This is a genomic window from Actinopolymorpha pittospori, from assembly GCF_014873875.1.
GTDB classification, from domain to species: Bacteria; Actinomycetota; Actinomycetes; order Propionibacteriales; family Actinopolymorphaceae; genus Actinopolymorpha; species Actinopolymorpha pittospori.
The window spans coordinates 455,154-685,839 of record NZ_JADBEM010000001.1; the positions used below are offsets into that span (position 1 = coordinate 455,154).

Below are 230,686 nucleotides of genomic sequence, written 5' to 3' on the forward strand. Positions count from 1 at the left end.
ACCAGCCATGCGTTCGGGCTCCCGGCTGCTCGCGGAAGGTCTGGATCTGGCGTGGCCCGAGCAGCCGCTCGGACTTTACGCCGCCGTAGCGCGTCCCGAGTCGGCGCTCCAGCCAGAAGAAGACGGGCACCGTCGTCACGTGGGAGAGCGTGAGGACCAGGTCGGGGAACCACGCGTCGCCGGCGCCGAAATGGTCGCTGGCGCAGCGGACCGGGCTGGGGAAGGAGCCGGCGTAGCGCCGCCGGAAGTGGTTCGGGCCGAGCACGGTCACCTCGTAGCGACCGTCGCGGACGGTCACCGGCACCTCCACCCAGTGAGGGTCGTCGGTCGGCGATCCCGGCACAGTGTGGTGACTGGCCCCAGCGCCGTCGTCGACGAGCAGGTGTGCCGCCCGGGTTGCGGTCGGACCGAGGTTGCCCAGCAACAGCCTGGCCCCGTCCTCGTCCATTCTCAGGTCGACGACGGGGAAGTACGGCACTGGGCGGGCTGGCCGCGCTCCGCCGGTGTCGTAGGTGAGTTCGAGTGGGACCTCGTCGAAGGTGAGGGTGGCGACCAGATCGCCGACGAGTCGCTGCCGCCACGCGGGCAAGTCCGCGGGCACCTCCCGGCCGCGGGCCCTGGTCCAACGCTCGCAGAGCTGGATCAGCGAGGTGTGGTCGAGCACCTCCTCGCTCACCCAGCCGCCCGGCGACCCGGGGGGAAGCAGGAGCAATGTGCCCGGTGCCCCGAGGCTGCCCTCGGTGTCGACCACGGCGAGGGCGTCTCCGCCGCCCATGGCAACCGCAACGAGAGTCGCCGCTGGGCCCTCCGGCTTTAGGGCTTCGAGTACGACGCCCAGCTCGGCGTCGTCCACGTCCATCACTGTCACCTCGGCGAGGTTGCCGGTGCGTAAATCGTCGGCGAACACCTTGGCGCCGCCCTGCGACGAGACGCGGTAGCCGGCGGCGGACAGCCCGGCGGCGTACTGCGCCCACAGCGCCTGGCGGTCCTCGCCCTCGGGGGTGGTGTGGTAGGCGCGGCACTCCGTCGCGCGCTGGGTGAGATCGGGATGTTCGCCGGCCGGGCAGTCCTCGGCGAAGACGAAAACCAGGTGGTCGATGCCGCTCAGCTCGCCGGTCAGCCCAGCGGTCAGGTCACCAGTCACAGGCACATCCTGGCATGCGAGGCCGCGCCGGCAGCGCGGGTGAGGGCGTATACCGTGACGGCCGTGACGACCAGTCCCAGGGCCCGGCGACGGAGCACGCGGCGATCGCAACTGCTGCTGAGGTGTCGGTGCCGGCTTGTACGGTGCGGCGATGGCAACGATCTGGTCCGCCACGATCGCGGCGCAGTATCGGGCGATCCTCGAAGACCTGGCCATCGCTCTCCGCACCTGTCCGGACGAGCTGTGGGAGGAGAGCTTGTACCCGGTCGATCCGTCCGACCCCGAGGCGTGGACACCGATCGACCCGGACGGGCAGCAGTTCGAGGACGAGGCGGTCGCTGAGCGCAAGCGGCGGTCCCAGGGCGCGGTGTGGCGGACCGCGTCGCACACGCTGTTCTTCACCGACGCCGACCTCTCGGCGATGGAGCAGGACTGGGTGCCGCGACCACCCTTGTCACCGCACGACGAGGACTGGAACGTCGTTCCACCGACATACTCCCGCGAGCAGCTGCTGGAGTACGTCGAGCACTGCCTGCGCAAGGTCGAGGAGGTCTTCGCCGACCTGACCGACGACCGAGCGGACGAGCCCGTCGCCGACTCGCACCGGCACCGGGGAACGCCGGTCGGGGAGATGCTCGTGGTGGGCCTGGTCCACCTCCAGCTGCACGCGGCCCAGATCCGCACGTTCCTGGCGACCCGTGGTGTCCCCTGGGAGGGCGAGTAGCCGATGACCTCGGCCGCGCGTCCACCCGGCCTTCCTCTTACGCAACGCCGCTGCTCAAGGACGCGGGGCGCCTGGATCGGCACTTCCGGGGCAGACCGGCGAGACCCGATCCAAGTTGTTGAGGCCAGCTTCAAGGGGCCGGCAGCCCGTCGTCAACCGATCAGGGGCACCCAGGGAAGACCGGGCCGGCGCGGTGGCAAGATGGTCACATGCCTGGCGAAAGTCCAGTCGTGACGCTCTCCGACGGCCTGGTCACCCTGCGGCCTTGGTCGAGAGATGACGCCCGGTTCATGGCGGAAGCAAACGCCGACCCAGCGATCCGGCGCTATAACGGTAGCCACGACCGGCTAGGACACCCCACTCCGCCGCTCTCGACCACAGACGCTGAGGCCGTCATCGACCAATTCGCGTTGAACTGGCGTGCGTTTGCTGCGACTGGGACACCCTCTGGTGCTGCGTTCGCAATCCTGGGCACGAGATCCGGCGAGCTGGTCGGCTGCTGTGGCGTCGACGACTGGTCCAAAGAGGACGTAGCACAGTTCGGTTACTGGATCGCACCAGATGCGAGAGGGCGCGGCTATGCGACTCGAGCGGCGATCCTGCTCACGCGCTGGCTGTTCGACGTGGGAGCAGCTCGCGTCTTCCTGACGATCGTCGCGGGGAATGAGGATTCAGTCGCTGTGGCTCGCCGAGCCGGGTTTGTGTATGAGGGAACGATGCGCGCACACGGCGTTTGGCAGGGCAAGCGCTGCGACGTGATGTGGTTCGCTGCGCTGCCGCTTGAGTGGGCAATGCGCCGGCCGGATGAAGAAACACAACGCGCGACAAGGCGTCGCCCTGCCGGCGATAGGGGCACCTTCTGACGCAGCACTCAACTGAACATTCAGGCCAGCCTTCCTGGTGCCGCGACCTACGCCGGATCGCCGAATCGGGGGTGCCGTTAAGGGGCGGTGCACCAGGGGCGAAGTGGAGGCGGACACCCCTTGTGAGTGTGAGATAACGCCAACCAGCGGGCGGAAGATCCTGGTGACCGTGGCCAGGCGGCGTGTTCGTCAGCATGCGGGCGATGGAGGAGACGGTTTCGGGCTCTCCTGCTGGATGTGTGGGTCAGTCTGAGGCGAGTTGGCGTCCTGGCAGTGTCGGGCGATTGCCTGCGAGGGGTGAGCATGACGAGGGCGATGACGGCGTTGGCGGTGCGGAAGCCGAAGCCTCGGCGGATGATCAGGCGGGTCTACAGGCAGCGGCCCCAGTATCACCGCGGGCCAGCGGTCGTATCTCTACTTGGATGGGTGCTGAGTGCGGTCCTTCATGTCCGTTTCATGGTGGACGGCCGCCAGGTAGCGCGGGATCGGGCCGGTCGGTTTGATGGGGAGCTTGAGCGCCTTGCCCGGCCCGTCCCGCAACGGCAGCGTGAAATGCCTGCCCTGGTAGGAAACCGGAATCTGCATCACCCCGAGCCGAGCCCGATCCGAGACGTCTGTCCGCCGAGCCACGCCAGCACGGTCGGGCTGTCGGAGCCGTACGCGTCAGCGCCCAGACCGAGTCGAAGCGAGCTCCTCCGCATGTCGGGTCAACTGAAGTTGATCTGGAGGTTGTCGCCGTCGACGAGACAGCCAAGATTCAGCGCGGCTCGCGTGCGCTTTCTCTACCAAGCCGCTGATGGGCCCGATCAGCGAATACGCCCGAGAAGGTCCATGATGACACCCGGCTCACCCGGCCAGGAATGGTAGACATTCCGCTTGAACGCACCGTCACGGATCAACGGAGTCCCCGCGCCGTAGTCGCCCTCGTTGAGGGCCGTCCGGGCAACCGCAGGAAGGTCCTCCCAGTCGATCAGCGGGTGCAGGTCGCCGGGCACGTCGTGCAGCCACATGGAATGGGTGACCTTCTCGCCATAGCTGCTGTACGCCAGCATCGGCCGGCCGTCGTGGGTGTTGTGCTCGGTGGGCTCGACGGTGAAGAGCCGGCCGTGCTGGGAGTAGCTGATGGAGATCAGGCGGGCATCGTCGTCGTGCCCATGGACCCAGAGGACGGCGCCCTCCCAGTCGTGCCGGTGGCCGCGGCCGGGCGAGGGACAGTCCCTCGGGAAGTACCAGGCGTAAACGATGACCGCGTAGTCGCCGAGCCGCATCGACCGGGAATATGCCTGGCCAGGAGAATCCGTGCAGCCGTCCGCCACGCTGTCCACACCGAGTCCGGCGCTGATCCGGCCCTCGGCATCGACCCCCGGGTGCGGCACGCAACCGGTGAGTGAGACGAGATACGGCTGAAACCGTTTGACGAGGATCTGGCGCGGCTCGACCCGTTCGACCTCGTCGAAACCGATCACCTCATCGTGGGGGATGGTGGGGATGGTGGAGATGGTGGGGATGGTCATGGTGCTCTCTCCGGGTTGATCAGGGGCGGATGTGATCAGGCTGGCTGTGGAGCGCGAGCGAGCAACTGTTCATCGAGTTGGTGAACGAGTGGGAGCAGTTCGGTCGGAGTCTTGATCGTGTAGTCAGCAATCTCCGCGGTGGAGGCAGGCTCTTTGGGATACCGGCCCGTCCACGCCAGATGGATGGTGGTGATGCCCATCCGCTTGGCTCCGGCGATGTCGCGGGCGAGGTTGTTCCCGACCATCACACAGCGCCAGGCGTCCGCTTCCCCGAGATCAAGAGATCCGAGGGCCGCTTTGAACATCCGGGAGCTGGGCTTCGGATAACGGACCGCCTCCGAGCAGGTCAGGGTCTCGAACGCGTCGAAGAGACCATTCTGCGTCAGGACGTTCTCGAAGGATGCGTACCGGCCGTCCGCGACCAGCGCCACCCGGAACCCGGAATCGACGAGATCCTTGACCATGCGGTCGGCGCCGGGCACCACGTTGGCCGAGATGACGATGCCACGCGCGTCGCGGACCTCGGTTCCTTCGTCGATGATCGTGTCGCCGCAGTCCAGCAGGATGATCAGCTTTTTTTGAGGCACCGGGTCCTATTTCTTGGAGTCGGGCCGGAAGGGGATGTTCCGGTCGTGATCGATCGTGTTGCATATATAGAGTGGTGGACGCTAGCGAGTCAACGTGACCCGAAATCAGCCGTGGTGAATGAGTCAGGTTAACTTCACTTTAGTTCGGCGCTTAACGCGTAGTGCCTGATGAATGCCTGGTGAACTCTCCGGCGAGCACTTCTACACAAGCGAGGCGTACGTATTCTCGCGGCAGGATGCTCTCACGAGCAACTCGCTCGGCAAAGAGAAGTTGATTCACGCAAGGAGTTTATTTCCCATGACGTCCCCTCTTCGAATCGCCGTTCTCGGCGCCTGGCATGTCCACGCCGAGGGGTACGGACGCGCAACGCTTGACCACCCGGAAACCGAACTCATCGCTGTGTGGGATGACGACGCCGAGCGCGGCAGTGCGATGGCCGAGGAGCTGGGAGTCGAGTTCGCTCCGGAGCTGGAGCAGCTTCTCGGGCGTTCCGACCTGGACGGTGTCACCGTCACCGTGGCCACCAGTGATCATGACGCGGTGATTGGCAAGGCGATCTCCGCCGGGAAGCACGTCTTCACCGAGAAACTGCTCTCCCCCACGGTCGCCGGCTGCGACGAGCTGATCCGCGCGGCCGATGATGCGGGCGTCGTCCTCACCGTGTCCCTGCCCCGGCTCTCCCGCGGGTACACTCGCGCGCTGAAGGTGCTCCTGGATTCGGGAGGGCTGGGCCGGATCACCTACTCCCGCGTACGACTCGCGCACAGCGGCGCGATCGCCGACTCGCTGCCCGCCCGGTTCTACGACCCGGGCGAGGCGATCGGCGGCGCATTCTTCGACCTCGGCGCACACCCGGTCTACCTCACGCAGCTGATCCTCGGCGATCAGTTCTCATCGGTGACCGCCACGTTCACCGACATGACCGGACGCGGAGTCGAGGACAACGCCTCGGTGACTGTCACCACGGCCGATGGGGCGATCGGCGTGATAGAGACCGGCTTCGTCAACCCGGCGAGCCCCTTCACCATCGAGGTGCACGGCACTGCGGGCTCGGTCCTCTACGGCTTCGACGGATCCCGCATGCAGTGGGCCACCCGCAAGGAGTGGACCGAGATCGCCCTTCCCGAGAACGGCCCGGGACCGTTCCGCGAATGGATCGACGCGATCCACGACGACACGCGTACGACCGAGAACCTGGAGCGCGCCCGCGCCCTCACCGACCTGGTCGCAGCCGTTCAGGCCGCCCACTGACACGCCACCGCACACCTGCCGAAGGAGCCTGCCAGCCCCATGTCTGATTCTCTTCCCATCCGTATCGGATTGATCGGCGGCGGGAACATCGCCCGCGCTCATCTGCGCGGCTACGCGGCCCTGGGCGATCAGGTGCGTATCGCAGCGATCGCCGACGCCGATCCCCAGACCCTCGCCCAGCGCACCGAGCAGACCGGCGCGGCGGGCTATCCCGATTTCCCACAGCTCATCGGATCGCCGGAGGTCGATGCGGTCGACATCTGCCTTCCGCATCATCTCCACCGCGACGCGATCGTCGCCGCCGCGGAGGCCGGGAAGCACATCCTGTGCGAGAAACCGCTCTGCCTCACTGCCCAGGAGGCGAAGGACGTACGCGCGGCGGTGCGCAGTTCCGGGGTGACGCTGATGTGCGCGCACAACAAGCTGTTCCTCCCCACCGTGGCGAAGGCGAAGGAGGTCATTGACTCCGGCGCCCTGGGCACCGTGTACGAGGTGCGGACCACAGATGCGTTCTTAAACGACTTCGACCCGTCGACCATGGGATGGCGCGCGCATGCGGCTACGTCCGGGGGCGGCGAGTACATCGACACCGGATACCACCCGACCTACCTGCTGATGCATCTCTCGGGTGGGAAGCCGGCGCAGGCCTTCGCCATGATGTCCACGCACCGGCTCAAATTCATGGAAGGCGAGGATTCCGCGCAGGTGCTGGTGCGCTTCGACAACGGCAGCGTCGGCCAGCTCGCCACCTCCTGGGCCTACCCCGCGGCGCCGGGCACCGAACGGTTCTCCGTGGTCGGCGACAAGGGTTCGCTCAGCGCGGACGCCACCACGCTCCGGGTGAAACTTCGCGAAGAGGAGGCCGAGCGGGTGTACACGTATCGGCCCACCGATCCCTTCGCCGCCGAGATCGCCGCCTTCGTCGACTGCCTGACCAGCGGCAAACGCCCGGTGCACACCGAAGAGGAGGGTATTGCCGTGCTCGGCATCATCCTCGCCGCTTACGAGAGCGCGAAGACTGGCAGGGCGGAGGAGGTACTGCCGCTTTGATCGGGTATCGATAAACGGCGTGGGGCGGATCCCGATCGGGATCCGCCCCACGCCGTTTCCTTTCTCAGACCGTCGTTGCGAGCTCAGCGAGACCACGCAACGAAAGCTCGCTGGCGTAGTGGCAGGCGGAGTAGTGCCCGTCCGCGATCTCCTCCAGTGCCGGCGTTTCGGTTCGGCACAGCTCAGTGGCGTAGTGGCAGCGGGGCGAGAACAGGCAGCCCGTCGCACGGTTCGTCGGGCTCGGCACCTCACCCTTCGGGACGATGCGTTCCCGCTTCACCTCCGGGTCAGGCTGCGGCACGGCCGAGAGCAGCGTCTCGGTGTACGGGTGCCGGGGTACGGCGAACAGCTGGTCGGTCTCGGCCAGCTCGACGATCCGGCCCAGGTACATCACCGCGACGCGGTCGGAGATGTACTCGACGATCGAGAGGTCGTGGGCGATGAACAGGTACGTGATGCCCAGCTCGTCCTGCAGATCCTTCAGGAGGTTGATGATCTGGGCCTGGATGGAGACGTCCAGAGCAGAGACCGCCTCGTCGGCGACGATCAACTTCGGCTTCGTCACCAGGGCCCGTGCGATGCCGATCCGCTGACGCTGCCCGCCGGAGAAACTGTGCGGATACCGACGTAGATGAGAGGGGTCCAGGCCGACCTTCTCCGCGATCTCGCGAACGCGACGGCGCAGCTCCGTGGTCGGCATCCTGCTGGTGGCCCGCAGCGGCTCGGCGATGATGTCGAAGACGGTCATCCGCGGGTCGAGGGAGGACAACGGGTCCTGGAAGATCATCTGGATGTCCTTGCGGACCCTCTTCAGCGCCCGGCCCTTGAGTGCGAGGAAGTCGATCTCGGCGGGCTGCTTCTCCCCCTGTTCCCCGGCCGCTTTCTCAACCCCGGCCGACGGGGAGTAGACGACCTTGCCTGAGGTGGCGTCGATACCACGTACGATCAACCGGCCCAGGGTCGACTTCCCGCAGCCGGATTCGCCGACCACCGACAGGGTCTCCCCGGCCTGCAGAGTGAGGGAGACGTCGTCGACGGCGGGAAAGCTCGCCCGCTTCGAGACGCGGAACTCCTTGGTCAGATGCGTGATGCGCATCAGCTCGCTCACTGGTGCACCATCCTTAGGTCACTGATCTTGGATGGATTGGTGATGCGCCCGAGGTGCCGCCAGGTCATCGCCCTGCTCGCTTGATGCGGTGGATGTCCAGCATGAGATCTGCGAGATCTGGCGGTTACCCGGGACGTGCCGACCGTCGACAGGGCTGAGCGCCTGCGAGCGCCGATCAGTGAGCGAACCGGCAGCCGCGTCCCGGCACCGCACGAAGGCGCCTCCCCACTGGGACTAGCAGCAAGGAGGCTGAGGTGACGTCTGCCATGAACACCCTGCCCGACGAACCCCTCAACGGTGTGAGTGGTGGCCTGGACTGGGCCCGTGACGATCACGCGGTGTCGGTCGTGGACAATCGCGGCCGCGAGCTCGTCCGGCACACCGTCGAGCACAGCGCTGCCGGCCTGCGCGAGCTGATCGCCGTGCTGGGGGATGCCGGCTGCTTCGAGGTGGGGATCCAACGCCCCGACGGGCCGGTAGTCGAGGCCCTGCTCGCCGCCGGCATGACGGTGGTGGTGATCAACCCGAACCAGGTGAAGAACTTGCGCAGCCGCTACGGCTCGGCAGGCAACAAGGACGATCGGTTCGAGGTGTTCGTGCTCGCCGACACACTGCGCACCGACCGGGCCCGGCTGCGTCCACTCACCCCGGACAGCCCCCAGACCGCGACCCTGCGCCAGGCCTGCCGGGCACGCAAAGACCTCATCACCCACCGGGTCGGCGTCGCCAACCAGCTGCGCGCCCACCTGCGCACCGTCTCCCCCGGCGCCGTCGGCTTGTTCGCCGAGATCGACAGCGTGATCAGCCTGGCATTCCTGGCCCGCTTCACCACCCAAGACCAGGCCGACTGGCTCACCCCAACCCCTCTGGGCGCCTGGCTGTCCAAGCTCGGCTACTCCGGGAAAGTGGACCCCGCCGTGCTGCACACCCGACTCAGAGCCCCGCCCCAGAACGTGGTTGGCGACCAGACCATCACTAGCGCGGCGATCACCCGATCCTTCACCGCCGTGCTCACCACCCTCCTCGAGCAGATCAAGACCCTCACCAGCCAGATCGAGACGGCTCTGGCCGCGCACGCCGACGCGCACATCTTCACCAGCCTGCCCCGCGCCGGAGGCGTCCGCGCCGCTCGACTGCTCGCCGAGATCGGCGACTGCCGCGCCAAGTTCCCCACACCGGAGTCGCTGGCCTGCCTGGCCGGCGTCGCACCCTCCACCCGCCCCTCCGGCAAGATCCGCGCCGTCGGGTTCCGCTGGGCCTGGAACAAACAACTCCGCGACGCCGTCACCGACTTCGCCGGCGACTCCCCACGCGCCAACCCCTGCGCCGAAGACCTCTACCAACGTGCCCGCGGCCGAGGCCACGACCACCCGCACACAGTGCGCATCCTCGCCCGCGCCTGGCTCCACATCATCTGGCACTGCTGGCAGAACAACACCGCCTACGACCCCACCAGACACGGCGCCCTCCAACGCCTCCAGCAAGATCAACAAGCAACGGCTTGACACAGGGCTTCTCATGCCTGCTCCTTCGTCACCGTTTCGGAGACTTCCGCGTACTCAGGGTCGTGAAGGACGCAGCGGACGGTGTGCTGAGGTCCGATGGTGAGGGTGCGCGGGACGACGGTGTCGCAGATGCCGTCGATGCGCTGGGGACACCGTTCCGCGAACCCGCACATCGGCGGCATGTCGATCGCCTGGGGGACGGTGCCCTCGATCGCGAAGAGCCGCTCCGAACGGCCCATGCCGAGCCGCGGGATCGAGCGGAGCAACCCGCGGGTGTAGGGATGCCGGGCGGCCTTGAAGATCTCCCGTACGCCTGCGTGCTCGACGATACTGCCCAGGTACATGACCGCGACCTCGTCGCACATCTCCGCGACGACGGCGAGGTCATGGGTGATGAACACGATCGCCATCCCGGTCTCGCGCTGCAGCTGCTTCATCAGTTCGAGAACCTGGGCCTGGATGGTGACGTCCAGGGCCGTGGTGGGCTCGTCGGCGATGAGGATTTCCGGCTCGCAGGACAGTGCCATCGCGATCATCGCCCGCTGCCGCATGCCGCCCGAGAACTCATGGGGATACTGGTCGATGCGCCGTTCGGCGTCGGCGATCCCGACCTTCTTCATCGCTTCAAGACACACTTCCCGAGCCACGGCCCGGTCCTGGGTGCGATGCAGCAGGATCGCCTCCATGATCTGGTCGCCGATGGTGTGCAGCGAGCTGAACGCCGTCATCGGCTCCTGGAAGATCATCGCGATCCGCCGACCGCGCACCGTACGAATGACCGACCCGTCACGCCGCAACTCCAGGAGATCGAGCTCCTCATCCGTCGCGGTCCTGTGCAGGGTCACCCGGCCGGACTCCTGGAAGTCCTTCGGGTTCAGCCGCAGCAGGGTCTTCGCGGTCAGCGACTTCCCCGAGCCGGATTCGCCGACGATGCCGAGCGTCATTCCGGCCTTCACGGTGAACGACACTCCGTCGACCGCTTTGAGCAGTCCGTTCTCGGTGGGGAGGTGAACCCTGAGGTCCTCCACGGTGAGCACGGTGGTGCCCGTCGCCGGCATGGTGATCTGATCGGACGTCACGCCGTCTCTCCTTGTGATCGCAGCGGCCTCATAGCCATGGGGACCTACTTGTGGGGGTCTGCGGCGTCGCGCAGCCCGTCGCCGAGGAAGTTGAAGGCCAGCACCGTTACGACGACGAATGCCAGCGGGATTAGCTTCCAGGGATAGACGGCCACATTGGTTATGTCCTGGGCCTCCTGCAGCAGCACTCCCCAGGACGTCGCCGGTGCCTGGATGCCGAGCCCCAGGAAGCTGAGCGAGGTCTCGCCGAGGATCATCCCCGGGATGGCGAGCGTCACCGCGACCAGGAGGTACGACATGAAGCCGGGGATCAAGTGCCGGGTGATGATCTTCATCGGGCGGACACCGGAGATCCGCGCGGCCATCACGTAATCCTCCTGCTTCAACGAGATGAACTTCGACCTGACCACGCGTGCCAGGCTGGACCATTCGATGAAGGCCATGATCACGGTGATGTAGAAGAACATCGCCACCACCGGGACCCGGGCCGGGATCGCTGCTGCCAGCGCCATCCACAGCGGCAGGGTCGGAAAGGAGCGGATGATCTCGATCAGCCGCTGGATCAGGAAGTCCGTGGTGCCGCCGACGTAGCCGGCGATCGACCCGATGATGATCCCGAGGACGAAGCTGATCAGCACCCCGACCAGGGGGATGGTCAGCGAGACCTGGGAACCGAGCACGATCCGTGAGAACAGGTCGCGCCCGAGACTGTCGGTGCCGAACAGGAAGACATGGCCACCGCCCTCGGCTCCGAACAGGTGGACGTTCATGTGGAACAGGCCGAAGAACGACCATTCGGAGCCGTCGGCGAAGAACTCCAGCCGATGGACCTGCTCGTGGTCCTCGACGAAGATTGGCCGCAGGGTCTCCGGGTCACGGTCGTAGCTCTGCCCGTAGACGAAGGGGCCGACGAAGCTGCCGTCGTCGAAGAAGTGGATCTGCGTGGGCGGGGCGTTGACGTAGTCAGCGTCGTAACTGCCCAGGCTGTAGGGGGCGATGAAGCTGGCGAAGATCGCCACCAGGTAGAACAGGCCGAGGATCACCATCGAGATCTGAGCCAGCCGGTGGGAGGTGAGCTTGGTCCACATCAGCCGCCATTGCCCCGCCGCGAAGTACGCCTCCTCCTTGCGGGCCGCGGATTCGGCCAGGGCGTCGACCTTCTGGCGGCGCAGCAGTCCCAGGCGGGGGAACGAGATGCTCACGACTTTGCGATCCTCTCGTCGCGGACTCGCGGGTCGAGCCAGGCCAGCAGGATGTCGGAGATGAGGGTGCCGATCACGGTGAGGATCGCCATGAATCCGAGCCAGGCGCCGGCCAGGTACATGTCCTGGGCGAGGAGCGCATCCAGCATCACCGGCCCCTGGGTGGGCAGGTTCAGCACGATGGCGGTGATGGTGGACCCGGTGAAGATCCCGGTCAGCGACCACCCCAGCGTGGAGACGATCGGATTCACCGCGGCGCGCAGCGGGTACTTGCGCAGGACCTTCGATTCCTTCACGCCCTTGGCGCGAGCCGTCATGATGTGAGGCTTGTTCATCTCTTCCAGCATCTGGCCGCGCATGACCCGGATCAGCTCGCAGGTCGACGCAGATCCGATCACCACGACGGGAATGATCATGTGTTTCAGCAGGTCGAGTACCCGGTCGAAACTCCAGGCGTCACCGCGGAACTGCGGTGATTGGAGGCCGAGCATCGGATCGCCGAACCACACGTAGGAGAGGTACATGAGGATGATCGCCAGCAGGAAGTTCGGCGTCGCCATGCCGAGGAACCCGATCGTGGTGAAGACGTAATCACGCAGCGAGTACTGCTTGACCGCGGAGAAGACACCGATCGGGATCGCGACCAGATAGGTGAACAGCATCGAGGCGATCGCGACGATGAGTGTCGTCGCCATGTACTGCCCCATCACATCCACGACGGGGCGCGAGTAGGCGAAGCTGTAGCCGAGATCGCCGCGGGTGATGATCCCCCAGATCCAGATGAGGTACTGCATGTACCACGGCTGGTCGAGCCCATAGCGCTCACGCATCGCTTGGGTCTCGGCCGCGGACAGCACCTCGCCTTCGGCCTGGAGCGCGCGGACATGGCTGGAGACGTAGTCGCCCGGCGGCAACTGGATGATCCAGAAGACGATCAGCGAGATGACCAACACCACCGGGATCATCGACAGGACGCGACGACCGATATACCTCAGCACAGCAGGATCCCCTTCGTGAACGCGCCTCAGGCGCGATCGGCGTCCGGGTCGATGAAGGTGAACTGCGCCGGACGGCCGTGGCCGAGGTCGCGGAACTCATCGGCGAAGGTGATCTGCTCGGGCACGTTGGCGATGTTGTTGCTCACCGAGAACAGGCGCGGAACCGTGCCGGTGTACCCGATCGCCCACTGGTTCTTCATGTGCAGCTGGACGATCTTCTCGGCGTACTCGTCGATGGCGTCCGGCTCGGTCTGCGAGCTCATCTCCCGGTACACGGTGATCAGCTTCATGATGTCGCCCTCGGGCTCGACGCCGTCGGTTCCCCCGGAGGCGTACCAGGTCCCGTACTGGTTGTGCCACGGGGTGCCGGCCCGGAGCGGGACCACGGTGTCGGGTCGGAAGATCGGGTGGATGCCGCCGATCGAGCCGGTGGTGGTCGCCTGCAGCCCGGCGGAGTCGTTCAGCTCGCCGAAGAGCCCGCCGTCGACGAGCTGGACATCGGTCTGGATGCCGATCGCCTCGAAGTAGTGCTTCAGCAGTTCCTCGAACTGGCCGGCCTGCGGTGCCTCCGACTCCTGGGTGATCGTCAGCCGCAGCTCGGAACCGTCAGGATGGGTACGAACCTGGCCCTTCAGCGGCAGTCCGATCTCGTCGAGCAGGGCCTTGGCGTGGTCGACGTCGTACGCCGCCCACTTCTCGGCCCAGCCCTTCTGGTAGAAGAGACGCCCCTTGGCGATGGAACCCTGCTGCGGAAGGCCGAACCCCAGGGTCAGCTGCTCGGAGAGTGCCTTCCGGTCCACGGCCACCGACAGCGCCTCCCGGAAGCGCGGGTCGTGGAACAGGGTGCGCATGTTGGCGTCCTTGGGCTCCATGTTGAATTGGATCCCGTTGGAGTACCACTCCGCGGTATCCCACCGGATGACCCGGTAGTCGCCCTTCTGGCGGTTCTCCTGCAGCAGGGTGAAGGAGGGGAACTCGAACTGTGCGATGTCGAAATGCCCGTTCAGAACCTGCAGCTCGACATGGCTCGGATCCTGGTAGATCTCCAGGGAGAGTTCATCGATGTACGGTAGCTGGTTCCCCGCAGGATCGGTCTTCCAGTAATAGGGGTTGCGCTCCCAGGTGATCTGCTCGGCCCCCGGTTCGGCGGTGGGCAGCCAGGCGCGGAGGCTGGGGCGGTCCGGCCAGAACCAGTAGTAGTACGCAGCGGACTCGTACCAGTCCACGAGGTTCTGGAAGCCACGCTCCTTGGCGATCTTCAGGGCCGCGTCCTTGCCGATGAACTCGTCGAGGATCCTCTCCATCCAGTGCGCCGGGGCGAACATCCACTTCGCATCGATCGCGACGCGCTCGAGGAAGACGGGGCGCGGATGCTTGAAGGTGACCCGCACCGTGAGATCGTCGATCGCCTCAAATTCGGCGAGGGCCCGCTCACCGGTCTTCGGATCGGTCGACCAGAAGGCGTCATACACCTCCCGGCCGAAGATCTTCGGGACCATGATGCTGTCCCACCAGCACATCACGTCCGCGGAGGTGAACGGGTGGCCGTCCGACCACTTCATGCCCTCACGCAGTTGGATCGTGTACTCGGTGAGGTTGTCGTTGACCTCGAAACCCTTGGCCACGTTGGGCTCGACGCCGTCACCCTGGGGGTTGAAGCGGAACAGCGCTTCCTCGGTGGGTTTGCCGATGTCCCAGGGGCCGTTTTGCCAGTCGCCGGTCGGGAAGTTCCAGGTGCCGCCGTACTTCCCGATCTGCTCGTGGACCGGCTCGACCATGATGTCCTTGAGCACCGGCAGACGCTCGGCGACCGGTGGCAGGTCTCCGGATTTGACCCGCCCGGCGAGCATGGGCGCCTCGTTCAGCGAATCCTTGGAAGTGATTTTCTTGACCTTGTTGATCTCTTTGGAATTCGAGGCCGGCTTGTCATTTCCGGAAGTTCTTGCGCATCCGGCGAGCGCAAGGATACCCATAGAAAGCAGGAACGTGCGCCGGGGTGCGACGATGGCTCCAGATGCGCTACGGAACGGCACGGTAATTCCCTTCGAGCGGAGGACTGCATGTCCCGCACCCAGGCGAGGCATCTTCGGCAGAGGACGCTACGGAGGGAAATCGTCCATCCGTCAAACAGAGCGCAGCCTCCGGTAAATGTTTGCTCGAAAAACCACGCTCTGCTCACTTAATTTAGTGATCGATCCGCTCTATTCCCGCTCTGGTTGAGTCGAAGGTGACGGCCCGGTGAACTGTCAGGGAAACCTCGTGGCGATCTCGGACACGGTTCGATGGAGCAGGAGGTGGTTGGCTAGCATCGAATGCGCCAATTCCGCGTACCAGCCCATCAGGACCCTGTTTGCATGCAGTCAAGCACCGGGAAAGTCACGCTCAAGGACGTCGCTGCGCGTACCGGCGTATCCGCTGCAGCGGTCTCGCTGGCTCTGCGCGGCCGGTCGGGAGTCTCCGCGGGGACCCGGAGCCGGATCGCCGCTGTCGCCGAGGAGATGGGCTACCACGCTATCGGGCGCGGCTCGGGGCGGGAGACCGCCGGGACCGTGGGGGTCGTGCTGCGTGACATCGTCAGCGTCTTCTCCCACGATGTCGTCTCTGGGATGGAGTCCGCGACCGCGGACCCGAACCTGCGGTTGATCTTCTTCGACGGGCGCGGGGATCAGGAACACATCCGCGCGGAGTTCGACAAACTGAAGGACCAGAAGCTCAAGGGCATCGTTAACTTCGGTGCCGCGATCCATCCCCGGATGCTGCAGAAGGTCGCTCAGCGTACGCCGGTGGTCATCATCGGCAAGACCGAGATCGTTGTCCCCGGCGTCGATGTCGTCAGCAACGACGACGTCCTCGGTGCTCGCCTGGCGGTGAAGCACCTGATCGAGCTCGGTCACACGCATATCGCGCATCTGTGCAAGGGGTCGCTTCGCGTCGACGGTTACCTGCAGCAGATGGCGGAGGCGGGTCTGCAACTGCATACCCAGATCGAGGGCGGCGCTCTGGACACCGTCCGGCCAGGTATCCGCTACCTGGTGCTGTCCATCCTGCAGGAGAAGGACGCAGCGACCGCCGTTTTCGCCGAGACGGACGGGATCGCCATCGACTTCATCGGTGCTGCGGTGGATGCAGGACTGCAGGTGCCCGACGACGTCAGCGTGGTGGGCTACGACAGTACACGGCAATGCGAGATGATCCGCCCGCGGCTGAGTTCGGTGGGCCAGCCCAGGCACCAGATGGGGATCGCGGCGATGCGGCTGCTGCAGGAACGGTGGGACGGCCGGACCGAGGATCGGCATGTCATCCTGAAGCCCGAGCTGGATCTCCGAGAGTCCACCTACGCCCCCGTCAGGCCAGTCCGGTGGTGACCCCGACATCGCTGTCGGTCGATCGGCTCGGCGTACGAGCCGTACGGTTGTGCCCGCTGTTGACCGAGACAGACCATGATCGGCCGCCACATCTGGCACGCAAGGGCACAGGCCCCGGCCTGGCGGCAGGCGGTGGCGGGATTGCAACCTCCAGCGGACACGGGGGGCGAACAGGAGCAGGCCGAGCGCCACGTTGCCGCCGCCGAACGCGCGCTGGGCGAGCAGCCGGGGATCAAAGCTCGGCATCCTGCTGTGCAGTTCGACGCGGACGAACACTTAGTCGACCTCGGGTCCAGCCCTACCGAGCGCGTCGTCGAGGAACGCTTCGAGTCGGGTGAGGGCAACCGCTCGGCTGATGTCGACCCCGCTACCTTCGTTCACGGTGTCGCCGACATACGGCATCCACACGGTCATCGCCACTGCGGCCAGAACGTCCCACAGCGGCAGTACTTTCAACGTTACCCCACGCGCGTCGAGGTAGGCCGCGGTGAACAACCCGGGCAGGTGGTCGGCGATAAGCGCCAGCTCGGCCCGGGTGTTGGAGACGTCGGCCTCGGCAGGTTCAAGACGCGCGGCGCTCCAGTCAACGACACCTGACACCCCCGCGTCATCGAAGAGCACGTTGCCGGGGTGAAAGTCGCCGTGGCAGAGCACCTCGGGAAGGTCCGGTGCGACGCGCCGCAGCCGTTCGACTACGCGCGTGACGCCTCCCCCTCGTGGGCCACTGCGCCAGGGCTCAGGCAGCCCGGCGGGGTCGAGCGAACGCCATGCCGGTGTACGGCGAACAGCTGCGGGAACCGGTGGCGACACATCGCTCCGGTGAATTTCGGCCAGCGTTTGCGCCAGCGCGCTCACCCACCCCGCCGGGTCCGCGACGTCGTAGCGGACCGCCCCAGGAAGCGCGGTCATCACCAGCGCCGGCGTACCAAACCAGGTGCCGTCCAGGTCCACCAGCACGGGCGCCGGCGTGGCGACGCCAGCACGGTGCGCGGCGAAACTCAGCCGGTCCCATTCGAGTCCTACCGTGTCGTCGCCGACCAGATATCGCTTGAGCACAAGATCGACCGAGTGGCCCCGGGAGTCGGCAACCCGGAGCCGGTGGGTTGCGGTCGCGATGCCGCCGTCCAGCCGGCCTACCTCGAGGAGATCGCGTGCACCAACACCCGAATCCGGGTCGGCCAACTCGCGTAGCAGCCGGGCAAGCCCGGACGCCGACGGCTCGCTGGTACGGTGCGCCGCGAGCCTCGCCACCCGATCCCTCTGAACCACCCGATCCCCCTTGCCGCCCGATCCGCCCGATCGACCGGATCCGTCTACTCTCGAAGACGGCCCTCGGGCAAGACCATAGCTCCAAACGGGCGGCCTGCGGCTCGATGATCTGTTCGGGCGCGGTCATGCGGTCTGGCTTCGTTCAGCAGTCGTCGGGACGCAGGTGGGGCACCTGCGCACCATGTCGCCGTGGTCGTTGTCGACCCAGATCCGGCCGTGGCAGTCCTCGCGCTTCGGCTTCCCGGGTGCCGGCGATCCGCGCTGGCGGCTCGGCCAGGGCGCGCAGCCGGGCCAGGACGCCACGGGTCAGGTTCCGCGAGCCTTCGGTCGACTCGGTCGCCTTCGCGATGATGTGCCGCTCGCTCCGGCCGGCGAACAACGCTCCTATGTGCCGCGGTCACGCTGACTCGGATCCCGCCCATTGTGCACACTCGTCGGGAGTCTCCGGTCGGGCGGTGTTCACGCGGCGTTTCCTCTCCCCCGGTTTCGTTAGGGCCGCAGTTGTTTCGTTTATCCGGAGGAGCCCGATCGATGGCCAGCGAGCCGATCATCCCCACGTCCGAGTCCGAGCTCGGCGTCAGCACAGAAGAGGTCACCGGCACCACCCGGCGCCGCGTCCTTCAGGGCGCGGGGGTGGCCGCCGGCGCCCTGGCCCTCGGCGGGATCGCCGGGAGTGGCCCGGCCTTCGCCGAGAAGAAGCCGGGCCACGTCCTGCCCACAGGGTTCCACGGCGACATGTCCGATCTGAAGCACGTCGTCATCCTGATGCAGGAGAACCGCTCCACCGACCACTACTTCGGCGCCTTCCCCGGTGTACGTGGCTTCGATGACAAGCAGGCGCTGACCTTCCCCGACGGCAGGACCGTCTTCCAGCAGAAGGACGGCAGCGGGAACATCGTCACCCCGAAGGTCGACGACGGACCCTGGGGCAACGACCACGGGCCCTGGGGCGACACCAACCACCGTAAGTGGGACCAGTGGGTGCAGCACAACGGCGCCAACTGCATGAACTACCACTCCGCCGCCTACATGGGCTTCTACCACTCGGTGGCCTCGCAGTACACGATCTGCGACCAGAACTTCTGCTCGGAGTTCGGGCCGACCGACCCCAACCGCAAGTACCTGTGGAGCGGCACCGCGGGCGGCGAGACTGGTAACACCGACGAATCCAACTACAGCCGTCCCTGGATCACGGTGGCCGAGCAACTCCAAGAGGTCGGCATCGACTGGCGGCTCTACTCCGACAACAGCGGCAACGGACGCCAAGGCTACATCAGCACCTGGGTCGGTGACTACGGCGACAACGAGCTGAAGTACTTCAAGGGGTTCGACCCGGAGGGGCTGAGCCCCGACGACCCGAAGCTGCAGCCCGGCACCGGCCTGATCTGGCGCGGCAACGCCATGTACTACTCCGGCATGTCCTCGCCGAACAACGACTCCGAGGAGAACCTCAAGGTTGTTCTGAAGGACTTCTCCGACGCCTGCCAGCCGGGAGCGGAGTTCCCGCTGCCGGCGGTCTCCTGGATCGTCGCGCCCTACGGGTGGGGTGAGCACCCCTCCGCCGACACCGCGCACGGCGAGCGGTACGTCAAGAAGATCTTCGACATCATGCAGGGCAACCCCGAGATCTGGGACCACACCCTGTTCATCCTCAACTACGACGAGAACGACGGGAAGTTCGACCACGTGTTGCCGCCGTGGCCTGAGGCAGGCACGGAGGGTGAGTACGCCGGTTCCTACCCGCTCGGCCTGGGACCGCGGGTGCCGATGCTGCTGGTCTCGCCATGGACTCGGGGCGGGCACGTCGCTACCGAGGTCTTCGACCATACCTCGACGATCATGTTCCTGGAGACGTGGGCGGCCCACCTCGGTAAGCCGTTCACCTGCCCGAACATCACCGACTGGCGGCGTTCGATCGCTGGTGACCTGACCAGCGCGCTCGACTTCGCCCACCCGCAGCCTGGCCCGGCGACGTTCCCGGACCCGAAGGCCAACAAGCGGGTGTCGGTCTCCGCCGACCACATGAAGCCGCGGCCACTGTCCTTCCACCCGCACGCGAGGCTGTCGGAGGACCGGGTGAGCGGCAAGGTCACCGCCACGATGACTCTGGAAGGTGGCCCGGACGGCAAGGCGGTGAGCTTCCAGGTCTTCCCCGACAAGTACAAGGCGTTCTCCAACACGCCCTTCACCGTCACCGCGAGCAAGCCGCGCGAGTACACCTGGGACGCCTCGGCCACCGACGGGAAGTACGCGTTCTCGATCTACTGCAACGACGGCTTCGTGCGCTCCTTCGCCGGGCAGGTCGTGCCCGCGGGGCAGAAGGACCTCGGCCTCCCCCGCGTCGAGGCCGACCTGAAGACGGGCCAGGACGGCGGGGAGGGCACGGTCAAGATCAGGTTGCACAACGACGGCACCGAACCGCTGCGCTACTCCCTGACCGCCCACGATTACGCCGGCGACGCCCAGGTCGTTCACCTGGCCGGCGGCAAGTCCAACGTCGTGTCGTGGCCGACGAAGGACGGTTACTACGACGTCGTCCTCACCGCGGACACCGGGACCGGCTGGACCCAGCGCTACGCCGGCCGCGTGGCGAGCGTCTGAGAGGCCTGAGACCCGATGACACGCACCCTTCGAAGTCGGCTCGTCGCCGCGATCGCGGCGGTGGGCGCCCTCTTCTTCGCCCTGCTGGTCGCGACACCCGCGGGACCAGCTTCCGCTGCCGATGACACGGCGCCCTTTACAACCCCGATCACGACCGTGGCCGCCGGCGCCCCGATCACGTTCAGCTACTCCGCGCCCGCCGACCGGGTGTCGGCCACCAACTGGATCGGCTTCTACAAGCCCGGCCAGAGCCCGGGCAGTGTCGGGTCGACGTACTGGGTGTACACGGCGAACAACAGCACGTCCGTGCCCGGCAGTGCGGTCGCCAGCGGCACGCTCAAGTTCCCAGGCGTGGCCGCCGGGACCTACGACGTGTACTTCCTCTACAACGACGGCTACACGGTGATCGGCTCACCGATCACCCTCACCGTGGCCAGCGCCCCGATCGCCACGTCCCAGACCACCGCCGTGGTGGGCACCCCGGTGTCCCTGTCCTACCAGGCGCCGGCCGGGCAGGTGAGCACGAGCAACTGGATCGGCTGGTACCGCGACAAGACCACGTGTGGTGCGGGATCGACGTACTGGCAATACACCCAGACCGGCACGCAGAGTGGCCCGCCGGCCGGCTCGGCGCCCGTAGCCGGTGGCACGCTCACCTTCACCGGTATGACGGTCGGGACCTATGCCGTCTGTCTGCTCTACAACGACGGTTACACGATCATCGGATCGCCGCTCATCATCCACATCGTCAACCCAACCCAGGCAGTAGCCGTGACCTCCTCGGGCCACGGCACCGCATCGGCCTCGTCGGGTGCGGCGACCCCGGGTGACAAGGTCACGTTGACCGCGACACCTGAGGCCGGCTACAAGTTCACCGGATGGAAGGTGACCAGCCCCAGCGACGGCAGTCTCAGCATCGCCGCCGACGGCACCTTCACCATGCCGAACGCGCCGGTAGCCGTGCAGGCCACCTTCATCCCGGACTCCGCGACCGTGCACTTCGACGGCAACGGCGCCGACGGCGGGGCGACGGCCGACCAGAGCGTCAACTACGGCGACACGGTCCCGCTGGCCGCCAACGGTTACACCCTGGCCGGCTCGGACTTCGCCGGCTGGGCCACCAGCCCGGCCGGGCACGTCGTCTACGCCGACGGCGCCGACTTCACCGACCAGATCCCCACCGACGGTGCGTCGATCACTCTGTACGCCCGCTGGCGTGGACAGGGGCAGCACCTCGTCTCCATCGATGACGACGAGCACGGCAGCGGCACACCGTCCGCGGGCTCGGTCAGCCCCGGCGGCTCCGTCAAACTCACCGCCACCCCGAAGACCGGCTACCACTTCGCCGGCTGGCAGGTCCTGAAGCCGTCGGGTCTGACCATCGACGCGGACGGCACCTTCACAATGCCGGGCGCCGACGTCGAGGTCGCGCCACACTTCGCGGCCAACACCTACACACTCACCTACAACGGCAACGGCGCTGACGCGGGCAGCACCGACCACACCACGTTGACCTACGACACCGCGGCCGCGCTGGCGCCCAACGGTTTCGTCCGGGACAACTACCGCTTCGCCGGCTGGAGCACGACTCCCACCGGCGAGGTGGCCTACGCCGACCAGGCATCGGTGAAGAACCTGACCGCCCAGGACGGTGGGGTCGCCACCCTCTACGCCCAGTGGGTCAAGCTGTCGGTCCAGCCGGGCAGCTGGAACAGCCTGCCCAAGGGCTTCGTCACCGACACGTTCAAGCTTCCCGCGGTCACCAGCTCCGGAGCCGTCAGCCAGCCGCTGCTCGGCATGTGGAACGGCGCGGCGCCGACCACCTTCACCAAGGTCTCCGGTGATGACTGGCTTGAGGTGACCGCCGACGGCACCGTCACCGGAACCGCGCCGAAGCAGCAGAAGAACGCCGGAGAGATCACGGTCTCGGCCACTGGCGGCGGCACGACCTCCACCATCCTGGTCGAGGTGCCGGTCGCGGCACCGAACGCCGCACCGGACTTCAAAGCGGCGACGTGGAACGCCTGGGACGCAGGCAGCAAGGTCACCGACGCGCCCGGCAAGAACCTCGCCGTCATCGCCGCCCGCGGCCTCGCAGTGATCGGATTCCAAGACGGCGGCTATGAGATGGCACAGTCGGTTGGTGCGGCCCTGGGCTGGTCGGTGCACGGACTCGGTGACCTCGGCATCGTGTCGGCGTACCCGACGGTGACCGGCACGAGCGCCAAGACCGTCTTCCCGACCAATTCGGTCCCGGCGGCCGCGGAGACGGTCAGCATCGCCGGTGAGCCGGTGCGGATCTGGGACGTCCACCTCGACGAGGCGAACTACGGACCTTACGGCGCCTGCTTCGACGGTGTCGGCGCCGCGAGGCTCCTCGGCACGGAGAAGTCGAGCACCCGCTACGCCCAGGCGCGGGTCGTCGTCAAGGCCATGGCCGCCGACCTCGCCTCCGGCACGCCGGTCATCCTGCTCGGCGACCTCGCATCCCCGTCCGCGACTGACTGGACCACCGCCACCTCAGCCGCCCACTGCAAGGTCGGAGCGGTCGACTGGCCGGTCCCCGCGGTGTTCACCACGGCGGGCCTGCAGGACTCCTATCGGACGGCGAACCCGGACCCGAAGACCAGCCCCGGCACCACCTGGTCGCCGGTCGTGGGCACGAACGCCAACGGGAAGCCAGAACCGCAGGACCGGATCGACTACGTCGACTACAACACCTCCGGCGGTCTCGAGCTGGTCTCCTCCGACACTCTGACGGTCGGATGGCCCTCCGCGACGGACCCGTCCGGGAACTCCTGGGCCAGCGACCACGCGGCAGTCGTGAGCAGGTTCCGCGTGAGCAGCAACCACAAGGGACACTGACCAGCCAGCGAGGTGGGGCGTGGCCCGCGAAGGCTGCGCCCCACCTCACGCATCGCCAGACCGTGTTCGCAACGCTCCGCCGGTGTCACGCCCGGTCGGCACGCTCGGGCCGCATCCGAGTCCACGAGTCGGGTCGGCCACCCGCGTCCTGGTCTCGCTTGCCTCCGCCACGCAGCCCCCTTCCTCACTTCTGTCCCACCCGGCCACCGGCCTCTCAGATGCGCTCGTCCGGCTGGCGAACTACGTCGACCTCGTGCAGGACCCGGAGTTCCTGCGGGCCCCCCGGGTTGTGCCATACGACGTGGGGGAGGTCGAGGCGGGATGGCGCGAGCTCATCAAGGCCGCGCCGCAGGCAAGCGAGTCCGAGCGATATCGTCACGACCTCGTCGACGCCACCGTCCAGGTGCTATCAGATCGGCGTCGCTGGAGGTTCGCATCGGCCGCGTCTCACACGCGAGAGTGCAAGGCTGAGATGGCGTCTGCGGGCTCTTCGAGCTGCTGCCGACGTCCGCCGGTCTGCACCTCGTTGCCGTCGTGTCGACGATCACGTAATTCTCCGGGGCTACGGCCGTGGTCTCCACATGAACGATGTACGTCGCGAGCGCGGTCTCCGTGGGGACGAGGGTTGCCGTGATCCTGCCTCGACGGCGTCCAGATAGCCCCCGCTGTCTGAGAATCGTTACGTACCACCTATGTGAGACACCGCTGGTCAGAGCGCTTTCGCTTCCCGCGCACCACACGGCGTATGTACGCATGGTGTTCCTCAATCGGTACGCGAGGGCCGCATCTATCGGGTCGCGCTGCCCCGCACGAAGCTCAGCCGCGGCTGAAACCGGGTCGCCAACGCCAGGAGCCCGCCCTAGGGTGCAGAGGTGGCTCTGCGACTGGAAGCGGTGACCTTTGATGTGGGCGACGCGACCGCGGTGGCGGCCTTTTGGGCCGGGCTGCTCGACCGAGAGGTACGCACCGAGTCCGGCGGCGCGTTGGTGGCGGGTGGCAAGACTCAGGTCGGGCTCCGCTTCGTCACCTCCGACACCAAGGAGATTGGCCCGCGACGGCTGCATCTCCACCTGACCAGCAGCAGCCTCGAGGACCAGCAGCGAACCGTTGAGAAGGCGCTGTGCCTAGGCGGCCGCCACCTTGACGTGGGCCAAGGGGCCGATGAGCACCACGTCGTACTGGCCGACCCTGGCGGTAACGAGCTGTGTGTGATCGAGCCGGGCAACAACTACCTGGCCGGCACCGGCTACCTCGGCGAGGTCACCTGTGACGGTTCCCGGGACGTCGGCCTGTTCTGGCGCGACGCGCTGGGCTGGCCGCTGGTGTGGGAGGAGAACGAGCAGACCGCGGTCCAGTCGCCGCTCGGCGGCACCAAGATCTCATGGGACCCATGGGGCAGACCGCCGATCCAACCCAAGACCGGAAGGAACCGGCAGCGCTTCGACTTGGTCACCGCTGACCCGACCAGCGAGGCGGAACGACTGGTCTCGCTCGGTGCGACCCGTCTTGCCGACCTCGCTGACGGCGTCGAACTGGCCGACCCAGACAGCAACGAATTCGACCTTCACCCAGACTGAGCGTCGAGCCACCGACTCCGATACACGTGCCGGTCAGGGATCGTTTTCCGAACGCTGAGGTGCTCTCGGCGCCGCCCGTCGTGGCTCGTGCCAGATCTGCCGCCCGATTTGGCGACGTGCCACGATTTTGCGTGTGGGCGAGTTGATCGTTGTGACCGGACCGCCCGGTGCAGCGGCCAACGCGATTGGCAGATGCCGCGCGACCGGTTAGAGTCCCTCTGAATGGACGGCTGGTGTTTTGCGGGCCCGTTCCTTCAATTTCGTTGGAGAGGCTGCTCATGTCGGATGGCGTCTGGGGTCGGGTGCATCGCGACCTGCCCGGCCGGCGGGGCACGCGCTGACACGGTAGGTACGGACGTGTCGTCGCGTGCTGCGCAGGTATGCAGCAATGCGATGCTGCCGGGAGCTGCCTGATCGCGGAGAGTCTTGCCGGTGGCCAATTGGCGGGCATGGCAGTCGATGAGAGCACTGCCGGCTCCGCCGGGCATCCTTGATCCTGCCGTGTCGCAGAAGGTCATTTGCCAGCTTCGACACCGTCCGCAGACGGCAGCCGTTTTCACGTAGTCGAGCCTGGCGCCGCTGCGACCCCGCGAAGGTGTCATGTACCCCCACGAAGCTCAACTCTTGCTGCGGATGGAAGCTCGGGCGGAGGCCGAACGTCGATATCCACGAACGTCGAGGCCGCGTCTTGCCTGGCGAATCCGCCAACGATCACAACCAACACCGCCTGAGCCAGATCTGCATACGAAACTGCTGGGCGACCCATCGGTGCGTCCAGACTCGGCCAATCTGATCACTGAGTGCGCGGAGCGGGGTTCAGACGATCGCCGAGGACATCGGGACCTCGAGACCGATAGAGCCCAGGATTCGGGGACCTGTCGACGCGAGAAGTCCGTCCGGGACGCGGCGGTCTGGGTCAGTCGACGTCGCCAATCCGTCGACCTCGTATCGTGCTGGCCGGACACAGGTCGCCCTGGTGCTGCGACTGCGCAGGCGGGGAGGGGACACGGAGATGGAAGCAGCTGAGGCGCGGCGTGCGGTGGCTGCGGCGATGTCGACCGCCTCAGAACTCGACTTGGCCGTCGACGACGCGATCGTTCTCAGCGACTCCAACCGACTCGTCATCCGCCTGACGCCATGCGACATCGTCGCCCGAGTCACGCCCATGACGCATTTCGCAAGCGCAGAGCGAGAAGTTGAACTCGTGAGACGGTTAGCGCAGACGGGCAGCCCGGTCGCCGCGCTCGATGCTCGGGTCGAACCACGCGTCTTCGTGCATGACGGCTTCAAGATCGCCATGTGGGCCTATTTCGAACCTGTGCAGTCTCGAATGCTTCCGCCGGCCGAGTACGCGCAGGCGCTCGCATGTCTTCATGCCGGCCTGCGGCGGATCGAGGTCACGACGCCGCACTTCATGGATCGAGTGGCTGCTACTCAACGAGACGTTGCCAGCCGTGACATCACTCCCGATCTCGCGGACATGGACCGGGCGCTGCTCGCCAACACGCTGCGCGATCTGGGGCGATCAATCGTCAACCGGCGCGCCCTCGAACAGTTGCTGCACGGCGAGCCGCACCCGGGGAACGTCCTCAACACGAAGAACGGGCCGCTCTTTATAGACTTCGAAAACACCGCCCATGGGCCTGTCGAGTACGACCTGGCTTGGGTGCCCAGCGAGGTCAGCCAGGACTATCCCGACGCTGACCAAGATTTGGTCGGCGAGTGCAGGGGGGTCGTACTCGCGATCGTCGCAGCGCATCGCTGGAGTCGCAACGATCAACACCCGAGCGGCAGAGAATCGGGAGTGGCGTTCCTTCACGTTCTGCGGGAGGGTCCGCCGTGGCCGGCGCTCGACGATGTCGTCTGGTAGTGCCCTTGCGCTGGATCGCGTCCGCTGACGCAGTCCGACGCAAGCTGCACCTATCCCCGAAGTGCCGTTGAAGGCGAGCGTGGGCCGGTGCCCCAGACCGCCGCAGCGGGCGACCAGTCCTCCGGCCAGAGGTTGTGGGTCAGAGAATGGCGGCGGCGAACTGGTCGTGGTGGGCAGTCCACCAGCGGCGCCGACGGTCGTACTTTTCGATGCCTCCCATCCGGTTCAACCTCGCGATGGCGTTCGGGTCACCCGCATCGATCGCTGCGCCGCGCGGCTGCTTCGATGCGGGCGAGGGCATCGTTCATGGCGGTGAGCAGTTCTGCTCGGCCGTCCCGGTCCAGTCCGTAGGCGTCGGCGACGAGTCGTAACCGCGCCGGCCGGTCGGCGGGCAGCCAGCCGATCCGGGCCTGGTCGAAGTCGTCTTCGATCGGTACACATAGGCGGGCGAGCTGGGCAACGTCGTAGACAGCGCGGCCAGGGGCAGCGAACTCGAAGTCGAGCAGCGCAACGGCGATGCCGTCACGGAAGACGACGTTCGAGGGCTCTACATCGTTGTGGCACACGAGCGTCCCGCCCGCGGGGTCAGCCAGACTGTCGTTCCAGGTGAAACCCTGAGGGTCGAACCGGCGGGCGGCGTCGTGCAGCCCGCGCAGCAGCCTGGCGATGGAAGCCAGCGCGGTGTCGGACTGGCTCCAGTCCGGATAGGGCGCCACGGGGACCTCGCCATCGATGAACACGAGGCGCTCGCGGCCGTCCTCGTCGATGCCGACTGGTATCGGGGCCCCCCTGAATCCGGCACTTCTCACCGCCTGCAGGAAGGTATGGATCGAACCCGAGTGCGGACTCGAGGGGCGAAGAACATGCGGACCGACCCGGACAATCTGGCCCGCGTTCGCGATCCCGCCATCGAGCTGCTGCTCCGTCACACCGCCACCCTGACAAATGAGTGGGCACCGCCGCCAGCGGGCACGCCAACGTCTCGGCCTGTACGCATATCGGTGAGATCCGGAGGTCTCAGTTCCCTTCTCATCCGCCCCTCCGGGAGGTCCGCGCATGTGTATCCGCAGCTGCTCACCCCGGGTCGTGGTGGACTCAGCCGCTCCAAATCGGTGAGGGATTCCGGAGTGCCGCCGCATCGGCCAGGGCCAGTGACGCGGATCCTCAAGTCCGTCCGGTGAGGGATCGAGCCGTCCGGCATCACCTGGCGGCGATGGATCGACCGGCTAGGTCTAGTCGACGCAGAGGTCTTTAGAAGCCTCACGCCAGCGTCAGGGTCACGCGATCGTCACCCTCGGGTGTGCCGGGCCTGTCGTAGGAACGCGTCGAGAGCCGATCGCTGGAGAGCCAGATCCGTGATGTGGGCAGCCAGCCGGTCGCGATAGCTCTGCACCTTCTCGAGGAACTCCTCGCAGACCACGCCCGCCGGCACTCGCTCCTCTCCCAGGCACGGCAGGACTTCTCGGATCAGCCTCACGGGCAGTCCGGCCTGCAGCAGCGAGCGAACCTGCAGAATCCTGGTGATAGTGGAGGGGCAGTAGTCGCGATACCCATTCGGGTGCCGACCGGGGCTGATGAGCCCTTCGTCCTCGTAGTGGCGCAGCGCTCGGACGCTCGCGCCGCTGACCTGGGCAACCTGACCGATTCTCACGCAGAGCTCAACGCGGGAGCCACCGGCACCCTTCCACTCAGGGCGAGAGGACCGGCCGCCGCGACCACCGGGGCGTAGCAGTCCACGAGCAGCGAGGGTTGGTTCTCCTTGGGGCCGGGTGGCGGCTTGGCCAAAGCTATGCCAAGTCGTCCTTGTATTCAAATGATCTTCGTCCTTAACATCGACACCGCTGGCACCTGTCTGCGAGGCGTTTAGCTTCACCACATTCGCCGATCACTGGCGATCAAGAACAATTGGGGGGCGTGTGCCAATCGACCTCGAGAGTGTCGTCCGCGCCATCGCTTCCGTGGGCGCGTCCTGGGAGGCCGGCGAGACCAGCCTGACCCAGTTGACGGACAGTGAACGCGCCACCCGGCTGGGATTTGTTCCCGGTCCGGGCCAGCTCCCGATCCGGGAGCGGGAACAGATCGCCACTGCCCGGCACGAAGTGCATCTTCAGTCCCTCGCGGCGCAAGCCACGCCCGGCCTCGTCGATTGGCGCAACGTCGGCGGGGTCAACTACATCAGCGCGATCAAGGACCAGGGCGGCTGCGGTTCCTGCGTCGCCTTCGGCGTAAGCGCCGCCATCGATGCGGCGATGCGTATCAATCGGCAACTTCCTTTCGGCAGTCCTGACGCGGGGCTGCTGCAGGACGTGTCAGAAGCTCAGCTTTTCTACGGCGCCAGCAGGACCTGTGATGTCGGCTGGGATCCAGCCGGCGCGCTGGCGTACTGCACGCGTACCGGACTCGTCCCCGAGAGCTCCTACCCCTACACGGCCGGGAACCAACCCGGACGTCTGCCAAACGACTACCAACAAGACCTCACGCAGCTGGCGCAGTATCGAAGCCTGACAGACCACACCGCCACGAAGTCGAGCCTCGACCAACATGGTCCCCTTGTCACGGGCTTCACCGTGTACGACGACTTCTACACCTACAAGAGCGGCGTCTACACCCACCAGCACGGCGACTATGCCGGCGGCCACTGCGTATGTGTGATCGGCTACGACGACACCCGACAGGCCTGGCTGTGCAAGAACCAATGGGGCACCGATTGGGGCGAGTCAGGCTACTTCTGGATCGGCTACGGGCAGTGCGGCATCGACGCGGAGATGTGGGAGATCACCAGCTTCGCGCGGATCTACTCGGCCGTACCCAGTTCCGCGACGGCCCTGGCCGGATTTCCTGTCCACGGCGCCTCGTCCCGGCTCTATTACATGGGTGGCGAACAACACGTTCACGAACTCGGCTGGAACGACCGCTGGTACCAGTCGGACCTGACCACCCGGGCCGTCGGCGCCCCACGACCGGCTGCCCACACCTCGATGACCGGTTTCGCTGTCAGCGGCCGCGACTCCAGGGTCTACCACCTCACTACCGACGGTAGCGTCAACGAACTCTGGTGGTCCGGAGGCTCCTTCTGGGACACCGGTTGGCATGACTCCAATCTCACGGTGGTCACCGGTGCCCCTCGGGCCCGCCCCGGAAGTGCCATCGGGAGCCTTGCCATAGCGGGCACCGACTCACGGGTCTACTACGTCAGCGACGACGGCCACATCCACGAACTGTGGTGGAGCGACCGCTGGGGACACGGCGACCTGTCCGCCCTCACCGCCGCCCCGGGGGCCGTGACCGGTAGCCCGCTGGCATGTTTCGCCAGCGGTGGCACCCAACCCCACGTCTACTACATCGGCGCTGACGGCCACGTGCACGAACTGTTTTACAACAGCGACGGCTGGAGCCATCTCGACCTGAGCCAGGCCACCGGCGCGCCGTTCGCGACGGCGGCGAGTGGGCTGGCCTGCTTCGGCATCGGAGGGACCTCGCCGAGGGTCTACTACGTCAGCGCCGACGGCCACGTGCACGAACTGAGCTGGTCCAACGCCTGGTACGACCTCGACCTGACCGCCCACACAGGCTCCAAGCCCGCGTCGGTCGGCACCTCACTGGCCGCCTTCGCCTACGCCGACACGTCGGCCTGGGTGTACTACCTCACCGAGGACGGCCACGTGAACGAACTCGGCTGGGCCGGGAGTTGGTTCCACAACGACATCACCGCCCTCACCCAGGGCGCTCCCGCCTCGCCGGTCAGCGCGCTCGCCGCCTTCGGCCGGGACGGTTCCAACCCCCGCGTCTACTACCAGACCGACGACGCACATCTGCATGAGCTGTTCTTCGAGGGCCACTGGGCTCATCTGGACCTGACGACCATGCCGACGGGCTGACCGACCCGGGCGCTCCCGGCCATCCCGTGGCCGGGAGCGCTCTGCTCGCCACCGGCCGTCGATGGGTTCCGGTCAGCCCAGAACGCCTGCTTCGTCTGCGCCGTCCGCCTGATGGGGTTGGTGAACCAGATGCCCGCCCTATGCCATCTCGCCCGGCGGGCACACGCGGGCAGACCGCCCGTCCGCGCTGCCGGGACTCCCGCGAAAGGCCCGGCCTCCCTGTGGGCCAACATCCCTTCGCCCGGCACCGCGGTCAGGTCGATGCTCGGGGGATGAGACGTCTCGCGATGTCCGCCTCGCTCTCGGTCGTCCTACTCGCGACGTCGCCGGTCCTCACCGGCCAGGCTGTCGCCGCCCCACCGGCCACTGCGGCACCCGACCCGCCGGTCGTCGTCAGCGAGACGTTCGAACCGGCCGACTCCGGTGCCAGCGGGCTGACGTACAGCCAGCGCCTCGTTCCGGTCGGCGCCCCAGCACCGTCGTCTCGGTGGCCACCCGACACGCTACGGCGACCCTGCTCGCCGTCAACGGACTCGCCCCCGACCGCCACTACGGCGCGCACCTTCACATGAACAGATGCGGCCGCGCACCCGAGGACTCCGGCCCTCACACCCAGTGGCACCCCGGACCCGGTCCAGCCGTCGGTCAACCCGAAGTACGCCAACCCGCACAACGAGATCTGGCTCGACTTCACCACCGATCGCGACGACAACGCGGTCGCGGCCAGTGAGGTGAGCTGGCCGGTCTGCCAGAATTTGGTCCGGTCGGTGGTGATCCACGAACGGCACCAGTACGGCGCCGTGGCCCCGCCGGTGAGGCCGGAGACCGACTCGCCTGCGTCGACGTCGACTTCTCCCACGCGGGCGGACACGTCCCCGGCGTCCCGATGCAGTAGGTGCTGTTGCCTCAAAGCGCTCCGAGCGACCGCCACCAAGTACGTCGTAGACCCACTTGGTGGCGGCCTCCCGTTGCACAGGTCAGCGCTTACGGCAACTTCTCCGTCAACCATGGGGTTGACGCTGACTTCTCAGGCGCCTCGATCGGAGGCTACATAGGGCATCCTGTCCGGTGCCTCGAATTTCGGCCGTAAAGGGGTTATGCGGCCTGGAAGGTGCTGCGGCGCGCTCAGGACGTCCAGTGGTTCGACAGTGCGGAACGATTTCCCGCGGAGTCGACAGCGCGGATGAAGCCGCTCTCGGCGTAGACGCTCTGCCCCATGGGCACGTCGTAGGAGCTCAGGCCGTTGTCGAAGACGATGTCGTACTGCAGGTCGGCCTGCGGGGTGACGTCGTCGGTGGACTCGTCCCAGAAGAGGTTCCACGAGATGATGTTCGGGTCGAACACGACGCGGGCGTTCATCGGCGCCGCGGGCGGGACCGTGTCCGCGGCCGGCGGCAGCGCGACCCGAACCGGCTGGCTTGGTGCCGACGTCTGCGGATTCGGGTTGATGACGGGGTTCTCCTTGTAGACCACCGTCAGCTCGTGCGTCATGCCGGACCTGAGCCGCTTCATGGTGACCCCCGACTTTGCGCCGAAGCATTCGCCCGTGCCGTTGTCGGAGACGGTGATCGTGTAGGCCTTGAGGTCGTAGTTGGGCGGCGGATCCCAGGCCAGGGTGATGGTGTTGCCGGACTGGTTCGCGAGGCGGACCGCGAGCGGCGGCAGGGACGAGTCGCCTGCGGCGTTCACTGAGCTCGCAGTGCTCGCCTGCGCCGCCTGTCCGGTGCCGAGTATCCCGATCCCGCCGATGAGGGCGGCACCGGTCTTGACGATGAATCCCCTGCGGTCGTGCGTGGAATGCATGACTCTCCCAACGTCGATAAGTATGACTACCTCATCCACGTTGAACGGCAGGGATTCGGATCCGGTTCATCGGATCACCGCGATTTGTCACGCACATCGATCTCACAGGACAAGGCGCATGTCATGTGGTGAGCCCGGTTCGGTGGCTCAACGCCGGCGCGATGAAGGTGGGACAGCAGCCACCGAGTCGCGGACGACGATGTGCGTGCCGAGCACGACATGCTGGTCACGGTTCGATGCAGGGCGAGGCGAACCGCGGTCCGGCCGAGCTCCTCGTGGGGAACGTGCACGGTCGTCAGGCTGGGTACGACGTCGACAGCGAGAGGTACGTCGTCGTAGCCGACCACGGAGACGTCGTCGGGTACCCGGACGGTGGCCTCACGAAGCGCCTGGAGCACTCCGGCCGCGATCATGTCGGTGGCGGCGAAGGTGGCGGTGACGTCGGCGCGGTTGGCGAGCAGGCGCCTGGCCGCTTCGTACCCGTAGGTGCGGGTGAACGCTCCTGTCAGGACGAGATCCGGGTCGAGCTCCACCCCGAACTTCTGATGTGCGCGACGGAACCCGGCGATCCGTTCCGAGGTGGTGGTAAACCCCGGCCGCCGGCCGAGGAAGGCGATGCGCCGATGCCCGGCCGACAGCAGATAGCTGGTCAGCGCGTACGCGCCACCCTCGTTGTCGTACTCCACGACGGTCGCGGGCCCTCCCTCCCCGAGGGAGGGCCGACCGTACAGCACCAGCCGCGACCCGGCCTTGTCCAACGCGTCGGCGACCCGGGCCATGCGCTGGCGGTACTCCGCATCCTCCCGGCCGACGCCCACGAGGATGACCGCCTCGGCGTGCTGCTCGCGCATCACCTCGATGACCGCGAGCTCGCGCTCCTGGTCGCCCTGGGTGGTGCACGCCAGGCACAACCGACCATCGGCGGTCGCCTGCTGCTCGACGCCCTGTGCGATGTGGGCGAAGAAGGGGCCGGTCACATCGTCCAGCAGGAACGCGACCGTCCTGGTCGAAGCTCCGGCCAGCGCCGGGCGTGCGCGTTCACCACGTAGTCGAGGTCACGCATGGCCCGCTGCACTCGCGCTCGAGTCGCCGACGCCACCGGGTAGGTGCCGCCGAGAACCCGCGAGACGGGGAACGGAGACACCGGCTCGTTGCGCCACATCCTTGATCGTGGTGCGCCTGCGGTCGTTCGCCGGCATCGTGCACACCCTCCTTCTGTCCGGGTCGCGATCCGACGGCGAAAGGTGTGCGCGGGCCCGGTTCGCTGAACGTCGTCGGATCCGACCGGGCTTGATCTGAGTGTAGAGAGCGCTATCTGGATCCGGGGCTCAACGTGGCCAGCGCAGACCACGCCCCAACTCACGCATCGCCGCGCCGTTCCGGGCGCTCCGCCCGCGTCATGCCTCGGCGGCGCGCACGGCCAGGTCTGAGTCCAGGAGCCGGGTCGGTCACCCAGGCGTGGTCTTCGTGAACGCGGTCGCGAAGATGTGGATCGCACCGGACTGCGGCAGCGTGACCGCCACAACCTGCTTACCGGCCTCGATCGTCACGTCGTTGTAGAACACGTGGTAGGCGGTCGTCGGGTAGGCGGGGCCGGTGGGGATGTTCTTGCCATAGGTGGTGATGGCCGGTTCGGCGCCGTAGCCGGAGGTGTCGGCGCAGCACCAGTTGGGGAAGCCCAGTGACTGCATGCTGGTGGTCCCGTCGGCGTAGTGGATCGTCACCGGGCCGGAGGTGAAGCCGGCTTCGGAGCCGAGGAACGCCAGGTGGCTGCCCTGTCCCTGGACGGCGATCGTCTGGCCCTGGGCCGCCACGTTGTCCGGCGTACCCGGGTCGGCGTCGGGCCAGGTGAAGGCGACCCCGTCGTGGGTGACGGTGCCCCCGGTGGTCGCGCCTTGCGCGGCGAGGCGTTCGGCGATGTAGCTGGAGCCGCCGCCGTCGAAGTCGCCCGACTCCGGGTCGACCTCGGCCGTGATGGCGGTGTTGTTGAACGCCGCGGCCAGGGAGGCGTAGGGGACGCTGACCGTGGTGGAGCGGTCGACGCCGCCGATGGCGCTGGTGCCGTAGAGGTCCACCTGCGTCGCGGTGTTCGTGGCGACGCGCGGCGTCTTGACGTGGACGGTGCCGCCGCGCTCGTCGGCCGCGTAGTACCAGCCACTGTCGGCGCTGTTCAGCTCGGCAGCCGAGGCGACCTGCGTCAGGCGGGTGTTGCCGGCACGGACGATCTCGGGTGCGGAGCCGGTGTGCACGTGCAGGAAATAGTTTCTGGCGTCGGGCTTGCCGGTGTAGGTGCCGTCCATGGCGCCGATGCGTACCTGGATGTTGCCACGGCCCCGCTCAGGTGCCTTGACGGTGAACGTCTGCTCGGCGGAGGAGCCCTGCCGGTGATCTCGGGTGTGACCGTCGTCCTCGTACGCCGTGAAGGTGGTGTCGCCCTGCGGGTAGACGTCGAGGTCGAGTTGGCCGGCGTTCTTGCCCTGCTGCCAGTCCGTCGTGCCGTCGGGGAACATCGGCACGATCGCGCCGCCCTTGACGAACAGCGGCAGCGTGGACAGCGGCGCCGGGTAGTCGTTCAGGGTGGTCGGCCCCTGGTAGGTGCGGCCGGTCCAGTAGTCGACCCAGGTGCCCTGCGGCAGGTAGATGCCGTCGCGGGTGTCAGTGTCGGAGTAGACCGGTGCGACGAGGAGGTCCTGGCCGGCGAGGAACTGGTACTTGGTCTGGTCGCCCCAGGTGGCGGGGTCGTCGGGGTACTCGAGGACGAGCGGGCGGGTGGGGCCGAAGCCGGTGGCGTTGGCCTGCGCGGCAACCGGTAGCCGGGCCCGACCCAGGCCACGTCGGTCTTGCGGACTGCCACGCCGGCCTCGCCGACCTCGAACGGCTGGGCGGTCAGGTCCTCCTCGGTCCACAGGCCGAGTTCGATGCCCTTGTCGCGGAGCGCGTCGCCGGTCTGCGGCAGTTCGGTGTAGCCGCAGCCGTAGCCGTCGTTGACGAGCATCCAGCCGAGCGGGATACCGCGGGACTCATACCCGTCGGCGATCGCGGTGGAGTCGGTGAGGGTGTCACGTTCACCGCGGGTTGGCGTTGTGGTTGTAGCAGTCGGCGTCGCCCATCTCCAGGCCGTACATCGGTGGCGCCGCGGGTGAGGGTCTGGGTGGTTTCGTCGTCGTCCCAGCTCAGCGGCTCTGTCTCTGCCCAGATCGGGTGCTCGTTGGTGGCGTCGTAGAGGGCGAAGCGGAGCGGGTCCTTGAAGACGCGCAGCGCCGCTTTGTCCGTGCGGATCAGGTAGTGGTCGCCCTGGTCCCTCCACTTTGAGCCGGCCCCGGCGTAGTCGCGTTTGACGACGATGTCCGCGTCGGGTGCGTCCGGGTCGCTGGGTTCGGGGTCGGCGTTGGCGGGATCGGTGAACTGGCCGTTGGGGGCGAGCCAGATGCGGAACAGGTCGGCATCCTCGAAGACGACTCGCAGTTTCGCGGCGCCTGCTGTGACGGTGTAGGTGTCACCGTCCGCCTCGAACCCGGTGACCGCGCCAAGCTGACTGCAGGTTCGGATTGACCAGGACTCGGCCCAAGGCGCCACGGACGGGGCCGGGAACGCGCTGGCATACGTCTGGCTGCAGGACGGGCGGCTCGTCAACGAGCTTATGCTCGCCGGCGGATACAGCCGGGAATCCACGTCGGGCGACGCGTCGACGTACCAGGCCCGGTTCGCGGCGGCCCAGCGGCAGGCGCGGGACTCGAAAGCTGGACTGTGGCAGTCGTGCGTGAACACGTCGAGGCCCAAGACGAGGGTGGAAGCGTCCGAGCCGAAGCAGGAACCGCACGAGACCCGTCACGAGCCGAAGCCACAGCCGCCGGCACCCCGACCCAAGCCGCCCGCGCCCAAGCCCGAACCACCGGCACCGAAGCCAGAACCGCCTGCGCCGAAGCCAGAACCCAAGCCGGACCTCGATCCCCGCTTTGGCACCTGTAAGGAGGCCAACGCCCACGGGTACGGCCCCTACACGCGAGGCATCGATCCCGAGTACGACTGGTACCAGGACCGCGACCACGACGGTCTCGTCTGCGAACGCTGACCCAGCCAGACACTTACTCACTCCGCCGAACGACGACTGACGTGCTTGCTCCCTACCGGTTCCCCTCCGGGGCCGGTAGGGACGGCATGCCGATGGATCACCCGCCAGGACCGGCGCGCAGCTGGATCAGACCGCGAAACCTGGCGCCGAGAACGACGGCACCGCGACGGCGTTGCGTGCGGCAGGACGCGCCCCTCTGCTGCGGCTCGGCTGACGAGGTGAGCACCGTAACGGTCACGCCGGACTCTCGATCTGTGGTGGTCATGCCTAGGAAGGTGTAACCCGCAGTCAGGCTGTGACAGGGCCTCGGTCAGCAGGAGGCACCTGCGAGGGCAAGACACTTGACTGGATCCGGGCTGACTCGAGCCGGAACGGCCGATCCTTCTCGCTCCCTCGGGCCGTTCTCCCGGTGCGGAGCGGGCGTTACGCATAATCCGCCACGAACCTTTCCCCCTGATGCCGGCCGAGCCGGCCCTCGCCCGACCACCTGTGCGCCACGGAGGAAAACACGCCCACCAACGCTGAGCCTTCATGGTCGCCTCCCCAATGGGTACCCGAACCTGCCCCTTCCGTGCGCGCAGGCTATGCCGTAAGTCCCGGTCATGAGGAGCCGATAGTCCCATTGTTCTGGCCGTATGTCGGTCGCTATCGTGCTGGTCGAGACGACAGGATGACCATGACTGCGGATCCCCCGGAATGCGATGGGCTCGCGCTACCGGGACAGGCTCGCCGCCATCGGTAGGAGTCTGAGCGTGCGCTCGCGTCTCATCTGGTCGGAGGCATCTCGCGGGGATCCGCCAGCAAGGCTGACCCGACCGCGCTGTCCACTGGAGTGCGCACCGTGAGGGTCAGTCCACAAGCGGTGCGGGAGGCCCTTTCCTTGCAGGCCGCGCCAGGTGCAGTTTGCGGTGACTCTGGCGCGGCGCTCCGCACCGCTCACAGCGGCCGGTGTAGGTGCTTCCCATGCAGTGCTACACCGGCCGCCGCAAGCAGACCCACTCCCGGCGGCGCTGCCGGGAGAGGGTCTGCTGTGCCTCCAGGCCGGCCCCCCCTGAGTTCCTGGGGCCGTCGGCACCCAGTGCCGTCGGCCCCCGGTGTCGCTGGCGAGGCTGGGGCCGGTCGGTTCGGTCGCGTACCTTCCTCGGCGCCCGCTACCGACGCATCGCCCGCCGCCGCGGCAACCACATAGCAATCGTCGCCACCGGCAATACCCTGCCCACCAACGCCTACCACCTACTCGCCGACCCCGACGCCCGCTTCCACGACCTCGGAGCCGACCACGACGAATCGCGCATTAACAAAGAACGCCGCGCCCGCAACCTGGCCACCCAACTGCAAGCCGCCACCGGCCAAACGATTCTGATCCGTAACGGAAAGGCCGTCATCGTCGACCCCGACGCCGCCTAACCACCACCGACCACCCACCCCAGACCGACGACCAACGTTCGGGGTTCGCCGTCTGCCTGGTGACGGTGAGATTTTCGGCTCAGAACCATTGACAGACCTCAGCACGGATCGAGGCGCAGCCAGCCTCGTGCGATACGCCCGACGGCACCACGCCCGTGAGCTCACCGTCACCGAACCCGCGCACCTGGCCGTGTTCGACGTGCTCGAGACGGCACAGGACGGCGATCTTCGGCGCCGCCCGCCGCAGGACCGCCGCGGCGTGCTGGAACGCATGTTCCGCCGCGTCCCACCCCGATCGCCGCTGACCCCTCGCCATGCAGCCGCGGCCCCTGACGTCGCGCAGGAGTGGTACGAGGAGAAGGCCGTCGCCGGCATCGAAGGGCTGATGATCAAGCCCGCGAACGGCCCCCACCCTCCCGGCTGTGGATGAAGTACAAGTCCCGCCAGACCACCGACGCCGTGATCGGCAGGGTCACCGGGAGTGTCCGTCGTCCGTCGGCTCTGCTCCTCGGCGGTTCGCCTCGGTCGCTGGCTCCACTACGCCGGCCGCACCCCCCATCTCACCGACCCCTGAGCCGCAGCGGTCGGCCCGCTCCTCCTACGCGCCGTCAGCGGACACCCGCGGCCCGCGCAGCTCACCCTCATCCTGGAGGTCCAAGCCGACCGGGTACGTGCGCGTCGCACCGTTCGTGGTCTGGAGATCCGCGCCGACGTGGCGACCGACCGGGCACCGCTGGCGCCACGCCGTGCGCATGCTGCGTGTCCGGGCATCGCGCGCCGGGCGAAGAGGTGCCCCTTGATCTCGCCCTCGAGGCCTGATCCCAAAACTGCGCAAATCAGGATTAAAACGTCCGTCACCAAACCGTAATGCAACCTTCTCGGAATCCCGGATCTCATGACCTTCGCTGCATCAGTGATCTTCATGGGGGGAAGAGTGTCCGAGTTTGGGTCGCTACGTCCGATTGGGCGTCATTCGGCCAAGCGGAAGGCTCCAAAACGTAGAGGGCGGGCGAGACTCAGAAGTGGGCGTCTAGCCCGACTCGGCCGGCTGGGCGTTGCCCTGGCTGCGCTCGGTGTCATGCTGTATTGGCACCGTTACTCAGAATTCACTGCGGCCACCGCGGTGTTCCTGTTGGTCGGTGGCTTCCTGCTTTTCATTCTGTTCACCGCCAGCCGTCAGCAGTCATGGGACGACAAGCCAATCCCGGCCGGTCGCATCGTCGTCGCGGTACCCGCCTACAACGAGGATCCCTTCACGCTCCATGCGTGCATTCGGAGCTTGCTGAACCAGACGTGCCGCATCGACGCCATCTACGTCGTGGACGACGGCAGCCCGACGCCCGCACCGGTGCTCCGGGACCCGCGCGTGCATTGGAAGAGGACGAAGAACGGCGGGAAGCGTCACGCCCAGGCCGTGGGGCTGATCGCTGAGGAAGGGCGCGCGGACTTCATCGTCAGTGTCGACAGCGACTCGGTCGTGGCACCCGACGGCGTGGAGAAACTCCTGCGCGCATTCTCCGACCCGCGCATCCAGGCCGCCGCCGGTCTGCCGGTGCTACGGAACCGGGCGAAGAACCTCATCACCCGGCTCACTGACATGGAGATCGTCTACGGGTGCCTCACCCTCCGCCGAGCGCGCAGCGCGCTCGGTGCGGTGCTTCCCACCTCGGGAGCGTTCGCGGCGTACCGCGCCGAAATCTTCTTCGACAACGTCACCGATTACCTGTCGTCCGGCACCTACGGCGACGACCGGAGGCTGACCCACTACGCCCTGCAGCGCGGCCGGGTGGTCAGCGTCGACGACGCGGTCGTGGAGACAGACATGCCCACCACGCCGCGGGCCGTCTTCAAACAGCGCACCCGCTGGTTCAAGGGCTCCTTCCGCTACATGCCGTGGGAGTTGCGCAACCTCAAGGGCGCACCGATCGCGTTCCGGCTATGGAACCTGTCCATGTTCCTGGCCTACCCGATCTTCATCGTCCACAGCCTCGCGATCATGCCGCTCACCGGCCGCGCCGTCGACCTCACGCCGCTGCTCTACTGGCTGACGCTGCTGTACGTCCAGTCGTTCACCTACGTCATCGGCCGCAAGGGTGTATCGCTGGTGGAGCGGCTCCTGTCGTGGCTGTTCCTCACACCGCTGGTGAGCGTGTTCCAGATGCTGCTGATCCGGCCGGCGATGTACTACGCGACCACCCAGGTCCGATCGGACGCCTGGGCGACGCGCGGGGCACCTGCCGAGTCCGGCTCCCCCCTAGTTCCCGTTCCGTCGGTGGAAGCCGTGCGCGCCGCCGTATAGGGGGTCATCCGCTAGGGCTGATCAGCGGCCACCTTGTACACGGACTCGGGTGTGTCAGCGTCGTCCGGCGTGGTGCACGAGGTTCACGTAGCGGCGATGTAATCCCGGCTGCCCCTCCCCATCGTGTCGGCCTTCGCCCCTTCTCCATCAGGTACCAGAGCGCGGCCCAGGCGTCGGCGGTCCGCTCCGGGAGCATCGCCAGCAGGTCGAGTTAGGCCGAGCACCTGGCGGATGTCGTCGGTGACTGGCCGGGTCGCCGCCCTCCGGTCCACGGATCGTGGGCACGCCCACACGGTCACCACAGAGAACCGGCGGCTCGCAGCATGAATTAGCCGTTAAGCAGCTGTCCGGAAGGTTCGGGGCGGGCCATCTTCTGGTGGTGCTGGCCACAATCCGGGCAGCAGCTCTGTACACATCTATTCGCGGCGGTGCAGCCCAATCGTTCTCGTCATCCGCCGGCGCCTACCTCTGGCGTGGGGATCGCCGGGCCCTAACCCTCCGTGGCCTTGCGGACTTCGTACGTGTCGAAGACAAGGATGTCCGAGATGATCTTGCCGTCCTGGACGACGATGCGATCGACCGAACGCAGTGTTCCGAACGGACCAGTCTCCATGTCGTACATGATCATGGCTTCCCGGTCGTCGCCGAGCGCGGAAACGATCCGCACTCCGGTGACCGCCTGAGCGAACTGGCCCACCGCCTGCAAGAACGACTCGGCTCCCCTGACCGTAACTCTCGGGCTCTCGAAGACGACGTTCTCGGCGAGGTGTGCGGCCACGGCAACCATGTCGCGTCGGGCGAATGCCTCAATGAACGCCACTGCGATCTCAACAGGGGTCCTGACTTCGGTCATCACGTCCAGTTCCTTTCGTCATTCACAGTGAACGACCGGCCGTTGTCGTGCCTTGGCTGGCCGTCAGCAATTTGGACCCGCTGGCGGGCGGAGAATCATCATTGGCTCCTGCAGCGACAACGACACACACAACAACGCCCCGTACATACCGAAGTTGAAGACCAGGCCGGTGATCAGCGCCCACCGAAACCGTCCAGACCTGACCAAGGACGGCGGGCAGCAGCGGGTGCGGGCTGCGTCGTTCCACCCCGACGAAGCCCGCGCCAGCGACCACGCCCAGGACCACCAACAGCAGGCTCACGATGAACTGTCCGCGACCCAACTCGATGATCCCACCAGCCACCCCAGCCAATGCGACGATGATGAACACCGTCGCGACCGGCCCCAACCGGCGCTGGTGCGGCCGGCCGGCTGGAGCCAGCAGCAAAATGGTCCCAGCCACCAGGACCGTGGCCGGGACGTTGATCCAGAAGATCGCCAGCCAACCCGCATGTGTGATCAGGAGACCGCCGACGACGGGTCCGGCCGCGAAACCGGTGCTTGCTACCCCGCCCCAGACACCCAGAGCCCGGGAACGAGCCCGCTCCTCCGGGTAGAGGCGACTGACCAGGGCCAGGGACGCGGGCAACATGATCGCCGCTCCAACACCTTGAACGCCCCGAGCGGTGATCAGCATCGCCCAACCGTCGGCACGCGCGGCGGCCACCGAGGCAAGCGCGAAGATCACAAACCCGAGCACACAACTACGCCGGTGGCCGAGTCGATCGCCGATCACCCCCGCGGTCAACATGCAGGCGGCAAACGGCACCGCATAGCCATCCACCACCCACTGCGCAGCGTCGACCCCGCCGCCGAGATCCCGGCGCATCGTCTGCAAGGCGACGTTCACGATCGTCGTGTCAAGCTGGACCAGGCCGAACGTCAGCGCCAGCGCGACCAGGACCACACCCGTCCGTAACGTCCCGTGAGCGGACGGCGTCTTGGGACCGCCGGCCCGCTCGAGCCCGCCGTCCGCTGCTGGAGAAGATGCTGTCATCCGACCATCGTCGGCCGGAAACGTTTCGTTCCCGGGCGAATCGAGCATCCGAAGTTTTCGATGGCGACCGGGCGAAGATGTGCGACGACGGACGTAGGGCGGGTCAGGCCAACTGCGGGGCCAGGCCGGCCGCTGGGACGATCTCGCCGACCAGGAGCCGGAGCACGTTCGCGCGGCCGGCGATCTCGCGCGTACCAGCGCCGAAGCCCTGCCGCAGGACCCGCATCGGCGGCTGCGAAGTCCAGCCAATGACGTGGGTCGCGAGCAGGGCCGCACCGGTCGGCGTACACAGTTCACCGACCAGGCTCCGGCCGTCGTCGCCGGCGTAGAAGGGCGCGTTCGCCGCCGCCAGGAGTTCAACTACCGCGGGAGGCGGCACCGGAAGGGTTCCATGCGCCGCGCTGACCGTTGGGCCCGCCTCCATCAGCCAGCGGTTCCTCGCGCGCAACCCCGGGGCACGCAGCGTCGGCGTCGACATGGACCCAGTGCTGCTGCAGCTTGGTCGCCGCAACCTCGGCGACCAGGACGGCCGGCTCGAGCTCCACCGGGCAGACCTCACCGACCCGAACTGGACCAACCTCCTCGCCGGGCGCAGCATCGACGCTGTGCTCACCACCATGGCGCTGCACTGGCTCACCGCCGACCAGCTCGTCCGGCTCTACCGACAGCTCGCCGACCTGCTACCCGAAGGGGCGCTCTTCCTCAACGGCGACCACATGGCATACGCCGTCGCGGAGCCGACCCTGCAGCGACTCGCCATGACGATGAAGGCCGAGCGAGAGAAGGTGTTCAGCCGCGACGGTAAGGAGGACTACCAGCAGTGGTGGACGGCGCTGGAACAGGTCTCCGCGACGCTGCCCGAGCCAGAGCGGCGGCCTTTCCAGGAACGCCGCCGGGTGCTCGGGGAACGCCGGATCGACACCCGACGCGCCGGCTACACGATGCACCTGACCGCGCTACGCGACGCGGGCTTCGCCGAGGCCGGCCAAATCTGGGGCTACTTCGAGAACCGAGTACTCATGGCCGTTCGCTAAAGCCAAAGCCTGTTTCTGGCAGCCCTGGTCACCGCCATGACGATGGCTGCCCGTTCTCGGCTCGATCAGCTGCGCACACCGCAACCGGACGCCGCCCGGGTGCCGCGAGCTCCGCTTGCCTGCGGGACCTGAGCGAGGCGCCGGTCCAGTGCGGGGACTGGTCGAGTTATGGGCGACGGGGTAGGGCGTTCTCGAGTTGGGTGGTGAGTTCGCGTACGCAGTCGTCCATGCTCTGGCCGGTCTCGCGCCGGTAGAGGCCGAGGGCGATCTCGGCGAGCAGGAGCGACCCACCCGCCAGCGCCCGGTCGTTGGGGAAGGTGCCCATCAGCGTCGCGACGCCTTCGGGGTCGTGGCGATGCCGGGCCGCGAGGACCCCGGCGACCCGCTGGGCCGCGTCGACGAGTTCGGCGAGGTCAGGGCCATTCTCGGGTGGACGGTCGGTGGGTCCCGGGGTCGCGGTCACGGCGTGATCAGTCCCGGCGTTCGGGTGCACGCTGCCTCGAAGCGCGCCGTGACGTCGGCCCAGTTGGCGACCTGCCACCAGGCGGCGACGTAATCGGTCTTGGTGTTGCGGTACTGCAGGTAGTAGGCGTGCTCCCACATGTCGAGCATGAGCAGCGGAACCGAGCCGGGAGCAGGTTGCCCTGGTGGTCGTAGAGCTGCTCGATGATCAGCCGCTGCCCGAGGCTGTCCCAGGCCAGGATCGACCAGCCCGAGCCCTGCAGGCTCGTCGCGGTGGCAGTGAAGTGTGCGCGGAAGCCGTCGAAGGACCCGAAGTACTCCTCGATGGCCGCACCGAGCTCCAGGTTCGGCCGGTCGCCGCCGTCGGGAGACATGTTCGGCCAGAACACCGAGTGGCTGACGTGCCCGGCGAGGTTGAACGCGAGGTTCTTCTCATAGAGGTTCACCGGCGTGAGCGCGTCGTTGGTCCGCGCGTCGGCGAGCTGTTCGAGCGCGGCGTTGGCGCCCGTCACGTAGCCCTAGTGGTGCTTGGAGTGGTGCAGCTCCATGATCTGGCCGGAGATGTGCGGCTCGAGCGCGCCGTAGTCGTAGGGCAGGTCAGGAAGCGTGTAGTCGCTCACGTGCACTCCTTCATCGCGGCCCGCTCCGGCGAGGATGTCGGTCGGGCCATCCGAGGCTAAATGCAAGTTCTTTGCAATAGCAAAGCTACCGCACCGCCGTGGAGGCGGACTGGTGTGGTGTGAGCGGGGTCCCTGTGCGCGCCGTCCTTCGATGCCGTGGCGTTGCTGCATCTTCTGCAGGGCGCGTTGCGCGGGCGACGGTTGTCAACGGTGTCAGCGACTGAGGCGAGCCACTCATTGGGTGTGCTGCTCGACACCGCAGGCGGCTACTTCAGCGCGGCCCGTTTCGGCTGCGGCGCGAGTACAGGCGGCGTGGGCAAACCACAGGGCTGGTACCTGATCGGCCTGCCCCAACTGCTGCCGCTGGCGGGCAAGAGGCCCGGCGTTGCTGATGTCGAGAAGCTGATCGACCTGCGCGAGGAAGTCTGGTGCGGATCCGCTCCACTCCACGCTGATCCTTTGGACGACTCGGTGACTTAGCTGTCCTTGCCCAACAGCCGCCCGTTCCCAGCGGACACCCGGACCTCGAAAGAGTCGCATTGGCGACGGATCGAGCCGCGCTGACGGCGCGTAGACCTCCGGTAAAACCATGGGCAGCGGTCGTGAGGTACCGCTGCCCATCGACTCATATGCGCTGGTCAGCGTATGGCTGGGGTGGGAGGACTCGAATCCCCATCATCAGATCCAAAAGGCAATGAGCCCTCTCTACATGCTGCTGACCTGCGACGATGCTGGCCCTCCCGCTGTCTCAACTGGCATCCATGGCCCCCGAAAGCTGCGGTTCATCACGGGCACCAGTTCGGCGTCTCGGATCGCTCTGGCCGAGGCCGGTCTGGTCTTGGCTGCGTAGTAGGTGCTCGGGGCAATCTTGGTCCCGCCAGAGGACAGGACTTCACAGATCGGCTCGACCCCGAACCTGTCGCGGTGGGCGTCGATGTAGTCGACCAGCACCGCTGTCGGCACGCTTACTTGATCTTGCGGTCGAGCTCCGCGGCCGCGAAAAACGCCGACGCCGTTCGCAGGATCTCATTGGCTCGCTTCAGCTCACGGTTCTCTCGCTCCAGGTCCGCGATCCGCTTGGACTCGTCGCTGCTCGTGCCGGGCCGGACCCCGCCGTCGATCTCGGCTTGGCGCACCCATCCACGCAACGTCTCCGGATGCATCCCCAACTGCTCCGCGATCCGAGCGATCGCACCCGGCCGACTCGCCGGGTCCTTACGCGCCTCCACCGCCATCCGGGTGGCCCGCTCACGCAGCTCGTCGCCGTACTTCCTCGGTGCCGCCATGACTCTCATCCTCCATGGATTGAGAGCCTCCACCAGACCCGGGGCGCTTCAATGAGCCCACTGTCGCCCTTCCCGCGTGCCGGTGGCTTGGACGAATGTTCCCGCCGGTCGGCTCGCATAGCATGTGACGATGCGGTCCACCGCGCACCACCGCGACGATCCCGCCGCGTGGGACGTCGCACGTCCCGAGCGACCCAGCCGCGTGGCTAGGGCTGGTGTCACCATGGCTGGCTTCGGTGTCCGTAACCTGGCCGCACTTCGGATGGTCCCCCACCCGGCCTTGACACTGATTCTGGAGTTCGGCACCGGCCAGCCCATCGTGGACGATGCCGCCGGACGCCAACAGCGGGGAAGTCTCGTCGCCGGACTCGGGTTCGGGTTCGGAGGCGCGGTTCTGGCGCGGGGTGAGAACGTCGTGTGCGTGCAGGTGCGCCTGTCTCCACTGATCGCGCTGCGGTTCTGGGCGCATCCACGGCCGACCTGCAAGGCGCCGCAGTGCCCCTGGAGGACCTGTGGGGCCGGGAGGCGACACAGATCTGTGAGCAACTGAGCCAGATCTCCTCCTGGCAGGATCGATTCGCGTTGACCGACGCGTTCCTCGCCCGCCGAAGTGAGGAAGGTCCGGCCCTAGACCCGGAGGTGGCCTGGGTCTGGGACCAGATCGTGGTCGGCCGTGGCCTGGTCCGGGTCGACGCCCTGGCGGCCGAACTCGGATGGAGCCGTAAGCGCCTGTGGTCCCGGTTCCGGTCACAGATCGGTCTGCAGCCCAAGCTCGCCGCGAAGCTGGTCCGCTTCGACCATGCCGTCCACCGCCTGGTCGCCGGTGAAGGCGCGGCTAGAGTCGCCGCCGACAGCGGCTACGCCGACCAGTCCCACCTGCATCGCGACGTCGTCGCGTTCACCGGAGTGACCCCGACGACCGTGGCCAGCGAACCATGGCTGACCGTTGACGACACCGCATGGCCAGCCACAAACCACCCGCTCGAGGACCCTAGGCAGGTTGGCTGAAGCGCCGTGGTTCCTCGCCTACGCCGACGAACGCAGACCTTCATGAGCAGGCCGGGTGGCAGATGTCGGGCCGTGGGTACGGCAGGTCGTGAAGGTGCCCCGCCCGCCGACCCAAAGGGTAAGGCGAGGTCTCATCGGCTGTCGGCACACCCGGGCGCCCCGCCCGGCAGCCCAGGCCACTCGTGCAGGCCCTATCGAGAAGATCCGCGCAGTCGGGGACCAGCTTCGCCAAGGCCTGGTCAAGAGGTGCTCGATCTGGGCACGTGGGACGTCCACGCCTAGTAGTACTTTGTTAGGTGTGTCGTTCGTGTTCTGTGGTTGATGTTCTGACATGGTCGGTGCATGACTCCTGATCAGATAGCGGAGTTGCGGCCGAGGCTTGGCGAGTTCGCAGCCGACATGCTGGGTTGTCTTGCGCGTTCGGATCAGCGTGCCACGGGTGAGTTGTATCTGCGTGGCCTGTTGACTGATGGTCGGCGTAAGTCGATGCAGCCGATGGCGGAGCGGCTGGGTGTGGATCATCAGCGGTTGCAGCAGTTCGTCACCTCCTCGACATGGGATTTCACCGCGGTGCGGCGCAGGTTGAGCTCGTGGGCTGCGCAGGCGATTGGGCCGCGGGCATACGTGATCGACGACACCGGATTCCCCAAGGACGGGCCTGCCTCGGCGTGTGTGGCCTGGCAGTATTCCGGGACGTTGGGCAAGACCGCCAACTGCCAGATCGGGGTGAGTGTTCACGCGGTCAACGACACCTGCTCGGCGGCGGTCGACTGGCGGTTGTTCTGCCCGGAAAGCTGGGACGACAAGGCCTGTGATGATCCCGAGCAGGCCGAGAAGGTCCGCCGGAAGCGAGCCGAATCCAAAGTCCCTGACGACGTGAGGCATATCGAGAAGTGGCGGCTCGCGCTGGACATGCTTGATGAGCAGACCGAATGGGGGTCGCCGAGGCTTCCCGTCGTTGCCGATGCCGGATATGGGGATTGCACCAGGTTCCGGCTCGGCGTGGAAGAACGTGGCCTGGACTATGTGGTCGCACTCAAAGCCGGCACCAGCGCCCACCCCGGCGAAGCGGAGCCGGTGACACCGCCACCCACCGGTGGTCCTGGCAGACGTCCCAAGCCCCACTACCCGAAGCCGGCATCGAGTCTGCGCGAGATCGCCATGGCGGCCGGCCGCGATGCCTACCAGGAGGTGGCGTGGCGGCAGGGGACCAGAAAAACGAAAGGTAATCCGAGTGCTGCCATGACCTCGAAGTTCGCGGTGTTCGTGGTACGTCCGGCCAACCGCGACATCCCTCGCGCAGACGATGGGACCTTGCCGGCGAAGCTGCTGCTGGTCGAATGGCCCGATGAGGCGAACGAGCCTACCGACTACTGGCTTTCTAACCTGCCTGCCGACACACCGATCGATCAGCTCGTCGACCTGGCAAAGATCCGGTGGCGGATCGAACACGACTACCGCGAACTGAAAACCGGGCTCGGACTCGACCACTTCGAAGGACGCTCCTGGACCGGCTGGAACCGCCACGTCACACTCGTCGCGATCGCCCAAGCTTTCTGCACCATGGTCAGACTCGACCCAAAACAGGATGCGCCGGCCTGAGCTTGTACGCAGTCGTACACGAGCTACAAATCGTGCTCGCCCTCATCGCCGGCGCATGCCCCACCTGCCGACAAGAAGTCACCATCGACCACATCGAAACACTCGCCCCACCATGATCGACATGACAAAGTCCTACTAGGAGTCGACCAAGGCAGCGTCCACTACGTCGACGACAACGAGACCGTGTCTCTGGCGCTGAAACGCTGCGACGTGGCCCAGCCGTGGATGAGACGGGCTGCTCTACCGGTCCATCTAGTGTGGGATACGTGCGCATTGATCGGATAGACCATCTGGTGCTGACCGTCGCCGACATCGACACCACCGTGCAGTTCTACCGTCGCGTCCTCGGGATGCGAGCGGTGACGTTCGGCAGGGGACGTACCGCTCTGGCTTTCGGCCGAAGCAAGATCAATTTGCATCAGGCCGGCCACGAGTTTGAGCCCAAGGCTCATCGTCCGACTCCCGGCAGCTCGGATCTGTGCTTGATCGTTACCGAGCCGTTGGAGCAAGTGGTGAAGGAACTCGCCATGCTCGACGTCCCGGTTGAGGAAGGTCCGGTCGAGCGCACTGGTGCAACCGGCCCCATCCTCAGTGTGTACTTCCGCGACCCTGACCGAAACCTGATCGAGATCAGTACCTATCGCTAACCAGATGATCGACGCCAGGTTCTACTATGCGCGGGACTGGAGGGGCTCCATGCGAGTTGTGGTGACACAGCCTGCCGAGTGGCACGCCGACGGCAACCGAAATTTCGATGCTGTGCTGCGTGACGCCGAAAGGGCGCGAGTCCGGTTCAGCTCTGCAGACGTCATGGTGTTGCCCGAACTGGCCGGCGCAACGCTGAGCGATCGGCGGTACCGACGGCGAGTGGAAGAACTTGCGCGGTCGCTGGGCAGCTGGGTTGTTGGTGGATCACATCACTGCACGTCCAGTTCCGGAACGGTCAACCGTGGAGTTGTCGCCGATCCTGGGGGGTCAATAGTCACGGAGTATGAGAAGCTCAATCCGTACGGTGACGAGCCTGTTGCCGGAGTACGTGGCGGCGTGCGCCCCGGGTCCCTGGACGTCGGCGGCAGCCAGCTTCTCATCTTGCTCTGCGCAGATTTCTGGTACTTCGACTCGCTAGCCAGCACCAGCGTCCAGCCCGACGTCGTGATCGTCCCAGCGTTCTCGGTCACACAACGGCCAGCGCCTGGGATCGCCCGCTCGCTATGGCGGCATATGGCGGTGTCCCGCGCGTATGAGGTCACAGCCTTCGTTGCCATCAGTGACTGGGCCCACCCCTCGGCTTACCGAGGGCGGACGGGATGTGGGGTGGCAGGCTTCGCCCATCCCAACCCCACAACAACGCGGGGGCTGTTTCGCAGTCTCGGCAACAGATCCATCGCCGCCTTCGAGCCAGACTTCGACGCCCTTGCCGATCTACGAGAGGATCGGCGTAGACGAAATTTCGCGGCGAGTCCTCACCTCGGCCAGCCTCTTACCACCCTGGAACACGTACCGAGTGCTGCGCATGACAAGCGCTCGTCGTCAAGCACTACCAAGAGAAGCGTCCCAGGCAGCCCGACTTCCTCGTAAAACCGGTGGCTCACCATCGCAGCGTGCCTCCAGGCCGCAGACCGCCACTTGACGACCGATTGAGCTGCACCCCGACGCTGTTTCGGCTGCGACGCCTTTTCGCTGCTCCTGACCGCGGTTACGACGGGGGCGACCGGGTGATCCTCAGCGGTGCCGCGATGGGTGCAGCGGTACTCGGTGGCCTGATCCTGGTACGGGACGGCGAACCCGGACCCGAACGCCCACCTGGGCACCACCTGGTCGCCGGTGCTCAGCACGAACACCAACGAAAAGCCGGAGCCGCAGGACCGCATCGGCTACGTCGACTACAACACCACCGGCGGCCTCAAGCTGGTCTCCTCCGACACCCTGACCCTCGGTTGGCCATCCGCGACGAACCCGTCCGGGAACTCCTGGGCAAGCGACCACGCGGCAGTCGTGAGCAGGTTCAGTGTGAGTGGCAACCACAAGGGACACTGACCAGGCCGACGAGGTGGGGCGTGGCCTACGCAGGCCGCGCCCCACCTCACACATCGCCGGGCCGGTCCGGACGCTCTGCCGCCGTCACGCCTGGGCGGCGCACTCAGGCTGCGCCCGAATCCCGAAGCCGGGTCGCGGCTACCTGCGTCCTGGCCTCGCTTCCCTCTGCCTCGCTTGACGGCGCCTCCGTTGACGTCCGCCGGCGCTCCGACCACGTGCGGGCGGAGTGCACTCCGCCGAGCTCCCAATGTGCCCTGGCGCCAGCTGTCAGAGCCGCTCTACGACCCAGTCGAGGTGGGCGGTGCGGCGCCGTGACGGCGCGGAGTCGGTGGCGTCAATGGCGGTGCATCGCGATGCGCAACTGGTTCTCCCCGACGCCGCGGTAGGCGTCGAGGTCGACGGTCGCCCACGAGTCTTTCCTCCCGGCGTCCGCGCTGGCGAGTTCGAATCTCGCTGACCCCCCGCGATGCCCCCGCCTTCAGCCGCGAGACGCCTGACGGCATCTCGCTCTCTCCCGCAGGCTCACCAAGGCGGGGTGCTCGGCGGCCAGGAGGCGTCCGTCCGCGAGCTCGTCGCCGGCATGACCCACCCCCAAGCGGTCCCACGCCCGAGGGAGCGCCGGTCGATCGGTGGTGGCTGCGATCGACCGGCGCTCGTTGCTCATCGGGTTAGGAGGTGATGGGTCAGGAGGCGATGTAGGAGTAGAGGTCCTCCATGACCTGGTCGGGGTTGTAGAGGTAGATGTGGTCGGTGACCGTGTCGGCGAGCACCGGAGTAGTCAGGCCGTTGAAGTGCGCGTTGGGCCGGTCGGTGCCGGGGCCGACGTAAACCTTGTAGAGGCTGCCCGGTTCGATGACAGCATCGTCGCCCACCCGCAGGAGGGTGTTGCCGAACTCGCGCAGGGTGTAGCCGCTGATGTTGATCGGCTTGTCGGTGGTGTTGCGCAGCGCGACGTACTCGCCCCCGTTGACCGCGACGTCGCTGCCCTCCGGGTTGTACACCACGCTGTCGACGATGACGCCGCGGTTGGTGCGCAGCGGCTTCTTGTCGGCGAGCACTGCCTTGGCGACGTTGGGCACGTCGGTGAACATGTAGTCGTAACCCTGGTGTTCGATCATGCTCAGGAGCGAGGGACCGTCCTCGACCTCGCTGACGACCTGCAGCCCGAAGGACTGGACCCGCCTGACCTGGGAGGCGGTGGTCTGCACCGGGTTGCCGGCGACCGCGGTGGTCCAGGTGGCGAGCTCGGTGAGCACCTCGTCGCTCGCCGTCATGAAGGGGTAGCCGCTGCGGAGCAGCAGGGTGGGCACCTCGGGCAGCAGCGCGTGGAACTGGCGCAGGCCGGCCTCGTCGAAGGACTGGACCCAGATCTGGGGGGCGCGGTTCTTGGCCTTGAGGTCGTGGGTGTAGCCCCAGGCGCGGAGCTCCTTGGCCAGGTTCTCCACCATGCCGGGGTAGAGCGTCGGGGACTTGAGCTCGGGGGCAAGGCCGGCTCGACCGTGGTTGAGCTCGAACCACTCGTGCAGGGTGAGGATCTGCTGCCCGGCGAAGGCGGGGTCCCACCACGAGCCGGCGTCGAGCTGCTTGATCTCGGCCAGGGTGAAGTCAGCGACGTTCCACGGGGCGCGGTCGGGGAAGACCTCCTCGACGTTCGTCGTTCGCGCGAGGGTGTTGTCGTGGATGACGACGAGAACGCCGTCCTTGGTCTGGGCCAGGTCACCTTCGAGGACGTCCGCGCCATCGGCCAGGGCACGTTCGTAGGCCGCGGTGGTCTCCTCCGGCGCGTTCTTCGATGCGCCGCGGTGTGACCACACGACCGGCCCGCGGGGGTTCGCGCGGTGGACGGCACCCTGGTTGGTGTCGGTGATCGATGCCGGCGAGGCCTCCGCGGGAGGAATGGTTGCTGCTGCGGCGGCCAGGCCGGCGACGAGGACGAGTGCCGATCGCAGATGATTGACGATGAACGCTGGGCGTTGCATGGGGGCCTTCCGAGTAGTAGGCAGCGCACGAGTGCAGTTTCGGGGCGTGGGAAACGTAAAGACCCACCTCATCCGGCGGATGAATCCCTAGCGACGATGCGACTGACGGCCAACAAACGCCGAGAACGCGACAAGAAGCCCCGCGATACCTGAAGGGGTCTGACGTGGCCCGCGGAGCGGCCACCACCGACGAAGCGCGCCTGCAGTTCGGGATCCGCCGCGCCGACTGGCAGCTGGGTTCCGCCCGCATCCTCACCGCACCCTAGGTGCAGAGCCATAACACCACCGAGGAGCCCGCGGCCGTGTCGCCCCAGCCGTGCGACAACGTACAACGCGACGGCGTGACCTGGTCGTCGACCTGCCCGCGCATTCGTTCGTCACCGTCGAAGTCCAGCTCGGCTGACCAGCACGGCCCTCCCTGCCGGCTGTGTCGCCGGCAGCTTCCAAGCCGGGGCCCGCCCAGGTGCCCAGTTCTTCGAGTTTCGGCCGTGGCCACCGCGCGATCAGGATTGGCTCCAGGGCGCGTCACCCGCTTGAAAGGCGCGCAGGCATTCGACAAGCGATCGGCGGGCATGAAGGAAGGTCTGTTCGAGACACTGGCCACGTCCGGCTGGAGCGGCGCCATCCTCGACGGCGCCGCTGGCCTGAGATGGCCTGGCACCGGCGGACGACCGATGACCAGCAATGGTCCATCCACTTGATCGACACGGCCAACCAGTCCATCACGGACTCTGCGGGCCAGGTCGCGCAATGGGTGAGCCAACAGCGCACCTTCCTCCGATCCGGGCACCTCGCGTTGTCGCGAGGTGCCCGGATCAGCCATCGCCTGGAGCCGAACCGAACTCTTGATCCGCTTTCGCGGCAGGTTCTGGACGTGACCCGCCCGGAGGCGCCACCAACATCCTCGCGGGCGGGCGGGCCGCTACTGGCCCACTACTGGTCCATCACGGATCCGTCCGTACGCAACCGGGTGACAACCTCACGCTTCACCTCGGGCAGCATCTCCAGCGCATCACGGTTGAGTGTGACTCCGATGCCCGGATCGCTGGGGATCATCAGGTATCCGTTCCCGTCGTGCCCGATCGGCGGGCTCATCAGCAGTGACCTCGGCGGTGACCATTCACCGGGGTACTCCTGGAGAGCGAAGTTGGGAATGCACGCCGCGATCTGCAGGCAGGCCGCGGTTGACACCGGGCTGAGCGGGTTGTGCGGAACGACACCGACATGATGCGCCTCGGCCAGGGCGGCGATCTTCTTGGCCCCCGAGATCCCGCCCACCAGGCACACGTCGGGACGCACGTACTGCACAGCGCCTCTCGCCAACAGCATCTGGAACTCCCACAGCGAGGTCATCCGCTCACCAGTCGCGATCGGAATCGAGATCTTGCTCGCCACGTAAGCCATCTCGTCGAAGTTGTCCGGAGTAACCGGGTCCTCGTAGAAGAAGGGCCTGTACGGCTCGATCGCACGGCCCAACTGGATCGCCTCAGCCGGGTTCAGCCGCCGATGGATCTCGACGCACAGGTCGACTTCCGACCCGACGGCCTCCCGGTACAGCCGAACCGCCTCGGCCGCCTCCTCGATCAACCGCACTCCGGTGTGCACGGCGAAGGGGCGGTCCCTGGGTTCGTCGAGGAACGGAGTCAGATGTCCCACCGCGGTGAAGCCCGCCGCGCGGGCCGACTTGATCCCGGCCAGCAGTTCCTCCCGGGTCGAACCGAACACGTGGTGGTACGCCCGCGCCCGGTCACGAACCGGACCGCCCAGCAGATGATGCACCGGCACCCCGAAGTGCTTGCCGGCGATATCCCACAGCGCGATGTCCAGGGCGCTGATCGCCCCCATGATCGCGGACCCCCGAAAGTGGCTGAACCGGTACATGTACTGCCAGTGGTGCTCGATATGCAAAGGATCCTTGTCCACGAGATACCGGCCGAACTTCTCCACTGCCGCCGCGGACGACTCCAGGAAACCCCATGCGCCCGACTCCCCCAGACCGGAGATGCCGGCATCGGTGTGCACCTCGACCAAGAGATACCTGTCAACGAAATGGCACTCCACGCCAGTAATCTTCATGCTGTGAACCTTTCGCCAGGTGAATCGTATTCCCTCCCTGCCGAACCCAACTGAGTCTCGGCAGTCTTACGCTGAAGAAGCAGCCCCTGTTATTCGTCCCAGTAGTACTGCTCTGGCTTCGTCCAGCCGGGAGTCGGGTAGAAGTCCGCCTCCAGTTCCAATTTCTCAGGAGCATTACGCAAGGAATTCTGTACGACATCGTAGCCCGTTGGATTGAGAACCGTCCCAATGACGTAGAACTCCTCCTGGGAGATACGGAGAATCTGCTTGAACAACTCTTGCTGCTTGTCTTTCTCCACGGTCACCTTGAGTTGGTCGTAGAGCATCATCTGACGGCGGGTGGCCTCGGGTGGCTCCTCACCGTTCCGGCCTGAGGACTCATACCAGGCGCCCCACTCCACGGCGAAGTATGACGTCGTGTTGTAGGGGAAGAACCATTGCGGATTCAGCATCGCGTCGTTCAGACCCGAGTCTCCATCATCGATCACTGCGTCGTGATCATTATTCTCCATCTGCGCGAAGATCAAGGAACCTGCCGCCCCATTGACGCGGACCTCGACACCAACCCCTGCGAAATATCCTCTGATTAGTTCCGCCGTGTCTGGCCACGTCGATATACTGTCGGTACGCACGCCGAGGGCGAACGAGATTGGCTCTCCGTCGGGCCTCAGGCGGACGCCCTTGGCGTTGCGTTCCCGATATCCCGCACGATCCAACTGCATGTTGGCTTTCGCGCGGTCGAACTGCGTGTACTGCTTGGCCAGTCGCTCGTCGTAGAAGTCGGATTCCCGACGTGGCGCCAGCTGCCAGGGCTCACCCTGACTCTGCAGGATCACATCGATGATCTCTTGACGATTTATTGCGTAGGACAGTCCGATACGGAAGTCCTTGTTCTGAAACACCGTTCGTAGCGCCGGATCCTTGTGGTTGAGGTTGAGGGAGATACTGGCGGCGTTCGGGTCCGAGACGAGCCGATCAATGAAGTGGTAGCCGCCCTCTTCCCGCGTGCGAGCCAGGACGGGCTTGTATCGCACCGCCATGAACTGGTCGCTCAGGATACTCAGCTCACCACGGCTGGCCTTGAGGACACCGACATCGGGAGTTTCGATCACCTCGATGACGACCTCGTCGAGGTACGGCAGCTGGCTTCCCTTGGGATCGGTCTTCCAGTAGTAAGGGTTCCGCTCCAGCACGAGACGATTTCCACCCTCAAGCGGCTTGTTCACCCGCCACGCAAACAACGTCGGGATATCGGGGTTCTGCCAGTAGGCTAGGTCTAGGGACCCTGCTCCACCCTTACTCAGAAACAGTTCTGTCCAGGACGGATACCCTTCCTCCTTCGCCAAGTCCAGGATGTTCTCGTTGTACTTCTCGTGAAACTTCTCGAAGTAGTGTCTGGGATAGTCCGTCAAGACATTTCCGCGACCGGCCGCGAGGTTTTGCAGGAGTAGACTGTTCGGCTCGACAAAAACGATCCTGAACGTATAGTCGTTCACTTTCTCGAGCGTCGGCGGCTTGTTGCCAGCAGAGAACCACGCAGGGAAGATTGGGTTCAGGGCCTTGTTGCGCAGCACGTCGTCAAACGCGAACACGATGTCGTCGGCGGTGAAGGGTTTCCCGTCAGACCATTTCACACCCTCGCGGAGATGGAAGGTGTACTGGCGCCCACCTGTTGCAACCTCCCACGACTCGGCGAGGTTGGGGACGGCCCCAGTCCAGTCCTTGTTCCAGCGCGCCAACCCGTCGTAGGCGATCTTCATGTCGGAGTCCGGACTGGGAACCGCCGTGTTCCACGTACCCCCATAGCGACCGATGCTCGTGGTCGGTTCGACGACCAGCGGCTTCGTTGGGAGGCGGTCCTTGAGTGCCGGCAACTCCCCAGCTTGGACCCTTCCGGCGAGCATGGGGGGCTCACCTCCAGGAGCCGCACTACCGCCGCTCGAGCCCTTCGCATCTCCGTTCTTGTCGGGTTCGATGGACAGGTCGCACCCGATTAACGGGGCGGCCGCCATGATTGACAGCCCCATGCGTAAAAGGTCGCGTCTGGCTGTTCCTCGCCTGTCTTTCGCCTTATCCATGGCACAAACCCCCAAAGTGACTGGCGCACCTGGCCGTCCGACGCTCCGCGGGGCATCCACTTCCGCACCTGACTGACATGGCAGAGGGTGTGGATACAGGAATACGTCGACGACGGAAAATCCCCAATGGGTGGGCCTACCTCGCCCGATCCTCGAAAGGACTCCGAGGCCAGCGAGGGGCGTGACTTGCAACTGATCTGGCCCGCGCAATCTGCGAGGGTTCTGGAATCCTAGAACGGGTTCCTAATGAAATCTATGCAACTCTTTTGGGAGTGTCAAGGCATTGAGATCTCCTGACTCGGGTTCCGTCTCACCTGGAAGAGTCGCCTAATCCAGGGGCTCGCCGGTCGCTGCTGGTTTCCCACCCATGACGCCGATGAGATTGAGTTCCTCGGAGAAGTGGCAGGCGGCCTGGTGTTGTGCGGAGAGGTGGCGTAGGTCGGGGCGTTCTGTCGAACACTTCTCCTGGTTGTAGTTGCAGCGGGTGTGGAAGAGGCAACCGCTGGGCAGTTTGGAGGGGTCGGGGAAGTCGTCGGACAATCTGATCCGGCGTGCGGAGCCTCGTAGCCGGGGGTCGGGCTTGGGTACTGCCGAGAGTAGGGCTTCGGTGTAGGGGTGCTGAGGGTTGGTGTAGAGGTCTGCTGTTTCTGCGAGCTCGACGATCTTGCCGAGGTACATGACAGCGACCCGGTCGCAGATGCTTTCCACGACCGAGAGGTCGTGGGAGATGAACAGGTAGGTCAGGTCAAGTTCGTCCTGCAGGTCACGTAACAGGCTGAGGATCTGTGCTCGGACCGAGACGTCCAGGGCGGAGACTGCTTCGTCGGCGATGACCAGTCGGGGTTGGACGATGAGTGCCCTGGCGATGTTGACTCGTTGCCGTTCGCCGCCGGAGAAGGCGTGGGGGTATCGGCGCATGTGGCCGGGTGAGAGCCCTACTTTGCGAAGCATGGCGGCGACGCGGTCCTCCAGTTCGCTTCCGGATGCGATGCCGTAGGCCTTGAGGGGGTCGCCGACGATCTGCAGGAGCGTCATGCGGGGGTTGAGCGAGGAGAACGGGTCCTGGAAGATGACCCGGATCTCCCGCTGGAACTGGCGAAGCTCCCGCCGGTCGATCCCCGCTAAATCGGTCGTCCGGCCCTTTGCGTCGGTGTAGTGAATGCTGCCTCCGCTGGGCTCCTCGGAACGGACGATGCAGCGACCAAGAGTCGTCTTGCCGCAGCCCGACTCACCAACCAGCCCAAGGACCTCACCGGACCGGATCGTCAGATCGACGCCGTTGACCGCGTGCACGTGTCCGGTAGTTCGAGCCAGCAGCCCACGCCGGCGAATCGGGAAGCGCATCGCCAGCCCCTCCACACGAAGGAGGACGGCCTCACTACTAGGTACGGACGTTCCAGCCGGCATAGTCGGAGCGGTCACTTCTCCTCCCCTGCGTCGAAGGTAGCCCTGACCCTCTGCGAGTCGACGCCGTGCGCGTGCAGAAGTTCCGCGTCGTGCAACACGCATCTCGAAAGGCTGGGACCGACCCGTACCTGCGGCGGATCCACCGTGTCGCACAGGCCGGCGATCGCGTGCTCGCAGCGAGGATGATAGGGACAACCCGGAGGCCGGTTGAGTGGGTGCGGAACCTCCCCTCGGATGGACGCCTTGCGCTGCCTGACACCGCTGCCCATGGTGGGGACGGAGGTGAGCAGCGCCTTGGTGTAAGGGTGTTGCGGGTGGTGGAAGATGTCGTCCACGCTGCCTTGCTCGACCACGGTCCCGAGGTACATCACCACTACCTCGTCGGCGACCTCGGCAACCACGCCGAGGTCGTGGGTGATGAAGAGCATCGCCATTCCGGTGTCGGCCTGCAGTTCGGTTAGCAGGTCGATGATGCGGGCCTGGGTGGTCACGTCGAGTGCGGTGGTTGGCTCGTCGGCGATCAGGAGGCTGGGTTCGCAGGCGAGTGCGATGGCGATCATCACCCGCTGGCACATCCCGCCCGAGAGCTGAAACGGGTAGGAGTCCATGCGCTGCTCTGGCCGTGGGATGCCAACCCGCTCCAACAAGGCGACGCCGCGGCTCCAGGCATCCTTCCTCGTGACCCGTCGGTGTAACATGATCGCCTCGACGAGATGCTGCGCCACGGTGTACATCGGCGAGAGCGATGCCATCGGCTCCTGGAACACCATCGAGATCTCGTTACCCCGCACCTGGCGCAGTTCCTCACCGTGCGGGTCCAGGACGGCGAGGTCGATCCGGTCAGCTCCCTCTGCGGTTCGCGGACCTCGCTTCGTCGACCTTCCACCAGCCGCCTTGGTCCTGAGCCCGCCGCTGGGCTTCGTACTTCCTCTCCGACTCCGAGCCCGTGTGGAGTCCCCAGCGACCTCCAGCCCCTTGTCGACAGGCGGACGACGCAGCCAGATGTTTCCCTCGACGATCCGCCCGGGCGGGTCGACGAGGCCGAGGATCGACCGCGCAGTCACCGACTTGCCACAGCCAGACTCCCCCACGACGCAGACGGTTCGGCCGCGCGGAACGGTGAGACTGACGCCGTCAACGGACCGCACGACACCCTCGTCGAGAAAGAAATGCGTCTTGAGGCCTTCCACAGAAAGCAGTACGTCCTCTGTGAGCATCCGCACTCCCTAGCGTTTGTATGGGTCAGCAGCGTCCCGCAGCCCGTCGCCCATGAAGTTGAGGGAGAGGACTGCGACGATGACAGCCAGGCCTGGGATCATGAGCCAAGGGGCGGTCGCGACGGTGCGGATGCTCTGCGCCTCCTGGAGCAGAACACCCCAGCTCACGACGGGCGCCTGTAGACCGAGGCCGAGAAAGCTGAGCGACGTCTCTGCCAGGATCATGCCCGGAATCGACAGCGTTAGCGAGGCCACCAGATGGCTGGTGAACGATGGCAGCATGTGTCGGAAGATCACTCGTCGCCTTGAATTTCCGTCGAGGTGCGCCGAGCTCACAAACTCTTCCGTGCGGAGCGACAGGAACTTTCCGCGGGTCACCCGAGCCAGATCGGTCCAGGCGATGATCGCGAGTATGACGGTGATCGCGAAGTATCGGCGCAGCGGTCCCCAACTGCCTGGTAAGGCTGCGGCCAGACCAAGCCAGAGTGGCAGCGTAGGGACGGACATGAAGAACTCCACGAGACGCTGGATCAGGGTGTCGACTTTGCCGCCGAAGTAGCCGGACACCCCACCAAGGGCGACACCGAGTGCGAAGGCCATGGCTACGCCGATGAGGCCGATCGTCATCGACACGCGTGTGCCGTAGATGGTCCTGGACAACAGATCGCGCCCGCTGCGGTCAGTGCCGAACAGGTAGAACGGCTGGCCAGGGCTCTTGGGACCGATGAGGTGCCGGTCCATCGGGATAAGGCCCCACATCCTGTACTCGGCGCCCCTGACGAACAGACCCACCGGGATCTTCGATCCCTGGTCCAGCGTGTAGATCCGGTCGAGCGTCTCCTCATCCATCGACGATCTATAGCCGTCGACGTACATCCCTAGCTTCCAGCCTCCGTCCTCCCCACGATCGAGCACGTGGAGGCGCTGGGGCGGCGCGTACGCGTGGGGAGCGTCAAACTTCGAGGGCCCGGCAGGCGCCAGGAACTCTGCGAAGACCGCTACGAAGTAGATCGCGATCGTCACGACCATGCCGACCATGGCAAGTTTGTGCTTCCTGAACGCCCACCACACCAGCTTCGACTGCCTCGCGGAGAAGATCTCCTCCCTCGAGTGATCATCCTCAGTGACCACGTGCGCCGGCCCAGGGCCGGTCGGCGGCAAGGTCTGCGCCATCTCTTCACACCTGACCTCTCATCGGGTCCGCAGTCGGACGCGTGGGTCGAGCCACGCCAACGCGATATCGGACAGCAACGTGCCGATCACCGTCAGCACGGAGACGATGAGAATCACCGACCCGGCGAGGTACATGTCCTGGCTGGTCAAAGCGCTCAGCATCATTGGCCCGGTGGTCGGAAGTGACAGCACCTGCGCCACGATCACCTCGCCGGAGATGAGGCCCGGCAGGATCCAGCCGACCGTGGAGACGAACGGGTTCAGTGCGATGCGAAGCGGGTACTTCAACACCAGCTTGCGCTCTGGCATGCCACGTGCTCTGGCTGCGACCACATAAGGCTTGCGCAACTCGTCCAGCAAATTGGCACGTAGGATCCTGATCAAACCGGCGGTGCCCGCGGTGCCGAGGACCACGATCGGAACCCACAGGTGTGTTAACAGATCGAGGAACTTCCCGAGGTTCCAGTTCGCGTCTACGTAATCCTTCGAGAACAGCCCGCCGACACTCTGGTCGAAGAAGCGGGATCCGATGTACATCAACACCAGGGCGATCAGGAAGTTCGGGATTGCCAGGCCGAGGAAACCGATCGTCGTCGCGATGTAGTCGCCTATCGAGTATTGCTTGACTGCAGAGTAGAGGCCGATCGGGAACGCGATGATCCAGGTGATGATCAGTGTCGACACCGCTAAGACGATCGTGAGCGGCAACCGCTGCGCCAGCAGTTCGACGACTGGGCGGTTCCACCCGAACGACTGGCCGAAATCAAGGTGAAACAGGATCGCCGACACCCACTTGTAGTACTGGACGTAGATCGGCTCGCCAAGGCCGTAGCGCTCCTCGAGTGCCGCCAGTTGCGACTGGTCGATCGACTCGCCCTCCGCGCTCATCTGCGCGACCAGGGTCGTCAGATAGTCACCCGGGGGTAACTGGATGATGGCGAAGGAGACAATCGATATGAGAATCAGGGTTGGGAACATGTAGAGCGTGCGGCGCACTATGAAACCGAGCATCGGACAATGCACCTCATGACCAAAGTCGTCGGACGAACCTTTCGATTGGACGTCGGGGTAAGCACTGCCGAGTCGGCTGGGAGAGCCCCGACGATGCAGTAAGAGCGCGTCTCACGAGGTATTGATCTCAGGCCGCGTGCTTCTCTCGGATGCGAGTGCCAACTCGATCTGGAGAACGCATCTTGTGACGACGGCCCGCCTGCTTCTGTTGCCTGTCGACATGATTGACCGGGCAGAGCCCCGATCAGAGTTACATCTGGCGTCTGGAACTCACAGCGTACTCTTCGCCGAAGTCCGTGACAGTGGCCGGAAGTGGTCGCGCAAAGTGGACTTGCGTGATCGGTTCACAACGTCATGACTGACTGCCTCATGCGGAACCTCGCGAACGGCGGCGCGAATACTCGATCCAGGCCTCGGAAGCGCAGACGTCCATACGCGTCTCCCGCAAGGGGCGGGACCACCAGAATCCCGCCCAGGTGGATTGCCGCGTGGCTGACGCTGTAACGCGTCATGACATTCAACCTCCTTCCGCTTCCGCCCGTGCGGTGAGCACGTCCCTGAGTTCACCGCGCGCCATAACTGGTGCGCCCTCGTACCGGAAACATGCCGCGGTCCGGTGCGGTTCGGTTCGGTAGAGTGGTGGCATCCGTTCTACGCATACGTCCATCGCGAATCCGCAACGGTCCACGAAGGCGCAACTCTCCCCACCAGGGGCTCGCCGAGGGCGCGTGGGCTTCGTGTCGCCGCTCCACCCAGCGTCAGGATCTGGTAAGGGAACGGACCGTAGCAGTAGCTGCGTGTACGGATGTTTGGGGTCGTGGACCACGCTGTCGACGTTGCCCGCCTCGGCAACCATCCCCTTGTACAGAACGATCATCTGGTCACCCACCTGATAGGCGGTGGTCAGATCGTGGGTAATGTAGACGACGGAGATGCCGAAGTCGGTCTTGAGACGGCGGAGGGTCCTCAGGATGGATGCGCGCATCGAGGCATCCACCATCGAAACGGGCTCGTCGGCGACGATCAGTGCAGGGCGCACCAGGAGTGCTCGCGCCACCATGATGCGCTGTCGCTGGCCTCCGGACAGCTGATGTGGATACCGACCGAGCGTTGACTCCGGACGCAGGCCGATCGCCGTCAGCGCCTCTTCGATCAGCTCGTCCGATGCATCACCAGATCGTGCCAGCCCGAATCTCGCGACAGTCGTCTTCAGGACATGGTCGACCTTGTAGAACGGGTTGTATACATCGTATGGATCCTGGAACACTACCTGCACGTCGCGTCGGAAGCGCTTTCGTTGTGCCTTGGACAGTCGAGCGATGTCGGTCCCTCTGTACAGGACCTCACCGCTGGTTGGCGAGGTCACGCCAAGCATCAGCCGGGCGAAGGTGGTCTTACCTGAACCGCTCTCGCCGACTACCGTCGTGATCGACGGATGTTCCTCGTCTACCGTGAACGACACACCGTCGAGGCCGACCACGTGTCGGCCACCGAAGACTCCCCCGCCAAACCTCTTCGAGACTTCCCGAACCTCCATCAGAACACCCATAGCGAGGACTGCCTTTCAGTAGAGGTGGCACGCGACCTGACGGCCAGGCCGCACCGTTCGCAGGACGGGGGCCTCGGTGGCGCATCGCTCCATCGCCTCCGGACACCGCTCCCGGAAGGGACAGCCCGGCTGGTCGATCACCAGCGACGGTGGCAGTCCGGGAATCCCCCCGAAGTCCTCCTTGGTGGTGAGATTGGGCACGCTCCCCACCAGTAGCCTTGTGTAGGGGTGCAGTGGCTCGCGGCAGGCCTCACGAATCCCACACACCTCCACCAGTCGGCCGGCGTACATCACACCCAGCCGATGCACCACCTGTGCCATGAGGCCGATGTCGTGACCAATGAGCAGGACTGCGGCGCCGAGTGACGCCTGCACCGCGCGTAGGCTCTCCATCACCTGGCGCTGCACGACGACGTCCAACGCGCTCGTCGGCTCGTCGGCGATGATGACCTCGGGTCGAAGACAGACGGCGATGGCGATGCACACCCGCTGCTTCATGCCGCCACTCAGTTGATGCGGGAAGGAGTTCGCCACCTCCGCGTGCAGTCCTACCTGCTCCAACAAGTCCGCAACGAAGCTGTCCGCCTCCCGCCGGTTGAACCTGACGCCGTGATCCCGTGCACCGTCCAGCAGCTGCGCCCGCACGCGTGCGACTGGATTGAGCGCATTGATCGAGCCCTGTGCAACCAGTGCCACCTTGGCGAGCCTCAGCCGGCGTACCTCGTCCTCCGACGCACCCATCATGTCGACGTCTCCCACCCACACCTGACCGCCCTCGATCCGGGCAGGGGGCCGGAGGAGACGCATCGCCGCCATGGCGATGGTGGACTTGCCCGACCCGGACTCCCCCACCAGGCCGAACCGTTCGCCGGGGTCCACGGTCAGGGTCACTCCGTCGACTGCCTTTGCTGTGCCCGCCGGGGTGTCGTAGTAGGCACGAAGCTCTCGCATGTCCAGAGCGGGTCTCTTCGCCATCGCAGTCAAGTCCCCAGCCTCCTTCTCGGATTGGCAACCTCATCAAGCCCGGAAGTCACGAAGTACAGGCCCAGGAACAAGAGGAGAACCAGGCCGCCAGGAAAGACCCACCACCACCAGGCGCCGCTGGCCAGCGCTCCGTAGAAGATCGCCCAGTACAACATCATCTCCACGGTCGGAACGTTCTGCGGTCCCAGGCCCAGCGCAGACAGACCTACCGAGGCAAGGACCGCGGTTGACACGGCCGCGACGAAACTCGAGGCCAGGTAACCGAGCAGGTTTGGCAGGAGCTCGCGACAGATGACACCAACCGTTCCCACGCCTGAGAAGCGTGCGATGTCGACGTACCCCCGTCCTCGCAGAGTCAGGACCTGGGCACGGATGGTCCTGGCTGGACCCATCCAGGCCAGCGACGCGATCACCAGCGCTATGACGTTCACACTGATGAATCCCTTGATCGACGATGCGATCGTCACAAGGATCAGCAGCGCGGGTACCGTGAGTAGCGAGTCGACTGCCACCCGAACGATGGCGTCAAGGACGCCCCCCACGTACCCGCTGACAAAGCCCACGACAGCACCGACCCCGAGGCCGATCGCACCTGCTACGAACCCGACCTGGAGGGTGAGCGGCAGTCCAATGACCAGCGCCGCGAACAGGTCTCTTCCTTGTCCGTCCGTCCCGAAGGGATGAGTCAGCGACGGCGCCAGGTTCGGGGTGACACTCGCAGGGGCCGAGTCGTCCACGTTCACGATCAGGCGGCCGACCAAACCAAGGCCGGCGAGAAACAGGAGTATTACCAGACCGACTGCCAGCGCCGGGTTGCGCCGACAGTATCGGACGAAGTGCACCGTCGCGCGGATGATCTGGCGAGGCCACATCTCCACAGGGGCAATCGCTGACCTGGCCATACTAGGTCCTTCCATATGCGATACGTGGATCGAGTAACGGGTAGAGCAGATCCACGATGAGCGTGCTCAGCGCGATCGCGAGAACGACGATGAAGACGACGCCGTAGATCACGAAGTAGTCCTCTCCAGTGATGGCGTTGAACAACAGGACGCCGACACCGGGGTAGCCGAACACCACCTCGACAATGATTGATCCGGACACGATGTGGCCGATCGAGAGGGCGAGATGTGTCACCTGCGGAAGCAGTGCGTTACGAAGGGCGTATCTCACGAACACTCGATTGGCCTTGAGCCCCTTCGCGTCGGCGAGGTTCACGAACTCCTCGCCAACCGTTGTGATCATCATGCCGCGCATACTGAGCGCCCAGAATCCCACCGAAGACGCGACGATCGCCGCTGCCGGCATGAACGAGTGGCTCAGCACGTCCACCGCGAAGCCGAGCGTGAACGATGGCGTCGCGCCCAAGGAGTAGCCACCCGAAGATGGGAAGACCGGGACTAACACAGCGAGCAGGTAGATAAGTGCGAGCCCGATCAGGTAGTACGGAACCGCGGACAGCCCCATCACCGGCACCGACAGGTGACGCACCCACTGTGGGGAGCGCGGCCATGCCGCGAGTGATCCCAACAGGGTCCCGATGAAGAATGCCACCAACGTAGCCACCAACAGGAGCCCGAGTGTCCACGGGATGGCGGCGAAGATGAGGGTGGAGGCTCTGGTGGGATAGCTGGCTATGGAGAAACCGAAGTCGAAGTGGACAAGATTCCACAGGTAGATCAGGTACTGCTCAACGAGCGGCTTGTCCAACCCAAACTGGCGGTTGTAGGCCTGAACGATCTCAGAAACGCCTTCGGACTGTACACCGCCCGTCACCTGGGCGTTGAGCAAACGGTTTCGCACCGGGTCCCCCGGCCCTAGGCGCGGGAGGAAGAAATTCACCGTCGAGGCAACCCAGACCACGATCAAGAACTGTCCAATGCGCCGGAGAATATAAGCCACGGACATCAAACGCACCTCCATCCGACCGAGAGGCTCGCACGATCACCCGCGTCGATCGCGTGAGCCGAACCTGCACGACATCCGCCGTATCCACAATTGTTCCGGTCTACGAGTCAGGGCCGCGGTGCTGGTTCGAGAGAGTTGATAACGAGACCGGCCGTTCGGTGCCAGAGAGACGGAGCGCAGTACGGGTTCGACTCGTCCGGCCATCCGTGCCAGTACTTGGTGCTCACCGGCATTATCAGATAGTTGTCCACCAGCGGAATGACGGGCGCTTCCGCGACCACGTTCGCGATCGCCTTCTCATAGGCCGACACAAACCGTGGGTCTTCCGGCGGCAGCGACCCCATCTCTTCGACCAGATGGTCGTACTCTGGGTTCTTCCAGCGGTTGGGATAGGTCGCAACCTTCCCGGCCGGCGCCGAGTAGCGGCCGTGTAGGGTCTCGAGTTCACCGTAGGGATCGCTGACGGCCGCACCCTGGTTTCCGTCCATAAACGCGTCGATCTCGCCCCGGTCCACCATTGATCCGGCCGTTGACAGCGCCTTGTACCCTGCGTCGAATCCGGCCCTTCTCAACTGCGCCACCATGATGGGAAGATAGCTCTCGAAGAAGCCTGGCTGACACATGATGACGATCGGGAACCGCTTGCCATTCACGGCCCAGAGCCCCTTCGGGTCCTTTCGATACCCCTTGGACTCCATGATCTGATTGGTCTTCTCGAGGTGAGCAGTTGTCGAAATACCCTTCGACTCCAATGTTGGGCGCGCCAGGTCGCGAAACTTCCGCAGCGACGGATACGACGGAAGCGGCAACAGCGCCGCGGTCGAATCCCCATCGAACCCGACCCGAATGATCTCTTCGCGATCCAAGGCGTAGTTGATTGCCATCCGGATGTCAGGATCGTCGAACGGAGGCCTCGAACAGTTGAACCCGAGCTGGTTTGTCCACCAATCGAGCCAACCCCACGGCTTCGACTGGTCACGCGCACGGACGATGAGGTCCGGGTTCTTCCGCAGAGCGGTCTTGGCGTTCGCAGGCGGGATGTTGTGTGTCGCGTCCAGCTTGTTCGACGCCAACAGTTGCGTCAGTTTGTCGGTCGAGTACAGCGGCAACACGACTACCCGCTTCGGCGCTGGAAGACGGTGGAAGCCCGTCTTGGCGCCCCACCAGTCATCGCGCCGCTCCCATACCTTCTGTTCAGATGTCGAGTTCACCAGCTTCCAAGGGCCGGTCACGACCGGCCATCCCTTGTCGATATCGAAGTTTGTGAATGTTGTAGCCGGCTTGCCTTTGAAGATGTGTTCAGGGACCATCGGAATTCCGACATCCTGACGCCAAAGCAGATAGCTCATCATGAACCGCGGGTTCGGTCGGTTGAGAAAGATCCGCGCTCTCAGCTCGGATACGACATCAACCCGCTTGATCCACAGATTCATGTCGAAGGAGAAGTTCAGCTGGGGGGCAGATGCCTTCAGCATCTCCAACGTGAACGCAACGTCTCTTGCCGTGAACGGCTTTCCATCGCTCCAGGAAACTCCTGGACGCAGGTCAATTTCGATCTCGGTGTAATCGGCGTTGTAACGGAACCCGGTCGCAAGGTATGGAATCACCCCATCCTTTCCGGGCAGCCACGCAGGACCGGTGACCTTCGCCGTCCACCACGGGTTGTAGAAGAAGAGTGGCTCGAAGGCGAACTGCCACCCAGTTCGGTAGGTCCCGAGCAGGAACGGATTCACCACTCCCACGTCGGAGAGCTGGTTGATCGTGTCAGACACGCTGACGATCAGCGTGTCCTCTCTGTCCTGGGCTCCCGAGGCAACCCCACATCCACCCAGGACGGTGGCCCCACCGATTCCCGCGAGTGATGCCAGGACGAACCGCCGACGATCGAGAGTTCTCGGCATGACTTCCTCCCTTCCTTCGCTAGCTGTGGTAATCGGCCGATGTACCTCTCGACCGTTCGGCGGAACGCGTGGACACCGGGGCCATCTGCTGGCTGATGTCCCTAGCCGATCAGCCCCGGCCCTTCGACCTGAACGACTCGTGGAGGCTCATCCAGCGTTACTACTCGCGAGGTCTCGCAAGGTCGCACGGCAAAAGCCGACCGCCCATGCCATGGAGATCTCGGACTTCTGTTCACCGAAGATGCTGGGAAGATGCTCCGGTGCGATCGGTCCCCGGTAGCCGATGCGATCCAGGGCGCGAATCTTCGCGTCCGGGTCCACCTCACCGCTTCCAGGAAGAACCTCGTCGACCCCGCCGTCCGTGTGGATCACGACGTCCCGCACGTGAACCATGAAGATCCGGTCGACCAGGTCCTCCATGGCCTGCAGGGCGTCAGACCTGCTGATCGCCATGCAACCCATGCAGAAGATCATTCCGTTCTCCGGGGCGGGAACCGCATCGAAGACCGCGCGGAAGTCGTCCGCTCCCCATAGTCCTTTCGTCGGCGGCCACGGCGAGTGGGTGGCAAGCTTCGTGCCAGTCCGACTCGCGTCACCTGACGCCTTCTGGTAGAAGACGCAGTTGGCCTCGAACTGGTGCTTGGCCTCGGCGTCGCTGCGGGCATCATCGAGGGGCGGATGAAGTGTGACGACACCGATGCCCGCCTCGCCCGCGGCATCCAGGTGCCGGACGAACGTTTCGTAGCTCGCACGGCCCGCGACGGTGTTGTCGGGCCAGGTCCGGACCGGCTCGAGCACCGGCTCAAGGCCGATGATGCTCACGCCCGCCTCGTCGAACGGCTTTCGGTACTCCTTCAACTCGGCAGCCGTCGGCCAGCCTCGCTCGACAGCACCCGGAATGGACTTCGCGGACTCCTGTGCAGCAGTGATCCCGGTTCCAAGACAATAGTTCAGGCGTGTGGTCGGGTCGTCCGACACAATGTGGGTTCGCAGACAGATCTGCACGATTACCTTTCCTCCATCGCTGGCAAGTCCGTCGGGACGCTCAGCTCGCAACGCGGACGGGACGGGACTCATTGACCGACCGGTACGCCGCTTCGATCACCGCAAGCGACTTGCGCGCATCGTTCCCGTCAGTCAGCGGCGTCGCGCCACCCGAAATGCACTCGATCAGATGGTCGATGGCCCCAGCCATCCCTTCGTTAGGGGGCGGCGGCGCACCTACAGGGCCTTTCGTTGGGAGTAGCAACTCCACGGCCTCGTCACCGCCTGTACTGGCGTGCGAGTAGACCCTTATCTGGTCGTCGTCGTCCATCTGCACGGATCCGTCCTCACCGAAGATTTGGAGCGGCATGAGATCCCAGCTTCCGGCCATCTTCGGATCTCTGAGCACATACGACACGGTGCACTCACCAATACAGCCGTTCTCAAACTTGAGGATCATGATCGCAGAGTCTTCGGTCTTGCGGTCTGGAGCGATCAGCTTGGTCGTCGACGCTACAGCCTGCACCTCCACTACCTCACCGATCAGCCACCGAAGGAGGTCGATCGCGTGGATTCCAATTCCCGAGATGACTCCGTCGTGTTTCCAGTACGTACGGCGCCGCTGATCGCTCATGTGCGTCCAGGCATACGTGATGTCCTGGGGATAGGCGATCTTCACAAGTATCGGCTTGCCGGCGTAGCCCTTTTCGAGGAGTTGTTTGACCCTCCTGAACCGGTTCTGATATCGCTTGGTCTGGTCGACCATCAGTAGAACATCGTTCGCCGCGGCGGCAGCGATCATCGCGTCCGCCTCATCCAGGGTGTTTGCGATAGGCTTTTCGACGAATACATGCTTGCCTCCCTTCGCCGCCTGGATCGCCACCGGCGCGTGCAGGTGATGTGGCAGGCACAGGTCGACAAACTGAATGTCAGGATTCGACAGTGCCTCCTCCACCGACGTGTACGACTGTTCGGCACCCCACTTGTTCGCGGCGGATTCGGCAAGCTCAGGTACCGTGTCTACGGCCGCCACGATCCTTACCTTCGGATGTTTCAGATACGCGTCGAAATGTGCTGTGGATACTCCACCACAGCCGAACACGGCGACGCCAAACCTTTCAGACATGACGCTCCTCACGCACACTCGTCGGCATTAGACCCGTAGCTGCCAGGGATCACTTCTCCCGGCGTCAGGGAATCATTTCTCTTGCCGTGCCAACTGCGAGTTGTGTTGCGCTGCCTGGACGAGGCCCAGCATTCAACGAGATATAAGGCGCGGCACTACGCCGAACCAGGCGCCGCCGCGGAGATTCGTCAGGCGTCTAGAGCGTGCTCTGCTTCGCCAGGAGGCTTCGCCGCTCCGCACCATTCCGACTCCCTCGTCGTGGCCGATCTGCGGTCAGTGTGTCAGCGAGGGTGCGACCCCTCCACGGATCGTCCCGGTATCCGGAACGACCACACTCGGCCGGTCGTTGGCGCCTTCACCCGGCCGGCGTCGTTCCGACGGTGTGAGTCGCACGCCGGCGCCAGCGCTTCTCAGGCGGCAACTCCTGGGGTCAGTCGTCGGCGAGGCAGGTATTTTCGGTCGACCTTGTCCCCTCACCCGACCCAGCCTGCCCACCTCCGCGACAGGTCAGCTCGTTCCGGATAGCGGGACACAGTATGGAGCGCCATCATTCCGGGGACCAAGCTGACCAGGGCGATCTACCTACCCGATGTCCCGCGGTTGCCATTCGTCTCACATGAGTCCAACAGACCCGAGTCACGCCAGGTGTTGTACACGACCTACAAGATGCCGACAGAAGGGTTCTCCATGTCATCGATCGACCGAGAAAGTCACGTCATCAAGGCTGTGCCGAAGGAGTTGTTCATTGACGGACAATGGCGCAGCGCTCAGGACGACAGGACGTTTCCGGTGGCGGATCCGGCGACAGGCGAGACTCTCTGTCACGTGGCCGACGCCTCACCCAGGGACGCCGCAGTGGCGCTCGATGCCGCAGCCAAGGCGCAGGCTGCCTGGGCGGCCCACCCGCCCAGACGGAGAAGTGACATTCTTGCTCGCGCGTATGAGGCAATGCTCGAACGGCAGGACGAACTCGCGTTGTTGATGACTCTGGAGATGGGCAAGCCGCTCGCAGAGAGTCGCGGTGAGATCAGATATGCGGCCGACTTTCTTCGCTGGTTCAGCGAAGAGGCGGTGCGCGTCGGAGGGGAGTACCGCCTCTCCCCAGACGGCAAGACTCGGTTCGTCACGATGCGTCAGCCCGTCGGACCGACGCTGGTGATCACTCCGTGGAACTTCCCCATGGCGATGGGGACGCGCAAGCTCGCACCTGCGATTGCCGCCGGTTGTACGACCATCGTCAAGCCGGCGCCAGACACCCCACTCACCATGCTGGCCCTGGCGGCTGTACTTGGCGAGGCCGGGCTACCCGCCGGGGCTCTGAACGTCCTCCCTACTTCAAGAGCCGCCGACATCAGTGGGCCGCTACTCAGGGACGGCCGCATAAGGAAGCTGTCGTTCACCGGCTCGACAGCAGTTGGGCGCCACCTGATCGCACAGGCCGGTGAGCAGGTTCTGCGAGTCTCGATGGAGCTTGGCGGGAACGCCCCCTTCATCGTGTTTCCCGACGCCGACCTCGACGCCGCCGTCGACGGTGCGCTGCTCGCCAAGATGCGCAACATCGGTGAGGCGTGCACCGCAGCCAACCGGTTCCTCATTCACGCGGACGTGCTCGCGGACTTCACGGATCGGCTCGCTGTCCGGATGGCCGGGCTCAGCCTTGGCCGCGGGACCGAGCCCGGCGTGACGGTCGGGCCTCTCATCAACCCTCGCGCCGTCACCAAGGTCGCCGAACTCGTCGACGACGCTGTACGCCGTGGGGCCCGAGTGGTGACCGGGAACGGCCCCCTTGAAGGCCCGGGGAACTTCTTCACCCCGACCGTACTCACGGAGGTACCTCTCAACGCGCGACTGGTCCATGAGGAGATCTTCGGCCCGATAGCGTCCGTTATCCCATTCAGCTCCGACAACGACGTCGTCGGAATAGCCAATGACACCGAGTATGGGCTTGTTGCGTATATCTACACGCGGGATCTCGCGCGCGCCTTCGACTTGTCAGATCGTCTTGAGTACGGAATGGTGGGTGTCAATACTGGACTTGTCTCCAACGCGGCTGCACCTTTTGGCGGCATCAAGCACTCCGGGATCGGGCGCGAAGGCGGATTCGAAGGTATCCAGGAGTACCTCGAAACAAAGTACGTCGGAATCGCTACCTAGCGCCAAACGCCTACGATCGCACGCCGCAGGTGCCTCCCGGACGCGTAGCTTGACGCGCCCGGCCCTCGTCACCCTGTACGCATCGGCATGGACGGCCCCAGCGATCTCGACAAAGCCCTGGCCGTTCCCATGACGGCAGGGCCAAGCCGTTGTGTGCGTTCGGCGCCAGCGTGGCCGCTCACCGAAAGCGCTCCGACCAGAGTCGTTCCGGCGAACACCGGAGCGGCCACGCAGAACCGGCCTCGCCTGGACTCCCCGGAGTCATAGGCGATCCGGCTCCGTCGAATCGCCGCCAGCTCACGACGGAGTTGCTCAGGATCCAACACGGTGCGGTCAGTGATCGGCCGCAGCCCTCCCGCAAGGAGTTCTTCCAGCGACTCGGGATCGGTGAAGGCAAGGATCGCCTTCCCCAAAGCTGTGCAGTGCAACGGCATCCGGGAGCCGACCCGTGAGTACGGCGCATTGGTGTCGTGACTGACGAGTTTCTCCACGTAGACAGTCTCGGTTCCATCGCGTACAGCCAGCGTTGTCGCGAGATGGGTGACCTCATGGAGGTCCTGCAAAAATGGAAGCGCGACCTCGCGAAGCTTGCGCTGTAGGGGAACGAGATGGCCCAACTCGAACATTCTCACTCCGAGTCGGTAACCCGAATCACCACGTTCCAGGGCACCAGCCATCACCAGATCAGTGACGATTCGGTGCGTGCTTGATTTTGGATTTCCAGAGCGCTCAGCGAGTTCCCCAAGGCTGATTTGATCATCTGCCGCGGTAAAGACTTCCAGTATGCTGAAGGCTCTGAGTACCGTCGAGCGACTGTTGTCGTTCCGAATAGCAGAATCAGACATGGAGGGATGTTACCGCCGGCACGAATGCCTGACCAGTGTCAATTTGTGCATGGCAGAGAGAAATTTGTCAGCGGGAGATCCGCAGGAGTGGGAACGCTGCCAACCCCGAGCCGTCGCCAGTACCTGACCACCCTGCGACCGGCTCCAGTTCTACTTTGGTCGTAGCGCGATCGGTGGCCGGGACTTCATGGCCGTGGCCACCTCGACGATGGCACAGCTCGTCGAACAGATCGATGAGACCGTCAACTTCGGTGCCCGTGTTGGCGTGGATCTCGTCATCGTCCACGTGCTCGAGAGCTCCCAGCCGATCCGGATGGGCGCCGCCGTAGGAGACAAGGACAGATCCGTCCCCGCTTCGCCAGTACCTCGCCCACCACAGCCACGTCGGGGTCCGCCAACTGAGCAATGAGGCACAGCGGGCTGCGAGCGGTGGCGTTCGGCAACGCTCGACGCTCCGTACCAGAAGGATGCTGCGGGAGGGCACAATCGTAGGCGTCGACGAGGATCCGGAGTTTGCGCGCGTCGCTCGTCAAAGGTGTCGTCGCGTCCAAGCCGCTCGTTGGCGTAGAAGAGCTTCAGGGCCAGGTAATCGACGCGTGGCCGGTAGCCCATGAAGTCCAGGTCCGTGATCAGAGAGATTCGAGATCCGGTGAGCTTCCCGTTGTCGTCCCAGTAGTCACCATGGACGAGCTGCCGCGGCAGCTGGTGTACGCGTTCTTCATCACCACCGATCTACAGGTGATGGACACGGTGACCGCAGACAGGACACACCGCCACCACGTGATCACCGAACGAGTCCTCGCCGACCTGAGAAGCGCGGCCCTGGCACATCTGCCCTCAGGGGTGTTCACCAACGCCGCCTGGCTCGTACTGGCCGTGATGGCCTTCAACCTCACCCGCCTCCGCCCCCCGACACCAAAGTTCGACAAAGGGGTATGGCCGAATGGGTGGACAAGATCTGCCCCGGGACGGGTCGGCATGTAGATTCCGTCCCCGGCGGGCTCGGCATCCCAAGTGCTAGGCGCTTGTCGCCGCCATCTCGACCCTCGTCGGGCGATCGACTGTGCATGTGGCCAGGTTCGGTCAGCCGTCGTATTTCGGGCGCAGCCATGACACCACCGTCTACTCGTCGCCGCTGCGCCTGTCGGCTCCGCTGACCGGCTCACTGTGGTGCCCGACCAGCCATGGACACAGCAGATTTGCCCGAAAGCCCCGCCGGTACCGTGGTCGGCACTAGCTCGATGGAGCTTGCCAAGTCGTCGACGCCGAGTGAGGACGCAGTTTCATGCCAAGCACCTCGACCATGACCGCGGTCGTCAATGCTGACATCGCTGGCCCGCAGATCAGCCGCCATCTGTACGGACACTTCGCTGAGCACCTCGGACGCTGCATCTACGACGGCTTCTACGTCGGGGAGGACTCTCCCATCCCCAACGTCGGCGGCATCCGCACCGACGTGGTGGAGGCGCTCCGCCAGATCGCCATCCCGAACCTTCGCTGGCCCGGCGGATGTTTCGCCGACGAGTACCACTGGCGTGACGGTATCGGTCCGAAAGAGTCTCGCCCGTCGATGGTGAACACCCACTGGGGCAACGTCGTCGAGAACAACCATTTCGGCACGCACGAGTTCATGGCGCTGTGTGAGCTGCTCGATACCGAGCCCTACATCGTCGGGAACGTCGGTAGCGGAACCGTCCAGGAGATGGCCGACTGGGTGGAGTACCTCACCCGATCCGGCGAAGCTCCCATGTCGCGACTGCGTCGCCAGAACGGACGCGACGAGCCGTGGAAGGTGCGGTTCTGGGGTATCGGGAACGAGACCTGGGGCTGCGGTGGGAACATGCGAGCGGAGTACTACGCCGACCTCGCACGACAGTACGCGACGTACTGCCGCAGCCACGACGGCAACGAGCTCTACCGGATCGCCGTCGGCGCGCGTAACGACGACTTCGACTGGACGCAGAAGCTCATGCAGTCGATCAGTTGCCTGGGATGTGAGCAGCGCCGCCGAAGCCCGTACCAGGCACTCGCGTTCCACTACTACACGAGTCCGTCGGAGTGGCGGAAGAAGTGGTCGGCGACAGAGTTCAGCGAGGAGGAGTACTACCTGACGATGGCCAGCGCCTGGCGCATGGACGAGATCATCGCCGGGCACTCCCGAGTGATGGACTGCTATGACCCGCAGCGGCAGATCGGCCTGGTCTGCGACGAGTGGGGCACCTGGTGGCGGACTGAGGAAGGCACCAACCCCCGCTTCCTCTACCAGCAGAACACCCTGCGCGACGCCTTGGTGGCGAGCCTGCACTTCGACATCTTCCACCAGCACGCAGATCGTATGGTGATGGCCAACATCGCGCAGACCGTCAACGTGCTTCAGGCGATGTTGCTCACTGATGGCCCCGAGCTCGTGTTGACGCCGACCTACCATGTCTTCGAGATGAACAAGGGCCATCAGGACGCCGTCCATCTGCCGCTTCACCTCAAGCAGGCCGCTGCTCGCAAGGAGGTCGGCGACGGGGAGATCTCGACACTGTCGGCGTCGGCCAGTGTCAAGGACGGCGCGATGCTGCTCTCCGCAACGAACCTGGACACCACCGATGACGCGCGCCTGCAGATCGAGATCCGCGGCGCTGACTGGCAGTTGGGAACTGCCCGCATCCTCACCGCACCCAAGGTGCAGAGCCACAACACCACGGGGGAGCCTGCGGCCGTCTCGCCTCAGCCGTTCAGCGACGTACGACGCGACGGTGTGAACCTGGTCGTCGACCTGCCCGCGCATTCGTTCGTAACCGTCGAAGTTCAGCTCGGCTGACCGACACGGCCCCACTGCCGGCGGCGTCGTCAGCAGGCTCCACGCGGTCCCCGCCCAGTTGCTTGGTTCTTCGCGTTCTGGCCATATGTGCGGCGCGATCATGATTGGCTACAGGGCGGGGCACCCGCTTGGGGGGTGCGCAGGCACTCGACGAGCGATCGGTGGGCATGGAAGAAGGTCTGTTCGAGACACTGGTCACGTCCGGCCTGAGCGCGAGGCTCGATCAGCTCGCCGCGGATCTGAAGGCGTCCATGCAGTCTGTGGACAAGGCGGACCAGCCTGAGGTGCTGGCTCGCCACCTTCGTGACGCCCTGATGCGGGCGATCGCGTCTAAGCGCAGTGACGCGGAACGCGTCCAGCTGGTCAACGACGTACTCGAGCTGTTAGACCCGGGCGAGAGCCCGGTGATCGAGCCGCCGTCGCAGCTCACCCGGCTGAGCCGTCCCGCTGCGCCGGGCGTGGTCGCGATGGCCGACGTTCGCCCGCGTACGCCGCTCTGCTGACCAATGGTCCCGGGGAGCCGTCGCTTGGATCCGAGCTTCGGGCTGAGATTGAGACGTCGGATGGCGTTGACCTGCTATGTGCGTTTGTGAAGTGGCACGGTCTGCGGGTGCTTGAGCCGCAGCTGGCCCGGCTGCAGGAGCGGGCGGTTCCGCTCCGGGTGATCACGACCACCTATGTTGGTGCGACCGAACGGGCGGCGTTGGATCGGCTGGTGGGTGAGTTCGGTGCTCAGGTCAAGTGAAGCGCCCCGGGTTTCGTGGAGACTCGGTTACTTGGATCCGACCGCTGCGGGGACGGGTGTTTCAGGGTAGTGCTCGGTCGTGAGGCTGGCCCAGTGGTTGGCCTCGAACTCTGCCGGCGGGATCAGTCCGATCTCGCCGTGGAGGCGTCGGTGGTTGAACCAGTCGATGTACTCGGCGACGGCGATCTCGACGTCACCGACGGACTTCCAGCCCCCGCTGGGGCGCATGGCCGGGTTGCGGATGCACTCGGCCTTGAACAGCGAGTTGAACGCCTCAGCCATCGCGTTGTCATACGAATCGCCCTTGGAACCAACCGAGGCGACGGCCTCGGCCTCGGCCAGCCGCTGGGTGTAGCGGATGGCTCGATATTGAACTCCGCGGTCTGAATGGTGGGTGAGCCCGGTGACGTCCTGCCCGGCTCGCTGCCGGGCCCACAGACCCATGTCGAGCCCATCCAGGGCCAGGTCGGTGCGCAGTGAGGTAGACACCTGCCACCCCAGGACCATGCGGGAGAACACGTCGAGCACGAACGCGGCGTAGACCCAGCCCGAGTGGGTGCGGACATAGGTCAGGTCCGCCACCCAGAGCTGGTTGGGAGCCTGGGCGAGGAACTGACGCTTGACCAGATCCTCGGGACGCTTGGTCTCGGCGCCCTCGCTCAGCGTGGTCTTGCGGGTCTTGTCCCGCCTGATCCCGGCCAGCCCCTCGGCTTTCATCAGGCGTTCGACGGTGCACCGGGCGACCAGGGTGCCCTGCCGGTTGACCTCGGCGTGGACCTTGCGGGCGCCGTAGACACCGAGGTTGTCGGTGTGGACCTGACGGATCACGGGCACCAGTTCGGCGTCTCGGATCGCTCTGGCCGAGGCCGGTCTGGTCTTGGCTGCGTAGTAGGTGCTCGGGGCAATCTTGGTCCCGCCAGAGGACAGGACTTCACAGATCGGCTCGACCCCGAACCTGTCGCGGTGGGCGTCGATGTAGTCGACCAGCACCGCTGTCGGCACGCTTACTTGATCTTGCGGTCGAGCTCCGCGGCCGCGAAAAACGCCGACGCCGTTCGCAGGATCTCATTGGCTCGCTTCAGCTCACGGTTCTCTCGCTCCAGGTCCGCGATCCGCTTGGACTCGTCGCTGCTCGTGCCGGGCCGGACCCCGCCGTCGATCTCGGCTTGGCGCACCCATCCACGCAACGTCTCCGGATGCATCCCCAACTGCTCCGCGATCCGAGCGATCGCACCCGGCCGACTCGCCGGGTCCTTACGCGCCTCCACCGCCATCCGGGTGGCCCGCTCACGCAGCTCGTCGCCGTACTTCCTCGGTGCCGCCATGACTCTCATCCTCCATGGATTGAGAGCCTCCACCAGACCCGGGGCGCTTCACAAGGTTCAGTACGACGTCCTTCGGACTCGGCTGCACGCGAAGGCGTGGCTGTTTCGCCGGCGGACCGGATTCGACACTGCCTATGTGGGGTCGTCGAATCTCTCCAGGTCGGCCCTGCTTGACGGTGTGGAGTGGAACGTACGGCTGTCCAAGGTCGCCACGCCGAGTCTGCTGGCGAAGTTCGCCGCGACGTTCGATACGTACTGGAACGATCCGACCTTCGAGGCTTACGACCCTACGCGCGATGCAGACAGACTGGACGACGCGCTCGCTGAAGCCGGGCACCGCGGCGGTACCGGGCGTGTAACACTCTCGCTGTCGGGTCTGGAGGTTCGCCCAAGGCCACATCAGAGCCAGATGCTGGAGGCCCTGGATGCGGAGCGCACGGGGCACGGTCGGCACCGCAATCTGATCGTGGCGGCGACTGGGACCGGCAAGACCGTTGTGGCTGCCCTCGACTACCGGCGCCTGGCGGAGGAGGCGTCGGCCCGCGGAGCTCAGCTGCCATCACTGCTGTTCGTCGCGCACCGCAGGGAGATATTGGAGCAGTCCCTTCGCACTTATCGCGAGGTCTTGGCCAACGGTTCCTTCGGCGAGCTGTACGTAGGCAGCCATCGCCCGGACCGGTGGCGGCATGTCTTCGCCTCGATCCAGTCTTTGGCGTCGTATGACATCTCCACCATCCGGCCGGATGCGTACGACATCGTGGTGGTCGATGAGTTCCACCACGCCGAGGCGAGGACGTACCGCAAGCTCCTCGACCACCTCAAGCCTCGGGAACTCCTCGGGCTCACCGCCACGCCCGAGCGGACCGACGGCACGGACGTCCGCCGGTTCTTCGACGGGCGCACCGCGGCGGAACTGAGGCTGTGGGACGCGCTCGAAGCCGACCTCCTGTGCCCGTTCCACTACTTCGGGATCTCCGACGGCACGAACCTCGCCGACATCACGTGGGCGCGCGGACGCTACGACGACATCGCGCTGTCGAACGTGTACACCGGCAACCACGCCCGGACCGCGATCGTGTTGCGCGAGCTCAGGGACAAGGTCGCCGACGTTGGTGCAATGCGAGCGCTCGGCTTCTGCGTCTCGGTGGCGCACGCCGAGTACATGGCCGAGGCCTTCACCCAGGCTGGCATCCCTGCCCGGGCCGTTAGTGGCTCCACTCGCCCCTCCGATCGCGAGGCTGCACTGAACGATCTCCGCGAACGACGCGTCAACGCGCTCTTCGCGGCTGATCTGTTTAACGAGGGGTTGGACCTGCCGCAGGTCGACACGGTTCTCTTCCTGCGCCCGACTGAGAGCGCGACCGTCTTCCTGCAGCAGCTGGGACGCGGCCTCCGCCATGCCTCTGGGAAGCCCGTCCTTACGGTGCTCGACTACGTGGGTCATCAGCGTAAGGAGTTCCGCTTCGACCAGCGCTACCGGGCGCTCACCGGCACCACGAGGCGCGGGCTCGAAAGCCAGGTGGAACAGGACTTCCCGTTCCTTCCCTCTGGCTGCCAGATCGTCCTCGACGAGCAGGCGCGGCGCATCGTGCTCGACAACATCCGTTCCCAGATCACCAACCAGTGGCGCCACTTGGTCCGCGACCTGCGGAACATGCCCGACCCCGACCTGCCGACCTTCCTCAGTGAGGCTGGCGTCGACCTGTCCGATGTAGTCCGAGACAAGAGGTCCTGGACGCGTCTTCGACGCGACGCCACGAAGCCGACCCGGGGCGGAGGGCCGCGGGAGACCGAGCTCCTCAAGCGGGTCGGCGCTCTCACCCATGTCGACGACCATGATCGATTCCGGGCCTACCTGCGACTCCTGGCCGACGACGCGCCGAGGTACGACTATCTCGAACCTACCGACCAGCGGTATGCCCACATGCTGTTCTTCTCGCTCTGGCCTGACGGGGGCAAGTTCGGCTCCTACGCCGAGGGCCTCGCTGCGCTGCGAGCCGAGGCCGCCTCCCGCGACGACCTCCGAGCCGTCATCGAGGTCGCCTTCGATCGGGCGCGACACGTCTCCTCCCCCCTCGCTGGAACCCTCGGACAACTCCCGCTGCGCACCCATGCACGGTACCGACGAGAGGAGATCCTTGCCGCCCTCGATTACGCGACCCTGCAGCGGACTCCGCAGGCGTTCCGCGAGGGCGTCCTCAACAGCGACGAATGGCAATCAGACGTCTTCCTCGTGACACTGCGCAAGTCCGAAGCCGACTACTCGCCGACCACGATGTACCGCGACTACGCGATCAGCCCCACGCTCTTCCACTGGGAGTCACAGAACACGACGTCGGTGGCGTCGCCGACCGGGCAACGGTACCTACGCCACCGCGACCGTGGCCGCCACGTCCTGCTGTTCACCCGCGAGCACCGATCCAACGACTTCGGAACCGCGGCCTACGTCTTCCTCGGGACCGCGCAGTACGTCGAACACACCGGCGACCGACCCATCGCCATCACCTGGCGCCTCGACCGCCCGATGCCCACCGACACCTACGCCCACGCCTCAGTCGTCGCCGGCTAAGGAGTCGTCGATACCTTCGAAGCCTGCGAGTTTCTACCACACGAGACGTTTTACACAGTGCTGGTCGGCGATACTCGCCTCACATCCACGTAAACCATCTGAGGAAGGGTTATACCGTGGCTTCAGTCAACGAGGATGGTCTGACCATGGACCACGACGAGCTCCAAATCGGGGTCAAGCTCAAGCCAAAGTTCGTTGCGGAGTGTCTTACGAGGCTAAAAGTACACCTGCAGCCATACAGCATTCCTCTTCTCATTGTTAGAACAAACAAGGTTCGACCATTGTTGGACGCCATAGTTGTCACCAATAATGAAGTGCTTGCAATACGTCGCTTAGACGTCCTAACTAGGGGACCTCGCGTCCTGATTCCTCGCAATGAAATCTTGGGCGTGGACATTAAGCCGCACTTCTCCCGTCCCGCCTTAGTAATCCACACGACATCCGGAGATAAAGATCTAGGCGACCTGAATGAAGCAGACGCACATGTAGTGGTGACTGAGATCCGGAAATTAGCTTCTCGGCGGCTGGCGCGAAACATGCGGGACGCATCCACAAGACAGCTTCCCTTACGCAAATCCGAAGAGAATACGCACGGCGCCGCGCCGACTCCACCTTTCAATATAACGAACGGCCTCTTCAGTGAGGCTGGATCACTCCTTGGCACCGTTAACTCGCAACTCAGGTTCATTGCCGAGCTACTGGGTGATTTAGTCAGCGATGACACGTCCGCCCCACTGAGCGGGCTTAGCGCTAGGCTGGAACGGGAGTTCGAATGGCTTGGATTACTTCAGGAACAAGGAAAGACTCTCTCCATCACCGGTTGGCTAGATGAACTCCGTCGCATCATTACCTCGGAACATCTGATAACACAGCCCCGGCCGGACGGAGAAATTGAGCTTGTCGGAGTCCCCTTCTGGCCCCTCAACCCGAACGCTACGGCCGGGCCAACCACGCTGACGCTTGGCCAGCTACAGAGCATCCACGCACAGGTTCGGGAACTCAAAAAGGACCTGAAGGATGCCGCCTCTCGGATAACTGAGGCCCATGCGACAGTAGAAGCGCCCCTGGAAGTTCCTCCTCCGTCTTGCGGCCTCGGAGGGGGGTCGAAGAACGAGGACCTCCCGGCGGGTTCGCTAGCCTTGCCATTCGGGGAATCGGAGGACCCTCCAAGTCCGACCGTCGATACTGTCAGGCAGGCGATGGACGAACTTGTACGGGAAGGACTTCACTACCGCTCTACGGCCGCCTACAAGGAGCTTGTTCGGTTCGTTTCTGGTTTTCGGCAGTATTCACCGTTCAACGCGATGTTGGTTCACATGCAGATGCCGCGCGCCAGGTATGTAGCGACCGCCACGGACTGGGGAAACAAGTATGGACGAACGCTTCGGCCTGGCGCCAGACCGCTAATCATGCTGCGCCCAGGCGGGCCTACCATGCCTGTCTACGACGTCTCCGAAACCGTAGCGGGTCCAAACTCTAAGGTGCCGGAGGAACTTGTCGAGCCATTCAAATCCACGGTAAATGGAGCGGACTTATCCCTTTGGGACCGATTCATCGACAACGCGAAGCTTTGGGGAATACGCGTGACACCCGCACGGATGGGTTCGAGCCTCGCCGGATTTGTCCGACCACCCGTCTACGGAGAACAGACCCAGCAAGTCAGCAGGCGTATCGTTTTGGAGAACAAGCGCCGAGAGGTGACTCTTCAGGTACCGGTCGAGTTTGAGATTGAGGTGCGTGAGTCCCAAGACATTGCGTCGCGCCTGGTTACAATCCTCCACGAATGTGCCCACGTACTGTGCGGCCATCTTGGCCGTGGCCACTCGCACACGAAGTGGCCTGATCGATCTCGAGGCAGCAAGGAGGTCGATGAGTTCGAGGCGGAGACAACGGCCTTCGTTGCTTGCCGGCGCGTCGATCCAGCAGCCGTATTCCCGCCGTACCTGGATGGCTATCTAGGAAATCGAAGCGAGGTCCCCGATGTCAGCCTTGAAACTATGCTCACCGCAGCCCTCACCCTGCAAGACTGGCTCGAGAAGACTGAGCCCGTACCAAAGCATGTACGGGCCCTATTGAGCCAGCAAGTATCTACGTCCCAGTCCTGAGCCTATCAAGCGAGCATGATTGCCGCGCAACGAGAAGAAGGGAGTATCAACACCGTTCCCGACGTGGCTACACCTTGGGAAGGTGATAGCCAGTCACCGGTCTGGCACCTATTTGCTCATGGATCGCGGATGACGTCACGGAGCGGAGTTCTTCGAGCCTCCTGCATGCCGGCGACATCACGCAGCCGCGCTGCAAGGGTGTCCCGCCCTAGGTCCGGTGGGAGGGCGGCGGAGAACTTCAGGCCCTCAAGCGACGCATCATCTATGACGGGACGCCCTCCGACAATCAGATCTGCCCGGCTATCGAGAGCCGCTCGGAGGTCAGCGGCCCTCACGTGTGACTTCAGCCGCAGTCGGAGGTCGCCGACTGGAGCCGTGTCGTCCACGAGATCGCTGAGCCCCTGGGCCAACCCCGAGTTGGCGGCGAACCCAGCAAAGGTCCACCACTGCATCTGACCTGAGGCGTCTCGGACGACGTAGGTTCGGTCGCCGGCGGATACGAACGAGTGTTCATCACGTAGCTGGTCCAAGGCCTCCGTAGCGCGACGAGAGAGGATCACGGTCTGAGGTGTGGCGCCTGCGAGGACATCGTGATGGGCGCGAGCCAAGCGGTAGGAGAGTGTCCGCCCGCCGCCGTTCCATCGGGAGCGGCCGCGGTGGTCGCTGGGTTCGACGAACACCCGTCGTCTGCGCCAGTCGATGTGGGTAACAGCCCAGGAGCGACCGCCCAACAGCACGAGTCGTGGCCCACGCTCTGGACGGGTGAGCAGCGAGAGCGTCGACAGGCTGCCCAGTACCTGCCGCCCATGCAGGACCCGGAGCAATGGCTCGCTCGTGAAGGCGGAGGTCAGTTCGAGGAAGTAGCGGCGGCCGTACTCCTCTTCGGCGCGCGGCCCGATCGACACGAGTCCGCCGTCGTCCAGGACGAATCCCTCCGCGACTAGGTGTGCGAGCACCGCCTCGGCCCCGGACACCTCCGCGAGTCCGCCCAGCCAGTCCCACAGGTCGTGGTGGACGAGGCGGCGCTCCTGCAGGATCAGGCCGAGAATCTGCTGGGCGACGATGTGCCGCGGAAGGGCGGGCGGCTGGACTGGTTCGACGTACCCTCGCTCCCACAGCAGCAGGATCGCGGCGGCCAGCCAGAGGGAGCTCGTGCGCGTCGTGAGGAAGAGCGTGTTCCGGGTCGCCCCAGGTCGCCGTCCTGTTCGCCCCATTCGCTGGAGGAACGAGGCGACTGTGGTGGGTGCGTCGATCTGGATGACGCGGTCGAGGTCTCCGACGTCCACTCCGAGCTCGAGCGTTGATGTGGCGACGATGACGCAGTTGGATCCGGTGGCAAAACCTTCCTCGGCCTGCCGCCGTTCGTCCGCCGAGAGTGAGGAGTGGGAGACGAAGGTCTGCACGCCGTTGTATCGGAGGGCGATCGCGAGCTCCTCCACCTGTGTTCGGGAGTCGCAGAAGACGAGTCGCTTCTCGCCCTGGTGGAGACGGGCAATGACCTGTGCGGCGTTCGAGAGTGACCCGACGTAGTCCAGCCCGACATCCAGGGAGGTAGCCGTCAGGTCCGCGGACGGGGCCACCACCTGGCGTGGAGCAGACGATCCATTGGCCAGCCAACCCAGGAGCGCCTCGGGGTTGCCGACCGTGGCGGACAGTCCGATCCGTTGGACCGGCCGTCCTGCCAGTTTGGTGACCCGTGAGAGTACGCCTAGCAGGTGCCAACCTCGGTCGTCGCCGCCGAAGGCGTGGAGTTCGTCGACCACAACGGCCTGCAGCTGTGCGAACAGCCATTGGTGATCCACGCGTGCCGACATGAGCATGGCTTCGAGGGATTCGGGGGTGGTGAGGAGTACGTCGGGTGGATCGGCGGCGATGCGGCGCTTCGCCGAGGCGGCGATGTCTCCGTGCCAGACGCCTGTACGGCGGCCGAGCCAGCCGGTCATGGCCGAGACGCGGGGTTCGAGGTTGTTGAGAAGTGCCCGCAGCGGGCAGATGTAGAGGACGCTCAGGCCACGCCAGTCGGCAGCTGCCATGCGGGAGAGCAGGGGAAGCAGTGCCGCTTCGGTCTTGCCGCCGGCGGTGGGCGCCAGGAGCAGGCCATCATGCCCGGTGAGGACCGGTTCGACGGATGCCTCTTGTAGGGGTCGTAGCGATGGCCATCGCAGGCTGTTGACGATGTGGTACTGGACCGCAGGGTGGAGCGAGGCAAAGCCGGTCACAGGTCTAGGTCGATGTCGTCGACAGAAGCTGCTGGTACCAGAGGCGGCGGTGTAGGCATCATGGCGCGTTCTGCGTCGGTGAGCTCGCTGGCAGAAACGCGAAGTGCGTAGTCTCGCCGGGGGTCGAAGGTGGCATGTTGATCCACGCGGTCCATAACGTCCACGAGCTTCTTGACGAAGATGCGTGGCGCTACGCCAACCTTCTGCCCGAAGTGTCCAGTCACAGTCTGTGCGAGGTCGGCCAGGTACGCATCGTCAACGGCGCTCGCGAGACGTTCGCGATGCGGTGAGCCCTGCGCGTAGAGGTCGCGGACCTTGGTTCCGAGCTCGAGCAGGGAGTCCTTGTCGAAGCCCGGAAGCCGGACTTGGACCGCACGCGGGTTGTCGAACGTCGCGTCAGTGGAGAAGTCGACGTGTAGCCGCTGCGCGAGCGGGGCGAGTCGCTGCATTCCTTGCGGCCCGTCGAAGAACGCCGGGGTTCCGGTGATGACGAGCATGAGGCCCGGAAAGCGACCAGAGTCGACGTCGTCGACGAGCTGCCGGAGGGCGTTGAGTGCCTTGTCGCGGACGTCGGCACGAACGCGCTGCAACGTCTCCACCTCGTCCAGGACGACGAGCAGCCCGGTGTGCCCGCTGTCGCGCAGGACGGCCAGGAGGCCCTGGAGGAATCCCAGCGCCCCGTCGTGATCGAGGTCGCCGCGGATGCCCGCGCTCCGCTTCACCGAGGCGCCGACGTGTGGCTGACCACCGAGCCAGGCCAGGAGCCCTTCGGCGACCGCGGAGTCGCCGGCAACACTTGCACGCCGATAGGCACGGAGCGCGGCGGCGAAGGAAGGTGCGACCCGGCTGACGATGGAGAGTCGCTCTTCGAGTAGCTCAGTGACTCGTCCTTCCAACTCCTCCTCGGGCACGCTCCCTTCAGCGAGGACATCTTCCTCCAGTGCGAAGAACCAGGAGTCGACAACGGGGCGGAGGGCACTCGGCGTGAACTCGGCCGTCGAGAGGTGTTCGGTGAGTCGGCGGTAGACAGTCTCGAGCCGGTGGAGGGGTGTTTCGTTCTCTGAGATCTGCACCTCAGTCGCGGCAAGGCCGTTGCGCTTGGCGTTGTCCGCGAGCCAGCGGCTGAAGAAGGTCTTGCCTGCGCCGTACTCCCCGCGCACAGCCTTGAAGACCGCCTGCCCGGCGCTGATGCGATCGAGTTCCTCCCCGGTGGCGGTTTCGAAGCGGCTCAGACCGACGGCGAGGACATCAAGCCCGTGCTGCGGGACGGTGCCGCGCCGAAGAGCGTCGATCACCTCTCGTCGCCGCTGCTCGCTGATACTCACTGCTCTCCTGCCTGCGTCCTGAGAAGGGCAGCGTTGAGCCGGATAGTGTCGCCCTCGACCTTGAGGACCTCGTAGCCATCCAAGTTAACAACTCGCTGGGCTGCTGCCACCTGGTTGACCACTCGCCCTTCCGGGATGTCCAGTGCTCGTGCGATGACTGTCCGCGTCGCCGCTCCGCCTTGGGCGTCAAGAGCACGCAACAGCACCGTGAGCCGATCGGCGGGCATGCCGCCGCGGCGTACTCGACGCAACTGCTCGGTGACGGCCTCGCTGGCGAGGACCCGGTCGATCCAGCTGTCTTCGGCCAGTTCCGAGGTGGTGAACAGGGCACCCTCGTCAGCGGCGGAGGAGGCTGAAGCGGCGGGCTGTGCTTTGCGGCCAATCTTCCGCTTGGGTACGACGGCGGCCTCGACCTTCGCGTCTTCGGCTACGGGTGCACCGACCCACCAGTCTGGCTCAGGGTGATGGCGCGGATGCCAGCCGTCGATCTCCAGCGGGGCCCGGGCGAGGAGGGCGAGCGGGATGACGACTTCCTGGGCGCTCGCGCCGCCGTGGTATCCGTTGCGTTGCTTGGCGTACCGCAGCTTCTCGTTCCATGGCGCGACCACCCGTCCGCCGCCGAGCAGCACGCGTGATCCGGTGAGCTCCACCTCATCGTCGCTCGGCGGTCGTGGGGAGGTACGGAAGCGGGCACCGCCGCTCTCGTCCGACTCCAACCGCGAACCGCGCTCGTGCACATGCCCGTGATCACTGACCAGCAGGGCAACCCGGTCGGCCTCACTGCCGGCGGTGAGGAGGTCGAGGAGCCGGTCGACTGAGTCGGCCGACCATGGCGTACGGCCGCCCTTGTCGAGCGTGTCGTCGACCGTGTTGACGACTACCCCTACGACGGAGGCCGTTCCCTTGATCGCTGTGAGCACTGCGGGCGCCAGTGCGTCCCCAGCACCGGACGGTGACAGGTCGCCCTTATGGAAGAGCGGCCACCCGCGCTCCTGGAACGCGGCCTTCTCCGTGGCCGCGGACCCATCCGAGAGGCGCCCGGTAAGCAGACTCGTCCTGGACACCCGGGTGATGGAGGGAAGCACGGAGATAACTGGCCGCTCCGGCTCCAGGCCGTGCTCGACCCAGCCCTTGCCGGTGAGGTCCTTGAGGAGTTCGTGCGCCACACCGGTGGACATACCGTCAAGGACGAGTAGCAGGATCCGTTGCTCGTTCCCCAGGGGAACTACCACGTCAGCGAGTACGTCCTCGACGGGCAGAAGGTTCTTCAGCGTCGAGCCAGTCTTCGCGTGATCAGCGAGAAGCCGAGCGAAGCGCTCCTCGTGTCCGGCACGTAGTCCGTCGATAACCTCACACAGTCCGCGGTACGCCGCGCCGACTGTCTGCTCGACGTCGCCTTCCCATACTCGCGCCCGCGCCACGTCGACCCAGGCGTCGTCAGACTCCTGACGGCGTGCGGCCTGGGCGAGGTCAAGGGCTGGCTTCGCGGGACTGGTTCGTTGGCCGGCCAGCCAGCGGGTCAGGCGGACGGCCATGACTGCCCGGCGTTCACGTTCGGCGTGGTCGCCGACCAGCGCATGGGATCGGACGCCGCGGAGGATCGCCTCCAGCGGGGCAAGTTGTGCTGGGGCGAGTGACCGCTTGCGGAGCAGGCGGGCGAGTTCCGTACCGAGGTGGGTGATGCGCTGCGCGAAGGCGATGTCGAGTACGCCGCTGGCGTGAGCGAGTTCGACCGCGTTCTGTTCGGCCAGGATCTCCTCGGCCCGGTGGAGTACGCGTCCGACCCCGGCCCGTCCTTGCGCCGTCACGCTGCGCTGAACGAGGGCTTCGGCGGCCCGGCCCCACTCAGCCGCCACGTCGAGGTCGAGGGCGCTGCCCAGGGCGCGCGTCTCCAACATGGTGCGTGGGACCTTGGCCTCGTCGCGCACACTCTCTTGCGTGAGGGTGGAGAGCACCAGGCCCACAGCGACGGTGTCCGCGCCATAGTCGCCGCTCAGGCATGAAAGGACGGCTCCGATGGCACGGCCGTCCCTACTCCGGCCTGCCAACCATGCCGACAGTCCGTCGCGCAGCGTCTCGTCCAGAGATTTCCAGCGGTCGACATGTGCCGGGTCCAGCGTCCATTGGAGGAGGCCGGCGAGGTCGAGATCGAGTCGGCTCAGCCCGGCGACGCGCGCGGAGAGTTCGACGAACGCCGTCTCCTTATCGAGGTATCCGCTGCGCACGGCTGGATAGCCGTCGCCCGGAGCATGGGCGAGCAGGGCATCCACGGCCCACGCGCTGGTCGTGAGGCCTGGGTCGATCACGCGCGCCCGGAACAAGCTCATGAGCTGGTGCCATCGGTCGAGCGGGAGGACCCGCTGGCCGGCGACCCGCGCCTTGATGCCGTCGCCGAGTTCCGCGCTTTCGAGTTCGGTGAGCAGCACGAGTATGTCGGTGCTGGACAGGTCGGTGAGGCAATCGAGCGCGTCTCGGACCGCCAGCGTCGAGACACAGCCCCGCACGACGGCGGTGCGACCACCTGACAATTCGACCCGTTCCTCATGCGTCCACGACGGGCTGGCAAGCAGGGCGATCACTCGGGCAGACGAGTCGACCTGGAGTACGTCGGTGACCTTGGAGCGCACCAGTGCGGGTGTGGCGAGCAGGGTCACTCGGTCACCTCCCAGGTGACGTGTACCCGCTTGCCCTCGCGTACGAGCGCCTCGATCGTCGCGGACACGCGCTGGATGGTGGCGGTGTCAGAGGCCATGACATCGCCGCTGACCTGCGTCCCCGCTGCCGGTTGAGGGGGAACCCGAGGCTCAATTCGGGTCGCACCGCCTGCGGGCGGCGCGTCGGTGGTTCCAACTGTCCGGGTGATCGTGGGAACGTCGGGCTTCCTCGTGGCTTCCAAGACGAGCTGGCGCGCGGCGGTGTCGGCAGCTCCCAGTGCCGGTTGGAGATGTTTGGCGAACTCGTTCGCCTTCCACACCTCCGCGAGAACGTCGATGATCTCGCCCGCCCGTAGCCCGAGCTGGTGGTCGGGACCCCAGCTCGCCACGGTGGCGAGGATGTTCCAGTCCACGCGTCGAACTGCGGAGACGAGATCGGCCGCGGCGGCCACGCTCATGCCCACATGGAGTGCAGCGCCCGGCAGGCTGACGCTGGCGAGCCGCTCCACCACAGCAACGTCGCCGCCGGTGCCAGCGATCTCCTCACAGAGTCGTGCGGCGCCGTCCGCGATCTGGTACCGCTCGGTGGACGTGGCATCCTCGCCCCGGAGGAGGACCGGGCCCCTCTCGGCGAGCACGCCGACGTATTGTTCCGCAGCCGACTTGGACGCCGTGACCTTGGATCGAACCCGGTCCGCCAGGACGCTGACGTTTCGTGCGGTCAGGAGTTCGGTGACGTCACCGATGCCGAAGATCGCCTGGGCACGCTGCCGCGCCTCCTTCCACGCTTCCTCGCTCGGAAGCAGCTGTTCGATGGCGGTCGCGTCTGCTGGCAGCGCCTGCAGGTTGCCCACGTCGACCGGGCGCTGGTGAACGATGATGCTGCGGTTGGTCTGCTCTGCGAAGAGGAGAACGACGAGGTCCGCGATCTCCTGCGGCAGCCCCATCTTCTTGGGTTCGTCGAGCCAGGCGCGCAGTTGGCCGACGGTCACTGGCTTCCCGGCGAGCCCAGCCTCGGCGATCTTGCGCTGCAGGTGCTGGTCCCAGTGGTGACCGAGGACGAAGTGTTGGGCGTGCTGTTCGCCGAGGCGGAGCGGGCCGGCGATGCGGCTCATGGCGCCGCGTTCGGCAGACTCGACCATGATGCGCTGGCCGGCGTCCTCGATGGCGCGGCGTACCTGGGCGTGCACCTTGCGCAGGTCCGTGGCCCGTACGTCTGTCGTGCCGAACATCGGATGGGCGGGGAAGTCTGATCCGAGCATCTGGTCGAGCAGGTTCTCGAACGCCTGTTGGAGGCTGGCTCCGGCGGGGACCTTGGGGGTGAAGCTGGGCTCCAGGCTGGCGAACATGTCGATCCCGCCGTGGGCGGTGTCGACGAGTGCCTCGTCGGCGTTTCCGAGGCCGTATGCCTGGAGCAGGGCGTTCTCGAGCCGGCTTCGTAGCTGGTCTCGCTGGGCGACCATCTGCTGCCGGGCGATCGCTCGGTCGTTGTCGGAGAGATGTCCGGCGAGCTGGTCGAAGCTCGGCCCGAGGGCGTACTGCAGTCGCACGTAGCGGCCGAGGTCAGCCACTGTCCGGGAGGTGAGGTGCCGGGGCACCCAGCAGATGGTATGGCCGGGCCGCTGGTCGCGCAGCGCCCGGATGCGTTCCAGGTCCTCGACGGGCGAATGCCCTTCCTCGTCGAAGGGGTAGTCGAAAATCGTCCGCCATCCGTCGTGGCTGGGCCAGAACGCGCTGTCGCCCAGGTCGGAGGGGTCCCGGACGTTGCCGTAGAGGAGTTCGACGGTCCGCTTGGTGCCGCGCCAGGTGGTGACATAGGTGGTGACGCCGTCGAGGCCGACGTTGTCGCGGGCGCCGAGCATCTCGAAGAGGAGGGTGCGGATCACCTGGCGGCGGGCACCGGCGGAGTCGGCGGTCTTGGCGTTGTCGAGGACACCTTCGATGTCGACGCCTTCGAGCCGGACGGAGATCAGCGGGTTGGCCGCGTCGCCGGTGAGCTGGACCGTGCCGAGGCGGGCTGCCCACTGGCGTACGGACTGCAACACGATCCCAGCCTCCTGGCCGGGCACCATCGAGCGGATGTGTCCGTGGTTGAGGGCGACGATCCTGCGGGCGGTGAGGTCGCGCAGTGATTCGACCTCGGGCATCAGCGCGGCGAGTACCAGCGTTTTCGCGATCTTGTCGTCCCGGTGGGCCGCGTGCGATTCCGGCTGTTGTGCCACATCTTCTTCGGAGAGGCCGTGAAGCTCGAGGATGAGGCGGCGCAGGTCGCCGTAGACCTTCTGGGCGCTGCGCCACAGGTTGCCGAGTTCGCCGGTGAGCGGGTCGTCGCCGGCGACGAGGACGTCGAAGAGGTCAGCGATGGGGACGAGCTGACCGAGCTGGAGGGTGTCGCGCTGCTCGACGAGGATCTGCTGCATGACCCGCAGCGCGGTCCGTTCCCGCTGCAGCGCACCGGACAGGGCGATGAGGGTCTCGACGAACGCGGGGCTGAAGGGGTAGGTGAGCCGGAACTCGTCACGCCCCGCCTTACCCGCCATCAGTGCGGAGCGGATGTCCTGGCGTACCTGCTCGGTCGCGGCGAATGCTGTGTCGATCTGTGCGCGGGCCGCGTCGTCGCGGGGCCTGAGGACTCGTCGCGAGGCGATGAGGGGCAGGTTGTTGTCGGAGAGGCTGACGGTGCCGAACCGGCCTTCCCACCATTTGAGGCTGTCGGCGAAAGCGAGGTGTTCGGTGCCGGGCAGGTTGGTGCCGACGAGTTCGCGGAGGTCACGCTGGCGCGCGATGAAGCTGATGATCGGCGCGGGCCGGTTCGCGTTGGCGGCCTCCACCAGTTTGCCGACCTTCGGGGCCTCGCGGGCGACCCAGGTATGGTCGCCCATCCGGGTGGCGAACCACAGGATAAGCTCGTCAAGGAACAGCACCAGTCCGTCGTAGCCGAGTTGGGCCGCGTGCTGGCTGATCGCAGCGAGTCCGTCGTCGATGTTGATGTACGCCGATCGCGCGCCGCGCGCTAGTTCGGCGAAGCCGGGCAGTACCTCCTGGATGGCGGTGACGAGTTCTGCCCGGTCGGGGTGGTCCGGAGCGGCGTTCAGCGCGGCTTCGAATCGGGTGGCGTCCCAACCCGCGGCGACCTCGCCCCAGCCCTCGTCTGCGGCCTTGTTGCCGAGCAGTGCGAAGAACGCCTCGTCTCCGAGGCGTCCCCGCAGCTCCCGAGCGCTGTCGAGGAGCGGCGTGTCGATGAGGACCGCGGGCAGCGGCGCCTCTGGGTGCAGAGTACGAACATGGGCGAGGTAGCCGCCAAGTACGCCATCCTCGACGGACTCCTTGCCGACCAGGTGGTACGGCACCAGCAGGAACCGCTTCGTGCTGATCAGCGCGTCGTACTTCTGCACCACCGTGGCGAGGTCGTCGACGGCTCGCACCTTCGGGTGGTTGTGCAGGAGTGCGTGAAGGACAGCCATGAAGTGGCTCTTGCCGGAGCCGAAGGAGCCGTTGAGGTAGGCGGCCTTGCTGCTGCGGTCGTCGAGGGCGCTCTTTATGAGCGACAGCGCCTCGTCGAATCGCTGCGCCAGCTCCGGGGTGACGACGTAGTTGCGGAGGGTCTTTTCGACGTCGTCGACACCTTGGGCGAGGTCGAGGACGAAGTCGCCCTTGTGGATGGCGTTGGGGACCTCGACGACTTCGGAGACCAGTGTCATGGTGGCTGGCCCTTCTCAGGCGCTCGCGCGGCGGCGGCCGCGGGTGGGGGTGGGCGGCCGCCACGTGGCGAGGTCGTCGCGGGTCAGGCCGAGTTGCAGAAGCTGCTCGTCGAGGAACGCGCCGTACGCGTCAGCCGGGCGCTGGCCGAAGTCGGCGTCAACGTCCGGGTGCCACTGCTTGATCCATGGGAGCAGCTCGGCCAGTCCGGCGAGTAGCGGGACCAGCTGGTCGGCGCCCCAGGCATCGAGGTCTCGGCGTTCCGAGATGTAGGTGGCAAGGGCTTGTGCCTGCTGAAGGTGGTCGAAGCCGGCCCACCCGAGTAGCAACGTGCCGTCGCGGGACGCTTCCGGGTAGGAGGTGAACCGCTCCTTGGGTACGTCGAGCTTGCCACGGTTACGCCAGTAACTCGCCGCTCGGAAGTCACCCTGCTTGTACTTCGGCGGCACCGGGATCTGGCCGACCCTCTCCCCCGCGGCCTCGCGGCGTTGGAGGTCCCAGGTCTCTTCCCACGCCATGCGCACCCGCATACCGGAGTCGGTGTAGCGGGAGGCGGCTACACCGGGGACGTGCTGGTCGCGGACCAGGTCCGCTACGACGTTCAGCAGGTCTTTGTCGCGAGCGTGAAGCTGAGCAACGGACACAAACTCCTCGTCAGCGCGCAACTCATCCGCGAGCTGCGCGACCGTGCGCAGCGACGGCTCCGGGCGGAACCACAACCCTCTGGCCTCCAGCCGGTCCTGCAACCAGGTCCGGAGCGCCTCGGCCTCCATCTCCTCCCACGACTTGGTGGCCCAGCGTCGCTTGCACTCCGGGCGCTCAATCAGGTGCAGGTAGGGGTCATCGGCGATCTTCTCCAGCCGTCGCTCCACCAAAGCGCGGTAGTCCTTCGACCAGTGGGCCGGAACCTCGGTGATCGGGGTCGAACCGTGTCTGGCGAACCACTGCGTCGCGACCTCGCCGGCCGCCATCTTCCGGGCGAGCGCGATCTCAAACGCCCGCTCGCCGAGCTTCAGCGGCGGCTTGGAGACATCCTTCCCGATAAGCGCATCCGCATCCCCGTTGAGAAGGTCGTAGAGGCCGTAGACCTCCCAGTCAAGCTCCTCCTGCCCCGAGACCATCTCGCCCCTGATCCGTGACCACTCGGCCTGAGTAGCGTCCATGCCCTCTCGCGTCGGCGCCGCCTTCTCGGCTATAGCTCCCGGCGTCGCCACCTCGAGGTCCTGCGCCAACGAGTCCAGCCGTGTGGCCTGCGTCAGCAGGGCTCCATCGGGCAGCGGAAACTCTTGCAACTTCGTCCCGGTGAACTCGTAGAAGTGTTCCCATGACTCGGTTGCCAGGCCGCCACCGATCCCGCCGCCGCCCTTGTCATGGCACACCTGCTTGAGCCAAAAGCATGCCGCCGACGAGTTCAGCAGGCCAAGCAAGCGCAGGTGCTCCTCCTCGCTCGCCCCCTCCGGTAACTTAATAACCGGCGCAGTTCGATTGAAGACCTTCCCCCCGCGATCCAGCACGAACTGATTATGCGTCGCCACAAACGCGAAGGTAATAGTCAGATTAGTGCGCAGCTTCGCTGGATAGAGTTCCTGCCACTCATACCATGTGAGCCCGCGAACCAACATAGGCGTCCCGAAACGCCGTCGAAGCGAGAGATTCTCCTTGTAGGGCTTGAGGGCCTTGTAGGCGTCAGGACGCTCTTCGATCGCTACAACCTCGAAATCGTCACCATAGGGCCAGATTGCACGCTCACCACCCATGTAGCTCCAATCCCGCAACGATTCCCCGCGAACAAGCCTACGAATATTGCGGACACCGAAACGGCTCGCGGCAATCCTCGAGGGGAAGACATAGACGTCATCTTCCCCAGTAACTGAGGAGATGCCAGCCTCGACGATTAGATTGGCGAGAAGCACTGCCAGCTCAGAGTCGAGTGCCCGCATCAAGTCGGCCGCACCGCCGCCACTGAGGCTCCAGGGATAGGTGTGCAGTACGGACTTGTCAACGTCACCGACGGACACGTACTCTGCCTGAGACCCCGGTACGTCAACATTGTTGACAATCGAGGACCAGACCAACCCATCCACCGGATCAGCTGGGGTTTTGGGCTCGCCACGAACACCAAGTACAGCTCGAACGGTCGACGCGACAGCGCGACGATTTCGACCGAAAAGCATGACGGTTGGCGTGCCGTGGCCGGGGATGTAGGCTCCGCCCGTGTCGATTACCAGGTGGAGGTCGATAGTGGGGAAGAACTGTTCGATGAGATTGCGGCCGAACTCGCGCTTCATGAAGGAGTTGGAGGTTATCTGGCCGGTGAACCCTCCGGGAACAGCCAGGTCGAAGAGACGCTGAGCGAACGGGACCGAGAGCGCGTACTTTCCTGCGCATGCATCCCATGCTTTGCGGTAGAGCCCGTTCAGCACCGGGTCCTTGACAGCGATGTAGGGCGGGTTCCCGACGACGGCGTGGTACCGGTCTCCGAGGATCTCCTCAAGTTCGGCCGCATCCTCATACTCGTAGACGAACTCGCCCTCGCCCTGCTGCCCTGCGAGCGCCAGCGCGGTTACACCATCCAGCGCCCCCTGCCCATGCCGGACTCCGAAGAGAAGCGAGTCGCCGATGGCGACACGGAATCGCCAGTTCGGAGCGTCCTTCAGCCGCTTGATGCCGCAGGTCGTCAACGCGACGGCAAGGAGCCGGAACCGCGCGATCGCGACCGCGTACGGATTAATGTCAACGCCGTTGATCTGCCGCAGCACACGTTCAATGTGCACGCGGACGTCGATGCCAGGCTCCAACTGGCGCCATCGGCGCAGCAGCCGGGTGTATGCGCCGAGCAGGAAGTGTCCTGACCCGCAGGCTGGGTCGATGAGACGTACGTCCGCTAGCCCGAACTCCTCGACGGCCGGATCGAGCGTTCGGTCGAGAATGAACTCCTCCACGAACTCCGGCGTCTGCAGCAGTGCGTAGTCCTTGCGGGCTTGCTCCGACAGGTCCTGGTACAGGTCACCGAGGAAGCGCGTCGACAACTCGGGATCTGTGAAGTTGTGGACGAGCGCACCCGACTCCGGGTCGATGCGCCGCCAGAACTCCAACAGTGCGGTCGCCTGGTCTGGTGAGGGGTCCATGACGTGCAGGGGGTTCTGCCGGTCGACCAGCGCACGGGTCACTTCAGACTCCGCCAGGCGATCGATCGCGGCTCGCAGGTAATCCAGGTCGGAGTCCTCGGGGTTGGTGCGGAAGTAGGCGTTCTGCCGCTCTCGCGCCTCAGCCAGTCGCTCGCCAGGACCGGCCAACATCGTCTGCTCCAGCAGACCGTTGTCTTCACAGAGCCGCGTGAAGACGCATGCCAGCACCCAGCCCGCCGCTACTTGCGTCAACTGCTGGTTGAGCCAGGTCTCGAACGGCAGGCCGGTCCGCTTGCCATCCACAGCCCCCTTGTGTCGCGTCTGAAATCCATCAGCCTTGCCGGCATCCTGTTCCACGAGCAACAGCAGGTCCCGTTCCACCGACCGGACCTGCCGCTGCAGATCGGTCAGCAGCCTCTTCGCGTCGATCACGCCGCCCCACCCTCTGAAAGCGCTGCCTCGTGCTTGTTGATCCACTCTTCGGGCAGGCGCACCCACTGCGGCCCGAACACCGGGACGGCCACGCCATCAAGCTTGGGCAGCTTGTCGGTGTCCGCCCACGGAACGACCAGCCACAGCATGCGGACCGGCGAGTCAGCCGTTGCCCGGAACACCTCGTCGCGCAACTCGTCCACCACGGTCAGGCTCGGGTCGTAGCGGGCCAACACGCCAGCGTTGGTGAGGAGTACACGGGGTCCGGCTGCCCGTATCGCCGTACGCACCCGGCTCAATCCACCTGCCTGGACGACGCTCGACAGCCGTGCCCAGTCGCGCGACGACCGGTCTGCGGCGTCAGCGGCGAGAACGACGTCCCAGGTCACCCGGCGTTCTTGGCAGTACGCACGCAGGCCCGTCAGGAACTCGCGCTCCACGTCCACGGTCCTTACGTCCTGTGCGGCCAGGCATGCCTCGGCGCGCGCGAGCCGGCTTGGCCGCACCGACAAGACGAGCCAGCCACCATCGTCCAGCGACCGTGCCAGCCGGTCGTCGACCTCGAGGACCACGTTGTCGACGCGGCGCCAGTCTGCCTTCGTCACCGTGCCGCCAGTCGATCCCCGCGACCGGGTGGAAGGGCGGGTGAGGAACGACGTCAGCCCAGCGACGTCGGGCTTGCGTGCGACGTACGTCGACCGCTCTTCGCTCCACACGAGCGGGACGCCCGCGCTCTCGAGCAGCTCGTCGAGTTGCGGGCGGTCCGGCAGCGGGGCGGCGTACGGGAATCGCGCCAGTACCCGCTCGCTGGCCTGCGCCGGAGCCAACTCGCTCACGCCATACAACGCGCCGGCCGCAAGCCGCACCGCACGGCCCGCCTCCAGACCACGCGGATAGACCTCCAGCCGCGGTGTGGCGGCAGCGGTCTGGGCCGCGATCGCGGCCACCTCGACCAACCGTTCCGGCGGCAGCAAGCCGGGATCGGTGCCGGCCGGCGCCTGCACCTCACGCAAGGTGTCGACCACCCGTTGGGGTACTGGCAGCGGGTCTGCGCCCGCCATCGCATCAGCGGCCTTACCGAGTCGCGAGGCCCAGTCGAGCCGATCTGCTGTGGAGGCGCCTTCTCCGGCATGCTGAGGTCCGGCCGCGACAAGAATCCCGTGCGCCTGCCGGCTGTAGACCAGGCGCGGGTCACCGTCCAGCGCCTCATCGGCCAGCTCGGCGTCGATCGCGGCACGCACCAGGGCCTCGGCGAGCCTGGAGCGCAGCGGCTCCTCGACGGTGCTGCCCTGACGGTCGAGCAGGGTGGCGGCACAGTGTGCCGCGGAGGCGACTCCGCCCACCGATTCGACCGCCTCGGCCACTGCATCCCGAAGGATCCGCATGCCGTCGAGCCCGACCCAGTGATCCTCGAGCCGCTGAACGGACTGACGGATCGTTCGTTGGTCACGGCTGAGTGATTTGGAGGCGTCGCGGGAGCTTGCCCAGGCGCTGCCTCCCCGGTCGCCCAGTCCAAGCAGGGCCTCGGCCACCTCCCGATCGGCGGAGTCGGGCACCAGCGCGGCAGCGACCGTGTCGAGAAGCGTCGGCTCCGACGCACGTTCCTGCGTCGACGCGGTGACGCGTTCGGTGAGGTCCTGCAACTCCTGGATGAGGCGTTCGCGGGTCTTCGTCCCGATGCCGGGGAGCCACATCACCTGGGCTGGGGACAGGTCGAGCGCGCCACCCACATCTGTGACGGCCAGCCGCTCCAGGACAGCGAGGACCGCGGGCGACAGACCTACCGCGCCAACCGGCGTGTCCCGACTCACCCGCTGCGCGTCCGGCTCCTCGGGTACGACAGTCGACGGCTCAGCGAACACCGCGTCCCAGCCGCGCTGCATGTCCTCTGCCGTGTCGAACCGCTTGCGAGCATCTCGATGCAGCGCTCGGCGGAAGAAGTCAGCCAGTCCAGCGGCGTACGAGCGGTCGAACAGCTCGGTATCTATCCTGACGTCTGCATCCCCGAAACCGGGGTGCCCGCCGGCGGCGCCGTACTCCGGTCGGCGCGCGGTCGCCATCTCATACAGGGTCACTGCGGCGGCATACCGCTCGGCGGCGGTGTCCCAGCGGCGGCGCTCACCCTTGCCTAGGAAGGGGTCGAGGTATGGCGGGGTGCCGGCGTCGACCGCCTCCAGCGGTTCCTTGGACAGCGAGAAGTCGAACAGGACCAGGCGCCGCTTCTTGCCCTTGCCGCCCCGCTCGGCGATCCCGAGGTTGTCAGGCTTGATGTCACGGTGGCCGACACCAGTGCGTTCGAGGTGGTTGACGATGGTGAGCAGGTCGGTGCCCCAGTCGTGCAGCCACTCCGGCTGGAGACGTCCCCGCTCACGAAGCTCCTGAGCGAGCGTGCCCTTCCCAGCGTAGGAGAGGAGGATCGCGAGCCGGCCACCTACGTGCAGCGGTTCGCTGTCGAGGAGCTGGACGATGCCCGGATGCTCGCCCAACAGAGTGAGCGCCGCAGCCTCGGCGCGCAGCCGGCCGTCCTTCTCCGGGTCGAGGGAGACCTTGAGGACGGCCTCCTTCCCCTCTCGGTTGACCAGCAGTGCCAAGGCCGTCGAGCCGCGGCCGAGGCGTCCGGCTACTTCGAAGCCGCTGTCGAGTTCGTCGCCGGCTTCGGCGGTGAGTGGGTCGACCGCGACTGGCTGCTGTTCGGCTGTCGCGGCGAGCTGCTCCCGCAGTGTGTCGAGATCGAGGAGGAAGGCCGCCATGTCCGGCGTACGGCGGTCGGCGTCCGCGGCCGTGGCCCGGGCTACGAGGTCGTCCAGTTCCTCGCTGATGTTGTCGACCTGCTGAGTCAGAGACAGGCACCCCTGCGACTGGAGGCGCTGACTCAAAGCACCGAACGACGATGCCGGCGGGTGCCCCGCGAACAATCGGTAAGCGATTGCACCGAGCCCGAACACATCGAGGCTGACGCCGTTCTGGCTCCCCCACGCCCACTCCGGCGCGAAGTAGGCGGTGGCGCCCTGGTCAGCGAGTTCGGCGAACGTTTGGGTGGAGGTGACGGACGCACCCGTCGTGGTCTCCGAACCTCTGGTGGCCGTCTGCCAGTCGCTGACCTGGACGACGAATCCATCCCCGTCACGGCAAACCCATACGCACTGCGGGCTCAGCCCGCGATGGGTCAGGACGCGGCGATGGGCGTAGGCGATTGTCTCCGCGAGGGACCGCAGTAGCGACAGGCAGGCGTCGAGGTCGAGGTTGCCTTCCTCCTGTTGGAGGAAGTGGTCGAGCCGTACGAGGCGCGGGTCGTGCGGGAAGATCAGTGCGGGGCCGAGGTCATGCTCGACGAAATCGACCGGGCTGGCGATGCCGCTGTAGTCGATGCCTCGCAGCGCGCGGTATTCACGTTCGGCAGCTCGGAGAAGCTGCGCACGACGCTCACTCGCCTCGGCCGCTCCGGCAAGGTAGATGCGGACGCGCCGGGGCGGGTCGTCGCGGAAGCGCTCGTGACGCGCGAGGAAGTCCTGCCAGCCAGGCGCTTCCTCGAACGCGGGCATCTCGAGTCGGAGGTTGCCGACCTTGCGTCCGCGCTGTGACTGGCGGATGCCGGCCTGATCGATCGCCTTGGCGATGGCTCGCGCTTGGACAGCATCGATGTGCCCCGGCTGGCTGGCACGGTCAATGATGCTCTGAAGGCCATCGTGGTCGGGTCGGCCGAAGACATGTGCCCGACCCTCTGCACTGAGCCGGCGTATGTCGAGTCGAGCATCGGAGAGGAAGACCGCCCCTTCGATCCACGGCACGCGCTGCCCACCGCCCCGGAGCGCCGGCTGGGCCGCGAGGAGGGACTTGAGCTTCTTGGCCTTGCGGGTCGCCCCGATCACAGGGTTGTCGACCGGAGCCCGGTGCGTCTGCTGCCACGTTCCAGCATCACCAACGAGGACGCCTGACCAGGACTTGACCTCCAAGACGATGAGCTGCCGCCGCGTGATGAGCAGGAGGTCTACTTCGTTGACGGACCCATCGGTCCCGATGAACTCGGCATTCGCCCACGCGCGATACGGCTCACCATCTGGCAGGACTGTCCGAAGGTACGCAAGTGCCGCCCGCTCCCAGGCGAACTCCGACGGAGTGCACTGGGTCCAGCGTCTTTCGTCCATCGCCACCCTCCGCCGGTGGTGGATCCATCGACGCTCACGGGCCCCCCGGGCCGGACCTGACTACCTTCATGATCAAGAAGGTCGCAGCCGCAAAATAGCGGGCCGCCTAGCGGGGGTCAACGGCAGGGTCCGATCGTGGTCAGTACGGAAGAGTCAGCGGTCGAGCGCGCTGAGTCGCGCGGGAGCTCGCACGGGCAAGTTGCAGTCCACTCCCGCCGCTCCTTCGTTCGCCCACCCCACGTGGAGCGTCCCCGCTGCGCACTCCTCGGCGGTGCGTTCACCAGCCGCCCCACGACGGCGGCGCGGGCGCCATCTCGCAGGTTTCAGCAGGGCATAATTGGGGGAATTGTCCAATTAGATCTCCTGCCGTCCCGGAAGAGGAACGTCGCACGTGGCCATGCGGTACACAGCCGGCTGGAACGCCCGCGGACTGAAGCCCGACACCCCGCCGACCAGCTTCGACGACATCCGCGACGCCATCGCGCACCTCGTCCGGACCATCGAGCGGCGCTGGGATGATGACTACCGGACCTGCGAGACCCCCGACGACCGCCTTGACATCGACGACAAGTGGCTCCCGGTCCACACGGCGCTCCACAACGCCGGCGACGGGTCGACCTTCCACGGCACCACTGGCGACGACAGTCTCAACTTCTGGATCAGACCTGCCGGCACCTCGTAGTACTCGAGTTACCGAAGCTCAGGCTCTCTCTCGCGACACCAACCCGAAGTCGCCGTCTCCGCAGGCCTTTGGTTCGAGCATGACGGGCATGACCGTCGACTGGCGAACCGGGCTCGAGGAGCTCCGCCACTCGGTTGTCCTCCGGCCATCTAAGTGTCGGGGCCGTACCAAAGCCATGCGCGGTACCAAGTCGCCGGAGAACTAGCCGCCGTCCACCCGGTCCGGATCGACGAGCGCCTGGAAACAGTCCGGATGGTTTCCAACAACTAGACCGCCTCCGTCGCGACACGACATGGCCATAGTAGTGACAGACCTGAGTACGCTCAGTTAGGCTACGCCCTCAGGGGGACCGATCCGGCATAGGCCATAGCGGTCTCTGGGACGACACACTTCCGGGAGCGCCACGCATGCCGTACAACGCCGAGATCAGCCGCAACAATCCTGCCTGCTTTATCTTCCTCGTCGACCAGTCTGCCTCCATGAGCGACCCAATCGGAGGCGAGTTCCCTCAGAAGAAGGCAGATGTCGTAGCCGACGCTATCAACAGGCTACTCATCGAGCTGTCCGTGAGATGTGCCAAGGAAGAAGGCGTGCGAGACTACTTCCACGTGGGCGTCATCGGTTACGGCACCACTGTAGGGTCAGCGTTCGCCGGAGATCTGGCTGGACGCGACTTGGTTCCGCTGAGCGAAGTCGCAGATAATCCAGCACGGCTGGAGGACCGACAGAAGAAGGTCCCAGATGGCGCCGGAGGATTGGTCGAGTCCACAACCAAGTTCGCAATTTGGATGGAACCGACTGCGAATGGCGGCACCCCCATGACTAGAGCACTGAAGTACGCCGAGACACTCGTATCCGATTGGGTTCAGCGTCACCCTGAAGGCTACCCGCCGATCGTATTGAACCTCACTGACGGCGAATCCACCGACGGCGATCCGGCGCCTGCCGCAATTGCGGTAACAGGCCACGCTACGAGCGATGGCGCAACTCTTCTCTTCAATCTTCATGTCTCGGCCGCCGGCGGGTCCCCTATCATTTATCCCGACTCGGACGCCGAATTGCCGGACACCTATGCCCGTGCGCTATTCGCAATGTCGAGCATTTTGCCGAGTCAAGTCCGTGCGTATGCCGCATCGGAAGGCCGCCGCGTCGGCTCGGAAGCCCGCGGCCTAATTTATAACGCCGACGCGGCTACGGTAGTGCAGTTCCTGGAAGTTGGCACCCGAGCTTCCGAACTACGGTGAGAACCACTGGCCTCTACACCTCGCATTTCCTGGCACCTAAGCACGGCAATGCCCCTGACGAATGCGAGGATGCCTTATACGTGAGGCCGGACGTCGCCGTTGACGTCCTAGTCGACGGACCCATTGTGGCAGCAGTATGTGATGGCGCATCAGAGAGCATGCTTGCTGGACAATGGGCGAACATACTCGCTGCCGCGGCACTAGATCATGCATCTGCCTCCTTGGACTTTTTCGGCGCCTCGGACGAGTTTCGAGACTTTGCCGCCGAAGTTGTCTTCGAATGGTCGCTATGGGTTGACGACTACGTAGCACAACGAGTTCAACAGGGAAGACCGCTCAAGTGGTATGAGGAGGCGAAGCTCCCACAGGGCGCTTTCGCAACCCTGCTTGTGGTGCATGTGGCTTCCGAGTCAGCTGCCGATGACAGTCCTTACGTATGGCGCGCGGCCGCCCTGGGTGACAGTTGCCTATTCCACGTACGCGACGACAAGATCATCGCCACCTTTCCCGTCCAGGACAGCGCCGACTTCGGCGTGACCCCCGATCTCTTTGGAAGTGTTAATCGCAACGGCCGCCTACTGGCCGAACGCAGCCGATTCCTAGAGGGGACATGCGAAGCCGGCGACCATCTGTTCATGATGACCGATGCACTAGCAGCATGGTTTCTCAGGTGCCGGGATCTAGGAGACGTTAGACAAGCCATACATCAACTCAGGGAGCTCGACAAGGGAAATGATCTTCAACCGTTCCTTGATTGGATCTCCACCCTTCGGGCGACTGGAGATCTTCGTAACGACGACGTCTCATTGATTCATATAGACATACAAGGATAGCCGGATGACGGCGATTAGTGCTGGAAGCGCCGGCCAACGGAAGATATTCCCGTCTGGCGCTGAATACTCTAATGCACTACAGAACACTGCAATCGCCTTTCGACGGCCGGACCTCAAAGCAGCACAAGTCACCCTAACCAAACTTGGCATGCCGAAGGCCTTATCCGGAAATTTCGCAAGTGTTTTCTCGCTTCGCACTACGACCGGGCAACGGTACGCCCTCAAATGCTTTACACGCTACGTTCCTGACCAGGAGAAGCGATACGACGAGATCAGTACTCAGCTAGCTAAATTGGACCCGGCGCGACTCTCCCAGCCGTGGAAGATGGGCTTTGAGTATTTGTCCGATAGCATCCTGGTCAACGGTAGCTGGTATCCAGTGCTCAAGATGGAGTGGGTTGAAGCAACAACCCTGGCGCGCTGGCTTGAGGGGAATTATTCGGACAGAGGTGCGACAGCACAACTTGCCACGCGTTTTGCCGCACTCACCGCAGACCTCGACGCGAATGGAATCGCACACGGAGATCTGCAGCATGGCAACCTGCTAGTCGCATCGGACGGCACCTTCCGGCTTGTCGACTACGACGGAATGTACGTGCCCGGGATGCGAGGACTCCGGGCATCGGAGAACGGGCATCGGCACTATCAGTCGCCAGTTCGAAGTTCCGCCGACTTCGGACCTTTGATGGACCGATTCTCATCGTGGGTAATTTATCTCTCCCTCCTCGCACTTTCGGTTGATCCCAGCCTGTGGAACAGACTCCACGAACCGGGGAGCGAGTATCTGCTACTCACCGAGGACGACTACAACAGTCCGGACACTGCAACACGCTTCCCCGAGTTGCTAAGCCATACGGACCGCACCGTTCGCGATCTCGCCGAGCTGGTCCGTAGCCTGACCCGGCAGCCTCTGAACGCTTTGCCTGCGTTGTCGACCTCGCAGACAACAGCTTCGCGATCCGTCGGAACGCCCAGGACACAACGCAGCTTGGCGACTGGTGCTCGAGCGGTGAGCCCTGGCACCTCGGCCAACGGCCTTCCCGGCTGGCTCACTTCTCATATCTCCGCCACTGTCGGATCACCTCCACTATCCCCAGCGACAATTTCGACCGTCGGAGCGCGGTTCTCTGGCCGACGCTTCGCCGAAGTCCTACTGATGCTGCTGCTGCCACTGTCCATTGTGGTGCCAGGACTTCTGGAACTCTCTGGCCAACTCGCGCCTCACTTGGTCCCAGCCGTCCTAGGTGCTGCTACAGGTGGAACACTGGCACTGAGCTGGCCCGGACGACGCACTCGACCGGAGACTAAAGACGCGCTCGGCCGGGTCAGGGAACTAAAGAGACAACGAATAGCTGCCAAGAACCCCTTAGCGGCCGCATCCGCCCTGCAGCGTGAGCGCGACGCATTCGAACGCGCCGAATCGTCGCGCTCGGCTGCGGTGGCGAGGAAACGACAGGACTATACCGCCAGTCTCACTTCTGAAATGCAATCGATCGAAAGGGCGAAAAGTCAAGAAATCCAAAAGCTGGATCACAAGATCTCTGGCCTGGACAGCGAGCTTCGTACGGCGCTCCGGGCAGCGTTGGCACCGCTCCAGCGCCGCTATGTCGAAAGCGAGCTACAGAAGGCTCAGATCGCTAGGGCAAGCCTTTCCAAGATCGGACCGAAGATTGTAGCGAATCTGGCCGCAGTGGGTATTCGAACCGCAGGTGATTTCACCGACTTCCGACTGTTGAGTGGGGGTGGTCGCTATAACAGCACCACCGCAGTCCTCGTACTGACAGGCGGCCGCAGCGTGCACGTAGACCTTGTCGGCCCAGAACGGGCCCGCACTCTCAAAGACTGGCGGGATAGACTGAAATCTCGAGCGGAAGCCGCATGCCCCATCCAGCTCACTGCGAAGCAACGCGATGATATCGAAACAAAGTTCAAGCACAAGAGGGTTCAGCTTGAGAACGAACGCACTAGCAGCGTGTTGACGGCACAGAAGAAGCGAGGCGAAGCACAGCGTCGCGTTCAACGTGAGCTCGATATCCTCGGTTCGGAAGACGCGTCTGCGTTGGCGCGAGCAAAGGTCAAGCGGTCGTCATTCGATCAGCGCGCCTCTGACTTACAGAACGCCAGGGTCGACTTTGTCGCCATCGAAGCTGCCCTGCGGGATGCCCGGCAAGAGAAACACGGCCTGTCGCATACCCGCTACCTTTGGTTCGTCCTAACAGGACGCTGATGCACCCGCGGCCCATCACCGATCTCTCAATGTTGGTCTGAGTCCACCGCGGAGCGCAGTTCGCGGCGCTCGATCTTGCCGGTCGAGAGCACGGTGTCGCATGGAGGCCCCTGCTCGGCCGTGGCGCGGATCCTGCGCGAGCCCGGTTCAATGACCCACCGGCGCGGCACCGCGCCGAAGTAGCGCAACACTCTCGAGCGAGTCCGTACTGGTAGCTCACGCTTGGCGCGTCCAGTACAACCATCTGAAGAACGACCCCGTGAGTTTTCCAACCCGTCGTCCAGTCGGAGGCCTCAAAAGCTTGGATGCCTTCGGATCCCCCGTGGGCGGCTAGGGCGTGTCTCTTTATGGGCGGAGCCAGGTGAGGACGGCGGCTAGGACGATGCCTGCGCGGTAGGTGAGCGCGCGAGCTTGTCGTATCGGGTGGCGACGCCGCGCCAGTTCTTGAAGGTGTTGAAGGAGCGTTCGACGATGTTGCGACGTTTGGAGATCTCGCGGTCATAGCTGATGGGCCGGCCACCGCGTGTGCCGCGCCGTTTGCGGTGGCCGGCTAGGTCGCTCGGCTCGGGGATGACCGCGGTGATACGACGTGAGCGGAGCGGGGCCCGGTCGGCGCGTGAGGAGTAGGCCTTGTCCGCGAGCACCCGCTGCGGTCGGGTCCGTGGCCGACCAGGCCCAACGCGGCCGACACCGAGCGCGGCCAGAAGGTGGGCAAACATCGGAGAGTCACCGCCCTGGCCAGGCCCAAGCAGCATCACCAACGGCCGTCCCCGCCCGTCACAAATGTGATGAATCTTGGTGGACAGCCCGCCACGGGAACGACCGATCGCGTGATCAGCCGGTTCGACCAGCAACTCCTTGTGATTCGCTGATGCCCCCTGTGTCATGTCCCTGACCAGGCTCCCGCCGTGTTGATGGACCCGGTTGATCGTGGAGTCCACCGACACCTCCCAGTCCAGGTCACCGGCCGCATCAGCCTGTGCCAGCAACTGGGCGAGCACCCTGTCCCACGTCCCGTCCGCAGCGAAGCGGCGAAGCGGCGATGCCGCTTCCACACCGTCTGCCAGGCCCGAACCTCAGGCAGATCACGCCACGGGATCCCACACCGGAACCGGTAGATGTTGCCCTCCACCACCTGCCGATGCTCCCGAAACAGGCGCCCACGCCGACCATCCGAAGACGGCAACATCCCCTGGATCCGAGCCCACTCCACATCACTCTAGGAGTGGCGGGTGAGGACGAATGTCGCCCCCAGCGAGGATGCCTGCACAGCCGATCTCTATCCCTCGGGGTACGTCCGTCAGGCACATGCTAGGGAGAAATTACAGATTAGTAGTTTTTCAGAGCAATGGATGGACGGACATAATTGACCTAAGCTTGAGGGCGGCGAGGGACCGGGGGTAAATATGGCGAGAAGCAAGAGGCATCCGCGTCGTGATTGGCTAGTGATACTTATAGGTTCTGCTGGATATATATGGTTTAGTCATTGGTGGATAGGGATATTTGGATGGGTGGCACTAGCGATTATCTGCTTCACATTCTTTTGGCCAATGTACTGCGATGTTGAGACGAAAGGCTCAGGCGATCCCTGTGGAAATCCTGTTCGAGGACTGGTCCGCGCGTGTCGATGGCATCGTAGGGAGAAATGGGATGCAATCCTCTCTACCTTCCGGATCGCCAATCCCGCTTCCCCTCTCCGGATCATGTGGAGTCGGTCACGGCTCGGGGGAACACGAACGGCTGAATGCTCCGGATCCCCTTATCTACTGGGAACGGGAAAGCTTGTTTATGAGAGCCTGACCTTAGTCTGCGCCATCCTAGCGACCGCTGTCGCCGTAGCGACGTTCTGGTTCACATACGTATAGTTCTCACTCCCAGGCTAATTTGTATCGCACGCGAGATGTTGCGGGCGAACCCACGCCCTTCCGCCCATCAATTCGTCGTACTGGATCTGGCCATGGCCGTGCGTCTCGGCCTACTAGTTCAAACCTTGAGGTCTGACCGCGCCCTGGCGAGGGCACCGGCCAACACATCGTAGACCCTCTCATGACCGAACTTAAGATCTCTAATGCTCTCCACCTTATTTAGATCTCCGACCGCCTGACGAACCGAGTCGAGTTCCGCCTGCAGGCTGTCACTGCTGCTCAGAATGGCGGCTTGGCCGATAGCCGATCGGACCCGCGCATTGCAACGATACGCCTCTTGCCGGAGCTCCTCGCGTCCCGGGTCCGCGGGCGACTCAAGCCGAGTTTTGACTCGGTTGTATGTCGCGCGCTCGTAGTCGTACATGGCCGTCGCGCAGTCGCCGTACACGCGCACCTTGGCGTCGAGAATCCGAATTTCTCGGTTACTCCGACGCTGCCAATAGGCAGCTAACCACACTCCGAGGAGCGTCGACGCAAATCCCATAGCGGCGACTACAACAGTGGAATCCATTGCTCGACTCTACGGGTTTCTGCTGGCTGCCGCTCTCACCGACTCTCGCTCGAGCGCCACCACGCGGCGGCTCAAATCGCCCGGAACCTGGCCTCACCGCTAGCGGCAACGGAGGGAGACGCACCTTGATACCAGTTCGGATTACCTACGCCTGCCCAACGTGGGTATCCCCCCCCGGAGACCGTGTAGACGGACGTACTACCGTTGGACCGTCTACCGGTCTTACGGCACTGTTGGCATCGCTTGCTTAGTTGGCCCGTTGCAGATGGCCTGAAGACTGTTCCACAAGCAGAGCATTGGCACCAGCCCCGCTGGAGAAGACACTCTGCGCAGAGAGATTCCTTGTCCCACGCCTTACGGCCGCAGCTGCATCGCTCGCGCGGGATGCGCGTGCGTCCGGGCCGCCCGCCGCTCGGGACCGCTCGCTTCTTCCTTGAGGTTCGCAGCTTGGTGCCAGTGCGCTCGCCCTCCCTGTCTACGGGCGTTTGCTCCAACGCTTTGGGTACACGCGTATCGGCGAGTGAAGCTCTCGTATCGTCCGAATGAGCACTCCGATCTCGGGTGCTGCGATCTCTGGGCCCCGCAATCCGACTGGATCTGCGCGTCAGGTGACCGGCTGGATCTACTCTGGTGTAGCCGAGCGTGGCGGGCCCGGTCGCGACCGCTCGGCGGAGTGCGGTCGAGAAGTCCTCCGGAGCGGGCTGAATGCTCTGGCGTCGCCTTGCCGGTGGCCTGCTTGGTTGGATGGCGGCCTTGAGTGCACGCAATCGCCGGCGAAGCTGAGCCGCAGCTTGTCCTCGGGCGACCTTCGGCTTGAGGCGGGCCACCTCAACATTGATCTCTCGGACCAGCTCCACCTTCTCTTCCCTTGTCAGGACCGTACGACTGCGCGCCTCAAGTTTGGCCACGCTGAGCCTGGTGGCGTTCATGGCGGCTTCAGCGAAGTATCCCGGGTCGCGCTGCGGTAGACCGTCGGATAGTTCACCGTTCATGGCTGTTCCCCCCTGCCACGAGGTCGTTCTCCAGGGTCGTCCGAACTGCCTCGGCGTTCCTCGCGCCGTCTGGAGGTGTCAGCGTGAGGGCCGCCGACGCAGCCTGCTCGGCATCCACCCCCGCACGCTGCAGGAGGGCGACAAGGTCTTCCTGGCGAGGCTGACCGAATGCGAGGCGGTAGAGCGCCAGCTCGTCCTTGAGCCGGTCGAGCTTGGGGATGTCGCGGCTGAGCACGTACGGCATGACATGTCGCTCGATCTTCGCCGGCCCCGGGTAGACCCAGTACGGCGCGAAGTCTCCAAGCGGCCCGGACTCCCTGCGCGCTGCGTCGTAAGCCGCCTTCCAAACGTCTGGCTCACCGGACTGGAGCGCCTCGGACCGGTATCGCGCAGCGACGTTGCGGCGTACGGCGTGCCCTCCGAAGCGGTGTACCCGCCCTTCGCGCTGCTCGAAGTCGACGGGGTTCGCCGGTGTGTTCCAGTGCACAACGGCAGAGCACCACCAGTGGAAGTCGATGCCCTCCTGGCCGGCGCTGGTCGTGGCGAGCACGAACGGCCAGAATGGGCTGTTGAAGGCGTTCCTCACCTCGGGCTGCCGCGCGCCCTCGGCGTCGTCTCTGCGTCCGCCGTACCGCAGGGCGAACCGGCTGAGCAGACGGATGGGTGTCTCGGGATTCCCGGGGTCGAAGGCCTGGTACGTGGATGGCCGGAGTGACAGGACCTCGGCGGCCGCTGTGGCGACACCGAGCAGAGACTCATCGTCGAGTAGTCCCTCGCCCGAGCTGGCCCGAAGGTGGTGAAGGTACTCATCAAGAACGGCCTGCAGGCCACCGGACGCGCAGTAGCGCAGGACGGCGCGCCAGTAGACCGGATCGAGATCGAGATGGTCAAGCAGCAAGGTGGATTCGAGCCGGTTGAACAGGCTCCGCAGACCGCCGGACAATGTGGCGGCAGCACGCCAGCGTCCACGTTCCGTGATCATGTCGCTGGGACCGACAAGCCGGCCGAGCGCACGCCACGCGACGTTCCCTGGTCCGTGCATCGCGAGTGCCACCAGGTCGCCAATACAGCCGTCGACCCCACCATCGATGCGTTCGTCACCGGCGGCCGTCTCCCTCGCCAGGGCGACGTGACGCCCAAGGCGCGTCGGCTCCCCGTCCACGTCCTCTTCGGACCGGCCCGACAGCGCTCTGACGGCATCGGAGTCTGACAGCCCGTCCGGGAGCGCGGCGCCTGGCCACCGGAAGAAGGCGGACCATGCGGGCACGTCGCCGTCGCGAGCGCCGGGGCGGGAATCGGCAACCTCGAGAATCTGGCGGCGGGCGGCGTCTTCCATTTCCGCCTGGTTCGGCAGCCGGTCTGCCCGTGCTCGGGCCAGAGCGAGTGGATCACACAGTGCGGCCAGGACGGGGTGCGGCCAGAACAGTGCGAGCGTGCTCATCGCTCCCGGACGGGTACCGTCGAGCCTGTAGTCCAGACGGGTAGCGACCCGGCGCCGCTCGGCCGGATCGTTTCTGCGGAGCCGGCCGTCGGCCAGGCGGCGCTCGACTTCGTAGCTGAGTAACCCTGCCACCGCTGTGGGTGTCGCTGTCCATGAGGAGAACAGCAGCCGCTTGGTTATGCCTTGCTCCGCGGGTGTGCTGAAGGGCTCTCCGAGCGAGTAGTGAGGCATCGACGGGGGCAGCCAAAGTAGCTTCCACCAGCCCTGGTTCACCGTGTCAGCCGCGAGCTGCCTCAGGCGACCGTTGCCCAGGTCCACGGGCGCATAGCGGCGCATCGCTTCGACGTCGAGCAGCTGGGCGGCGCTGAGTACGCCGTCAAGCTCATCCTGCGTGCCGTCTCGTACCGCGGCACGTAGCCTCTCACCGAGCTTGTACCCCTCGGTGAAGTTGAGGAAGTACGGCGCCGACTTCCAGTACTCGATGCTGCTCGGCGCGTCGAGCAGCTTTGCCACGCGAGACAGTGCGGCGTAGCCTCGCACCTCGGTCACACGCAGGTCGTCGATGACATACCGTCGCTCCTGGTGCATCTGTGCCTGCACCTCTGCGGGACGCTCGGTGCGGGTCATGACCTGGAGCAGGAGCCGCCGAAGCTCATCCCGGTGACCGTCGACCTCGGCGCCCTTCACCAGAGCGGTTCGGTACGCGTCGAACGTGACGGTGACGTCGGCGTTCCACTGCGGGTCGTCGCACAGGAAGGACAGGGTGCGGCGGAAGTCGCTGTGGTGGTCCTCGCCCAGTGCGGCTTCCTCGGCGAGGGTGAAGGGCTTGTATGGCGTCGCGGACAGTAGCAGTGTCTTGGTCTGCCCGTACTCGAACAGATGGTGGGCGAGCTCTGCCGCCTCGCCACCTTCGTTACGGTCCAGCAGGTGTCGGAACCTCTGGAACTCATCCAGGATCACCAGGTCCGGCTCCAGCGTTTGGACGCCCGCGCGGGCGAGGGTGGCCCGCATCTCTCCCGTGAGTTGCGATGCACGCTCCTTCAGGTCTTGCGGCAGCGTGGTGCGTCGGCCGATGTCGTCGATCAGCGCGTTGAACCCGCTGAGAAGTCTCCCTCGCTTGGCCTCGCGCAGGAACGTCTTGCTGATCTGTCGATCTATCTCGCCCTGAAGATCGTGCTCCAGGCGGCTGATCTCGTGCTCCAGTGTCTCCAGCCGCGCCGTGGCTTGCAGTGCGCGAAGCGCAGCGCGGCGTGACCATCCGTCCCAGTCGTTCGCCGCTTCCAGGAGGAGGAAGAGCATCGCACGCTCTTCCGCTTTACCAGTCCGCCAGCCCTTGTCGAACGACGTGCCGGGTGTGAAGGCGACCAGGTTCAGTGGCTTGCCGGCGCTGGCTTTGGCGGCCTGAAGTTTCTTGCTGTGGCGGGCGAGCATGGTGAGGCGGCTCGCGAGGGGGATGCTCTCGTCCGGTGTGACCTTGAGGCGTGCGAGGTTCTGTTTCGCGATGTCCTGGTTGGAGCAGACGTAGATGATGTCGACGCGGTCGACAGTGTCGTCATCTTGGAGCCGTTCGTGCAGCTTGGCGATGACTCCGCGGGCCACCACGCTCTTGCCGAGCCCGGTCTCGTCCGCGACCAGGAACCGCCTGGTCGGTTGCTCGCCGAAGAACCTGTCGATCACATGGTTGACGGTGGCCCGCTGGAAGTCCTTCAAACCGGCCATCACCGATTCGGAGCTGTAGCGGTTCATCCGGCCTCCTCCATGGCCAGCTCGCGTCGCACGGCGGCGACGACATCCCAAACCTCGACGAAACCCTCGGGGAGGAGCGCGTCTCCGTCGTCGGTGGACCGGAGTCGGTCCACCAGCCGGCCGAGGTCGTCGAGTTGCTTCGGTCGATCCACGAGAGCACGCATCAGCAACTCGAGGATGCCGAGGCCACCGGTTGTCACCCAGGTCCCACCGGAGGCATCCCCGTCCGCGGGTATCAGCATGCTGTGATCAGCGCCGAGGCCGAGCAATAGCGCGAGGAACCGCAGGAACTTCTCGGGAGTGTCGATCTGGCGGGCGAGCACCTGGTCCAGCCGATCCGCTGGGTCGCCGACGAGCTGGGCATGGACCACGGTGGTAGCCCGGCCGCCGTGGTCGTCCTGTGCGGTGATGATGACGAACGGGGTTACATCGAATACTGCGAGTTCAGCGAAGGATGCGTCGACGGGGACGCCCAGAGCGAGTTCAGCGGCCTCGCCTCGCCGGGTCAGCAACTCGGCTGTGACCCGCACCTCCTCCGCTGCCGGAGCGGGTACGTCCGAGGTCAGCCGGATTCGCAGCCGGCCCAGGCGCCGCGTTCCGTCATCATGCTGGTCGGGCTCAACCGTGGCTGTCAGTGGAATCTCGGCCAGTGCGCGGACGAGATTGTCGAGCACCCGCTGGTCGTCGTCCACCTCGACAGCGGACTGCCGGTTGTAAGGCTCCAGAATCGACCGGAACTCCGCCCCGGCTCCCAGCATTGTCTCGATGCCGAGCTGCTTCCTGCCCCCGACCAGTTCAACAAGGAACTCGACATTCCCGGTGAACGCCGCCCCGGTCGCGTTGGCCGATCCCAGCAGGACGCGGGCGGTGTGACCGTGCTCCACGACGTAGAGCTTCGCGTGTAGGCCGGTGAGGAGGCCCTGCTTCTCTCCGGTCTCTGACACCTCGTCAGGTGGCAGTCCGGCCAGTTCACTCAGGACGTATGCGTCGACACCTTCGAGCGTGTCGCTGGGTAGGCGATCCAGCTCGTCCTGGCGTCCCACGACCGCGACCTCGTGTGAGTCCGCGGTGATCTCCAGCCCGGCCTCGTTGTAGAACGGCGAGACCACCAGACAGCGGGTGCCGGCGAACTTCGGACGCCCACCGCCGGGCACACCGATCGCGTAGAAGGCAAGATCCTTCGCGCCATCAGGAAGCTCCCACTCGACGCGTCGCAGGTCTTCGGCCAGGCTCAGGACTCCTTCTCGCCGTTCGGCGGGGAACGGGGCGACCGCGAAATCGACCGAGTGGCGGAGGAGTTCGAACAGCGGCCGGTTCCTCCCGATCGGCCGATTGCGGACTACGCCGTCCAGGCGGAGGCAGACGTCCCAGCTACGGTCGTTGGTGAGGTTGCGGCTCAGCACGAGCAGCCGCGCCAAGTAGCACTCCTCGTTGGGATCCCAGTACCGCACCGCCCACAGCTTCGGGTGGTAGAGGAACCCTGGGCGTGGCCGGGCGACTGGGTGGATCATGGGTTCGAGGAAGGCCAGCAGGTCAGAACCGGTCCTCGGTACCGTGACGTGGCCGGCCTGGCAGAAGACGTCGACGTGTTCCGCGCTGCCGCGTACCGCTTCCATGATCGCCAACGGATCCTGCGTCTCCCGGGCGGCGTGCGCCCCGAAGGCGAGTGGGACGACCAGCGCGCTCTCCAGGTCGAGGGTGAAGGTCAGGGCGACGGCGCGGTCGAAGCTGGCGCCCGGAGGCGGTCGCAGTGCATCGATGAGGACCGACCGATAATCAGGCGGAAGCATCGTTCGCCTCTCGGCCCAGTCCGTCGTGGATGTCACCGAGGATGCGTCGGACGTTGACCCATCGGTATGTCAGCCGGTCGCTCCCCGAGGCTCCCGACCAGCTGCGGAGCAGCCTCTTGTTGACGAGCCTCGACTGGGCCTTCTTCACTGTCTCTTCCCGTTTCGCGACCATCTGCGCGAGTGGGTGCTGGGTGATGTCCGTCGCTGTCACGGCGGCTGCCGCGCTGCCGTCGGCGACCGCCGCGAGCCATCTGTCCAGGAAATCTCCCAGCGACGACTTCTTCGAGATTTTCGGATTCATGCGGGTCGCGATGGACCACATCCCCGTCCGATCCCAGGAGGGCAGCCGGTACTCGGCCTGAACATTGTTCGACCACTCCTTCAGCCGCTCCCGGTAGTGGTCGACTGGATACTCAACCTGGGTCAGCTTCTCCGCCTCGTACCGTTCGGCGATCTGCAGGTTGTACAGGAGAGCGGCCCCGTGGACCGCCAGCGAGAAGAGCTCCGCATGCCGAAGGCCGGTCGCCAGCTCGGGCGGAGCGGCGGCGGCGGCTGGGTCGGCCCACGGAGCGATCGAGTCCGCCGAAGGCTCATACTCCTCGTCCAGCAGATGTACCAGCAACGAGTGGGGTACGCCGGTCAGCATGCGGTCCCGCAACCAGGACGCCTCGTCGTGCGAAAGGTCGAGGCCGCCGGGGACATCACCGGGGAACCCGTGCGGTACCGGTGGAAGCGTCGGGTGCCACATCCTCGGCTCGCGGTCGGTCAGCTCGTCCGCCTCCGCGTTGCTCCCGAGGTGAACGGTCATCGTGCTCGTCGGCTCGTCGACGCGGCGGATGCCATACCGACCCAACGACGTCCAGTAGATGGTCGACGGCAACGTCTTCACAGCGACGCCAGCAACGCGTCCGATCAGACCGTCGGTTACCCCAGCCCTGCGTAGAGTCGCGACGACCTTCCGCTCGTTCTTCTCGACCGCAGCCGTGAAAGTGGAGCCGGTCAGGCCGCGCCGTTCGGCCTCCAGATAGCACCAGGGGACGATGAGCAGGTAGCGAGCGCGTGTGAGCAGCACGGACGTACCAGGAAACAGCAGCTCACTGAAGGCGTCACGGACCTGACCGATTCCAAGTTCGTCCCGGCTCTCGGTCTGGCTGAAGAGCTGCAGCAGCTCGCGTATTCGTCGCTGGTCCTCACGGGAACTGTCCAGCCACGACAGGCTCGACCCCATGTCTCACCCCCCGGATCGACATCATGATGGCCGCCAGCCAACGATAGGGCCGATCAATCCGGTCCACTGTCGAATCGCCACAAAGTAAGAGCTTGGATTTACACAGTGACCTGCCTCAACCCCCTTTCCCAGCTCGGACGACGAGGCGACAATGCTGAGGTGACGAGCAGCAGGGGTGATCTGACAGAGGTAACCGGAAGCGGCCGACGCATCGGTCTGGTCGGCTGCGTCAAGGAGAAGGCCACCAAGCCGCTGCCGGCGCGCGACCTCTACATCTCCGCGCTGTTCCGTGGACGACGGTCCTTCGTGCTGCGGTCGTGTACCGAGTGGTGGATTCTCTCCGCCGAGCATGGCCTCGTCCACCCTGACCAGGTCCTCGCCCCCTACGACAAGTCGCTCAAGAGCGCGACGAGAGCTGAGCGTCGCGCGTGGAGTGAGGCGGTACTGCGTCGTCTCGACGGAGAGACGCGGCCTGCTTCAGGTGACGTGGTCGAGTTCCACGCGGGTGCCGAGTATAGGGACTACGGACTACTCGAGGGCCTGGTGGCGCGTGGCTGCCGCGTCGAGGTGCCCACCTCGGGCCTTCCGCTTGGCCGCCAGTTGCAGTTCTACAGTGCAGCGTCCGCATGACATCGCGCGCGACTGACCTGGACGTCTTCTATCAGCACCTCCGCGAGCTGGAGCGAACATGCGGTGGTTCTCGACGGCTGGACGAGTGTGATGGCCGCATGGGCTGGCCGCGCCGCGGCGTGTACTTCTTCTTCGAACCGGGCGAACTCCGCGAGGACGGAGTGACACCTCGGGTTGCCCACGTGGGGACGCACGGGCTCCGTCCCTCGCGCGCCACCCTGTGGAAGCGCCTCTCCCAACACAAAGGTCCCAGCGGCGGAGCGATGTCGGGGGGCGGCAACCACCGAGGATCGATCTTCCGACTCCACGTGGGGAGAGCGCTTCTGAGCCGTGAGCCGACATGGTCGGCTGGCATCCGTGCGTCCTGGGGCGTCGGTTCCACCGCAGACCCGGCCGTGCGAGAGCAGGAGTTCCCTCTGGAACGAGCTGTCAGCGAGCACATCAGAGTGATGCCGTTCCTCTGGCTCGAGGTCGACGACCCACCGGGCCCGACCAGCGACCGTGGGCGCATCAAAGCTGGCGCGATCGCACTGCTGAGCAACTTCGATCGCCCCGTCTGCGACGGGCCGTCCGAGGGATGGCTCGGCAACGACGGGAGCCCCACCATTCGCGAGTCCGGCCTCTGGAATGTCGACCATGTCGACGAGGTTCCTGACCCCGCGTTCCTTGACCTCTTGGAGAGCCACCTCAAACGTCAGAGCCCATGACGAGTTCCTGACGACCACTCAGCGGCGGCGCATGTGGCGCAGCGCCGCACGCAGTAGGCCTTCTACCTGGTCACGTGGACTCCGACTGGCGAGGATGTCGGTGGCGGCGGCCACGAGGTCATCCTCGGAGCGCGACAACCCGTCGGCGGCGACCCAGCGCAACAGCGCCTGGAGTTCAGCCCGGTTGTATCCCGTGACTGCGCGTCCCGGGCGGAGCGGCGGTCCCGCCTGCCTCACCTCTTCCAGGTCCGGGTCGTCGGGAATGGCAGGCTCCGTCGTGTCCGGCGCGACGGGTGGAGGCGACGCGGGATCCGTGTCGGTTGCAGTGCGGAGGCCGTTCTGACCCGTGGGCGCGTTGGCTCGAGCACCGGTACTCAACGATTCGTCGTCGAGTCCGTCCTCACCGTCCTCTTCGGGCAGGTCCACCGCGGACCAAGTGGTCGCCGTCGCGTCAGCCTGCGACTCGCCCACCTCGCCCGGGCGAATCCCCCGCCGGTCGAGTTCATCCCACAGCGAGGTGAGCGCGATGTCGGGGTCGAAGTAGAACTCGCTCTCCCGTACCCGCCAGAACCTCCAGCCGGCCCGCTTCAGCTCCCGCTCCCGGTCGAAGTCGTTCTCTCGGTCCTCCGGGGTGGAGTGCCAGAAGTCACCGTCGCACTCGACCGCGAGCCGGCCGTTCGCACCCGTGACGACGAGGTCGATACGGCGTCCGTTGACCTCCACCTGCGGAACGACGTGGTAGCCGCGCTCGCGGATCTTCAGGAACACGCGCTGCTCGAAGAGCGACTCGAACGGCGGCACCAGCGTGTTGGCAGTGACGTGGTCGAAGGCGTCGTCGGCGAAGGGCGTCGGCGGGTTGAGCACGTACGTCAGCAACGATCGGCGCAGGTCGGTCGGTGAGAGCAGGTCTGGGCTGACCGAGTGGAACAGCCACATCTGGTCTCGGGCTCGGGAGGCTGCGACGTTGAATCGTCGTTGCAGTTCGAGGCGTGTGAGCGCGCCGCGACGCTCGGCGATCACCATGGACAGGAAGATCACGTCGCGTTCGTCGCCCTGGAAGTCGGGTGGGGTTCCGATGCGGAGCTTTCGCTGGTCCCAGTCGCTGGTGTCCATCCTCTCCAGCAACTTGTTGTGGATCAGCTGGACCTGCCCGCTTCCCTGCAGGACGACGACGCCGAAGGTCTTCCCCTGGTAGGCAGGATCGGCGGAGCACGCGAGAATCTGGGTGACGATCGCCTCCGCCTCGACCTCGTTGCGCAGCCGCGTGCCCGTCCCGTCGGTCGTGGCACCGTGGACCTGCACGGCCCGCAGCGGCGGTAGTCGGTCAGCTCCGAACTGACGCAGCGGCACCAACGGCTCGTCCGGGTAAAACTGCCGGGAGGAGTACTCGATGATCTCGGGCATGCAGCGGAAGTGCTCGCGCAGCCGGATGACCGAGCCGAACCTGGTGCCGAGAATGTCGAAGAGACTTGAGTTGGGTGTGAAGGCATCCCGAAGGTAGCCGGGAACGTCGGGGAGGTAGGTCGCTAGTTTCTCGAAGAGCGGTTCGAGTTCTCCGTGGCTGACCGCGGAGGGTGCGCACTGCTTGTCGTCGCCGACCACGATCACCCGTGGGGCGAGCCAGAGCAGGAACAGCGCCTCGATGCTCGCCTGGCTGGCCTCGTCGACGATCACCACGTCGAAGGAGTCACGGTCGGCTGGGACCGTCTCGAGGACCTGCCGGAGCGGCATGATCCAGGCTGGTACGGCGGGGATCGCCTCGGTCATGGCTTCGCGGGCGCGTCCCTCATACCTGCTTGCGTAGCGGCCGGTGCCTGCTCCTCGCTTCCCCATATGACCCTGGTACGCGCGTAATGCCTGGGCCTGGTGAGCGGTCATCCGAGACATACAGGCGCCCCATGCCTGCCGGGCGGCGAGTTCTCCGGAGGCTTTCAGAACTCGCTCCGCTGCTCCCTCGAGTTCCGCGTCGAGCTGCCGCTCCAGCCCAGGCTGGCGCTGGGCCGCGAAGAACGTCTCCGCCTTGCCCCAGGCCCATGCCTGCTCCCAGGTTCCGAGGCGGCGCTGCCAGACATCGTCACCACACGTACGGCCGATCAGTGTGGCGAGCGCGGGGTGCGTCGCTCGAACGCGATCGCGGAGCTCGTCACAGCGGGCTTGTTCCCGGAGCTCGAGGTGGGCGGATGCCAGGCCGCGGAGGCACTGCTCGTACCTGCCGGCATCGCGACCGCCGACAGCGGTGGCTGCCTCGCGCAGTTCGGGTGGCGCCTGCCCCTTGCGGATCTCCAGGTCCAGGCTGCTCCGCAAGGTGTCGAGTCGTCCGGTCGCCCGGTCGGCTTCGACGCGCAGTCGGACGGCGTGCAGCGACGACGCGTACGCGAACCACTGGGCGGGGGTGGACAGCTGGAGTCGTACGGCCTCGGCTGCCAACAGGTCCCGGGTCTTTCCAACTGCGGCCCAGACCTCCCGGACCCGCGCCAACCGGTCGTAACAGTCGCCGAACTGTGCGACGGTCAGCGGCAAGGGTTGGTCGGACGGAATCTCTACTCCCACAAGCCGCCAGCCCCGGTTCAACTCGGCGCATGCCGCGCGACCTTCGAGTTCCGCGATGACGACGGCGAGCAGTTCCGCGGACGACGGGGAGACCCCGTCGACGAGTGCCTCCGCCAGCAGGGGTTCGGCCTGGCGCTGGACGGCGGGCTTGAAGGGGCTTCGCTTCAGCTTGCCGCCTCCGACGAAGTAGTCGTGCAGCCGGCGGGCCGCCTCCAGTTGGGCGGCCTCACTGCATTGCCCCGAGGGTTGGAACGTCGGGAGCGTGACGCGCCGCAGGCCGACCATCTGCAGCGCGGAGCGGGCTTCACCGGCCCGGGTTTCGTATGCGGTGAGCTGGTCCCAGATCAGGGTGTCCCGTCGGGCGAGCCCGTCACCGATCGCCCGGACTGCCCAGTCGCTGTTCTCCCACGCTTGCGGGTCGGCGGGCAGAGCGAGGCGCTCGACCGCGGCGGCGACGGACTCCGCTGCGGCTTCAAGGTGCTCCAGCGCCTCGGGCCGGCAGCCTGCCAGCTGGGCGGATAGTTCTGTCCGAGCCTCTCGGGCGAGGTTCGAGGCGGCCGCCTCGGCCACGATGAGCGCCCGGACCTGCTCGGCGAAGGGAAGAGCTGACACTTCCGGGATGAGCTGGGACGTCCGGGCTTTGCGCTCCGGTGTCTCTGCGGCGAGCAGAGTGAGCAGTTCGGACGCCTCGCCGCCGTTGATCGGCGGGGTTCCGGCGGCGACGTCTGGTAGCGGTACCGGCATCCAGCCGCAGTCGGGCTCGTGCCGCTTGAGCCGTTCGGCGATGTCGGCGAGTCTGCCGCGGTAACCCGGGGCCACCTCACCGTGCTGGTAGGTCTCCGTCTCCCGTAGGGCACGGATCCGGTCGATGAGGGCGGCCTCGGTGCTACGGGCGTCGCGTCGCCGCTCGCGACGTTTCACGAGGTCCTGTTCGAGGAGTTCCGGTGAGAATCCGGCGAACCTGCTGGACAGCGTCTTCACGCTACCTTCGAGTTCGGTGGACCCGCCGCGCCCGAGGTCGGTCATCGAGACACATAGCTGCGCGATCTCCGCGGGAAGCTTCTCCCGGAGAACCCGCAGTGCCTGCGCCTTCTGACTGGTGACCAGGACGCGCTGCCCCTGGGCGAGGAGGGCGGCGATCAGGTTGGCGATCGTGTGGGTCTTGCCCGTGCCCGGCGGCCCCTGCACGACGACGCCGTTGTCGCCGCGGAGCCGGGTCATGATCTGCCGCTGCTCAGGGTTGGCGGGCAGCGGGAAGAGTGGATCGGCGCCGAGCGAGGACCCGGGCGTGGCCCCCTGTTCCTCGAGGAACTCCAACCGTTCCCCGGCTTCCAGCGACGTGACGAGTTGCGCGAGTCCCAGGGGCGCCGCCGCGTCCGGGCCGGACAATGCCGCGAGCATCCGGTCGTAGTAGTCGATCAGCGAGGCCCGGTCGCGCGTGCGAAGCACCAGGGCCGGCGCCGTCCGAACTTCGGCGACCGCGGCGGCCTGACCAGACTCCCACTCGTCGCGATAGACCACGCCGTGCTCGAGCGCCCGGTCACACCACTCCTTCAGCACGGACACCACCGAGTCCTGCAGTCCTACGCCCTCGCCACCGCGCACGCGCTCGCGGAGTCGGTTGGTGCGGGCCGCCTCGAATCCGGTCAGGCCGTCGAGCAGCTCACGGTCCTGTAGCCGGGCCACTCCCGCCTCGAGCAGGACGTCGATGCGCTGCGTCTCGGCGTCGAGGAGGACCTCGGCGCGGGTGCCGAGCAGGTGGTTGCGGATGCGGGTGGCGTTGGGCGCGGTCCAGGTCAGCAGTCCTGTGGCGAGGACGACCTCGTACTCGTCCTCCCGCTGGGCCAACAGGTTCGCCAGTCCGTGCAGGTTGCGATACCACCGTCGCTGGTTGAGGATCACTCGTTCCCTGGTCGCCCAGGCCTGCCACTCGAGCTCCCAGAAGTCGTAGGCCTGGCGAATCTCCGGGACTTCGTCGAGACTTCGGGTCTCGATCCGCTTCGAGCGGTGCCCGTACTGGTCGACGTCGATCACCTCGACCGGTCCCGACTGTCTCAACTGCGGCGCGTCGAGCTCCGCGTCCGATGTCTCGTGCCGATCGACCCACCCCTGCAACCTCTCCGGCAGGTCCGGAGGGGGTTCGGAGATCGGCGAGTCGAACGACAACACCACCTCACCGGCCGCGGCCTCTGGGTTCCCCACGACCTGATCCGGCAGGTCGGCCAGCCAGTGCACCTGCTCGTACCTGGTGACGTCCCGAACCTGTTCGCGGCGCGCGGTGGCCAGTTCGCGGAGGAAGTCGACCAGCCTGGCCGTGGTGTCGATCAACTTCGGGTCACGGGCGCGAGAGCCGAACGCGGCCACGCCGCCTCCTTGCTGCTTGCTCATGGCTTCTCCGAAGCGTGAGATGTGGCGTCGGCGTAGGAGCAGAGCGCCTCGACGTGGGCGATCAGCTGGCGTACCTCACCGACTGTCGGTGTGAGCTCGAAGGCGTGGTGGTGGCAGGCGCCGCTGAGGCCGGCCCAGGCCGACTCGGCCAGGTCCGCGAGTTCGTCCGCGCGGTCGCGGTCGAGGAGGAACCGGATGCTGATCAGACGGGACCGCATCGTGGCGCGCTGGAGGTTCGCTCCGGCTCCCGCACACAGGGTCTGCACCGTCTCCTCCAGGGCCTGCCTGGCCAGCAGCGCCGCGGCTCGGGTCGCCCTGCCCTTCGGCATCACTGTGCCACCGGCCAACACCGCGCGCGCGTGGTCGAGGAGTCCTCCAGCGGGTGCGGCGGTGAGCGCGGTCATAGCGCACCTGCCTGGAGCTCCTTAACCAAGCGCTCGACGTGTCGAACGGCGGTCAGCGGATCGTGACGGAGGCCGGCGTGCACGCCCGTTCCGATCACCTTCCGAGCTTCCTCGCGCCACCCGCGCGCCTCGAACCAACCCTTCAGGTCGGCCTTCCGGTCGTCGCGGAGTGCGAGCGCGATCCGCCGGTACGGCGTCGTGGCCGCGTTCCAGGCGGCTTCGATGTCCTGACGGCTTGCACCGTCCCCGATCCGTCGTCCCCAGAGGAGGTCCCGCGCGGCGGCCTCGACCGCCATCCGGCACAGAACTGGCAGCACGCGATCCCGCACGTCGCCCGGCACGTCCGGGTCCTTGATCAGTGCGAACGCGTCATCGAGGTACCGGCCGGCCGGATCGACGGACGACGTGATCGCCACCTGGGACTTCTCACCACGGACGACCTCGAAGATCTGCGCACCCTTCACCTTCCTGCGACCAGCCTCCGGCAGACGATCGTCGTGGGACATGACGATGACCTGGCGGTCCTGAGCAAGGCCCGCCAGGACGTCGACGAAGCCGTCGACCTTCGCCGGGTCCATCGCCTGGATCGGATTGTCGAGCAGGATGAACTGGAACGGGCTGGTGTCGGCGGTAGCGCGCGGCAAGAACAACGCCAGCGCGAGCGCGTGCAGCTCGCCCTGACTCATGACTCCCAGCGCCCTGGTCTCAGCACCGTCCACCTCAGCCAACACCTTCACCCGCCGCCTCGTGGTGCTGCCGTCCAACTGGATGGCGCCGAGGTCAACGTTGCTCTCCTACTTCAACGCACCCCAGATCGAGCGCGCATCGTCTGCCAGTGGTTCCAACGCCTGGTTGTGCAGGACGGTTGCGTTCCTCTTCACGAACTCGCTGGCGGCCTTGGCGATCTTCAGGCTCGGCTCCATCCGGCGTACCTCACGCTCCTGCTCCACCCACAGCGCCAGCCGGACGGCCAGCGGCGCCCAGGCGTCCTGCCGGCCGGCGAGGACTGTCTCCGCCTCCTGCCGCAGCGCCGTCATCGCCGTCGCCACCTGGTCGTACCTCGTCGCCAGGTGGTCGGCGAGCGCCGTGTCGCCCTGCGGAAGCCGCGACCACCGCTCGAGGGCAGCCTGCGCGGCCGGCAGGGTGGCGAGCGTGAACGGCCCCTGGTAGCTCAGCGTCGGCACCCGGCGAGCCAGCTCCTCGGCCGCCGACCGTGCGATCCTCAGTCGCTCAGCACGGTCCCGGTGCTCCCGAAGGCGCTCGTCCTCATCGGCCAGTTCGGCCTCCACCCGCCTACGCCAGACCCTGTCGAGGTCGCCTACCCCCTCAGACAGGAGGTGGGCAGACACGTCGGAAGGAACCCCGGACGCTAGGAGAGACAACGCCATAGCCTCGCCATCTGCGACCACGTGCTACAGACCGGGCTGCACGGCATCTACTCCGCCGATGGCACCTGGAGCGCAGCCGCCACCGACCAACTACTCGCGGCGACGGGCTACGAGGTCGATGCCCGTGTCTGGGCGGCCGTCTCGTCCGTGCCACCCGGATCAGAGCCATACGTCGGTGAACCTAGCCGTCCACTCCGGGTCGGTACGCAGATAGCTCGCGATGCGTTGAGTAAACTCGTCCCCTATCACGCTCGTCGAGCGCGCTAGTTCGGAGTTCATCGAGCAGGTCGTCGATCGTCACCGTAGCCACCCTCATATTCTGCTGAAGGGCTCCCCATCACGCCCCGGGAGTCACCGTCCCAGCGGAGTGGATAGCCCGAACCCTCCGTAGCCGGCACCAGGCCCTGGGGGATCACGAAGCCCTGCTACTCCGCTACAAATGGCCAAGGGCGGGCCGCTCTGCGAGCCAGTCGGGCAGACGCAGGACTGGCGCATCGTGGACGACCTCGTAGGTTCGCCTGTCCACCTAGCTGCCGGCAGCGACGACGTAGCCGCCGCCGCGGGTGTCGACGTGCCACCCTAGCCTGCCTGCACTGTTGCCCATCGTCTCGCCCGATGAGGGTGTCGTGAAGTACAGATGTAGGCCTCCACGCCCGGTCTGCACGGTGTAGGTGTCGACGGGTAGGGGCTGGCCAGCGCGGGCGGCGAGTTCGGCGAGCAAGTCGGCGCCGTTGGTGATCCCGGGCAGCACCCACTCCTGTGGCGGTGCGTCTCCGGGATTGGGGGTGTCGAGGTCGACGACCACCAGGCTGGAGCGTCCGCAGGCTATGCCGATGTTATAGGCGGCGTGGTTCCAGCAGCGTCTGATCCGCTCGGGGTCGGTGGTAGCCCGGCCTTCCCAGTCCGACGCAAGGGCTGGGCGCTCCTGGCACTGGCACGACGCACGCCCCGAAAACCCGAGCGCGGTTCCGGTCACGTTCGCCCCACTCGTCCAGGTGCCCTGAGGCATCGCCGCCGCCTGACATACCGAGCACTCACCTGGGACTGAGTGTGACAACCATCCGACCAGCGACCGCACAGCTGCACGGCTCCCAGTCGCAGTCGCAGTCCCGGCCGGGCACGGCGCCGTCCGGGGCCCTCGAGTACGCGGTCGAGCTCAGGCCAACTGCCTTCCATCCAATGGCGCGGCTGAAGTGGACGCCCCCGAAAACAGCCGAATCGGTCGACCCACGCGCGTTGATCGACCGAAAGCGCGCGGAGGCGCTCAGCGGCGCGTGGCAATCGCCTTCGACCCCGACTAGGACGATGCTGAGATCCTGCGCATCGTTACCATCGCGCTGCGGACCGTCGCGATTGCCGCTGCCGTCTGCGGCGAGGCTGAGATCGACACGGCCGAGGAGAAGATCGCGGAGGCGATCACGCAGCTCGACAAGATCGACACGATCAAGTAGGCCGCGGGCTCGATCCACGAGGGTGCGCTGAAGGTCGAGGGCGAATGCACCGCTATCTGCACCGGCATGCGATGACTGCTCGACCAGGCCCTCGGCGCCCTCGCTGGCAGCCAGACCGCGAACGGCGGTGGACTCGCGCGAGATCGACTGGGCCGCCTGACGGGCGCGGGGGGATGACCTCAGCCAGACACCCCCTACTTTGAGGACCCGGCTGGCCGGAGACGGTTGGCCAGCCGGAACGGAGAGGTGTGCGGTCATCGCCTCCAGAGCGGACTATCGAACGATCGCCGAGTGTCCGCAGAGAGCGGGGGCGACCGTGCTCGCTCATCGAAGGTGCTTCTGGACAGACTGTGCATGTTCGATACCATCTGGTCATCGCACGTGTGAGATCGGTTCCGTCGAGCCGCTGGGCTCGGCAGGTCTTGGGGGTCCAAATGCGCGCGGACGGCGTCCGTCTACCCGTTTCGACATCTTTGACGGCGTTGGTACTTGGCTGCCCTACTCGCTGGTGCTCCATCAGGCCGGCCCTGACGGTCGCTCCGGCGACGCACAACGGTCGACTCTGTAGCACTGATGCGCCCGAGACGACCCTGTATTCGTCAGTCATGTCCTCCCAACGTCGCTACCCGGAAATCGCTTGGTAGGGGAAGGCTCTGCAGATGGGCACCGTCAATGTGGCGGATGTGAAAGACACTGTCACGCGGCACCTCTCGGAGGCTGGGTTCGCGGTGTTCACGCCCGAATCGGACGGCCTGCCATCTCTCGTCGCGGCGCATCCGACGCACGGGCTGATCGCGATCGACCTGGTGGACAAGCCCGGCGATGCGACTGTTGAGCTCAACCGCAAGGTCTCAAGACTGCGCAACGACGTTCCCGAGGTCGATCGCGTCCGAACGCGACGCCTCCTAATCGCCAGCGACCTGAAAACGTCCGATGGCCAGTCCTTCACGACCGCTGACGCCGTTGCGGGGACATTTCTGCCCGACCTGCCGGCGAGGCCGATGGAACAAGCCACCATCGACGCGCTGGCAGCGTTCTTCGCACCGCGACTGAGTATCGAGGTTCCTCGACGGACACCGATGACGGATGACGCCGCTAGCGAAAGAGCTAAGCACCGCCTCCTGCTCGATGCCACGCAGAGCGCGATCGCCCGCAGAGACGTCGACGATGTTCTTGTTATTTCCGGTCCGCCTGGTAGCGGCAAAACCCTGGTGCTCGCAGCGAGAGCCAAGTGGCTGGCTGCCCAGCATCCCGATTGGCTGATTGTGCTGCTGTGCTACAACCGATTGCTCGTACCTTACCTAGAATCGTTGGTGTGGGGTCACGCCAACATCTCGGTTTACACGTTCGGAAGGTTCACCGCGCGACTCGGAGTCCGCGTCTCGCTTGACAACGAAGAGTGGGCTGAGAGCAACGTGACGCGCGCCCTCAAGGACATCGAACCGACATATGACGCCCTCTTGATCGATGAGTGGCAAGACTTCATGAACCCGTGGACCCGGCTAGCACTCGCCACGATCAAGCCTAGGCGCGGTGGGGTGACACTTGCCGGGGATCCCATACAAGCGTTGTACCGCGATGGTGACGGGCAATCGGCGCTGGCAGGTCGCAAAGTCGAAACCGCGGCCCTGGCGCGCCCCTACCGATCCACACGCCAGATCCTGGATGTAACCTCCGCTCTCGACGAAACGATGGACGTTCGCGGGCGCACCGCTGCGTTCGAGGGTGAGCCGGTCGACTTGGTCTGGGCGGAGAACACATCGGCAATCGCATCCGCGGTCGCGCGCGACGTACAGCTACTGCTCGCGAACAACGAACGCAAGCCGCAAGATATCGGTGTGCTCGTCACTCGCAAATGGGACATGGGTACAGTCGTCGCCGCACTGAAGAACGCGAAGGTGCCGGTCAAGCCGGTCTATCCCAACAAGGTCGACGAGTTCGACCTCGCAGATCCCTGTATCAAGGTCATGACCGTTCACTCCGCCAAGGGGTACGAGTTCGAGGTGGTATTCCTGGTCGGCATGGAACGCCTCGCTAACCCAGACGGGAGTGAACGCGCTGAGCGGGAAGGGCGCGCCGGTTATGTTGGGGCGACGCGTGCCAAGGACCAGCTCGTGTTGACGTATTCGAAGGAGAACGTCTACCTCGACCGGATCCGCGCGCTACCAGCAGAACTCGTCCGGCAGTGGGTCTGGCCCGACGACTATCCCGAGGTGGGGTGATGGCGAACCTGCGAGTAAAGGGTGAGTACGTCGGTCCTGGGGAGCAGCGGACCGCTGAATATCTCGAGGCCAACCTGCCCGACGACTGGTTCATCTTCGCCGGCCGCAAACTGCCAGGACCCAATCGCGACGACGCCGACCTTATTGTGGTCGGTAGGTCCCTCGTCTTCGTGATCGAGGAGAAGGCGTGGGGCCCGACCGTGGTCGTCGACGACAACAACTGGTACGTCCGCGACGATCCCAGACCAAACCCGCTCAACCGCGTCAGCCAGGTTGCACGCATCGTCGCCAGCACACTGCGTGAGCGGGCCAAGGGATACGCGAATCTCGGTCCGGCTCACCGCGTACTGCCAGCCGTGGTGCTCAGCCACCCGAAACTCCAAGTACTCCGCGGGCATAATCATGACGACCGCGAACGCATCTGGCCGCTGGGCGATGCGCCCGCGGCCCTCGAGGCACTCGATGAGGGATTCCATGGGGCATCCCTCGGTGTCGCTCGCGTCCCCGTCGTCACCTATCTTGACGACCTCCCCAAGCCAGCGGGGAAGCCAAAACTAGGCGGCTACACGATCGAATCCCGCCTCGCCAGCCCGGGGCAGGAGCAGGCATGGCTCGCCACCGATTCGACCGGAGAGGCTGTCATCCTGAAGTGCTACCCCACGACGGTGCTCGCCGCCCAGGGTGACCCCCAGGACTTCATGCGCCGCGAATACGCCGCGGTCAATCGCGTCGCTGATCTCGGTCGCACATGGCGCGCGTACCCGCCGTTCTCTGACGATGCGGGCGAACTCTTCGTTGTGCCCGTTGTCCCGCCTAGGGGTGGCAGTACCCTTCACGCTTCGGTAGAGGACGGGGTGCCCGAGCGAGCGGGTGGCAAGCTCGACGACGACCTTGCACGCGCCATCACGGTCGACGCATTCCGCGCGCTCCAGGACATCCACGATGCAGGCCTTGTCCACCGCGCGCTCCATCCGAAACGAGTCTGGCTCCATCAGAAAAGACGGGTGATGTTCAGCGACCTGAACCTAGCCCGGATCGAGGACGACGTGTCGATCGCCCTCTGGGCCACTGACGGGGATATGAGCGAAGACTTCCGTGCGCCCGAGTGCGCATCAAGCCTTGCGTTGGCAACCACGAAGTCGGACGTGTACAGCCTCGCGCTCTGCCTCGGCTATTGGTTGCTGGGCAAGGACGTGACCGAGTCCGCTCACGACGTCATCGCGGCCGAATTGCAGTCTGCATATCCCTGGGCGCAACCGCTTATGACGGCGCTTGCGCCGTCGGCCGCCGACCGCCCGATGGCGGGCGCGGTCGCTGAAAAGTTGCAACCTCCACCTCCGGAGCCCGAACCCGTCCCTGCCACGCCGGTCGGCAGATTCGAAGTAGGAGGGCTGATCGCAGACCGCTACGAGATCGTCCGCAAACTGGGACGTGGCGGCTTTGCGACGTCGTGGAAGGTCTACGACCGGCAGCGCGAGCTACCACTGGTGCTCAAGCAGATCCACCAGAATCTTCCCGAGGACGTACGCGCCGAGTTCCAAGCAGCGCACGCTCTTCACTACGACTACTGTGGAAGCGTCTACGACATGCACGTGACACGGCCTCCGCACTATCTCGTGTCCGAGTACGTTGAAGGCGAGAGCCTGGCCGAGGAAGGCAGGGCATTCAGCGTCAACGAGCTGCGCGACATTGCTGTGTGCGTGCTGAAGGCTCTCGACTACATTCACAGCCGGGACCTAGTCCACGGCGACGTAACCCCTTCGAACGTCATCGCTGCTCCCGACGGGACCAGCGCGAAGCTGATCGACTTCGGGCTCATGGTGCGCACGGGAAACGTACCCGCCGGAGGCACTCCGAAGTACGCAGCCCCTGAAGTGCGCGACGGAAAACCGGCAACCACGGCGAGCGACCTGTTCGGATTCGGGGCGACAATGGCCTACGCCATGCTCGGCCGAACGGTCAGCTCGCTGGCCTCAGGCACCTACGAGGTGATCGCGCCAACCCGCGCCGAAGAGGAGGCGTGGGGCCCCGAGGGCGCACAGCTACTCCGGACCTGCCTGACAGCCGTGGCGATCGCGCCTCGAGACCGACCTTCCTCGGCGGGAGAGCTGCTTGAACTCGTGCGAAGCACTCGCTCAGCCCCCGGTCCGGATGACGCGCACGGAGAAGAACTCGAATATCAGGTCAATCCCAATGTCGGATCGATCAGGCGGCTGTACCGTGCCAGCGCGGCCGGCAATGCCGGCAACCGAGGGCTCGACGACGAGTTCGCTGCAGAGACCTATGTCCCCACACGACTTGACACGAACCTCCTTCCCAGGGTGCTGGCAGGGGAACTCGATGTGGTGCTCCTCAGCGGAAATCCCGGTGATGGCAAGACATCCCTTCTCGTCCAGCTCGGCGAGAGGCTCAAAGAGCGCGGGGCGCAGGTGCTTCACACCGACGACGCCGGGTGGCGCCTCAAGCTCAGCGACCGCACCTTCTACGCCGTGTTCGATGCCAGTGAAGCGCACGGCTCACTGAGCTCCGACGAACTCGTCAAGCAATCACTCGAGCCCGTCCGCACTCAGAGTGCCGGGGCGGCTACCGCGCTGATCGCGGTGAACGACGGGAGGCTGCACCAGTTCTTTGCGGATGCCGGCGAGCCTTACGAAGATTGGTGGTTCGAGATCCAGGATCAGATCGCGGGCAAGGACCCGGGTTCTTCCCGAATCGCCCTCGTCGACCTGAAGCGTCGTTCGCTTGCGGCCGTCGACAGCACCGGGTTGGCAAATCAGGCGCTCGCAGCGCTGACGCGAGACGACCTATGGGCGAAATGCAGTTCATGTGCAGCGAAGGTGGGGTGTCCCATAGTCGCCAACAGGAACACTCTCAACGGCGTGGGTGCAGAAGCTTTCGGTGAACTGATGCTGATCAGTCATCTGAGGCGTCGGCGTCGGGCGACATTCCGAGATGTACGTTCGGCAGCTGCGTGGCTCATCACCGGTGACCGTGACTGCCCGGACGTCCACCAGCTCGTCCGACAAGGCAGAAACGCCGGACTGATGTCGGATGCCTTGGCCCATGACCTAGCATTCGCTACCGGCAGCAACGACTACCTCGTCGACGAATGGAGTGACCTCGACCCCGCACTAGTACCGGACCCGCGAGTTGACCGGGTGCGCCGCGAGTCCAGTGCAGCTGAGGGTACGGGCTACCTAAAGAACGCCGAGAGTGCGGCTCGTGCGATCTACTTCGGCGAGCGCCTTGCCACCGACATTTCCCGTGTCGACGTCAGGGCCTATCGCTACCTTGCGGAATTTCTCGACATGCTGGCCGGGAAGGATACCGACCATACCCGAGATCGCCTGCTGCTCGGTATCAGCCGCCTGGTGGGCGCACACGGCTACCTCGCCAACGGCCTCGCTTTCAGTCTCGGAAGCCCTGACTCGAGCTGGGCAATCCTGCACACCATCGAAGGGGACTCCTTCACAGCACGAGTAGCCGACGCACGACACCAGTACGTCGAGACAATAGCGGACGTCTTGGTGCTCGAACACGGCGCAGGCGCGCGACTCACCCTCACCCTCGATAGCGCTGAGATCATCCTGCGCGCTGCCGACGGAGAAATTGTTAACGATCCCGCGTCCGATGCCATCCGGCAGGAGATCGACGCCTTTGTGGGGCAACTCGGCAGGCATCCATCGACGTCGGCACAAGTCGTCGACTCTTCAGGGTCTGTCACCACAGCTGCGATCGATGGCGTCGACATCAAATTCGCACTCGACGGCAAGGGAGCTTCCTGATGTTTGCCATCCCCAAGGGACTCCCCCAGAACTCGCTTGTCACCGAGAACGTCATTAACGTTGAGCTGAACGAGATCGACATCGACAGGATGGTTACCAAGATCCTCGAGAGAGCGGTCAAGCGTGGCCGTGTCTCAGGCTCGAAGGTAGACACCAAGGACTACGACGGCTACCTGTCCAAGCTCCAGAACTCCCCACATGTCAAAGGTGCCGACGGCGAACGAGGGCTCGAGATCCTGGACGGGTGGGTGCGCTCGTCGGTGCTCGTGCAGGAGACCGCGGGGCGGCGTCGAGACACTGTACAGATGGGCTACCTCCGACCACTCACAATCGCCGCATACCGCAGCGGGTTGCCGAAAAGTACATCGCGAAACCGTCGCGCGGACTCCCTCGTGTTCAAGGCCATGGCGAGGATGTTGAGTGCTCGCGGTGACGAGAACGAATCGGCCGTCATCCAACATCTGTTTCTTGAGACATTCGGGCGTGGCGTAGAGCTCGGCCCGTTCCCGTCCACTAATCCCTCCTATGACGGTGAGTCCGACGTTGACATCGACACGCTCCTCGCACTGCGCTTCATTGAACAGTTCACAGGCAACGAGGCCCACAACCGCGACCTCGGCCGGCTCGACCCGCCGGTGCCCATGGCTGTCGACCCTCTCGGTCAAAACCTCATCGACTTCCTGACCTTCTACGGGCCCCAACTTCCGGTCGGCGAGGCTTACACCCACCTGTCCGCCCTGTTGTCCCTCCGCTTGTTCCAGCTTCCCCTGGTGACCGCGCACGCTGTCCGCTCGCTCCTGAGCGGAGGCGACGAATTACCCGTGGACATCAACCCGTGCGGCCAGTACTTCGACTTCGTACGCGTACGCGGTCACGCCTCCGATGAACTCTCACGCATGTCAGTGCAGCGCGACCTGGAGGTCATGCGCACCTTCTTCGGTGACCGCCTATTGCTTCGCTCTCTCAATGATGCAGTCGCCGTACTCCCCAATCAGCCGGCCCTTGGATCCTCCGCAGAGTCGCGACTGCGCGTGTTGGCAGGAATGAAGGACGATCCCATGATGCAGATGGCGCTACAGATGCAGATCAACGCCATCGAGGCTGGACTCCACGACGGAGACGAGGGTCGCGCCTTTATCAGCGACGTGCGCTCGTCTGGAGGGCTCACCGCGGCTGACCAGCTGACCGCGATCCTCGTCGAAGGCCTGCGCAAGCGTGGTCTGGAGGGCCAAGTCAAGTGGTTTCACTCCTCCGGCGGTATCAAGAAGGCCTATGGCGTCCTACACGGAGACCTCCGGTCCCGAGCGAGCTGGCGTTACGCCATGTCGGACGAAGCCCTCGTCTCGCTACTATGCATGGTGTTCGTCGACGACAACGGCATCCGCACGACCAGCAAGTTGCCTATCCGCGACGTACTCGCACGCCTCGAGGCGCGCTTTGGCATCCTGATTGCTAACCCGCCTGCGGACCTCGACTCAGCGGACGCCCGAGCTGGAGCTGCAGCTAATCTTGCAGCGTTTACACGGCGGATGAAGCTCCTCGGCTGCTTCGAGGGTCTTTCCGATGACTTCAGCGCCCAATTCGTGACGCGTCCGCGGGAGGTCTCCAAGTGAGCGCATCAGGGGGTGAACTGCTGACCAGCAGCCTCGCAGAGCACCTGGCCTCCGTGATGACGAATGCCGACGCCGGCCACTGCGTGCGCGTCGACGATGTTAACGCGGTCCTGGCACCCCACCTCTCAGCGGCACTGGACGCTGCCCTTCCCGGTGTCGCGGTTCATGTCCTGAAGGGCGATCCGCAGGGAGGTCTGGACATCGCGGCCGAGCGCGCCATCGAGATTCGGAACCGCAAGCAGGTTCCGTGTCTTCTGATCGTGCCAGCGGGCGAGGGCAACGCCGCGAGTTCGCTCGACAACTCGTTCCAGCGTATTCCCGTGCTCGACGTCTATACCCACGTCGAGCGGCTACTCCTGGACACCATCGGCGACCAGGTCGTGCGGGATCTGGCGATCCGGAATCGCCGCTGGCTGCGGGCGCAACGGCAGGAAGCGTGGACGGAGTTTCTCGCCTATCTGTGCGTCGAACCAACTGAGATGGCGTTCGGCCGGAACCTCTGGAGGGTAGGGCTCGTACCCGATCACGGCGAGAAGCCTGGTGAGCGCGTTGAGCGAAACCGGGTCGCCGTCCAAGCCATCAGCCGGCCGTCACGTCCGGCAGCGGCGATGGACGAGCGGTTTACGGTTGCCGGACTCCAAGAAGGTTCGTGGCGCGGTAGGCTCCGCCGATATTGCGAACAGCGGGGGGCCCAGCTCGCGAATCCTCGCCTGTGGGCTCAGGACATCGCGGAGAATCATCCCGACCTTACGTTCGACAAATGGCCACTCGTCGAGAATGTCGCCGAGGACATCGATGAACTCGAGGTCACGCCTTTCACGAACGCGAGCGGTAAGGTCGAGGCTTGGAGCAAACTCAAGCAAGGGGCCGACGGCCAGCTAGTGCTCGAGGTACCCGATGAGGGAATCGGCTCAGTTGCCGTCAGGTGGAAGACGACGCCGCCCAAGGTCGCTGCTGTCGCCAAATGGGAAGTATCCGTTGTTCCGCCTGACGATTTGCGCACCGACGAAGCGGAAGGTCTCGCAACTGCGGTAGTTGCAGGGACCAAGAGGCAGGCAACCCTCAAGGTCGCTCTGGAAGAAAACTCGCTCGACGACGGCACCCGCTTTGTCGTCAACGTTAAGGCCATCGGTGAGCATGGCGAGTCGGTCAGCCTCAAATCCGGCGGCCCCGCAGCAGCAGACAGCCAAGAATTCCAAATCGTCGGCATCCAAGAAGTGGAGACCAAGACTCGCCGTAGCGCCGCCTCCTCCGTACCGGGGGCAGTCCTGCAGGCTGCGCTCGACGGACTCGATGACCTGACCGAGGATCTTGTCTCTTGGGACCCCAGCGGGCAGGTGTTCGCCCTCCGCCTGGGAAATCGACGCGCGGTCCAGGTGCGGATCTGCGATCCGCTGATCCGCATGCAGCGTGTCGCCACAGGAAGTCCGGACCGAGCCGTTCACTTCAAAGCACTGGGCTCCTACGGAACACCACTCGACTTCGACCGGGTTGAGGAGATCGAGCTCAACCTACCTAATGCCTTGAAACGGGCACGATTGGAGTTCTTGGGCGCCTTGGCCGCGAGACCGCACAGAGATACAGTCGAGTCCGCTGAGTGGACCGATGATCTCCGCGCTCTGGCCAGCGCCTACGCCGCGTCGTACAAGCGTGCGCTAGAACTGCCAGGCCAGCAGTTGGATGACCTGCTCCGCATGGACACCGTCTCTCTCGCCGTCCGACGCAGCAACCGACTCATCCAGTCGGTGATCGTACTTCCCACCCACCCTATACGAGCAAGCTGGGTGGCAACCCACGATCGGATCCTTCGCGACTGGGCCCAGAAGCTGACCGAGATTACGCCGCGTAGCGTCCGTGCTCGCATGGTCGATGCCGATCTCGTGAATCAGGTGGTGCCAGCGAACCTCCCGTTTACCGTCCCCACGCACGATGGCGACCTCGCGATCTACACCGAAGAGTTGAGCTTCGGCTCTGGCCTGTTCATCGTCCCCACGGATGTAGACAGTCAGGCAGCAGCAGAGTCCGTGACCTCAGTGCTCGAGTTGCCAAGGGCTGGGTCGACGATGAAGGCGTCATCGCAGATGGTCGCCGAGCGGGTCAACGCGTACGTCGCTGCTCACAATGCCGGCGGAACACTTCGCGTCCTCGCCGTGAACCCAGGTTCCGGCGAGCTCGTTGCAGGTGCTTTCCGCGAACCAGTCTCAAACGACGAGGAGCAGCCGGATCCACGCAGGCTGGAGATACTCGCGTACTCCGACAGCCCGTCCTACACACAACCCATACCCGGCCTGGCGGAGTTACAGACGGCACTGCGCAGACGCGAACTCGCTCGCAAGACGACCTACCTGACACCGCCGCTCTCGCTGAGCGTGCGACCCCTCCCAGAGCTCAAGTCCGATGAGCAGGCTGCACACCTCGCAATCGTCCAGGACATCGGTTCGCCCGCCGTCAGCTTCGGTACAGGTACCGAGAGGCGGCCCGCGTTCAACGACCTACTCGTTCCAATTGTCACAAAACCGTCCAGTCGCGAAGGTGACCTGGTTTGGGAGAGTGTCCCTGCGACAGGTCCAGCGGCTGGCGGATCCGACAACGAACTTACGGTCGTGCACCGAACCCACCAGCGGGCTGTCGCCCGGCACTTCGGGGCGCCTGAAGGTGCCGTACCAGCCGTTAGCGTCGTTTTGGATGGCGAACATCAGGCCCGCGTCAACACTGCACATGCGCGTGCGGACTGGGTCATTGGTATTGATCGCTTCATCGGCGTTGACCTCTTCGAATCAGGTGCGACGGGAGCGATCGGCGAGTCCTACATCCTCGACTACGCCCCCGACTTTGTCGAAGGCATCGGCGAGCGGCTGACAGTCACGACTGCCAACCACCGCGAAGTCGAGCTTCTCCTCCAGGATGCAATGCGCGAACTCGGCCTAGCGAATGTTGAGCACAGCGTCAAGGATGTGCTGTCGACCCTCGCGGTAGTGTCTGGGCGCCTCGCACTCCGTCTTCTGGCGAACACTAACCAAGCACGCGAAGCCGTTGCACTTGCCGCCGTCATCGCTCACCTGCGCGAGAGGGGCGATCTCGACGGCCTGATCGTAGTGCCGGTGGATGCGCATCACGAGGTCTTCGGTGTATCGGCGCGCGACGATGGAGCGGCTCGGCGCTGTGATCTTCTGCTCGTTCGCATAGGGCAGCGATCATTCAAGATCGAGTGCGTTGAGGTGAAGTCGCGGAAAGAGGCGCGGATCCCTCAGATGCTGGCAGATCACATCGTCGACCAGCTCCAGGACACCAAGCGAGTCCTCGAGTCAAGGTTCTTCGCAAGTGATCCTCCGCGAACAGACATCAAACTGCAGTTGGCCAGGCTCGCGAGCGTGCTGCACTACTATGCGGATCGATCGATCGTCCATGGAGTCATCACCGACGAGAAGGCGAGCGAAATACACCGCTACATCGAGCGAGTAATCGAGAATCAGGTGCCAGCGGAGATATCGATGCGCGGGTACGTCATTAGTCTCGACGGTGACGAGGGCTTCAAGAAGAAGTACGGTGAAATTCCGCTGACAGTGTTGACAGCAGATGACCTGGGGCGGCTCGGCTTCACGACGGTGCTGCGTCCGACGCAATCTCCCGTCCCTAAGGACAGAATCTCTCTCTCGCCCAATCCGCAACCAGCGTCAGAGCGACAGCCAGCACCAGGACCACGGCGCAAGCCCGTATCGGTATCGGAACCGCAACCGCAACCGGACCCAGTAGTGCCAGAGCCCTCGCTACCGCCAGGAACCGCACCCTCGGAGGTTGAGGTGGTGTTGGGCACAGACGGCAGTTCCTCAGACATCCTGTGGCGCGCGAGCATACAGGGCAGCCCACACGCCTTTATCATCGGCATCCCGGGGCAAGGCAAGTCGGTGACCACCCGACACATCATCAGCAGTTTCGCAGCCCAGGGGCTGCCATCACTGGTATTCGACTTCCACGGTGACATGGCAGCAGACCCGCCATCGGGCGCAACCGTGCTCAACGCCGCCGAAGGCTTGTCGTTCAGCCCGTTTGAGGCTGACGTGCGGATCGGCCGACCCATCAACACCACTGCCTGGGAGATCTCGGAAATCGTCGCGTATGTGACCAAGCTTGGCGAGATCCAACGCAATCATGTGTACGACGCGTTGCAAGCAATGTACGCAAACCACGGTTGGCATGGCATCACACCGGGTGACAGCCTTCCTGTGATCGGTGAGTTCGGGGATGCGGTCGAGGCTGCGGAAGCCAACGCACGCGGCAGAAATGCCCGGCAGCGCTTGCGGCCCATGACTGACTTCGGTCTCTTCCGCGACGACGCGGACGCCGCCTTCGATCTGCTCAACGCCTACGGCGGAGGCGTGGTGGTCGACGTCAGTCAACTGGGCCTTGAGGAGGTCCAGATGTTCGCTGCGTCGTTTATCTTGCGCAAGGTCTATCGCGAGATGTTCAAGTGGCCGCAGGACCGCACCATGAAGCTCGCAGTCGTCCTGGACGAGGCGCACCGCATGGCGAGAGACGTCACCCTGCCGAAGCTAATGAAGGAAGGTCGGAAGTATGGCGTTAGCGTCATCGTTGCGAGCCAGAATGCCGACGACTTCCACAGAGATGTCTTGGGCAACGCCGGCACGAAGATCGTGTTCCGAACCAACCATCCGGCGTCACGCGCGGTCGCTGGCTACCTGCGAGGGCGTAGCGGCGTCGACCTCAGCATTGAAATTGAGAGGTTGAACGTCGGCGTCGCCTACGTGTCGACACCGGACAATCCCCAGGCCAGACGTACCTACATGAGGGGCGTCTGAGTCCTCAACGATCATCTGGGTGTCAGTGGCCGCTCTAGCTACGGGAGATGCTGTATCGGCCCACACCGATCTCGGTCTCCCAGAACTACGACTCGAACGGTCAGTCCTTGGCGTAGACGCGACGAGTATCGACGCCCTCGGCTTCCAGCCGCTGGAAGACGAAGTTCTTCACGAGGTCCGCGGCGGTCAGCGGTGTGCCGCGGGCGTTGAGGTCTCGAAGATCTCCTGGCAGTACTCCTGGGCCCGGAGGTCGATGACCACCAGCTGCAGGCCCCTGGTCAGCCCAGTACCAATGCGGTGGCACGGGCGACGTAGCTCGGATCGCTCGTGTCTTCGCCGAGCCATGCTCCGACCATCACCACGAAGAACCTGTGACCTCAAGGCCGGCTTCTTCCAACACTGTGCCAGCGGTCTCCATCAACAGCTGCAGCGTTGTGCGCCGCTGCGGACCATCGATCACGTTTGCGGGCAGTAAGGATCCCCGTCTGGTACTCCTTGGCGCTGTACCATCACAGCGCCAAGGAAGCGCGTGGCGGAGGAGTACAGCTTGTTCAGCCGCAGCCCGACAGCATCAGCGCCGCGCCCGCACGCGCCCGTTACCTCCAAATCGGAGGGCGTTGTCGACCTTGGCGAGCACTCCCGATCCACGCCGAGCTGCGCCGGTCCGGCAGACGGCATGGCAGGAAGTGGTGAACCGGTTGATGCGGGAAGCCGACCGGGTCGGCCGGACGCCGAAGTGGTGGAAGAAGACCACGGTCGCTGACCCGGGCGCGGCTGTCCGGGGGATGTGATCCGCTGGGACTTTCACCGTCGACGCCTCAGCTCAACAACCGCTGGTGCGGCGACAACGCGGGTCCCGTGGTCCCCGGCCTTCCTTCCCACGCTTTCAATCAAAGCCCGGAATCCACAAAAGGTCATCGTTGTCCTCTACAGGTGGCGGAGGGAGAATCTTCGCCAGATCGTCCTCGATCTCGATCTTGTATTGGATCACTAGGGCCGCGATATAAAAGCCCATCTGTGAGCGCAGGTCGCCCAAAGCAAGGCCAAAGACGTCTCCTGACGGGCCCCAAGATCCGCGATGCATGAAGTTGCAAGCATTTGGCCCAGCGACTTCAACGAACTTCCGGCATGCCGCCCGCATCGCCTTGAGCACGCCGCGAAGATCGTTACCCATTTCGTCATCCGTGAGGCGGGTGGTCAGATACTGGCGGATCTCCAGGGCGGATTCGACGCAGTGCATCTCGTCTTCGGCGTGGCGGTCACCGAACAACAATCGTCGATCTTCAAGAACTCTAATTACGCTATTTGCGACTGCCTTGTCTGTCCGCTTCTTCTGCCACGAAGCGCCAAATAGCGGGAAGCTGATACCTGTCAGCTCGTAGGGGATTCGTCCCATGGCGTCACAATAGCCCACTGGCGCGGGTGTAAGGCCGTGCGCCAGACATTCGGCAGCGGAGCGCCGGTTGGCCCAGCCATAGAGGTCGAGGACCGACTCGTAGCCGGTCTCGTGCGCAGGACAGGTGAAGTCGGGGGCCGCGGATCTGCTCCACGACACCGGTGATCGCGACCTTGAACAGCAACAGCACGCACTGCTCCGCATCGGGGTCCTGTCGCGACGGCTTGGGATTGCCAGGAGCAGCGGCTATGGGGCCAATGGGCCGGGTGCCCGAACGCTAGCCGACTGTGGTCTGACAGGCATCGACAACTTGACGGTGCTTCCGCATGCGGCCACAATCCGCCGTCAACCACGCCACCGGGCGGCAGAAGTAGGGCGGGCGCCGTTCGAACCTCGGCGACTGCGGCGGCCTGGCCGGGCTCCCACTCGTCGCGATAGACCGCGCCGTGCTCGAGCGCCCGGTCACACCACTCCTTGAGCACGGATTCCGCCCGCAGCGCCGTGACCGCCGTCGACACCTCCTCGTACGTCGTGGCCAGGTGGTCGGCGAGCGCTGTGTCGCCCTGCGGGCGCCGCGACCACCGCTCGAGGGCAGCCTGCGCAGCCGGCAGGCTGGCGAGCGTGAAAGGTCCCTGGTAGCGCGGGGTCGGCACCCCGTGGGCCAGCTCCTCGGCTGCTGATCGGACCGTGCTCAAGCGCTGGACTCGGTCCCGGTGCTCCCGAAGGTCCTCGGTGGCCAGTTCGGCCTCCACCCGGGTATGCCAGGCCGCGTCGAGGTCGCCGACACCGCAGACGGGGCATCGAGCGTCGCCGTGGGCTTGGTGGATCTCCAGCGCCTGCCGGAGGAGGGACGCACGTCGTTCTGCGAGCTGGCTCGACGTCTCCCCCGCCGTCGCCGCCTGGGCCCCCGCCTCACGCAGGGTCCGCACCACCTCGGTGACCTCCGTCGGGGAGGGGATCGCCAGCTGGGTCAGTGCCCTCAGCGCCTCCAGGTCGCCGTTCGCCGGTGCGTCGGTGCCCACCGCGATCGCCTGGAGCACCTCAAGGTCCGGTCGATGTTTCCGCAGCTGGGTGTGGGCTTGTCGCGCTCGCTCGTCGTCGTGCTCGGCGAATACACGTTTGAGCTGGCTCGCCTCGTCCCGGTGCGGCTTCGATGGCGACAGATTCTTCACCGCGGTTGTGAGCCGCTTCTGGGCGTCGGTGACGCGCTCGAGGCCGAGAATGACCGCGAGAGCGTCGTGGAGTTCACTGTGCCGGGCCTCCAGCAGGCCACCCAGCTCTTCGTAGGAGAGGATCGGTCGGTACAGCTCGAGCGCCCGGTCCCAGCCGAGGCTGGAGACGCCGGTCTCGCGCTGGTGCCCTCTGCGCTGCACCCAGGTGGTTCGTTCGTCCAGGCCGGCGTCCTTCGTCCAGTCCACTCCGACGGTGGTCTGGCCGACGCCCTCTTCGGCGAGCTCGACGCGGATCGAGCATGGATCCCCGTCGTGCACGTTGCGCCAGTGCTCGAGCGACAACACGGCCGACGCCCCGTTTCCGCTCCAGCGGTAGCTGGCGCCGGTCAGGGCGAGCTCGAATGCTTCGGCGAAGCTGGACTTGCCCGACCCGTTGCGTCCCGCCACGACCGTCAGGCCCGGGCCCGGCGTCAGCGACAGCGACGCCTCCGGACCTACGCCGCGGAAGCCCTTCACCTGGATCGACTTCACAAAGGCGCCGACCGGCTTCACGTCGGACTTCCCGTCCTGAGCCGCGAGCGGCTGTGGCCGACTCGGGTAGCTGCCTCCCAGCGCCAAGCTCAGCGCCTCGTCGCGGCCAGGACGACCAGTTCCGCTTCCTCGGTCAGACTCGGGTCCGCCGCCGCCAGGTCGAGCACGACGTTCAGGAGATCCTCGTCGTTCAGTTCCCTCTCAACACCCATTGATCCCAACCCCCCACAGGTTCAGAAGTGATGAATCAGCCGTACGGCGCCGTGCCTGGCGCTCGACGGTCGTCGTGTGGGGGGCCACCTCCCGATCGGTCCCCACGACCTTCAGATGTAGTTGCGCACCCACGCGTACGGCGGCTCGGGTTCTGCCAGAGGCGCGGGGGGCGTGTAGTCCCGGTTCGGTTTGATGATGCCGAGGTTGCGGTCCTTCCAGGCCATCCAGAAGTACCAAGCCACCCCGAGCGGGGTCATCAGCATCGAGCTGAACAGCATGTACAGCGGCATCAGAAGTAGCAGTGCGCTGCGGTGCTGCCAGTGCAGGAACATCACCAGCCCCACGTACAGCGCGAGGGCCACGACGAGCCCGACTTTGTCGAAACCCTCGAACTCCAGCCACCGCAATGGGAACATCGCGATCGTCACCAGGCCGCCGTAGATCCACAGCAGCGGATGCCGGACGACGTATCGGAAGTTCACGATGAACAGCCGGAACTCACCGCCCGCCCAGGCCAGCCGTTGCCGATACCAAGCTCGAAAGGACGAAGGCACCACTGTTGGTACCTCGAAGGGGATGTGGCCGATGCGGTAGCCCCGGAGCCGGGCGATCAGGCCCGCCTCGACGTCGTTGCCCTGGAAGAACAGCGAGTGTCGGTTCATCACGTCCGTCAGCACCTTCGTCCGTGCGACGTGGCAGGCTCCGGAGACCATCCATGGGGCGAGGAACCGGAGTTGCATCGCCATCCGGTACTCGAATCCCTGCAGCCTCGCCAGGATCGAGTCCGTGTTCTGCGGTACCAGCCGAACCGACGCCAGGTCGTAGCCGCGCCGGTGCAGTTCGCCCACGAGTCGCTCCAGCGGCAGCGTCGTGGTGGTGTCCGCATCGACCGGTACCACGTACGTCGCCCGCACCAGCGGAAGCGCGTCCCGGATCAGCCGGTCCCGGACGGTGCCCGAGGTTGCCCGCTTGTTCGCGTTACCCCCGCGGCCGAACCGTGCCACGAACAACCGGAACCCGTGCCGAGCCGTGATCGCGTACAGCTCGTCGTAGAACTGCGTCGTCTCGCCGGCCGTGGTGCACAGCAACACCTTCGACCCGTATCTCGACAGGTACTCGATGTTTTCGAGGTACTTCACGCTTCCGTAGATCGGGACCAGGATCTCGAAGTCCGCGTTCTCCAGGACGCCGAACTGGTAGGACTTGTCCCGCGCCCGAACGCCCGCTACCGCGTCGACGGCGACCGCCACCAGCGGCACCATCACCGCCGCCATGAGGAAGATCAGCCAGCCCATCGTGTCGCCCCCATGAACGCTTCCTCAGCGCCGTCCGCGATCAGCGCCTCCAGACGCAGCCGCAGTTCCTTCGGAGACACACCGGCCTGCACGTCCGCGTAGATGTCGCGGATCGCGTGAGGTGGCAGGGCACCTGCCGCGTCGGCATCGACTCGGCTGATCCGCGGGTGCACCGTCTCCATGCGAATCTCGGACGGGTCGAACAGCTCCTCGTGGAGTTTCTCGCCTGCCCGCAGGCCGGTGAACTCGATCTCCGGATAGGTCGCGCCGGCCAGCGTCACGTACCTGTCGATCAGGTCGAGGATTCGGATGCTGGGCCCCATGTCCAGCACGTAGGTCTCACCGGCACGCGCCAGCACCGAAGCCTCGATGACGAGTCCGGCGGCCTCCGGGATCGTCATGAAGTACCTGGAGACGTCCGGGTGGGTCACCTTCACCGTTCGTCCGGAGGCGATCTGCCAGGCCAGCGTGGGGAAGAAGGAGCCCCGGCTGCCCAGGACGTTCCCGAACCGTACCGACGCGATGCCCGTGTCGTGGCCCGCCGCGGATGCCGCCACGAGCTCCGCCAGACGCTTGGTCATGCCGAGCACCGAGGTGGGCCGGGCCGCCTTGTCGGTGGAGATGTTGATGAACCGCCGAACGCCATGCGTGAGACAGGCACGCACGATGGTCTCCGTACCGAAAACGTTGGTCTGCACGCCCGCCGCCGGAGACCTCTCCAACAGCGGCAGATGCTTGTACGCGGCGGCGTGGTAAACAATGTCCGGCTTGACCTCGGCGAAGACCCGGTCGATGCCCTGCCAGTCACGGACGTCGGACAGGACGAACCTCGCGTCATCCAACAGCCCGGTGCCACTCACATCGAGCTGAAGGTTGTAGAGCGCGAACTCGTCGTGGTCGAGGAAGTAGACCTCGCCGGCGTCGAGCCGGAGGAGCTGCCGGACGAGTTCGCTTCCGATGGAGCCACCGGCGCCGGTCACCAGAACAACCTGGTCCTTGATGAGCTGCCGCGCTTCGAGACCGTAGATCGGTTCGATCTCCCGGTTCAGCAAGGCGGCAGCCTGTGCGGATGTGATCACTTTCTGAACGTCCTCTCGAGAACGCTTCGGTTCCGCGCCCGGATCCCCTTTGGGTCCTGCGCTCGAGACACAACTCACCCGCGCCAGGCCGCGCCGAGTGGCGGGCCGCGTGGGCGAAAAGATTCAGAGGTGCGCCGGCTCACCAGGTAGGAAGGGCAGGTCGAGGCACCGATTCATCGGGACAGGCGCGTCCGCCACGCGTTGCGTTCACGGCATGGCGACGACGACCTGCCGTCTCTGGGTGAGCGTGGGGGCCGCCCCCTCCGTCGGCCCCCACGTCCCCCCCACCCCGCGTCCGCACCCCCTCTAGCGGACGCGAGTCCACTCCCCGCACCGGGCGCTGCTGAACGCCTCATCGGACGACCTGATCGTCACCAGTGCGGGGCCTGAGGCGTTGTCGTTGGCGAGGATGTCGTCGAAGTCCCCCGACGTCCCCGACAACCGCTCCCAGTAGCAGTCACCCGACTCGTTGGCGGCCCGATAGGTGCCGGCCTTGATGTCGGAGCCGACAAGGAACACGCCGTCTCCCGGAATCGACCCGGACGGACCTGCCGGCTTCGCGGTGACCGTCACCGTCGGGCCCGGCACCTTCACCTCGACCGTCTCGGCCGGCAGCGGTTCCGCGGCGGCTGTCACGGTGACTGTCGGCGCGGGCTCCGCCGCCGTTGTCGCGGTCGCGGCGTCCTCCCCCGACGCCGCGCCCATACCGATTCCGAGGAACAGTGCGAGCGGAACGGCGGCGACGTAGGGCCAACGCCGTTTCTGCTTCGACTCCGGCTTCGCCGCGGTGGGATCACCGGGGTGCTGCGGTCCTCGCCACGTCGGACCGGGCTGTGCCTGCCGACCCTGCTCATTCATGTTGCTCATAAGACGTGCCCCCCAAGGCATTCGTGTGTTGTGTCTCCCACGCTCAGCGTGTACGACGTAAGTAGACATTGCAATGGACAGACATGTCAACACACAATCCTGATCCTGCTAGCCTGTCCACAACATCGAGGAGAGGCGCCTATGTCCGAAGACGTGTTGGTGACAGCGGCCGAGGTGGCACGACTGGCTGGCGTGGGCCGCGCAGCCGTCAGCAACTGGCGACGCCGGTACCCCGACTTCCCCCAACCCGTCGAGGGCTCGGCGGCCAGCCCGAAGTTCGTCCTCGCCGAGGTCGACAGGTGGCTTCGAGAGACAGGCAAACTGCGGGAGCTCAGCCCACGCGAGGCACTCTGGCGCGCTCTCGACGCCGGGCGAGGAGAGGGCGAGCTCCTCGAGCTACTGGCCGATGTGGCCCTTCACCTCGCCGACACGCGAGCCAAGGTGCGGCTGCCCGCGAACGTGAAGGCCGCCCTCGACGAGCTCTCCGACGAGTCACCGTCCGACCTCGTGGAGGACCTCTGTGAGGAGATCTTCGGACTACAGCAGCGGCAACATTTGGCGACTCCGGCCCCACTCGCCGACCTCATGGCGAGCCTTGCGGAGCGCGCGACGACGGTCTTCGACCCGGCGTGCGGACCGGGCGGACTCCTGCGCGCGTCCGCCGAACACGGCGCGACCTCGCTGCTCGGGCAGGACCTGCACCCGTCGCTGGCCAAGTTGGCACAGGCGCGGACCAGTCTGTACGCCGAGGCGCAGGTGGCTGCCGGCGACTCGCTGCGCGCGGACGCGTTCCCAGACCTCCGCGCCGACGCCGTCCTGTGCGCCCCGCCGTTCGCCGTCCGCGACTGGGGGCACGAGGAACTCGGCTTCGACCGGCGCTGGGAGTACGGGCTGCCGCCGAAGGTCGAGTCAGAACTGGCGTGGCTCCAACACTGCCTCGCCCACGTACGCCCCGGCGGCCCGGTCATCCTGCTACTGACAGCGGGCGTGGCATCTCGTCGGCCCGGACGCGGGATTCGCCAGGCGCTGCTCCGACGAGGCGCGCTGCGGGCGGTGATCGCGTTGCCGGCCGGGGTGCTGATGTCGACCGGCGTCGCCGTTCACCTGTGGGTCCTCCGCGCGCCCGACTCCGCCGGCGCCGAGCCGCTACTCCTGGTCGATGCCAGCCGTCACCAGCCCGAACGCCGCGGCCAGGTCGACTGGGAATCCGTCAGTGCCTCCGTGCTGGAGCCGTGGCGAGAGTTCGTGGAGAACGGCTCGGTCGCCGAGATCCCGGGGCGGCAGCGGGTGGTGGAGCCCATCGAGCTGCTGGACGAGGATGTCGACCTCACACCCGCGCGCCACCTGCCGGTACCGACTCCGCAGCTTGACGTGGACACGCTGACCCGAGCACGCGAGGAGATGGTGTCCCTCCTCGGCTCGCTCGCCGGTCTCCTGCCCGACGTTCAGACCGCTGACCAGGGCGTACGCAGCACCACGACGGTCAACGACCTCGCCCGCGCGGGCGCGCTGTCCCTCTTCCAAACGCCCGGCAGGGTGGAGATGGACGAGAACGTCGACGGCCCGCTCGTCCTGACCGGCCGGGACGTGATCACCGGGGCGCCCGCCTCCCAGCGGCTCGCCGAGGATCCCCGGCACGAGCTCGTCGAGCTGCGACCGGGTGACATCGTCGTTCCGCTGCTGGCCGCCGGCGACGGACGGTTCCGACCGCAGGTCATCTCCGAGGAAGGCCTACTGCTCGGCCCGAACCTGCAGCTCATCAGGGTCGACGGCGAGCGCTTGGACGTGGAGTTCCTCGCTGGTCAACTTGGCGCGGCGCCGACCAGCCGGGCTACGTCGAGCACCGTGTCCGGGGTTCACCGGCTGGATGTCCGTCGCGTCGAGGTCCCCGTGGTCGACCTGGAGACCCAGCGCCAGCTGGGCGAGCTCTTCCGCCGGATCCGCGCCTTCCGGGACGGCCTCCAAGGCGCCGCCTCACACGGCACCGAACTCGCGGACCAGCTCGTCGACGGACTCGCCACCGGCACGCTCACCACACCAAAGCCGTAACGCCGCGCCGTCCGCGGTGCCATGATCGGTACGACCCACGAAGGAGAAGAGTGAGTACCACCCACACGAATCTGGCCGCGTTCATCTGGTCCGTCGCGGACCTGCTCCGCGGTGACTACAAGCAGTCAGAGTACGGCAAGGTCATCCTGCCATTCACCGTCCTGCGACGCCTCGACTGCGTGCTGGAGCCGACCAAGGACGCAGTACTCGCCCGCAAGGCCGAGCTCGCCGACAAAGGCATCCAGAACATGGACCGGCGGCTCAAGACAGCCGCCAAGGTCGACTTCTACAACACGTCGAAGCTCACCTTCAGGTCGGCCGTGCGCGACCAGGACAACGTCGCCCGGAACCTCCGCTCCTACATCGGCGACTTCTCCTCGAACGTCGAGGACGTCTTCCAGGCGTTCGATTTCTACGCTCAGCTGGCCAGGCTCGACGGCTCCGGCCTCACCTACCAGGTGGCGGCGAAGTTCGCCGAGGTCGACCTGAGCCCGGCCAAGGTCAGCAACCACGACATGGGCTACGCGTTCGAGGAGCTAATCCGGAGGTTCTCCGAAATCTCGAACGAGACCGCGGGTGAGCACTTCACTCCGCGTGAGGTCATCAAGCTGATGGTCAACTTGCTTCTCGCGCCTGACGAGGCGGAGCTCACCACTCCGGGCGTGGTGCGGAGTGTCCTCGACCCGGCCTGTGGCACCGGCGGGATGCTCACCGCCGCCGAGGAGTTCATCCTCGAGCACAACCCACACGCCCGGGTATTCCCCTACGGCCAGGAGCTCAACGGCGAGTCGTACGCCATCTGCAAGTCAGACATGATGATCAAGGGCGAGAACTCCGCGAACATCAAGCTCGGCAACTCCTTCAGCCACGACCAGCACTACGGCGAGAGGTTCGACTACCTGCTCGCGAACCCACCGTTCGGTGTGGAGTGGAAGAAGGTCAAGGACGACATCGAGAACGAAGCGACAATCGGCTTCGCCGGTCGCTTCGGTGCGGGGCTGCCACGGATCAACGACGGCTCCCTGCTCTTCCTTCAGCACATGATCCATCACATGAAGACTCCGGAGAACGGTGGCTCGCGGCTGGCCATCGTCTTCAACGGGTCACCGCTGTTCACCGGTGCCGCCGAGTCCGGTGAGTCGAAGATCCGGCAGTGGATCCTGGAGAACGATTGGCTAGAGGCGATCGTCGCCCTGCCTGACCAGCTCTTCTACAACACGGGCATCTCCACGTACTTCTGGATCCTGTCCAACCGCAAGGACGCCGCCCACAAGGGCAAGGTCATCCTGCTCGACGCGCGCGAGCACTGGGCGAAAATGCGGAAGTCGCTCGGCGACAAGCGCAAGTACGTCCCCGACGAGGAGATCGCCGCGCTCACCCAGCTGTACAGTGAGGCACTCACCGCCGCCGAGGACGAGCCGCACCCGCTGCACGAGAAGGTGAAGATCTTCTCTCCACGCGACTTTGGCTATCGCCGGATCACAGTCGAGCGACCCCTTAAGCTGCGATTCGAGGTGACGGAGGAGGCATTGGCGGAGCTTGAGGTCGCGAAACCGCTGGCCAAGTACTCCGAGCGGGACAAGCTCCTCGACCTGCTGCGCGGCCTCGTTGAGAGGCCCGCTTCCTTCCGGAAGGTGGAGTTCGCCAGGACGCTGAAGGAGATGCTAATACCGCTTGGCAAGCTTTCCCCCGCCGTGGACAAGGCGGTGTGGTCTGCCGTGTCGGTGTCCGACCCGGAAGGCGAACTCCAGACCGACCGTTCCGGCGACCCACTGCCCGACCCAGACCTGCGTGACAACGAGAACGTGCCGCTCGGTGAGGACATCGACGACTACATGCAGCGTGAGGTGCTCCTGCACGTTCCCGACGCCTGGGTAGACCACTCCAAGACGAAGGTCGGCTACGAGATTCCCTTCACCCGCCACTTCTATAAGTACATCCCCCCGCGGCCCCTGCAAGAGATCGACGCCGAACTCAAGGATCTCGAAGCCCAGATCCAAGGACTCCTGAGCGAGGTGACACGGTGAACCTCGAGGGATCTGTCCGAGCGTTGGGAAATCCAGCACGTTGGCAACTCACCGCACTCGGGTCGTTTCTATCGCAGAGTAAGCGCACGAGTAATGGCGCTCTCCCCATACTCGGAGTGGATCTTCGTCAGGGAGTCCGTAAGCGGTCAGACGGTGACGGTCGCCCCGCGCCTAGCGAGGACCTCAGCAATTACAAGTTGGTTCGGATGGGCGACGTAGTGATGAACCGACTTGGGAAGCCTCATGGATCGGTAGGGGTATCAGACTTCGAAGGCATCACTAGCCCAGCCTACTGGGTCTTGCACGTGAATAACGAAGTGGCACATCCCCGCTTTGTGCACTTCCTATTGAGGTCAGCCCACATGATTGCTGAATACAACCGACTCGGCAAGCACATGCCACCGAATCAGTTCGATCTCTCCTGGGAGAATTTCCGCAGCATTGTGGTTCCTATGCCATCGATTGTTGATCAGTGGCGCATCGCCAACTTCCTCGACGCCGAAACCTCCCGCCTTGACCAGCTATCCCGGCTGAGGCTTACACAGTTGCCGCTACTTACAGAGCGCGGCCAACGGGAGAAGTTGTCACAAATTGAAGGCTACGAACCCACGTGGCTAGAATTACGCAGGGCTGGCGCCCGGGTAACCACCGGACCGTTCGGGACCGCGTTATCAGCCGCAGAGTACGTTCACGGCGCCGTCCCGGTCATTAACCCCACGCACATCAAAGATTCTCGTATCAATCCATCCTTGAGCGAGACGGTTCCACCGGAAGTCGCAATCAGACTGCGCCGCCATATGCTACGCGCGGGCGACATGGTCGTCGGGCGAAAGGGAGATATAGGGAGATCGGCCTTGGTCAACTCCGATCAAGACGGGTGGATCTGCGGCAGCGATTCAATCGCAATTCATTTCGACCAGTCTCGGCTATCCCCTGCATACATAGCACATGTACTCTCGATTGATTCAGTACGGGAGCAACTCCTCGCACGGTCGGTCACTGCGACAATGCCTAGCCTCAGCGAGGGAAATCTTCTATCGCTACGCATTCCATACCTCGATATGCAGCTCCAGAGGAAGCTGGTGGGTAAGTTTGACACTGACGGAGAACATGTGACGTCCTTATCAGTTTCGATGAGCCGGCAGGCTGACGTTCTTACTGAACGGCGGCAGGCACTGATTACGGCGGCGGTGACGGGGCAGCTTGACGTGACGACGGCGCGCTCAGGAGTCCGGGTGTGAGCACGCCGGACGCCTCAGCGCGCTCAGCGGCGAGGGGGAGGGTCGGCCGAGCCGCTCAGGAGGTCATCAACAAGGCCCAACTGTTCGCGGAGCGCGCCTCGTGGTTGCTCTCCGCCCCCACGATCCTGCGCGACAGCGCCCGCGAACAGGTCCGGATCCTCACCGTCGAGGCCCTTCAAGCACGGCTGCGCACGCTGCCGGTGTCGGAGCTTCGCGGTCTGGTCGGCAGGGGCGCCCGGCTCGGCAATCTGGAGCGCGCGGGTTTCCGGACCGTCGCGGACGTGCACAACGCGCGCGCCGACCGACTGGGCACGGTTCCTGGGGTCGGCCCCACGACTGCGCAGCAGGTCAGCGACGCCGCCGACAAGCTGGCGTTCCGGGTGAGCAAGGACACGAGGTTCCGGTTCGAGCCGGATCGCCGTACGCCAGAGCAGACCCAGCTGCTTGGCACACTCGCGGCGATCCGGTACGCCGACTCGGCCGTCTCGTCCCTGCGGGAGCCGATGGAGTTCCTCAGTCAGCGGGTCACGCCCCTGATCGCGGAGGCGAATCCGGCCACCAGCAAGTGGGCCATGCTCTGGTCGAGGCGGGCCAAGAAAGACGCGGCCCTGTCGGCCCTCGGCAAGCTCGACGGCGTTCTCGCTGACCCCAAACTGGCCTCCCTGTCGCACACGCTCGACGGAGCCGAGAGAGCGCTCGACTCGGGGTCGTACTCGCCGGACCAGCTGTGGCAGGACTACGTCTCCGACGCGGCCTCGTTCAACGCACTGTTGTCCACCCTCGGCGGTGCCGGCGAGACCGACGACGTGGAGGCGGCGCAGGGATTCATCGGCCCGGAGCTTCACCAGAAGATCACCGCCGTCCCGCTCGACACGAGTCTGCTGCGGGCCACGCTGCGCGGATACCAGGTGTTCGGCGCGCAGTACGCCGTCCACCAGGAGCGCTCGATCCTTGGCGACGAGATGGGGCTGGGCAAGACCGTGCAGGCCCTCGCGGTGTTCGCTCACCTGGCCGCTAAGGGACAGCAACGGTTCCTTGTGGTGTGCCCGGCCAGCGTGCAGATCAACTGGCTGAAGGAGATCGAGCGTCACAGCCAACTCAAGGCCTACAGCCTGCACGGCCGCGACCGCGAGGCCACAGGCCGGCGTTGGCTCCAACGTGGCGGTGTCGCGGTGACGACGTTCAGTACGCTGGGCAGCCTGAAGTGCCTCGACGAGGCTGAGATCGCGATGCTCGTCGTCGACGAGGCCCACTACGTGAAGAACCGCGAGACCAAGCGGGCCGAACACGTCCGTACGGTGAACGGGCGCGCGCAGCGGACCCTCTTCCTCACCGGAACTCCGATGGAGAACCGCGTTGAGGAGTTCCGCAACCTGGTCAGCTACCTGCAACCGCGTCTCGCTTCCCGGATCGATGCCGGCGACACCGTCGCGAGTGCCAAGGCGTTCCGCCGGGCGGTGGCACCGGTGTACTTGCGCCGGAACCAGGAGGACGTGCTCACGGAGCTGCCTGACAAGATCGAAGTCGAGGACTGGGTGCAGCTCACGTCCGCTGACTCCGCTGCCTACCGACAAGCCGTCGTCGACCGCAACCTGATGCGGATGCGGCAGGCCGCCTTCACGTCACACGACTCGGCGAAGTTGGAGCGCCTCGCCGAGATTGTCGAGGAGGCGCTGGACGATGGTCTCAAGGTGATCGTCTTCTCCTACTTCCTGGGAGTGCTGGACATCATCAACCGTCGGCTCGGGTCAGTCGTGGTTGGCCAGATCACCGGATCCGTCACCGCCGCCGCCCGCCAGCAGCTTGTCGACACGTTCACCCAATCCGAGCGGCCGGCCGTACTTCTCAGTCAGATCGACGCCGGCGGGACCGGCCTCAACATCCAGGCAGCGTCCGTCGTGGTCATCGCCGAACCTCAGTGGAAGCCCAGCACCGAGGAACAGGCGATCGCCCGCGCGTTCCGGATGGGGCAGATCCGCACGGTCCAGGTGCACAGGCTGCTGGCGAAGGGGAGCGTCGACGACCGGGTACTCGAGGTCCAGCACGAGAAGCGGCTGCTGTTCGACGAGTACGCCCGCAAGAGCGATGCCAAGGACGCCGACAGCCGCTCCGTTGACCCCTCCGAGCATCGCCCGGACTTCCTGGATGACAAGGCGGTCCCGTTGGAGCGCCGGATCATCCTGGCTGAGCAACATCGGCTGGGCATCGTGCCCGGTCGCGAACCTGTGGCATAACTGACGTACGCATGATGAGGGGGATCGATGACCGCGCACGTTGAGGCACGGTTGGAAGACGCGATCGAGGGGACGCTGCTCACGTCCGGTTGGCATGCCGGCCAGCGGGACAGCTACGACAGGGTGCTCGGCCTCGATCTGGACCAGTTGTGGACGTTCATCGGCGCCACCCAGAACGACGAGTGGGAGCGGCTCCGTTCCTTCTACGGCGGCGACGTCGACGAGGCACAACGCCAGTTCACCGGGCACCTCGCCAGGCAGATCGACGAGCGCGGCGCCATGGACGTCCTCCGGCACGGTGTGAAGGACCGCGGCGTGCTGATCCGGCTGGCGTTCTTCCGGCCGGCGCACACCCTCGCCGACGACGCGCTGGTGCAGTACGAGCAGAACCGGCTGTCCGTGACCCGGCAACTCGCCTACTCGGCGAAGGACCCGGGCAAGGAACTCGACCTCGCGCTGTTCGTCAACGGGATACCGGTTGCCACCGCGGAGCTGAAGAACCAGTTCACCGGCCAGACAGTGGAGCACGCCAAGAAGCAGTACCGGCAGGACCGCGACCCTTCCGAGCTGATCTTCGCCCGTCGCACGCTGGTCCACTTCGCCGTCGACCCCGAACTGGTCTTCCTCACCACCCGGCTCGCGGGCTCGCAGACGATGTTCCTGCCGTTCAACACAGGATCGACAGGTCCCGGCAACAGCGGTGGGGCCGGCAACCCACCCGCGCTCCCCGGCCGTTACCGCACGTCCTACCTGTGGGAGGAGGTGTGGCGGCCGGAGGCCTGGCTGGACATGCTCCGCAGGTTCGTCCACCTTGAAAAGTCCGACAAGGAGACCGGACGCGCGAAGGCGTCGCCGCACAGCCTCAGGCTGATCTTCCCCCGCTACCACCAGTGGCACGCCGTCCGGGAACTTGTCGCCCACGCAGCGCACCACGGCTCCGGTCACAACTACCTGGTGCAGCACTCCGCAGGCTCCGGCAAGTCCAACACCATCGCCTGGCTAGCGCACCGGCTCTCCAACCTGCACGGCGACGACAACGAACCGGTCTTCGACAAGGTGCTCGTCATCACCGACCGCGACGTCCTCGACCGGCAACTCCAGGACACCATCTACCAGTTCGAGCACGAGGCCGGAGTCGTCCGAAAGATCGGCAAGGCTGGTGAGGGCGCGAAGTCCGAGCAGGTCAGCGAGGCCCTCTCCGGTGAGACGGCGAAGGTCCTCATCGTCACGCTGCAGACCTTCCCCTACGTCCTGGACAAGGTCAGCGACCTGCGCGGCAAGCGGTTCGCCATCATCGTCGACGAGGCACACTCCTCGCAGTCCGGCGAGACCGCAGCCGCCCTCAAGCGTGTCCTCACCAAGCTCGGCAGTGACGACATCGACGAGGACGCCGACCCGCTTACTGCCTCCGCCCTTGCCCGCGGCCGACACGAGACACTGTCATACTTCGCGTTTACTGCCACACCAAAGCCCAAGACGATCGAACTCTTCGGCACCCTCCGCGACGGCGAGCTGCGCCCCTTCCACACCTACTCGATGCGCCAGGCCATCGAGGAAGGCTTCATCCTCGACGTACTCCGCAACTACGTCACCTACAAGACGTACTGGCGACTGGCCAACGGCAACCCCGACGACCGCGAGGTCGACGAACGCAAGGCCAGCGCCGCGCTCGCGCGGTTCGCCACCCTGAGCCCCGCCAGCATGCAGCAGCGCGCCGAACTCATCATCGAACACTTCGCCAAGCACACCCGCCCACGCCTCGGCGGTCGCGCCAAAGCGATGGTCGTCTGCCGCTCCCGCGAGCACGCGGTCAAGCTCTACCGCGCCATCCGAGCCTACGTCGCCGACCTCGGGTACGAGGGGTGCGGGACCGTGGTCGCCTTCTCCGGCAAGCTGGCCGTGGACGGGCTCGAGACGGACACCGTGACCGAGTCCGGCCTGAACGGGATCAGCGAGTCGGCGTTGCCTCGGGCTTTCGCCTACACCAGCGCCGACGACCCGCACGCCGCGTCCCGCGACCAGGCCGAGTACAGGATCCTCGTCGCGGCGGACAAGTTCCAGACCGGTTTTGATCAGCCCCTGCTGACCACGATGTACGTTGACAAGCCACTCATGGGCGTCGCCGCCGTCCAGACGCTCTCCCGGCTGAACCGGACCCACCCCCGCAAGGAGCAGGACGACCTGTTCGTCCTCGACCTCGCCAACGAGGCGGAGGACATCCAGAAGGCGTTCCGGCCCTATTACGAGGCGACCATCACCGCGCCGACCGACCCGAACCTCATCTACACGGCCCAGCGGACCGTGATGGAGCACCAGCTGCTAGTCGAGTCGGAGATGCAGGCGTTCGCCGACGAGTACATGCGCGCGCAGGACCGCAAGCACGGGACAGCGTGGGACAAGGCGCACGCCGAGCTGTATCGACTGACCGATCCGGCCCGCGACCGGTTCGCCCAGCTCCTCGAGGACGACCGCGACGCCGCCGAACAGTTCCGGGCCGACCTGCGCGACTACATCCGCAAGTACGGCTTCCTGGCCCAGATCTGCGGCTTCACCGACCCCGAGCTCGAACGTCTCTACATCTACGGCAAGCTGCTCGTACAGCGGCTGCCCCGCCGGGAGGATCCGGCCGTCGACCTGGGCAAGGTGGACCTCACTCACCTGCGGATCAGCAAGACCGGCGAGCACGACGTCAGCCTCGACCCCGAGGGCGAGCAGATGCTGCCCGGCTTCACCGGCGGCGGGGCTGGCAAGCAGCACGAGCCGGAGAAGAAGTCGCTATCGGAGTTGATCGAGGACCTCAACCAACGGTTCGGCACCAACCTCAACGAACACGACAGCCTCAGGAGGGCTGCCGACGACGCGATGAACAGCCAGCCCATGATGAAGGCCGTCGCCATGAACAACGACCTTGAGAACTTCGGGCACGTGTTCGACGACGTCTTCGAGGACAAGATGGTCGAACGGATCGAGGAAGACACCAAGGTCTTCCAGAAGTTCAATGACGACCCAGAGTTCAACTCTGCCCTGAAGAGCATCGCGCGGCGATACGCCTATGAGTCGCTGCGCAAGGACGTAGCCTGATCGCTCGTGGAACGCCGAACGCTCGCGGAGCGCTACGAGCTCAGCTCACCCATCGGACGGGGCGGCATGGGGGAAGTGTGGTCAGGCTACGACATCCGGCTCGACCGGCCGGTGGCGGTGAAGCTACTCCACCCGAACTCCGTACCGTCAGGGGCTGAACCTGAGACGTTGGCGAAACGGTTCGCCCGGGAGGCCCGACTGACCGCGCGGGTCGAGCACCCGGGCGTCCCCGCCATCTTCGACGCCGGCGTCGACGGCGAGCAGCTGTACCTGGTGATGCAGCTGGTCCCGGGCATCGATCTGATCAACCTCCTCGCCCAGCACCAACCACTTCCGGTCGAATGGGGCGTCGCCGTCGCCGCCCAGATCGCCTCGGTCCTGTCCGTCGCACACGCGGCTTCACTGGTGCACCGAGACCTGAAGCCGAGCAACGTCATGGTCCGGCCCGACGGAACCGTCGTCGTCCTCGACTTCGGCGTAGCTGCCCTGCTGGCCCCCGATGTCACCCAACTGACGGGGCCGGGTGAGACGATCGGCAGTCCGGCGTACATGTCGCCGGAGCAGGTGATCGGTGGCGTACCGAGCCCCCGTAGCGACCTGTACTCGCTGGGCTGCATGCTGTACGAGCTGCTGACGGACGCTCGGCCCTTCTCAGCCGACGCCACCTTCCTGATCATGCGGCAGCATGTCGACGAGCCAGCTCCACAGGTGCGGTCGGTACGGCCTGAAGTACCGGTCGACCTGGAGCGACTCGTGCTGGACCTCATGGCCAAGGAGCCCGAGGACCGGCCCGTCGACGCCCAGGAGGTCCACGAGCGACTCCTTCCCTTCCTTCCAGGGGTGGGCAGCGGAGGCCTGACGAGCATGTCGGATCCGACCAGGCCGTACCGGTACCCACTCGCCCCCCGCCGCCGCCGTACTGCCCCGCGGTCGGTGGAGGCAGCAGCCACCGCACCGGTCGACTTCGCGGTGGTTCGGGACGAGGCGGCCGACCTCGCGATGGCCGGTCGCTTCACTCAGGCGGCGGACCTCCTGACGGGGCTACTGGGGGGCGGCAGTCGCGGCCGATCGCGCCCCGAGGTACGTGGAGCCCGCCTCCAACTGGCCAACACACTCCTCCTCGGCGGGGACTACGCCCGCGCGCTTGCGGAGTACGAGCGTTTGGTCAGTGAGATCGGACCTGAGCGAGCCTTGGACGACGTGGACGTGCTCGACTGGAAGATCCAGATCGCCACCTGTCATGCGGCCCTGGGGAACGCGCAGGATGCGCTCCAGTACCTCGAGCCGGTGCTGGAGACGAAGCGGCGCCAGCTGGGCCACACCGACGATGAGGTGGTCGAGCTTCGCCGCCAGGTCGCCATGCTCCACGCCTCAGCCGGCGACACCGCCCGGGCTCGCGAGGAAGTACGCGCCCTCCTAGCCGACCTCGACCCCTCCCACCCCGCCTCATCGGAGTTGGGGCAGGTCCTGATCAAGCTCAAGCAGGACTGAGAACCTCGCCCCTCATATCGCTGGTGTTCGCCCGAGCAGACCCGCACCCTCGCATGGCTCAGCGACCGGGCGCCGCGACGGGTCTGATCGACTCGAGGTAGGTAGGGAGATGCTCACTGACCGGCCGCCCGACCCGGCGAAGACGGGACCAGATGAGGTTGACGTCGTGCTGGCCCAGGCTCACCAACGGGCGCCGAAGCCAAATCGACCACACGTCCTTTCGCGGGAACGCATCCAGCTTCGGCACCAGAGGAGCGACTTCCACCCCCGTTCGGTAGGGCGCAAGCACACCAATGTCAAGCTTGCAACCTCGGGTGAATCGTCGACCCACCAGTTCGAGAGGCGGGTCAAGCGGCTCGACGCGAGTGCTCACCACAGCGCGCCCGATCACGCGGGTCCGGTCGCGTACTGGGTTGTGGAAGCAGCCTCGCGTGGTCAGGAGGAAGAGCTCATCGCCCACCGCCAGCCGGTCAACTTCATGGCGCCGAGTGGCCGGGAATGCCATCCGCCCCTCCCGCAGTACCCAAGCCAGGGCCTCCCGCTCCCCGAGGACGAGAAGGTACGACATGCTCATGTCTCAAGGCTAGCCGCCACATCCTGGCGCAGGTCTCCACCACGGACGATGTCTCCTCATCCAGGTTGACACCGACCTGGATCGACTCGCCATGGAGCTGCGCCGTACACACTCGAGCGCTCAGAACCCAGCCAACAGACTCAGTTTTCGATATCGCGCATCACTGACTGCGATATCGTCGCTACATGGTCTACGTCCTCACCCTCAACTCTTTCGAGTTCAACGAGATCCGAGCGAAGCTGTCGCTCGATCAAGTATTCACTCGGACCGTGCCAGCGGAATTGAGACCGCCTGCGCGCTCGCCCCAACTGGCCGTGGTGTTCGTAGCGGAAGAGTCAGACCCGCTTCGATCCGCTCCATCCTCACGTTATGGTTCGCTGCACTTGGATTGGCTCGGCGCGGTAATGCGGCCCCACGGAGAGAAGGTTGCCTCGCTCGGATACCGCATCAAGGTAGATCATATTCGACCTAATCCCGCCCCTATCCCACTTCGAAAGATACTCGACTCCTTGAATGCAGGTGTCGCAGAGCAGCTCGACATGGCTATTCATGCCCAAACACGCGCGCTCGAGCCAGATATCGGGGAGTTACTTCTAGACACAATTTGCAAACTGCAACCGCCCACGAAGGAGCTCGTAACCTGGCTTCGGGCCGTTGTAGAAACGGATCAACTTCAGAGCGGGAGGCCGGAGGATGACCTTTGGCGGGAGGAACGCGACGCACTTCGGACGGCGCTCCGCATCGGCGGATTTCCGCTGGATTCGCTAAGTGCCTGGCGCCGACCTGACGACTCAAGTGCGCCATACCTTTCAGGTCTCATCGCGGAACCTAACGAGCAAAGCATAATCGAACATGACGCGCACATACTGGACAACTGGGCGAACCGAACTCCCGGAGGGCGATGCGATATCCATGTCATCACCGACGGTGAACGTAGACTCGAGATTGCAAACGTAAATGCGACGAAGGTCGAGGCACGCCTCGGCACCGACCTTATCTACTACCACGAGAACACTCAGAGTTTCACACTAGTCCAGTATAAGCGGCTCGATCGAGGAACCAAGTCGATACGCGTTAACCCACGTCTTCGTAATCAGATGAAACGCCTAGGCAGAGTTAGCGAGTTAAGCCGCGACGCGCTGAAACCAGATGAATGGCGTATCGGCAAAGATTGTTGTTTTCTTAAGCTCGCTTTGTGGGAGGACGACGACGAAGCTCATGACACCGGAATGACAAAGGGCATGTACATCCCGCTCTCATACGCAGAACTGCTCATAGACGATGAGACGCGGCGTGGCCCCCAGGGGGGAGACATCCTTGGATATGAAAACGTCGACCGATATCTAATCAACACTCAATTCATTGAGCTTCTCAAGGATGGCCTTGTGGGGACCGTCGGCACATCTGCCGAGACCTTGCGAAACTTGGTTACGGCACGGGCACGCGAGCATAATGGCCTGGTTGTCGCGGCTGAGAGAGGCTCCGAGACTGCGGCAGAGCGTCGAAAGCGAAACCGATCGCGGGGTAGCAAGGCGAAAGCTGCACAAGTGAAAGCAACGGGTCGCCCCAAGGAGCAACGGACCCCGGCAGCTTCCACGAGTGGTAGCCAAGATGCACTGTTTCCTATCTGACAAAACGCGCACGCATCGCTACCTGACTCTCTTATGCCGAGCGGACGCGTCTCAGTCGCGTGTGGCGCCGTCTGGCCAGATCACGGTGACGTCCACGCCCAGATCTCCGGCCAGCGCGACGACCTCGGCGGTTCCGCCGTACCCGCGGGCGGGCTTGCCGTCCCACACCGCGACCAGGTGGTCGGCGTCCTTGAGCAGGGAGCGGCTGGCGTCCATGTGGGCCTGCTCGTCGGACTCGATGTGGTCCAGTCGCCGCACCGACTCTGCTGCGCCGAGCAATTCGTCGTATGCCGCGTGACACTCCACCGGCAGACCTTCCCGGTACTTCGCTGCAGGGACGACGAACTCAAGTTGCCCTCCAGCGTCGAGCACCGCCCGCGCGGAGATCTGGTCAGCTCCATCGGCCAGGCAGCTCGGCCCGACGAGATCGGCGCCCGTCCAGCGAGCGAGCTTCGCCCGGATGGCCTCGTCGACCAGGCGTTCGGTCTCGGCGGGCAGTCCGCGGTGTCCGGTGATCGCGACTCTCACGCATCCTCCAGATAGCTATTGTGCAGACGGTCATCGAGTTCGCAGGTGAACCGGGCAGGAACCGAGCCGAGTCCAGCGCGGAAGTCGCGCACCGCCTGGCGCGCTCGCTCCGATCCGATCGCCCGGCCCGCGTCATACGCGTCGACAGCGACGCGGCACGCCTGCTCCACGTCGTCGGCGGCTACGAGCGCGCGGGCGTGCTCGACCGCTGCTGCGGCCGCCTGCTTCGGAGTCCGCGTCGTGCCCGCCGAGCGCTCGTACGCCGCAACCGCCATGCCCGCCATCCGCAGTCGCGACGCGGCGACCGTGCGGTGAACTGCGATCTTGTCGGTTCGAAGCGGAACACCCACGGCCAGACCGGTTCCTCGTCCTGGGCAGTATCAGCATGCCGCTCCGCTTGGTCCAGTAGCCCGAGAGCAGAGCGGTCGCCGAGGTAACTCAACACGACGCCCTCGAGGGCACAAAGCCAGGCCCATGCGATACGCGGCGCTGACCGAGGAAGACGGCCAGCGGCCTCAGGGATCAGCCGCAGCCCCTGGGCCGGGTCACCAGCCGTGGTCGCGTACTGCCCAAGGCTGCCCTGCATGTAGATCGGCAACAGCGGGTGACCGGCACGGGCAGCGGCCGAGACCGACATCCGGTAGAACCGGCGAGCCTGTTCGGGTTCGGCCAGGTCGGCGTGCAGCCAACCCGCCAAACCTGCGATCTCGCTGATCGCGCCGAGGAGACGTACCTGTTGCCCGTCCACACTCCGTCTCGCAGTTGGTGCGCCAGGTTGAGGTGGGAGGTCACCGCGCCGACCAGCATCCGCGTGGGGGTGTGCTGCTCCAGCCGCCGGTACGCGAGCGTAATGAGCATCAACAGCTCTTCGTCGCCGATCTGGCTTCGAGCAGCCAACGTCGGCGCACCCGCCACCGCGAGCGCGCCACTCAGAAACTGCCTGCGATCCGTCTGATCCTCCCCATGCTGATCGTCGGCGAGACCGGCGAGTGAACGTGGGATACCCAGCCCATCACACAGGGCCCGCACGGTGGCGATGCTGGGGTCACGGCTCTGTCCACGCGCGAGTCGGAGACCTGCGCCTGGGAGATGCCGGCTCGGTGAGCGATCTCGGTCTGCGTCACGCCGAGATCCAGGACGGCCCTGAGCGTCGTTGCCCAGTCGCGAGCGAGAGAGCGCGACTCACGTTAGGGCGCGGACGCGCATCTCAATCAGCAGTCAAGGCGTCCCAGGAGGAGCCGGGCGGCCAATCCATCGGAGCCATCAAGAGCGATCAAGGCCCACACCCAGCCCTCCCGGGCCAACCAAGAACTTACGGATCCGGGCTAAGCGGCACCGGATGAACGATCCCCAGGTCGTCGCGCAGCCACGGCCCGATCTCCTGCCGGGTGGCATGTTGGGCAGCGGAACGGACGGTGGTCGTCATCAGCCTCGCGCATCCGGGTTGCCTCGTCGCACTGGCCGCACCAAGGGGGACGTTCTGGCCGTAGTGCGGGTGGGCTGGGTAGGTCGGCGAGACGTGCGGACAGGACGGCGTATGGGCTGCGAACTCCCTCGGGGCTCTCTCGCAGGTGGGCAGCGAGAGACTCGGCGGTCCAGCCGGCGCCGAGCGCGGCGCAGATTTCGGGCTCCAGGCGTCTGAGGGCCCGCCGACCGATCCGCCATCGCGGCCCCAGCGCCTCGACGACGACCGCGGCTTGGGCACGGCTGTCGTCGGACGAACCTCTGTCTCCGCCGGGTTCGTGTGATCTGGTCGAACCTCCTCCCCCACCTTCGTCGGTCGACGCAGCGTGAGGAGGGGAGGGGGAGGAGGTAGGACATGGTCTGGTAAGGGTTGACCGAACTGCCTGCGAAGTTCGTTCACTGTTCGCCCGAACATTGACTGAACGCAACGCTCTGACCTGCGCCGATGCCGATTTGGGCATCGGGGTGCTGATGTCGTCGCCCGTGTCGTAGGCGGCGCCTCGATCTAGGTCCGTTTCGTGGACGGGTTCGGATCGCTCCTTTGGTATGGCGTTGTTCGGGTGAACTTCGCCCCGAATCGCAGGGCGGGCACCGGCCGAACGTCGATTCCTGGCGCGGAGTCTGCGCATGCGTTCACGCGCGGCTGCGCGATCATCCTCAACCTCCTGACGGGTGGCCTGGGCGCCTTCCCCTTCAACGAATCTGTATCCGTCACTGGTCGGCTCCCAGAGCCCGACGTTGACGAGCTTGCGGGCGGTCGCGGCACTGCCTCCGAGCGCGGTCACCATGTGCTTGGGAATGACGCCATCGTTGCGGTTCTGCGCGCACCACGACCCAGCACGCACCCACAGGCCGATCGCGGCGTTTCCCGCGGCCACGGTCTTGTCGTTGAAGGCGAAGGTGTCGCACACCTTGAACCACGGCATTCAGGTTCTCCTATCCGATTCTGAAATCTGCTCGCAGCGCAGCGAGGGAGGCCACCAGGGAGGGATTCAAACGGCCACCGTCTGCTGGGCGAGCTGCACGAACGTCACAGCGACCGCGCCGGGAGCGTCGGGGAGGGCCTCACGCCAGTGGTAGATGATCCAGGGCTGCCAGGAACACCGGCAGTCTGTGCCTGGCATGGCTGGGTCGGACGCGTCGCAGCTGGGTGCGTGGACGTCGAACGTGACCCAGGCATGCTCGGGTGCGGCGGCGATGGTCAAGCCGGGCCGCCACCAGGGCTGCATCCGGATCCGCCGGTCGATCTCGTCCGCGTCCACGTGGCCGATCAGCATTTCGATGCCGTCGCCGTACACGTCCTCGACGACGTTCTCGTAATACGGGTGCTCAGGGCTGGGCGAGCCGAAAAGATCCTCGACGGTCAGGGGTTCGGAAGCCATCAGGCATCGGCCTTGTTACGGCGGACCTGGAGCTCCTGCTGAAGCCGGACGCACTCCCACCCCGCCAACCGGTGCTCGACATGTCGGCGCATGTCCGCGGCGACGACAGCGAGCAACAGGACGCCGAGTAGCTGCGGGACCAGGAGGGCGTAGATGGCCCCCGTAGCGATCGCGGCCACGCCGAGGCAAACCTGGCCCCATAGTTGGGTTCGCGCGGGAGCCTCGACGCTCTGGGTGGCTCGGATCGAGCTGGAGTCGCGGCGAGAGGTCGGAATGGGGTTCACTGGTGAACGCCTCCTTGCTACGGGGTTTGGCCTGGGGCCGCGGGTCTGCTTGGCGGTAGGTGCCACGCCCCCAGGCGCGTATCGGGTGAGTTGGACGTAGGTCCCCGTGGGTTACTCGCCCTCCTCCCTGGTTGGCTGGTCGGCGATGCGGTAGGTGCCGCGAGCCGGGTTCGTGACCTTGCTGTCGTCTTCGAGGGAGCGCAGGGCGCGCCAAACCTGCGTCTTGCCGTAGCCCGTGGCTTCCATGACCTGCGTTGGCGTGGTGGCGCCGCCGGCGAGCGCGGCGTACACCGCCTCCCGTGCGGACGGGGCACCAGGCGTCTCTTGTGCGGCCTGACCGCCGTCGATCACCCGCAACGTGGGCGGTGGCGGGAAGGTCGGGACGGGACCGAGTGCGGGGACCGCTATCAGAACTGCGTCCTCTTGGGCCATGGATCCGAGGGAGGCGAGCAAGTCGTCGCCGACGTCGCCGTCGGACTCCCACTCGGCCAGTTCGTCCTCGAGCTCCTGGCGCTGGCGAACGGCGATCTCCGCACGGTGGATGAAGGCATCACCTGCGGCCTTGGTCGACCACTTGTCGAGGTCGCAGCCGGGATAGGCCTCGAACATGGCGTCGGCGTCGCCGTTCTTGTCGTCGAGGAAGTCGGCGCGGAAGGGCGCGGTCCGCACCGACTCGGTGCCGCCGATGACGTAGCCGTAGCCGGGTTCGGTGGGCAGGTCGGCCGGGTTGACCTTGATCCGCAGGATGTTCTGGGCGACCGCGCCGGCCGTACGCAGTACCAGGGTCGTGTACTGCTGCAGCAAGGAACGGATCTTGTCGTTGCCGAAGGACTCCACCGCCGGGTGCTGGGTGGCGGCCCAGAACCCGACGCCGACCTTGCGTCCGGTTCGAATCAGCCGTTCCCACCTGTCGAGGTGCTTGCTGGTGTGGCGCCAGAACACGTGGCACTCGTCGACGACGACCATCACCCCGGGCAGCTCGCCCGAAGGATTGAGCCCTGGGACGCCGAGCTTCTTCATCAGCTTGCCCCGTACCGCATAGACGCGCTCCAGGGCCTCCAGCACCACGAGCTCGCGATCCTCACCCGTTGGCGCCCAGGTGGCGTAGCGGAGCAGCTGGGGACTGGACACACCATCCTGCCCGTCCAGGTAGATGACGACGGTGTGGCCGGATGCCTTCAGCGAGACCGCCGCGGCATTGAGCAGCGCAGACTTGCCACTGCCCTGTCCCCCGATGATGGTCAGGTTGCGGATCGAGTTCGGCGCGTAGACGGGGACCCGGACCCTGCTGGTGCCGTCGGCATAAGGCCCGATCTCGATCCAGCTGTGGTCGTCCGGGCGGAAGTACTGAGGCCCGTTGAAGACCACCGTGTCTCGCACCGGGGAGGTGTGCACGATCGTCAACGCCAGCCGGGCCGGATCCCGTGATGGGTGGGGCTCGACGATGACCTCTTCCGCGCCGTGTCCGAGCCCGGAGTAGACCTTGTCCAGGTTCGCTTCGATGGTCCTGATCGACTGCTTGCCCCGTACCAGCTCGACCGTGTATCGCTCGGTGATGTCGTCAACCTCTCGCCCGCTCAACCGGGACTTCGGGGCTACCCCACCGTCGCAGGCGACGTTGTCCGCCCAGCGCCGATAGATGGGCGGCTCGGGTTCGGGCTCCTCCCCCGCGTCGGGCAGCGGCTTACTGGTCGGACCGGAGATACGGATCGTGCGCCAGTACCCCGCACCGAACGTCAGTTCCGCGGCGCACAGCACAGCCATGGCGTCCCAGGTCCAGCCGGTCCAGAGCGCGACGGTCAGCCAGGCCGCGCCGAACGCCGCGGCGAGCGTGGCGCGGCGGTGCCAGCGCCAACGACGCAGCCGGCCACCACGGACGAGCCACACCGCGGCGAGCCCGGTCACGATCAACGCTCCGCCACCGAGAGCGAGGGAGCCCGCATAGTCGTCGTGGGTGGCCCAGTTCGTGACCCATCCCAGGCCGGCCAGGACCAGCAACGCAACCGCGGCATAGTGCGGCACCAGGTGCCAGCGCAGCCGGTAGAAGGTCCGCCCGCGCCGGCGCCGCTCCTGCTCCGCAATGATGTGTTCCGCCGTACGCCCTCTCCTCGCGGCGGTCGACGGCAGATCGCCGCGGCGACGCCGGGGCGGCCTGCGGTTGCCCGCGGACACGTCCCACCAGTCGTCCTCACCGAGCACGACCACGCCCTGGTGACCGGCCGTGCGCGGTGAGAACGGTCGGCGGCGACGGCCACCTCGGCGGCTGGTGCTGGGCATCGTTCCTCCTTGCCTTGGGGCGCGTGTCGTTTCGCGGTCCTCAGGGACGTGCCTGGCCCGGAGCGATCGACCCCGGGCCAGGCGAGCATCTACTCGCTCTTCACGAACTCCCGGCTGCCGGCATCGGGGTTAGCGTCGTAGGCCTCGGCCACGTGCTGGTGACGGTCGAGGACACCTGCGGCCTCCTCGAAGGCGTTCGCCGCGGTCGCCAGTGACTCCTGGGCCGAGGTCAGGTGCTCAAGGCTGGGACCGCTGACCTCGCCGGCGAGGAGACCACTCATCGCGCTCTCGATGGAGTTCGATCCGTGACGGGTGGCTTCGGCCATGGCGCGGACGTACTGGCGGGCTGACTGGAGGCCGGTGACCTCTGCGTTGACGTTCGTCGTGGTGTCCACGAGTTGGTTCCTTTCGTTTGCGGTTTCGGCGGTTGTCGACGTCGAGACGCGTGGCGCCGGTATGCCCTCGTTCTCCGTGGAGCTGTGCTCCTGCCCGGGGCGGTCGCGGGCCGGCTCGACGAGTTCGTCGCGGTCCGGCTTGCCGGTCGCGGCGCACTGCGTCGGGTGGCTCGTGGTGTCGATGTCTCCGTCCTTCGTTTGCGGTGGGGCTGGCTGGAACGGGATGACCGTTGCCTCCTCGTCGGTAGCTCCGGGGCCGGGTTCGGCCCGCGGCTTGGTCGTTTCCGCCTGCTCTGGCGGCTCTGGGCGCTGCGAATCCGCCGCGGCACTTGGCTGCTGGTCGGGCACCTCGTCGGAGGCGGCGAGCTTCCTGTTCCGCTTGTCCGACAGCGCCTGCCAGGAGTTGGCCCACCGCAGTGCGGGGCCGGTGTGCCATGCGAGGCGCAGGTGGTCCCGCATGGGCTGCGGACCCCGCGGCGACTCCCGCCGGCGCCGCCATCTCTGCTGTCGCTCGTCGCGCCTGACCTGGTGGCGCTGCGAGAGTCCGTCCCAGGTGTAGGCCCACATGTCCGAGGCGTACTGGCGGGCCGGGTGCCGAGCGTGTGGCGTTGTCCCGGCGATCGCGTGACGTGCGGCACGCAGTTCGAGCCGACGGGACCGGTACTTCTGCGAGGGGAACTCCCGTCCGGTGACACCGGCCCACCAGTCCGCACCCACCCGTTGAACGAGGCCGGCAATGACCAGCGCCAAGATCAGGGCTTCCATGTCAGGTCACCTCACAAGTTGTTGATCAGATCGCCGATAGCGGCGGACAGGGCACTCCCGGCGGAAACGACTGCGTCGTTGACTCGATCCGGGAGGGTTGCCATCACTCCGCCGAAAGTGGCGATCAGCAGCGGGAACGCGATCAACGCAAGCCACGGGGTGACTCGGCTCGGCCTGCCCTTCTTGGGGTGCAGGTCGATCGCGAGGATCCAGGCGACGGCGAACCCAATGACGGCCGGAAGGCCAACGCCGAAGATGATCTGGGTAGCGGTGCCGCCAACCGTGCCCAGGGTGGTGGTGAGCCAGCCGATGATGGCGCCGAGGATCCCGGACAGACCAGTGCCGGCGAGCAGCATCAGCCAGTTCCTGGCACGGGGCAGCTTGTTCCTACGCAGGCAAATGGCACCAGCGGTGAACAAGAACGCTCCGACCGCGGCCGCGGACCAGGCGAACATGGGTCGATTCCTTTCTCTGCGGGGCGTCTGTGGGCGGATCAGGTGACGAGCCAACGGACGAGATCGAGTAGCAGGCCGAGGCTGAACTGGCCGGGCGGAGTCAGCGCCACCAAGGTGGCCAGGACCAGGGCGGCGACCAGTCGGGCCGGCCGCTCGAGTACCCAGAGGGCGTAGTAGCCGAGTGTCAGTGAGGGGATCGCGATCACGACGGCGTAGGTGATGCCGAGGATGCGGCCCGCGGTGCCCTGGCCAGTCCACTGCCCGTAGGCGGCGTAGTGCCAGATCTCGCGCAGGCTGGGGCGCTGGTTCTCCCACACCTCCGGCGGACGCATCCCACCTGCCAGCGACGCCAGGCGCTTGGCGGCGGCCCGACAGGTGCGACCCGGCGCGACGGAACCTCCGCTGCTAGCCTCGCGCGCGCCTGCGCGCGCCTCCCGCTGAGGGGTTGGCGCTGCGGCCTTCGCGCCTGCGATGGAACCGCTGGTGGAACCATCACCCTCGGCGTCGCGGTTGCGCATCGTGTCCCGTGGTGGCGCGGCGACTCGTTGTTCCGCGTCGTTGGCCGTTACGACGGCTGACGTGCGGGTGGTGGCCGCCTCTTCGTCAGGCATCGGCGCGCTCATCGGAGCCTCCTCAGGTTCGTGGTGTGCAGGTCCTCGGCTCGCTTGATCAGGTCGTCCGCCACCTCCTCGACCGCGGCCCGTGCCAGGTCGCGCGGAACCATCGCCAGCGCCGAGCGCAGGTACTCAGCGGCCGCCCAGAACCGCTCGACCGGCTCGTGCGCGACGGCAAGTCGCTCCTCCAGTCGTTTGCGGCGGTTCTCGGATCGCGTCCGCCGCTGCAGCGGGCGGCCGGTGTTGCGCGTACGGCGGTGTCCAGCCATCTGTCCCTCACTCCTGTGCATTCGTCGGCTCGTCTTGTTCGGTGGCGGGCAGGTGGCGGCTCAGGCGCCACCTGCTACCACGGGCAAAGGCGCCAACTCGCCAGGCCCGTTGTGGCGCCATGCGGGGCGCCACATGGACCGTCACAGCGCCACCCCCGCCGCTTCTCGTGTGGTGGTCCGCCCACTCCCGCGGGCAGCATCAGTGGCGGTCTCTGCTGCGGTCGCTGTATCGCCACCAGTCGCCACGTCGGCATCGGTGTCGCTGGCTGTGGCGGCGTTATCGGCGTTCTCGGCGTCTTTGTTGTTGTCGGCGTCGAGTTCGGCGCGCCACTCGCTGGCGTACTTGCGGCCCAGTGAGGCGCCAGCGTCCTTCCCTGCCGCACGGTTCAAGTCCGCGCCACTCGGGACCCGGCCAGCCGCCGTCTCGGCGTCCCAGTGGGTGCGCATCGACTGCTTGTCGCCGCCGCGCCCACCAAGCTTGACCTTGGTAGCGCCACCCTCTGGGTGCGTTACATGGGCGATCCCGCTGGCGGTGTGGCGGCCGCCCTGGAGCGCGACAAGCGGGACCGGCGTGGCGTCCCAGTGAGCGCCACGAGCCGGGGTGTCGATGGCGCTAGGAGTGACGCCACCCGCCATCGAGGCGGTAGCGGGCTCGGCGGGACCAGTCCCGGTGTCATCCGGTTCGATAGCGGTAGCGACGTCAGGCCGCGGCGTGATGTCACGGTTGGCGACCGCTAGGGATGCGGCTGCCTGGCGGTAGGAGCGGTCGACCGCCGCGGTGAGACGGTGGCGCAACTCGGGGCCGACCTCGGCGGCCGCCAGGACAAGAAGTGGCGGGACCGAGTGAAGCACGATTCCCGACGGGGAGGCCGCCGCCCATGACTGCCAGGTGTTCATCACGTATGTGGCGCCGAAGGCGAACCACTTCACCATTCGCACGACCCGGCCGGAGGCGATTCGGTATCTTCCGGTCTCCTGCTCGGCCCACAGCACACCGAGCAGAACCACTGACACCATCGGGTCGAGCAGCCACGCCACCGTCCACGGAAGCGACCCGACCGGCGCGTCGCCGGCGGCGAAAGCTTGCACGTTCGCCGCAGTGAAGCCGAGCCCAAGCAGGATGCCGAGCCACATGCACCTGTCCACCCGCCTACGAACACGCTCCACCCGCAGCGCCACCACGTCGGGGTGGACCTGCAACTGGCGCAGCCGGGTCGCGTGTTCGGCCTCGGCGGCAAGCCGGTCGACCGGCGAGGTCTGCGGCAGCTTCGACGTTGCCGCGAGCTCCTGCTTGAGTCTCTTGCTCACGCCGCCTCACCGGCCCCGGAAGGCTCGACGTCAGGAGAAGAAGTGACCGGGGTGGAAGTCCCGGACCGCCGGGAGGGGGCAACAGAGATACGGGCCGACTGTTCGCGAAGCCGGGCCTGCACCAGAAGCCGCCGACGGGTCGGCGTAGTGCCACCCCAGATGCCCCACGGCTCCAGCCCTTGAGCCTCGGTACGGATGGCGAGTTCCAGGCAGGCAGCGCGAACCGGGCAGTCCCTGCACAGCCTCTCGGCTTCGGACTCCAGGAACGCCGATGACTGCCGCTCGGGGAACCATGCGTCTGGGTTTGCATCGGGCCGCCGGCAGTGCCCTTCGACCAGGGTGGCCTGTTCCAACGCACGCAGCGTGAGTTGGCGCACCGGTGTCGATGTCACCGTCGGGGTCGTGGTCATCAGCTGGTCTCCCTTCGCAGTGAAGTCGGACGTGCGCAGCGGCGGCGTTCGTACTCGGCGACCTCGCGGGCCAGTTCCGCGGCTCGTTCCAGCGCTCGCGCGGCCTCGACTTCCTTGGCGTAGGGCCGGCCGTCACGATGCAGATGGATCGCGCCGAACCGCTCGGCCGCCAGTTCGGCGATCAGGGCACGACGTTCCGCAGCGACCGCGTCCTCGTCGAGCACTACGTCGGCGTAAAGCGCCACCACTCCCACGACTCAGACACCTCCCTCCGCCAGTTCCTGCGCCGTTCGCCTCCACATCGCGACCTCGACCTCCAGCCGCCCGGCGACCTCCGCCGCCAGATCGGCGCGGTCGGAGCCGATGTGCGCGGCCACCGCCCGTGCTCGATCCGCGACACGATCCGCCCAGCGCGGCCAGTCGGTACGGGCGGCCTCGATGAGTGGCCGCAGGTGGCTGCGGTTCCACTCCCCTGCCGCCGCGATCTCCCCGTCGTCGGTCGGTGGATGCTCGATCGATCCATGCCAGCCGCACTCGCATGCCGCGACGTAGGCGGTGAACCCCGCGGTGGCGGCCGTCCGCGTCGCGGTCAGCGATCCGTCAGAGCACCGGCGAGCCGCGTAACCCGCGTGCCCATCGCCGACGTGCTCGGCGCACGCGCCGACGTACAAGGTCCCCATCAGTCCGACACCTGCTCACCACTCGCACGGGCAGCACCGTCGCCCGGCCATGGGGAACTGGACGAGGCACAAGGCCGGACCGACTGCTCCAGCGCGTCCACGTCGGCAGCCAGGGCGCGTGCCGCGGCATAGTGCTCGGCCGCGCGTGGATCGACCCGCCAGTACCCGCCCTTCGCCGAAAGCTCGGCCGCCGCCTCGTGATGCGCTGCGGCCAACCGCCGCAACTCCCCGGCCACCGCGACCACCAGCCGGTCCCCGACTGTCGGCCGCCCTCCGGTCTGGGACATCACGCGACACCACCACCGGGCATCCGGTCAGCCGCACGGCCGATCGCCTGCGCGTTCAGCGCGGCGCCAACCATGTCGTCCGGCGCCTTCGCCAGCACAATCAACCGGCCACGAATCCGAACGGCGGGGCACTCCCTCGCATGAATCGTCCGGTAGAACGTCATCTCCGACGGCCCGAGGCTCCGCGGCACCTCGGCAACGCTGTAACGCCGTCGCGGCTCCGAAGCCGCTGCCGCCCCATGCCTGCTACGCCGCAGTGATCTCACAGCCACTCCTCTCATCAGTGGACTCAGGGACCTCATCTCTGAGTCCACTGTAACAACTGTATCGATTATGTCGATACAGTGAGCGAAGCTAGGTCTACCAGTACGCACGTCTGCGACCTAGCCTTGCCTGGTGAGCGGTAGACCTCTCGACTTCGACGACCCACAGCAGCCGTACCAGCAGGTCGCCGCCAACATCCGCGCCCAGATCACCTCGGGGGACATCGCGGTCGGGGACCAGCTCAGCTCGGTACGGGAGCTCGCCAAGGAGTACGGCGTCTCCGGCGGGACCATCCAGCAAGCACTGCGCCTACTTCGGCAAGAAGGCCTCATCGTCACTTGGCAGGGACGTGGAACCTTCGTACGCCGTCGCCAAGCCGACACCGCATCTGCGGGCGACGCGGAGGTCCCCACGATCATGCGGCGCCTCGACGAGATTCTTGACCGGATCGAGCAGCTCGAGGAGCAGGTCGCCGCGGTCGAGAAGGACCTGAAGAAGACCCGCACGCCAAAGCGCTGACGCGACGCGTGAGACGGTCCAACCGCGCGGCGACGACGTCCAGGCGCTCCCGCACCGCCTCGACTGCGGCATCAGGCTCCCTGTCCTCCGGCCAGTTGCTTGGGCCTCGGTCCATGGAACTCAGTCCACGGCACCCGGGAGCGACAGACCATGAACGCGCACTGCACTCACCCTGCACCCGCCTGACAATCCTCTTCCGCAGCGTTCAAAGAACGGCAAAGCATGGGGCGACCTTGTCGGCACAGTGACAGGGCGCGCCGCCAACGATCGCTACCGTGGTCACGGGCGCGTCCGGGAAGGGAGCATGGTGCTCATCTCTGAGAGAGAAACCGCCGTCGACGTCGTGGAGACGTGGGATGGTCGGCGAGCGAAGGCCCTGCGACTTGCACTTCGGCTTCCGATCGACGCCTTCGCCGCGCAGCTCGGTGTCGTCCCGCGCACCGTCTCCAAGTGGGAGAGCCAGCCCAGGATGGTTCCGACCCCCGAACTCTTGAGAACCCTGGACGTCGCCCTCGAACGAGCCACCCGCAGAGATCAGGTGCGGTTCGGCTTGCTCCTCGCTTCCAGCGAGAGCGCTCAGCCGGAGTCGAGTAGCGCCGTACACCCCCCGCAGCGAAGCGGCGACATCGACGAACTCCTCGCGTCCGCCGCTCACTCGACCGCCCTGGACGCCGGGCGGATCGGATCGAAGGTGGGCGACGATGTACTCGGTCACCTCTTCGAGCACGTCTGGTCCCTTGCCCGCGACTACACCGAGCGCCCCTTGCTCGAGGAGTTCTCGGAGTTCCGACTAATCCGCGACCAAGCGACAACCCTCCTGGACAGGACCCGTCGACCGTCAGAGTTAGCAGACCTTCAGGTCATCATCGGGGAGTCCACAGCCTTGATGGCGTCGATCGGCTTCGATCTCGGCCGGTGGAATGACGCGGCGACACTCGCACGCGCATCGACCATGTACGCCGAAACCGCCGGGCACGCTTCCCTCGAGGCCTGGACGCTAGGCCTTCAGGCGACGCTCGCATTCTGGGCGGGCAAGCCGGACGCCGCGTTGGCGCACATCGAACGCGGACTAGCTCGGGCTCCCTCAGGTGCCTCGCGCTTCCGACTCCGCTACATCGCCGCGCGGGCCCACGCGGTCGCCGGCAACCCACAGGGGGCAGCCCAGATGCTCCAAGCCGCACAGCGCGATCGCGAGGATGCCGAAGGCTCCCCCGACCCCCTGCACGATGGGATCGGCGGCGAGTTTGCATTCAGCGACGCGCGAGCGGCCGCCTGTGGAACGGCTGTCTGGTCGGGACTCAGAGACGGTCGGCGCGTCGAGCAGTACGCACAGCAAGCGCTCCGCCGCTACGAACTTGAGTCGCCGAACAGGCCAACAGCATCCCCAGTCCTCGGCACTCGGATCGACCTGGCCGCAGCCAGGCTGCTGCAAGGCGATCTACCGGGCGCAGAGGAACACCTCGTCCCGATCCTCGCCCTGCCGCCCGACTCCCGCGTATCTCTCTCCGGACGGATGGGCACCGTACGACGACTCCTCACGCAGCCACGGTGGCGCCGCAGTGGCCGAGCAGCGGAAGTCAACAGCACAGTCGCCGACTGGCTACACGACCCCGCCACCAAGCCAGCCGGGTAGGACTGACAAGCGGTAACTGGGTTACAGCGCGGGCATCATGACCCTGGCGCCAACTGCGCGCCTCTACCGATGCCTCGGGCGCCTGAGACGGGATCGGCCCGCAGTCGGCCCGCTGCTGGCCGGTACACCGTCTGGCGGCGACCGCACTTCAAACCTGCATACACAGTGCGCATTCCTTCTCGCCGAGCCGCTTCTGAAGGTCCGCGAGGGCCTCCTTCAGCTTCGCGTTGCCGCCGCGCAAGTTACTGACGAGCCGCGCCGTTCACTTGGGGTCGAAGTCGTTTCGCACGTCGGGGCCCTGCCCTCAGCGGTCGGGGTCTCGGCCGCGGACACGCAGCGGTGCCCTGCGGGACCCCTACGGCGTCAATTGCGCCCTCCGCCGTATCCGTATTACGTCCTCCCGGGTACGCGAAAGGCCCTGGAGCCTGTCCAGGGCCTCGGGGAAGTGGCAAAGCAAAGGCCCCCACCGCCTACGCGATGAGGGCCTGCGTATTAGCTGGAGACGGCGCCTGCTCTGGTCTTACTGTGTAGCGGTGCGCCTGTTACTTCTATGGAACGCCAATGCGGCAGACGTTAACGGCCTCTCCGAAGCCTGATGCCATCGGCAGGCTTGAGAAGCCTATGAAGCTGCTGCCATCGGGACAGCCCCAGTTCTTGAGGCCGCTCTGCGAGGTAACGAGGATGATCGCGTTGGCGGGCAGCGCCGCCGAGTCCCCTTGCGGGCCGGATGGACCCAGGCTTCCTTGATCACCTTTGAGACCCTTTGCACCTGCGGGTCCCGGTGGACCTGCTGGACCTGCTGGACCTGCGGACCCCTGAGGTCCGCGCGGTCCTGGGACTGCGCTCACTCGACGCATCTCATCCGTACGTGCACCGAGCGTGTGCACAGCCCATACCGCTACACCAGTCGTCAAGATTGACCAGACGACGAGTGCGGTCACACCCATCTTGCGCACCATGCGCACCCCCTCCTAGTACTACAGCAGTAGATCGTTACCTTGCCTGATTGGCCTTGTGGGTAAGGGTTCTGGCTGTGGGCGTGTCGGTGCGTGACCGTGCGCGGCCACCGCGACATCGTCTGTGTTTGTGAAGACAACAGATGAAGACGCCGCGATGGCCGCTGCGCTCAGGCTAGAGGTCGATGGCTGGGAGTCCGAGCTGGACACGCTGATGGTTCGGGTTGGTCGCTGGTTCGCGCGGCCGCAGACACGCCGGACCGCACGTGATGTGGTGAACGGCCTGCTCGCCGACCTGCCGCGCAAGAACGGTTGGACCCTGGGCGAACACGCCGGGCACCGCACCCCGGACCGGATCCAGCACCTGCTGAGCCGGGCGAAATGGGACGATGCGGCCGTGCGAAGGGAGATCGGCGCGTACGTGGCGGAGAACCTGACCGCGGGAGTGGACCCGGATCTGGTCACACTGGTGTTCGACGAAACCGGCGATCAGAAGAAGGGCAGCCACACCGTCGGGACGCAACGCCAGTACTCCGGCACCTGTGGCCGCATCGAGAACTGCCAGCTGGCGGTGTTCGCGACCCTGGCCACCCCGCGCGGGCACGCGTTCATCGATGTCGAGTTGTACCTACCGAAATCCTGGACCGACAACCCTGACCGGCTCACCATCGCGGGCGTGCCCGACGACGTGGAGTTCGCGACCAAACCCGAGCTGGCGCTACGGATGGCAGACCGTGCCCTGACCGCCGGCGTCGGTGTGGGGTGGATCGCCGCCGACGAAGCCTACGGTGACAACACCGCCCTGCGGCACGCGCTGGAAGGCCGCGGGCTCAACTACGTGATGGCCGTCTCCTGCAACACCCAAATCCCCACCTCAGCAGGGGCGCTGCGCGCCGATCGGCTGGTCAGCCAGATCCCCGCGGAAGGCTGGCAGATCCTCTCGGCAGGTTCAGGAAGCAAAGGCGAGCGACTCTATGACTGGGCCATCACCACCATCACCGACACCGCCGACCAGCAGCACCGCTGGCTGTTGATCAGACGAAACCCGTGCACTGGTGAACTGGCGTACTTTCGCTGCCACGCCACCACCAGCGTGCCACTACAGACTCTCGTCCGGGTAGCCGGCACCCGCTGGAAAGTCGAGGAAAACTTTCAAGCAGGCAAAGGATGCGCCGGTTTGGACGAACACCAGGTCCGCACCTGGACCTCGTGGCACCGATGGACCACGCTGGCCATGCTCGCTCACGCCTTCCTCGCCGTGACCGCCGCGAACCATCGGCCAGACTCGACCGAACCCACCAACGAGAAAGACATGATCCCCCCTTACCTGCAACGAAATCCGACGCAAACGTGCCGCCTGCACCTCACCCGGCCACCACCGCAGCCACACTGAACGATGGAGCCGATACCGCCGACGCCACCAACACCGAGCCAAACTCTGCCACTACAGCCGACGAAATCAGGATCACGATCTACTGCTGTAGTACTAGTGATCGGGAGGGTAGCGCCATGCCGGACAACGCCTCCGGCGGAGTCCTGTGGCCGTTGTCCGGCCGCCGGATTGGAGCCTCGGTGTATAAGTCCTGAAGGCCGTCTAGGGGGCCGTCAACTCAATGTCTCGCAATTAGAACACCAGCCCGCCGGCGGTCAGGTCGCAGACGAATGCACCACACCAAACCGGGCCCAGCTATGGACACCAGTCACTGACCGTGCGCCACCTCGTCCTGGAAGCATTTCTCGTCGCGCATGTAAAGTGTCTCTTCGTTCCGGCCCCGTTCGTTGAGATGCCCCGCGGGGACTCAGGGACAAGTGATCAACGCGAGGAGCTGCTGTTCCCGCTCTGGCGTGAAGCCGATCTCCGTTGCTCGCTCATGGGTCTGCGCCCGTCCGGTCTGGACGAGCCAATGCCACGTGTCTCGCACAGTCTCAGCCAGTGGACGACAGGTCAGTCCCGCGCCATGAGCGCGGGACGAGTCGACTCGCCAGACTCCCTCGAATGTCCTCCACAAAGGAAGTTCCGACCACTGCCGTACGCCGAACTCCAGCAGCCGTCCGTCCGGCACCCATACGAACTCGGGCTGACCACCGGTCACCTCGGCGCAGGCGGAAAGGAGGGCGCCGAACGTCCCGCGGCTGGTCGGCGCGGTGACGTTGAAGACCCCGCTTGTGCCACTTCCGATACAGGAGAGTGCGAAGGCGCCAAGGTCACGCACGTCGACGGGCTGGATCGTCCGGTCTGGTGGAGCTGGCGCAATGATCCGGCCACCGGCGGCCACCCGCCTGAGCCACCACGGCAATCGGCCGACATACTCGCCCGGGCCGAGCACTACACCGGGTCGCAGGACCGTCGTACGGTCACCCCCGAAGACCTCGCGGACTGCCGCCTCCGAGCCGGCCTTCTGGTAGCCGTATCGGGTCGGGCCGTCCTCGACGTCCTCACCGAAGTCAGGTCCGGCGTCGACGGGCGCCTGCAAGACCGGCGAGTCCTCCGACAAGGGCTCTACTGGCCACCCGGCGTACACACTCACCGTCGAGACGAACACGTAGCGCGATGTCAGCGGCTCCAGGACACGAGCGACACTCAACGTGTTGCGCGGGATATATCCCGAGGCATCGACCACGGCCTCCCATGGACCATGCTCAGCGAGGCGCGCTAGGTCGGCGTCCACAAGGCGATCCCCACGAATCGCCTCGACGCCGGAAACGTCCTCACCGGAACGGCCGCGGTTGAACGTAGTAACCTCCCAGCCGCTCTCCAGCGCCTGGACCACGACCTCCCGGCCCAGGAACATCGTTCCGCCGAGTACGAGCAGCCTCATCCTCCCGATGATGCCGCACATGCGTCATGGCCAGAGGGCACGGGGCCGCCGGCGGGGGCACTCGGGCGGGAGGCAGAGGTTCAAACGCCACGCCCCCCGCTAGGCGTCCTCCGAGACTCCGGACACGGTGAACGCATCGATCCAAGGCCGGTCAAGCGACCGAACTTCCATCTCGTACTCCCCCAGCCACCGCGTGCTCGCATCATGGTTTCCCCAGGCGCGAGCGATAGTCTCGAGGTGCCGCGTCAGCCCTGGTAGGTCCTCAGGATCCGCGTGAATCCTCACCGGCTCCTTCCTCTGTCCGGTCTCGCGCCAACGAACCTTGACCTCCAGGTTCTCAGCTGACATGCATTCGACTCCCCTCGTGCACCAGGACGAACAGACCTACTCTTGCGAACCCGCATTCCCGTCGGCAAGTGCCACGCCGCACGCCAGCAGCGCCGTCGATGCAACGCATACCAAGGCACGCGTCCATGAATGTCGAGAGCATGTGGACAACAGCGACGCGCACATCTCCAGAGGCGGCATGCTCTATGTCACGTCCGGGGCGAGCCACCCTCTCCTCCGCCGGCCACACCTGCGGGACGTGGGGTGGAGGACTCGGAAAGTGCACCCCGGGCGCTCTGGGACACCATGGAGCGGCCGTCGCACCGGTGACGTCAAAGCCCAGCCAGCTACGCGATGGCTGGCAGGGCCGGTGAGGCGATCACGAGCAGCCGCCCTCGATACGAGTCGCAGTTGCGCCTCGGGTCCCAGCTGCAGATCAGAACGCGAGGAGGCTAGCCGTTGACGCTTCACGTGGACGTGGACGGGTTGAAGCTGGCCGTCGAGATCACCGGCGAGGGCCACCCACCGGTCGTGTTCGTGACCGGCCTGAACGACGACCGCCACGTGTGGGACGCGCTCCTGTCGACGCTCACCGCGCAGACGATGACGGTGGCCTACGATCGGCCGGACCTGGGTGACAGCGATCCGCTGCCGCAGGGCGAGGCGCGCGTTTCGCGGTCGTACGGCGACGCCGCCCACCAGCTCCACACCCTCCTCGACTTGGCCGGCGTACCGGCTCCTCGCGTGTTCGTCGGGCATTCCATCGGCGGTCTGATCATTCACGTGTACGCCGCTCAGACACCGGCGGACGTGGCCGGCCTCGTGTACGTCGATGCCACCGAGCCGCAGCTCTACGTCGACGTGTCCGGTTTCGGGCCCACGGTCACCGACAACGACCTCGGGATGACCTTCGACTGGCGCCTCGGTCTCGAGGAGTTCCAGCGCGTCTCCACGCCGCAGGTTCCGGCCGTCGTCGTGGCCAGTTCGGTGGGTCGTTGGGCGACCGCGCAGTCGCCCGAGAAGTACGCGCCGTACACCATGGCGCAGGTAGACGAGCGCTGGCAGCGGTGGCAACGCGGCCTCGCCGCCAGCCTGCGGGCGCCGCTTCTCCTCGCCCACCACGCCCGGCACTACGTGCACACCGAGGCGCCAATGCTGGTGGGTCGAGCCGTCGACGCTGTGGTCCGAGCGGTACGAGACGCGGACGCCGTTCAACTCGACCCGACGGATGTGGACGCCGCCGGCGGCACCTTCCACCTCACCGTCGCCAGGCAGTGAGGCCAGCGAAGCGCTCAGATCGGTGACAAGAGGAGCGTGTCTCCACCGACGACCATCGTCACTCACCTGCTGAGTGGAATCCACTTCCGATGTGACTCCCCCGCCAGGATGGTTGTGGCCGTTGGACATGTGCAGGCCCCCGGGTGTCACCGGGGGCCTGCATCGCTGTTGGGTCAGTACTTGTCGACGGGGCTCAGGGCGTCGATGCCCTTCAACGCGGACGAGGACTGGTAGGCATCGCCGACTCCGTAGCCGATCTCGAACTTGTTGTCGTCGCCGCTGTGCGAGCCGTTGCCAGGGTTCATGCTGCTTACCTTCCTTACCTGGTTGCACCTTCGGGGATCCGCAGGTGTCGTGTGGTCCTCGTCATGGGCGGGTTGTAGGGGCCGTCAACGATCGCAGCCAAGGTGGCCTCGGTCCGACGGGCGGCCAGGATTGCATAGATCGCGAGCTTCGAGACATTTACGACATCACGCAGCGAGTCGTCGTAGATGCCGTGCATGTGAAGTGCCGCCCACAGATCCACCAGAAGCTGCGCCGCCCGCTCCTGGTCCTGCTCGGGCAACTTGATCTCCGCCACCTGGACGGTGGCCTCGATGGTGTTCCGTGCGGCCTTGAGCGCCTCATCGCGGTCTGACATGTCCCTCCCAATCGAGACGTAAGGGGTCGACGTCACGCTTCCAGCACGCCGGCCCAGCTTGGGTCCCAGCAAGGCGACCTCACGGAAGACGAGCCAGCCGCCCCGCTGGGCTTCTCAGGGTAGCGCCTATGTACAAGCAAGTCCATGTACTTGTCTGGTTCTTGCTGAACCCACATGGACTTAGTTGGTAGTCCTACCGTCTTGGCATGGGGCCGGACGACAAGGTCGTGCACGACGCGCCGCTGCCGCCGTACAGGCAGCTGGCGGAGATCCTGCGTGCCCGCGTCCAGCGCGGTGACTGGCTGCCGAACAAGCCACTGCCGTCGGAGCTGCAGCTCGCCGGCACCTACGACGTGGCCCGTGGCACGGTGCGCCGCGCCATAGGCCTACTGATCGAGGACGGCATCCTGTTCACGGTGCCGCACCGTGGCACCTACGTGTCGGAGCGAGGGCACAGAAAAGAGGCCCCCACGCCGTGAGGGGTGAGGGCTCTTCTCAGTCGCCCCGCAGCCTGTCGCCGAACGCGAGTAGCGCTCCGGCGATGCTAGCGAAGGTGCAGCGATCACTGTCGCGGACAGCTTGGTGACAACACGTTCATCGCGGGGTCTGGAGTTTTACTCGTGTTTCGTTGGCCTGGGTCACGACGCCTCGACACTGGCCCTTCGTTTCGATCGCCGCCCGGTAGGTGTCACCGATCAGAATGGCCGGCTCCTCACGCTGAGGCGACCTTCAGGGGCGGCTCGTTCCGGCGTACCTCACGCTCCTGCCCCACCCACAGCGCCAGCCGGATGGCCAGCGGCGCCCAGGCGTCCTGCTGACCGGCGAGGACCGTCTCAGCCTCCTGCCGCAGCGCCGTGATCGCCGTCGACACCTCCTCGTACGTCGTCGCCAAGTGGTCGGCGAGCGCCGTGTCGCCCTGCGGGAGCCGCGACCACCGCTCGACCGCTGCCTGCGTGGCCGGCAGAGTGGCGAGCGACGACCATGACCACCGGCAGGCGGTGCCGGACCATCTCGAGCGAGATCTCCTGGCTCGTGCTGGCGGCCTCGAGATGGATGAACTGAGCCATCACGACGTTGGCCACATCGTCGTCGACCTCGCCGCCGAGGAAGACGATCCGCTCGGAGAAGAGTCGGCTGAACACGTCGGTCGCGCGTTCACCTGTGTGGGCCGGAAGTCGTGGCTGGAGCCCCGATGACACAGCCCACCTGTCCGGCGGACCCCTCCTGCCGCTGTTCGAGGACTAGACCCGTACTCTTTACCAAGTCGCCGCGGGGTGGAGCAGCTCGGTAGCTCGCTGGGCTCATAACCCAGAGGTCGCAGGTTCAAATCCTGCCCCCGCTACTACGCCGAGGAAGCCCTGACCTGCTGGTCAGGGCTTCCTCTATTTTGGGCGGCTCGGTCGCTGGCCGTAGCTGCTCGTGATCGGCATGCTCTGCGGTGCCGTCTTCCTTAGCGTGTGCTGGCCACAGAACGACGCGCCTGCCCCAGGGCCGGGTGCGTGGAGACCCGGTGAGGGCTCGTCGCTGACCGGGCGGCCCGACAGGGGTCCTTTCACCGACCGATGACTTCTGCTTGACGGCCCTTCTACTTGTCCCCAGCTGGGCCTACCTTCAAGGTCAATACGGCCCCGAACTGCCCGGCCGAACGCGCCCGAGGAGTCCTGCCGATGCCTTCGATCACGCAACTGACATCCGTGGACTCGGTCGTGAAGATCGAGGCGCTCAACGCGCTGGGAATCTTCACCGTCGTCGACATGGCCGAGTATGCGGCCTGCCGGCACGCAGAGTACGTGATGTCCGCGCTCCGCCGGGACACCATCGCCGACGCGGGCGTGGAGAACTACGTTGAGGCGGCGGCGCTCACCCCGGACGCGCTCGCCCATCTCGGTGATCTGGACGTCGTACACCTCATCAGCGTCAGCGAGGCCGACGCGGCCCTGCTGGAGGCCTCCTTCGCCGTGAGCACTCTCGCCGAGCTGGCGGAACTAGCGCCGTACATCGAGGCGCAACGGCTCGTTCTCGAGAGCGTCCGGGGCGCCTACTACGAGAAGCCGTCCGCGCCGGCCGAGCTGATGCCGAAGCTCATCGGCAGCACGCACATGAAGGTCCGGTACAGCAACTACATCAAGGAGAGGGAGCAGGTCTTCGAGGACTACGCTCTGCTGCACCTGTCAGATGCGGACGAGCCGGAGCCGGCCGCCGAGCTGATCGACATCTTCTACCGGGCGCAGCTGAAGTTCCACCTCGGTTACCTCGCCTCGATCCACCAGAAGTGGATCAGCGCCGGCACCCATCTCGGCGGCATCGTGCACAGCCTCGCCCTCGCACCCGGGGAGTCCCGCAACATCGTGGTGCTGGACTGGTTCCGCCGGCAACGCAGCTCCAGGGACGAGGACACCACGACGTCGGAACAGCTGCGTTCGGAGTTCGCTCAGACCCACGCCGTGAACGAGGTCGTGGAGACGACCGCGAACGAGCACCTCTACGGCAGCACGACCGTCGACGCGACCACGAAGACCACCGGTGCGGGGCTGGTGGGCGGCACCGGGGGTGGCGCCGCAGCGTCGGGCTCCTCTGGGGTGGACCTGATGTCGATCGTCGGGCTCCCGATCAAAGCAGCAGGCAGTGCCACCGGCACGAGCGCCAGCTCGATCGGCGGGAGCCTGGTGTATTCCAACGGTTCGGTCCAGGGCACCTTGAAGTCCGAGACCACCGGGACGCGCAGCGTGGACGGTGAGCTGGTCCAGGACATCTCCGATGCCACGGTGCAGAACGCCTCCAACGTGCGTTCCGTCAGGTCGACCGTGGTCGTGGAGGATCAGCAACGGGGCGGGCAGCGTGCGCAGACCAGCAACGTGACCAACTACAACCACAGCCACGCCATGACCGTGCAGTACTGGGAGGTGCTGGACAGCTACCGGGTCGCCACCGGAATCGACTCGCTCTCCCCCGTGCTGTTCCTGCCCTTCGGACCGATGACCTTCACGATCGAGGTGATCAAGAGCTACTGGTACGTGTTCAACAAGGCGATCCGCCAGCTGCAGCCGGGAAAGGCCTTCGAGTGGAACCAGGTCGTGCGGGACTTCAATCCGCAGAATGAGGCGTTCGACGCGTCGGGAGATCTGCGCGTCGAACGAGTGAAGATCACCCGGTCACGTAGCTACAGCGAACCGGTGCGGGTCGAGTTTTACGACGCCGACCCGGTGGTGATCCTGGCCGTCGACGGGTTCGACATGGACGGCTGCATGACCCTCAAGCTGACCGGTAGCAGCAACTATGTGAGCTACGGAGTTCTCGACCTCGACGTCTTGGACGTCGCCAGCTTCTTCACCACCGACTCCTTCGAGATCGACGAGGGGATCAAGGCCACCTTGAGCTCGGATTTCATGGTCGAGCTCAAGCGGATGCTCAAGATCTATCTCGATGACCGTTCGAAAACGCCGAACGCGCCGTTCGGGACCGACCCAGACAACCTCGAGGACAACGAGCTGGGGGTCCTCAGCAAGCGGGACAACCTCAAGACCGACGTCGACAACGGCAGGTTCTCCATCATCAACGGCGACGCGACCGTCGATCTCAACCTCACGAGCATCGAGTACACGGTTGCCGACCGCAACGACCAACAGCAAGTGATCACGCAGACCGTCCGCAAGACCTACAGCTACGGCGTCCTTCGAAACGAGATCAGCGAAGAGATCGCCGACGTCACGGCCCACATCAACACGCAGCTGGCAACCGTCGCCGACATCAACGCGGCGGACACCATCGCCGCCATCGAGGAGTATTTCGCCTTCCACAAGTACGGCTTCACGAAGTACCTGCTGGCCAACCTGGAGGCAGAGCAGATCAAGGACATCATCGAGCACCTCGGCATCGTGGGAGTCACCGAGACGCTCGCGGTGAGCGCGTTGATCGACCCGAAGCCGGTCGCCCTGACTGAGAACATGCTGGTGTTCCAGCTCAAGGAGGATCCGAACGGTCTGCGTCGGGCGATCGGGCAGAACTACTTCGCCACGATCACGGCACACCCACCTGGTGACGCACCACCGCTGTCATTGTCCGGCGCCGGCCTGCGCCAGCCGGCGATCCGCAAGAGCCGGGAGACAACCAAATACCAGTTCACCGGCCAGCCGATGGCGGGCCGGGCGGACCGTGGGTTCAGCACCGCCAACTTCACGCTGTACGTGAGCACCACACCGAACAAGAACGGCGGTCACGACGTCGAGGGTTCGATGGAGGTGATCCAGGTGATCGGCAACCGCCGGTTCAGCTACCCGATGGTGCTGGCCGGGACCGCGAGCGCGATGCAGGACGGTCACATCCAGATCGGCTACACCGCGGGTGGTGCACTGCCCGACGACCTCACGGGCCTGCAGCACGGCACCCTGGACTGGACATTCGATTTCCCCCCGCCGTCCGGGGAGCACATCGCCGACATCGTCCACGGCTACGTGGTGAACCTGGCCGAGCACGAAAGCATCGTCCGGCAACGCAAGCGCTGGAGTGACGCCTTCCTACCTTCTCCCGGTGTGTTTGCCGAGGCGATCCTGAGCCGGTCCAACGCATCGGAGTATCTCGATCCTCGCCGATTCTTCGCCTGGCACGAGCTGCCGATCCCGAATCCCGCGCCGGCGGTGCAGCCGGTCAACGTCAACCAGGACTACACCCAGCCGGTGCCGGGCACTCTGGCGCCCACCGTCCCGGTCAGCGTGTTGAACCAGCTCTCGCCGATCCAGTACCCGATGCCGACCTCGCTCACCTCCGCCCTGGACGCGGTGCAGAACGGCGCGATGTTCACCGACATGTCCAAGACCGACCAGCTCACACCGATCCTGGCCACCCTGGCCACCCTGGCCAACACCACGGCCCAACAGGCCGGGAGCCTGGCCGGGGACGCAGCGGCCAACGCCCTCAACTCCGCGGTGGCGCTCGGGCAGCAGGTTGCGGACATGGTGGGAACGGCGATGGCCACGAACACGGCAGACCCTCCTCGCACGCTCACCGAAAAGGGCGTCGCACTCAGCGAGCTCGACACGATCGCGGGCAACAGCGGCGGCGGCCCGATCTCCGACACCGACTGCGCGGCAGCGCCCGTCGTCGGTGCCGTCCTGCCCGTCCCACCGCCGCCGCCACCACCGCCGCCGCCCGTGGTGCCGGTTCCGCCGGTCACCAACACCTCCGACACCATCTCAGGGACGCTCTCGATCCGTGTGGGCCTGCCCGATCCCTACGACTACGCCACGGTCAACCTGCTGGAGCTGATCGACAGCTTCATCCCGGAGGTGGTGGACGAGGCCAGCCTGGCGATCTACCAGACGTTGAAGTCGTTGGTGGTCTCGATAGGTGACGACGCCAGCAACGTCGGCAAGCTGATCACGCTGCTCGAGGGGCTCGGGCTGCTGGCCGCTCCGGAGACCGGTGGGGCGTCGCTGGCGGTCATCGCCATCATCGAGCTGCTGACTTCCCCGACGTTCATCTCACTCGGCGAGGATGTGCTGATCCTGCTCTACAACGTCGTCTACTCCTTCGCGTTCCCGCACGTAGGGTTCGCCGGTGGGCTCGACCTCGGAACCTGGCTGTCGGCGCCCGTCTTCTACAGCAAGACCAAAGGCAAGGCCGCGCAGGTGAGCACGATGACACCGGTCCCGTTCAACATCGTGTCCTACTACGTCGGCAGGACACCCATCAACACCGCGCCCAACCCCCCGGCCTGGGCTGCGGAAGCACTCGACGGCTCGCTGTTCGTCGACCAGACGCAGACCGATCCCTCGAAGCTGAGACTCACCGTCGATGACGACGCCACCGGAGACTCGGTCACGATCACCGTGGACGCGGACCAGGAGCTGCTCTTCGACATGGTCTCGATCGTGCAGAAGCTACGGGACGACCTCTTCCGCGCGGCTCACCGCGACACTGGGTGCCTGGGAGACGAGCACGAACGAGGCGATCGCGCAGAGCCTGGCTGACCTGCTCGCCAGCCTGGACGAAGGTGGCCTGGATAGTCTGCTCGACTCCTTCGGGCTTCCCACGGTGGTCACCGACGCTATCAAGTCTGCCCTGGCGACCGGCGCTGACCTGCTCGCCACCCTGGCCACGTACTTCGTGGACCTTTCGACCCTCGTTGCCCGCATGGTGCTCACACTGTTCGACTACATCACCGGCATCAAGGACCTCGTCGGGGGCCCGACCGTGATCACCTACCACCTGCACCTGAGGGCCACCATCGCCTACCGGCCCGACTTCCCCGAAGGCTGGACGATCAGCCTCGCCGGTGCGACCTCGTCCTTCCCTGTCGTCACGGTGTCCACCACCGGCGTCACGACACAGGTGGTCTACTCCAAGAACGACTACTCGACGCTCGGGCTGCTCGGGCTGCTCGGCTCCTACGACGCGATTCCCCCGATCTCCGCCCACCTGTAGACCAGCAGACCCGCGATCCCCTGGGCGCGAACCCCGAGGTATGACGTGCTGCTCGGCGGGCCCAGCGAGCTCAGCCGCCATCGAACCTGTCCAGGAACTGACCGAGGCTGGCAGGGGCATATACTCCGGCGAACAGTCGGCGCATCCCACCGGACCGGATCACATCGAGATCGTCGATACAGTCCGCACCCGCGTCCATCCCCGCGATGATCGATGTCAGCTTGCGCGACGGGTTTACTGCCGCCGACCTCACCGTCGTGGTCGTGATCGCGACCTGCTCGTCCACCAGCTCCGACGAACCCGCCCGCTCCGCCAACGCCATCACCGGCACCAGCCCCGCACACGACACCAGATTCTGCTCATCGAACTCCGGCGGGCTGCCCGGCGCCGATCTGCGCGCCCCGCTGCCGCGGCTCCTCGGCGACGACTTCGACCACGTGGGCGTGGGCACCGAGGCCGCCGACCTCAGGACGCTCGCCCCGGGTCTGACCCTGGACGGCCCGCTGACCGCGCCCGGACGCCGACAACTTCGGGCTGCCCGAGCCGAAGCTCCCGCAGGTCGGCGTCCTCACGCCGATCCTGCAGACGGTGCCCGCCGCGAACGTGGTGACCGGCCCCGGCCTCTGAGCCTGCCCGCTCCCGGGAGCGCTTTACACGTGTATTGAAACGATCAACAATGTACGGAACAAGATCGTCCGGTTTCACTGCGTGACGGTGCTGAGCACTCCGCTGACGTTGAGGACCTCGTGGCACTCCTGCGCCTGCCGACCGGTGGCCGGTGTGCCGGGCTTCGCGCAGGTCACGCTGATCGTCACCGTGTCGTTCGCTGGGATCTTGATGGGGGTGACCCAGTGGTAGTCCTGGTTGCGGAACGTCTCCAGCGCGATCGTGGTGATCTTCTGATCGCCGAAGTTGATCGTCATCACCCCTTCGTCGCCCTGGAAGTTGGCGACGACGATGTCCGTGACCCCGAAGACGCTGTTCTCCGGCACCTTGTACGCACCGGTCTGCGTCTGCCCGGTGCCCGTCTTCAGGTCGATGGTCGCCGAACTCTGCTGAGGCACGCCGGTCCCGCCGCCGTCGGCCGAGCCGCCGCCCGCGCCGCTGCCCGAACCCGTCGTCGCTCCCGTCTCCTGGCCGCCGCCGGGCTGGTTGTCCGCACCGGTACCGGGAGAGGAGCCGTCCGCCTGGCCGTCGGCCGGGGTGGGATACGGCTGCACCGCCTCGGTGGCGCTGTCGGCCGGGGTGGGACGCGGCTGCACCGCCTCGGTGGCCGCCTCCTCGGCGGCGCTGCGCACCTCGGGACGCACCAGCGCGAACCACGCGAGCAACAGCGCGAGCAGCGCGGCGAGCACCGCCAGCAGCCACTTCGGGAAGATCGGTATCTGGACGAACTCCGCGTTCAGCGAAGGCGCCACGACGATGTCGGCCGGGTGGGCCTGCGCTGTCTCCTCCCGCTCCCCGGTCTCCCGGGTGTCCAGCGTGAACGGCCACACCACCGGGTTGCCGAACCACACCGGCTTGGCGGTACGGACCCGCAGCCGGACCTCCGTCGACTCACCGGGCTCCAGCGCCGGCTCCGCCGGGGCGAACGTGAACCCCAGCTCCTCACCCGCCTGACCGGGCGTGAAGCTCACCCGCACCGGGGTGTTGCCCTGGTTGCGGACGGCCGGCAGATACCGGCCGCGCAGCCAGCCGCGCCGGCGGCGCGGGGCCAGCTCGGTGCGCAGCTCGTGGAACTCACCGATGTGCACGGTGGTTTCGAGGACCTTGACCGACTCGGGGTGCTCGTTCGGCAGCACCCGCACACCGAGCGGGACCTCGCCCGCGCGGATCTCCGGCGAACGCGGCGGCGCCAGAGTGAGCGTCACCGTCTCGGAGGTGCCCGGGTAGAGGGAGACGCGCGCGGGCTTCACCGTCGTCCAGTCGGCGCAGGCGCCGGCGACCGTGAGGTCGTACGCCTCGACGATGTCGCTGTCGTTACGGACGGTCAGCGTGGTGGTGGCGATGGCACCCGGCGTCACGGTCACGGCCGGGATGTCGAGGCCGGGCGCGCCGGGACCGGAAGAGGCTGCGGAAGGCGTCACGCGCCCACCGTAGAAGTGTGTCCCGGGGGGCGGCGAGGAACGGGAGGGCAATGTGCGGGCAGTGACGTTGCCCGGCAAGCCAACGTCAACTCCCTTGTAACAGTGGGCTCTTAATGTGGCGAGCCGCCTCGCGTGCACCGCCGGCCCATGGTCGCCTCGCGTGTATCACCCTGCCCCTCACCGACTCATGAAAACGGGTATCCCATGTTCCGCGCAGCAGAGGAGATCGGCCCTGCCATGTCCGAAGCTACGACACGTGCACTCGTCCCGGACGGCTCGATCCACCGCACCTCTCGCTCCGCCCGCCCACCCCGGGTCGCCGTCGCCGTCTACGCCGCCGACCCCGTGCTGCGCGCGGGCGTCGTACAGCAGTTGCGCCAGCGCCCCGAGACCGAACTCGTCGACGACGCCGACGCCGAGCAGGCCCAGGTCTCGCTCGTCGTCGTGGACGCTCTCGACGACGACGTGGCCGCCTTGCTGAACCGGCTGCGCTACAACAACGCCACCCGCACCGGCCTGGTCATCGGCACCCTCGGGGCTGGCGGACTGCAACGCGTCATCGAATGCGGGGTGTCGGCGGTGCTGCGTCGCTCCGAGGCCGACCAGGACCAGCTCGTACGGCTGGTCACGGCGACCGCCAACGGCGAGGGCGTGCTGCCCGGCGATCTGCTCGGCGAACTCCTCAGCCACGTCGGCAGCCTCCAGCGCGCGGCCCTCGACCCCGGCGCCGTGTCCCTGTCCACGCTCACCGCGCGCGAGGCGGAGATGCTGCGCCTGGTGTCGGAGGGCCTGGACACCGCGGAGATCGCCCGCAAGACCTCGTACTCCGAACGGACCGTCAAGAACGTGCTGCACGAGATCACCACGCGGCTCCAACTGCACAACCGGGCCCACGCGGTGGGCTACGCCCTGCGTAACGGGCTGATATAGCCCACGTGTCGACCGGCCGCCACCGGTCGCCGCCGGCTCTCCTACGACGGCCGGGAAGGTCCCGTTGCCCGAAAGCGCACCGCGCCTTCCCCCGGGTACGGACCCGCGGTCCTGCCGCACCGCGCGCGGCCGGTGGAGGGTGGTGCGGGGCATCTCCCGCGCATGTGTGCCGCGCGGTGCCCGCAGAGGCCGCCTCAGCCGGCCTGTTCTTCTGCTTCTTCGGCCGGAGGTCCGGGGTCGTCCCCCGGACCTGCGGCGGATGCCGCACCAGACTGCGTAAAGGGGACCGTGATGGAAACCGCTGGCCCCGGCGGCCGGTACCGCCTGGGGAGGCTTGGTACCTCGATCCTGCTGCTGATCCCGCTGCTGATCCCCCTGCTCGGGGTGACTGCGGCGGCCGGACCGGGCGGCGCCGAGGCGGCGGCCGCCGACGGCGCGCAGACCCGGGTCGTCTACGCCGGCACCGGGCACCGCAGCCTCGGCGAGGTCTCCTCCACCACCTCCAGCACCCCGCTGTTGGGTGCCGGACCGGCCCACTACGACACCCAGCCGTCCGCCCTCGGCGACCAGTTGGTGTTCGCGAGCCGCCGGCACGAGAAGGATCCGCAGATCTATCTGCGGGCCGCCGACGGTTCGGTGCTGGGCCTCACCACCGGCATGGACGCCGCGCACCCCCAACTCACCCCCGACGGGCAGTCGGTGGTGTTCGACGCCGCCGGGTCCGCCGTCCCGGGCGGCGGCACCCAACGCGACCTGTACCTGGTGCGCACCGACGGCACCGGACTGACCCGGCTGACGAACACGTCCGCGAACGAGGAGGACCCGACGGTCTCGCCCGACGGGCGGCGCATCGCCTACGCCAGCGACAGTGACACCCTCGCCGGGCAACAGATCTATGTACGGGACCTGCGCGGCGGCGCCGCCACCCGGCTCACCGACCCGGCGAACGGCACGGCCTCCGAGCCCGCCTGGAACCCCGTCGACGACGACGTCAACCGCGGCTGGATCGCGTACACCGCCACCACGACCGAGAACGGGCAGTCCGTCCCCCGGCTGCGGATCACCGACGGGAGCGCCGACGAGCCGCTGTTCGCGGGCGCGCAGGCAACCTGGCGGGCCCACGGGGCAGCGTGGCTGCCCGACGGGGACGCTCTGGTGTTCCTCAGCCCCGAGACCACCTGTGAGTGCGAGGGCGGCTGGGACCACGTGTTCCGCTCGACCGCCCACTCCGACCAGGTGCCCTCGCTGGTGCTCAACGAGGACCGGGACGTGCTCTCACCGACCTGGCTCGGCTCCATGGACGGCGGCCAAGCGGTCGTGGAGCGCACCTCGGCGCCCACCGGGCACGTGGTGACCCTCCAGGACTCCCGCGCGGACGGCTCCGACCCCCGCGACCTCGGCCTGACGATCCTCAAGGAGGATCCCGCGGCCGACACCAACACCGACCCCGCCAAGGACCCGCTGTTCGAGCCCGGGGACGGCCTCGACCCGTGGACCGAGCGGCAGAACTACACCCCCGACGGCCGCCGGATCGTCCTCACCCGTTTCGAGGACAGCGCCGACGGCCGCATCGAGCGGATCTGGATGGCCGACGCCGACGGCACCAACGCGGCACCGATGAACCTCGCCGGGCGCGCCGCGACCGACTGGGACACCGACCCGACGTTCTCCCCGGACGGCAGGTTCCTCGCCTTCACCCGGACCTCGCCCGGCGGTGTGGGCGACGCCGCGGGCGCCAGCCGCATCCTCATCGCCGAGGTGGCCACCGGCGCCATCACCGGTGAGGTCGTCCCGCCGGCCGGACAGCTCCAGGGCAAGGACGCCCAGCCCACCTGGTCCTCCGACGCCACCACCCTCGCCTTCACGCGCAGCATGAAGATCGACGGGGACGGCGGTAACAAGCACGTGTGGACCGTGCCCGTCGCCGACCTGACGCGGCAGACCGACCTGAGCGCCACCAACTGCCCCGGCGACTGCGAGGTCATCGACGACAGCCCCGCGTTCTCCCCGGACGGCCGCGACATCGCCTTCAACCGCAAGAACGGCGCCGGACAGGTCGACGAGGAGAACGGCCTGCTGCTCACCTCCGCGGACGGCGCCGACTGCCAGGTGCTGCTGCCCACCGCCGCACGCGGCCTGCCGGGCGCCTGCGGCCGAGACCTGCCCGACACCACCACAACCGGGCCGCACCAGCCGCGTGACGCCGCCTGGACCGCCGACGGCACGGGGCTCGTGTTCAGCTCGCGCGCCGAGGCCGCCGTCAACAGCCCCGAGAAGCTGAGCCTCCTGGACGTCGACTCCGGCGCCGTCACGCCGCTCACCGACGACCTCGCGGGCCGCCAGAAGGAACCCACCCTCCAGCAGTCCGTGGACCTCGCGATCACCGTGCCCGGCACCACGTCCGAGGTCACCGTCGGCGACTCCACCACCGTCCGGGTCGACGTCGTCAACAACGGCCCCGCCGCCTCGCCCGGCACCACCCTGAGGATCGCGCCGCCCGCAGGCGTGCAGGTCACCGGGATCAGCCGGCCCGGCGGCACCTGCGACGCCGCCTCCCTCCAGTGCGACCTGGGCGTGCTGGACCCCGGTACCACCGTGCCGGTGGACGTGACGCTCACCGGGCTCACCCCGGGGGACGCGCCGGTCGACTGGTCGGTCACCGGTACGGTGCTCGACCCGCAGCCCAGCGACAACACGGGCCGGACCGTGGTGCCGGTGGTCGAGGTGACACCGCCGCCCTCCACACCGACTCCGACTCCCACTCCGACGCCGACCCCGACACCGACGCCGACTCCCACGCCGCCCCCGACTCCCACTCCTACGCCGACTCCGACAGCGCCTTCGCAACCTCCGGCGCCGAAGGCCGGGCCCGGGGTGACGGTCAAGGCCCAGCCCAACCCCGGCTACGTCGGCGGGAAGGTCGTGGTGACGTACACCATCCGCAACGGCCGCAACGCGCCGGCCACCGGGCTGCGGCTGAAGATCGGCCTGCCCGCTGGGTTGCCCGACAGCGGGCCGCCCGCGGGCTGCGACACCGACTGGGTGTGCGCGCTGCCCGACCTCACCCAGGGCTCCAGCACCGTCGTACGGGTCGTGCTCAGCCCCAAGAAGGCGATGACCGGCCAGGTCACCGGCGTGCTCACCACCACCGGGACGGACGCGAACAAGAACGACAACACCGCCCGGGAGCGGCTGCGCATCCTCCAGCCGAAGATCATCGCCGTGCCGGAGATCGGCAAGCCCGGCGTCGTCACCTCCGTGCGCGGCAAGGACTTCCCGCCGGGCGTGCCCGTCCGGTTCAAGTGGAACCCCGGGATCACCGCGGCCGCCGCGCCGACGATCCCGAAGACCGACGGCACCTTCATCGGCCAGCTGCTCATCCTCGCCAAGGACCAGACCGGGCCCCGCACCATCACCGCCAGCGGACCCGGATTCTCCCCGGTGAAGACCGACTTCCTGGTCGTCAACGGCAGTGTGCAGCCGCCGGACGAGGTGACCCGCCGGTGATCCACGAGGTCGACGAGGGACTCCGGCGGCTGCTCGCCGAGAACGCTCTGGAGGCGTCGGGCATCGAGGTGGTCTTCGACGCCCCCACCCGTGACTGGGCGGCCCGCCGCACCGCCCCCACCGTCTGCGTCTTCCTCTACGACATCCGGGAGGACGCCACCCGGCGCGGCAGCGGCGCCGGGGAGGTGCACGACGAGGACGGGCACCTCGTCGCCCGGCGCTCCCCGCCCCGCTGGTTCCAGCTGACCTACCTGGTCACCGCGTGGGCGAGCCGCCCACAGGACGAGCACCGGCTGCTGTCCCAGGTGTTGGCGACTCTGGTGGCCACCGACACCCTGCCCGCCCGCCTGCTCACCGGCACGCTCGCCGACCTGGGCCTGACGGTGGGACTGGACACCGCCGGCGCCCTGGCGGACGCGCCGGCAGCCGCCGACGTGTGGTCGGCGCTCGGCGGTGAGCTGAAGGCATCCCTCGGCGTACGGGTCCAGGCCCCGCTCGCCGGGGTGACCAAGGCCGCCGCGCCGCCCGTCACCGAGGGCCTCGTCGTCCGCACCGCCGCCGCGCGGACGGGCGAGGAGGCGAGCCCCGGCCGCCGGCTGCGCTACACCGAGGTCGGCGACCCCGGCGGCGACGGCTTCACCGGCCCGCGCGAACGGCCGGCCGCACCGGGGCGGAGGCGACGCAGAGGGGATCGGCAGCCGTGACGTACACCGTGGAGCCGGAGGCCCGTGCGGAACCGGAGGCCGGACGGGGACCGGCGCTCGGCATGGATCCGGGGGCCGGTGTGGATCCGTTGTGGGAGCGGCTCGGTGCCGTCGAGGCGCGGGTGCGCGAGGTCGTCGCCTCGCGGCGGGCCGTCGACCCCGATCCGGACGATCCCTACCGGGGCCAGTACCTCACCCCCGAGGCGGCGGTGCGGATCCTGGACGAGCTGGGTGGGCTCGGGATGCCCGCGCAGGACCTCTGGCTGCCGCCGGACGGCTCCCGACTCGACCTGCTCCTGCGGCGGTTCGGGCTCTCACCAATCGATCTCGATCTGCTGCTGGTCGCGCTGGCGCCCGACCTGGACGCCCGCTTCGAGCGGCTCTACGGCTATCTCAACGACGATCTGACCCGGCGCCGGCCCACCGTCGGGCTCGCGCTGGAGCTGTGCGGGCTGGGCGGGGCGTCGGCCGCGCGGTTCCGGCTCGCGCCCGGGGCGCCGCTCGTCGCGCACGGCCTGGTGGAGATCACCGACGCCGAACGGCCGCCGCTGTCGCGGGTGGTGGCCGTTCCCGACCGGGTCACCGCGCATCTGCTAGGCGACACGCGGCCCGACGCGCGGCTGGCCGGGCTCCTCGCAGAGGTCCGGGAGGACCCGACCGCCGAGGGCGCCGACCGGGCAGCGGCAGCGGCCGGAACCGGGCATGTCCATCTGCGCAGCCGGGGCGGTGACGCCGAGGGGCTGGCCGTCGCCGGACTGCGCGCGGCCGGTCTGCGCCCGCTCGTCCTGGACACGGTGGCGCTGGCCCGGCGCCCGGCCGATGTGCCCGCGCTCGCCCGGGTGATCGCCCTCGAAGCCCAGCTGACCGGGGCCGGGGTGGTCCTCGGCCCGCTGGCCGCGCTGCCGGACGAACCAGCCGAACGGGCCCGCACGCTCTCCTCGTTGTGCGCCGCGCTGCGGGGCGTCCCGCTCCTCACCCACGACACGATCGGCTGGGACCCGGCCTGGGCGGCGCACACCCCAGTCGTGCTGAGCGTCGACGCGGCGTCCCCGGCGCGGCAGGCCGAACGGTGGCGGCACGCGCTGGAGTCGGCGGCCGGGGAGACCGTGAACGGTGACCTCTCGACGGGGCGCACCTCGCCCGGGGACGTCCAGGGGCTCGCCCTGGCCGTCGCCGCACACCGGCTGGACTCCGGGCAGTTACGCCGAGCCGCCGACGCGGCCGTGCGCACGGCCGCCCTCGACGGACGGCCGGTGGGGCCCGACGATCTGCAGAGCGCCGTACGGGCGCAGAACGGCGCGGGGCTCGACCGGCTCGCCCGGCGGGTGGAGCCCGGGGTCGGCTGGGACGACCTGGTGCTGCCGCCGACCACCCACCGACGGCTGCGGGAACTCGCGTTGCGGGCCCGTCACCGCGAGCAGGTGCTCGGGGGGTGGGGGATGCGGCCCGGCGGTGGCCGGGGGCGCGGGGTCATCGCGCTGTTCGCCGGCGAGTCGGGGACCGGGAAGACCATGTCCGCCGAGGTCGTCGCCGCGGACCTGGGCATGGACCTGTACGTCGTCGACCTGTCCACGGTCGTCGACAAGTACATCGGGGAGACCGAGAAGAACCTGGAGCGGATCTTCACCGAGGCGTCGGCCGTCAACGCGGTGCTGCTCTTCGACGAGGCCGACGCGATCTTCGGCAAGCGCTCCGACGTCAAGGACGCCCACGACCGGCACGCCAACATCGAATCGGCGTATCTGCTCCAGCGCATGGAGTCCTTCGACGGCATCGCCGTGCTCACCACCAACCTGCGGGCCAACCTGGACGAGGCGTTCACCCGCCGCCTCGACGTCGTCGCGGACTTCCCGATGCCCGACGCCGGTCAGCGCCTCGCCCTGTGGGACCGGTGCCTGGGCGACCGCCTGCCCCGCGCCGACGACCTCGACCTCGCCTTCTGCGCCGACCGCTTCGAACTGGCCGGCGGCTCGATCCGCGCCTGCGCGGTCACCGCGGCCTACCTCGCGGCCGAGTCCGGCAGCCCGCTCACCATGCGGCAGCTGGTGACGGCGATCGCCCAGGAGTACCGCAAGCTGGGACGGCTGGTCCTGGAGGGCGAGTTCGGGCCTTACCTGGCGGACGCCCTCGAGGCCTGAGAGACCTCAGGCGTCGGAGGCCTTCTTCCACTTGGCGCCCACTTTCTCCCACCGTTTGAGGACGGGCGGGGAGAGTATCGCGCCTCCGTACTCCTTTTCGTGAAGGCGCTGCGCCTCCCTCAGCTTGTCCGCAACGGCCCCCCAGTCGACGGTGGGCGCGTTCGCCAAGCTCAGTGCGTCCTTCAGCTCGCTCGACCGTGGCGTCATCGCGCCCTCAGGCGTGTAGTTGAAGTCGGTTCCGGATCCCGGGTCGCCTCTCCTCGTGTCACTGGCCGGTCCCATTTCCAGGTTGGCCGGCATGTTGTGCAGGGCCTTTTTGTTCGCCGCGCCCGAGTCGAGTACCGTCCGTACCTCATCCAGGAACTCGAACAGCGGTTCCGCGTTCGCCTTGTCCCTCTCGGCCGAGGCGAGTACAGCGTCCAACTCGCTCTGGGAGATCTTGTGATGGAGGGTTGTCTTGTCGCCCCAGATCGGATGCTCCACCCGCATGTCCGCATGTGCCGACCTGACCGCGCTCGCCGCCCAGTCGCTGCTGCCGCCGCCCGTACGATCGAACCCGGACGCGTGTTTAGCGATTTCGATCTCCTTGAGGAGATCTCCCATCAATGACTTGTCACGTTTTGCTTCGTCCAGCGTCCAAAGTTCCCTTTCGGGATCGATGCCGATCCGTATGAGGATGTACTCCTTCTCGTTCTGCTCCTTTGCCTTGAATTCTTCGCTGCATCCCTCGAAGTACTCCATTATTTCCTCGAACACGGTCTTCGAGGAAGTGGCCGCTGCCGCGGGTGGCTGACCCCCCGCCTGCTTTTTCGACTGCTTCTTCTTGCGGGGCATGCGCTGCACCTCGGCCAACGCATCGTTCGTCCGATGCGTGGCGTCGGCGGTGTGGTCCGCGGCCGAGCGCCGAACGTCCGCTCCGCCCCGCATCACCTGCTCGGCCTTGCGTTCGGCCGACCCTTCGAACCGGTCAGAGGGGTCGCTGATGCTCAGGCCGCTGCCGTCGTCGGTACCGGCCACAGCCCCCGCACGCTGCTGGCGGACGTGTTCCAGTTCGTGCGCGAGGGTCTTCTTGTCGATCGTGCCGCGGAACACGATGTGACGGGTGCCGGTGGTGTACGCCTCGGCACCGACCGCCTCGGCGGAACGCCGGGCAGCGGCGCCGGTGTGGACAGCGACGTCGGAGAAGTCCTCGCCCGAGAAGCGGGCTTCCATCTCCCGCTGCAGCGGGGCGGGCAGTCGGCTGCCGGCGGACCACACCACGGAGTTCACCGCGTCGGCGGCGCCTGGCTGCGCCGCGGCTTCCCGGCCGTGTCCCGCGCCGTGCTGATGCTTCGAGTGAGCGTCCTCGGGCACCCCGGCGTCCGGCTGCTCCTGGGTGTTCGGCTGCTGCTGGGCGGGCGCGCTCCGAGCGCGCCGGGCGATCATGCCGGCCACCGCGGCGTTGCCCGCGGCGCCCTGGGCGGCCTGGAGCGCAGCGGCCGTGAGCGGGGGCGGTACGGCGGCGCCGCCCGGGGACGTATCCCGTCGGGCGCCGGCCTGGCCGCGTGCCGGTTCCTGGTCCTCGCTCCGGCCGGTGCGCTGTTTGGAAGTCTGCACCTTCTGCCTCCTCGTCGGCGCCCATGTTGCGGCTCTCCAGTTCATCGCGGGGCGAGCGGGGCGACCAGGTCCGAAGGGGCAGTGCGAGGGCAACGGTGGGTGACATCGCGACGGTCAGCCTGGGGCGTTCGTAAGGCAGATGCATTGCCCCCGGTCAGGTCCGCACGTCCCTGCCGCTCCGCCGGTACGCCGCGCCAGACTCGGCCTGGACACAGGTGACCGTAAGGACGTTAAGGAGCGAGCATGCCGACGTACCTCACCCCGGGCGTGTACGTGGAGGAGGTGCAGTCCGGTGCCCGACCGATCGAAGGGGTCGGCACGGCCGTCGCCGCGTTCGTCGGCTTCGCCGAGAAGGGGCCGTTCCACGCGCCGACGCTGGTCACCAGCTGGGACCAGTACTCCCAGGTGTTCGGCGGCTTCACCGAGGGCACCTATCTCGCCCACGCGCTCTACGGGTACTTCTCCAACGGCGGCGGCGCCGCGTACGTGGTGCGCCTCGGCGGGGCCGCCGAGGTGGCCTCGGGCCCGTCGGTCAATGGCGGTCGGCAGCCGAAGGCGATTCAGCCGGTCGAACTCGGCGGCTTCCTGATCGCGGCCAAGCCGGGCGTGACCGGGGTGTCGGTCGAGGTCGCCGACGCTGAGGGCGAGAACCCGCCGGAGGACCGCTTCAAGCTCCTGGTCCGCCGGGGCGACCAGGTCGTGGAGACCTACGAGGCCTCCACCCGCAAGAACGTCAAGGGCTACCTGGTCACCCAGGCCCGCGCCTCCAAGCTGATCGAGGTCACTGAGCAGCAGGACGCCGCCCAGACCAGGCCCGCCGCCCAGACCCTCGCGGTCCCGGACGCCCCGGCCGCGCCCGCCGCGAACGGCTCCGGTGAGCTGGCCCGCATCGGCCCCGCCGAGTACGTCGGCGACGCGGCGGCCCGTACCGGGTTCGGCGGTCTGGAGACCATCGACGAGATCACCATGGTCGCGGTGCCCGACCTGATGGGCGCCTACCAGCGCGGCGACATCGACGCCGAGGGCGTACGCACCGTGCAGCTCGCCGTCATCTCGCACTGCGAGCAGATGAGCGACCGCGTCGCCGTCCTCGACGCGCCTCCCGGGCTCAACGCCCAGCAGGTGCGCACCTGGCGCAACGACGAGGCGGGCTACGACTCCCGCTACGCCACCCTCTACTACCCCTGGGTGCGGGTCTTCGACCCGGCCGTCGGCCGCAACACCACCGTCCCGCCGAGCGGTCACATCGCCGGTGTGTGGGCGCGCAGCGACGCCGAGCGCGGGGTGCACAAGGCCCCGGCGAACGAGGTGATCCGCGGCGCGGTCGACCTCGAACTCCGGCTCAGCAAGGGCGAGCAGGACCTGCTCAACCCGATCGGCGTGAACTGCATCCGCGCCTTCCCCGGCCGCGGCGTCCGGATCTGGGGCGCGCGCACCCTGTCCTCCGACCCGGCCTGGCGCTACCTCAACGTGCGCCGCCTCTTCAACTACCTGGAGGAGTCCATCCTCCTGGGCACCCAGTGGGTCGTGTTCGAGCCCAACGACGACCGGCTGTGGTCCAGCATCCGCCGCAACGTCACCGCGTTCCTCACCGAGGAATGGCGCCGCGGCGCGCTGTTCGGCCGGACCGCCGACGAGGCGTTCTACGTCAAGTGCGACCGCGACAACAACCCGCAGGAGTCCATCGACCAGGGCCGGGTCGTCTGCGAGATCGGCGTCTCGCCGGTCAAGCCCGCCGAGTTCGTGGTCTTCCGGCTGGCTCAGTTCTCCGACACGACCAGCCTCATCGACGAGTGATCCGCGGATCCGGGGCAAGGAAAGGTTGACAGACAGTCATGGCAACGGGCGATGCTCTTTCCACACACGTCTTCGGCGTGCAGCTCGGCGGATACCTGGTGGAGTCCATCCAGGAGATCAGCGGCTTCACCGTCGAGGAGGATGTCGTAGAGGTCAAGCAGGTCAGCGCGGAGGGCAAGCAGATCATCCGCAAGCAGCCGGGTGCCCGGCAGGCCGGCGAGATCACGATCACCCGGGGACTCGACCAGAGCAGCGAGTTCACCCAGTGGATCAAGGAGACCCTGAACAACGGGGCCGTCTCGACCGCTCGGCAGAACCTCACCATCGAGATCAAGGACACCGAGGGCAACACGGTCCGCCGTATCCAGCTCATGCAGGGCTGGGCCTCCAAGTGGGAGGGCCCCTCGCTGAAGGCCGGCGAGTCCTCCCCTGCCACCGAGTCCGTCACGATCACGTTCGAGGAGATCGTCGTCGAATGAGACGCCGTACGGTGACGGCGGGCAACTTGGAGGACCTCCTCCAGGTCACGGCGCCCGCCCCGGCGCCGGAACAGGCGGCGGCCCCCACTCCGGCCGCCGCCCCGCCGAGCCGTGACGACCACGACAACGGGCTGCGCACCGAGTTCGAGTTCGAACTGCCCCGCGGCTACGTCGACGAGACGGGCACCGTGCACCGGCACGGCTCGATGCGGCTCGCCACCGCCCGCGACGAACTGCGTCCGCAGATCGACCTGCGGGTCAAGGAGAACCCCGCGTATCTGAGCGTGGTGCTGCTGAGCCAGGTCATCACCCGACTCGGCACCGTCACCGACGTGCACGCCGGGATCGTCGAGCGGATGTACGCCACCGACGTGGCGTTCCTCCAGGACTTCTACCGACGCGTCAACAGCGAGGGTCACACCCGCGCGGCGGTCACCTGTCCGCACTGCGAGGGCGCCTTCGAGGTCGACCTCTCGGGTGGGCGCCTGGGGGAATCGTGACGTACGCCCTTCCCCGGCTCCGGGAGGAGATCGCGTACATCGCCTACCACTTCCACTGGGAGCGCGCGGAGATCCTCGATCTCACGCATGGTGAACGCCAGCAGTGGGTGGCCGAGATCGCCCGTATCAACACCCGTATGAACGAAAGCGGTTGAGCAGATGGCATGGCGGGACAGGCTGCGCCGCGCCGGGGCGGGCCGGCCGGGAGCCCGGGGCTCTGCTGTGCCTGGGGGCTCGGATGCCGGTGGCGACGGCGGTTCGGATCCTTCGGGTGCATCGGGTGCATCGGGTCCTGTGGGTTCCTCCATGCCTGGCGACTGGGACGGCGGTTGGCGCCGCACCACCCCGCCTCAACTGACCGTCTCCCGCGCTCCGTTGGGAGTCAGCGACGGCCTCACCTTCCGCGCTGGGCTCGCCGCCTGGCAGAACCCTTCCTTCGACAGCGGCCTCGGGCATGCGCTGCTGCCTACGGCTCCGGCTGGGCTGGTGCGGGGTGTGGCTCCTCCGGCCGGCCCGCGCGCCGTGAGCGTCGGTGGGGGGCCGCTGCTGCTTCGGGCGGTGCGGACGGAAGGGGGCGAGGGGCCGCAGGGCGAGGCGCAGGGGGATTTTCGCTCGGTGTCGAAGTCGGTGTCGAAGTCGGCGTCGGTACGTCCGGCTCGTGGTGGCTCCTCCGGCGCCGCCGGGACTGTGGAGAAGGGAAGTTCGGGCGGAACTTCGCAGAGTCGTGACATCACGTCGTCCGTGGGTTCCCCCGCTGTCCTTTCCTCCCCGACTCCCGGTGTCCAACGAGCCGTTGCCTCCTCGGCCGCCGCGCCGATTCCGCTGGTGCGACGTGTCGCGGTGATCCCGGGGGCGGCCGGACTCTCCGTCGCGCGTGCCGCGAAGGAGGCGCCGGGGAAGGGTGCGCAGCCCGCGCCGAGCGGAAGTCGGCCGGAGGCGTCCCTCCCCGCCATCCAGCCAGGGTCGGTGGGGCCCCACTTGACGCTTGCCCGCCGGGTGACGGGGCCTGTACGCCATGTCCCTGCCCTGAGGCCTGCGGTGGTCGCCGAGACGGCCGCACTGAGCACGCCCGTGCAACGTGCGCAAAACCGGCCGTCGTTGGGTGCGCCGTCGGTGGAGGATGCCTCCGTCGTGCCTGCTGCGGGGCCCGGTTCCGGTCCGGTACTTCCTGTGGTTCAGCCGCAGGCCGGGGACGGCCAGGGTTCCTCCGACAGCCCTGCGCCGAGCACGCCCGTACGACGCGCCGGAAACCCGCCGCCGTTGGGTGCCCCGCTCGCTGAACTGCCCTCTACCGCCGCACCGTTGGCGAAGGGGGCCCCTACCGTGCCCGTGTCCGGTCCGGTGCTTCCCGTGGTTCAGCGGCAGGCCGAGGACGGCCAGGGTTCCTCCGACAGCCCAGCGCCGAGCACCCCCGTACAACGCGCGCAAGACCCGCCGCCGTTGGGTGCGCCGTCGGGGGAGGACGCCTCCGTCGTGCCCGCTGCGGGGCCCGTTTCCGGTCCGGTGCTTCCCGTGGTTCAGCGGCAGGCCGAGGACGGCCAGGGTTCCTCCGACAGCCCAGCGCCGAGCACCCCCGTACAACGCGCCGGAAACCGGCCGCCGTTGGGTGCGCCGTCGGGGGAGGATGCCTCCGTCGTGCCTGCTGCGGGGCCCGTTTCCGGTCCGGTGCTTCCTGTGGTTCAGCCGCAGGCCGGGGACGGCCAGGGTTCCTCGCACAGCCCTGCGCCGAGCGCCCCCGTACAACGCGCCGGAAACCGGCCGCCGTTGGGTGCCCCGCTCGCTGAACTGCCCTCCACCGCCGCACCGTTGGCGAAGGGGGCCCCTACCGTGCCCGTATCCGGTCCGGTGCTTCCCGTCGTTCAGCGGCAGGCCGAGGACACCCCGGGTGCCCCCAGCGACCCTGCCCCGCGCCCGTCTTCGGCTCCGCAGCGTTCCGGTGCGCGTGCGCGCGGCGGCCTGGGGGCGCCTCTGCCCGCGATGCCGGCCAGCGCCGGTCTGTCCGGCTCCGCCGCGTCCGGGGCCCGAGCCTCCAGTACGGCGTCCAGGCCCGACATCCAGCGCACACCGGCATCGCCTGGGCCGGGCAGGGACCGTACGCCGCCCACGGAGTCCGCCTCGGATACGGCACGCCACGCACCGTTGCTGGGGACGGTCGACGTTCAGCGCCACCTCGCGGACCACCCTGCGCCCCATGGCGGCAGCCTCACGGACCACGGAACCGGCCCTGCTACGCCGTTGGTGACGCCGTCCCCGGGTGCGGCGTCTCACGCTCTGGCGGGCACAGTCCTACGACCCGAGGGGATGCGCTCCGGTCCCGGCGACGGGCGTCCCCGAAGGACCGGCAGCCCGGCCCCGGTCGTCGTAGCCCGCCGTGTGGCCGAACCCGCGGCCGGCGCTCGTCCCACGACCGCATCCATCGGCGGCCCCCGCACCGCAACCCCCTCCATCGCGGTGGCCCGCCGCGCCCTCGCGCTGCTGCCCGCACGGCCCCTCACCCTCAACACCCTGGCCCCGGAGGGCCTGGCACCCTCCGCCGCGTCGCGCCCCGTCGGCGGCCCTCCCGTGGTGGCGGCGCGTTGGAGCGGTGCGCCGGACATCCCCGGCGGCGGCACCCCCGCACCGTCCACCCGACCGCCCGCGCACCCCGCGTCGGCACCGTCCGCACACGCCGCTGCGACCCCGCCGGTCCAACGGGCCGTACCCGCGCACGCGCCACACCACCCGGGCGTACCGGCAACCGGCTCGGCCGTACGAGCGACCGGTGCCCCCGGTGTCGTCCAGCGAGCCGTCCCGGTCGTCAAGCCCGCGCCGCCTCGCGGGGGAATGCCCGGTACGGCGGCGGTCACCCCGGCGCGGCCCCTGCCGGTCACGCCCCCGTTGACGCCGCCGCTCATGCATGGCCCCTCGGCAGCCGTGGCACAGGCGGCGGCCATCCCCGTGGTCCGGCCGCGGGTCGTGACGCCGGGCCCCCGATCGGCGAGCGGCGGCAACAGCCCTGCGGCGCCCGAAGTCCAGCGCGCGATCTCCGGCGCGGGGAAGGCCGTACCCGATGTACCCGGCGTATTCAAGGGCGTACCGGCGAAGGCGGTGCCCGTGGCGCGTGGCAAGCAGCAGTCCTCCGGGACGGCCTCCGCCTCCGCGTCCGGTCGGCGTACGGAGCGGTCCGCCGACGCGGCGCAGGACCCCGGTCTCGACCTGGACGACCTCGCGCGTCGCCTGCTCGACCCGATGGCCCGCCTGCTGCGTACGGAACTGCGACGCGGCCGGGAGCGTACGGGTCGCCCCTACGACGGACGCCGCTGAGGGCACGGCACGGAACGGATGACGGACGGATGACGGACAACATCTTCGCGAGCAGCGTGTTCTTCCGGCTCGCGATCGGCGGCAATGATCTGGGCGCCTTCCACACCTGCTCCGGCATGGGTGCCGAGGTGGAGATCGAGACCTATGCCGAAGGTGGCAACAACGGCTTCACGCATCACCTGCCCGGCCGGGTGACCTGGTCGAACATCAGCCTCACCCGGCCGGTCACCACCGACACCGCGAAGATCGCCCGTTGGCTCGACGAGACGCTGAAGCGGGTGGAGCCCAAGGACGGCGAGATCGTGGCGCTGCGGCCGGATCTGTCGCGGATCATCAGCTGGCAGGTGTTCGGGATCGTCCCGGTGCGCTGGCAGGGCCCGTCCTTCGACCCCAGCAGCTCGCAGGCGGCGGTGGAGACCCTCGAGATCGCCCACGAGGGACTGCGCCCTGCCTGACCATCCCTCACGTCACTGTTGCGCGTAAGCACCTTGGAAAGGAATCCCGGCCATGTCCCCAGCGTCCCGCTCCAGTCGGGCCAGGGCCCAGCTGACGCTGAAGGAGCCCCCGGCCTCCGTCGGCGCCAAGCCCGGTGGGACGCTCGCCCGGCTGAACCTCCAGTTCAACCCGTCCACCCTGGAGTTGAGCAAAACCACCGAGTGGCGGCGCTCCCCGTCGCGGATGGCGGAGGAGTCGGCGCTGCCCGAGTTCGTCGGCAGTGGCCCGCGCCAGCTGAGTCTCGAGGTGTTCCTGGACGCCACCGCCACCCACGACAACTCCGTGGAGCAGGCGGTGGAGAAGCTGATGAAGGCCTGCGTGCCGACGAAGGCGAGCCTGGGGCGCAAGAAGCCGGCGAGCCCGTGGGTGCGGTTCGAGTGGGGCAGTGCGCGGACGACGTCGTTCGACGGGGTGCTGTCCAGCCTGTCCGTGACGTACACGCTGTTCGACGTGGACGGCAAGCCGCTGCGGGCGACCTGCCGGCTGTCGATCGAGGAGGCGAGCGTCGGTCCGGCGGGGCAGAACCCGACGTCCGGCTCGCGCACCGGGCGCAGTACGCACATCGTCGTAGCGGGCGACAGCCTGGCGCTGCTGGCGTGGCGGGACTACGGCGACGCGACGGCCTGGCGGGTCATCGCGGAGGCCAACGACATCGACGACCCGATGGCGCTCGAACCCGGCACCGAAGTGGTGCTGCCGGCCATGAGCGACGCGGGCGCTGAGGAGGAGCAGTGACAGGCGGGGCAAGGGACGGCCGATCCTTCGCGGCGGACCCCATCGTGGAGACGCCCGGCGAACTTCCGCCTGTCTGGGCCGCCCAGTTGGTGAGCTGCGTGGTCGACGAGAACGTGGGCCTGCCGGACGCGGCCGTGCTCACCTTCCGCGACCCCGATCACGAGTTCCTGACGAAGACCGGCATCACCATCGGCACCCCGCTCAGGGTCTCGGTGGTCACCGTGACCGGGCAGGCGCGCGAGCGGCTGTTCAACGGCGAGGTGACGGCCCTGGAGGTGGACCGGGACCGCACCGGCTCGTTCACGGTGGTGCGCGCCTTCTCCAAGGCGCACCGCCTCCAGCGCGGCCGGAAGGTGGTGGCCTACCGGAACATGACGGCGGCGGCCATCGTCCGCAAGGTGGCCGCAGGGGCGGGCCTGGCCTGCGGCACCGTGCAGGCCGCGCCGGTCACGTACAAGCAGCTGTCCCAGGCGAACGTGTCCGATTGGGACTTCCTCCAGTTCCTGGCCGCCGAGAGCGGCGCACAGGTGCGTGTCGACGACAAGGGGCTGCTCCAGTTCACCCAGCCCCAGAAGGCGTCCGGGGCGCCCGCGCCGTCCACCTCGGCCGCCCGCAACCCGATGGTGCTGGAGTACGGGCGCAACCTGCTGGCCCTGCGGGCCTCCCTGTCGGCGGCGGACGGGGCGCAGCAAGTGGAGGTGCGCGGCTGGGACGTCACCACCAAGCGGTCCCTGGTGGCCCGGCAGGCGTCCGTCGACAGCGACACGGTGCTGCCGGGGCTGAGCCCCGCGTTCGCCGCCCGGTTCGGCACGTCGAAGCTGACCGTCACCGACACCCCGTACCGCACCCAGGCCGAGACGAAGGCCGTCGCGGACGCCGTCGCCGGGCAAGTCAGCGCCGGGTTCGGCGAGTTGGAGGTGCTGGTCGAGGGCAACCCGCTGCTGCGGGCGGGGAAGGCCGTGGCGCTCGGCAACGTCGGGCAGGCCTTCTCCGGCAAGTACACGGCGACGGCCGTGCAGCACGTCCTGGAACCCCACGGCGGCTACCGCACCACGGTGTGGGTGAGCGCCAGCCCCGACCGTTCCCTGACCGGCCTGGTCACCGGCGCCAACGCGCCCTCCCGCGGCCCGCGCATGCCGGGCCTCGCGATCGGCGTCGTCACCGACGTACGGGAGACCGGCGGTGCCGAGAGCGGTTCGGTGAAGCTGAAGTTCCCCTGGCTGGACGACACGTACGTCACCGACTGGGTCCGTACCGTGCAGTGGGGCGGCAAGGGCGGCGGCGGGGTCGTGAGTCCCGAGGTCAACGACGAGGTCCTCGTCGGCTTCGAACAGGGCCTGCTGGACAGCCCGTACGTCATCGGCGGGCTCTACAACGGCGTGGACAAGCCGTCCCCGCACGACGTCCCGCTGATCGACAAGACCACCGGCAAGGTCAACCGCCGTTCCATCGTGTCCCGTTCGGGGCACCGGGTGGAGCTGCTGGACGCGCGGGCGCCGGGGCGCTCCGGTGTGCGGATGCTGTCCGCCGACGAACGCCTCGAAGTCTTCCTCGACAACCGGCGCGACCGCATCGAACTGACCGTGTACGCGGGCAGGAGCCGTCAGGTCCTCAGCTCGGTCGTGCTCGACAAGGAGGGCATCACCATGGACGCGAAACAGGGCGATGTGAACATCTCGGGCCGCAACGTGGACATCAACGGCCGGGTCGGCGTGAAGATCGGCGGCCGTACGGTCGACGTCACCGGCGCCACGGGCGTCACCGTCGACGGCGGTCTCCTCGGCGTACTCAAAGCCAAGCTCATCCGCATCAACTGACCGGCTCTCCAGCCACCTTCGAAGGGAGCATCGCATGCCCGCCGCCGCCCGCACCGGCGACCCCACCAACCACGGCGGGGTGATCGCCACCCCGCCGCCCGCCGCCGCGCGATCGGTCGCGACCGTACTGATCGGTGGACGTCCCGCCGCCGTCGTGGGCAGCCTGCACACGTGCGCGATGCCGCCGCACCTGGCCCTGGGACCGGCGAACGTGATCATTCCCGACCCGACCGCCCTCACCTCGGGCATGGTCCTCATCGGCGGGCTGCCGGCCGCGAAGGCCCGCGACAAGACGGCGTGCGGCGCGCAGATCCTCACCGGCGCCCCCAACGTCCTAATCGGGGGCCTGTGATGACCGTCCCGCGAAGCGCACGGGCTGCGAGGAGCGCGCGATGAGCGAACGGTTCATAGGCCGCGGCTGGGCGTTCCCGCTGCGCGTCGGACCGACCGGCGGGATCGCGCTGGTCGAACGGGAACGGGAGATCGAGGAGGCGATCCGCCTCGTCCTCGGCACCGCGCCCGGCGAGCGGCCCATGCGGCCCGAGTTCGGCTGCGGCATCCACGACTACGTCTTCGCCCCCGGCGACGGCGCTACCGCGGGGCGGATCGCCCAGCAGGTGCGCGAGGCGCTGGAGCGGTGGGAGCCGCGGATCACCGTCGACGACGTTGTCGTCGCCTTCGACGCGGTCGAGGACGGCACGCTCTACATCGACGTGCACTACACGCTGCGATCCACCAACGACCGGCGCAACCTGGTCTTTCCCTTCTACACGATCCCCTCCGAGGAGGGGGCCGAGGAAGCGGGCGCGCACTGATGGCCCTGCCCTCCCCGAACCTGGACGACCGCCGATTCCAGCAGCTCGTCGACGAGGCGAAGCGGTACGTGCAGCAGCGCGCCCCGGAGTGGACCGACCACAACGTCTCCGACCCGGGCGTCACCCTGATCGAGACGTTCGCCTACCTGGTGGACCAGCTCCTGTACCGCCTCAACCGGGTCCCGGACAAGAACTACACCGCGTTCCTCGACCTGTTGGGCATCCGCCTGTTCCCGCCGACCGCGGCCGGGGCCGACGTCGACTTCTGGCTCTCCGCACCCCAGCCAGACGTCGTCACGCTCCCGCCCGGCACCGAGGTGACCACGGCGAGCGGCGACAACGACGCGGCCGTCGTCTTCACCACCACCGACGAACTGCGCATCCTGCCCAGCGAGTTGACCCGGCTGGTGACCGTGCCCCGGACCGGCGAGCAGAGCGACCGCACCGGACAGCTCGCCGACGGACTCGACATCCCCTGCTTCCAGACGACGCCCGAACCCGGCGACGCGCTGCTCTTCGGTCTGCCGACCGCCGTACCGCGCTGCATCGTCGCCGTACGCCTCGACAGCCGCGTCGAGGGCATCGGCGTCGACCCGCGCCAGCCCCCGCTGGTCTGGGAGGCCTGGGACGGCGGCAGTTGGCAGCGCTGCGAGACCGGCGACGACACGACCGGCGGCCTCAACCGGCCCGGCGAGGTCATCGTCCACGTACCGGCCGGGCACACGGCGTCCGTGATCGGCGGCACCCGTGCCGGCTGGCTGCGCTGCCGGGTCACCGAGGCACAGCCGGGCCAGCCGTTCTACTCCGAGTCGCCGACCGTGCGCGAGGCGGAGGTGATGACGGTCGGCGGCACCATGGCCGTGGAGCACGCCGAAACGGTCACGGACGTACCCCTCGGCACCTCGGAGGGCGTCGCCGGACAGACGTTCCGCCTCGACCGTCCGCCGATCCTCCTTGACGCCGAACCGCCCCTGGTGGAGGTGTCATCGGAGGAGGACAGCTGGCAACGCTGGGACGTCGTCGATCACTTCGGCCGCTCCGGACCCGACGACCGCCACGTCCGCGTCGACGCCACCATGGGCGAGTTCGCCTTCCCGCCTGCCCTGCGCGAGCCGGACGGCACCCTGCGCCACTGGGGCGCCGTGCCGCCCAAGGGCGCCCAGATCCGCGTCGCCCGCTACCGCACCGGCGGCGGCCCCGCCGGGAACGTCGCCCGCGGCGCGATCTCCGTCCTCCTCAGCTCCGTCCCGTACATCGCCCAGGTCACCAACCGGGAGGCGGCGCGCGGCGGGGTGGCGGGGGAGACGGTCGACAACGCCCGCAGGCGCGCGCCGGAGGCCCTGCGCATGCAGGACCGCGCGGTGAACGCCGAGGACTACGAGATCATCAGCCGCCAGGCCGCCCCCTCCGTCCGCCGGGTCCGCTGTCTGCCCGCCGCCGAGGCCCCCGGCGCGGTACGGGTGCTCGTGGTCCCGGACGCCGTCGCCGACGAGGACGACGACCGGCTCCGCTTCGAGCAGCTCATCCCCTCCGAGCAGGTCCTGACGGCGATTACTGCCAGCCTCGACGAACGCCGCCTGATCGGCACGCGGTTGCTGGTCGAACCGCCCGTCTACCAGGGCGTCACGGTCGTGGCGCGGCTGTCGGCGGCCCCGGCCGACGTGGATCGGGTCCGCGAGGCCGCCCTCGACGCCCTGTTCCACCACCTCAACCCGCTCGTCGGCGGCCCCGACGGCACCGGCTGGCCCTTCGGACGGCCCATCCAGTACGGCGAGATCTTCGGCGTCCTGCAACGCGCCACCGGCAACGCGCTCGTCGAGGAGATCCGCCTGTTCCCGGCCGACCCCGTCACCGGCCGCCGGGGCGCGCCCACGGACCGCATCGACGTCGGCCCGGGCGCGCTCGCCTTCTCCTACCAGCACCAGGTCGTCGTCACCGGCGTCGGCCCGGAGGGACGGGGATGAGCCGCGCCGCGATCCCCGGGCTGCCGAGCCGGTACCCGATCGGCGGTCAACTGCCCGCGTTGTACGCCGACGACGACTTCGCGCAACGGTTCACCGCCGGACTCGACACGGTCCTCGCGCCCGTCTTCTCCACCCTGGACAACCTCCCCGCCTATCTCGACCCCCGGGTCGCCCCCGTCGACTTCCTGGAGTGGCTGTCGTCCTGGGTGGGCGTCGCTGACGACCCGGACTGGCCGGTCGGGCTGCGCCGGGAGGCGGTCGTTCGCGCGGTGGAACTGCACCGCTGGCGGGGGACCCGGCGGGGCCTGGTCGAGGCGCTGCGCCTCGCGGTGGGAGTACGCGCGGAGGTCGTCGGGGACGGCGGGGCGGCGTGGTCCGCCACGCCGGGCTCCGACCTGCCCGCGGAGCCCGCGGCGGAGCTGCTGATCCGGGTCGCGCCGGACGCCGCCGGGCCCGGCGCCGCCGGGCTGGACGTGGACCGCGTCCACGAGATCGTCCGGGCCATGTGCCCGGTGCACGTCGCGTTCCGGGTGGAGGTCGTGGAGGCACTCCCCGGCGCACCCGACGAGGAAGGGAACTGACCCATGCGCGCATGTCCCGCCTGCGGGTCCGCCAACGACCCCGCGGACGACTTCTGCGGCAACTGCGGCGCGTATCTGGGGTGGTCGGACTCGGCGGGGGGTGCGGGGGCGTCGCCGGGTGCTGGGACGTCTTCGGGTGCGGGTATCTCGTCGGGTTCCGGTACGTCTTCGGGCGCGGGTACGTCGTCGGGTTCGGGTGCGGCGGCTGGTTCGGGTACGTCGGTGAGCCCGGGTCCGCCGGAGGGCGCGGCCGGTTCGGCGTCCACGGAGCCGTCGGCGTCCACGGAGCCGTCGGCGTCCGCCAGCCCGGCGTCGGCCGGTGGGTCTGCCTCGACGGGATCGCCGGAGACGGGGGCGGGCACGGACCGGGCGGATGCCGTCCCGGCGTCGACGCCCCCCTCGGGGGACGGTCCCCCGTCGACCGCGCGTGCGCTCGGCGCGTCGCTGCGCGCCCGGCTGACGGGCAGGGGGCGCGGTGAGGGCGGTACGGGGTTCCCGGCATCGGGGGTCTCGGTGCCCGGCGTCTCGGTTCCCGGTGCTTCAGTCCCCGGCGTCTCGGTTCCAGGTGTCTCCGTTCCTAGCGTCTCGGCGTCGGATCTCCCCGCGGCGGACCTGCCGGTCCCGAACATCTCCACCCCGGATGCCCCGGCTCCGGACCCCGCCCCAACTGCCCCCGATCGGGCCACAGATGCCGCAGGCTCCCGCACCACCCCCGCCGCTTCCCCCACCCCCGACACCCCCGCCCTGCCTCCCCAGGCCCCGCCCGTCCCCACCTCTCCACCCGTCCCCACCTCCCCGCCCGCACCGACACCCCCGCCTTCCCCCGCACCCACCCCTCCCCGCCCCCCGGCACCCCCCGTCACCCCGCAGTCCCCGAGCGCCCCCCGTACCCCCTCCGCCCCCCTCCCGCCCATGGACCCCGCCCCCACCCGTGACCCCGACGCGATCGTCCCGGTCCTGCCCGCGAAGGCGGTCGCGCCGCGGCCCGTCGTACGGTCCCAGGCCGCCGAGGAGGACGAGGGGAGCGGGCGGCCCTGTCCCGCGTGCGGGACGCTGAACCGGCCGGAGCGGAAGTTCTGCCGGCGGTGTGCCGCGGAGCTGAGGCCGGCGCAGAAGGCGGCGCCGCTGCCGTGGTGGCGGACGGTGTGGCCGTTCCGGCGCAGGGCGCGGGCGGGTTCGGGGCGCGGCGTACGGTTCCTGGTGATCCTCGCCGTGGTGATCGCGCTGTGCGCGGGCGGGATCTTCCTGCTGCCCGCGGGCCGCGCCCTGTACGAGGACGTCCGGGACAAGCTGGGCAAGGCCGAGCCCATCACCCCGGTGAAGGTCGAGGCGAGCGGCTCGCTGCCCGGTCACCCGGCGACGAAGACCACCGACGGCCTGAACAACAAGTACTGGGCCGCCCCCGGCCCCGGCGCCTCGCTGACGTACACCTTCCGCAAGCCGTTCCGCCTCGTCGACGTGATCATCACCAACGGCGCGTCCACGTCCCCCGAGGCGTACGCCCGTCAGGCCCGCGCGCTCCAGGTCGACCTGGAGGTGACGGCGGAGGACGGCACGAAGGAGCTCAAGGAGGTCACCCTCAGTGACAAGCCGGGCTGCCAGACGATCCAGAGCGGGATCAGCGACGTGAAGACGATCCGCCTGACGCTGAAGTCACCCGTGGACCTGTCCAAGGGTCGCCATCTGGCCCTGGCGGAGGTCGAGTTCTTCCAGCGGGGCTGACGCCGGGCGCGTGAATGACCGTACGGGGTACGAGAGTTGACGTGTTCGTGGAGCGCGGAAGGCGATTCCGCCAGGAGTGGTGAGGAGGGGCCGCACACCTCCTCACCACTCAGCCTCCGTGGTGGACAGGTCGAGGTCGGTGAACCAGAGCGCGTGGGAGGCGGTTCGCCACACGGCAGACATCGCCTGGAACTTGCGTTCGCGGACCGCCGGGTCATCGAAGGGTTGCCCGTCGCGATCCGTCGGAGGCCACGCCCATTGGTCGGTCTTCTTTACCTCGTAGATGCTTGCTTCCCACAGCTCATCTGGACAGCCGCGCAGGGCGATGGCCATGTCGTCGAGGGTTGACCGGTACTGCACCGCGAGTACCGAGCACCAGATCGTGGTCATCTTTGAACCTTCCGGCTGGACGACGAGCGGACACAGCCGGCCGATCTTCTGCGGCCTCTGGAGCTGTATTGACGCTCAGGGAGGGTAGTGCCGGTTCTTCATCTCGTGCGGGCTCGCAGCGCCTTAGCTCAGTGACCCACGCGTCTCACGTCGGGGCGTTTCGCATGTCCGCGAGCGTGCGGAGTAGGTGTGTGGTGGCCGGGTCGGCGGGGAAGAAGGTTTCGATCGCGATCTCGTCCAGGGTGACGTCGCGGGGCGATCCGAAGACCGTGGCCGTGTAGAGCAGCGCGAGGTCGCCGTAGGGCGTGGTCATCTGCAGCGGGACAACGAGATCGGCCTTGGCCGCGTTGGCCGCGTTGGTCGGTGAGGCTGGATGGCTGTAGGTCTGGAGTTCGGTGAGGAGCGAGGTGAGCCCGTCGTCGGCGGTGCGCTCGAGCTGCCGGCGTACCCGCCGCAGCACGTGCGCTCGCCACTGTCCGAGGTTCAGGATCTGGGGGGCCAGACCGTCAGGGTGCAAGGTTGCGCGCAGCAGGTTGACCGGCTGCCGGCACAGCTCCTCGGGTAGGTCGTCGAGGAAGGCCCGCATCGCGGTGTTAGCGGCCAACAGGTTCCAGTGCACGTTCACCGCGACCGCCGGGTTGGGCTCCATGCCCCTCAGAACTGCCTGCACCGCATCGTGGGCCGCACCGAGGTCCGCCAGCGGCCGCTCGCGGTAGGCCGGTGCGAAGCCTGCGGCAAGGTGGAGACGATTACGCTCGCGCAGCGGCACGTCCAACTCATCGCAGATCCGCTCGATCATCACCGGGCTGGGCTTCGACCTTCCGGTCTCGATGTAGCTCAGGTGTCGAGCCGACATCTCCGCTGCCAGGGACAGATCCAGCTGTGATCGGCGACGCCGCTCGCGCCACTGTTTCACCAGCATCCCGATCGTCTCCTGCGAAGCGGCGGCTGTGGCAGTCATGTCCGCCACAATGACGTCGATCCCCCCGGCCAGGCAATGACCTCGGAGGTTATTGATGGCCCTCTCCCCTCGCGCCACAGTGTGGATCGTTGCCGCACAAACCTCGTGCGGCACTCCCATCGCCCAGCACGCGGAGGAGTCTGCACATGACCAAGATCAACGAACCCAACCCGACTGTTCCCGGCGCGCTCGCTGTCGACCGGTACGTTCAGTTCTGGAACGCCGCGACTCCGGAGGCACAGCAGCGGCTCGCGGCCGAGGCATTCGCCGATGACGTCAGCTCCCATGTGCCCGTAGCTGTCATGCGGGGAGTCGAGGAGTTGATCGCGTTCCGGAACCAGTTCGCGCACCACTTCCCCGACTACCGATTCCAGTCGCGGACGGAGCCCGACACCCACCACGATCGGGCTCGGCTGCAGTGGGAGATCGTCGTTGGTGGTCAGTCCTTCGCCGCCGGGACTGATGTGCTCGAGTTGGACGATGCGGGTCGTATCACAGAGATCACGGGGTTCCTCGACCAGGCGCCGGAGGGTTTCGACCCTCACGCGCACGAATGACGGTGCTTGTACGCACGTGAAATGTGACGTATCGCGATGTGGCAACGGCTCCGTCACGGCCGCGGCCGTGGCTCAGAACGCACGGTCGCGGCCGTGCCTGCCCAGTCGCTATTGATCGCTGCGCGGTCAGCTTCTCGCTAACGTCCCCCAGTCCGCATCGGTCAGCGTGTGGTCGCGGATGTGGTCCGTCTCCAGCGGGAGCGCGGGTGCGGCCGCGAGCGCGACGGCTCCCCAGAATCCGTCCCACGCCTGCGGCAGCCGATGCCGTGCGGAGACCCGGCGGAGTCGTTGCGCCCTCGGACTCCTTCAGCTGAGAAAATCTGTGTCGGCCGCAGTAGACATCCGGTCGTCTTGCAGTTAGTGTTTGTCCCGTCGTTGACGAAGCTAGTGGTCGCGGTAGACACGAACTACCGCGAGCAGGACATGGGACGGCAGTCGAGTTTGTGGGGTCCAGGAGAACAGGAGGCTCCAGGCCGGCTGTCGGGGTGGGCGGTTCCACGGCCCGCCAAGCAGTACCGATTGACAGCAGTTCCGGAAAGAGCAGCAAGGGGAGCCAGGAGAGGAGTAGATGCCATCAGGATCGCCCGAAGCGAGGATGTCATCGCTCGGGTACCGCAGACCCCGGATTGGAAGGTGGTCCCCGGTCACGCAGCCGCGATCCCCGCATCTCCGCCCGTTCAGGTGCGCATGCGGAACAGAAGGCTGGCGCAAGGCGCCAGTAGATGGTGTTGAAATCCCTCGGGCCCTGGTGCCGTACGGCACCAGGGCCCCCTCGACGTGTCCAGCAAAGGGGTGTGAGTGACTCCAGCAACCCGATCGAATGTTGAGGGCAGATTCGACGATGACGACTATCCCGCCTACACCATGGGTCGTGCCGCGGAGATGATCGGCGCCACGCCCGCCTTCTTGCGGGCCGTCGGCGAAGCCGGGCTCATCGTCCCGTTGCGGTCCGAGGGCGGCCACCGCCGTTACTCCCGCTACCAGTTGCGCATTGCCGCCCGTGCCCGCGACCTCGTTGACCAGGGCACCCCGATCGATGCCGCCTGCCGCATCGTCATCCTCGAAGACCAACTGGAAGAAGCGCAGCGGCTCAACCAGGAACTGGGCCGACCAGCGACCGACCCGAACCAGCCCAGCAATTCCTGACGCGGCCAGCGTGCCTCACCCACCCCCGCGGCCCTCGAGATAAGCGAAGCCCAGCGAATATGCCTGCTCTCCGGTCCAGAGAGTGAACACTTCTATGCCCGTCTCCCAAACCACAGGATGGCGGGCTACTGACTCTTCCCAAGGGAGTGAAGACCCTGGTCCCGGTGGCCTGACCGCGCTGCTTCGCACCGCTGGTGATCCACACCCACGCAACGCCAACCCACACTGCGCTCCCGCCCCCTCCCGACCGCTCCTCCCGGCCGCCCCTCCCGGCTGATCCACGTCCCTCGCCTTCTCTCCCTGCGCCCACCTGCCGGTCCGGCGTCACGGCCTGATTACTGTCGGGAAGGTGAGAGGCGCGAACCACGGGGGTGGGTGCGATGCCGCATGGGACATGTCGCCGCGCGTTCAACGACGCGGTTGAGGCGGCTGGCGGCCGGGACAACCTCACAGAACGTGACTTGCAAATGATCCAGTTTGGGGTATACGCCGGCCTCGGCGCCGCCAGCGACCTACTCGCCGAGAGCTTGCGCGAGCGGGTCGACTAGCGTCACGCGGCGGCCTGCCGGCGGCGGCCGACGGCCCGTGACTTGGGGCTCTGGTTGACCCTACCTTGACCAAGCTTGACAAGTCTCGCTATGTGAGACGTGGATGGCCGCCTACGCCGGAAGTCGGGGTCAAGCGCAGGCGGCCGTCAGAGGGTGTGCAGGACCCGTTCGCAGGTCTACGTACCCGCAGCAAGGCCAGTGGGTGGTCGGGCCCAAGTCACACGGCTCAGGGCCTTTAGTCCCCTTGTCCGATGCCTGTGGATAGCCCTGTGGACTCCGGGGATCGCTCCAGCGGGCGGCAACTAGCGCGATCGCCGTCGTCGCGGTCGCTTTCCGACGCGACAGCAACTGACCGGGGCGTCGAGGGTCTCGCGTGATGGCGTTGCCGAACGACGACTGCTCCAGTTCAGCTGGGCCTACGAACGCTCATCTCGCCCGGCTCGACACGGCCGACTGACCGCGACGCCGGTGCCGAATCCCTCCCCCGGGGGACATGGGTGGCCCCCTGACGGGGGAGGCCCGTGGGCCTGGCTTCTCAGCAGACTCCTGATCACGGGTACGACGAGGAGCGGGGATGCGACATGGACCGGAAGCCGGTCATCGGGGCGCGGTGGAGCATCGTGTGAAGGGTCGCTGCGTACGGTGCGGCCTCGACGCTGTCGCTGTACCTGCTCGTCAAGGTGGTCTGGGTGCTCGCCGCGCTGGTGGGTCACGGCCCGGACGGGTTCGACGGCAGCGCCACCGACTGGGTGATCCTCAACACGGTGACCGTGGGGATGGCGGCGATCGGCATCGCGCTGGCCCTGGGGTTCGCTCAGCCCTGGGGTTCGCTCAGCCCTGGGGCCGCAGGATCCCGGCGGCGCCGCTGCTGTTCGTCGCCTGGGTGGGTGCGGGCTTCCTGGTTCCGCTGATCCCGTACCTGGTGCTCAGCGGCGTCCTCGCAGGTTCGGACAGCGACGAGTCCGGCGGCAGGGACGTGATGCCCACGTGGGAGGGGATCTTCGTCTCCATCGGCGTCGGAGGAATGGCGCTCGGCCTGGTGATCGCCCTTCCGATCTACCTGCGGGAACGGTTCCCACACACCTTCCTGGGACGGCGCGACGACGGACTGGCCCGCCCAGCGCGGAACCTGCTCGCCGTGCGGGCCGCACTGGTAGTGAGCTGCGCGCTGGGGGTGCTCTGGCTGTCCTGGACCTTCGGCGCGGGGTTCGGGCTCAACCCCGCTCACCGCGATCTGCTGGACTCGAACGCCCGGTTGCTGTTGGGCATCTGGGGCGTCGGGGCGATGATCGCCGCCTGCAGCGTTCACCTGCTCAGCCGTCGCCAGCCGGCCCGGCTTCGCCGGTGGATCCCCCTCACCCTAGCGTTCACCACCTCAGGATCGTTGTTCGCCTGGAACGCCTGGAAACTAGCCGCCGCGCTCCTGGGCCCCGGCGACTACACAACTCCGGAGTATTTCGTGGTCGCGCTGACCGAGTACGTCCTGGCGATCGGCGCGGGCGCCACCCTGCTAACCACCCTCCTGCGCACCCGGCGCTCCGTGCCGGCGAGGACATCAGCCTGACGCGAGGTGGCTTCTCGAGGCCGCCGAGGTGCTCGAACCAACGAGACGAGATTCCTTCAACCTCCAGGAACAAGGGAGTACAGGTTCACATGCGTACTTTGCTGGCGTCCACAGCCGCTGCGATCACCGCGCTGGTGATCGGCGCCGTGGTCACGGCGTCGCCGAACCTGTCAACGACCCTCCGGGTGTCGTGGCCGTCACCCCGGCCACCGCGAGTTCTGCCACCGCACCGGGAGGAGGCGTGCTGTTCGAGGACCATGGCCCGATCACTGCGCAGATCGGCGACCGGACCGAGTCCGACGGCCCCGGCGATGGCTCCGAAGTCAGCCCTCTCGCCTTCTCCCGCAGCGCCGCTGCGGATAGGACAAAGGGTGTCTGGTATGCCTGCCACACTGGCTCTCCAAGCTCCGCCCCGTCGGGCTAGCAGACCGATCCGCAAGCGAAAGGGATGATGCGGCAGTGAGTCACCGCGTTGCGCCGAATGTGGAGGTCGTCGACCTCGCGCCGGGTCTTTGGATCTGGCGGCTTGAGCATCCCAACTGGCAGGAGGGGTTTGACTGGCAGGAGGTGGTGACGAGCGTCTGCGTGGACGCAGGCGCCGAACGGTGGGTACTCGACCCTCTGCTCCCGCCGGAGGACGCGACCCAGGTTTGGGATCGGTTCGCCGAGCAACCGCCCACAGCGGTCGCGGTCCTCATTGCCGATCACATGCGCGAGACCTGGAGCGATCGCCACACATGGAGCGTCGATGCGCTGGTCGATCGATACGGATGCCGCGCCTTCGGCCCGAACACCTTTGATCCCGACATGATCGACAAGGTAGGCCCGGCAGAAGCCGAAGTGCAGAAGATCGTGCCCAGTCAGGAGCTGCCGGGAGGCCTGGCGCCTTTCCGGGATCCACGTGGCTGGCACGAGACGCCGCTCTACCTTCCACAACACCAGACGTTGGTGTTCGGCGACAGCCTCACGGAGCGAGCCGGATCCCTGAGGGTGTGGATGTCACCCACTCATGAGGAACGCGCTCTGCCTGACCTGCGCCGAATGCTGGACCTTCCGTTCGAGCGTGTGATCATCTCCCACGGTGAACCTGTCCACACCCGCGAGGCTTTTGAGCAAGCGCTGGAGCTCCCATCATGGCCGGCTTCATCGCTTCACATCGCCGCCTGGAACGGAGACCTCGAACAGGTCCGCAAACTTGTGGACAGAGGCGCTGACCTGACGGCGCGATCTGACGGCGACGAGCCGTACGGAAACTCCGACAAGACCCCGCTTGACTGGGCCGAAGCAGCGTCTCGCTCAGAGGCCAGGAAGCCCACGCACGACGACATCATCGCCTACCTCAAATCAGTAATGGAGGCGAAGGGCATGGCCTAGGAACTGCTCACCTCCCTTCTACGGCGTCGATGCCCAGACACTTTGCCTGCGCATCATCAAGCTCGGGCCGGCTGCCGGGCCCAGGCCCAGGGCACAGCGCGCTGCCTCACCGACTGCGCCATGGCCATCTGGGCCATCTCGGGTTCCTGGGCCTTCCTGATCCGCTCAGTCAACGCCTCGACCTGCGGGTTGGATGCGCGTTGCCCCGCCGTCCCCGTCCCCCTCCGTGAGCGCCCGGCCGGACACACACGACGCCCAGGACGTGGTCATAGAGCAGATGAAGTACGTCTGATGCTCGTCGAGACCGAGCAGTACGCGAGTTGCGTGCCATGGAGCCGGCGGAAATGGAGCAGGCGCAGGCAGGGATTGGCATCTGTCAGCAGATCAGCCCGCGCTTGGCGCCGGGGCCGTGTGCTACCGGCGCGTCGCCGATCCAGCGTTCGTCGATCGGCTCGGAGGCAAGCTGGTAGCGCGAGTCTGAGGACAGTCGGATCCGCTCGGAGCGGTTGTCGAGGCTGGCGTGGACGAGGTAGATGCTGAAGGTAAGGAGGTCGCCCGCCCGGAACTCCGTGGTCAGCCAGCGGCCTCCGAACTGCTCGCGCAGGCGCACCGGGTCGCGAGAAAGGGTGCCGTTGAACCGAGACCGCTCGTCGTCGCCGTCGACGTTCGTGCAGTAGGTGTCCACGTCGCGCAGGGCGTAGTCGTCCCGGATCTCCGTACGCCGGTGTGAGCCTTCCAGGACCATCAGGCCGCCCAAAGTGAAGTCGGCGTCACCGAGCGGCACCCACGCGGTACAGACGTGGTGGGTTCCGCGGCCCATGAAGACGACGTCCCCATGCGGCGCGGTCCCTCGACCTGGTGCCACTGCTCGCATCCAGGTGTAGTCGTAGTGGCGGACGGGCCCGCCGAGCAGGCGCTGGTAGAAGCCGAGCAACTGCTCACCGTACAACAGCCGATGGAGTACGGGATTGTCGTGCGCGAGGTCGGGCTTGAACGCGAGGGTCGAGTCCGCAGGTGCGACGGCGAGGTCGGCGGGATACGCCGGGTCAGTGAGCCCTTCGGCCGCGAGTCGGTCGGTGATGCTCCGTCGTGCCCGCAACACCGCGTCGGTGTCCAGGAAGCCAGGCAGGAAGAGATAGCCGTCCTCCTCCATCCGGTGCCGCAGCGTGTACGGATCGTCGACGACATCGGCCGAGCTTCGCAACTCGCCCAGCGACGAGGGCGCGAGGTCGAGGTCATGACCCTGCGCGGTGAGTCTGGGCCACGTTCTGGTCGCGTTCACTGCATCCTCCTCGAAGATCTTCGAAGTCTGGACCGGCGTGCTAGCTGTGCTCCTCCGGGTTGCTCCAGAACCACGCCTCCGGGTCGTAGATTGCCGGCACCGGGATGTCCCAGGTGTTGATCTGCCCGCCGAGGTAGAGGTTCGACCGTTGCGGGACGTTCTGCAGGTCCTCGTGCACCAGGATCACCTGCGGGTAGTCGGCCACCACACCGAGGAAGAACGGGCCCTCCTCGATGTGGATCCGGCACATCTGCCACAGCAACTCGTTGAGCTTGGTCGGATCGGTCTCCGTCCGCGCTTGCCCGTACAGTCGCCACAGCCGGTCGATCGGGCTGCCCTCGTCGGGCAGCACCCACGGTGGGTGCCGCTTCCAGGGATCGAGATCGCGTTCCTCCACAAGCTTCTTCGGGTCGCCGCTGCGGATGATGTACCCCTGCCCGTGCAGCGGCGCCCAAGTGTCGGGGATCGTGGGGATCACCCAGGACGGCCAGCTCATGATCCCGCCACCGCCGATCTCCCACGCGGTGTTGCTCATCAACTCGCCACGGCTCCACATGTCAGACCACGCGGTGGGCGGGACCGGGTTCATCTCAGTCCTGACACCGATCGCCTGCCAGTCCCGCCGGAGGAACTCGTTCTTGCGCACGTGTTCCTTCACCGCGTCGGCCGGATAGTCCAGACGTACGACGAGCTTGCTGCCGTCGGGTTTCTCGCGGAACCCGTCGCCGTCAGCGTCGACCACGCCGAGATCGTCGAGCATCGACGTCGCCTTCTTGGGGTCGTACGCGAGGTAGGAGTCACGCCAGGTTCGATAAACCTCCTGGCCCTGCCGGCCAGCCTGGAGACAGGGCGCCTTCGGGCTGAGCGTGCCGGTCGTCAGCTCGCCGCTGTTGAAGTACAGGGACTTGAGGACGTCCTTGCGGTTGTAGGCGTGTGACAGCGCCTGCCGGAACGCCGGTGTACGGATCAACTCACGCATCGCGGCGTCGGGATAGTCGTAGTTGAAGAAGAACAGGGATCCGCTGCCCGAACCGCTTCCCCAGAACCAGACCCGCAGGCCCGTCCGCGACGACGCCTCCTTAAGGCCCTGGACGTCACCGAGACCGATGGCGGAGTGCTGCCCCTCGGCGAAGTCGACCTTGCCCTCGGTGAACTGGAGCTTCCTCACCTCCTCGTCGGTCACCGCGTTCCAGACCATCTTGTCCATCAGAGGCAACTGGTTGCCGGCCCGGTCCACGCACCAGTAGTACGGGTTGCGTTCCCAGACGACGTTGCGCCCTTCCTTGTAGATCGCGAGCTTCCAGCCCGTCATCACCGGACAGTCGGGGTTCACGAGGAAGTCGGCCTTGCTGTCGTGAGTGGCGTACCAGTCCTTGGCGGTGACGGCACGGTTGTACTTCGGATGGAACTGCTTCAGGTAGTGGCGCGGCAGCATCCAGTCCGCTCCGACGCTGCGGTGGACGGTATCGGCCAGCCGGTCGGGGGTAAGTGGCGTCGGCGCGTCGAAGGAGATGACCAGCGTGTGCGCGTCAGGAGCCGACAGGCGGGCGACACCGCCCTTGCCCGACACCGCCTCGTCCGGCGGGACCTCCGGGTGGCTGGCGTCGAGGACCGTGTCCTCCCACCAGTACAAGATGTCGGCGGTTGACCACGGCGTACCATCCGACCACCGCAGTGACGTCCGAAAGTGGAACGTCCACTCCGACAAATCGGCGTTGGACTCCCAACTCTCGGCCAGACCAGGACCCACGTGCATGCCGTCGTTCAGCCAGCGCACGATCGAGTGGCCATACATATACTGCCCGATGGAGGCGTCGTTCGTGCCGCCGGCGACGAGCCGGCAGACCCCGCCATACCTACCGCCACGCTGCCAACGGTGCGGCACCACGTAGCGGTGGTCCGGCAGTCGCTTCGCCAGCGGCGGCAGGTCGCCCGCCTTCACCCGCCGAGCCAGCATCGGCGCCTCGTGAAGGGAGGCCGGCACCGGCAGAGGCTTGGTCGGCGAACCCCTTCCCCCACCCGGCTTCGGGGCCGTCCCGCCCCGTTTGGCGTCCGCACCGTCGCGAGCACAGGACCCGAGCGTGACCGCCGCCGCAGCGGCGGCGGACGCCCTCAGGAGACTGCGCCTGCTCAGGGCCGGTCCGTCCGTCATTGTCATCCCCACACCACCCCGGATTGGCTTTTCCTACAATGCGCCGTGTCGAGTCTCCTCTGTACGCACATGGCGAGACATGGACAAACCGGTCTCATTCTTGGACTTTCACAACGCCTGACGGCACCGAGGACGGGAGGACCAGATGGACGGCTGGGCCCACTACCTCACACCGACCGCGGCGCAGCGCAGGTTGGGGATGGTCTGCCTCGGCGCCGGCCACAAACGCGAGGACGATCCGTGCCCGCCGCGGGTCCTGACGTCCTATGCGGCAGTGTTCGTCGTCGAGGGTCGCGGGTGGTTGGAGTGGGGACACGGCCCCCGCCGCGCCGAGCTCTCGGCGTCGTCGCTGTTCTGGCTCTTTCCCGGCGTCCCCCACACCTACGGACCGCACGGCGCCGGTTGGCAGGAGATCTGGCTGCTCTTCGAGGGACCGGCCGCGGCAGCGTACGAGGAGCTCGGCTACCTGTCGAGGTCAGAGCCGGTCGTCCGGCTCGCCGACCCGTTTCCTGCCCGCGCCGCGCTGGACCGGCTTCTCGACAGGTGCCGCCAGGAACGACCCGGCACCGAGGTCGAGGCCGCGCACGCCGTCCATTCGCTGATCCTTGGAGTCCGGAACAGCCGCAGCAGCCAGGACAGCGACGGTGACACCGCGGTCCTCGCCGCCCTACGGGAAGGTGCGTGTAGACCGCTGTCAGTACACGAACACGCGCACCGGCTCGGGCTCTCACTGGCATCGCTCCGCCGGGCGGTCCGCCGGGGTGGTGGATGCTCGCCCAAGGAGTACGTGCTGCGGATCCGGCTCAACCGAGCCAAAGAGCTCCTCGCCGAGTCCGACCTCACCATCGCCGAGATCGCGCGGAGGGTCGGTCACGACGACGCGGCATACTTCACCCGCATGTTCAGCCGACGCGCCGGCATGCCTCCTGGCGCCTTTCGCCGCCAGCAGCGGCGTCCCCGCCAACCGTCGGCCAGGTGACCTGTGGGTCGGCATGCGGCACTCCGCGACTGCGACCCGGCAGAAGCTGGCCGTGAAGATCGGCGAGCGCGGCCATGACGTGGTCGACTCCGCCCACGCTCGAGGCGGGGACGATCGCGCCACCAGACGGTGCGGGTCTCGGCGCCGAGCTAGTTCCCGGCCTGTTGCGCCGAACGGGGACTACCGTCCACACCACTACGGTGTCGCGGGCTTGGACGGTATAAGCCGATCCCGAGCCCGAGTACCGCGTAGACCTACTGCGGTCATAGCCCTCTGATCGTCAGGCGCCCACGACACTGGTGGCGGAGGCGGCGACCTCGACCGGATGGTCCAGCTCGCCCTGCGGCTGCTGTGGACCGACCGCGAGCACCCCGAACAGGCGAGGCCACCGACGACCCCCGCAGGGGCGCCGGCACCGGGTCTAGCGCCGGGAGGGCGAGCCCTGCCCGGCGCTGCCGTACGCCGATCCTGCAAGCTCGGACCCGCCGGACAGGAGCGGGTGACCTTCTCGTGTCCGAACTGCCAGCCGGGCGGACCACTGTCAACCTGAGCTTGCATCCATCTGGGGTGGCCGTCAGGTGGGCGGCGCAGCGCCCGCGATCTGTTCATTGCCAAGGCGACAAATATGACTTAATGTGTGCGTCCGAGTCACAGCAGTGCGCCCATTCCCGGATCGGGAGGTCCAGATGGCGACGGTCAGGACTCCACGCTCGACCGCGGCCCTGCTGCTTGCCTGCGCCCTTGTCGCCGTCACGTTCGCGGCCTGTGCGGGCTCCGGAGGCTCCGGCGAGCCCTCGAAGGGGTCGGTCAAACTCACCATGAGCGCCTGGGGCGGCGACGTCGACAAGAAGGTCTACGAACAACGGCTCGCCCTCGCGCACAAGAAGTACCCCAACATCACCGTGCAGCTCCAGATGGCGCCCGGCGGCGAGGACTACTCCCAGAAGATCTCCACCGCCATCGCCGGTGGCAAGGGCCCCGACATCCTCGAGCTCGCCGAGCAGACGTCGGCCTTCGCGAGCAAGAACCAGATCCTGCCCCTCGACGAACACATCCGAGAGAGCAAGCTCGACCTCGGCGCCACCTTCGGTGAAACCACGTCGAAGATCTTCGCCCATGACGGCAAGCAGTACGCCATCCCCGACCGATCGGGCGCGATGGTGCTCTATTACAACAAGAAGCTCTTCGATGCCGCGGGGGTGAGCTACCCCAGTGCCGACTGGACCTGGAACGACCTGCTCTCGGCGGCACAGAAACTCACGGTCCGACAAAGCGGAGAGGTCACGCAGTGGGGCTTCGCCACCATCAACTGGTGGCCCTACTGGATGACCTTCATGTACCAGAACGGCGGCCGGGTCCTCGACGACAGCGGCAGACCGGACATCGACAGCCCCCAGAACGTCCAGGCGATGCAGTGGTACAACGACCTCGCCTGGAAGCACAAGGTGTCGCCGACGCCGCGCGACTTCGCCAACTACGGCCAGGGGGTCGGTCCCGACCAGCTGTTCGCCCAGGGCAAGCTCGCCATGGAGATCACCGGGTTCTGGAACATCGCCGCCGCCAACAGCGTCAAGGGCCTGGACTGGGACATCTCGCCGCTCTGGCACGGCAGGCAGCCGGCGACCAGCGCCTTCTTCAACGGTCTGGCGATCTCCCGGACGTCGAAGTACCCGGCCGACGCGTGGAAGGTCATCGAGTTCATGGCCAGCCAGGAGGGTCAGCGCCCGATCATCGACAACGCCGAGGACGCACCCGCCAACCTCCAGGTGCAGCAAAGCGACGCGTTCCTCAAGCCGAAGTGGTCCAGTCGGACCGTCAACATGGGCGCGTTCGCCGAGTCCTCCGACGCGATCTTCGTCCCGCCGCTCACGCCGCAGTGGAACGAGATGCTCAAGGTGTGCACCGACAACATCGACCTGATGATGAACAACAAGGTCGAACCCAAGAAGGCGCTGGCCACGATCCAACAGCGCCTCGAGCAGGTCATGAGCCAGGGCGGCTGAGGAGGGCGTGAACGTCGATTCCAGGTCCAGCCCGGCCCCCGCACACGTGTCGGTGGCCGGTGCCACGCGGGCGAGACCCACGCCCCGCCCGCGTTGGACCCAGACCCGTCGCGAGGCCATGTGGTTCTACGTGCTGGTCTCACCGTGGATCGTGGGCTTCCTCGTCTTCCTCGCCGGTCCCCTGCTCGCCTCGCTGTACCTCAGTCTCACCGACTACGACCTCCTGACCACCCCACACTGGGTCGGCCTGGCCAACTACGTACGGATGTTCTCCGAAGATCCGTTGTTCTGGAAGGTCCTCGGGAACACCACCTTCTACACCTTCGTGAGCGTCCCGCTGGCGACCGTCATCTCGGTCGCTCTCGCCGCCCTGCTCAACAAGCCGCTTCCAGGCATGCGGGTTTACCGGACGATCGTCTACCTGCCCGCACTCGTCCCGCTGGTGGCAAGCGCGATGCTCTTCGCCTGGGTCCTTGCACCCGACGCGGGCCTGATCAACAGGGCGCTCGCCCTGGTCGGTGTCCGCGGCCCGGCCTGGCTGCTGAGCGAGACCTGGGTGATTCCCGCCCTGGTCCTGATGTCGATCTGGGGCGTGGGTACCGGTGTCGTGCTGCTCCTCGCCGGCATGCAGGGCATTCCCGGCGAGCTCCTGGAAGCGGCGACGATCGACGGTGCGAACGCGCGACAGCGCTTCTTCCGGATCGTCCTTCCGATGCTGTCGCCCGTCATCCTCTTCAACGTCGTGATGGGCCTCATCGGCGCGTTCCAGATATTCAGCCAGGTCTACATCCTGACCGGGGGCGGGCCCAACAACGCCAGTCAGATGCTGGTTCCGTATCTGTTCGAGGAAGGCTTCAAGAACTACCGGATGGGCTACGCCTCCGCGTTGTCGTGGGTCCTGTTCGCCGTCATCATGATCTGCACGGCGATCGTGTTCCGATCCTCCTCCCGCTTCCTCTTCTACGAATCGGAAGTGCGCCGATGACCGCGCCCCCCTCCAACACGACCGGACTCGCCGAGCCGATCGACCGCAGCCGCCGTCGAAGCTCCGCCGTGGGAGCGGTGCGAGTGCGCGACAGCGTAACCTCGTACGGCGTTCTCACGGTCGTGTCCGCGATTCTCGCGGCGCCGTTCGTGTTCATGGTGTCGATCGCGCTGTCCAGCGACGCCAGCGTGCAGAAGGCGGCGTTCACGCTGATCCCCCGGGAGTTCGAGGTCGGGAACTTCGTTCGCGTCCTGGCGTCCGACGCCCAGATGGGTCGGTGGATCCTCAACAGCCTGGTGATCGTGGTGTTCGCGTGTCTGGGGCAGATGTTCGTGAGTGCGATGGCGGCCTACGCCTTCGCGCGGTTGCGGGCGCCCGGCCGGTCGGTTCTGTTCGCCGTCCTGCTCAGCACGATGATGGTCCCCGCCGAGGTCACGATCATCCCGCAGTTCGTGTTGTTTCGCGGACTCGGCTGGATCGACACTCTCCTGCCACTGATCGTGCCCAGTCTCTTCGGCGGCGCCTACAACATCTTCCTGATGCGGCAGTTCGTCACGCGCATACCCAGCGAACTCGACGAGGCTGCCCAGGTCGACGGGCTCGGCTACTTCGGGATCTTCGTCCGGATCATCCTGCCCCTGATGAAACCCGTTCTCGTGGCGGTCGGCGTCTTCAGCTTCTCATTTTCCTGGGGCTGGTTCTTCGGGCCGCTCATCTACCTCAACACCGAGAGCAAGTACCCACTCGCGCTGGGGGTGCAGTTTCTCGCGGGTACGTCGACGAATGCGCAGACGCCGCCGTACAACCTCGTCATGGTGGGTGCGCTCTTCCTCACCCTACCGATGGCGGCGGTCTACTTTTTCAGCCAGCGCTACATCTACCAGGTCAATCTCAGCACCGGCAGCGCCGGGATCCGTTGACTCCACGGCCGGTTCGGCGTCCCCGTCCGGGTCGCCCAACCGGAGCCCGGACAGGTCCTTGACGGCCTGGTCGAGCAGGATCCTCATGCATCGTTCGGCTTTCGCCGGGCTTCCGCGGCGCACGGCGTCCAGGACGGCACGATGCGCCGGCAGCCGGTCTTCGGCGTCCCCGGCGTAGGCGAACTGGTCGCGTACGAAGAGCCCCGTCTCGATCACGACCTCCATGCGTTCCAGCAGTTCGTTGTGCGCCGCGCCCAGCAGCACCCGATGGAACCTCAGGTCGGCCGCGACCGCGGCCTCGGCGTCCTCCCCAGCCTCTGCCATCGCAGCCAGCGCATCATCAAGCGCCTGCAGATCCGCGTCGGTCCGCCGCTGCGCGGCGAGCCGGGCGCCGGCTGGTTCGACGATGCTGCGCACCTCGTGCAACATCTGGAAGAACCCCCCGTCCGAACGGCCCGCGAACTGCCATCGAAGAATGTCGGCGTCGAGCAGGTTCCAGTCTGTCCGCGGCCGGACGAAGGTGCCGCGCTTCTGCCGTGCCCCGACCAGCCCTTTGGCCTCGAGCACGCGCAGCGACTCCCGAACGACGGTCCGACTGATACCGAGCTCGCCCTCGAGCGCGGCGACGTCGATCGTCTGGCCCTCGCGCAGCGCTCCGGCGAGAATGCGGCGGCCGACGAACTCGACCATCTGGCCGTGAGCGCCACGCCCGTCGTATACGGCCATCGCTTGGCTCCGCAGGTTCTGGAGTGGGTTTCGTCAGAACCTATCCCGTCATCCATCTGCTGAGCTATCTCGTTCAGGGCTCGTACCCGATGTTGAGCTCCGCCGCGGAGACGTAGCCGCCGCCGCCGCCGTTTCCAGGGAACCGGATGCCGGAGTAGCGACGCGAGCGCCAGTCGCGCGCAGTGCATCGAAGAGCTCCCTCGCAACCTCCGGCTCGCTTTGCCACAGGTTGTTGCGTTCGCCCGGGTCGCTGGTCAGATCGTAGAGCTGGCCGCCCCGGTCCGGAGGGTAGACGTCTTGCGGCCTCGTTAACCATCCAGCCCATGCCGAGACCGAGGGGTTCCGCCGGCGCCTTCGTGAGCGCCTGATGCGGGAGCTGGAGGCGATGGACCACGCCGACCCCGAGCACGCGGCCGACCAGCTGCACCTGCTGATCGAGGGCACCCTGATGATGGGAGCGCCCCAGGACGACCGGCATCCCGCGCGCGCCGCGCACGACCTGGCAACCCTCGCCCTCGGGTGGGGAGGTGGGTCATGGCGGTGATCGAGGATGTTCGCGCACTGGGCTCGCAGCTCGAACGCTCCTATCCGGTCTACGTGCGCGGCCGGTTGAAGTTCCGGGTCAAGCAGATCGTCTACGTCGCGTTCTCCCTCGACGAGGCGGTGATGGAGTTCGCGTTCCCGAAACAGGAGCGCGGCGCGCTCGTCACCGGCCAGCCGGAGAAGTTCCGGCTGCCGTCGGACTCGGACATGCGGTTCAACTGGGTCCACGCGGAGCTCGCTGCGCTGGACCCGACCGAGGCCCGCGAACTCGTCGTGGACGCGTGGCGCCGCGGATCCCACCGGGCGCGCCACGCTGAGGATGAGGAACACATCCAGCCACCCCCGTCCTGCGAGCCGACAGAGCGAGCCACCCTGGATGCGAGCCGAGATCCTGGCGCACGCCGAGTGGTGGATCGGCAACCGCGATACGAGGCCACGCCAACTATCGTCCTCGGTCCTGGGCTCCTTGCCCCCCATGTTGCCTAGGGGTTGATGCACGACCTCTGCTGCCGCGGGGGCGGGACTGCCCTGGTGCTCTGACATCACCCACCGCCGGCACGCGGTCATCGAAACGGCGTTCGCTGACCTGATCGACGGGCCGCTGGAGCACTTGCCCTCAGGCCGGTTCGCCGCCAACAACGCCTAGGCAATCTGCGCCCGCAATCACCCACAACCTGCTCCGCGCTGCCGGCACCGTACCAGCCCCCAACACGCGGCCGCCCGCGGCGCGACCCTTCGCCGCCACACAAAGTCATCGGCCCCCGGATCGGGGCTAAGGGGCGAACACTCGCACGTAGTCGACGTAGAGATCGACCTGGTCGCGGTACTTCGAGGTGATGTTGATCGGCCAGCCGGAGCCGAGCGCGAGATTGATCATGAAGAACATCGGCGTATTCCCCTGGGGTGCCGTCGCGTGCCGCCAGATCTCCACGTGGTCGATGTAGTAGATCGTGTCGGTGGCTGTGACCTTCGCGCCGTAAACGTGCCAACCGGTGAACGTTGGGTTGTTGCTCGGAAACGCCACGTTGGTGCCTTCATGGATCTGCGGATCGGCGTTCCACAGGTGGTATGTGGCGTACGACTTGGTCTCCTGGTTGCCATACAGCTCCGTAACGTCGACCTCGACCGCAGCCAGCGACGGATCCCCCGTCGCAACCGGTGCCTGCGGCATCAGCCAGAAAGCGGGCCACGTGCCCTTACCGCCAGGCGCGAGCATCCGCGCCTCGAAGTACCCGTCCTGCACGGCGACGCCTGTGCCGTCGAAGCGAAGCGACGACAGCAGGCCGCCGAAGAACCTGCGGTCCCAGCCGCGCGGGTCAACCGTCCCGGCCGGTGTGCGGGTACTGCGTATCCGCAGGTACTGGTTGTTGACGATCGCGAACGGATTGTTCGGACCGGCCGGATCGGCGAAGATCGCGTCGCCGAACTCACCGCCACCGCTTGCCTCGTTGGGATCCGGCTTCTGCGCGGCGTACGTCGCGCCCGCTCCAGTGCGCGAGATCGACAGCGGACCGGTGAAGTCGTCGGCGTAGACCACGCGCATGCCCGTTGCCGGCGGTGGTGTGGTCGCCGGTATCCCTTCGTTGAAGGAAACCCCGCCGAGGTTGTTTAGCTGAAGGTAGAACGTATCGGAGTGAGCGAAGTTCGGGTCGCCGGGTGCACTGTCCCAGGCGCTCAGCATCACAGTGAGCGGTCCGCGCGGGAACGAACGCGCGGGAAACTTCACCCGGCCGAACCCGGTCTCGGGATCCGGGATGACGTTCTGGAACCAGCTGTCATAGACATCGGAGTGCGTCGCGTCCGGCTGGTGCTGGGCCCTGGCCCAGACGTTCTTCATTCCGGGCGCGTAGAAGTCGATGTGCTCTGTGCCGTGGATGGTTGAGCCGACCTCCGGGGAGACGACGCTGACCTGGAAGTGCGGATAGAAGTCGGCGAACGAAATCGCCACGTCGGACACCGCGACATCGGTCGGCGAGCGGCCAAACGCGGGATCCCAGGAGCTGATTCGGAAGTCGGCGCCGATCGTCTGCTGCCCGTTGAAATAGATGTCGGTCAGCTCGAAGGTGTGTGTACGCCACACGTTGCCTCCGGTCAGGGGAACGATCTCGGCGGTGACGTAGTCGCTCCTAGCGCCGGCGTAGTGGATGGTGAAGTTTCCCGGACCGGCGTCGAAGTAGACGACCTGGACCAGTGCGTTGCCGCCGGGCGCCGTCGGCTTGTAGCCGGGCGCGACCTTGAAGTAGATGAAGTCGTTTCCGCCCGCGCCGGTCGAGGTGGTCCAGCAGCCTACGCCGGCCCGCGTGGTCACGGTGCTCGCGAGCGCGCCGTTGCCGTCGCCGGGCGTCGCCGTCACGTTTTCCCAACCGGTCTGCTGCCAGGTGAGGTTGTCGTCCTTGCCGAGTCGTGCGTAGGCCGAGGTGACCTGGTTCGGGCGCTTGCGGGTCTTCCCGATGGTCGCGGGATCGACGCCGGTACTCGCCGCGGCGGCAGGTGCGGCCATGCCGCCCGCTAGTACGGCACTCGCGCCCAACGCGCCCGCAGCTCGGAACATGCTCCTGCGAGAGATCTCCTGACTCACGACAACCGCCCCTCTTCGCAGTGTTCACGGAAGCTAGAACTGGCTCTTCTAAGTCTCAATTGCGGCATATCGTGGCTACTTCAGGTTGAACGCTAACGCAGTAGGCCCGCGCGCTGGTGATGCCGTCATGGCCGAGAGCGGCCCCGGGCGACGGCAGGAGAGCACGCTTTGCGTGCCCTGGCGATGACCATCCGCTGCCGCTGCCCACCGGACAGTTCGTGGGGATAGGCGAGGAAGAAGCGCTCCGCGGGGTGCCAGGCGAGCGACTCAGGCGACACCATCACGGGGACTGCGCAACAGCCGTCGCGTCGCGAGCCCACGGGCCGAGTCTCTGCTGAGCATACTTGCGAGCGCTTCCGTTTCGTCGATGACACGATTCGCGGGCTCGAGGGCTTATTAAGAGGGCACCGCCCGCGGGTCCTGGTGCGTTACTGCACCGCCGGCGTTACTGACGCGTCCCTTGCTCCTCGATGCAGCTGGTGCACAGCCGCCGCGGTGGGTGGGTTGGTCGCCGGCCTCCGACTGAGAGGCCGGCGCGTACGGCAACGCGCAGCAGCCGGAGGCGATAGGAAGCGGCGGTGATGCCAAGGACCCGGCCCGCCTGGGGTGAGGTGAGGTCCTCAAAGACGGTGAGCGAAAGCGCCTCGCCTCCTGGTCAGCCTCGCTCAGTCGCCGCCATGCGGCCGCCAAGTCGATCCGCTGCGCGACGAGATCAGCGTCGAGTCCGTCCGCCAAGCCCGCCGACGACACCGCCTCGGCGACCCGAACGGCGAACGCATCACGTCGCTCCTGGCCCCGTTGGAGGCCGCCCGTGCCGACGTGTTCACCTTCATCGAGGTGAACTACAACCGCCGAAGGCTCCGCCGGTGCGTGCCAACCATGGCCAATGGACAAGGCACTGGTGGGCCTGCCTCAGGAAGTAGGATCCTGACGCAGGCGTCTCGTGGATGAGGTGCCCACACCTCGACCACCATCCAGCGTGCGGGTGGGACAAAACCCGCCCAGCGCCGATGGCGGGCCCGCCGTTGGTGTGCGTCGAGCCTTCGCCGGCGGGCCCGCTTTCACAGTCCCACCGCGGCTAGGACGTGTCACTCAAAACTCGGTGAGGGTTTCCACATGTCACTCAGGGACGAAACCGGTATCCGACTGCCGACCAGCCCAAAGGTTGTCGCATACCGGAAACGTTCCTGCCGATGGCTTCGGCGGGACTCTTAGCCACCGCCTGTAGGTGTGTCCCGCGCCAATCAATTTGTCACATGTCAAACCGTGAGTGTCTCCACACGGCGATGCCGATCATCGGCCTACCCCACCCACCTCAGGCGGTGAAGAACTCCTCCAGGACCGAGGCGAGGACCTCCGCTGGGACGACGTGGCCCTGTCCGTCCAGGACCCGATGCCGTCCATCCGGGATGATGTCGGCCAGCCGTTGACCGGTGGCGATCATCCAGTCCGGGCTGGCACCGCCGCTGATCACCAGCGTGGGGACGCACACCGCGGCAGCGACCTCGGCGGGCAGCGTGCCGCCCTGGGAGATGTCGCCCATCACCTCCGAGTCATAGGCAAGCGTGTGCGCTCTCGCCTCCATGCCGACCCAGTACGGCTCGGCCCGCATGCCTACGATCACCTCGTCCGGGACGCCCGTGATCGACAGGAAGAGGGCGACCGCATCACCCCGTCGCCCGTCGGCCAGGATCCGCCTGAGCTCCTCGCCGTACGTCCTGGCCGCCCGCCTGGCCTCCTCCGCGTCCGGCGTGTACGGCGCCTCGTGCAGCACCAGCCTGTCGATGGCCAGGCCCTGGCCGGCCGCGTGCAGGGCAAGGCCGGCGCCGGAGGAGTGGCTGTAGACCGACGCCGTACCACCCGCGGCTGCGATGAGGGCGGCCAGGTCCTCGACCTCCCGTTCGACCGCGTACGGCGCGGTGTCGCCGCTGTCTCCGCGGCCGCGGCGGTCATAGTTGAGCACGCCGGAGTACTCCGCGAGCGCCTCGGCCGTCCGCCGGGTCACAGCTCGGTCGCAGGTCGCCCCGCCGACCACGATCACCGGTCTCCCGCGGCCGAGCCAGTCGTAAGCGATCGGGGTGCCGTCGGCCGATGTCACCTTGTCCATGAAGACGTCCTTCCCACATGCGCGAGCAGATCTGCCAACGAGGTAGACCCGTGCCGCACCCCGAAGTCATCGGCGCTGGGCTCGGTCTCGATCGTTGAGCGGAAAGTTGTTGCAAGTGAGGGGCGGTCAAAGCAACGGCAGGCCGGTGAACAGCAGCGAGCAGGTCACGGTGAGGGTCCGGGGTCTCATACGCAGTCTCCCTTGGAGACCGCCTGCACACCACGGATCGAGGCGTCGAGAAGCTGCACCGGGTGGATGAGGGCACGCGCGCGTCGAGGTAGCGGCGGATCTGCAGCACGCAGCCCGCGTTGGCGGTAGCGACGACATCCGGCTCGTCGCCGCAACGTTCGCGACTTTGCGGCGGCCGAGTTCCTCGGCGGTCTCGGCCTGCACGAGGTTGAAGACGCCCGCCGAGCCGCAGCACAGTTCCGCCTCAGCGATGGCGTGCACCGCCAGGCCGGACACGGTCGCGAGCACCTCGCGGCGCTGGCGCCGGATGCCCTGCGTTGGCCAGGTGACAGGCGTCGTGATAAGCGACGCGGGCGTGGATGGGGTTCCGCGGCGCGCGCGGGGGAAGTTCGGCGAGTTCGCTGACGTCGCGTACCTTCGCGCCGCCCACTGCGCCCACTGCGCCCACTGCGGATCGTCGCGCAGCAGGTCGCCGTACTCCTGCTGGACCCCGGTGCCGGCTCGGCTTGTCTCGACCCCGAGCGCCGGCACAGCATTCACAGCAGGGTGTGTTTTCACAAGTGGCGCCCTGACTCACGGCTCCCCGCATCCTGCCCGGCCACCTTGTCGTCGTCGCGCGTAGAACCGCTACGGACCGCACGAGCCTGCATCGGCGACGACATCCAGACGAGCTACCCGACCAGCGACGACGTCGACCTGCGGGTCGCCGTGCTGCTGATTTCGGGATGCCAGGACGACCAGTTGTCACTGGACGGGCAACGCAACGGGCTGTTCACCCAGACACTTCGCCACGTGTGGAACGACGGATGGACCTCGCCTGGAAGCACAAGGTGTCGCCGACGCCGCGCGACTTCGCCAACTACGGCCAGGGGGTCGGTCCCGACCAGCTGTTCGCCCAGGGCAAGCTCGCCATGGAGATCACCGGGTTCTGGAACATCGCCGCCGCCAACAGCGTCAAGGGCCTGGACTGGGACATCTCGCCGCTCTGGCACGGCAGGCAGCCGGCGACCAGCGCCTTCTTCAACGGTCTGGCGATCTCCCGGACGTCGAAGTACCCGGCCGACGCGTGGAAGGTCACGGGATCCGTTGACTCCACGGCCGGTTCGGCGTCCCCGTCCGGGTCGCCCAACCGGAGCCCGGACAGGTCCTTGACGGCCTGGTCGAGCAGGATCCTCATGCATCGTTCGGCTTTCGCCGGGCTTCCGCGGCGCACGGCGTCCAGGACGGCACGATGCGCCGGCAGCCGGTCTTCGGCGTCCCCGGCGTAGGCGAACTGGTCGCGTACGAAGAGCCCCGTCTCGATCACGACCTCCATGCGTTCCAGCAGTTCGTTGTGCGCCGCGCCCAGCAGCACCCGATGGAACCTCAGGTCGGCCGCGACCGCGGCCTCGGCGTCCTCCCCAGCCTCTGCCATCGCAGCCAGCGCATCATCAAGCGCCTGCAGATCCGCGTCGGTCCGCCGCTGCGCGGCGAGCCGGGCGCCGGCTGGTTCGACGATGCTGCGCACCTCGTGCAACATCTGGAAGAACCCCCCGTCCGAACGGCCCGCGAACTGCCATCGAA

At 66.5% G+C, this 230,686-nt stretch carries 182 protein-coding genes, 1 tRNA gene and 6 pseudogenes (2 of these 189 only partly in view); 88 read left to right on the plus strand and 101 right to left on the minus strand.

Annotation, left to right across the window (positions count from 1 at the left end; genetic code table 11):
• Positions 1 to 1,144: the 5' portion of a phospholipase domain-containing protein gene (locus HEB94_RS52145; RefSeq protein ID WP_192748396.1), read on the minus strand. It extends 95 nt beyond the left edge of the window; 1,144 of the gene's 1,239 nt are visible here — the first part of the coding sequence; the start codon lies at positions 1,142 to 1,144; the stop codon falls past the left edge of the window.
• A 151-nt stretch (positions 1,145 to 1,295) separates the two neighbouring features.
• Between HEB94_RS52145 and HEB94_RS02195 the strand changes: the two genes are divergently transcribed.
• On the plus strand, positions 1,296 to 1,868 hold the full coding sequence (locus tag HEB94_RS02195) for a DinB family protein (protein ID WP_192748397.1): 573 nt from the start codon (positions 1,296 to 1,298) through the stop codon (positions 1,866 to 1,868).
• A gap of 230 nt (positions 1,869 to 2,098) precedes the next feature.
• On the plus strand, positions 2,099 to 2,731 hold the full coding sequence (locus HEB94_RS02200) for a GNAT family N-acetyltransferase (protein WP_192748398.1): 633 nt from the start codon (positions 2,099 to 2,101) through the stop codon (positions 2,729 to 2,731).
• 414 nt (positions 2,732 to 3,145) lie between these two features.
• Here the strand turns inward: HEB94_RS02200 and HEB94_RS02205 are convergent, their stop codons facing one another.
• From HEB94_RS02205 to HEB94_RS02215, 3 genes are all read right to left on the minus strand, one after another.
• Positions 3,146 to 3,316 carry a hypothetical protein gene (locus HEB94_RS02205; RefSeq protein WP_192748399.1) on the minus strand — a complete coding sequence of 57 codons (171 nt, stop codon included), beginning with the start codon at positions 3,314 to 3,316 and terminating at the stop codon, positions 3,146 to 3,148.
• Between the two features lie 221 nt (positions 3,317 to 3,537).
• Positions 3,538 to 4,245, minus strand: coding sequence for an NPP1 family protein (locus HEB94_RS02210; protein ID WP_192748400.1), 708 nt, complete (start codon positions 4,243 to 4,245; stop codon positions 3,538 to 3,540).
• A gap of 35 nt (positions 4,246 to 4,280) precedes the next feature.
• Entirely contained in the window at positions 4,281 to 4,832 is a 552-nt protein-coding gene (locus tag HEB94_RS02215) for an HAD family hydrolase (protein WP_192748401.1), read from the minus strand.
• Between the two features lie 172 nt (positions 4,833 to 5,004).
• Between HEB94_RS02215 and HEB94_RS02220 the strand changes: the two genes are divergently transcribed.
• Both HEB94_RS02220 and HEB94_RS02225 read left to right on the plus strand, forming a co-directional pair.
• Positions 5,005 to 6,084 carry a Gfo/Idh/MocA family protein gene (locus HEB94_RS02220; protein WP_238361390.1) on the plus strand — a complete coding sequence of 360 codons (1,080 nt, stop codon included), beginning with the start codon at positions 5,005 to 5,007 and terminating at the stop codon, positions 6,082 to 6,084.
• A 39-nt stretch (positions 6,085 to 6,123) separates the two neighbouring features.
• On the plus strand, positions 6,124 to 7,134 hold the full coding sequence (locus HEB94_RS02225) for a Gfo/Idh/MocA family protein (protein ID WP_192748402.1): 1,011 nt from the start codon (positions 6,124 to 6,126) through the stop codon (positions 7,132 to 7,134).
• Between the two features lie 64 nt (positions 7,135 to 7,198).
• On the opposite strand, the gene HEB94_RS02230 is transcribed toward HEB94_RS02225, so the two are convergent.
• The gene (locus HEB94_RS02230; RefSeq protein ID WP_202896065.1) at positions 7,199 to 8,242 is read right to left on the minus strand and encodes an oligopeptide/dipeptide ABC transporter ATP-binding protein; all 1,044 of its coding nucleotides are present in this window, start codon (positions 8,240 to 8,242) and stop codon (positions 7,199 to 7,201) included.
• A gap of 254 nt (positions 8,243 to 8,496) precedes the next feature.
• Here HEB94_RS02230 and HEB94_RS02235 point away from each other — a divergent pair, with 254 nt between their 5' ends.
• A complete protein-coding gene (locus tag HEB94_RS02235) occupies positions 8,497 to 9,747 on the plus strand; it encodes an IS110 family RNA-guided transposase (protein WP_337917442.1) in 1,251 nt (416 codons plus the stop codon).
• An 11-nt stretch (positions 9,748 to 9,758) separates the two neighbouring features.
• Here the strand turns inward: HEB94_RS02235 and HEB94_RS02240 are convergent, their stop codons facing one another.
• The 4 genes from HEB94_RS02240 to HEB94_RS02255 are packed head-to-tail and all read right to left on the minus strand — an operon-like array spanning position 9,759 to position 14,876.
• On the minus strand, positions 9,759 to 10,826 hold the full coding sequence (locus HEB94_RS02240; protein ID WP_337917443.1) for an ABC transporter ATP-binding protein: 1,068 nt from the start codon (positions 10,824 to 10,826) through the stop codon (positions 9,759 to 9,761).
• 44 nt (positions 10,827 to 10,870) lie between these two features.
• The gene (locus HEB94_RS02245; RefSeq protein WP_337917444.1) at positions 10,871 to 12,028 is read right to left on the minus strand and encodes an ABC transporter permease; all 1,158 of its coding nucleotides are present in this window, start codon (positions 12,026 to 12,028) and stop codon (positions 10,871 to 10,873) included.
• Positions 12,025 to 13,026, minus strand: a complete 1,002-nt coding sequence (locus tag HEB94_RS02250) for an ABC transporter permease subunit (RefSeq protein ID WP_192748403.1) — start codon at positions 13,024 to 13,026, stop codon at positions 12,025 to 12,027. The genes HEB94_RS02245 and HEB94_RS02250 overlap by 4 nt, the downstream gene beginning before the upstream one ends.
• Positions 13,027 to 13,052: 26 nt before the next feature.
• Positions 13,053 to 14,876: an ABC transporter substrate-binding protein gene (locus HEB94_RS02255; RefSeq protein ID WP_192748404.1), complete on the minus strand. Its 1,824-nt coding sequence runs from the start codon at positions 14,874 to 14,876 to the stop codon at positions 13,053 to 13,055.
• Between the two features lie 504 nt (positions 14,877 to 15,380).
• On the opposite strand from HEB94_RS02255, the gene HEB94_RS02260 reads away from it, so the two are divergent.
• The gene (locus HEB94_RS02260) at positions 15,381 to 16,391 is read left to right on the plus strand and encodes a LacI family DNA-binding transcriptional regulator (RefSeq protein WP_192748405.1); all 1,011 of its coding nucleotides are present in this window, start codon (positions 15,381 to 15,383) and stop codon (positions 16,389 to 16,391) included.
• Between the two features lie 276 nt (positions 16,392 to 16,667).
• On the opposite strand, the gene HEB94_RS02265 is transcribed toward HEB94_RS02260, so the two are convergent.
• The gene (locus HEB94_RS02265) at positions 16,668 to 17,660 is read right to left on the minus strand and encodes a phosphotransferase (RefSeq protein WP_192748406.1); all 993 of its coding nucleotides are present in this window, start codon (positions 17,658 to 17,660) and stop codon (positions 16,668 to 16,670) included.
• Between the two features lie 531 nt (positions 17,661 to 18,191).
• Here HEB94_RS02265 and HEB94_RS02270 point away from each other — a divergent pair.
• Positions 18,192 to 20,261 (plus strand): alkaline phosphatase family protein, encoded by a 2,070-nt coding sequence (locus HEB94_RS02270; protein WP_192748407.1) that lies wholly within the window; start codon positions 18,192 to 18,194, stop codon positions 20,259 to 20,261.
• A 15-nt stretch (positions 20,262 to 20,276) separates the two neighbouring features.
• Positions 20,277 to 23,126 (plus strand): InlB B-repeat-containing protein, encoded by a 2,850-nt coding sequence (locus tag HEB94_RS02275; protein WP_192748408.1) that lies wholly within the window; start codon positions 20,277 to 20,279, stop codon positions 23,124 to 23,126.
• Between the two features lie 214 nt (positions 23,127 to 23,340).
• On the opposite strand, the gene HEB94_RS50070 is transcribed toward HEB94_RS02275, so the two are convergent.
• Entirely contained in the window at positions 23,341 to 23,505 is a 165-nt protein-coding gene (locus HEB94_RS50070) for a hypothetical protein (protein ID WP_238361391.1), read from the minus strand.
• On the opposite strand from HEB94_RS50070, the gene HEB94_RS54210 reads away from it, so the two are divergent.
• From HEB94_RS54210 to HEB94_RS02290, 3 genes are all read left to right on the plus strand, one after another.
• Complete coding sequence (locus HEB94_RS54210) at positions 23,428 to 23,760, plus strand: alpha-N-acetylglucosaminidase C-terminal domain-containing protein (RefSeq protein ID WP_420481570.1); 333 nt, start codon at positions 23,428 to 23,430, stop codon at positions 23,758 to 23,760. The two genes, HEB94_RS50070 and HEB94_RS54210, sit on opposite strands and share 78 nt — an antisense overlap.
• A gap of 238 nt (positions 23,761 to 23,998) precedes the next feature.
• Positions 23,999 to 24,703 (plus strand): VOC family protein, encoded by a 705-nt coding sequence (locus tag HEB94_RS02285; protein ID WP_192748410.1) that lies wholly within the window; start codon positions 23,999 to 24,001, stop codon positions 24,701 to 24,703.
• A gap of 1,012 nt (positions 24,704 to 25,715) precedes the next feature.
• On the plus strand, positions 25,716 to 26,573 hold the full coding sequence (locus HEB94_RS02290; protein WP_192748411.1) for an aminoglycoside phosphotransferase family protein: 858 nt from the start codon (positions 25,716 to 25,718) through the stop codon (positions 26,571 to 26,573).
• A 248-nt stretch (positions 26,574 to 26,821) separates the two neighbouring features.
• On the opposite strand, the gene HEB94_RS02295 is transcribed toward HEB94_RS02290, so the two are convergent.
• Both HEB94_RS02295 and HEB94_RS02300 read right to left on the minus strand, forming a co-directional pair.
• Positions 26,822 to 27,502: a phosphotransferase gene (locus HEB94_RS02295; protein ID WP_192748412.1), complete on the minus strand. Its 681-nt coding sequence runs from the start codon at positions 27,500 to 27,502 to the stop codon at positions 26,822 to 26,824.
• Positions 27,503 to 27,861: 359 nt separating this feature from the next.
• Positions 27,862 to 28,224, minus strand: coding sequence for a MerR family transcriptional regulator (locus HEB94_RS02300; protein ID WP_192748413.1), 363 nt, complete (start codon positions 28,222 to 28,224; stop codon positions 27,862 to 27,864).
• 265 nt (positions 28,225 to 28,489) lie between these two features.
• On the opposite strand from HEB94_RS02300, the gene HEB94_RS48890 reads away from it, so the two are divergent.
• The gene (locus HEB94_RS48890) at positions 28,490 to 30,451 is read left to right on the plus strand and encodes a C1 family peptidase (protein WP_202896066.1); all 1,962 of its coding nucleotides are present in this window, start codon (positions 28,490 to 28,492) and stop codon (positions 30,449 to 30,451) included.
• A 253-nt stretch (positions 30,452 to 30,704) separates the two neighbouring features.
• On the opposite strand, the gene HEB94_RS02310 is transcribed toward HEB94_RS48890, so the two are convergent.
• From HEB94_RS02310 to HEB94_RS02330, 6 genes are all read right to left on the minus strand, one after another.
• Positions 30,705 to 31,310 carry a hypothetical protein gene (locus tag HEB94_RS02310; RefSeq protein ID WP_192748414.1) on the minus strand — a complete coding sequence of 202 codons (606 nt, stop codon included), beginning with the start codon at positions 31,308 to 31,310 and terminating at the stop codon, positions 30,705 to 30,707.
• A 266-nt stretch (positions 31,311 to 31,576) separates the two neighbouring features.
• Positions 31,577 to 32,254, minus strand: a complete 678-nt coding sequence (locus HEB94_RS02315; protein ID WP_192748415.1) for a fibronectin type III domain-containing protein — start codon at positions 32,252 to 32,254, stop codon at positions 31,577 to 31,579.
• Positions 32,255 to 32,328: 74 nt separating this feature from the next.
• The gene (locus HEB94_RS02320) at positions 32,329 to 33,276 is read right to left on the minus strand and encodes a substrate-binding domain-containing protein (protein WP_273377597.1); all 948 of its coding nucleotides are present in this window, start codon (positions 33,274 to 33,276) and stop codon (positions 32,329 to 32,331) included.
• Entirely contained in the window at positions 33,228 to 33,416 is a 189-nt protein-coding gene (locus tag HEB94_RS54215; RefSeq protein WP_202896068.1) for a LacI family DNA-binding transcriptional regulator, read from the minus strand. Before HEB94_RS54215 ends, HEB94_RS02320 begins: the two co-directional genes overlap by 49 nt.
• 286 nt (positions 33,417 to 33,702) lie before the next feature.
• On the minus strand, positions 33,703 to 35,160 hold the full coding sequence (locus HEB94_RS02325) for a DUF5110 domain-containing protein (protein WP_192748416.1): 1,458 nt from the start codon (positions 35,158 to 35,160) through the stop codon (positions 33,703 to 33,705).
• Positions 35,141 to 35,887 carry a DUF4968 domain-containing protein gene (locus tag HEB94_RS02330; protein ID WP_192748417.1) on the minus strand — a complete coding sequence of 249 codons (747 nt, stop codon included), beginning with the start codon at positions 35,885 to 35,887 and terminating at the stop codon, positions 35,141 to 35,143. The genes HEB94_RS02325 and HEB94_RS02330 overlap by 20 nt, the downstream gene beginning before the upstream one ends.
• Between HEB94_RS02330 and HEB94_RS54220 the strand changes: the two genes are divergently transcribed.
• The 4 genes from HEB94_RS54220 (at position 35,865) to HEB94_RS02355 (ending at position 40,032) form a co-directional block, all read left to right on the plus strand.
• Positions 35,865 to 36,326, plus strand: a complete 462-nt coding sequence (locus HEB94_RS54220; protein ID WP_420481571.1) for an excalibur calcium-binding domain-containing protein — start codon at positions 35,865 to 35,867, stop codon at positions 36,324 to 36,326. The two genes, HEB94_RS02330 and HEB94_RS54220, sit on opposite strands and share 23 nt — an antisense overlap.
• 963 nt (positions 36,327 to 37,289) lie before the next feature.
• Complete coding sequence (locus tag HEB94_RS02345; protein ID WP_192748418.1) at positions 37,290 to 37,733, plus strand: hypothetical protein; 444 nt, start codon at positions 37,290 to 37,292, stop codon at positions 37,731 to 37,733.
• A 70-nt stretch (positions 37,734 to 37,803) separates the two neighbouring features.
• Positions 37,804 to 38,163, plus strand: a complete 360-nt coding sequence (locus HEB94_RS02350) for an ATP-dependent DNA ligase (protein WP_337918501.1) — start codon at positions 37,804 to 37,806, stop codon at positions 38,161 to 38,163.
• 648 nt (positions 38,164 to 38,811) lie between these two features.
• Positions 38,812 to 40,032, plus strand: a complete 1,221-nt coding sequence (locus HEB94_RS02355; protein ID WP_192748420.1) for a glycosyltransferase family 2 protein — start codon at positions 38,812 to 38,814, stop codon at positions 40,030 to 40,032.
• A gap of 490 nt (positions 40,033 to 40,522) precedes the next feature.
• Here the strand turns inward: HEB94_RS02355 and HEB94_RS02360 are convergent, their stop codons facing one another.
• The 3 genes from HEB94_RS02360 to larC are packed head-to-tail and all read right to left on the minus strand — an operon-like array spanning position 40,523 to position 42,399.
• The gene (locus tag HEB94_RS02360) at positions 40,523 to 40,885 is read right to left on the minus strand and encodes a nuclear transport factor 2 family protein (protein WP_238361895.1); all 363 of its coding nucleotides are present in this window, start codon (positions 40,883 to 40,885) and stop codon (positions 40,523 to 40,525) included.
• 22 nt (positions 40,886 to 40,907) lie between these two features.
• Positions 40,908 to 41,969 (minus strand): MFS transporter, encoded by a 1,062-nt coding sequence (locus HEB94_RS02365; protein WP_192748422.1) that lies wholly within the window; start codon positions 41,967 to 41,969, stop codon positions 40,908 to 40,910.
• Between the two features lie 55 nt (positions 41,970 to 42,024).
• Positions 42,025 to 42,399 (minus strand): nickel insertion protein, encoded by a 375-nt coding sequence (gene larC, locus HEB94_RS02370; protein ID WP_192748423.1) that lies wholly within the window; start codon positions 42,397 to 42,399, stop codon positions 42,025 to 42,027.
• Between larC and HEB94_RS02375 the strand changes: the two genes are divergently transcribed.
• Positions 42,344 to 42,955, plus strand: a complete 612-nt coding sequence (locus HEB94_RS02375) for a class I SAM-dependent methyltransferase (RefSeq protein ID WP_337918502.1) — start codon at positions 42,344 to 42,346, stop codon at positions 42,953 to 42,955. The two genes, larC and HEB94_RS02375, sit on opposite strands and share 56 nt — an antisense overlap.
• Positions 42,956 to 43,121: 166 nt before the next feature.
• Here the strand turns inward: HEB94_RS02375 and HEB94_RS02380 are convergent, their stop codons facing one another.
• Positions 43,122 to 43,418 (minus strand): superoxide dismutase, encoded by a 297-nt coding sequence (locus HEB94_RS02380; protein WP_192748425.1) that lies wholly within the window; start codon positions 43,416 to 43,418, stop codon positions 43,122 to 43,124.
• Positions 43,415 to 44,037: pseudogene (locus HEB94_RS02385) on the minus strand (superoxide dismutase). The gene HEB94_RS02380 and the pseudogene HEB94_RS02385 overlap by 4 nt, the downstream one beginning before the upstream one ends.
• Positions 44,038 to 44,280: 243 nt before the next feature.
• Between HEB94_RS02385 and HEB94_RS02390 the strand changes: the two are divergent.
• Positions 44,281 to 44,517, plus strand: coding sequence for a hypothetical protein (locus HEB94_RS02390; protein WP_192748426.1), 237 nt, complete (start codon positions 44,281 to 44,283; stop codon positions 44,515 to 44,517).
• A 485-nt stretch (positions 44,518 to 45,002) separates the two neighbouring features.
• Here the strand turns inward: HEB94_RS02390 and HEB94_RS02395 are convergent, their stop codons facing one another.
• Entirely contained in the window at positions 45,003 to 45,323 is a 321-nt protein-coding gene (locus HEB94_RS02395; protein ID WP_192748427.1) for a transposase, read from the minus strand.
• A gap of 130 nt (positions 45,324 to 45,453) precedes the next feature.
• Here HEB94_RS02395 and HEB94_RS48905 point away from each other — a divergent pair, with 130 nt between their 5' ends.
• The 6 genes from HEB94_RS48905 (at position 45,454) to HEB94_RS02420 (ending at position 49,970) form a co-directional block, all read left to right on the plus strand.
• Complete coding sequence (locus tag HEB94_RS48905) at positions 45,454 to 45,873, plus strand: hypothetical protein (protein ID WP_202896069.1); 420 nt, start codon at positions 45,454 to 45,456, stop codon at positions 45,871 to 45,873.
• Positions 45,819 to 46,331, plus strand: coding sequence for a helix-turn-helix domain-containing protein (locus HEB94_RS02400; protein ID WP_202896070.1), 513 nt, complete (start codon positions 45,819 to 45,821; stop codon positions 46,329 to 46,331). The genes HEB94_RS48905 and HEB94_RS02400 overlap by 55 nt, the downstream gene beginning before the upstream one ends.
• 342 nt (positions 46,332 to 46,673) lie before the next feature.
• Positions 46,674 to 47,933: an IS701 family transposase gene (locus HEB94_RS02405; protein WP_192748428.1), complete on the plus strand. Its 1,260-nt coding sequence runs from the start codon at positions 46,674 to 46,676 to the stop codon at positions 47,931 to 47,933.
• 266 nt (positions 47,934 to 48,199) lie between these two features.
• Complete coding sequence (locus HEB94_RS02410; RefSeq protein WP_192748429.1) at positions 48,200 to 48,580, plus strand: VOC family protein; 381 nt, start codon at positions 48,200 to 48,202, stop codon at positions 48,578 to 48,580.
• Positions 48,581 to 48,584: 4 nt separating this feature from the next.
• On the plus strand, positions 48,585 to 49,511 hold the full coding sequence (locus tag HEB94_RS02415) for a nitrilase-related carbon-nitrogen hydrolase (protein WP_192748430.1): 927 nt from the start codon (positions 48,585 to 48,587) through the stop codon (positions 49,509 to 49,511).
• Positions 49,512 to 49,757: 246 nt separating this feature from the next.
• Complete coding sequence (locus HEB94_RS02420; RefSeq protein ID WP_192748431.1) at positions 49,758 to 49,970, plus strand: hypothetical protein; 213 nt, start codon at positions 49,758 to 49,760, stop codon at positions 49,968 to 49,970.
• Between the two features lie 683 nt (positions 49,971 to 50,653).
• Here HEB94_RS02420 and HEB94_RS02425 read toward each other — a convergent pair.
• From HEB94_RS02425 to HEB94_RS02490, 14 genes are all read right to left on the minus strand, one after another.
• Positions 50,654 to 51,949: a glycerophosphodiester phosphodiesterase family protein gene (locus HEB94_RS02425; RefSeq protein ID WP_192748432.1), complete on the minus strand. Its 1,296-nt coding sequence runs from the start codon at positions 51,947 to 51,949 to the stop codon at positions 50,654 to 50,656.
• A 933-nt stretch (positions 51,950 to 52,882) separates the two neighbouring features.
• On the minus strand, positions 52,883 to 54,025 hold the full coding sequence (dgoD, locus tag HEB94_RS02430) for a galactonate dehydratase (protein WP_192748433.1): 1,143 nt from the start codon (positions 54,023 to 54,025) through the stop codon (positions 52,883 to 52,885).
• A gap of 89 nt (positions 54,026 to 54,114) precedes the next feature.
• Positions 54,115 to 55,929: an ABC transporter substrate-binding protein gene (locus HEB94_RS02435; protein ID WP_192748434.1), complete on the minus strand. Its 1,815-nt coding sequence runs from the start codon at positions 55,927 to 55,929 to the stop codon at positions 54,115 to 54,117.
• 501 nt (positions 55,930 to 56,430) lie between these two features.
• Complete coding sequence (locus HEB94_RS02440; RefSeq protein WP_238361394.1) at positions 56,431 to 57,447, minus strand: ABC transporter ATP-binding protein; 1,017 nt, start codon at positions 57,445 to 57,447, stop codon at positions 56,431 to 56,433.
• A gap of 74 nt (positions 57,448 to 57,521) precedes the next feature.
• On the minus strand, positions 57,522 to 58,727 hold the full coding sequence (locus HEB94_RS02445) for an ABC transporter ATP-binding protein (RefSeq protein ID WP_192748435.1): 1,206 nt from the start codon (positions 58,725 to 58,727) through the stop codon (positions 57,522 to 57,524).
• 9 nt (positions 58,728 to 58,736) lie between these two features.
• Positions 58,737 to 59,900, minus strand: coding sequence for an ABC transporter permease (locus HEB94_RS02450; protein ID WP_192748436.1), 1,164 nt, complete (start codon positions 59,898 to 59,900; stop codon positions 58,737 to 58,739).
• A gap of 18 nt (positions 59,901 to 59,918) precedes the next feature.
• Complete coding sequence (locus HEB94_RS02455; RefSeq protein ID WP_192748437.1) at positions 59,919 to 60,911, minus strand: ABC transporter permease; 993 nt, start codon at positions 60,909 to 60,911, stop codon at positions 59,919 to 59,921.
• 517 nt (positions 60,912 to 61,428) lie between these two features.
• Positions 61,429 to 62,460 carry an ABC transporter ATP-binding protein gene (locus tag HEB94_RS02460; protein ID WP_192748438.1) on the minus strand — a complete coding sequence of 344 codons (1,032 nt, stop codon included), beginning with the start codon at positions 62,458 to 62,460 and terminating at the stop codon, positions 61,429 to 61,431.
• Between the two features lie 15 nt (positions 62,461 to 62,475).
• Complete coding sequence (locus HEB94_RS02465) at positions 62,476 to 63,411, minus strand: ABC transporter ATP-binding protein (protein WP_238361395.1); 936 nt, start codon at positions 63,409 to 63,411, stop codon at positions 62,476 to 62,478.
• 29 nt (positions 63,412 to 63,440) lie between these two features.
• Positions 63,441 to 64,346, minus strand: a complete 906-nt coding sequence (locus HEB94_RS02470) for an ABC transporter permease (RefSeq protein ID WP_192748440.1) — start codon at positions 64,344 to 64,346, stop codon at positions 63,441 to 63,443.
• Position 64,347: 1 nt separating this feature from the next.
• Positions 64,348 to 65,352 (minus strand): ABC transporter permease, encoded by a 1,005-nt coding sequence (locus HEB94_RS02475; RefSeq protein ID WP_192748441.1) that lies wholly within the window; start codon positions 65,350 to 65,352, stop codon positions 64,348 to 64,350.
• A 107-nt stretch (positions 65,353 to 65,459) separates the two neighbouring features.
• On the minus strand, positions 65,460 to 67,253 hold the full coding sequence (locus tag HEB94_RS02480) for an ABC transporter substrate-binding protein (RefSeq protein ID WP_192748442.1): 1,794 nt from the start codon (positions 67,251 to 67,253) through the stop codon (positions 65,460 to 65,462).
• A 147-nt stretch (positions 67,254 to 67,400) separates the two neighbouring features.
• The gene (locus HEB94_RS02485; protein WP_192748443.1) at positions 67,401 to 68,258 is read right to left on the minus strand and encodes a TIM barrel protein; all 858 of its coding nucleotides are present in this window, start codon (positions 68,256 to 68,258) and stop codon (positions 67,401 to 67,403) included.
• A gap of 40 nt (positions 68,259 to 68,298) precedes the next feature.
• Positions 68,299 to 69,363 (minus strand): Gfo/Idh/MocA family protein, encoded by a 1,065-nt coding sequence (locus tag HEB94_RS02490; RefSeq protein WP_192748444.1) that lies wholly within the window; start codon positions 69,361 to 69,363, stop codon positions 68,299 to 68,301.
• 687 nt (positions 69,364 to 70,050) lie between these two features.
• On the opposite strand from HEB94_RS02490, the gene HEB94_RS02495 reads away from it, so the two are divergent.
• Positions 70,051 to 71,517, plus strand: coding sequence for an NAD-dependent succinate-semialdehyde dehydrogenase (locus HEB94_RS02495; protein WP_192756191.1), 1,467 nt, complete (start codon positions 70,051 to 70,053; stop codon positions 71,515 to 71,517).
• 68 nt (positions 71,518 to 71,585) lie between these two features.
• Here the strand turns inward: HEB94_RS02495 and HEB94_RS02500 are convergent, their stop codons facing one another.
• Both HEB94_RS02500 and HEB94_RS02505 read right to left on the minus strand, forming a co-directional pair.
• The gene (locus HEB94_RS02500; RefSeq protein WP_192748445.1) at positions 71,586 to 72,362 is read right to left on the minus strand and encodes an IclR family transcriptional regulator; all 777 of its coding nucleotides are present in this window, start codon (positions 72,360 to 72,362) and stop codon (positions 71,586 to 71,588) included.
• 67 nt (positions 72,363 to 72,429) lie between these two features.
• Positions 72,430 to 72,648, minus strand: a complete 219-nt coding sequence (locus tag HEB94_RS02505; RefSeq protein WP_192748446.1) for a hypothetical protein — start codon at positions 72,646 to 72,648, stop codon at positions 72,430 to 72,432.
• Here HEB94_RS02505 and HEB94_RS54225 point away from each other — a divergent pair.
• The 5 genes and pseudogenes from HEB94_RS54225 (at position 72,571) to HEB94_RS52150 (ending at position 75,919) form a co-directional block, all read left to right on the plus strand.
• Entirely contained in the window at positions 72,571 to 72,771 is a 201-nt protein-coding gene (locus HEB94_RS54225) for an IclR family transcriptional regulator domain-containing protein (protein WP_420481572.1), read from the plus strand. The genes HEB94_RS02505 and HEB94_RS54225 overlap by 78 nt on opposite strands.
• Before the next feature lie 299 nt (positions 72,772 to 73,070).
• A pseudogene (locus HEB94_RS02510) lies at positions 73,071 to 73,262 on the plus strand (IS1380 family transposase); the annotation flags it as partial.
• A gap of 385 nt (positions 73,263 to 73,647) precedes the next feature.
• Positions 73,648 to 75,174 carry an alpha-N-arabinofuranosidase gene (locus HEB94_RS02515; protein WP_192748447.1) on the plus strand — a complete coding sequence of 509 codons (1,527 nt, stop codon included), beginning with the start codon at positions 73,648 to 73,650 and terminating at the stop codon, positions 75,172 to 75,174.
• A gap of 161 nt (positions 75,175 to 75,335) precedes the next feature.
• The gene (locus HEB94_RS02520) at positions 75,336 to 75,677 is read left to right on the plus strand and encodes a hypothetical protein (RefSeq protein WP_192748448.1); all 342 of its coding nucleotides are present in this window, start codon (positions 75,336 to 75,338) and stop codon (positions 75,675 to 75,677) included.
• 107 nt (positions 75,678 to 75,784) lie between these two features.
• Positions 75,785 to 75,919 (plus strand): phospholipase D-like domain-containing protein, encoded by a 135-nt coding sequence (locus HEB94_RS52150; RefSeq protein WP_273374780.1) that lies wholly within the window; start codon positions 75,785 to 75,787, stop codon positions 75,917 to 75,919.
• Positions 75,920 to 75,946: 27 nt separating this feature from the next.
• Here the strand turns inward: HEB94_RS52150 and HEB94_RS02525 are convergent.
• A protein-coding gene (locus HEB94_RS02525) for an IS3 family transposase (RefSeq protein ID WP_238361380.1) occupies positions 75,947 to 77,244 on the minus strand; the annotation gives its coding sequence in 2 pieces (ribosomal slippage) (positions 75,947 to 76,953 and positions 76,953 to 77,244; 1,299 coding nt in all).
• Here HEB94_RS02525 and HEB94_RS54230 point away from each other — a divergent pair.
• Together HEB94_RS54230 and HEB94_RS02535 are read left to right on the plus strand one after the other, a co-directional pair.
• Positions 77,243 to 79,813 (plus strand): DUF3427 domain-containing protein, encoded by a 2,571-nt coding sequence (locus tag HEB94_RS54230; protein WP_192748449.1) that lies wholly within the window; start codon positions 77,243 to 77,245, stop codon positions 79,811 to 79,813. The genes HEB94_RS02525 and HEB94_RS54230 overlap by 2 nt on opposite strands.
• A 146-nt stretch (positions 79,814 to 79,959) precedes the next feature.
• On the plus strand, positions 79,960 to 81,918 hold the full coding sequence (locus HEB94_RS02535; RefSeq protein WP_192748450.1) for a hypothetical protein: 1,959 nt from the start codon (positions 79,960 to 79,962) through the stop codon (positions 81,916 to 81,918).
• Positions 81,919 to 82,034: 116 nt separating this feature from the next.
• Here HEB94_RS02535 and HEB94_RS02540 read toward each other — a convergent pair whose 3' ends face one another.
• From HEB94_RS02540 to pglW, 6 genes are read right to left on the minus strand one after another with little or no spacing between them, the layout of a single operon-like run.
• A complete protein-coding gene (locus HEB94_RS02540) occupies positions 82,035 to 84,137 on the minus strand; it encodes a DEAD/DEAH box helicase (RefSeq protein ID WP_192748451.1) in 2,103 nt (700 codons plus the stop codon).
• Positions 84,134 to 85,462, minus strand: a complete 1,329-nt coding sequence (brxD, locus tag HEB94_RS02545; protein WP_192748452.1) for a BREX system ATP-binding protein BrxD — start codon at positions 85,460 to 85,462, stop codon at positions 84,134 to 84,136. The genes HEB94_RS02540 and brxD overlap by 4 nt, the downstream gene beginning before the upstream one ends.
• Positions 85,459 to 88,116 (minus strand): BREX-2 system phosphatase PglZ, encoded by a 2,658-nt coding sequence (gene pglZ / locus HEB94_RS02550; RefSeq protein WP_192748453.1) that lies wholly within the window; start codon positions 88,114 to 88,116, stop codon positions 85,459 to 85,461. The genes brxD and pglZ overlap by 4 nt, the downstream gene beginning before the upstream one ends.
• Complete coding sequence (locus HEB94_RS02555; protein WP_192748454.1) at positions 88,113 to 91,817, minus strand: DUF6079 family protein; 3,705 nt, start codon at positions 91,815 to 91,817, stop codon at positions 88,113 to 88,115. The genes pglZ and HEB94_RS02555 overlap by 4 nt, the downstream gene beginning before the upstream one ends.
• Before the next feature lie 15 nt (positions 91,818 to 91,832).
• Positions 91,833 to 95,375 (minus strand): BREX-2 system adenine-specific DNA-methyltransferase PglX, encoded by a 3,543-nt coding sequence (gene pglX / locus HEB94_RS02560; RefSeq protein WP_192748455.1) that lies wholly within the window; start codon positions 95,373 to 95,375, stop codon positions 91,833 to 91,835.
• A complete protein-coding gene (gene pglW / locus HEB94_RS02565; protein ID WP_192748456.1) occupies positions 95,372 to 99,520 on the minus strand; it encodes a BREX system serine/threonine kinase PglW in 4,149 nt (1,382 codons plus the stop codon). The genes pglX and pglW overlap by 4 nt, the downstream gene beginning before the upstream one ends.
• Before the next feature lie 397 nt (positions 99,521 to 99,917).
• Here pglW and HEB94_RS02570 point away from each other — a divergent pair, with 397 nt between their 5' ends.
• The 4 genes from HEB94_RS02570 to HEB94_RS02585 all read left to right on the plus strand — a co-directional run bounded on the left by HEB94_RS02570 (position 99,918) and on the right by HEB94_RS02585 (position 104,506).
• Positions 99,918 to 100,202 (plus strand): hypothetical protein, encoded by a 285-nt coding sequence (locus HEB94_RS02570; RefSeq protein WP_192748457.1) that lies wholly within the window; start codon positions 99,918 to 99,920, stop codon positions 100,200 to 100,202.
• A 407-nt stretch (positions 100,203 to 100,609) separates the two neighbouring features.
• Positions 100,610 to 101,446 (plus strand): vWA domain-containing protein, encoded by an 837-nt coding sequence (locus tag HEB94_RS02575; RefSeq protein ID WP_192748458.1) that lies wholly within the window; start codon positions 100,610 to 100,612, stop codon positions 101,444 to 101,446.
• Positions 101,443 to 102,279, plus strand: coding sequence for a protein phosphatase 2C domain-containing protein (locus HEB94_RS02580; protein ID WP_192748459.1), 837 nt, complete (start codon positions 101,443 to 101,445; stop codon positions 102,277 to 102,279). The genes HEB94_RS02575 and HEB94_RS02580 overlap by 4 nt, the downstream gene beginning before the upstream one ends.
• A gap of 4 nt (positions 102,280 to 102,283) precedes the next feature.
• The gene (locus tag HEB94_RS02585) at positions 102,284 to 104,506 is read left to right on the plus strand and encodes a hypothetical protein (RefSeq protein ID WP_192748460.1); all 2,223 of its coding nucleotides are present in this window, start codon (positions 102,284 to 102,286) and stop codon (positions 104,504 to 104,506) included.
• 345 nt (positions 104,507 to 104,851) lie between these two features.
• On the opposite strand, the pseudogene HEB94_RS02590 reads toward HEB94_RS02585, so the two are convergent.
• The 5 genes and pseudogenes from HEB94_RS02590 to HEB94_RS02610 form a co-directional block, all read right to left on the minus strand.
• Positions 104,852 to 105,719 (minus strand): annotated as a pseudogene (locus HEB94_RS02590) (IS5 family transposase).
• 770 nt (positions 105,720 to 106,489) lie between these two features.
• Positions 106,490 to 106,942 (minus strand): hypothetical protein, encoded by a 453-nt coding sequence (locus HEB94_RS02595; protein ID WP_192748461.1) that lies wholly within the window; start codon positions 106,940 to 106,942, stop codon positions 106,490 to 106,492.
• A gap of 981 nt (positions 106,943 to 107,923) precedes the next feature.
• Positions 107,924 to 111,121 (minus strand): C-terminal helicase domain-containing protein, encoded by a 3,198-nt coding sequence (locus HEB94_RS02600; protein ID WP_192748462.1) that lies wholly within the window; start codon positions 111,119 to 111,121, stop codon positions 107,924 to 107,926.
• Positions 111,118 to 112,911, minus strand: a complete 1,794-nt coding sequence (locus tag HEB94_RS02605) for a phospholipase D family protein (protein ID WP_192748463.1) — start codon at positions 112,909 to 112,911, stop codon at positions 111,118 to 111,120. The genes HEB94_RS02600 and HEB94_RS02605 overlap by 4 nt, the downstream gene beginning before the upstream one ends.
• A complete protein-coding gene (locus HEB94_RS02610) occupies positions 112,898 to 114,139 on the minus strand; it encodes a DUF6361 family protein (protein ID WP_192748464.1) in 1,242 nt (413 codons plus the stop codon). The genes HEB94_RS02605 and HEB94_RS02610 overlap by 14 nt, the downstream gene beginning before the upstream one ends.
• 159 nt (positions 114,140 to 114,298) lie before the next feature.
• Here HEB94_RS02610 and HEB94_RS02615 point away from each other — a divergent pair, with 159 nt between their 5' ends.
• Complete coding sequence (locus HEB94_RS02615; protein ID WP_192748465.1) at positions 114,299 to 114,769, plus strand: DUF6884 domain-containing protein; 471 nt, start codon at positions 114,299 to 114,301, stop codon at positions 114,767 to 114,769.
• Positions 114,766 to 115,476: a GIY-YIG domain-containing protein gene (locus HEB94_RS55055; protein ID WP_192748466.1), complete on the plus strand. Its 711-nt coding sequence runs from the start codon at positions 114,766 to 114,768 to the stop codon at positions 115,474 to 115,476. Before HEB94_RS02615 ends, HEB94_RS55055 begins: the two co-directional genes overlap by 4 nt.
• Before the next feature lie 18 nt (positions 115,477 to 115,494).
• On the opposite strand, the gene HEB94_RS02625 is transcribed toward HEB94_RS55055, so the two are convergent.
• From HEB94_RS02625 to HEB94_RS02650, 6 genes are all read right to left on the minus strand, one after another.
• Positions 115,495 to 120,414 carry an AAA domain-containing protein gene (locus tag HEB94_RS02625; RefSeq protein ID WP_192748467.1) on the minus strand — a complete coding sequence of 1,640 codons (4,920 nt, stop codon included), beginning with the start codon at positions 120,412 to 120,414 and terminating at the stop codon, positions 115,495 to 115,497.
• Entirely contained in the window at positions 120,411 to 120,818 is a 408-nt protein-coding gene (locus tag HEB94_RS02630; RefSeq protein ID WP_192748468.1) for a hypothetical protein, read from the minus strand. Before HEB94_RS02630 ends, HEB94_RS02625 begins: the two co-directional genes overlap by 4 nt.
• Complete coding sequence (locus HEB94_RS02635) at positions 120,815 to 121,537, minus strand: hypothetical protein (RefSeq protein ID WP_192748469.1); 723 nt, start codon at positions 121,535 to 121,537, stop codon at positions 120,815 to 120,817. The genes HEB94_RS02630 and HEB94_RS02635 overlap by 4 nt, the downstream gene beginning before the upstream one ends.
• A gap of 75 nt (positions 121,538 to 121,612) precedes the next feature.
• Positions 121,613 to 122,107 (minus strand): hypothetical protein, encoded by a 495-nt coding sequence (locus HEB94_RS02640; RefSeq protein WP_192748470.1) that lies wholly within the window; start codon positions 122,105 to 122,107, stop codon positions 121,613 to 121,615.
• Positions 122,108 to 122,732: 625 nt separating this feature from the next.
• Positions 122,733 to 123,215 carry a bifunctional DNA primase/polymerase gene (locus HEB94_RS02645; protein WP_192748471.1) on the minus strand — a complete coding sequence of 161 codons (483 nt, stop codon included), beginning with the start codon at positions 123,213 to 123,215 and terminating at the stop codon, positions 122,733 to 122,735.
• Between the two features lie 288 nt (positions 123,216 to 123,503).
• Positions 123,504 to 123,725, minus strand: a complete 222-nt coding sequence (locus HEB94_RS02650; RefSeq protein WP_192748472.1) for a hypothetical protein — start codon at positions 123,723 to 123,725, stop codon at positions 123,504 to 123,506.
• A gap of 591 nt (positions 123,726 to 124,316) precedes the next feature.
• On the opposite strand from HEB94_RS02650, the gene HEB94_RS02655 reads away from it, so the two are divergent.
• The 4 genes from HEB94_RS02655 to HEB94_RS53290 are packed head-to-tail and all read left to right on the plus strand — an operon-like array spanning position 124,317 to position 136,094.
• On the plus strand, positions 124,317 to 125,879 hold the full coding sequence (locus HEB94_RS02655) for a 3'-5' exonuclease (RefSeq protein ID WP_192748473.1): 1,563 nt from the start codon (positions 124,317 to 124,319) through the stop codon (positions 125,877 to 125,879).
• Positions 125,879 to 129,664, plus strand: coding sequence for a protein kinase domain-containing protein (locus tag HEB94_RS02660; protein WP_192748474.1), 3,786 nt, complete (start codon positions 125,879 to 125,881; stop codon positions 129,662 to 129,664). The genes HEB94_RS02655 and HEB94_RS02660 overlap by 1 nt, the downstream gene beginning before the upstream one ends.
• Positions 129,664 to 131,277, plus strand: a complete 1,614-nt coding sequence (locus HEB94_RS02665; protein WP_192748475.1) for a methylation-associated defense system protein MAD7 family protein — start codon at positions 129,664 to 129,666, stop codon at positions 131,275 to 131,277. Before HEB94_RS02660 ends, HEB94_RS02665 begins: the two co-directional genes overlap by 1 nt.
• On the plus strand, positions 131,274 to 136,094 hold the full coding sequence (locus HEB94_RS53290; protein ID WP_192748476.1) for a helicase HerA domain-containing protein: 4,821 nt from the start codon (positions 131,274 to 131,276) through the stop codon (positions 136,092 to 136,094). Before HEB94_RS02665 ends, HEB94_RS53290 begins: the two co-directional genes overlap by 4 nt.
• Positions 136,095 to 136,280: 186 nt before the next feature.
• Here the strand turns inward: HEB94_RS53290 and HEB94_RS02675 are convergent, their stop codons facing one another.
• From HEB94_RS02675 to HEB94_RS02700, 7 genes are all read right to left on the minus strand, one after another.
• On the minus strand, positions 136,281 to 136,439 hold the full coding sequence (locus tag HEB94_RS02675) for a hypothetical protein (RefSeq protein WP_192748477.1): 159 nt from the start codon (positions 136,437 to 136,439) through the stop codon (positions 136,281 to 136,283).
• Positions 136,440 to 136,980: 541 nt separating this feature from the next.
• Positions 136,981 to 137,490, minus strand: a complete 510-nt coding sequence (locus HEB94_RS02680; protein WP_192748478.1) for a DUF6650 family protein — start codon at positions 137,488 to 137,490, stop codon at positions 136,981 to 136,983.
• The gene (locus HEB94_RS02685; RefSeq protein WP_192748479.1) at positions 137,466 to 139,280 is read right to left on the minus strand and encodes an AAA family ATPase; all 1,815 of its coding nucleotides are present in this window, start codon (positions 139,278 to 139,280) and stop codon (positions 137,466 to 137,468) included. Before HEB94_RS02685 ends, HEB94_RS02680 begins: the two co-directional genes overlap by 25 nt.
• A gap of 2 nt (positions 139,281 to 139,282) precedes the next feature.
• A complete protein-coding gene (locus HEB94_RS52155) occupies positions 139,283 to 139,405 on the minus strand; it encodes a hypothetical protein (protein ID WP_273374789.1) in 123 nt (40 codons plus the stop codon).
• A 111-nt stretch (positions 139,406 to 139,516) separates the two neighbouring features.
• Entirely contained in the window at positions 139,517 to 140,701 is a 1,185-nt protein-coding gene (locus HEB94_RS02690) for a glycosyltransferase family 2 protein (RefSeq protein WP_192748480.1), read from the minus strand.
• Complete coding sequence (locus HEB94_RS02695; RefSeq protein WP_202896074.1) at positions 140,689 to 141,780, minus strand: polysaccharide biosynthesis protein; 1,092 nt, start codon at positions 141,778 to 141,780, stop codon at positions 140,689 to 140,691. The genes HEB94_RS02690 and HEB94_RS02695 overlap by 13 nt, the downstream gene beginning before the upstream one ends.
• Before the next feature lie 306 nt (positions 141,781 to 142,086).
• A complete protein-coding gene (locus tag HEB94_RS02700; protein WP_192748481.1) occupies positions 142,087 to 142,638 on the minus strand; it encodes a hypothetical protein in 552 nt (183 codons plus the stop codon).
• A 150-nt stretch (positions 142,639 to 142,788) separates the two neighbouring features.
• On the opposite strand from HEB94_RS02700, the gene HEB94_RS02705 reads away from it, so the two are divergent.
• From HEB94_RS02705 to HEB94_RS02735, 7 genes are all read left to right on the plus strand, one after another.
• Positions 142,789 to 144,696: an N-6 DNA methylase gene (locus tag HEB94_RS02705; protein ID WP_192748482.1), complete on the plus strand. Its 1,908-nt coding sequence runs from the start codon at positions 142,789 to 142,791 to the stop codon at positions 144,694 to 144,696.
• Positions 144,697 to 144,746: 50 nt separating this feature from the next.
• Positions 144,747 to 146,723 carry an N-6 DNA methylase gene (locus tag HEB94_RS02710; RefSeq protein ID WP_192748483.1) on the plus strand — a complete coding sequence of 659 codons (1,977 nt, stop codon included), beginning with the start codon at positions 144,747 to 144,749 and terminating at the stop codon, positions 146,721 to 146,723.
• Between the two features lie 362 nt (positions 146,724 to 147,085).
• A complete protein-coding gene (locus tag HEB94_RS02715; RefSeq protein ID WP_192748484.1) occupies positions 147,086 to 147,964 on the plus strand; it encodes a restriction endonuclease subunit S in 879 nt (292 codons plus the stop codon).
• On the plus strand, positions 147,961 to 150,198 hold the full coding sequence (locus HEB94_RS02720) for an SNF2-related protein (protein ID WP_192748485.1): 2,238 nt from the start codon (positions 147,961 to 147,963) through the stop codon (positions 150,196 to 150,198). Before HEB94_RS02715 ends, HEB94_RS02720 begins: the two co-directional genes overlap by 4 nt.
• Positions 150,199 to 150,225: 27 nt before the next feature.
• Positions 150,226 to 153,279 carry a type I restriction endonuclease subunit R gene (locus tag HEB94_RS02725; protein ID WP_192748486.1) on the plus strand — a complete coding sequence of 1,018 codons (3,054 nt, stop codon included), beginning with the start codon at positions 150,226 to 150,228 and terminating at the stop codon, positions 153,277 to 153,279.
• 6 nt (positions 153,280 to 153,285) lie between these two features.
• Positions 153,286 to 154,770, plus strand: a complete 1,485-nt coding sequence (locus HEB94_RS02730; RefSeq protein ID WP_192748487.1) for a protein kinase domain-containing protein — start codon at positions 153,286 to 153,288, stop codon at positions 154,768 to 154,770.
• Between the two features lie 759 nt (positions 154,771 to 155,529).
• Entirely contained in the window at positions 155,530 to 156,975 is a 1,446-nt protein-coding gene (locus HEB94_RS02735; RefSeq protein ID WP_192748488.1) for a hypothetical protein, read from the plus strand.
• A 51-nt stretch (positions 156,976 to 157,026) separates the two neighbouring features.
• On the opposite strand, the gene HEB94_RS02740 is transcribed toward HEB94_RS02735, so the two are convergent.
• Positions 157,027 to 157,503, minus strand: coding sequence for a hypothetical protein (locus tag HEB94_RS02740; protein ID WP_202896075.1), 477 nt, complete (start codon positions 157,501 to 157,503; stop codon positions 157,027 to 157,029).
• A complete protein-coding gene (locus HEB94_RS02745; protein ID WP_192748489.1) occupies positions 157,500 to 157,778 on the minus strand; it encodes a hypothetical protein in 279 nt (92 codons plus the stop codon). Before HEB94_RS02745 ends, HEB94_RS02740 begins: the two co-directional genes overlap by 4 nt.
• A 544-nt stretch (positions 157,779 to 158,322) precedes the next feature.
• Between HEB94_RS02745 and HEB94_RS02750 the strand changes: the two genes are divergently transcribed.
• Positions 158,323 to 158,496, plus strand: coding sequence for a hypothetical protein (locus HEB94_RS02750; protein ID WP_192748490.1), 174 nt, complete (start codon positions 158,323 to 158,325; stop codon positions 158,494 to 158,496).
• Between the two features lie 1,463 nt (positions 158,497 to 159,959).
• Here the strand turns inward: HEB94_RS02750 and HEB94_RS02755 are convergent.
• The 13 genes from HEB94_RS02755 to HEB94_RS02815 form a co-directional block, all read right to left on the minus strand.
• Entirely contained in the window at positions 159,960 to 160,349 is a 390-nt protein-coding gene (locus HEB94_RS02755) for a hypothetical protein (protein WP_192748491.1), read from the minus strand.
• A complete protein-coding gene (locus HEB94_RS02760) occupies positions 160,349 to 160,528 on the minus strand; it encodes a hypothetical protein (RefSeq protein WP_192748492.1) in 180 nt (59 codons plus the stop codon). The genes HEB94_RS02755 and HEB94_RS02760 overlap by 1 nt, the downstream gene beginning before the upstream one ends.
• Positions 160,529 to 160,744: 216 nt before the next feature.
• Positions 160,745 to 162,910, minus strand: coding sequence for an FtsK/SpoIIIE domain-containing protein (locus HEB94_RS02765; protein WP_192748493.1), 2,166 nt, complete (start codon positions 162,908 to 162,910; stop codon positions 160,745 to 160,747).
• A gap of 89 nt (positions 162,911 to 162,999) precedes the next feature.
• On the minus strand, positions 163,000 to 164,070 hold the full coding sequence (locus HEB94_RS02770) for a hypothetical protein (protein ID WP_192748494.1): 1,071 nt from the start codon (positions 164,068 to 164,070) through the stop codon (positions 163,000 to 163,002).
• 11 nt (positions 164,071 to 164,081) lie between these two features.
• A complete protein-coding gene (locus tag HEB94_RS02775) occupies positions 164,082 to 164,426 on the minus strand; it encodes a hypothetical protein (RefSeq protein WP_192748495.1) in 345 nt (114 codons plus the stop codon).
• A gap of 137 nt (positions 164,427 to 164,563) precedes the next feature.
• The gene (locus HEB94_RS02780) at positions 164,564 to 165,148 is read right to left on the minus strand and encodes a hypothetical protein (protein WP_192748496.1); all 585 of its coding nucleotides are present in this window, start codon (positions 165,146 to 165,148) and stop codon (positions 164,564 to 164,566) included.
• Entirely contained in the window at positions 165,145 to 165,408 is a 264-nt protein-coding gene (locus tag HEB94_RS02785; protein WP_192748497.1) for a hypothetical protein, read from the minus strand. The genes HEB94_RS02780 and HEB94_RS02785 overlap by 4 nt, the downstream gene beginning before the upstream one ends.
• Before the next feature lie 141 nt (positions 165,409 to 165,549).
• Positions 165,550 to 166,716, minus strand: a complete 1,167-nt coding sequence (locus HEB94_RS02790) for a hypothetical protein (RefSeq protein WP_192748498.1) — start codon at positions 166,714 to 166,716, stop codon at positions 165,550 to 165,552.
• Positions 166,713 to 167,126, minus strand: coding sequence for a WhiB family transcriptional regulator (locus HEB94_RS02795; protein WP_192748499.1), 414 nt, complete (start codon positions 167,124 to 167,126; stop codon positions 166,713 to 166,715). The genes HEB94_RS02790 and HEB94_RS02795 overlap by 4 nt, the downstream gene beginning before the upstream one ends.
• Complete coding sequence (locus HEB94_RS02800; RefSeq protein WP_192748500.1) at positions 167,126 to 167,380, minus strand: hypothetical protein; 255 nt, start codon at positions 167,378 to 167,380, stop codon at positions 167,126 to 167,128. The genes HEB94_RS02795 and HEB94_RS02800 overlap by 1 nt, the downstream gene beginning before the upstream one ends.
• A 3-nt stretch (positions 167,381 to 167,383) precedes the next feature.
• Positions 167,384 to 167,806 (minus strand): hypothetical protein, encoded by a 423-nt coding sequence (locus HEB94_RS02805; RefSeq protein ID WP_192748501.1) that lies wholly within the window; start codon positions 167,804 to 167,806, stop codon positions 167,384 to 167,386.
• The gene (locus HEB94_RS02810) at positions 167,806 to 168,093 is read right to left on the minus strand and encodes a hypothetical protein (RefSeq protein ID WP_192748502.1); all 288 of its coding nucleotides are present in this window, start codon (positions 168,091 to 168,093) and stop codon (positions 167,806 to 167,808) included. The genes HEB94_RS02805 and HEB94_RS02810 overlap by 1 nt, the downstream gene beginning before the upstream one ends.
• On the minus strand, positions 168,093 to 168,284 hold the full coding sequence (locus HEB94_RS02815) for a hypothetical protein (protein ID WP_202896076.1): 192 nt from the start codon (positions 168,282 to 168,284) through the stop codon (positions 168,093 to 168,095). The genes HEB94_RS02810 and HEB94_RS02815 overlap by 1 nt, the downstream gene beginning before the upstream one ends.
• A gap of 205 nt (positions 168,285 to 168,489) precedes the next feature.
• Here HEB94_RS02815 and HEB94_RS02820 point away from each other — a divergent pair, with 205 nt between their 5' ends.
• A complete protein-coding gene (locus HEB94_RS02820) occupies positions 168,490 to 168,876 on the plus strand; it encodes a GntR family transcriptional regulator (protein ID WP_192748503.1) in 387 nt (128 codons plus the stop codon).
• Between the two features lie 205 nt (positions 168,877 to 169,081).
• On the opposite strand, the gene HEB94_RS02825 is transcribed toward HEB94_RS02820, so the two are convergent.
• Positions 169,082 to 169,603, minus strand: a complete 522-nt coding sequence (locus tag HEB94_RS02825) for a hypothetical protein (protein WP_192748504.1) — start codon at positions 169,601 to 169,603, stop codon at positions 169,082 to 169,084.
• Between the two features lie 36 nt (positions 169,604 to 169,639).
• Here HEB94_RS02825 and HEB94_RS02830 point away from each other — a divergent pair, with 36 nt between their 5' ends.
• On the plus strand, positions 169,640 to 170,509 hold the full coding sequence (locus HEB94_RS02830) for an NsdA family TPR-like regulatory protein (protein WP_192748505.1): 870 nt from the start codon (positions 169,640 to 169,642) through the stop codon (positions 170,507 to 170,509).
• A gap of 1,113 nt (positions 170,510 to 171,622) precedes the next feature.
• Positions 171,623 to 172,949 (plus strand): annotated as a pseudogene (locus tag HEB94_RS02840) (IS701 family transposase).
• 315 nt (positions 172,950 to 173,264) lie between these two features.
• On the opposite strand, the gene HEB94_RS02845 reads toward HEB94_RS02840, so the two are convergent.
• Positions 173,265 to 174,284 (minus strand): NAD-dependent epimerase/dehydratase family protein, encoded by a 1,020-nt coding sequence (locus tag HEB94_RS02845; RefSeq protein ID WP_192748507.1) that lies wholly within the window; start codon positions 174,282 to 174,284, stop codon positions 173,265 to 173,267.
• A 99-nt stretch (positions 174,285 to 174,383) separates the two neighbouring features.
• Positions 174,384 to 174,632: a hypothetical protein gene (locus HEB94_RS02850; RefSeq protein WP_192748508.1), complete on the minus strand. Its 249-nt coding sequence runs from the start codon at positions 174,630 to 174,632 to the stop codon at positions 174,384 to 174,386.
• A 438-nt stretch (positions 174,633 to 175,070) separates the two neighbouring features.
• Here HEB94_RS02850 and HEB94_RS02855 point away from each other — a divergent pair, with 438 nt between their 5' ends.
• Positions 175,071 to 175,889 (plus strand): alpha/beta hydrolase, encoded by an 819-nt coding sequence (locus HEB94_RS02855; RefSeq protein WP_192748509.1) that lies wholly within the window; start codon positions 175,071 to 175,073, stop codon positions 175,887 to 175,889.
• 173 nt (positions 175,890 to 176,062) lie between these two features.
• On the opposite strand, the gene HEB94_RS52160 is transcribed toward HEB94_RS02855, so the two are convergent.
• A complete protein-coding gene (locus tag HEB94_RS52160) occupies positions 176,063 to 176,194 on the minus strand; it encodes a hypothetical protein (protein WP_273374799.1) in 132 nt (43 codons plus the stop codon).
• 14 nt (positions 176,195 to 176,208) lie between these two features.
• Complete coding sequence (locus HEB94_RS02860) at positions 176,209 to 176,529, minus strand: hypothetical protein (protein ID WP_192748510.1); 321 nt, start codon at positions 176,527 to 176,529, stop codon at positions 176,209 to 176,211.
• 206 nt (positions 176,530 to 176,735) lie between these two features.
• Between HEB94_RS02860 and HEB94_RS02865 the strand changes: the two genes are divergently transcribed.
• Entirely contained in the window at positions 176,736 to 177,008 is a 273-nt protein-coding gene (locus HEB94_RS02865) for a GntR family transcriptional regulator (protein WP_192748511.1), read from the plus strand.
• A 233-nt stretch (positions 177,009 to 177,241) separates the two neighbouring features.
• Here HEB94_RS02865 and HEB94_RS02870 read toward each other — a convergent pair whose 3' ends face one another.
• Together HEB94_RS02870 and HEB94_RS02875 are read right to left on the minus strand one after the other, a co-directional pair.
• On the minus strand, positions 177,242 to 177,421 hold the full coding sequence (locus HEB94_RS02870; protein WP_192757181.1) for a hypothetical protein: 180 nt from the start codon (positions 177,419 to 177,421) through the stop codon (positions 177,242 to 177,244).
• Positions 177,363 to 177,728 carry an ATP-dependent Clp protease proteolytic subunit gene (locus HEB94_RS02875; RefSeq protein ID WP_192748512.1) on the minus strand — a complete coding sequence of 122 codons (366 nt, stop codon included), beginning with the start codon at positions 177,726 to 177,728 and terminating at the stop codon, positions 177,363 to 177,365. The genes HEB94_RS02870 and HEB94_RS02875 overlap by 59 nt, the downstream gene beginning before the upstream one ends.
• 69 nt (positions 177,729 to 177,797) lie before the next feature.
• Here HEB94_RS02875 and HEB94_RS02880 point away from each other — a divergent pair.
• The 3 genes from HEB94_RS02880 (at position 177,798) to HEB94_RS02890 (ending at position 182,949) form a co-directional block, all read left to right on the plus strand.
• Positions 177,798 to 177,871, plus strand: a tRNA-Met gene (locus tag HEB94_RS02880).
• Positions 177,872 to 178,196: 325 nt separating this feature from the next.
• Positions 178,197 to 182,495, plus strand: coding sequence for a hypothetical protein (locus HEB94_RS02885; protein WP_192748513.1), 4,299 nt, complete (start codon positions 178,197 to 178,199; stop codon positions 182,493 to 182,495).
• 64 nt (positions 182,496 to 182,559) lie between these two features.
• Entirely contained in the window at positions 182,560 to 182,949 is a 390-nt protein-coding gene (locus HEB94_RS02890) for a hypothetical protein (protein ID WP_192748514.1), read from the plus strand.
• A gap of 73 nt (positions 182,950 to 183,022) precedes the next feature.
• Here HEB94_RS02890 and HEB94_RS54235 read toward each other — a convergent pair.
• From HEB94_RS54235 to HEB94_RS02905, 3 genes and pseudogenes are all read right to left on the minus strand, one after another.
• Positions 183,023 to 183,163, minus strand: a pseudogene (locus tag HEB94_RS54235) (IS1380 family transposase); the annotation flags it as partial.
• Between the two features lie 145 nt (positions 183,164 to 183,308).
• Positions 183,309 to 183,521: a hypothetical protein gene (locus HEB94_RS02900; RefSeq protein ID WP_192748516.1), complete on the minus strand. Its 213-nt coding sequence runs from the start codon at positions 183,519 to 183,521 to the stop codon at positions 183,309 to 183,311.
• A 129-nt stretch (positions 183,522 to 183,650) separates the two neighbouring features.
• Positions 183,651 to 185,036 (minus strand): COG1470 family protein, encoded by a 1,386-nt coding sequence (locus HEB94_RS02905; protein WP_202896077.1) that lies wholly within the window; start codon positions 185,034 to 185,036, stop codon positions 183,651 to 183,653.
• A gap of 237 nt (positions 185,037 to 185,273) precedes the next feature.
• On the opposite strand from HEB94_RS02905, the gene HEB94_RS02910 reads away from it, so the two are divergent.
• The 4 genes from HEB94_RS02910 to HEB94_RS02925 all read left to right on the plus strand — a co-directional run bounded on the left by HEB94_RS02910 (position 185,274) and on the right by HEB94_RS02925 (position 192,315).
• A complete protein-coding gene (locus HEB94_RS02910) occupies positions 185,274 to 185,966 on the plus strand; it encodes a helix-turn-helix transcriptional regulator (protein ID WP_192748517.1) in 693 nt (230 codons plus the stop codon).
• Positions 185,967 to 186,257: 291 nt separating this feature from the next.
• On the plus strand, positions 186,258 to 189,473 hold the full coding sequence (locus HEB94_RS52165; protein WP_192748518.1) for a DUF11 domain-containing protein: 3,216 nt from the start codon (positions 186,258 to 186,260) through the stop codon (positions 189,471 to 189,473).
• Positions 189,470 to 190,177 carry a Pvc16 family protein gene (locus HEB94_RS02920; protein WP_192748519.1) on the plus strand — a complete coding sequence of 236 codons (708 nt, stop codon included), beginning with the start codon at positions 189,470 to 189,472 and terminating at the stop codon, positions 190,175 to 190,177. Before HEB94_RS52165 ends, HEB94_RS02920 begins: the two co-directional genes overlap by 4 nt.
• Positions 190,174 to 192,315, plus strand: coding sequence for an ATP-binding protein (locus HEB94_RS02925; RefSeq protein ID WP_337917445.1), 2,142 nt, complete (start codon positions 190,174 to 190,176; stop codon positions 192,313 to 192,315). The genes HEB94_RS02920 and HEB94_RS02925 overlap by 4 nt, the downstream gene beginning before the upstream one ends.
• A gap of 6 nt (positions 192,316 to 192,321) precedes the next feature.
• Here HEB94_RS02925 and HEB94_RS02930 read toward each other — a convergent pair whose 3' ends face one another.
• Positions 192,322 to 193,740: an eCIS core domain-containing protein gene (locus HEB94_RS02930; protein WP_192748520.1), complete on the minus strand. Its 1,419-nt coding sequence runs from the start codon at positions 193,738 to 193,740 to the stop codon at positions 192,322 to 192,324.
• A 414-nt stretch (positions 193,741 to 194,154) separates the two neighbouring features.
• Here HEB94_RS02930 and HEB94_RS02935 point away from each other — a divergent pair, with 414 nt between their 5' ends.
• From HEB94_RS02935 to HEB94_RS03000, 14 genes are all read left to right on the plus strand, one after another.
• Positions 194,155 to 195,708, plus strand: a complete 1,554-nt coding sequence (locus HEB94_RS02935; RefSeq protein WP_192748521.1) for a phage tail sheath family protein — start codon at positions 194,155 to 194,157, stop codon at positions 195,706 to 195,708.
• A gap of 38 nt (positions 195,709 to 195,746) precedes the next feature.
• A complete protein-coding gene (locus tag HEB94_RS02940) occupies positions 195,747 to 196,187 on the plus strand; it encodes a phage tail protein (RefSeq protein WP_192748522.1) in 441 nt (146 codons plus the stop codon).
• Positions 196,184 to 196,687 carry a hypothetical protein gene (locus tag HEB94_RS02945; protein ID WP_192748523.1) on the plus strand — a complete coding sequence of 168 codons (504 nt, stop codon included), beginning with the start codon at positions 196,184 to 196,186 and terminating at the stop codon, positions 196,685 to 196,687. Before HEB94_RS02940 ends, HEB94_RS02945 begins: the two co-directional genes overlap by 4 nt.
• Complete coding sequence (locus HEB94_RS02950; RefSeq protein ID WP_192748524.1) at positions 196,684 to 196,842, plus strand: DUF6760 family protein; 159 nt, start codon at positions 196,684 to 196,686, stop codon at positions 196,840 to 196,842. The genes HEB94_RS02945 and HEB94_RS02950 overlap by 4 nt, the downstream gene beginning before the upstream one ends.
• Positions 196,843 to 198,988: 2,146 nt before the next feature.
• Positions 198,989 to 199,990 carry a hypothetical protein gene (locus tag HEB94_RS02955; RefSeq protein WP_192748525.1) on the plus strand — a complete coding sequence of 334 codons (1,002 nt, stop codon included), beginning with the start codon at positions 198,989 to 198,991 and terminating at the stop codon, positions 199,988 to 199,990.
• A gap of 29 nt (positions 199,991 to 200,019) precedes the next feature.
• Positions 200,020 to 200,445, plus strand: a complete 426-nt coding sequence (locus tag HEB94_RS02960) for a phage tail protein (protein ID WP_192748526.1) — start codon at positions 200,020 to 200,022, stop codon at positions 200,443 to 200,445.
• A 52-nt stretch (positions 200,446 to 200,497) separates the two neighbouring features.
• Positions 200,498 to 201,220, plus strand: a complete 723-nt coding sequence (locus HEB94_RS02965; protein ID WP_192748527.1) for a CIS tube protein — start codon at positions 200,498 to 200,500, stop codon at positions 201,218 to 201,220.
• Positions 201,217 to 203,037, plus strand: coding sequence for a VgrG-related protein (locus tag HEB94_RS02970; protein ID WP_192748528.1), 1,821 nt, complete (start codon positions 201,217 to 201,219; stop codon positions 203,035 to 203,037). The genes HEB94_RS02965 and HEB94_RS02970 overlap by 4 nt, the downstream gene beginning before the upstream one ends.
• A 34-nt stretch (positions 203,038 to 203,071) precedes the next feature.
• Positions 203,072 to 203,389 (plus strand): PAAR domain-containing protein, encoded by a 318-nt coding sequence (locus HEB94_RS02975; RefSeq protein ID WP_192748529.1) that lies wholly within the window; start codon positions 203,072 to 203,074, stop codon positions 203,387 to 203,389.
• A 40-nt stretch (positions 203,390 to 203,429) separates the two neighbouring features.
• Positions 203,430 to 203,852, plus strand: coding sequence for a GPW/gp25 family protein (locus HEB94_RS02980; RefSeq protein WP_192748530.1), 423 nt, complete (start codon positions 203,430 to 203,432; stop codon positions 203,850 to 203,852).
• A complete protein-coding gene (locus HEB94_RS02985) occupies positions 203,852 to 205,816 on the plus strand; it encodes a putative baseplate assembly protein (RefSeq protein WP_192748531.1) in 1,965 nt (654 codons plus the stop codon). Before HEB94_RS02980 ends, HEB94_RS02985 begins: the two co-directional genes overlap by 1 nt.
• Positions 205,813 to 206,397, plus strand: coding sequence for a phage tail protein (locus tag HEB94_RS02990; protein ID WP_192748532.1), 585 nt, complete (start codon positions 205,813 to 205,815; stop codon positions 206,395 to 206,397). The genes HEB94_RS02985 and HEB94_RS02990 overlap by 4 nt, the downstream gene beginning before the upstream one ends.
• A gap of 11 nt (positions 206,398 to 206,408) precedes the next feature.
• On the plus strand, positions 206,409 to 206,876 hold the full coding sequence (locus HEB94_RS02995) for a hypothetical protein (RefSeq protein WP_192748533.1): 468 nt from the start codon (positions 206,409 to 206,411) through the stop codon (positions 206,874 to 206,876).
• Between the two features lie 433 nt (positions 206,877 to 207,309).
• Positions 207,310 to 208,119, plus strand: a complete 810-nt coding sequence (locus tag HEB94_RS03000) for a zinc ribbon domain-containing protein (protein WP_202896078.1) — start codon at positions 207,310 to 207,312, stop codon at positions 208,117 to 208,119.
• A gap of 102 nt (positions 208,120 to 208,221) precedes the next feature.
• Here HEB94_RS03000 and HEB94_RS03005 read toward each other — a convergent pair whose 3' ends face one another.
• Together HEB94_RS03005 and HEB94_RS03010 are read right to left on the minus strand one after the other, a co-directional pair.
• Entirely contained in the window at positions 208,222 to 208,509 is a 288-nt protein-coding gene (locus tag HEB94_RS03005) for a hypothetical protein (protein ID WP_192748534.1), read from the minus strand.
• 145 nt (positions 208,510 to 208,654) lie between these two features.
• Positions 208,655 to 209,470: a helix-turn-helix domain-containing protein gene (locus HEB94_RS03010; RefSeq protein WP_192748535.1), complete on the minus strand. Its 816-nt coding sequence runs from the start codon at positions 209,468 to 209,470 to the stop codon at positions 208,655 to 208,657.
• 146 nt (positions 209,471 to 209,616) lie between these two features.
• Between HEB94_RS03010 and HEB94_RS03015 the strand changes: the two genes are divergently transcribed.
• The 5 genes from HEB94_RS03015 (at position 209,617) to HEB94_RS03035 (ending at position 214,659) form a co-directional block, all read left to right on the plus strand.
• Positions 209,617 to 210,027, plus strand: coding sequence for a nuclear transport factor 2 family protein (locus HEB94_RS03015; RefSeq protein ID WP_192748536.1), 411 nt, complete (start codon positions 209,617 to 209,619; stop codon positions 210,025 to 210,027).
• Positions 210,028 to 210,825: 798 nt separating this feature from the next.
• The gene (locus HEB94_RS03020; protein WP_192748537.1) at positions 210,826 to 211,173 is read left to right on the plus strand and encodes a MerR family transcriptional regulator; all 348 of its coding nucleotides are present in this window, start codon (positions 210,826 to 210,828) and stop codon (positions 211,171 to 211,173) included.
• A gap of 1,237 nt (positions 211,174 to 212,410) precedes the next feature.
• Positions 212,411 to 212,632 carry a hypothetical protein gene (locus HEB94_RS03025; RefSeq protein ID WP_192748538.1) on the plus strand — a complete coding sequence of 74 codons (222 nt, stop codon included), beginning with the start codon at positions 212,411 to 212,413 and terminating at the stop codon, positions 212,630 to 212,632.
• Positions 212,605 to 213,285 (plus strand): hypothetical protein, encoded by a 681-nt coding sequence (locus HEB94_RS03030; protein ID WP_192748539.1) that lies wholly within the window; start codon positions 212,605 to 212,607, stop codon positions 213,283 to 213,285. Before HEB94_RS03025 ends, HEB94_RS03030 begins: the two co-directional genes overlap by 28 nt.
• Positions 213,286 to 213,744: 459 nt before the next feature.
• On the plus strand, positions 213,745 to 214,659 hold the full coding sequence (locus HEB94_RS03035; RefSeq protein ID WP_192748540.1) for an MBL fold metallo-hydrolase: 915 nt from the start codon (positions 213,745 to 213,747) through the stop codon (positions 214,657 to 214,659).
• 376 nt (positions 214,660 to 215,035) lie between these two features.
• Here the strand turns inward: HEB94_RS03035 and HEB94_RS03040 are convergent, their stop codons facing one another.
• Entirely contained in the window at positions 215,036 to 215,941 is a 906-nt protein-coding gene (locus tag HEB94_RS03040) for a phytanoyl-CoA dioxygenase family protein (protein WP_337917446.1), read from the minus strand.
• A 40-nt stretch (positions 215,942 to 215,981) separates the two neighbouring features.
• Entirely contained in the window at positions 215,982 to 217,925 is a 1,944-nt protein-coding gene (locus HEB94_RS03045; RefSeq protein ID WP_337917447.1) for an ABC transporter substrate-binding protein, read from the minus strand.
• 313 nt (positions 217,926 to 218,238) lie between these two features.
• Here HEB94_RS03045 and HEB94_RS03050 point away from each other — a divergent pair, with 313 nt between their 5' ends.
• The 4 genes from HEB94_RS03050 to HEB94_RS03065 all read left to right on the plus strand — a co-directional run bounded on the left by HEB94_RS03050 (position 218,239) and on the right by HEB94_RS03065 (position 222,980).
• The gene (locus HEB94_RS03050; RefSeq protein WP_192748541.1) at positions 218,239 to 219,072 is read left to right on the plus strand and encodes a helix-turn-helix transcriptional regulator; all 834 of its coding nucleotides are present in this window, start codon (positions 218,239 to 218,241) and stop codon (positions 219,070 to 219,072) included.
• Between the two features lie 686 nt (positions 219,073 to 219,758).
• Positions 219,759 to 221,075 (plus strand): ABC transporter substrate-binding protein, encoded by a 1,317-nt coding sequence (locus HEB94_RS03055; RefSeq protein ID WP_192748542.1) that lies wholly within the window; start codon positions 219,759 to 219,761, stop codon positions 221,073 to 221,075.
• Between the two features lie 7 nt (positions 221,076 to 221,082).
• Complete coding sequence (locus tag HEB94_RS03060; protein WP_337917448.1) at positions 221,083 to 222,060, plus strand: carbohydrate ABC transporter permease; 978 nt, start codon at positions 221,083 to 221,085, stop codon at positions 222,058 to 222,060.
• A complete protein-coding gene (locus tag HEB94_RS03065) occupies positions 222,057 to 222,980 on the plus strand; it encodes a carbohydrate ABC transporter permease (RefSeq protein ID WP_192748543.1) in 924 nt (307 codons plus the stop codon). Before HEB94_RS03060 ends, HEB94_RS03065 begins: the two co-directional genes overlap by 4 nt.
• Here HEB94_RS03065 and HEB94_RS03070 read toward each other — a convergent pair.
• Positions 222,897 to 223,706, minus strand: coding sequence for a FadR/GntR family transcriptional regulator (locus HEB94_RS03070; RefSeq protein WP_192748544.1), 810 nt, complete (start codon positions 223,704 to 223,706; stop codon positions 222,897 to 222,899). The two genes, HEB94_RS03065 and HEB94_RS03070, sit on opposite strands and share 84 nt — an antisense overlap.
• A gap of 367 nt (positions 223,707 to 224,073) precedes the next feature.
• On the opposite strand from HEB94_RS03070, the gene HEB94_RS03075 reads away from it, so the two are divergent.
• From HEB94_RS03075 to HEB94_RS03085, 3 genes and pseudogenes are all read left to right on the plus strand, one after another.
• Positions 224,074 to 224,250, plus strand: coding sequence for a hypothetical protein (locus HEB94_RS03075; protein WP_192748545.1), 177 nt, complete (start codon positions 224,074 to 224,076; stop codon positions 224,248 to 224,250).
• Positions 224,241 to 224,735: a hypothetical protein gene (locus HEB94_RS50085; RefSeq protein ID WP_238361397.1), complete on the plus strand. Its 495-nt coding sequence runs from the start codon at positions 224,241 to 224,243 to the stop codon at positions 224,733 to 224,735. The genes HEB94_RS03075 and HEB94_RS50085 overlap by 10 nt, the downstream gene beginning before the upstream one ends.
• 49 nt (positions 224,736 to 224,784) lie before the next feature.
• Positions 224,785 to 224,991 (plus strand): annotated as a pseudogene (locus HEB94_RS03085) (IS1380 family transposase); the annotation flags it as partial.
• Between the two features lie 30 nt (positions 224,992 to 225,021).
• On the opposite strand, the gene HEB94_RS03090 reads toward HEB94_RS03085, so the two are convergent.
• From HEB94_RS03090 to HEB94_RS03105, 4 genes are all read right to left on the minus strand, one after another.
• On the minus strand, positions 225,022 to 226,800 hold the full coding sequence (locus HEB94_RS03090; protein WP_192748546.1) for a glycoside hydrolase family 16 protein: 1,779 nt from the start codon (positions 226,798 to 226,800) through the stop codon (positions 225,022 to 225,024).
• Positions 226,801 to 228,142: 1,342 nt separating this feature from the next.
• A complete protein-coding gene (locus HEB94_RS03095) occupies positions 228,143 to 228,934 on the minus strand; it encodes an alpha/beta fold hydrolase (protein WP_192748547.1) in 792 nt (263 codons plus the stop codon).
• Positions 228,935 to 229,060: 126 nt separating this feature from the next.
• Positions 229,061 to 229,663 carry a heterodisulfide reductase-related iron-sulfur binding cluster gene (locus HEB94_RS53295; RefSeq protein ID WP_202896080.1) on the minus strand — a complete coding sequence of 201 codons (603 nt, stop codon included), beginning with the start codon at positions 229,661 to 229,663 and terminating at the stop codon, positions 229,061 to 229,063.
• 319 nt (positions 229,664 to 229,982) lie between these two features.
• Positions 229,983 to 230,686 carry the 3' portion of a FadR/GntR family transcriptional regulator gene (locus tag HEB94_RS03105; protein WP_238361398.1) on the minus strand. The gene runs 253 nt beyond the window's last position, so only the last 704 of its 957 coding nucleotides appear in the window; its start codon lies off the right edge, out of view — the gene reads right to left on this strand; its stop codon occupies positions 229,983 to 229,985.

What these genes read in the sequence shown, in the direction of transcription:
- HEB94_RS02585 (WP_192748460.1), top strand. Translation starts at nt 102,284, where the DNA reads ATGACGGCGATTAGTGCTGGAAGCGCCGGCCAACGGAAGATATTCCCG.
- HEB94_RS02630 (WP_192748468.1), bottom strand. Translation starts at nt 120,818, where the DNA reads ATGACCGCGCTCACCGCCGCACCCGCTGGAGGACTCCTCGACCACGCG.
- HEB94_RS52160 (WP_273374799.1), bottom strand. Translation starts at nt 176,194, where the DNA reads ATGAACCCTGGCAACGGCTCGCACAGCGGCGACGACAACAAGTTCGAG.
- HEB94_RS02955 (WP_192748525.1), top strand. Translation starts at nt 198,989, where the DNA reads ATGCGCTCCGGTCCCGGCGACGGGCGTCCCCGAAGGACCGGCAGCCCG.
- HEB94_RS02210 (WP_192748400.1), bottom strand. Translation starts at nt 4,245, where the DNA reads ATGACCATCCCCACCATCTCCACCATCCCCACCATCCCCCACGATGAG.
- HEB94_RS02600 (WP_192748462.1), bottom strand. Translation starts at nt 111,121, where the DNA reads ATGAACCGCTACAGCTCCGAATCGGTGATGGCCGGTTTGAAGGACTTC.
- HEB94_RS02290 (WP_192748411.1), top strand. Translation starts at nt 25,716, where the DNA reads ATGGAAGCAGCTGAGGCGCGGCGTGCGGTGGCTGCGGCGATGTCGACC.
- HEB94_RS02460 (WP_192748438.1), bottom strand. Translation starts at nt 62,460, where the DNA reads ATGGGTGTTCTGATGGAGGTTCGGGAAGTCTCGAAGAGGTTTGGCGGG.
- HEB94_RS02690 (WP_192748480.1), bottom strand. Translation starts at nt 140,701, where the DNA reads ATGGGCTGGCTGATCTTCCTCATGGCGGCGGTGATGGTGCCGCTGGTG.
- dgoD (WP_192748433.1), bottom strand. Translation starts at nt 54,025, where the DNA reads ATGAAGATTACTGGCGTGGAGTGCCATTTCGTTGACAGGTATCTCTTG.
- HEB94_RS03075 (WP_192748545.1), top strand. Translation starts at nt 224,074, where the DNA reads ATGCGGGAGCTGGAGGCGATGGACCACGCCGACCCCGAGCACGCGGCC.
- HEB94_RS02650 (WP_192748472.1), bottom strand. Translation starts at nt 123,725, where the DNA reads ATGCCGGTGCAGATAGCGGTGCATTCGCCCTCGACCTTCAGCGCACCC.
- HEB94_RS03095 (WP_192748547.1), bottom strand. Translation starts at nt 228,934, where the DNA reads ATGGACAAGGTGACATCGGCCGACGGCACCCCGATCGCTTACGACTGG.
- HEB94_RS02930 (WP_192748520.1), bottom strand. Translation starts at nt 193,740, where the DNA reads ATGATCGCCCGGCGCGCTCGGAGCGCGCCCGCCCAGCAGCAGCCGAAC.
- HEB94_RS02555 (WP_192748454.1), bottom strand. Translation starts at nt 91,817, where the DNA reads ATGACACTGGTCTCCGAAGTCGTCGAGGTCCCCAACGCCATCCACAAG.
- HEB94_RS02475 (WP_192748441.1), bottom strand. Translation starts at nt 65,352, where the DNA reads ATGTCCGTGGCTTATATTCTCCGGCGCATTGGACAGTTCTTGATCGTG.
- HEB94_RS02705 (WP_192748482.1), top strand. Translation starts at nt 142,789, where the DNA reads ATGTCCGAAGACGTGTTGGTGACAGCGGCCGAGGTGGCACGACTGGCT.
- HEB94_RS54225 (WP_420481572.1), top strand. Translation starts at nt 72,571, where the DNA reads ATGGCACAGCTCGTCGAACAGATCGATGAGACCGTCAACTTCGGTGCC.
- HEB94_RS02990 (WP_192748532.1), top strand. Translation starts at nt 205,813, where the DNA reads ATGAGCCGCGCCGCGATCCCCGGGCTGCCGAGCCGGTACCCGATCGGC.
- HEB94_RS02440 (WP_238361394.1), bottom strand. Translation starts at nt 57,447, where the DNA reads ATGCGCTTCCCGATTCGCCGGCGTGGGCTGCTGGCTCGAACTACCGGA.
- HEB94_RS03015 (WP_192748536.1), top strand. Translation starts at nt 209,617, where the DNA reads ATGACCAAGATCAACGAACCCAACCCGACTGTTCCCGGCGCGCTCGCT.
- HEB94_RS02495 (WP_192756191.1), top strand. Translation starts at nt 70,051, where the DNA reads ATGTCATCGATCGACCGAGAAAGTCACGTCATCAAGGCTGTGCCGAAG.
- HEB94_RS02655 (WP_192748473.1), top strand. Translation starts at nt 124,317, where the DNA reads ATGGGCACCGTCAATGTGGCGGATGTGAAAGACACTGTCACGCGGCAC.
- HEB94_RS02860 (WP_192748510.1), bottom strand. Translation starts at nt 176,529, where the DNA reads ATGTCAGACCGCGATGAGGCGCTCAAGGCCGCACGGAACACCATCGAG.
- HEB94_RS54215 (WP_202896068.1), bottom strand. Translation starts at nt 33,416, where the DNA reads ATGTGGCGCAACGAGCCGGTGTCTCCGTTCCCCGTCTCGCGGGTTCTC.
- HEB94_RS02195 (WP_192748397.1), top strand. Translation starts at nt 1,296, where the DNA reads ATGGCAACGATCTGGTCCGCCACGATCGCGGCGCAGTATCGGGCGATC.
- HEB94_RS02455 (WP_192748437.1), bottom strand. Translation starts at nt 60,911, where the DNA reads ATGCTCGGTTTCATAGTGCGCCGCACGCTCTACATGTTCCCAACCCTG.
- HEB94_RS02595 (WP_192748461.1), bottom strand. Translation starts at nt 106,942, where the DNA reads ATGGATTCCACTGTTGTAGTCGCCGCTATGGGATTTGCGTCGACGCTC.
- HEB94_RS02570 (WP_192748457.1), top strand. Translation starts at nt 99,918, where the DNA reads ATGCGGTACACAGCCGGCTGGAACGCCCGCGGACTGAAGCCCGACACC.
- HEB94_RS02780 (WP_192748496.1), bottom strand. Translation starts at nt 165,148, where the DNA reads ATGAGCGCGCCGATGCCTGACGAAGAGGCGGCCACCACCCGCACGTCA.
- HEB94_RS03010 (WP_192748535.1), bottom strand. Translation starts at nt 209,470, where the DNA reads ATGACTGCCACAGCCGCCGCTTCGCAGGAGACGATCGGGATGCTGGTG.
- HEB94_RS02755 (WP_192748491.1), bottom strand. Translation starts at nt 160,349, where the DNA reads ATGGCTTCCGAACCCCTGACCGTCGAGGATCTTTTCGGCTCGCCCAGC.
- pglW (WP_192748456.1), bottom strand. Translation starts at nt 99,520, where the DNA reads ATGGACGAAAGACGCTGGACCCAGTGCACTCCGTCGGAGTTCGCCTGG.
- HEB94_RS02715 (WP_192748484.1), top strand. Translation starts at nt 147,086, where the DNA reads ATGATTGCTGAATACAACCGACTCGGCAAGCACATGCCACCGAATCAG.
- HEB94_RS02445 (WP_192748435.1), bottom strand. Translation starts at nt 58,727, where the DNA reads ATGCTCACAGAGGACGTACTGCTTTCTGTGGAAGGCCTCAAGACGCAT.
- HEB94_RS02775 (WP_192748495.1), bottom strand. Translation starts at nt 164,426, where the DNA reads ATGCTGCTCGCCGGCACTGGTCTGTCCGGGATCCTCGGCGCCATCATC.
- HEB94_RS02995 (WP_192748533.1), top strand. Translation starts at nt 206,409, where the DNA reads ATGTCCCGCCTGCGGGTCCGCCAACGACCCCGCGGACGACTTCTGCGG.
- HEB94_RS02810 (WP_192748502.1), bottom strand. Translation starts at nt 168,093, where the DNA reads ATGTCCCAGACCGGAGGGCGGCCGACAGTCGGGGACCGGCTGGTGGTC.
- HEB94_RS02355 (WP_192748420.1), top strand. Translation starts at nt 38,812, where the DNA reads ATGCTGTATTGGCACCGTTACTCAGAATTCACTGCGGCCACCGCGGTG.
- HEB94_RS02480 (WP_192748442.1), bottom strand. Translation starts at nt 67,253, where the DNA reads ATGCCGAGAACTCTCGATCGTCGGCGGTTCGTCCTGGCATCACTCGCG.
- HEB94_RS02700 (WP_192748481.1), bottom strand. Translation starts at nt 142,638, where the DNA reads ATGAATGAGCAGGGTCGGCAGGCACAGCCCGGTCCGACGTGGCGAGGA.
- HEB94_RS50085 (WP_238361397.1), top strand. Translation starts at nt 224,241, where the DNA reads ATGGCGGTGATCGAGGATGTTCGCGCACTGGGCTCGCAGCTCGAACGC.
- HEB94_RS02735 (WP_192748488.1), top strand. Translation starts at nt 155,530, where the DNA reads ATGGTCTACGTCCTCACCCTCAACTCTTTCGAGTTCAACGAGATCCGA.
- HEB94_RS02985 (WP_192748531.1), top strand. Translation starts at nt 203,852, where the DNA reads ATGGCCCTGCCCTCCCCGAACCTGGACGACCGCCGATTCCAGCAGCTC.
- HEB94_RS03050 (WP_192748541.1), top strand. Translation starts at nt 218,239, where the DNA reads ATGGACGGCTGGGCCCACTACCTCACACCGACCGCGGCGCAGCGCAGG.
- HEB94_RS02935 (WP_192748521.1), top strand. Translation starts at nt 194,155, where the DNA reads ATGCCGACGTACCTCACCCCGGGCGTGTACGTGGAGGAGGTGCAGTCC.
- HEB94_RS02575 (WP_192748458.1), top strand. Translation starts at nt 100,610, where the DNA reads ATGCCGTACAACGCCGAGATCAGCCGCAACAATCCTGCCTGCTTTATC.
- HEB94_RS03070 (WP_192748544.1), bottom strand. Translation starts at nt 223,706, where the DNA reads ATGGCCGTATACGACGGGCGTGGCGCTCACGGCCAGATGGTCGAGTTC.
- HEB94_RS02945 (WP_192748523.1), top strand. Translation starts at nt 196,184, where the DNA reads ATGAGACGCCGTACGGTGACGGCGGGCAACTTGGAGGACCTCCTCCAG.
- HEB94_RS02940 (WP_192748522.1), top strand. Translation starts at nt 195,747, where the DNA reads ATGGCAACGGGCGATGCTCTTTCCACACACGTCTTCGGCGTGCAGCTC.
- HEB94_RS02500 (WP_192748445.1), bottom strand. Translation starts at nt 72,362, where the DNA reads ATGTCTGATTCTGCTATTCGGAACGACAACAGTCGCTCGACGGTACTC.
- HEB94_RS02395 (WP_192748427.1), bottom strand. Translation starts at nt 45,323, where the DNA reads ATGGCGGCACCGAGGAAGTACGGCGACGAGCTGCGTGAGCGGGCCACC.
- HEB94_RS03055 (WP_192748542.1), top strand. Translation starts at nt 219,759, where the DNA reads ATGGCGACGGTCAGGACTCCACGCTCGACCGCGGCCCTGCTGCTTGCC.
- HEB94_RS02435 (WP_192748434.1), bottom strand. Translation starts at nt 55,929, where the DNA reads ATGCTCGCCGGAAGGGTCCAAGCTGGGGAGTTGCCGGCACTCAAGGAC.
- HEB94_RS02260 (WP_192748405.1), top strand. Translation starts at nt 15,381, where the DNA reads ATGCAGTCAAGCACCGGGAAAGTCACGCTCAAGGACGTCGCTGCGCGT.
- HEB94_RS02345 (WP_192748418.1), top strand. Translation starts at nt 37,290, where the DNA reads ATGCAGTGCTACACCGGCCGCCGCAAGCAGACCCACTCCCGGCGGCGC.
- HEB94_RS48905 (WP_202896069.1), top strand. Translation starts at nt 45,454, where the DNA reads ATGCGGTCCACCGCGCACCACCGCGACGATCCCGCCGCGTGGGACGTC.
- HEB94_RS02660 (WP_192748474.1), top strand. Translation starts at nt 125,879, where the DNA reads ATGGCGAACCTGCGAGTAAAGGGTGAGTACGTCGGTCCTGGGGAGCAG.
- HEB94_RS03000 (WP_202896078.1), top strand. Translation starts at nt 207,310, where the DNA reads ATGGACCCCGCCCCCACCCGTGACCCCGACGCGATCGTCCCGGTCCTG.
- HEB94_RS52165 (WP_192748518.1), top strand. Translation starts at nt 186,258, where the DNA reads ATGGAAACCGCTGGCCCCGGCGGCCGGTACCGCCTGGGGAGGCTTGGT.
- HEB94_RS02465 (WP_238361395.1), bottom strand. Translation starts at nt 63,411, where the DNA reads ATGCGAGAGCTTCGTGCCTACTACGACACCCCGGCGGGCACAGCAAAG.
- HEB94_RS02725 (WP_192748486.1), top strand. Translation starts at nt 150,226, where the DNA reads ATGACCGCGCACGTTGAGGCACGGTTGGAAGACGCGATCGAGGGGACG.
- HEB94_RS02270 (WP_192748407.1), top strand. Translation starts at nt 18,192, where the DNA reads ATGGCCAGCGAGCCGATCATCCCCACGTCCGAGTCCGAGCTCGGCGTC.
- HEB94_RS02960 (WP_192748526.1), top strand. Translation starts at nt 200,020, where the DNA reads ATGACGGACAACATCTTCGCGAGCAGCGTGTTCTTCCGGCTCGCGATC.
- HEB94_RS02795 (WP_192748499.1), bottom strand. Translation starts at nt 167,126, where the DNA reads ATGACCACGACCCCGACGGTGACATCGACACCGGTGCGCCAACTCACG.
- HEB94_RS02415 (WP_192748430.1), top strand. Translation starts at nt 48,585, where the DNA reads ATGATCGACGCCAGGTTCTACTATGCGCGGGACTGGAGGGGCTCCATG.
- HEB94_RS02450 (WP_192748436.1), bottom strand. Translation starts at nt 59,900, where the DNA reads ATGGCGCAGACCTTGCCGCCGACCGGCCCTGGGCCGGCGCACGTGGTC.
- HEB94_RS02470 (WP_192748440.1), bottom strand. Translation starts at nt 64,346, where the DNA reads ATGGCCAGGTCAGCGATTGCCCCTGTGGAGATGTGGCCTCGCCAGATC.
- HEB94_RS02665 (WP_192748475.1), top strand. Translation starts at nt 129,664, where the DNA reads ATGTTTGCCATCCCCAAGGGACTCCCCCAGAACTCGCTTGTCACCGAG.
- HEB94_RS02680 (WP_192748478.1), bottom strand. Translation starts at nt 137,490, where the DNA reads ATGGGACGAATCCCCTACGAGCTGACAGGTATCAGCTTCCCGCTATTT.
- HEB94_RS02980 (WP_192748530.1), top strand. Translation starts at nt 203,430, where the DNA reads ATGAGCGAACGGTTCATAGGCCGCGGCTGGGCGTTCCCGCTGCGCGTC.
- HEB94_RS02405 (WP_192748428.1), top strand. Translation starts at nt 46,674, where the DNA reads ATGACTCCTGATCAGATAGCGGAGTTGCGGCCGAGGCTTGGCGAGTTC.
- HEB94_RS02885 (WP_192748513.1), top strand. Translation starts at nt 178,197, where the DNA reads ATGCCTTCGATCACGCAACTGACATCCGTGGACTCGGTCGTGAAGATC.
- HEB94_RS02605 (WP_192748463.1), bottom strand. Translation starts at nt 112,911, where the DNA reads ATGCTTCCGCCTGATTATCGGTCGGTCCTCATCGATGCACTGCGACCG.
- HEB94_RS02910 (WP_192748517.1), top strand. Translation starts at nt 185,274, where the DNA reads ATGTCCGAAGCTACGACACGTGCACTCGTCCCGGACGGCTCGATCCAC.
- HEB94_RS02785 (WP_192748497.1), bottom strand. Translation starts at nt 165,408, where the DNA reads ATGGCTGGACACCGCCGTACGCGCAACACCGGCCGCCCGCTGCAGCGG.
- HEB94_RS02770 (WP_192748494.1), bottom strand. Translation starts at nt 164,070, where the DNA reads ATGGAAGCCCTGATCTTGGCGCTGGTCATTGCCGGCCTCGTTCAACGG.
- HEB94_RS03090 (WP_192748546.1), bottom strand. Translation starts at nt 226,800, where the DNA reads ATGTTCCGAGCTGCGGGCGCGTTGGGCGCGAGTGCCGTACTAGCGGGC.
- HEB94_RS02765 (WP_192748493.1), bottom strand. Translation starts at nt 162,910, where the DNA reads ATGCCCAGCACCAGCCGCCGAGGTGGCCGTCGCCGCCGACCGTTCTCA.
- HEB94_RS02365 (WP_192748422.1), bottom strand. Translation starts at nt 41,969, where the DNA reads ATGCTCGATTCGCCCGGGAACGAAACGTTTCCGGCCGACGATGGTCGG.
- HEB94_RS03065 (WP_192748543.1), top strand. Translation starts at nt 222,057, where the DNA reads ATGACCGCGCCCCCCTCCAACACGACCGGACTCGCCGAGCCGATCGAC.
- HEB94_RS02535 (WP_192748450.1), top strand. Translation starts at nt 79,960, where the DNA reads ATGGACCACGACGAGCTCCAAATCGGGGTCAAGCTCAAGCCAAAGTTC.
- HEB94_RS02675 (WP_192748477.1), bottom strand. Translation starts at nt 136,439, where the DNA reads ATGGCTCGGCGAAGACACGAGCGATCCGAGCTACGTCGCCCGTGCCAC.
- HEB94_RS02220 (WP_238361390.1), top strand. Translation starts at nt 5,005, where the DNA reads ATGCCTGGTGAACTCTCCGGCGAGCACTTCTACACAAGCGAGGCGTAC.
- HEB94_RS02275 (WP_192748408.1), top strand. Translation starts at nt 20,277, where the DNA reads ATGACACGCACCCTTCGAAGTCGGCTCGTCGCCGCGATCGCGGCGGTG.
- HEB94_RS02425 (WP_192748432.1), bottom strand. Translation starts at nt 51,949, where the DNA reads ATGCAACGCCCAGCGTTCATCGTCAATCATCTGCGATCGGCACTCGTC.
- HEB94_RS02255 (WP_192748404.1), bottom strand. Translation starts at nt 14,876, where the DNA reads ATGCTCGCCGGGCGGGTCAAATCCGGAGACCTGCCACCGGTCGCCGAG.
- HEB94_RS02850 (WP_192748508.1), bottom strand. Translation starts at nt 174,632, where the DNA reads ATGTCAGCTGAGAACCTGGAGGTCAAGGTTCGTTGGCGCGAGACCGGA.
- HEB94_RS02315 (WP_192748415.1), bottom strand. Translation starts at nt 32,254, where the DNA reads ATGCATTCCACGCACGACCGCAGGGGATTCATCGTCAAGACCGGTGCC.
- HEB94_RS02625 (WP_192748467.1), bottom strand. Translation starts at nt 120,414, where the DNA reads ATGAGCAAGCAGCAAGGAGGCGGCGTGGCCGCGTTCGGCTCTCGCGCC.
- HEB94_RS03005 (WP_192748534.1), bottom strand. Translation starts at nt 208,509, where the DNA reads ATGACCACGATCTGGTGCTCGGTACTCGCGGTGCAGTACCGGTCAACC.
- HEB94_RS02205 (WP_192748399.1), bottom strand. Translation starts at nt 3,316, where the DNA reads ATGCAGATTCCGGTTTCCTACCAGGGCAGGCATTTCACGCTGCCGTTG.
- HEB94_RS02965 (WP_192748527.1), top strand. Translation starts at nt 200,498, where the DNA reads ATGTCCCCAGCGTCCCGCTCCAGTCGGGCCAGGGCCCAGCTGACGCTG.
- HEB94_RS55055 (WP_192748466.1), top strand. Translation starts at nt 114,766, where the DNA reads ATGACATCGCGCGCGACTGACCTGGACGTCTTCTATCAGCACCTCCGC.
- HEB94_RS02610 (WP_192748464.1), bottom strand. Translation starts at nt 114,139, where the DNA reads ATGGGGTCGAGCCTGTCGTGGCTGGACAGTTCCCGTGAGGACCAGCGA.
- HEB94_RS02225 (WP_192748402.1), top strand. Translation starts at nt 6,124, where the DNA reads ATGTCTGATTCTCTTCCCATCCGTATCGGATTGATCGGCGGCGGGAAC.
- HEB94_RS02360 (WP_238361895.1), bottom strand. Translation starts at nt 40,885, where the DNA reads ATGACCGAAGTCAGGACCCCTGTTGAGATCGCAGTGGCGTTCATTGAG.
- HEB94_RS52155 (WP_273374789.1), bottom strand. Translation starts at nt 139,405, where the DNA reads ATGGGTGTTGAGAGGGAACTGAACGACGAGGATCTCCTGAACGTCGTG.
- HEB94_RS02845 (WP_192748507.1), bottom strand. Translation starts at nt 174,284, where the DNA reads ATGAGGCTGCTCGTACTCGGCGGAACGATGTTCCTGGGCCGGGAGGTC.
- HEB94_RS02865 (WP_192748511.1), top strand. Translation starts at nt 176,736, where the DNA reads ATGGGGCCGGACGACAAGGTCGTGCACGACGCGCCGCTGCCGCCGTAC.
- HEB94_RS02975 (WP_192748529.1), top strand. Translation starts at nt 203,072, where the DNA reads ATGCCCGCCGCCGCCCGCACCGGCGACCCCACCAACCACGGCGGGGTG.
- HEB94_RS54230 (WP_192748449.1), top strand. Translation starts at nt 77,243, where the DNA reads ATGACTCTCATCCTCCATGGATTGAGAGCCTCCACCAGACCCGGGGCG.
- HEB94_RS02490 (WP_192748444.1), bottom strand. Translation starts at nt 69,363, where the DNA reads ATGTCTGAAAGGTTTGGCGTCGCCGTGTTCGGCTGTGGTGGAGTATCC.
- HEB94_RS02745 (WP_192748489.1), bottom strand. Translation starts at nt 157,778, where the DNA reads ATGGCGGTTGCGGCGTACGAGCGCTCGGCGGGCACGACGCGGACTCCG.
- larC (WP_192748423.1), bottom strand. Translation starts at nt 42,399, where the DNA reads ATGTCGACGCCGACGCTGCGTGCCCCGGGGTTGCGCGCGAGGAACCGC.
- HEB94_RS02645 (WP_192748471.1), bottom strand. Translation starts at nt 123,215, where the DNA reads ATGCCTCAGGGCACCTGGACGAGTGGGGCGAACGTGACCGGAACCGCG.
- HEB94_RS02805 (WP_192748501.1), bottom strand. Translation starts at nt 167,806, where the DNA reads ATGGGGACCTTGTACGTCGGCGCGTGCGCCGAGCACGTCGGCGATGGG.
- HEB94_RS02515 (WP_192748447.1), top strand. Translation starts at nt 73,648, where the DNA reads ATGCCAAGCACCTCGACCATGACCGCGGTCGTCAATGCTGACATCGCT.